Origin of the sequence: Chryseobacterium sp. Y16C (assembly GCF_022488405.1) — a bacterium.
Lineage (GTDB): Bacteria > Bacteroidota > Bacteroidia > Flavobacteriales > Weeksellaceae > Chryseobacterium > Chryseobacterium geocarposphaerae.
This window is the reverse complement of record NZ_CP092711.1, coordinates 171,936-402,621: the sequence shown is the minus strand read 5'-3', so window position 1 is coordinate 402,621 and position 230,686 is coordinate 171,936. Positions and strand designations below refer to the sequence as shown.

The 230,686-nt window shown below is 37.4% G+C and carries 165 protein-coding genes and 1 tRNA gene (2 of these 166 only partly in view); 38 read left to right on the top strand and 128 right to left on the bottom strand.

The features are described from left to right. Together MKS83_RS01625 and MKS83_RS01620 are read right to left on the bottom strand one after the other, a co-directional pair. Nucleotides 1–1,027, bottom strand: partial view of a CusA/CzcA family heavy metal efflux RND transporter gene (locus MKS83_RS01625; RefSeq protein ID WP_240581696.1) — the start only. It extends 3,335 nt beyond the left edge of the window; 1,027 of the gene's 4,362 nt are visible here — the first part of the coding sequence; it begins with the start codon at nt 1,025–1,027; its stop codon lies off the left edge, out of view. A gap of 146 nt (nt 1,028–1,173) precedes the next feature. Continuing rightward, nucleotides 1,174–1,560 carry a DUF6660 family protein gene (locus tag MKS83_RS01620; protein ID WP_240581695.1) on the bottom strand — a complete coding sequence of 129 codons (387 nt, stop codon included), beginning with the start codon at nt 1,558–1,560 and terminating at the stop codon, nt 1,174–1,176. A 130-nt stretch (nt 1,561–1,690) separates the two neighbouring features. On the opposite strand from MKS83_RS01620, the gene MKS83_RS01615 reads away from it, so the two are divergent. Next, complete coding sequence (locus tag MKS83_RS01615; protein WP_240581694.1) at nt 1,691–3,199, top strand: T9SS type A sorting domain-containing protein; 1,509 nt, start codon at nt 1,691–1,693, stop codon at nt 3,197–3,199. 55 nt (nt 3,200–3,254) lie between these two features. On the opposite strand, the gene MKS83_RS01610 is transcribed toward MKS83_RS01615, so the two are convergent. The 12 genes from MKS83_RS01610 to MKS83_RS01555 form a co-directional block, all read right to left on the bottom strand. Next, nucleotides 3,255–5,687, bottom strand: coding sequence for a bifunctional YncE family protein/alkaline phosphatase family protein (locus MKS83_RS01610; RefSeq protein WP_240581693.1), 2,433 nt, complete (start codon nt 5,685–5,687; stop codon nt 3,255–3,257). A gap of 236 nt (nt 5,688–5,923) precedes the next feature. Further along, a complete protein-coding gene (locus MKS83_RS01605; RefSeq protein WP_240581692.1) occupies nt 5,924–6,535 on the bottom strand; it encodes a DUF4142 domain-containing protein in 612 nt (203 codons plus the stop codon). 188 nt (nt 6,536–6,723) lie between these two features. Continuing rightward, nucleotides 6,724–6,894 carry a lmo0937 family membrane protein gene (locus tag MKS83_RS01600; protein WP_157798711.1) on the bottom strand — a complete coding sequence of 57 codons (171 nt, stop codon included), beginning with the start codon at nt 6,892–6,894 and terminating at the stop codon, nt 6,724–6,726. Nucleotides 6,895–7,404: 510 nt separating this feature from the next. Then, on the bottom strand, nt 7,405–8,685 hold the full coding sequence (locus MKS83_RS01595; protein ID WP_240581691.1) for a cryptochrome/photolyase family protein: 1,281 nt from the start codon (nt 8,683–8,685) through the stop codon (nt 7,405–7,407). After that, the gene (locus tag MKS83_RS01590) at nt 8,678–9,364 is read right to left on the bottom strand and encodes a lycopene cyclase domain-containing protein (RefSeq protein ID WP_240581690.1); all 687 of its coding nucleotides are present in this window, start codon (nt 9,362–9,364) and stop codon (nt 8,678–8,680) included. The genes MKS83_RS01595 and MKS83_RS01590 overlap by 8 nt, the downstream gene beginning before the upstream one ends. Before the next feature lie 2 nt (nt 9,365–9,366). Next, entirely contained in the window at nt 9,367–9,825 is a 459-nt protein-coding gene (locus MKS83_RS01585) for a sterol desaturase family protein (RefSeq protein ID WP_240581689.1), read from the bottom strand. Next, entirely contained in the window at nt 9,822–10,292 is a 471-nt protein-coding gene (locus tag MKS83_RS01580) for an SRPBCC family protein (protein WP_240581688.1), read from the bottom strand. Before MKS83_RS01580 ends, MKS83_RS01585 begins: the two co-directional genes overlap by 4 nt. A gap of 20 nt (nt 10,293–10,312) precedes the next feature. Beyond that, nucleotides 10,313–11,149, bottom strand: a complete 837-nt coding sequence (locus tag MKS83_RS01575) for a phytoene/squalene synthase family protein (RefSeq protein WP_240581687.1) — start codon at nt 11,147–11,149, stop codon at nt 10,313–10,315. 2 nt (nt 11,150–11,151) lie between these two features. Then, nucleotides 11,152–12,624: a phytoene desaturase family protein gene (locus tag MKS83_RS01570; protein ID WP_240581686.1), complete on the bottom strand. Its 1,473-nt coding sequence runs from the start codon at nt 12,622–12,624 to the stop codon at nt 11,152–11,154. Nucleotides 12,625–12,626: 2 nt separating this feature from the next. After that, entirely contained in the window at nt 12,627–13,298 is a 672-nt protein-coding gene (locus tag MKS83_RS01565; RefSeq protein ID WP_240581685.1) for a MarR family winged helix-turn-helix transcriptional regulator, read from the bottom strand. A gap of 213 nt (nt 13,299–13,511) precedes the next feature. Continuing rightward, complete coding sequence (locus MKS83_RS01560) at nt 13,512–14,321, bottom strand: anti-sigma factor domain-containing protein (RefSeq protein ID WP_240581684.1); 810 nt, start codon at nt 14,319–14,321, stop codon at nt 13,512–13,514. Between the two features lies 1 nt (nt 14,322). Beyond that, nucleotides 14,323–14,916, bottom strand: a complete 594-nt coding sequence (locus tag MKS83_RS01555) for an RNA polymerase sigma factor (protein ID WP_240581683.1) — start codon at nt 14,914–14,916, stop codon at nt 14,323–14,325. A gap of 246 nt (nt 14,917–15,162) precedes the next feature. On the opposite strand from MKS83_RS01555, the gene MKS83_RS01550 reads away from it, so the two are divergent. The 8 genes from MKS83_RS01550 to pdeM all read left to right on the top strand — a co-directional run bounded on the left by MKS83_RS01550 (nt 15,163) and on the right by pdeM (nt 23,775). After that, a complete protein-coding gene (locus tag MKS83_RS01550; RefSeq protein WP_100376969.1) occupies nt 15,163–15,732 on the top strand; it encodes a fasciclin domain-containing protein in 570 nt (189 codons plus the stop codon). Between the two features lie 101 nt (nt 15,733–15,833). Beyond that, nucleotides 15,834–16,544: a ferritin-like domain-containing protein gene (locus tag MKS83_RS01545; protein ID WP_240581682.1), complete on the top strand. Its 711-nt coding sequence runs from the start codon at nt 15,834–15,836 to the stop codon at nt 16,542–16,544. 24 nt (nt 16,545–16,568) lie between these two features. After that, a complete protein-coding gene (locus tag MKS83_RS01540; RefSeq protein WP_100375390.1) occupies nt 16,569–17,381 on the top strand; it encodes a ferritin-like domain-containing protein in 813 nt (270 codons plus the stop codon). Between the two features lie 165 nt (nt 17,382–17,546). Beyond that, nucleotides 17,547–18,062 carry a pyridoxamine 5'-phosphate oxidase family protein gene (locus tag MKS83_RS01535; RefSeq protein ID WP_240581681.1) on the top strand — a complete coding sequence of 172 codons (516 nt, stop codon included), beginning with the start codon at nt 17,547–17,549 and terminating at the stop codon, nt 18,060–18,062. Between the two features lie 28 nt (nt 18,063–18,090). Next, nucleotides 18,091–19,095 carry a ligase-associated DNA damage response exonuclease gene (locus MKS83_RS01530; protein ID WP_240581680.1) on the top strand — a complete coding sequence of 335 codons (1,005 nt, stop codon included), beginning with the start codon at nt 18,091–18,093 and terminating at the stop codon, nt 19,093–19,095. Continuing rightward, nucleotides 19,092–20,672 (top strand): ATP-dependent DNA ligase, encoded by a 1,581-nt coding sequence (locus tag MKS83_RS01525; RefSeq protein WP_240581679.1) that lies wholly within the window; start codon nt 19,092–19,094, stop codon nt 20,670–20,672. Before MKS83_RS01530 ends, MKS83_RS01525 begins: the two co-directional genes overlap by 4 nt. Further along, the gene (locus tag MKS83_RS01520; RefSeq protein ID WP_410679191.1) at nt 20,669–23,131 is read left to right on the top strand and encodes a ligase-associated DNA damage response DEXH box helicase; all 2,463 of its coding nucleotides are present in this window, start codon (nt 20,669–20,671) and stop codon (nt 23,129–23,131) included. The genes MKS83_RS01525 and MKS83_RS01520 overlap by 4 nt, the downstream gene beginning before the upstream one ends. After that, entirely contained in the window at nt 23,128–23,775 is a 648-nt protein-coding gene (gene pdeM, locus MKS83_RS01515; RefSeq protein WP_240581678.1) for a ligase-associated DNA damage response endonuclease PdeM, read from the top strand. Before MKS83_RS01520 ends, pdeM begins: the two co-directional genes overlap by 4 nt. 14 nt (nt 23,776–23,789) lie before the next feature. Here the strand turns inward: pdeM and ligD are convergent, their stop codons facing one another. The 8 genes from ligD to MKS83_RS01475 form a co-directional block, all read right to left on the bottom strand. Continuing rightward, entirely contained in the window at nt 23,790–25,661 is a 1,872-nt protein-coding gene (gene ligD, locus MKS83_RS01510; protein WP_240581677.1) for a DNA ligase D, read from the bottom strand. Nucleotides 25,662–25,726: 65 nt separating this feature from the next. After that, nucleotides 25,727–26,338, bottom strand: coding sequence for a DNA polymerase ligase N-terminal domain-containing protein (locus tag MKS83_RS01505; protein WP_240581676.1), 612 nt, complete (start codon nt 26,336–26,338; stop codon nt 25,727–25,729). Nucleotides 26,339–26,367: 29 nt separating this feature from the next. Then, complete coding sequence (locus MKS83_RS01500) at nt 26,368–27,147, bottom strand: Ku protein (protein WP_240581675.1); 780 nt, start codon at nt 27,145–27,147, stop codon at nt 26,368–26,370. Nucleotides 27,148–27,251: 104 nt separating this feature from the next. After that, nucleotides 27,252–27,800: a CinA family protein gene (locus tag MKS83_RS01495; protein ID WP_240581674.1), complete on the bottom strand. Its 549-nt coding sequence runs from the start codon at nt 27,798–27,800 to the stop codon at nt 27,252–27,254. Between the two features lie 199 nt (nt 27,801–27,999). Beyond that, on the bottom strand, nt 28,000–28,596 hold the full coding sequence (locus tag MKS83_RS01490) for a Crp/Fnr family transcriptional regulator (protein ID WP_240581673.1): 597 nt from the start codon (nt 28,594–28,596) through the stop codon (nt 28,000–28,002). A gap of 47 nt (nt 28,597–28,643) precedes the next feature. Beyond that, nucleotides 28,644–29,240: a Crp/Fnr family transcriptional regulator gene (locus MKS83_RS01485; RefSeq protein WP_240581672.1), complete on the bottom strand. Its 597-nt coding sequence runs from the start codon at nt 29,238–29,240 to the stop codon at nt 28,644–28,646. A 589-nt stretch (nt 29,241–29,829) separates the two neighbouring features. After that, on the bottom strand, nt 29,830–30,426 hold the full coding sequence (locus MKS83_RS01480) for a Crp/Fnr family transcriptional regulator (RefSeq protein ID WP_228424198.1): 597 nt from the start codon (nt 30,424–30,426) through the stop codon (nt 29,830–29,832). A gap of 188 nt (nt 30,427–30,614) precedes the next feature. Further along, a complete protein-coding gene (locus tag MKS83_RS01475; protein WP_240581671.1) occupies nt 30,615–31,409 on the bottom strand; it encodes an SDR family oxidoreductase in 795 nt (264 codons plus the stop codon). Nucleotides 31,410–32,367: 958 nt separating this feature from the next. Here MKS83_RS01475 and MKS83_RS01470 point away from each other — a divergent pair. Next, entirely contained in the window at nt 32,368–36,135 is a 3,768-nt protein-coding gene (locus tag MKS83_RS01470; RefSeq protein ID WP_240581670.1) for a GEVED domain-containing protein, read from the top strand. A gap of 97 nt (nt 36,136–36,232) precedes the next feature. Here MKS83_RS01470 and MKS83_RS01465 read toward each other — a convergent pair whose 3' ends face one another. The 8 genes from MKS83_RS01465 to MKS83_RS01430 form a co-directional block, all read right to left on the bottom strand. Further along, complete coding sequence (locus tag MKS83_RS01465; RefSeq protein WP_240581669.1) at nt 36,233–37,423, bottom strand: DUF3570 domain-containing protein; 1,191 nt, start codon at nt 37,421–37,423, stop codon at nt 36,233–36,235. A 24-nt stretch (nt 37,424–37,447) separates the two neighbouring features. After that, nucleotides 37,448–37,675: a DUF4266 domain-containing protein gene (locus MKS83_RS01460; protein WP_153394610.1), complete on the bottom strand. Its 228-nt coding sequence runs from the start codon at nt 37,673–37,675 to the stop codon at nt 37,448–37,450. 42 nt (nt 37,676–37,717) lie between these two features. Beyond that, entirely contained in the window at nt 37,718–38,644 is a 927-nt protein-coding gene (locus MKS83_RS01455) for an FAD:protein FMN transferase (protein ID WP_240581668.1), read from the bottom strand. A gap of 6 nt (nt 38,645–38,650) precedes the next feature. Next, nucleotides 38,651–39,097 (bottom strand): thioredoxin family protein, encoded by a 447-nt coding sequence (locus MKS83_RS01450; RefSeq protein ID WP_240581667.1) that lies wholly within the window; start codon nt 39,095–39,097, stop codon nt 38,651–38,653. A gap of 69 nt (nt 39,098–39,166) precedes the next feature. Then, nucleotides 39,167–39,556, bottom strand: a complete 390-nt coding sequence (locus MKS83_RS01445; RefSeq protein ID WP_240581666.1) for a hypothetical protein — start codon at nt 39,554–39,556, stop codon at nt 39,167–39,169. Between the two features lie 41 nt (nt 39,557–39,597). Then, on the bottom strand, nt 39,598–42,105 hold the full coding sequence (locus MKS83_RS01440; RefSeq protein ID WP_240581665.1) for a cation-translocating P-type ATPase: 2,508 nt from the start codon (nt 42,103–42,105) through the stop codon (nt 39,598–39,600). 71 nt (nt 42,106–42,176) lie between these two features. Next, nucleotides 42,177–42,641: a heme-binding domain-containing protein gene (locus MKS83_RS01435; protein WP_240581664.1), complete on the bottom strand. Its 465-nt coding sequence runs from the start codon at nt 42,639–42,641 to the stop codon at nt 42,177–42,179. A 145-nt stretch (nt 42,642–42,786) separates the two neighbouring features. Continuing rightward, entirely contained in the window at nt 42,787–43,164 is a 378-nt protein-coding gene (locus MKS83_RS01430) for a hypothetical protein (RefSeq protein ID WP_240581663.1), read from the bottom strand. Nucleotides 43,165–43,861: 697 nt separating this feature from the next. Here MKS83_RS01430 and MKS83_RS01425 point away from each other — a divergent pair. Further along, nucleotides 43,862–44,404: a hypothetical protein gene (locus MKS83_RS01425; RefSeq protein ID WP_240581662.1), complete on the top strand. Its 543-nt coding sequence runs from the start codon at nt 43,862–43,864 to the stop codon at nt 44,402–44,404. 414 nt (nt 44,405–44,818) lie between these two features. On the opposite strand, the gene MKS83_RS01420 is transcribed toward MKS83_RS01425, so the two are convergent. From MKS83_RS01420 to MKS83_RS01400, 5 genes are all read right to left on the bottom strand, one after another. Beyond that, nucleotides 44,819–45,361, bottom strand: a complete 543-nt coding sequence (locus MKS83_RS01420) for a hypothetical protein (RefSeq protein WP_240581661.1) — start codon at nt 45,359–45,361, stop codon at nt 44,819–44,821. Between the two features lie 189 nt (nt 45,362–45,550). Beyond that, the gene (locus tag MKS83_RS01415) at nt 45,551–52,201 is read right to left on the bottom strand and encodes a beta strand repeat-containing protein (protein ID WP_240581660.1); all 6,651 of its coding nucleotides are present in this window, start codon (nt 52,199–52,201) and stop codon (nt 45,551–45,553) included. Nucleotides 52,202–53,377: 1,176 nt separating this feature from the next. Then, nucleotides 53,378–53,686: a GIY-YIG nuclease family protein gene (locus MKS83_RS01410; protein ID WP_240581659.1), complete on the bottom strand. Its 309-nt coding sequence runs from the start codon at nt 53,684–53,686 to the stop codon at nt 53,378–53,380. Between the two features lie 686 nt (nt 53,687–54,372). Then, on the bottom strand, nt 54,373–55,107 hold the full coding sequence (locus MKS83_RS01405) for a DNA-binding domain-containing protein (protein ID WP_240581658.1): 735 nt from the start codon (nt 55,105–55,107) through the stop codon (nt 54,373–54,375). A gap of 233 nt (nt 55,108–55,340) precedes the next feature. Further along, nucleotides 55,341–55,940 (bottom strand): hypothetical protein, encoded by a 600-nt coding sequence (locus MKS83_RS01400; protein ID WP_240581657.1) that lies wholly within the window; start codon nt 55,938–55,940, stop codon nt 55,341–55,343. A 746-nt stretch (nt 55,941–56,686) separates the two neighbouring features. On the opposite strand from MKS83_RS01400, the gene MKS83_RS01395 reads away from it, so the two are divergent. Next, entirely contained in the window at nt 56,687–57,439 is a 753-nt protein-coding gene (locus tag MKS83_RS01395; protein WP_240581656.1) for a helix-turn-helix domain-containing protein, read from the top strand. Nucleotides 57,440–57,562: 123 nt separating this feature from the next. Here MKS83_RS01395 and MKS83_RS01390 read toward each other — a convergent pair whose 3' ends face one another. Both MKS83_RS01390 and MKS83_RS01385 read right to left on the bottom strand, forming a co-directional pair. Beyond that, the gene (locus MKS83_RS01390; RefSeq protein WP_240581655.1) at nt 57,563–59,266 is read right to left on the bottom strand and encodes a helix-turn-helix domain-containing protein; all 1,704 of its coding nucleotides are present in this window, start codon (nt 59,264–59,266) and stop codon (nt 57,563–57,565) included. Nucleotides 59,267–59,324: 58 nt separating this feature from the next. Then, the gene (locus tag MKS83_RS01385; protein WP_240581654.1) at nt 59,325–61,007 is read right to left on the bottom strand and encodes a helix-turn-helix domain-containing protein; all 1,683 of its coding nucleotides are present in this window, start codon (nt 61,005–61,007) and stop codon (nt 59,325–59,327) included. Between the two features lie 177 nt (nt 61,008–61,184). Between MKS83_RS01385 and MKS83_RS01380 the strand changes: the two genes are divergently transcribed. Both MKS83_RS01380 and MKS83_RS01375 read left to right on the top strand, forming a co-directional pair. Further along, the gene (locus tag MKS83_RS01380) at nt 61,185–61,694 is read left to right on the top strand and encodes a hypothetical protein (protein ID WP_240581653.1); all 510 of its coding nucleotides are present in this window, start codon (nt 61,185–61,187) and stop codon (nt 61,692–61,694) included. A gap of 325 nt (nt 61,695–62,019) precedes the next feature. Next, the gene (locus MKS83_RS01375; RefSeq protein ID WP_240581652.1) at nt 62,020–64,125 is read left to right on the top strand and encodes a S8 family peptidase; all 2,106 of its coding nucleotides are present in this window, start codon (nt 62,020–62,022) and stop codon (nt 64,123–64,125) included. Nucleotides 64,126–65,024: 899 nt separating this feature from the next. On the opposite strand, the gene MKS83_RS01370 is transcribed toward MKS83_RS01375, so the two are convergent. The 7 genes from MKS83_RS01370 to MKS83_RS01340 all read right to left on the bottom strand — a co-directional run bounded on the left by MKS83_RS01370 (nt 65,025) and on the right by MKS83_RS01340 (nt 74,207). Next, nucleotides 65,025–65,843: a helix-turn-helix domain-containing protein gene (locus tag MKS83_RS01370; RefSeq protein WP_240581651.1), complete on the bottom strand. Its 819-nt coding sequence runs from the start codon at nt 65,841–65,843 to the stop codon at nt 65,025–65,027. A 462-nt stretch (nt 65,844–66,305) separates the two neighbouring features. After that, a complete protein-coding gene (locus MKS83_RS01365) occupies nt 66,306–67,469 on the bottom strand; it encodes a serine hydrolase domain-containing protein (protein ID WP_240581650.1) in 1,164 nt (387 codons plus the stop codon). Between the two features lie 105 nt (nt 67,470–67,574). Beyond that, nucleotides 67,575–68,126, bottom strand: coding sequence for a helix-turn-helix domain-containing protein (locus MKS83_RS01360; protein WP_240581649.1), 552 nt, complete (start codon nt 68,124–68,126; stop codon nt 67,575–67,577). A 247-nt stretch (nt 68,127–68,373) separates the two neighbouring features. Beyond that, nucleotides 68,374–68,982, bottom strand: coding sequence for an alpha-ketoglutarate-dependent dioxygenase AlkB family protein (locus MKS83_RS01355; RefSeq protein WP_240581648.1), 609 nt, complete (start codon nt 68,980–68,982; stop codon nt 68,374–68,376). A gap of 668 nt (nt 68,983–69,650) precedes the next feature. Then, the gene (locus tag MKS83_RS01350) at nt 69,651–70,214 is read right to left on the bottom strand and encodes a hypothetical protein (protein ID WP_240581647.1); all 564 of its coding nucleotides are present in this window, start codon (nt 70,212–70,214) and stop codon (nt 69,651–69,653) included. Between the two features lie 83 nt (nt 70,215–70,297). Further along, the gene (locus MKS83_RS01345) at nt 70,298–72,232 is read right to left on the bottom strand and encodes a hypothetical protein (RefSeq protein WP_240581646.1); all 1,935 of its coding nucleotides are present in this window, start codon (nt 72,230–72,232) and stop codon (nt 70,298–70,300) included. A 361-nt stretch (nt 72,233–72,593) separates the two neighbouring features. Next, nucleotides 72,594–74,207 (bottom strand): helix-turn-helix domain-containing protein, encoded by a 1,614-nt coding sequence (locus tag MKS83_RS01340; protein WP_240581645.1) that lies wholly within the window; start codon nt 74,205–74,207, stop codon nt 72,594–72,596. A 330-nt stretch (nt 74,208–74,537) separates the two neighbouring features. On the opposite strand from MKS83_RS01340, the gene MKS83_RS01335 reads away from it, so the two are divergent. Continuing rightward, a complete protein-coding gene (locus MKS83_RS01335) occupies nt 74,538–76,328 on the top strand; it encodes a metallophosphoesterase family protein (RefSeq protein ID WP_240581644.1) in 1,791 nt (596 codons plus the stop codon). A 105-nt stretch (nt 76,329–76,433) separates the two neighbouring features. On the opposite strand, the gene MKS83_RS01330 is transcribed toward MKS83_RS01335, so the two are convergent. Next, nucleotides 76,434–77,495: a phosphatidylinositol-specific phospholipase C1-like protein gene (locus MKS83_RS01330; RefSeq protein WP_240581643.1), complete on the bottom strand. Its 1,062-nt coding sequence runs from the start codon at nt 77,493–77,495 to the stop codon at nt 76,434–76,436. A gap of 328 nt (nt 77,496–77,823) precedes the next feature. Here MKS83_RS01330 and MKS83_RS01325 point away from each other — a divergent pair, with 328 nt between their 5' ends. Then, entirely contained in the window at nt 77,824–80,868 is a 3,045-nt protein-coding gene (locus tag MKS83_RS01325; protein WP_240581642.1) for a SusC/RagA family TonB-linked outer membrane protein, read from the top strand. 13 nt (nt 80,869–80,881) lie between these two features. Next, nucleotides 80,882–82,642, top strand: coding sequence for a RagB/SusD family nutrient uptake outer membrane protein (locus MKS83_RS01320; RefSeq protein ID WP_240581641.1), 1,761 nt, complete (start codon nt 80,882–80,884; stop codon nt 82,640–82,642). 170 nt (nt 82,643–82,812) lie between these two features. Here MKS83_RS01320 and MKS83_RS01315 read toward each other — a convergent pair whose 3' ends face one another. From MKS83_RS01315 to MKS83_RS01305, 3 genes are read right to left on the bottom strand one after another with little or no spacing between them, the layout of a single operon-like run. Next, on the bottom strand, nt 82,813–83,595 hold the full coding sequence (locus MKS83_RS01315; protein WP_240581640.1) for a hypothetical protein: 783 nt from the start codon (nt 83,593–83,595) through the stop codon (nt 82,813–82,815). A 2-nt stretch (nt 83,596–83,597) separates the two neighbouring features. Beyond that, nucleotides 83,598–84,473: a hypothetical protein gene (locus MKS83_RS01310; RefSeq protein WP_240581639.1), complete on the bottom strand. Its 876-nt coding sequence runs from the start codon at nt 84,471–84,473 to the stop codon at nt 83,598–83,600. 4 nt (nt 84,474–84,477) lie between these two features. Further along, entirely contained in the window at nt 84,478–85,299 is an 822-nt protein-coding gene (locus MKS83_RS01305; RefSeq protein ID WP_240581638.1) for a hypothetical protein, read from the bottom strand. A 661-nt stretch (nt 85,300–85,960) separates the two neighbouring features. Between MKS83_RS01305 and MKS83_RS01300 the strand changes: the two genes are divergently transcribed. Continuing rightward, the gene (locus MKS83_RS01300) at nt 85,961–86,356 is read left to right on the top strand and encodes an SDR family oxidoreductase (RefSeq protein WP_240581637.1); all 396 of its coding nucleotides are present in this window, start codon (nt 85,961–85,963) and stop codon (nt 86,354–86,356) included. Here MKS83_RS01300 and MKS83_RS01295 read toward each other — a convergent pair. The 7 genes from MKS83_RS01295 to MKS83_RS01265 all read right to left on the bottom strand — a co-directional run bounded on the left by MKS83_RS01295 (nt 86,345) and on the right by MKS83_RS01265 (nt 94,772). Beyond that, complete coding sequence (locus MKS83_RS01295) at nt 86,345–87,502, bottom strand: ABC transporter permease (RefSeq protein ID WP_240581636.1); 1,158 nt, start codon at nt 87,500–87,502, stop codon at nt 86,345–86,347. The genes MKS83_RS01300 and MKS83_RS01295 overlap by 12 nt on opposite strands. After that, on the bottom strand, nt 87,499–88,644 hold the full coding sequence (locus MKS83_RS01290) for an ABC transporter permease (protein WP_240581635.1): 1,146 nt from the start codon (nt 88,642–88,644) through the stop codon (nt 87,499–87,501). Before MKS83_RS01290 ends, MKS83_RS01295 begins: the two co-directional genes overlap by 4 nt. 39 nt (nt 88,645–88,683) lie before the next feature. Next, nucleotides 88,684–89,679 carry an HlyD family secretion protein gene (locus MKS83_RS01285; RefSeq protein ID WP_240581634.1) on the bottom strand — a complete coding sequence of 332 codons (996 nt, stop codon included), beginning with the start codon at nt 89,677–89,679 and terminating at the stop codon, nt 88,684–88,686. A 12-nt stretch (nt 89,680–89,691) separates the two neighbouring features. Next, complete coding sequence (locus MKS83_RS01280) at nt 89,692–91,137, bottom strand: TolC family protein (protein WP_240581633.1); 1,446 nt, start codon at nt 91,135–91,137, stop codon at nt 89,692–89,694. A gap of 554 nt (nt 91,138–91,691) precedes the next feature. Beyond that, entirely contained in the window at nt 91,692–92,816 is a 1,125-nt protein-coding gene (gene chrA, locus MKS83_RS01275) for a chromate efflux transporter (protein WP_240581632.1), read from the bottom strand. Between the two features lie 259 nt (nt 92,817–93,075). Beyond that, nucleotides 93,076–94,263 carry an FAD-dependent oxidoreductase gene (locus MKS83_RS01270; protein WP_240581631.1) on the bottom strand — a complete coding sequence of 396 codons (1,188 nt, stop codon included), beginning with the start codon at nt 94,261–94,263 and terminating at the stop codon, nt 93,076–93,078. Next, a complete protein-coding gene (locus MKS83_RS01265; RefSeq protein ID WP_240581630.1) occupies nt 94,260–94,772 on the bottom strand; it encodes a transposase in 513 nt (170 codons plus the stop codon). Before MKS83_RS01265 ends, MKS83_RS01270 begins: the two co-directional genes overlap by 4 nt. A 107-nt stretch (nt 94,773–94,879) precedes the next feature. On the opposite strand from MKS83_RS01265, the gene MKS83_RS01260 reads away from it, so the two are divergent. Next, nucleotides 94,880–95,356 (top strand): MarR family winged helix-turn-helix transcriptional regulator, encoded by a 477-nt coding sequence (locus tag MKS83_RS01260; RefSeq protein WP_240581629.1) that lies wholly within the window; start codon nt 94,880–94,882, stop codon nt 95,354–95,356. A 250-nt stretch (nt 95,357–95,606) separates the two neighbouring features. After that, nucleotides 95,607–97,010: a dihydrolipoyl dehydrogenase gene (gene lpdA / locus MKS83_RS01255; protein ID WP_240581628.1), complete on the top strand. Its 1,404-nt coding sequence runs from the start codon at nt 95,607–95,609 to the stop codon at nt 97,008–97,010. 49 nt (nt 97,011–97,059) lie between these two features. Here the strand turns inward: lpdA and MKS83_RS01250 are convergent, their stop codons facing one another. From MKS83_RS01250 to MKS83_RS01190, 13 genes are all read right to left on the bottom strand, one after another. Next, nucleotides 97,060–98,241, bottom strand: coding sequence for a cation:proton antiporter (locus tag MKS83_RS01250; protein ID WP_240581627.1), 1,182 nt, complete (start codon nt 98,239–98,241; stop codon nt 97,060–97,062). 188 nt (nt 98,242–98,429) lie between these two features. After that, complete coding sequence (locus MKS83_RS01245; RefSeq protein WP_100375323.1) at nt 98,430–98,879, bottom strand: Hsp20/alpha crystallin family protein; 450 nt, start codon at nt 98,877–98,879, stop codon at nt 98,430–98,432. A 192-nt stretch (nt 98,880–99,071) separates the two neighbouring features. After that, nucleotides 99,072–100,136 carry a UDP-glucose--hexose-1-phosphate uridylyltransferase gene (locus MKS83_RS01240; RefSeq protein WP_240581626.1) on the bottom strand — a complete coding sequence of 355 codons (1,065 nt, stop codon included), beginning with the start codon at nt 100,134–100,136 and terminating at the stop codon, nt 99,072–99,074. Next, nucleotides 100,105–101,289 (bottom strand): galactokinase, encoded by a 1,185-nt coding sequence (galK, locus tag MKS83_RS01235; protein WP_240581625.1) that lies wholly within the window; start codon nt 101,287–101,289, stop codon nt 100,105–100,107. Before galK ends, MKS83_RS01240 begins: the two co-directional genes overlap by 32 nt. 414 nt (nt 101,290–101,703) lie before the next feature. Continuing rightward, entirely contained in the window at nt 101,704–102,669 is a 966-nt protein-coding gene (locus MKS83_RS01230; RefSeq protein ID WP_240581624.1) for a transketolase family protein, read from the bottom strand. 598 nt (nt 102,670–103,267) lie between these two features. Beyond that, nucleotides 103,268–104,113 (bottom strand): transketolase, encoded by an 846-nt coding sequence (locus MKS83_RS01225; RefSeq protein ID WP_240581623.1) that lies wholly within the window; start codon nt 104,111–104,113, stop codon nt 103,268–103,270. Nucleotides 104,114–104,118: 5 nt separating this feature from the next. Beyond that, the gene (fsa, locus tag MKS83_RS01220) at nt 104,119–104,772 is read right to left on the bottom strand and encodes a fructose-6-phosphate aldolase (protein WP_240581622.1); all 654 of its coding nucleotides are present in this window, start codon (nt 104,770–104,772) and stop codon (nt 104,119–104,121) included. A gap of 298 nt (nt 104,773–105,070) precedes the next feature. Then, nucleotides 105,071–107,101 carry an alpha-glucuronidase gene (locus tag MKS83_RS01215; RefSeq protein WP_240581621.1) on the bottom strand — a complete coding sequence of 677 codons (2,031 nt, stop codon included), beginning with the start codon at nt 107,099–107,101 and terminating at the stop codon, nt 105,071–105,073. A gap of 78 nt (nt 107,102–107,179) precedes the next feature. After that, nucleotides 107,180–108,154 (bottom strand): glycoside hydrolase family 43 protein, encoded by a 975-nt coding sequence (locus MKS83_RS01210; RefSeq protein ID WP_240581620.1) that lies wholly within the window; start codon nt 108,152–108,154, stop codon nt 107,180–107,182. 149 nt (nt 108,155–108,303) lie between these two features. After that, complete coding sequence (locus tag MKS83_RS01205; protein WP_240581619.1) at nt 108,304–109,425, bottom strand: endo-1,4-beta-xylanase; 1,122 nt, start codon at nt 109,423–109,425, stop codon at nt 108,304–108,306. 265 nt (nt 109,426–109,690) lie between these two features. Continuing rightward, on the bottom strand, nt 109,691–111,145 hold the full coding sequence (locus tag MKS83_RS01200) for an MFS transporter (RefSeq protein ID WP_120213139.1): 1,455 nt from the start codon (nt 111,143–111,145) through the stop codon (nt 109,691–109,693). 90 nt (nt 111,146–111,235) lie between these two features. Next, entirely contained in the window at nt 111,236–113,146 is a 1,911-nt protein-coding gene (locus tag MKS83_RS01195) for a sialate O-acetylesterase (protein ID WP_240581618.1), read from the bottom strand. Between the two features lie 8 nt (nt 113,147–113,154). Continuing rightward, on the bottom strand, nt 113,155–115,524 hold the full coding sequence (locus MKS83_RS01190; protein ID WP_240581617.1) for a glycoside hydrolase family 127 protein: 2,370 nt from the start codon (nt 115,522–115,524) through the stop codon (nt 113,155–113,157). Between the two features lie 543 nt (nt 115,525–116,067). On the opposite strand from MKS83_RS01190, the gene MKS83_RS01185 reads away from it, so the two are divergent. Further along, nucleotides 116,068–116,754 carry an NUDIX hydrolase gene (locus MKS83_RS01185; RefSeq protein WP_240581616.1) on the top strand — a complete coding sequence of 229 codons (687 nt, stop codon included), beginning with the start codon at nt 116,068–116,070 and terminating at the stop codon, nt 116,752–116,754. A gap of 2 nt (nt 116,755–116,756) precedes the next feature. Here the strand turns inward: MKS83_RS01185 and MKS83_RS01180 are convergent, their stop codons facing one another. The 43 genes from MKS83_RS01180 to MKS83_RS00970 all read right to left on the bottom strand — a co-directional run bounded on the left by MKS83_RS01180 (nt 116,757) and on the right by MKS83_RS00970 (nt 183,175). Next, nucleotides 116,757–118,664 (bottom strand): DUF294 nucleotidyltransferase-like domain-containing protein, encoded by a 1,908-nt coding sequence (locus MKS83_RS01180; RefSeq protein ID WP_240581615.1) that lies wholly within the window; start codon nt 118,662–118,664, stop codon nt 116,757–116,759. 5 nt (nt 118,665–118,669) lie between these two features. Further along, nucleotides 118,670–119,314, bottom strand: a complete 645-nt coding sequence (locus tag MKS83_RS01175; protein ID WP_240581614.1) for a 3'-5' exonuclease — start codon at nt 119,312–119,314, stop codon at nt 118,670–118,672. Between the two features lie 111 nt (nt 119,315–119,425). Then, the gene (locus tag MKS83_RS01170) at nt 119,426–119,782 is read right to left on the bottom strand and encodes a DUF4260 domain-containing protein (RefSeq protein WP_240581613.1); all 357 of its coding nucleotides are present in this window, start codon (nt 119,780–119,782) and stop codon (nt 119,426–119,428) included. Nucleotides 119,783–119,840: 58 nt separating this feature from the next. Beyond that, nucleotides 119,841–120,422 (bottom strand): Crp/Fnr family transcriptional regulator, encoded by a 582-nt coding sequence (locus MKS83_RS01165; protein ID WP_240581612.1) that lies wholly within the window; start codon nt 120,420–120,422, stop codon nt 119,841–119,843. 82 nt (nt 120,423–120,504) lie between these two features. Then, entirely contained in the window at nt 120,505–122,232 is a 1,728-nt protein-coding gene (locus MKS83_RS01160) for a sodium:solute symporter family transporter (protein WP_240581611.1), read from the bottom strand. Between the two features lie 3 nt (nt 122,233–122,235). Then, nucleotides 122,236–123,396: an aldose epimerase family protein gene (locus MKS83_RS01155; RefSeq protein WP_240581610.1), complete on the bottom strand. Its 1,161-nt coding sequence runs from the start codon at nt 123,394–123,396 to the stop codon at nt 122,236–122,238. A gap of 20 nt (nt 123,397–123,416) precedes the next feature. Beyond that, the gene (gene araA / locus MKS83_RS01150) at nt 123,417–124,913 is read right to left on the bottom strand and encodes an L-arabinose isomerase (RefSeq protein ID WP_240581609.1); all 1,497 of its coding nucleotides are present in this window, start codon (nt 124,911–124,913) and stop codon (nt 123,417–123,419) included. Nucleotides 124,914–125,044: 131 nt separating this feature from the next. Further along, the gene (locus MKS83_RS01145; protein ID WP_240583219.1) at nt 125,045–125,743 is read right to left on the bottom strand and encodes an L-ribulose-5-phosphate 4-epimerase; all 699 of its coding nucleotides are present in this window, start codon (nt 125,741–125,743) and stop codon (nt 125,045–125,047) included. Between the two features lie 343 nt (nt 125,744–126,086). Further along, nucleotides 126,087–127,784 carry a ribulokinase gene (locus MKS83_RS01140; RefSeq protein ID WP_240581608.1) on the bottom strand — a complete coding sequence of 566 codons (1,698 nt, stop codon included), beginning with the start codon at nt 127,782–127,784 and terminating at the stop codon, nt 126,087–126,089. 219 nt (nt 127,785–128,003) lie between these two features. Continuing rightward, nucleotides 128,004–129,986 carry an alpha-L-arabinofuranosidase C-terminal domain-containing protein gene (locus tag MKS83_RS01135; RefSeq protein WP_240581607.1) on the bottom strand — a complete coding sequence of 661 codons (1,983 nt, stop codon included), beginning with the start codon at nt 129,984–129,986 and terminating at the stop codon, nt 128,004–128,006. Between the two features lie 101 nt (nt 129,987–130,087). Further along, nucleotides 130,088–132,715, bottom strand: coding sequence for a glycoside hydrolase family 3 C-terminal domain-containing protein (locus MKS83_RS01130; RefSeq protein WP_240581606.1), 2,628 nt, complete (start codon nt 132,713–132,715; stop codon nt 130,088–130,090). A 186-nt stretch (nt 132,716–132,901) separates the two neighbouring features. Further along, entirely contained in the window at nt 132,902–135,646 is a 2,745-nt protein-coding gene (locus MKS83_RS01125; RefSeq protein WP_240581605.1) for a T9SS type A sorting domain-containing protein, read from the bottom strand. A 258-nt stretch (nt 135,647–135,904) separates the two neighbouring features. Continuing rightward, entirely contained in the window at nt 135,905–138,427 is a 2,523-nt protein-coding gene (locus MKS83_RS01120) for a glycosyl hydrolase 115 family protein (RefSeq protein WP_240581604.1), read from the bottom strand. A 17-nt stretch (nt 138,428–138,444) separates the two neighbouring features. Then, entirely contained in the window at nt 138,445–139,665 is a 1,221-nt protein-coding gene (locus MKS83_RS01115; protein ID WP_240581603.1) for an SGNH/GDSL hydrolase family protein, read from the bottom strand. 37 nt (nt 139,666–139,702) lie between these two features. Next, nucleotides 139,703–141,646, bottom strand: a complete 1,944-nt coding sequence (locus MKS83_RS01110) for a glycoside hydrolase family 97 protein (RefSeq protein ID WP_240581602.1) — start codon at nt 141,644–141,646, stop codon at nt 139,703–139,705. Nucleotides 141,647–141,648: 2 nt separating this feature from the next. Next, nucleotides 141,649–143,016: a glycoside hydrolase family 43 protein gene (locus MKS83_RS01105; protein WP_240581601.1), complete on the bottom strand. Its 1,368-nt coding sequence runs from the start codon at nt 143,014–143,016 to the stop codon at nt 141,649–141,651. 201 nt (nt 143,017–143,217) lie between these two features. Beyond that, nucleotides 143,218–144,624: a glycoside hydrolase family 43 protein gene (locus MKS83_RS01100; protein WP_240581600.1), complete on the bottom strand. Its 1,407-nt coding sequence runs from the start codon at nt 144,622–144,624 to the stop codon at nt 143,218–143,220. 7 nt (nt 144,625–144,631) lie between these two features. Beyond that, nucleotides 144,632–146,650, bottom strand: a complete 2,019-nt coding sequence (locus MKS83_RS01095) for an NPCBM/NEW2 domain-containing protein (protein ID WP_240581599.1) — start codon at nt 146,648–146,650, stop codon at nt 144,632–144,634. 123 nt (nt 146,651–146,773) lie between these two features. Continuing rightward, entirely contained in the window at nt 146,774–148,147 is a 1,374-nt protein-coding gene (locus MKS83_RS01090) for a glycoside hydrolase family 43 protein (RefSeq protein ID WP_240581598.1), read from the bottom strand. A gap of 15 nt (nt 148,148–148,162) precedes the next feature. After that, a complete protein-coding gene (locus MKS83_RS01085; protein ID WP_240581597.1) occupies nt 148,163–150,607 on the bottom strand; it encodes a TIM-barrel domain-containing protein in 2,445 nt (814 codons plus the stop codon). Between the two features lie 49 nt (nt 150,608–150,656). Then, a complete protein-coding gene (locus tag MKS83_RS01080; RefSeq protein ID WP_240581596.1) occupies nt 150,657–152,585 on the bottom strand; it encodes an alpha/beta hydrolase-fold protein in 1,929 nt (642 codons plus the stop codon). Nucleotides 152,586–152,894: 309 nt separating this feature from the next. After that, complete coding sequence (locus MKS83_RS01075; protein WP_240581595.1) at nt 152,895–154,508, bottom strand: glycoside hydrolase 43 family protein; 1,614 nt, start codon at nt 154,506–154,508, stop codon at nt 152,895–152,897. Between the two features lie 117 nt (nt 154,509–154,625). Beyond that, complete coding sequence (locus MKS83_RS01070) at nt 154,626–156,344, bottom strand: glycoside hydrolase family 43 protein (protein ID WP_240581594.1); 1,719 nt, start codon at nt 156,342–156,344, stop codon at nt 154,626–154,628. Between the two features lie 157 nt (nt 156,345–156,501). Then, complete coding sequence (locus MKS83_RS01065; protein ID WP_240581593.1) at nt 156,502–157,317, bottom strand: SDR family oxidoreductase; 816 nt, start codon at nt 157,315–157,317, stop codon at nt 156,502–156,504. A 123-nt stretch (nt 157,318–157,440) separates the two neighbouring features. Continuing rightward, the gene (uxuA, locus tag MKS83_RS01060) at nt 157,441–158,619 is read right to left on the bottom strand and encodes a mannonate dehydratase (RefSeq protein ID WP_240581592.1); all 1,179 of its coding nucleotides are present in this window, start codon (nt 158,617–158,619) and stop codon (nt 157,441–157,443) included. Nucleotides 158,620–158,704: 85 nt separating this feature from the next. Continuing rightward, nucleotides 158,705–160,660 (bottom strand): RagB/SusD family nutrient uptake outer membrane protein, encoded by a 1,956-nt coding sequence (locus MKS83_RS01055; protein ID WP_240581591.1) that lies wholly within the window; start codon nt 160,658–160,660, stop codon nt 158,705–158,707. Nucleotides 160,661–160,672: 12 nt separating this feature from the next. Further along, on the bottom strand, nt 160,673–163,582 hold the full coding sequence (locus tag MKS83_RS01050; protein ID WP_240581590.1) for a SusC/RagA family TonB-linked outer membrane protein: 2,910 nt from the start codon (nt 163,580–163,582) through the stop codon (nt 160,673–160,675). Nucleotides 163,583–163,676: 94 nt separating this feature from the next. Then, on the bottom strand, nt 163,677–165,005 hold the full coding sequence (xylA, locus tag MKS83_RS01045; protein WP_240581589.1) for a xylose isomerase: 1,329 nt from the start codon (nt 165,003–165,005) through the stop codon (nt 163,677–163,679). Nucleotides 165,006–165,111: 106 nt separating this feature from the next. Next, entirely contained in the window at nt 165,112–166,596 is a 1,485-nt protein-coding gene (locus tag MKS83_RS01040) for a xylulokinase (RefSeq protein ID WP_240581588.1), read from the bottom strand. A gap of 16 nt (nt 166,597–166,612) precedes the next feature. Beyond that, on the bottom strand, nt 166,613–167,329 hold the full coding sequence (locus MKS83_RS01035; RefSeq protein ID WP_100376955.1) for an NUDIX hydrolase: 717 nt from the start codon (nt 167,327–167,329) through the stop codon (nt 166,613–166,615). 544 nt (nt 167,330–167,873) lie between these two features. Next, the gene (locus MKS83_RS01030) at nt 167,874–168,401 is read right to left on the bottom strand and encodes an SRPBCC family protein (RefSeq protein WP_240581587.1); all 528 of its coding nucleotides are present in this window, start codon (nt 168,399–168,401) and stop codon (nt 167,874–167,876) included. A gap of 26 nt (nt 168,402–168,427) precedes the next feature. Beyond that, nucleotides 168,428–169,297, bottom strand: a complete 870-nt coding sequence (locus MKS83_RS01025) for an SDR family oxidoreductase (protein WP_240581586.1) — start codon at nt 169,295–169,297, stop codon at nt 168,428–168,430. Nucleotides 169,298–169,460: 163 nt separating this feature from the next. Then, on the bottom strand, nt 169,461–170,270 hold the full coding sequence (locus tag MKS83_RS01020) for an AraC family transcriptional regulator (RefSeq protein ID WP_240581585.1): 810 nt from the start codon (nt 170,268–170,270) through the stop codon (nt 169,461–169,463). Nucleotides 170,271–170,532: 262 nt separating this feature from the next. After that, on the bottom strand, nt 170,533–171,174 hold the full coding sequence (locus tag MKS83_RS01015; RefSeq protein WP_240581584.1) for a DUF2652 domain-containing protein: 642 nt from the start codon (nt 171,172–171,174) through the stop codon (nt 170,533–170,535). A gap of 184 nt (nt 171,175–171,358) precedes the next feature. After that, complete coding sequence (locus MKS83_RS01010) at nt 171,359–172,096, bottom strand: SDR family oxidoreductase (RefSeq protein ID WP_240581583.1); 738 nt, start codon at nt 172,094–172,096, stop codon at nt 171,359–171,361. An 85-nt stretch (nt 172,097–172,181) separates the two neighbouring features. Next, nucleotides 172,182–172,766: a TetR/AcrR family transcriptional regulator gene (locus tag MKS83_RS01005; RefSeq protein WP_240581582.1), complete on the bottom strand. Its 585-nt coding sequence runs from the start codon at nt 172,764–172,766 to the stop codon at nt 172,182–172,184. A 178-nt stretch (nt 172,767–172,944) separates the two neighbouring features. Continuing rightward, nucleotides 172,945–174,213 carry a threonine ammonia-lyase IlvA gene (ilvA, locus tag MKS83_RS01000; protein WP_240581581.1) on the bottom strand — a complete coding sequence of 423 codons (1,269 nt, stop codon included), beginning with the start codon at nt 174,211–174,213 and terminating at the stop codon, nt 172,945–172,947. A gap of 140 nt (nt 174,214–174,353) precedes the next feature. Next, complete coding sequence (locus MKS83_RS00995; RefSeq protein ID WP_240581580.1) at nt 174,354–175,820, bottom strand: ATP-binding cassette domain-containing protein; 1,467 nt, start codon at nt 175,818–175,820, stop codon at nt 174,354–174,356. A gap of 330 nt (nt 175,821–176,150) precedes the next feature. Beyond that, nucleotides 176,151–177,632: a ketol-acid reductoisomerase gene (gene ilvC, locus MKS83_RS00990; RefSeq protein ID WP_240581579.1), complete on the bottom strand. Its 1,482-nt coding sequence runs from the start codon at nt 177,630–177,632 to the stop codon at nt 176,151–176,153. Between the two features lie 245 nt (nt 177,633–177,877). Then, the gene (gene ilvN / locus MKS83_RS00985; RefSeq protein ID WP_240581578.1) at nt 177,878–178,468 is read right to left on the bottom strand and encodes an acetolactate synthase small subunit; all 591 of its coding nucleotides are present in this window, start codon (nt 178,466–178,468) and stop codon (nt 177,878–177,880) included. A 69-nt stretch (nt 178,469–178,537) separates the two neighbouring features. Beyond that, nucleotides 178,538–180,280, bottom strand: a complete 1,743-nt coding sequence (ilvB, locus tag MKS83_RS00980; protein WP_240583218.1) for a biosynthetic-type acetolactate synthase large subunit — start codon at nt 180,278–180,280, stop codon at nt 178,538–178,540. Nucleotides 180,281–180,594: 314 nt separating this feature from the next. Continuing rightward, nucleotides 180,595–182,280, bottom strand: coding sequence for a dihydroxy-acid dehydratase (ilvD, locus tag MKS83_RS00975; protein ID WP_240581577.1), 1,686 nt, complete (start codon nt 182,278–182,280; stop codon nt 180,595–180,597). After that, nucleotides 182,273–183,175 (bottom strand): branched-chain amino acid transaminase, encoded by a 903-nt coding sequence (locus MKS83_RS00970; protein WP_240581576.1) that lies wholly within the window; start codon nt 183,173–183,175, stop codon nt 182,273–182,275. Before MKS83_RS00970 ends, ilvD begins: the two co-directional genes overlap by 8 nt. A 555-nt stretch (nt 183,176–183,730) precedes the next feature. Here MKS83_RS00970 and MKS83_RS00965 point away from each other — a divergent pair. After that, a complete protein-coding gene (locus MKS83_RS00965; protein ID WP_240581575.1) occupies nt 183,731–185,290 on the top strand; it encodes a sigma-54 interaction domain-containing protein in 1,560 nt (519 codons plus the stop codon). Here MKS83_RS00965 and MKS83_RS00960 read toward each other — a convergent pair. From MKS83_RS00960 to gndA, 15 genes are all read right to left on the bottom strand, one after another. Further along, the gene (locus MKS83_RS00960) at nt 185,269–185,910 is read right to left on the bottom strand and encodes a TMEM175 family protein (protein WP_240581574.1); all 642 of its coding nucleotides are present in this window, start codon (nt 185,908–185,910) and stop codon (nt 185,269–185,271) included. The genes MKS83_RS00965 and MKS83_RS00960 overlap by 22 nt on opposite strands. Before the next feature lie 116 nt (nt 185,911–186,026). Then, nucleotides 186,027–187,379, bottom strand: a complete 1,353-nt coding sequence (locus MKS83_RS00955) for a sigma-54-dependent transcriptional regulator (RefSeq protein WP_240581573.1) — start codon at nt 187,377–187,379, stop codon at nt 186,027–186,029. 12 nt (nt 187,380–187,391) lie between these two features. Further along, the gene (locus MKS83_RS00950) at nt 187,392–189,659 is read right to left on the bottom strand and encodes a sensor histidine kinase (RefSeq protein WP_240581572.1); all 2,268 of its coding nucleotides are present in this window, start codon (nt 189,657–189,659) and stop codon (nt 187,392–187,394) included. A 45-nt stretch (nt 189,660–189,704) separates the two neighbouring features. Further along, entirely contained in the window at nt 189,705–190,370 is a 666-nt protein-coding gene (locus MKS83_RS00945; RefSeq protein ID WP_240581571.1) for a YoaK family protein, read from the bottom strand. A gap of 4 nt (nt 190,371–190,374) precedes the next feature. Further along, the gene (locus MKS83_RS00940; RefSeq protein WP_240581570.1) at nt 190,375–190,848 is read right to left on the bottom strand and encodes a Dps family protein; all 474 of its coding nucleotides are present in this window, start codon (nt 190,846–190,848) and stop codon (nt 190,375–190,377) included. Between the two features lies 1 nt (nt 190,849). Beyond that, nucleotides 190,850–191,275: a DoxX family protein gene (locus MKS83_RS00935; protein ID WP_240581569.1), complete on the bottom strand. Its 426-nt coding sequence runs from the start codon at nt 191,273–191,275 to the stop codon at nt 190,850–190,852. Between the two features lie 12 nt (nt 191,276–191,287). After that, entirely contained in the window at nt 191,288–193,177 is a 1,890-nt protein-coding gene (locus tag MKS83_RS00930) for an amidohydrolase (RefSeq protein ID WP_240581568.1), read from the bottom strand. 6 nt (nt 193,178–193,183) lie between these two features. After that, nucleotides 193,184–193,927 (bottom strand): M17 family peptidase N-terminal domain-containing protein, encoded by a 744-nt coding sequence (locus MKS83_RS00925; RefSeq protein ID WP_240581567.1) that lies wholly within the window; start codon nt 193,925–193,927, stop codon nt 193,184–193,186. Nucleotides 193,928–193,947: 20 nt separating this feature from the next. Continuing rightward, on the bottom strand, nt 193,948–195,333 hold the full coding sequence (locus MKS83_RS00920; RefSeq protein WP_240581566.1) for an alginate export family protein: 1,386 nt from the start codon (nt 195,331–195,333) through the stop codon (nt 193,948–193,950). Between the two features lie 19 nt (nt 195,334–195,352). After that, the gene (locus MKS83_RS00915; RefSeq protein WP_002978754.1) at nt 195,353–195,985 is read right to left on the bottom strand and encodes a hydrolase; all 633 of its coding nucleotides are present in this window, start codon (nt 195,983–195,985) and stop codon (nt 195,353–195,355) included. Between the two features lie 32 nt (nt 195,986–196,017). Then, complete coding sequence (locus MKS83_RS00910) at nt 196,018–196,329, bottom strand: hypothetical protein (protein ID WP_002978753.1); 312 nt, start codon at nt 196,327–196,329, stop codon at nt 196,018–196,020. A gap of 16 nt (nt 196,330–196,345) precedes the next feature. Further along, nucleotides 196,346–197,167, bottom strand: a complete 822-nt coding sequence (locus MKS83_RS00905; protein ID WP_142015756.1) for an alpha/beta fold hydrolase — start codon at nt 197,165–197,167, stop codon at nt 196,346–196,348. 462 nt (nt 197,168–197,629) lie between these two features. Continuing rightward, nucleotides 197,630–198,340 carry a 6-phosphogluconolactonase gene (gene pgl / locus MKS83_RS00900; protein WP_240581565.1) on the bottom strand — a complete coding sequence of 237 codons (711 nt, stop codon included), beginning with the start codon at nt 198,338–198,340 and terminating at the stop codon, nt 197,630–197,632. Nucleotides 198,341–198,357: 17 nt separating this feature from the next. Further along, complete coding sequence (gene zwf, locus MKS83_RS00895) at nt 198,358–199,839, bottom strand: glucose-6-phosphate dehydrogenase (protein WP_240581564.1); 1,482 nt, start codon at nt 199,837–199,839, stop codon at nt 198,358–198,360. Nucleotides 199,840–199,848: 9 nt separating this feature from the next. Beyond that, a complete protein-coding gene (gndA, locus tag MKS83_RS00890; protein ID WP_240581563.1) occupies nt 199,849–201,267 on the bottom strand; it encodes an NADP-dependent phosphogluconate dehydrogenase in 1,419 nt (472 codons plus the stop codon). A 263-nt stretch (nt 201,268–201,530) separates the two neighbouring features. Here gndA and MKS83_RS00885 point away from each other — a divergent pair, with 263 nt between their 5' ends. The 6 genes from MKS83_RS00885 to MKS83_RS00860 all read left to right on the top strand — a co-directional run bounded on the left by MKS83_RS00885 (nt 201,531) and on the right by MKS83_RS00860 (nt 206,432). Next, nucleotides 201,531–202,388 (top strand): AraC family transcriptional regulator, encoded by an 858-nt coding sequence (locus tag MKS83_RS00885; protein ID WP_240581562.1) that lies wholly within the window; start codon nt 201,531–201,533, stop codon nt 202,386–202,388. A 79-nt stretch (nt 202,389–202,467) separates the two neighbouring features. Next, nucleotides 202,468–203,184, top strand: a complete 717-nt coding sequence (locus MKS83_RS00880) for an FAD-binding oxidoreductase (protein WP_240581561.1) — start codon at nt 202,468–202,470, stop codon at nt 203,182–203,184. 195 nt (nt 203,185–203,379) lie between these two features. Beyond that, nucleotides 203,380–204,399: an SDR family NAD(P)-dependent oxidoreductase gene (locus MKS83_RS00875; RefSeq protein WP_240581560.1), complete on the top strand. Its 1,020-nt coding sequence runs from the start codon at nt 203,380–203,382 to the stop codon at nt 204,397–204,399. A gap of 19 nt (nt 204,400–204,418) precedes the next feature. Further along, nucleotides 204,419–205,147: an SDR family NAD(P)-dependent oxidoreductase gene (locus tag MKS83_RS00870; protein ID WP_240581559.1), complete on the top strand. Its 729-nt coding sequence runs from the start codon at nt 204,419–204,421 to the stop codon at nt 205,145–205,147. Nucleotides 205,148–205,273: 126 nt separating this feature from the next. Further along, nucleotides 205,274–206,086, top strand: coding sequence for a helix-turn-helix domain-containing protein (locus MKS83_RS00865; RefSeq protein ID WP_240581558.1), 813 nt, complete (start codon nt 205,274–205,276; stop codon nt 206,084–206,086). 286 nt (nt 206,087–206,372) lie between these two features. Further along, complete coding sequence (locus MKS83_RS00860) at nt 206,373–206,432, top strand: hypothetical protein (protein ID WP_240583217.1); 60 nt, start codon at nt 206,373–206,375, stop codon at nt 206,430–206,432. Between the two features lie 80 nt (nt 206,433–206,512). Here MKS83_RS00860 and MKS83_RS00855 read toward each other — a convergent pair. Continuing rightward, nucleotides 206,513–206,600 (bottom strand) — tRNA-Ser (locus MKS83_RS00855). Nucleotides 206,601–206,739: 139 nt separating this feature from the next. On the opposite strand from MKS83_RS00855, the gene MKS83_RS00850 reads away from it, so the two are divergent. Then, a complete protein-coding gene (locus MKS83_RS00850) occupies nt 206,740–207,039 on the top strand; it encodes a hypothetical protein (RefSeq protein ID WP_240581557.1) in 300 nt (99 codons plus the stop codon). A 225-nt stretch (nt 207,040–207,264) separates the two neighbouring features. On the opposite strand, the gene MKS83_RS00845 is transcribed toward MKS83_RS00850, so the two are convergent. Continuing rightward, a complete protein-coding gene (locus MKS83_RS00845) occupies nt 207,265–209,067 on the bottom strand; it encodes a hypothetical protein (protein WP_240581556.1) in 1,803 nt (600 codons plus the stop codon). A gap of 306 nt (nt 209,068–209,373) precedes the next feature. On the opposite strand from MKS83_RS00845, the gene MKS83_RS00840 reads away from it, so the two are divergent. The 9 genes from MKS83_RS00840 to MKS83_RS00800 form a co-directional block, all read left to right on the top strand. After that, nucleotides 209,374–212,184, top strand: coding sequence for a TonB-dependent receptor (locus tag MKS83_RS00840; protein WP_240581555.1), 2,811 nt, complete (start codon nt 209,374–209,376; stop codon nt 212,182–212,184). Between the two features lie 137 nt (nt 212,185–212,321). Then, on the top strand, nt 212,322–213,347 hold the full coding sequence (locus MKS83_RS00835) for a phytase (RefSeq protein ID WP_240581554.1): 1,026 nt from the start codon (nt 212,322–212,324) through the stop codon (nt 213,345–213,347). A 654-nt stretch (nt 213,348–214,001) separates the two neighbouring features. Continuing rightward, nucleotides 214,002–221,000 (top strand): type I polyketide synthase, encoded by a 6,999-nt coding sequence (locus MKS83_RS00830; RefSeq protein WP_240581553.1) that lies wholly within the window; start codon nt 214,002–214,004, stop codon nt 220,998–221,000. A 21-nt stretch (nt 221,001–221,021) separates the two neighbouring features. Then, the gene (locus MKS83_RS00825) at nt 221,022–225,257 is read left to right on the top strand and encodes a type I polyketide synthase (protein WP_240581552.1); all 4,236 of its coding nucleotides are present in this window, start codon (nt 221,022–221,024) and stop codon (nt 225,255–225,257) included. Continuing rightward, the gene (locus MKS83_RS00820; protein ID WP_240581551.1) at nt 225,245–225,544 is read left to right on the top strand and encodes an acyl carrier protein; all 300 of its coding nucleotides are present in this window, start codon (nt 225,245–225,247) and stop codon (nt 225,542–225,544) included. The genes MKS83_RS00825 and MKS83_RS00820 overlap by 13 nt, the downstream gene beginning before the upstream one ends. After that, a complete protein-coding gene (locus MKS83_RS00815) occupies nt 225,535–226,326 on the top strand; it encodes an alpha/beta fold hydrolase (RefSeq protein WP_240581550.1) in 792 nt (263 codons plus the stop codon). Before MKS83_RS00820 ends, MKS83_RS00815 begins: the two co-directional genes overlap by 10 nt. Next, the gene (locus tag MKS83_RS00810; RefSeq protein WP_240581549.1) at nt 226,319–228,715 is read left to right on the top strand and encodes a glycosyltransferase; all 2,397 of its coding nucleotides are present in this window, start codon (nt 226,319–226,321) and stop codon (nt 228,713–228,715) included. Before MKS83_RS00815 ends, MKS83_RS00810 begins: the two co-directional genes overlap by 8 nt. 92 nt (nt 228,716–228,807) lie before the next feature. Then, nucleotides 228,808–230,079 carry a condensation domain-containing protein gene (locus MKS83_RS00805; RefSeq protein WP_240581548.1) on the top strand — a complete coding sequence of 424 codons (1,272 nt, stop codon included), beginning with the start codon at nt 228,808–228,810 and terminating at the stop codon, nt 230,077–230,079. Nucleotides 230,080–230,089: 10 nt separating this feature from the next. Continuing rightward, a protein-coding gene (locus MKS83_RS00800; RefSeq protein WP_240581547.1) for a hypothetical protein crosses the window boundary here: on the top strand, nt 230,090–230,686 show its start. 630 nt of this gene lie beyond the right edge of the window; only the first 597 of its 1,227 coding nucleotides appear in the window; the start codon lies at nt 230,090–230,092; its stop codon lies off the right edge, out of view.

Here is a 230,686-nt window from a genome sequence, read left to right as displayed (position 1 = left end):
CTACTGTACTTATTGCTCTGTCTACCAAATCCGTTCTGTCTAAAAACGGCTCAATAATCACATCATCAGGAAGCGATTTCTGGATCGTCGGAATTTTATCCTTAATTCTTTGCACGACTTCGTTACTGTTCGCTCCTTTCAGCATCATTACAACACCTCCCACTGCGTCAACTTCGCCATTATAGGTTAAAGCTCCATAGCGAATGGCGTGTCCAAGACCAACATTCGCAACATCTTTTATGAAAATAGGAACACTCCCTGTTTCATTTTTCACGGCAATATTCTTGATGTCTTCTATTGATGTCACCATACCGATTCCTCTGATGAAATAAGCATTCGGTTTTTTATCGATATAAGCTCCTCCCGTATTCTGATTGTTCTTTTCTAAAGCTGTAAAAATATCGGTGATACTGATTCCCATTGCTTTCAAACGATCCGGATTGATGGCTACTTCATATTGCTTAAGCTCTCCACCAAAACTGTTGATTTCGGCCACTCCCGGAGTTCCGTTCAATTGTCTGCGAACGATCCAGTCCTGCATAGTTCTCAGCTCTTTACTCGTGTATTTTTTTTCACTTCCTTTTTTCGGATGGAGAATATATTGATAAACTTCTCCCAAACCTGTACTTACAGGCGCTAATTCGGGAGTTCCGATGCCTTTGGGAATCTCTTCAACGGCTTGCTTCAGCTGTTCGCCGATTAACTGACGGGCAAAATAAATATCTACGTTCTCTTTGAACACAACTGTGATTACGGATAATCCGAATCTTGAAATACTTCTCGTTTCTTCTATATCCGGAATATTAGCAATACTTTGTTCTATTGGAAATGTTACCAACTGCTCCACTTCCTGCCCTGCCAATGTGGGACATACAGTAATAATCTGTACCTGATTGTTGGTGATGTCGGGTACAGCATCAATCGGTAATTTTGAGGCACTCCAAACGCCCCAGATGACAAGCACCACAGTCATTATTCCAATGACAATCTTATTCCTGATGCTAAATCTTATGATTTTATCTAACATTGAATTTAATTTTTATTGAATGTCGGTCTGCTTAAAATTCTTAAACAGAAGGACAAAAATGAAAAGAAACTCTATGCAACGGAATTGCAAAGATTTCATAACAAATTGATGAAAGACAAAAGCCTTCCATTAAAAATCAATAAAAATTAAATCTTAGGAGGTTGCCAGATCTGATCATACACCAAATAGGCAAAATCATTTTTCTGAAAAAAGATTTTCTTTGAAAAATAGCTACGAACCAGCTCCGGAAAAATAATGACAGGTTCAATTTTAAAAGAAGTCACCGTCATCTGGCAACAATTGCAAAAGCATAACGGAGAACAGGCATCATTGCTTGAATGGGAATGTTCCTGTGGATTATTTACGTATGTAAAATTCGGAGCAGCATTCAATTGCTTAGCAGCAACATCATTGCATGGCATGATAGACAACGCCACGAAATAGAATGTTAAAAGCAATCTGAATAAATACATTACAGCAAATGTATAAAAATTATCCTTAACAGCCGTTTTTCTCCTAAGAATCTTCAACATTGTAAGTTTCTATTTTGGGAAAACGAAACGACTATGGAAATAGTCAATATTATGTATTAATGAGTTTGATAAGAATAATTCAAATTAATTTTAATTATATTTGAATAATCATCAAATTGACCACAATTATATGAAATATACATTTATTCTTTCTTTTTTCTGTATTTATCTCAGCAACAATCTATACTCACAGGCTCCCGCCATTGAGTGGCAGAAGACCTATGGAGGTCTCCAGTCTGATTTGCATAATAACCTTCATCAAACTTCAGACGGAGGATATATTCATATTGGCTCATCTTCGTCTAATAATGGAGATGTTACCGGAAATCATGGCTCCGGAGATATTTGGGTATTAAAAACAAATGCTATTGGAGATATTATGTGGCAAAAATGTTTTGGAGGTTCTTACCTGGATATTGGAACTTCCATACAACAAACTTCAGACGGTGGATATATTCTTGCAGGAATTACTGCTTCTCACGATGGAGATGTTTCCGTAAACTATGGTTACAAAGACTCTTGGGTGATAAAACTGGATGCTTCAGGAAATATACAATGGCAAAAAACATATGGAGGACCTAATGATGATTCTGCCTACAGTATAAGACAAACAACTGATGGCGGATATATTGTCGCAGGATACAAAAGTATGGCCCCTCCAACTTTGGTAGGAGGCAATAAGGACTTCTGGATTATAAAATTAGATGCTTTAGGAAATATAGAATGGGAACAAACCTATGGCGATCCGTCCGGCTGGGAAGAAGCGCACTCTATAGAACAAACAACAGATGGCGGATATATCGTCGCAGGATATTCATCTTCACCGTATGGCTATGTAATCGGAAATCATGGTGCCAATGACTATTGGGTTATCAAAATAACCGCAACAGGTATTCTTCAATGGCAACAATCGTTGGGAAGCAGTACGAATGATGTAGCACAATCGGTGAAACAAACGACAGATGGCGGATATATCGTTTCCGGGTATTCTATATTACAAGGCGATGGCGGAAGTCCGGATTATGATTTTTGGATCGTAAAACTTAATTCCACAGGAACTACAGTATGGCAGAACTTTTTCGGAGGAAGTATGGATGATAGACCTGTAGGACTTGACAGCACTCCTGATGGCGGATGTATTGTTGCTGGCTTCTTCTACTCTTACGATCCGATCACTGGTTTTCCTCAGTCTGATTTTGGAGTGATCAAACTTAATGCTTTAGGCAATGTAGAATGGCAGAATTCTTATGGTGGAACATATAATCAAGGAGCGTCCTCCATTCAAAGAACCTCTGACGGAGGATATATTATAGGAGGGTTTACACAAACAGCTAATGTCACCTCTGATTTCCTGGTGATAAAACTTGCAGGAAATCAGCTGGGTACCCATGAAAATACAATTAAAAGTAATATTTCAATTTACCCTAACCCGGCAAAAGATTTTGTTACTATAGACCATCTTCCGGCAGGAGCTACAATTAGCATTCACGATATGTCGGGAAGAAAGATATTTAATAAAAAATATTCTGAAACTAAGGTTTCAATCAATACTTCTGCGTTCTCAAGTGGGGCATATATCGTTCAGGTTGATGATCAGGAAAAAACCATTCTATCTGAAAAACTGATTATAAAAAAATAATGTTTAATTAGGGATTGGAATCAAATCTCCCTATTTCGTTAAGAAATACAACCTATTAATCATCATCTTCGTCCTCATTAGTTTTCAGAAACGCGGCACGTATCGGAGCAGGCGCGCTTTCTCCTTTGATTCCCTGCCAAAGGATTTCATTGAATACCAAATCAGGAACCGCATCTTCCTTAGACCAGTCAAACTTCGCGCTCAGCTCCGCTAATTTGCCTTTTTCAGGATTTCGTTCATTAAGATTTATGTTAGCCTGAACATGATCGAATGAAGCAAAATCCGGCTGATTAGTAAATGATCGCCACATAGGAACTGCTGCAGCATCATATTGAGTCATAGGTTTCATTCCGAGGATTAATTCAATCGTACGGAGCATTCCCGTTGTAGAATACATAGTATGATCAACAGATTTTCTTTTTACATAAGGACTTATCAGATAAGCAGGACTTCTGTGGGCATCCACATGGTCGGGACCATTCTGAGCATCATCTTCAAGAATGAAAATAGCAGTTTCTTTCCAGATAGGGCTTTTACTGATATAATCAACAAACTGACCTACTGCCAGATCGTTATCCGCAACGTGAGCATAAGGTGTTTTTTTACCTGCTCTCATTCCCTCCGTATGATCATTACTGATGCGAATGGTGGTTAACTGAGGCATTTTATCGCTTCGGATAAGCGCATCGAAGTCCTCTTTCCATTGTCTGACACGAGTGGTATCCGATACACTTAAATCATAGCTTGTATAGCCTGTTGCTATGTGTCCTTCCAATGATTTTACATTTGGTTTTCCTTTATCTGCAAATTCCCCGTATGTTCGGTAAGTTACATTATGCCTTTTCGCATTATCCCAAATAAATCCGCCTTTATTATTGGCAATTTCTCTTTCTCCTTCACCTCCGTAGCTTCCGCCTCTTCCTCCATAGCTCGAAGGCCATGTTTTTTCCAGATAATCTGTTGCATAAGCTCCCATACTCCAATTGTGCCCGTCCGCACTTACTTCTGCATCCACGTAGAAATTATCCAGTAATACAAATTCATTGGCAATTTTATGCTGATTCGGGGTTATTTTCTCCCCAAACAAACATAAATTGGGATCGCCGTTTCCCTGCGGAAGATCTCCTAAAATCTGGTCATAGGTCCGGTTTTCTTTAATGACATAAAAAACATATTTAATGGGGGATTTCTCACCTATCTTCATGGGAATGGGATTTCCGGCTTCGCCTTCCGCATTCAGTTCCTTATCTTTTGAGTAAGGTGTATTCTGATAGACAGCATGCGAATAAATAGCCAGTCTTTCAGGTTCCGGACTTTCGATAAAGCTTAAAGTTCCTTTAAACAATCCGGCAATATATTGTATTTCTTTAAGTTTATTAGCATCTCCGGAATGGCGATCAACCTTCTCTTTTTTATCCGTAGGATTCGGTCCTCGGGGATTCGCTTTGGAAGAAAGACCTTTTCCATTGGTTACCAAAATCTCATTGCCTACTACCTTGACATTCGTAGGATACCATCCGACAGGTATAAATCCTTTGGAAACTGATTTCCCGGGATTCGTTACATCAAAAACAGCAAGACAATTGTTGTCTGCATTGGCAATATACAAGGTTTTTTCATTTTCAGAAAGTGCAACGCCATTACTTGTGGAACCGCTTGGTGCATTAGGATATAGCGCTGCATTCAGAGTTTCTACTACTTTTCCTTCTTTAGTATTGATTACTGACACTGAATTATCATTAGCATTGGCAACATACAGCCATTTTCCATTTTTACTGAAAGTAATTTCGTTGGGATGATTTCCCACAGCAATTTCTTTTGTTATTTTTTTAGAAACAACATCCCAAACCAACAGTTTTTCAGCTCCCCAAACACTGATGTATAACTGTTTAAGATCAGGTGACAGTTTACAGGTATAACCTTCTGCTCCCAGATCAACCTTAGACTGTATCGATTTGTTCTTAAGATCAATTACATACAGTTTTTTATCTTCTCTGGTTACCACATACAGCTGTTTCTGAACTTTATCATCAACATCCAGCCCTGCGATGCCAATTTTTTCAGGCCAGGGTTTTCCCAGAACAATAGAATCTAGCAAGGCCAATTTTCCTTTTTTAACAGAATAGGTCTTAATCATATTATCATGCCCTCCCGAAGCATATAAAACAGTATCATCTGAAGAAAAAGCCAATCCGTACCAGGACTTTGCAATAACTGCGCTATCTGTCTTTTTTTGATGTTCAATATCTATCAGGTCAATGGTCTGCGTACTTTGTCCATTATTGGTTACGGCAGCCCATTTTTTGTTATGACTGATGACAAGATTGAGAGGAAGATCACCCAAAACCACCTGATTTCCTACAGGGGTTAATGTCCAGCCATTAGGTAACCCTATTTTAGGATTTTCTAATTCCGCAATTATTTTATTCTGTCCCAGTACTCCCTGAGATAAGATTATCGCAAAAATTATTAAGAATATATTCTTCATCTTTTTCATTGTACATAATTATGAAAATACGTTAGAATGAAGAATGGCTGATATAATTTTTAAAGAAAACTTAATATAACAAATATTTTTGCATTAAAAACAAATGTTCAATAGTGGTAAAAATTATTCAAGTAAAAATTTAATCATATAAAAAAGAAAAGTTATTCCAGAGAAGTTTCAGGATTTTACACCATCGGTTCTTTCGGAATAACTTTATTTATAGTTTAAGACAAATATTATTTTACTGCTTCTTTTGCCTTTTTGGCTTCCATTAAATGATGTTCTAAAGTAGGAAGTGTATTGCTTGCGAACGATTTCAAGGCAGATTCTGAACCGTCAGAAGCTTGTTTTTTAAAGTCTTTTATATCTTCCTCATGATCATCTACCATTAGATCGGTGTACATTTTATCGAACTCCATTCCTTTTTTTGTTTTCAGCTCATCATACTTCTTCTGTCTTTTATCATCCAAATCTGTAGGCAATGTATATCCTACTCCTGAAGCCCATTTTTTGAGCTCTTCATTGGCTTTGGTGTGATCATTAACCATCATTTCGCCTAATGCTTTTACTGCAGCACTGCCTGCATTGGTAGCTGCCAGTTTTCCCATCATTACTTCCATTGTTCCTCCTCTTGATGCGTTTTCTGCAAACTTTCTGTCCTGATCACTCAGCAGATTATTTACATCACGTTCATTAGACATCTTAACAGAATCCGAAACAGTCATTCCCGATTCTGCCGGAGCAGATACTGTAGAACTGTCTGCAGACTGATTAACAGTCGTGGTTTCTTTTTTCTTACAAGCCATCATAGCAACAGCTGATAAAAGGACTAACATTGATTTTTTCATATTATAATTTTAGTGGTTAAAGGTGTGTTGCAATTTAATAGAACGCATTATTTTCAATAGAAGTCCGGGTTCACCAGGCTCATACTTTTGAAACAGAAGCATTCCTAACTGCTTAATTTTGAATTAATTTTGACTTGAGTAACCCAATATTAAAGTATTATCTTCTTCTTTATGGATAATCTCAGTATCTAATCAAGTGGTTTTCTGCCTGTGATAATATTATATAAAATCACAATAATTGCAATTACTAATAATACATGTACTAAATATCCCGTACTGATCCCCGGAATGATTCCTAAAATCCCTAAAAGCCATACCGCAATACAAATGACTGCTACTAACCATAATACACTTCTCATAATCTAAAATTTTTAAAGTTATACAATGAATAAAGACATGGTCTTGTCTATAATTTTAAAATAGTTTATTAAGTCACTATTAACAGTAACTCTTTATTCAAAGATATTTCTTTAATAATCTTTTTGTTTATGACTTGAATCATAAACCTTGTGTTTACGATCTATTTACCTTTATAAAATATCATTCATATCTATTCCAGCATTATCTATCCTCCTCTTCTGAGGAGGTATTTTTATACTTTAAACATTATAGAATAAGATTCTTTTTTAATCTACTGACTGTAGTATACTAATAAAAAAAAGCACTCTAATGAGTGCCTGTCTAATCAGAGTTTCCTCCAACAAAAAATTTATCTTAAGCAAAGATATTTATTCATTTTACTGCATCTTATGATTTGAATCATAGGAGGAAGTTTATATCTTGTTTTAATTTTAATCTCAATATCATCACTTTATTTCCAGCATTATTATTTTTTTGCCCCTCACTAGAGGGGTTTTGTTATAATAAGCTTAAGTAAGGGCTTTTTTATAGGTTTCCAATGCACGTTCTCTTGCGAATTTATGTTCAACTAAAGGAGCTGGCTGATCATAATTGGTTAACCATTTTTTAATATAGACAAGATTTTTATCAAACTTTTTGGTTTGCTCTTCGGGATTAAAAATTCTGAAATAGGGAGCAGCATCGCAACCGCATCCTGCAGCCCATTGCCAGTTTCCATTATTAGCAGAAAGATCATAATCTAACAGCTTTTGTGCAAAATAAGCTTCTCCCCATCGCCAGTCAATAAGCAGATGTTTGGTCAGAAAGCTTGCCACAATCATTCTGACCCTGTTATGCATAAAACCCGTTTCATTAAGCTCACGCATTCCTGCATCCACAATAGGATAACCGGTTTTTCCTTCGCACCAGGCTTTAAATTCTTCTTCATTATTTCGCCAATTGATGCTCTCGTATTTTTTCTTGAAACAATGAGTCACCACGTAAGGGAAATGAAATAGAATCTGCATAAAAAACTCCCTCCATATCAATTCATTAAGCCAAGTATCACTATGCTCAAGAGCAAATTTCACGCATTTCCTTATAGAAATCGTCCCAAAACGAAGGGCAATCCCTAAATGTGTAGTATGGTCTAAAGCCGGGAAATCCCTGTATTGCTGATAAGAATCAATGATCTTTCTGTCAAGTGAGGGTTTTATAAAGCTTACTTCTGTTTTTTTAAAACCAATATCCTCCAGACTCAGAATTTCTGAAGAACCTTTCAACTGAACAAAATTGTTGGAGTCAGATCTGTATTCTTCAACAGATTGTAAGTTCTCCTTCCACTTTTTTGAGTAAGGAGTAAAAATAGTGTATGGTGATTGGTCGCTTTTGAGGATTTCATTTTTTTCAAATATTACCTGGTCTTTAAAATCTAAAAATCCAACTTCATTTTTCTGAAGAAAATCCGCTATTTGCTTATCCCTTTTTATAGCTTGTGGTTCATAATCTCTGTTACAAAATACGGTGTCAATTTCAAACTCTTCTGTAAGTTGTTTAAAAATATCAATAGGTTTTCCGTAATATGTTTTAAGACCACTGTTATAGATTTTCAGTTCTTTATCTAAACTATTCAAAGCCTGATGGATATAATCTACTCTTTTATCGGATTTATCCTGAAGAAGATCTAAAATCTCTGTATCAAATATAAATACCGGTAACACTTTGTTCCCGGATTTTAAAGCATGATCCAGCCCCGCATTATCTTCAAGCCTAAGATCTCTCCTGAACCAGAACACATTAATCTTACTCATTATTTTTAAATTTTTGAAATAAAAAGATGTTCCACAAAATCATTTCATATCCATATACTGTATCTTCGATGGGTATTGTAAGCATTCTGATACCAAGGAAATCCTGTGGATTGTAATTGACAACGGGAGATTCCAGACCTGTTCCCGTAAGTATTCCGTTTACTGCAAAAAAACCGGGCATCAGAAAAAGATATATAAGTGATGCTTTACCAATCCATCTCGATTTTAATACAAAATAGAGGGTAAAAATACTAACCGCCGTGGAAGCAAAAGTTACTAAAGTATAAATCTTATCATGAAAATAGAAAGCTATGACCAGTGAATAAATAATCGATACACAAACAAAAGCTTTTTCGGGTAAGGGATTCCAATCCAGTGTAAAAAATTTATCTATACAGAAGTAGGTAAAAATACATGAAAAGGGAATACAGAAAAAAAACAGAATCTCTTCAACCGGAAGATTATATATCCGGATTCCTAGAAGGTAAGTATCATTAAACCACCAAACTCCCTTTTGCGTAAACCAGATATCCCATATAATGAATACTGAAGCCACTATACACGAAGCTTTCAAAAAGGCGGTAAAGTGTCTGTAAAACTTTATTTTAGGATGAAATGAAAAAATAAAACAGATAATTACCGTACAAAAATCAATTAAAAGATAGGTATATTGCTGCATTATCAGGTTTTATTTTTATTAAAATACATTTTAAAATACTGTATAGGAACCCACAGGAAGCCGAAGCACTCCCCTTTTTCTTTTCCTGTATGTTTATGATGCTGCTTATGGGCTCTTCTTATGGCAAGCAGATAAGGATTTTTGGTATTTCGAAGAATCTTCAGCCTCTGATGGATAAAAATATCGTGAACAAAGAAATAAGCCATTCCATACAATGCTATACCTACTGCTATATAGAACCAAAAATTAAAGTTCTGTAAAGTTCCGTAATACATCAGCGCTATGGTAGGCAGTGCAAAGATCAGAAAAAAGTAATCATTTTTTTCCATAGGACCATGGTTGCTATGATCGTGATGATCTTTATGCAAGATCCATAAAAAACCATGCATAATGTATTTATGAATACACCACGTCATTCCTTCCATGATGAGAAATGTACTAAGAACGATCAGTAAATTCATAATTTTTTTTTGGTATTAAAAAGCTCTTCTAGGACCTTATGTCGGTAATCAAAAATATGCTCAATTTTTTTTCTGACAAATAATTTATGGGCAATTTCTCCTAAAAAACCGAAAGGAAGCTCATACTTTACAACATCCTTCATAAATACTCCGTAATCATTAACTATAAACTCATGATGGTGGTTCCAAAGTTTATACGGTCCTTTTTTCTGGAAATCGGTAAAGCTCTTTTGAAAATCAACATGGGTAATTTCCGTTTTCCATTTCATTTCTATTCCCATTATAGGCGAAACATAATAATCAATGATCATCCCTTCAAAAATTTCATCATCTTCCATTTTGGTGAGCACCGTAAAATTCATTTCAGGTGGTGTGATGATCGCAAGATTATTTGCTGAAGAAAAAAATTTCCAGGCCTCTTCGATATCACAATTCAGCTGCTGTTTTTTATAAATTGTATGTACCATGGCTTTACTAAGGTATTATATTATAAAAAAGAAGTTTTATACTGGAAATAGCTGCTCATCATTACAGACAGCTTCTTCCCGTTGGATATTCTTATTCTTCGGTTGATCATTTCATTGGCAGAAGTTCTTTTTATTTTTCTGAACAATGAAGTATAATATCTAAAGGCCAGATAAACACCGAATCTTGAAGAACTGGGAAGCTTTTTAATGCCCTGCAATGCTATTTGGAATTCTTCTTCTATTTCTTTTTCAATATGAGCTTTTACAGTATTATCAAAATAAGAAATATCCACATTCGGGAAATAGCATCGTCCTAAAATCTGATAATCATCTTTCATATCCCTAAGAAAATTGACTTTCTGAAATGCTGATCCCAAGACCATTGCATAGGATTTCAACCGCTCAAATTCTTTGGGGTTTCCTTCTGTAAAGATATGAAGACACATAAGTCCTACAACTTCAGCAGACCCTACAATATATTCCTTATACAAATCAGAATTATAATCAATCTTCTGGAGATCCATTTCCATGCTTTTCAAAAACTGGTGAATGAGGCTGTGATCAATTTTATATTTATGCACCGTTTCCTGAAATGACTGTAAGATGGGATTGAGCGAAATTCCGTCTTCCAGAGCCTGAAAAGTCTCCTGTTTATACCGTGACAAAAGCTTTTGCTTATCATAAGCATGAAAGCTGTCTACAATTTCATCGGCAAGGCGCACATATCCATAAATGGCATATATCGGATTTCTCAGTTTAGGCGAAAGTGCCATTATTCCCAGAGAAAAGCTTGTGCTGTACAGCCTGGTTGTTTCTCTGCTCACTTTGTAAGAAAGGTCGTCAAACAATTTTTTCATAGTTAATTTATTTTGCGGGCTTCATTTGCTGCTATTTTACCGGAAATTATAGATGGCGGAACTCCGGGGCCGGGAACAGTAAGTTGCCCGGTATACAACAGGTTTTTAATTTTTTTATTTCTGATTGAAGGTTTTAAAACCGCCGTTTGAGATAACGTATTGGCTAGACCATAGGCATTTCCTTTGTAGGCATTATAATCTTCTTTAAAATCATTAATGCAATAACTTCTTTTATACTCTATTCTTGACAGGATATCAGAACTTCCGGTATGGCTTTCCAGCCTTCGGATCATTTCATGGAAATATTTTTCTCTTATTTCTTCAGAATCTTCTATTCCGGGAGCTACAGGCATTAAGAGAAATACATTTTCACTGTTTTCTGGAGCAACCGTTTGATCGGTCTTGGACGGGCAACAAGAATAAAATAATGGTTTTGTAGGCCATTTTTTATCTTCATAAATTTCATGAGTATGTAATTCAAGTTCATTTTCAAAGAAAAGCGTATGATGCTTCAGATTAGGAATTTTCCCTTTAATTCCTAAATAATAAATGAGGCAAGAAGGAGCAAATGTTTTCTTTTCCCAATAGGAAGAAGCGTAATTTCTGCTATTCGGAGGAAGAAGCTTACTTTCCGTGTGATGATAATCTGATGAAGCAATAACAATATCAAAATATTGCTCTTCTCCGTTTACTTGTATTGAATGAGCTTTATCATTTTCAACATTAATTTTTTCAACCGTCGAATTAAAATGAAAATGTACTCCCTGATCTTTTCCTATCTTCATCATGGCTTCGGTTACTTTTGAAAAACCTCTCATTGGATACCAGGTCCCCAGTTTATATCCGCCATAGTTCATAAGGCTGTACAACGCAGGAATTTTTGATGGTGCTGCTCCCAAAAAAATGACAGGAAACTCCATCAACGCGATGAGCTTAGGATGTTTGAAATACTTCCTCACAAACTTGCTAAAACTACTCAGTAAATCAAGTTTCAATGCATTGGCCGCCATTTTTGGGGAAACAAATTCTAACCATGAATGACAAGGCTTATTGACGAAATCTTTCATTCCGACTTCATATTTCACCTGAGCGTCTTTCATAAAATTATCAAGGTTCTTTCCTGCTCCCTTTTCCATTTTTTCAAATAAAGCAGCCATTTCCTCATAACTGTCCGGAATACTCATGATTTCATCAGAAAAGACCATTTCAAACTGAGGATCCAACCTTACCAATTCATAAAAGTCAGATGATTTTTTTCCAAAATCCTCAAAAAAAGATTCAATAATATCCGGCATCCAATACCAGCTCGGCCCCATGTCAAAAGCATAACCTTCTTCAGTTCTGAATTGTCTTGCTCTTCCACCTACATTACTGTTTTTTTCAAACACATGAACTTCATTGCCTTCTTTTACCAGATATGCCGCTGAAGACAAACCGGAAAATCCTGAACCGATAATGGCTATTTTTTTGTTCATGATTAATTTTTTAGAAATGAATATTCTGAGCTAATGGTATCGATAAGGTTTCTGGATTCCAGATGACGGCTGAAGATCGGATGATGAAATTTTTCCAGCTTTTCAAGAATTCTTATCAGCTCCATCTTTTCCGAATGGTTAAGATTTCCGGCCACAATATTGGTAGCCGTTCTTATTCTGCTCATCTGATTTTCCAGTGAATCTCTTCCTGAATCTGTAATGTTTATCACTTTTGTTCTTTTATCCTTCTCAGACTCTTTTTGTTCTATCCACCCTAGCTTGATAAGCCTGTTGATAATCAGCATTCCTGCCGGTTTTTCGTGGATATTTTTTTTGATGAGCTCCATTTTGGTCATTTCTCCAAATGTTTTAAGCGTAATCAGGTAAATAAAATCTTCCTGTGTCGCAAAATTTGAATTCCAGATCGCAGATTTCGAATATGATTTTGCATATCTGTTAAGATGTACCAATGAAGTACTTATTACACTTTCCGGGCTTCTTCCATTTTCTTTGCCTTCCCAGTAAGGTTCATTCTCTTTTTTATCTACAGAAGACTCACTTGCACACAACCATGTTTTAAAACCTTCTATATCAGAAGAATAAACACAGCTTTCATTTTCGATCTCAAATTTTTCAAGTAAGTTGAGAACATCTTTTACAATTGAATAGTGCATAAACTTATAAATTAGTATACAAATATACTAATTTACAACATATAAAGAATAAAAATATTCTTTTATTAGTTATCTATAACTAAAATTGGCACTAAAACAAGCTTGTAACAAAAAAGCGTTCAGTTGTAATATACAACTGAACGCTTTATGTAAAACTAATTAGTTTTTAAGTATTTAATAATAAATTCTGTCTGAATTTATTGAAATTATGATCTATACCCCACCCATTACATACATATTTTCCATAGTAGGAGTCGGACTTCCACCCTGCTTTTCCAAAGTAATGGCAAAAGCCTGAGCATTGGGAATATTAGCGATCGCTATTTTACTGTCTTTATCTTCCGTGTACATTCCTGCATTCACAGGTTTCCCGTCTGTGATGGCCCATAATTGATACTGCATTCCTTCAGGAGCTTTGGGTAAACTATCAGCATTCAGATACACTTCTTTTGTTTTGGTGTTCCAAAAAACCATCGCTTTAGAGTCGGCATGTTTTTCTACCCCTTTCAGCATAACCATCTTCATATCAGGATTGGAGACCATTTCTATTTTTTCATGCATTTTCTGCATCGCAAGATCCTGATTTTTCTTTTCAATTTCCATTTTTGCAAGCCTTTCTTTAGCTTCAGACTGGCTATTCATCCAGAAAAGATTTCCGGCCACACTCACTAAAAACAATACTGATGCAGCAACTGCAAAAGCTTTCCAATTGCTATTTCCCTGAATTTTAATTTCTTCCTGAGGCTTTGCAGGAGGAATATCTGCTGAAACCACAGGATGTAGTTCCTCAACAGTCTGTTCCTGCTGAATCCTATTCCAGATTTTTGTTTTTAAATCTGCCGGAGGCGTTACAGACTGTGCAGTAGCAAGATCTTCCAATGTTTTTTGAGCTTCTTCAACAGCCGTCTTTACTTCTGCATTATTCTTCATCACACACTCCAAAATACCTGCTTCCTCAGGAGAAGCAAGACCTAGAATATAAGATTCTATTATTCCGGATGATATGTATTCTTTAGTGTTCAATTTATTGATAATCTTTTAACAAGTCTTTTAATTTTATCAGTGCATTCCGCATTTTGGTTTTCACCGTTCCCAGCGGTATTTTCAGTTTATCAGATATCTCATTTTGAGTATATCCCTGATAATAGGCGAGATCGATAAGTTCCTGCTTGTCTACTTCCAGACTTTCAAGCACATTATTAAATCCAATGTAATCCGATGAATCATTAGTGATTGAAAGTTCTTTGGAGTTATATACGAAATCCGGAAGCGGTTGGTTTTTTAACTCGTTTTGAAAACTTTTTGATTTTAAATAATCTATCGCTGTATTTCTTGCAATATTAATCATCCATGTATAGAACCTGCCTTTAGATGAATCATACTGATGGATAGAATTCCAGATTTTAACAAAAACATCCTGGATAACTTCTTCGGTATATTCTTTAGACTGAACAATCCGTAAAATCACTCCATACAACGCACCGGAATAGTTGTCATACAAATGATGAAAACCAGTTTCGTTTCTTTCTTTCAGTAAAACGATAAGTTGTTCTTCCGAGTAGGTTGTTTTAATAGTGGGATATTTTTTCCAAATGTAGTAAAATAAAATAAATACCAAATCTATTTCAAACCATATTTAAAAATTAATTAATCAAACAGTTTGATACACATTCTTCAATATTTATAAGATTTTCTCATCAATATATTAATTCAACCTCTAAAAAATCCGAATATAACAAAAATTAATCAATTGAATTACAGCTACTTACGAAAAAAAAGTAAAATTTTTAAATCTAAATAAAAACCAAAGTCGTAGATGATTTTAACAAGACAATCAAATTCAATAACAATTAAAATCAAAACAATGAACACACAATCAAAAATCGCAGTTTTAGGAATGATGGTATTATCATTTGCTTTCAGTGGAAATGCAGCTGCACAGATGTCAAAAGAAAAAACAGTAATAGTAGGTGGTGCACCAATGTATCCTTCTAAAAACATTATTGAAAACGCTGTAAATTCCAAAGACCATAAAACTTTGGTTGCAGCAGTAAAAGCAGCCGGTTTGGTAGAAACTTTGCAGGGAGCAGGACCTTTCACCGTATTAGCTCCAACAGATGAAGCGTTCGCAAAATTACCGAAAGGTACAGTAGAGAATCTTGTAAAACCAGAAAACAAAGCAACGCTTACCAAGATTTTAACTTATCACGTTCTTGCAGGAAAATACAATGCCAAGCAAATCTGGGCAGCAGTAAAAGCAGGAAACGGAAAAGCTATGATGAAAACTGTTGAAGGCGAGGATCTTACTTTCTGGACAAAAGGAAAAGACTTGTACATAAGAGATTCAAAAGGAAATAATGCAAAAGTAACAATCGCTGACGTTAACCAATCCAACGGAGTGATTCATGTCATTGATACGGTATTGATGCCGTAGTGTTTTGTGGTGTAGACAGCATATTTTATTATATGCTGTTTTTCCTTTTTGATAAAAGAGATTCAATTCATTAAATAATCTAACACAAAAAAATAATTATTATGAAAAACACTATTCATGTTTCTAATCAGGGAGCTACCCTTGATACAAGCAGACGGAATTTTTTAAAGCTCAGCGGCATCGGCTTGGCAATGGCAGGACTTACATTGATAGGCTGTGATGATAACGAGTTTGATTATATGGCCAATGATAAAGTATTTGACCTAGGTACTGGCGATGTCGGGGTTCTGAACTATGCATATGCATTGGAACAGCTTGAGGCTGATTTTTATACAAAGGTTGTTAATAACTTTTATGCCGGAATCTCAAGCATTGAAAAAGAACTGTTCACTGATCTTTACCATCACGAAGTGATCCACAGAGATTTCTTCAAAGCCGCAATAAGCGGAGCAACGATGAATGTCCTTCCCAAGCTGGAATTCCAATATCCAAATGTGAATTTTAACGACAGAAATTCTGTATTAGCAACGGCGAAAGCACTTGAAGATACAGGAGTGGCAGCTTATAACGGAGCCGGTAAATACATTAGCAATGCTGATTACCTGGTAATTGCCGGAAAAATTGTTTCTGTAGAGGCAAGACATGCTTCAGCGATAAGAAATTTGATCAATCCGGGAACGGCAGCATTCTCTGGAGACGATGTAATAGACGGTAACGGATTGGATCTTGCCAAAGAGCCAAAAGATATTGTAATGACGGCGGGAGGATTTATCAAAACGCCTTTCACTTGGAAAGAACAGGGAATCAATTAATTTTCATCTTCAAAATCTACTATTATGAATATTCTTAAATTACTCGATAAACTTTCAAATGATAAATTCTTCACTACGGAAGCTACAAGATTAGAAACATTAACCAACATTTCAGAATTCGGGAAGAAAGCAGCCGTTGCTTCTATTCCTCTAGGATTAGGAACTTTGGTATCGACTCCGGCAAAAGCTGAAACGACAACAACCGTCAATACTACATTTTTTAAATCTGTTTTAACAGATGCATTACAATTGGCCCTTGTTTTAGAATATCTGGAAAATGAATATTACGCCATGGGACTAGCTGCCGGAACATTAATTCCAAGTGCAGACAGGGTTGTTTTTATGCAGATTTCAAAACATGAATCCGCTCATGTTACCTTTTTGAAGAATACATTGACCTCGTTGGGAGTCACTCCGGGTGCAAAACCAACTTTTGATTTTACCGCAGGAGGAAATTTCACTCCTTTTACAGATTATAATCAATTTTTAATTCTTGCCCAGGCTTTTGAAGATACAGGAGTAAGAGCTTATAAAGGACAGGCAGGAAACGTGATGTCTAATAAAGCTGTTCTTCAGGCTGCCTTACAAATACATTCAGTAGAAGCAAGACATGCTTCTCAGGTTCGCAGAATGAGAGCCAACAAAGGCTGGATAGAATTGGCAGATGGAGGAAATATGCCTTCCGCAACCAATCCGGTGTATGCCGGAGAAGGCAATATCAATCAGGCAGGCTTCAATACCTCTACAGCTTTCGGAGCTGCAGCAGGTTCAGCAGCTTATGATGAAATCCTTACAGGAAGTGATGCACAAGCGATAGCATCTTTGTTTATTGTTTAGACTTTCTTAGTTTTAGTGAATGATCCTTTTCCGGTTTTCGGAAAAGGATTTTATATACTGTAGGGTTAGATATATTAATCAAAAACTTAAAATTGGGAAGGCTTTTAAAAATCAAAGGGCATAATAGTTGATTGACAACAAGAACTAATCACAAATTTTATTATTATGTCAAACGCCATTTCACCTCATGAAAATTTGAGCGGCTCTGCTGCTATTGAAAAAATTAAAAACATTACAGAGAGTACTAAAACTTGTTTTTTCTCTACAAGAGTAAATGCTGACACCAAAAGTCGTCCTATGGCTTTACAGGAAGTAGATCATGAAGGAAATCTCTGGTTTTTGAGTGATGTCAACAGCGACAAGAATCATGAAATCACATCAGATTCAGAGGTAGAACTTTACTTTATGAATAATTCAAAATATGAATATATGTTTATTAAAGGAAAAGCTACCATATCACAAGATAAAGCACTGATTGAAAAATACTGGACCAATTTTGCCAATGCATGGTTCGATGGGAAAGATGATCCGTCCATTAGTGTTATAAAAGTTGCTCCAAACGACGGGTATTATTATCAAACTAAGGAAAATAAGCTCATAGCAATGTCTAAAATGATTTTTGCTGCCATTACAGGAAAATCTATTGAAGATGGTGGTATAGAAGGAAAACTTGAAGTCTGATTCTATTTATAATCATAAAAAATATTCAATGCTCCTAAAATTCACGTCAAAAGGTATTTATTGCATTCCCGGGAAATTTTATATTGACCCGTGGCGGCCTGTAGACTTGGCAGTAATCACTCATGGACATGCAGACCATGCCCGAAACGGAATGAAAAAATATCTTTGTCATCATTTCACCAAACCGATTCTGCATTCCAGGATTGGAAAAGAAATTGAATGTCAGAGTGTGGAATATGGTGAGGTATTGAATATTAACGGAGTAAAAGTTTCCCTACACCCTGCAGGGCACATCATTGGTTCCGCGCAAATTCGTATGGAGTATAAAGGCTATGTTTCTGTAGTTTCAGGAGATTATAAAATTCAGGATGATGGGATTTCCACTCCTTTTGAATCCGTAAGATGCAATGAATTTGTCTCTGAAAGTACTTTTGGACTTCCCATTTATAACTGGCTTTCGGTAGAAGCTCAGGAACAGCAGATGAGAAATTGGGTTCAACAAAATAAAGCCAACGGCAAAACTTCCGTATTTATAGGTTACTCATTAGGAAAATCACAAAGAATTATGAAGGCGTTGGAAGGTTTGGATGAGTTGAATGTTCATTACTCGATTGCTAAACTTAACGAAGCCTACGAAAGTGTTGGTGTACAATTGCCCGATTATAATACCATTGACCTGCGTGAGGATAAAAAGCATCTAAATGGTAAAATCGTGATTCTTCCGCCTGCCCTTATTGATAATCCTGCTATGAAGAAAATTCCGAATTTGGCTTATGCTATTTGCTCAGGCTGGATGCAGATTCGCGGAGCAAGACGTTGGAGAAGCGCAGATGCAGGTTTTGCCATAAGCGATCATGCAGATTGGCAGGGTTTAATTTCGGCAATTAAAGCTACAGAAGCGGAAAAAGTGCATATTACACATGGACAAGCTGCTGTTTTCTCAAAATATTTAAATGAAATAGGAATTTCCGCTGATGAAGTGAAAACGGAATACGGAAACGACGAAGAAACTACAGAATTTGAGCCGGAATGAAAGATTTTGCCAACTTAATTAACGCCCTTGACAGCACCAACAAAACCTCTTTGAAACAGGAAGCAATTTTGACATTCCTGAAAGAGGCTACTTCACAGGATAAAATGTGGTTTCTGGCCTTATTTACAGGTAAAAAGCCCAAACGGAACGTTAATTCTTCCTTTATGAAACAATGGGTGATGGAAGCTGCCAATATTCCTGAATGGCTTTTTGTAGAAAGCTATTCTTCCGTGGGAGATCTCGGCGAAACCATTGCATTGTTACTTCCCGAACCTCAATATACTGAAGAACGATCACTTTCTGAATGGATGAGCAAAATCATAGCATTGAAAGACTGTTCTGAGGAGCAAAAAAAGCAATTTGTTTTGGATTCTTGGAGAAGTCTTGATACATTAGAACGTTTTATTTTCAATAAATTACTGGGTGGGAGTTTCCGGATTGGAGTATCGTCTAAAACCTTAATTAATACGATAGCGAAACATTATCATTTAGAATCTACTGCCGTTGCACACAGCATTATGGGGGATTGGAATCCTTTGGAAATGGATTTTGATGCGTTAATCAAAGGGGAATATACGAATACTAATTTGTCTAAACCCTACCCTTTCTGTCTTGCTTATTCTCTGGAAAAAAGTCTGGATGACTTAGGACCTGTCAAAGATTGGCAGATCGAATACAAATGGGATGGCATCCGTGGACAACTGATCAAAAGAAAAGATGAAATTTTTATCTGGTCTCGTGGTGAAGAACTGGTCACTCAGCAATTCCCCGAAATCGAGGAGGAACTTTCCACCTGGAAAGGAAATTTTGTGTTAGACGGTGAAATTCTGGCATTTAAAGGCAACACCGTTCTGAATTTTAATGAGCTCCAAAAAAGATTAAACAGAAAATCTTTAACAAAAAAAATATTAGAAGAAATTCCTATAGTTGTTTTTGCTTATGATCTTTTGGAATTTGACGGGGAAGATTATCGTCATAAGTCGTTGATTGAAAGAAGAAAAAAATTAGAAGAACTTTTACAAAACAATCCCTCCGAAAAAATTATTCTTTCCCCTATCATCTCTTATGAAGACTGGAATCAGCTTCCTGAAATCAGGGAAAAATCCCGTGAAATCAATAGCGAAGGCTTAATGCTGAAAAACCATAGTTCGCCCTATCATACCGGTAGAAAAAAAGGCGACTGGTGGAAATGGAAAATAGATCCTTTGACCATTGACGCGGTTCTTATCTATGCTCAGAAAGGCAGCGGAAGACGAAGCGCTTATTATACAGATTATACTTTTGCCGTGAAAAAAGAAGGAAAGCTGGTAACCATTGCCAAAGCTTACTCGGGCTTAACGGACAAAGAAATTCAGGAAGTCAGCAAATTTATTTCTAACAATGTGCTGGAAAAATTTGGCCCGGTAAGAACCGTAAAGCCGGAATTGGTTTTTGAGCTGGCTTTTGAAGGTATTGGGTACAGCAGTCGTCATAAATCCGGAGTTGCTTTACGATTCCCTAGGATTTTACGATGGCGAAAGGATAAAAAAGCAGATGAAATAGATGATATTGAAGACATAAAAAAACTTATTACGTGACATCAAAATTTGAGCAATCCGAAGGTTTTCAGCTCATTCAAAAGTGGCTGAATGATAAAGGAATGTCGCCTTTTTCTTTTCAGAAAGAGACGTGGCAACGCTTTTCCAACGGCTATTCAGGAATGGTGGTTGCTCCGACGGGTTTTGGAAAAACGTACTCAGTTTTTATTGCCATCCTTATCGACTTTTTTAATCATCCTGAACACTATAAGACAGGATTAAAGCTCCTTTGGATTACTCCCCTTCGTTCCTTGGCAAAAGATCTGGCAAGAGCGATGCAAGAGGCTATTAATGAAATTGGCTTAGACTGGATCGTGGAAGTAAGAAACGGTGATACTGATGCCAAACAAAAGCAAAGACAAAGCAAGGCAATGCCCGATATTTTGCTTGTAACTCCCGAAAGCCTGCATCTTCTGATGGCTCAAAAAGACAATCAGCGCTTTTTTAAAAATGCAAAATGCATCGCGGTTGACGAATGGCACGAATTGTTGAGCACCAAACGAGGCGTCATGGTAGAACTGGCATTGGCTGTTTTAAAACATAGAAATCCCAGGATCAGAATTTGGGGCATTACTGCAACCATCGGAAATCTTGAAGAAGCTCTGGAAGTTCTGATTCCCGATGCTAAAAAGAGGACAAAAGTAGTCGCTAAAGAACAGAAGAAAATTGATATTCTATCCGTATATCCTCCTGAAGTTGAGATTTTACCATGGGCAGGACATTTGGGCAGCAAACTGGTACAGGAAGTAGTTCCTGTTATTCTTAAATCAAAATCCACACTTGTTTTTACCAATACACGGAGTCAGGCAGAGATGTGGTATCAGTTATTGTTAGAAGCATACCCGGATTTTGCGGCGCAGATTGCACTTCATCATAGTTCTATTGAAGCTCCTTTACGACAGTGGGTAGAAGAAAACCTTAATTCCGGTGCACTGAAAGCAGTTGTTTCTACCTCATCTTTGGATCTGGGGGTGGATTTTAAACCTGTAGATACCGTAATTCAAATTGGTTCCAGCAAAGGAGTTGCCCGTTTTATGCAGCGTGCAGGACGAAGCGGACATTCACCATTTGAAACCTCCACTATTTATTTTGTTCCTACCCATTCTTTAGAACTTATCGAAGTCTCGGCGTTAAAAGAGGCCGTAAAAAATAAAGTGATCGAAAAACGGGAACCTTTCCTACTAGCTTATGATGTATTGGTACAGTTTCTTGTTACGTTGGCTTTGGGAGGCGGATTTTATGCTGATGAATTATTTCCCGTCATTAAAAGTACTTATGCTTTTTCTGAACTTACAGAGGAAGAATGGCAATGGTGTATCTATTTTATTACGCAAGGTGGAAAAACGGGAAAAAACTATGAGGAATTTCATAAAGTTATCGAGAAGGATGATGGCAAACTCGTTGTTGAAAAAAGAAAAATTGCTATGCTTCACCGCATGAATATTGGCGTTATCGTCAGTGATTCGATGCTGAGGGTAAAATTTTTGTCGGGAGGTTATATTGGAATGATTGAAGAATATTTTATTTCAAAACTTCATAAAGGCGATAAATTTGTTCTTGCAGGTCGTATTTTAGAGTATGTAATGCTGAAAGAAATGACGGTATATGTAAGACTATCCAGCGGTAAAGCCATTACACCAAGCTGGTTAGGCGGAAGATTACCGCTTTCTTCCAACCTTAGTTTCTTTTTAAGAAAAAAGTTAGCTGAATCTTTAACTCCCCATTCTAAAGAAAAGGAATTGAAATTTTTACACCCTTTGCTGGTGAATCAAAATGAAAATTCACATATTCCGAAAGAGGACGAGTTTTTGGTGGAACAAATCAAAACCCGGGAAGGCAACCATTTATTCTTTTACCCTTTTGAAGGTCGTTTAGTACATGAAGTAATGGCTGCTCTGATAGCATATAGAATTTCAAAATTATACCCTATCAGTTTCTCAATGGCGATGAATGATTATGGTTTTGAGCTATTTTCTGATAAAGAAATTAAATTGTCTAAAGATGAACTTCATCTTATTCTGTCCAAGGAAAATCTGATGCAGGATGTGATCAGCAGTGTTAATTCAACGGAAATGGCAAGAAGAAAATTCCGTGATATTGCCGTGATTTCCGGAATGGTCATTCAAACAATGCCGGGAAGACAAGTAAACAACAAATCATTGCAATCTTCTTCAGGGATAATATTTTCCGTTTTAGAAGATTATGATCCCGAAAATTTATTGCTTCGCCAAGCGTATACCGAAGTCTTTAATCAGCAATTGGAAGAAGTAAGACTGTCTGCCGCTTTTGAGAGAATTCATCAGAGTAAAATTATTTATATTCATTCCGACCGCTTTACGCCTCTGAGCTTTCCTATAAAAGTAGACAGCCTACGGCAATCTTTATCCAGTGAAGATTTAGCATCAAGAATTCATAAGATGCAGGAAGCCAATTTGAAAAAGAAAAACAGAAGAAAATGAAGATTATAGAAAAGCTTATTTCTATTAAAGAAGAAAATTTTATTTTAACGAATCAAAGGGCTTTGTTTTGGAAAGAAACTTCTGCATTGATTTTGTCTGATTTACATTTGGGGAAAACAGCTCATTTCAGAAAAAACGGCATTCCTTTACCTTCGGATATTATATTGGAAGATTTAAAAAGATTATCAAGTTTAATTGATCATTTCAATCCTGAAAAAGTAATTATAGTGGGTGATTTTCTTCACGCCGGAAAAAATTCGGAATTTGAAATCTACAAAAACTGGAAACTTCAGTTTCCGGCCTTAAAAATAATTTTAGTAAAAGGAAACCATGACCGGATTTCGGAAAAATACTTATTTGAATTAGGAATTTCAGACATCTATTCTGTTTATCAGGAAAATGAATTTACCTTTAGTCATGAAGATTTGAAAAATGAAAATCAGTTTGTCATTTCCGGGCATATTCATCCCGGAGTTGTTTTACAGTCATCAACCAGAAAATTAAAATTCCCCTGTTATGTTGTGACAGAAAATCAATTGATTTTACCGGCTTTCAGCACATTCACCGGACTAGATACGAATAATTATTTTCCTGAAGCACAAAAGTATATTTTCACCCAGGATTCTATTCATTTAATTCAATGATTTTGGTTTCATTTTTATTCTAGGTTTTCTAATTTCTTTATGGTTTTTAAAAGATCAATTCCTTTTCCCAGCACAGGTTTAAACAGATCCCCTTTTTCCTGCAATCGTTCCGGCATATTGTGTATGGTAAAGTCTTTAGGAAAAAGTCCCTTTTTCACTTCTTTCCAGTCTAATGGCGCAGAGACCGGTGCTCCCGGTTTAGGACGTAAGCTGTACACGCTTGCTAAAGTCTGCGCTCTTCTGTTCTGCAGATAATCCAGGTAAATCTTATTTTTATCCCTTTTTTGAAGACTTCTTTCCAGTGTTGTAAGTTCTGGGAGCTCCTGCTGAACAAGCTGCATCAGTACATGACCAAAATCCTTTACCTGGTCATAAGTATATTTTCCGCCCATAGGAATATAAATGTGTATGCCGGAACTTCCGGAAGTTTTCGGATAGCCAACAATATCTGCTTTATCCAAAACTTCTTTTACCGCTAATGCCGTTTCAATGACATCTTCAAATGTATTTTTTTCGGAAGGATCAAGATCCAGGACTAAATAGTCCGGATAATCCACTTTCGGTATATGGCTAGTCCAAATATTCAATTCGATACAGCCTAAATTATTCAGATAGGCTAAAGTTTCCTTGTCATTACAAATAATATAATTGATGTATTTGTCATTACTCTCGGAGAATATTTTCTGTAATGTTACCCAATCCGGAGTATGCTCATCCGCATCTTTCTGGTAAAAACTGAGCCCTTCAATTCCGTTCGGAAAACGGTTAAGCGACTGCGGACGGTTTTTCAGATGAGGCAGAATAAATTTGGCTATTTTCTGATAATAATCAATCACATCTCCTTTAGTAATATCATCTTCAGGAAAATAGAGCTTATTTTGATTGGTAAGTGTCACCTGCTGTTTTCCTATTTTTTTTACGCGGTCCGCTGCAGGTTGTTTTTTTGTGGAGGTTTTGGGTTTCATTTCCGGTTTTTTTTCAGGTAAGTCGTTATCAAATTTTACATCAATAGGATCTATATCTTCTCTTAATCTTAAAAAGACAGGATGTCGGTAAATATGATCTTTGGTAAGCTCCGTAAATTTTATTTCAGCAATCAATTCAGGCTTTAGCCATGTTGCTTTGGTATTGGTTTTTGGTGTGACTTCAAATGCAGATTCTTTCGTGATAAAGGGTTCCATTTTCTGGTAGATCTCTTTAAGGCTTTTATCTGTAAAACCTGTTCCGGTATGTCCGCAAAAAACAAGTTCATTATTCAGATATTTCCCCAGAATAAGTGATCCAAACTGCTTTCTTGATCCTTTCGGTTCTGTAAAACCGCAGATTACGGCTTCATCGCTCTTATGAATTTTTATTTTCAGCCATTCTGAGCTTCTGGTATTTTCTTTATACTCACTGTCTGCTTTTTTAGCAATAATTCCTTCCAGTCCCATATTTTCAGCGGCCTGAAAAAAGTCTTTTCCCTTTTCAAGAATATGGTCATGATACTTTATGACTTCATTTTCTACTAATGCTTCCTTCAGCAGCTCTTTTCGTTGCAGATAAGAAAGATTTTCTGTAGAATGGCCATTCAGCCATAACAAATCAAAAACCTGGTAAATAAGAACCAGATCCGTATTCTTCTCAGCGATTCTTTGCAACCATTGGAAATTAGGCTTCCCTTTGTCATCATAAGCAACAATTTCACCATCCACTACCATATCATACTTCTGAATTGTAAGAGCATCAGCAATTTTTTTAAACGACTTCGAAAAATCCAATCCATTTCTTGAATACAGCCGGATTTCATCATTTCTGATATCTCCAATAGCTCTGTAGCCATCCCATTTTATTTCGAAAGCCCAGTCTTTGTCGTCAAAAGGCTTTTCAATTGTTTTACAAAGCATAGGTCTTATAAAATCAGACAGTTTCCTATCTAAAGAAAGTGCTTTCGTGTAATTTTTATAGTGCTTCAGGGTTTCGGTGGTATCATTTTTTTTTTACTGCTCTTTTCCTGAAGATAAGCGGTAACTTTAGAATTCTTAGAAGTATGCTCTTCGGCGTCATAGTCTTCATCAACAGCATAACGGTCTTTATGCTTAATGAGCAGCCATGCGTTTTCTTCTGTACTGTTTTTGATTTTTACCAAGGCAAACTCACCTTTCAGTTTTTTACCATGTAAGATAAATTTCAGAGATTGCTTGTGCAGTTCTGCACGCATAACCAAATCATCAGTCTTGCCTTTTATTTTTTCTATAGGCTCATAAGTTCCTTCGTCCCAGATTTCAACTTCTCCGGCTCCGTAATTTCCTTTGGGAATGCTTCCTTCAAATGTGCGGTATTCATACGGATGATCTTCCACCATCATGGCCAATCTTTTATCAGCGGGATTAAGGGATGGCCCTTTCGGAACGGCCCAGCTTTTAAGAACTCCATCCATTTCCAATCTGAAATCGTAATGCAGGCGTGTTGCCGCATGACGCTGGATTACAAACTTTAATTTGGCCTTACTTTCCTTTTCTTTGCCTTCCGGTTCGGAAGTTGCCTTAAAATCTCTCTTTTTGTGATATTCTTCTAATGGCATCTTAAAAAATTTAAAGTTTAAACGAAAATTTATCCTGCTTTTCTTTTTCCTGACTCAAGACTGGCTTTCAGCATGGCCATAAGGTCCGTAGCTTTTCCTGCCGGTTCTTTTATTTCTTTAGTTTTTACCCGTTTGCCTTTTGCTTTCTGTCGTATAATTTTCAAAAGGTCTTCATTATAAGTATCTCTGTATCTTGTAGGATCAAAAGGCTCAGCTAGCGATTTGATCAGTGCTTCAGCCATTTTCAGTTCTTCTGTTTTCGGTGCTTTTCCCGATGGAATTTTCAAATCTTCATAATTTCTCATTTCTTCAGGATACCTCATCCTGTTCACCATAAGAATTTCATCCTGATAAGGGCGAATCATGCACAAAATTTCTCTTTCTCTTAAAATGAAGGAGCCTATTCCTGCCATTTTGGTTTTTGTTAAGGCTTTAAGTAAAAGCTTGTAAGCCGCTTCACCGTTTTTTTTGGGCTCCAGAAAATATGGTGTTTCAAAAAGAGCGGGATCTACCTCTTCTTCTTTTACAAATTGCAAAATGCTGAGAATTTTTGATTTTTCAGGACTTACCGCTTCAAAGTCCTCATCTTCCAACACGATGTACTTATCCTCTATTTTGTAGCCTTTTACAATATTTTCCCAGGCAACTTCTTTGTTGGTGTTTTCATTGACTCTTTTGTATTTGATATTACTGAGATCTTTTTTATCCAGCATATCCAGATCTAAAGTACTCGATTCACTGGCCGAGTACAGCTTGATCGGTATATTTACCAATCCAAAACCTATTGCTCCATTCCAGATCGCTCTCATATTTTATATTTTTTATATGGTAGAGTACAAAACCCTTTCCAAATTGATTAAATTATTATAAATATCTATTGGTATTGTAACTACAAAAGAATCAGACCGATTTATTAACTGACTTTAATTCTTTCATTTCCATTTGTTTTCAATTGTAATCTTGATTGTAGATCCATATGTTTACTGACTTCTGTTTTAAAGCACCCCAAAATGAATTCAGTGTAATATAATTGGGCATTCAGGGCTTGGGTTTTGGGGTGCAGTTCCAGTTTTCCGGTATGGATGATCTCACCTTTATAAGAAAATGAAAAGAAAGCGAATATTTTGTAGGATGAATTTCTGATAGGTGTGCAATAACCTGTTGTGGCAATAGACCAATCGGTTTCATAAAGTTTTGCCACATTCAAAGCCATTGTTTCCGCAATATTTTCCGAAACACAATCACATTTCTCCGCCTCTTCCTGATCCACGTTCAGTAATTTTACCTTCATGGGTAAAGTATAGGCTGTCATTCCTCCTTTATAAACCAATGATGCATTAGGCATCTGAGAAAAAGCCAGCTGTAAACATCCTGAGGTTACACTTTCGGCAACCGCAATCGTTTCATCTGCAGTCATTAATGACTGACCGATATATTCCAGAAGTTTTTTATGAAATTCCATTGCATTCTAATTTTAAGTAATTGATTTGGATTCTATTTACTATTCGTTTATCATCTATAGTCAAAAAAAGTCATATAGAATACAACCTATATGACTTTACTATATTTAAGTGGTGTGTATTGAATTAATGCTTTAAAATAGTAATCTAATGTACGGCTTAATAATTCACTGATTTATGACTTGAGTCATATCGGATTTATCAATATAAAATTTTCCTGTTGTGAATTTTAATGACTCCTTCTTGCTCCATTTTCTTTAATGCTCTTATGACCGTTTCTACACGAAGTCCCACTAAATTGGCGATTTGCTGTCTGGTAAGCTCCACAGAAAAGCAATGGTCACAATCATCATGGTGAAAACTTCTAAGATAATTCAATAATCCTTTCAACCTTACTGCAGGATTCGAGGATGCCATATTCTGGATCATTACCATTTTATAATATAACCTTTGCGATAAACAATGATTCATTTCAATTGAAATATCCGGATTTTTCTCCAGCATTTCCAAAAAACTATTTTTAGGAAGTCTTATAAGCTCGGTTGGAGATAAGCAGGTTGCATTCATCGGATATTGCTTGTCTAAAAAAATCAGAGAATCTCCAAAACTTTGATTCTTTCCTAAAATATTATGAATAAATTCTTTGCCTTCTTCGTTATAATTGTTCAGTTTTATTTTTCCTTCCACGATCTGGAAATAATACAGAACCTGGTCTCCTTCTCTAAAAATCACTTCACCTTTTTTAAAAAATTTTGTCTCTGCACCAAATGAATACAAAAGTGATTCTTCGATATTCATACAGCTTTTTATCTTCATTACTTCCAGTTATTAATTTTTAATTTAGATTAATACATGATTTTACGATCTTCTATTTTAAGGATTTGGCTTCTTTCCATCCCTTTTATGGTCCGTATTGTGGTTTCAACACAGAGTCCGGTAAGTCCTGCCATTTGTTGCCTGGTCAACGGAACCTTAAATGAATACTGCTTCTGATCCTTTGCAAAACTTTTCAGATAATCCATAAGCGCAATAAGCTTTAGTATGGGATTTTGAGATGAAAGATTTTGAGTCATGATCAGCTTAAAATACAATCTTTGAGAAAGACATTTATTCATTTCGTAAGAAATTTCCGCATCTTCTTTCAATAAACTGATAAATGCTTTTCGCGGCAGCCTGATCACTTCACATTCAGTGATCGCCACCGCATTCATAGGGTAAAACTTTTCCATAAACAGTAAAGATTCTCCTATACTCTGACCATCTTCTATCATGATCTGTATAGTCTCTTTCCCTTCTTCATTGTAATTATTAAGTTTTACTTCTCCTTTTATAATCTGGTAATAAAACGCAGGCCAGTCACCTTCTAGAAAGATCGTCTCTCCGGCCGCATATGTTTTAGTATTTGCTCCCATTGAATACAACAGATTTTCTTCAATAACCATAACAATTTTTTTAATGATTTTTAATGTTTTCAAATAATACCGGGAACCCTTGATTATGAGTCGCCAGATTACACCTCATACCTTTAATAAATAATAAAAGCATGAAAGCGTATTATCAACTACTCATGATCAATAACCCTTATCAAATCACCAAAATCACCAAATACTTATAACTCAATATAATTCAAACAATTAAATAAAGTTATTATAGGGTAAAAAAAATAAAGGCTTAGATTTACATAAAGTTTTAAAATACCTAATCGATTTTAACTTTTTGTGAATCATTGAATCTTTTGGATAAACTCCAAAATCAGAAGTAAGTGTAACCCGGGTTACCAATGTGTTTTTCTTAATCTGGCATCCGGGCTGATAATCCTAAACAGATATTGTTTCTATATCATGTTTCTTTTTATACAAATCAACACAATACTTGAAAGTATCTCTGAGAATAATACGATAGATTTTTCATATATTAAATTTTTTGTGTGTGTTCTTCAAATTTAACATATTATTTTCTAATTATCTTATGATCTCAATCATAAAAAAAGCATAAAATTTAAAAATAATACAGTTGAATACGTTTATAAAGCTAATAGAAAATCTTACCCAATTCTATTTTTACCATTTTCTGCTTTTCCATTTTTTTAACCACTCTTATAACCGTTTCAATTCTTAGTCCTGTAAGTGAAGCCAGTTGTTGCCGGGTAAACGGAATCTGAAAAGAAAAAGGCTCTTCATACTGATGATATGCTTTTAAACAATCCATTACCTGTCTTACTCTATATAAAGGATTACTTACCGAAAGATTATTCAGCATAATATGTCTGTAGTACATTCTCTCGGCCGTATGCATATATAAAGTCCATAAGGATTTTGGACACTTCTTTAAAAATTCAAGAAATTTAAGTTTGGGAACCCTTAATATTCCTGAATCTTCAATGGCAATGGCATTGATAGGATATGGAAGTTCCGAAAATAAAAATGTCTCTCCAAAGCAATGCCCTTTAAAAGGTACACTGTGAATAAATTCTCTTCCATCTTCATGGTAATTATTCAGTTTTACACTACCGTGTTTTATTTGAAAAAAATAATTAGGCTGTCCACCTTCCGTGAATATTACCTCATTTGCTTTATAAGTCTGCATTTCCGCTCCTAATGAAAGCAAAATTTCTTCATTAAATATCATTTTTGAAGGCTAAAAGTTTTATTATTAATTATAAAACAAAAACATTAGAATTACATCTATGCACGATGCAAACGCTGATTAGTTCAACAATAATGTTTCTTTATCGAGTTTCAAAAATAGATAAAGACATTTTCAAAATTTATGATTACGATCATAAGTTTTCTTCTATACTGTTATACCAAAACAATTTATCCATTTACAATTTCCCCGCCATTAGGATGCAAAACCTGGCCACTGATAAACCGTGAATCCTCACAAGCCAGGAATAGAAAACACGGTGCAATTTCATTGGGCATACCCGCGCGTTTCATAGGTGAATCGCTACCGAATTCGGAATTTTTTTTGGGATCAAATGAGGAAGCAATTAACGGAGTCCACACCGGACCCGGTGCTACAGCATTCACTCTGATTCCTTTATCCACAAGATTGGCGGATAAGCTTCGGGTAAAAGATATTATTGCTCCTTTCGTTGCAGAATAATCAATGAGTTTTGGGCTTCCTCTGTAAGCAGTCACTGAAGAAGTGTTGATAATACTCGCACCTTTTTTAAGATACGGCATTGCATATTTTGTAATCCAGAAATAGGAGAAAAAATTATTCTGAAAAGTCTTCAGCAGTTGCTCTGTCGTAATTTTCTCAATTGATTCTGCTTCCCAGTGAAGTCCTGCATTATTCACAATGATATCTATCTTCTTATGGATTTTTATACCCGTCTCAATTACTTTTTTACAGTGGTTTTCTTTTCCCAGATCACCTTTTATCAGAGTACATTTCCCGGAAAAAGCTTCAACTTCCTTTTGAGTCTGCTTTGCATCTTCTATTTCACTCAGATAAGCAATAATAACATCCGCCCCTTCTTTTGCAAATAACAAAGCCACAGCTTTCCCTATTCCACTATCTCCTCCTGTAATGAGTGCTACCTTGCCTTTTAATTTTCCTTCTTTCGGGTATTCTAACGGCATTGTCTCTGAAATGGGGATCATGTTTGTTTCTGACCCCGGCCGATTTTGTTTCTGCAGGGGCCTAATCTTTTTTTTTGTTTCCTTTTCCATGTTGTTTGTTTCTACAACGACTACAAATAACATGCTATTCTTAAAATAAAGAATTAAAAAAATATCAATAACCCACTACTTATTAATGGGTTACAATATTAAAACCATTCACTGCTATTCTTATTAATTAATCAAAAAAATGTGAAATTTTTCATTTTTTATGATATTCAAAGTAATTTTTATCTATATTTGAATAATTAACACCTAACCACGAACATATGATGTATAAATCTATTTTTTTTCTATTTTTTCTTTATTTAAGCTATTTTCCACTCTCCAAAACTTTTAATTCCTTAAACGTCCAAGGGCACAAATCTTTTGAAATACCTGTTGTTGAGACCGCACCGACACTAAATAGGGAATATATTTTTACTGGTTTTAATAATTCTTTTCATATTAATCATAATAAGAATAACGATTTTAGGGTTGAATTCATCAGAAATCTACAAGCTGATGATCAGGAAAAACATTCTGTCTGAAATTAATTATTAAACAATATAATATTCAAGTCTATTCAGGAATTTAATTGGTTAATATCTTAAGCAATTCCTAATTACAATATTAATGAACAAATTTTGTTCAGATTTGAAAGATATGCTTATAGTTACACCTTCCTTCTTTAAACCCTATCCTTAAATTTTGGAAGGTGTTTTTTAAACACAGTCGTTTTTCTCAAATTTTTCAAATCATTAATCTTTAAATCTATTAACATTAAATATTATTGCCTATGACAAATTTTTAACATGACCAACACATCGCAGTGTTACAGACTATTATTAATCTGGATAATGATATACATATTACTGTATATGTCTTATCCGATAGATTATACCTTAAAAAGTTTGATTAATAATCTAATCAAATTATTGTTTAATTAATAACGTATACTATGACGAAAATTTACTTATTTTTTTTGGCAGTTTTATTATCAATACAAAGCTTTGCCCAGCAATATCAGGTGGCAGGTACCTGTACAATGAGCTTAGGAACCAATACTTATGGGCCTATGTACAGTACAGCTACATCCACTGCTACAAGCAGAGTTGCTGTAATTTATCCCGCTACACAGCTTACAGGCGTAGCCGGTCAGGCTTTGACCGGAATATATTTTAAAAAGATAACTACCGGTAACATGACCGGAACTCCTAATTTCAAAGTTTATCTAAAAGAGACTTCAAGTCTGGATTTCGGAGCAGCAGCCATTGACTGGGCAACAACCATTACAGGAGCTACTTTGGTATATGACTCCAACCCTGTAGCTGCATCTACAGGAGCAGCAGGTTGGAAGCAGTTTATCTTTTCAAATAATTTCACGTATTCAGGGGCACAGAATCTTATGGTTTTGATGGAATATACAAATACGGGAAATACAGTTAATACAACCTGGGAATATGAATATACATCGCCTTGCGTGGTTACGACAAATAATAATACGACCAAGTATATCAATAATACAACAGGAACATTAGGTACTTCTTTAAGCAGCTCAAATTACAGAAGACCGTTCATCTCATTTTCCCACGTTCCTGCTGCTCCGTGTACAGGTGCAGTAACAGGAGGAACAGCAGTGTCTTCAGTCACTAATGCTTGTGCAAATGTACCTTTCAATTTGTCGCTTACCGGTGCTACAATGGGAACAGGAATTACTTACCAATGGCAAAGTTCGCCTGCAGGAGCAAATACTTTTACCAATATAGCGGGAGCAACTTCTATTTCCTATACAGTAGCTAATCAAACGGCAGCTACCGATTACCGATGTATTGTAACCTGTACCAATGGTGGTAGTACTCAAAACTCCAGTGTTGTTGCTGTAGGACAAAACTCAGGTATGGCTTGTCTTAATTATTGTGCAGCCGTAAGTGCAGGAGGAACAGGCACATTCATTAATAAAGTGCAGTTTGGTACTATTAATAATGATTCTTCGGCTTCTCAGCCTACGGCTTCTCCTTATTATACTTATTATCCTGCTGCTACAACCACTGTAGCAATGGGAACTACTCAGAATATAAGTGTAACAATAGGTCCTGCAGGAACTTATACCGGCGCGATAACTTCAGTATGGATTGACTGGAACCAGGATGGAACATTAAGCTCCACCGAACATTTTTATGTGGGACCGGGAAGTGGCTCTGCCGGTATACCATCCGGAACAACAGTAACAGTACCTGTCAGTATTCCGGTAACAGCTGTGGCGGGAATTACCCGTATGCGTATCAGAACCAGAGGAAATGCCAATCAAAATCTGCCTACGGATGCTTGTAGTACCAGTTTCGGATCTGGTGAAACTGAAGATTATAATATTACTGTTGCTCCTGGTATCCCTTGTTCCGGTTCGGTAATAGCGGGCACGGCATCTGCATCTGCTACAAGTATTTGCGTAGGTGTACCAGTTAGTTTAACTCTTACTGGTGCTACAATCGGATTAGGAGTTACTTATCAATGGCAGAGTTCGCCTGCAGGTGCTAATACCTTTACCAATATAGCGGGAGCAACAGGCATCTCCTATACTGTTGCCAGCCAAACCTCTGCTACTGATTACCGTTGTGTGGTTACTTGTACCAATTCCGGCCAAAGTTCTACATCCAATATTGTTTCAGTAGGGCAAAATGCAGTAACCCAGTGTTATTGTACGCCTACTTATACCTATGGTTGTAGCTCCGGAGATAATCTAAACAGCTTTGTAATTACGGGGGCAGGTACTTCTACGATCAGCGATCTGAATACTGGCTGTAACGGATCAGGGTATTATGATAGAACTGCCGCATTCACTCCTGTGAATCTTATAGCCGGACAATCTTATCCGGTACAAATCAATACCACCTATACTTCTCCATCTTACGAAAAAGCAAGTATCTGGATTGATTTCAACGATAATGGAGTGTTTGATGCTGCTGAAAAATTACTGACGGATCTCTCGTTGGTAACCAGCCCTTCATTTGCTACGGCTAATATTGCTATTCCGATTACTGCTCAGGCTGGTGTTCACAGAATGCGTGTGCGTGTAGTATATAGTACTACCAATGTTAATGCCTGTGCTAATGCTTCTTATGGTGAAACCCATGATTATTTGGTCAATGTACAACCTTGTACTACTCCTACCCCTGTGGTAACAGTGGTTTCAATTACTCATAATTCAGCAAGTGTTAACTGGTCTCAGGATGCAATAGGTGCAAATACTTATGAACTCAGATACAGACCTGTAGGTTCTGGTGGAGGTTGGCTACCTGCTGCAGGACCAATACCTATAGCGGCAATAGCACCGGGAGCATTACACTCTCAACCTCTTACAGGATTAGACCCGGCTACTTTATATGAAGTAGAAGTTGTGGCTCTTTGTGGCACAACAAATATGGGATCTTACTCACATAATGAATTTACCACCAAATGTGACCCGACTCCACCAAACGTGACCGTTACGAGTATTACCGCGAATTCAGCAATGATTAACTGGTCGCCATTGGCAGCAAGCGCTACCTATGAAATGAGATGGAGAAAAGTTGGTGATCCATGGCCGACTTCAATGACGCCTTTACCTAATCCGCCTGCTAATTCTTCTTTACTTTCTCCTTTGGATCCTTATACAGAGTATGAAGTTCAGGTAAGAAGTACATGTGTGAATTCAACAACACCTAACCCTTGGTCAAGTTTGGTAAGATTTACTACAGAGAGAACCTGCCAGATTCCGCCGCCGGGATTAACTATTCTTGAACTGAAGCCAACAAGTGCTAAAGTACAGTGGGATCCTTATGTAGGTCCGGATGCTACAGGTAAATATATTTTAAGATACAGAAAAGTAGGAACTCCTGGATGGACTACTGTTCAAGTATCGAATAATATCTATATTCTTACGGATCTATTAGAGATGACTAAGTATGAAATGGAAGTAGCTAACGTTTGTAGCGGTACACCGGGTAATTTTACTTTACCATACTATTTTACCACTCCAACAGTGATCTATTGCCACATGGGAGCTAATACTTCATCAGGAGAATATATCTCCAAAGTGACAGTGGTTCCTAATGGAAAACCACAGATGATAAAAGCTTCTGCAGGTTCAACGTATACCGATTATACTACTGATCCTCTTGCTCAGATCGAATTGATTCAGGGTTCAGTGAACAACCAGCTAACGATTGATAAAGTAGTAAGCGCAGATGCAGGAGTGGTAGCATGGATCGATTTCAACAGAAACGGAGAATTTGATATCAATGAAAGAATTTTGGTATCTAATCCAAGTACTGCAACAACAGCAACAACTACATTCAGTGTACCATCCGATGCTTTTGTAAGCAATGTAGATTACATGTATGTAGTGATGAGAGTAGCCTTAATGAAAGGAGGAATTCCGGTAAACTGTACCAACTTCGACAATGGAGAAGTGGAAGATTACTCGATAAGAATCTCTAAGAAACCGGCTGCTAACTTACTGAATCAGAATGACATCTTGATTTATCCTAACCCTGTAAGTACAGTATTGAATGTTAAGAATATCAGCAAACGTGCTAACTATAAGATTTATAGTGCAGCAGGTCAGTTGATTTCAAGTGGAATCATCTTAAATAACAAAGTAGATGTCCATGCGTTAATCAACGGAATGTATGTGATCGATATTCAGGATGGCTCAACTTCGGCACAGAAGAAATTCATCAAGGAATAAGAAATCATAACAACGATTACTTTTTAAAGTAGAATCAGCTCTCAGAAATGAGAGCTGATTTTTTTATACTTATAAAATCTTTTATTAATAATCAACCTTATTTGAATCTCAGGTTTAATGAAATAATATCTGATTTCATTCCAACAGATTTTGTATAATGCCCATATCTGATTTCCAGCATATTCAGCCTTTCCACTCCAAATAAACCATTTTTCGGACTGATTCTGATTCCTGCTCCATAAAAGTTACTGTTAAATTTCGAAAGGTCATAATTACTCGTATAAAAGTCATCAAAAGCAGTATGCTGCTGATAAGGTGCAAAATATTTAGCTGCTGTCTGAGAATAATATCTGTAAAACGGACTTACCGAAACAAAAGGCGAAATTTTCACCGGTGTTTCCAGACTGAATGTATTGGACTTCAACCCCCAATCGTCGGTATAATAACGATAATACGCTCTCAAAATAACTTTATCCCCCAGGAAATAATTCGCTTTTATCCCCAAAGGAATTTTAAATCGTTTATCAGGCAAAGCTTCCTGATGAACTGAATTGTCCGTAAAGTAAACACGATGGAAAGGCAAACTTAAATATCCTGTCTGCTGAACTCCATCCGCCAAAAATTCAACCTGAAAATTCTGGTTGATGATCTGTGAATAAGATAGGGACAGTGCAAAAGTATTTCTTCCGCTGGTTCCGTAGTTTTCGTGTTCCCCTCCTGTGCTTCCATTTGTTCTAAGCTCAATCGGGGCAATCAGTTTTACCTGATCGAGATAAGCCTGAAATTTCGCTGTAAACTCCCCCATTCTATTTTTTGTTTTTTGCGAAAAGCCGATATTGGCGCCATAAGACTGATAATCAAACTCTGTTGAAAACGAAACTCCAGCCATTAAAGTGGTTCCCTTCGTATCATTTTCCCGACTCCAGCTAAGAGCAGGATAAATTCTATTGTCTGCATGGGAAGCGGATGAATTGGCCTTTAAATCTATCATATCGGAAGAGGCGGAAGTATAATGATCTATCCCCACGCTGAAATTGAATTTATTTTTTCTGGCATTTTTATCATATTTTACCATTGTTACATCAATGGTATTAGAAATGTCAGTTAATTTTTCGGTTCCTATTCCGCCCGTAACCGCCGAGTTATTTCCATCCTGCTTATAATAACTGGACACCAAATTAGCTTCATCAAAACTAAGCTTTTTAGGCTGTTCATTATTTGAGTTTTCCTGTGCTTTTGCGTTGAAAATTCCGAAAAGAGCAAAAATGCTTATTATAATTTTTTTCATTTTAAATCACACTTAAATTTTACTTTAATTACAACCGCATCCGCCTCCCACTTTCCCTGCATTGGCTCCCGAAGAACCTTCTCTGTAGGATTGAAAGCTGAGTTCTGTTTTTTCAATGGTTCTGTTTCCCAACACCATTTCAGCATCATTAAGTTTATTTTTTTCATATTCTTTTACGGTTGTGCAAGAATGCATTGAACCAACCAGGAAAATAAAAAAGCCTGTTATTATTATTTTTATAAAATTTTTCATTTGAATTGAATTTGTTTTAGTTATAAAATGAAATCTAAAACTTCATTTTAAATTAATATTTTGAGAGGAATATATATTGTCCTGATCATCGATAATGATGCATTCCAGATGATTGATCTGGTTTACCATATTAAGTGACGCATCAATTCCCATAATGCTTACAGGAGTTGCCATTGCATCAGCAATTTCTGCATTAGGACAAAAGATGGTAACACTTTTCACCCCCGAAACAGGCATTCCTGTTTTTGGATTAATGGTATGAGAATATTTTTTCCCGTTGATGACCACGAATTTTTCGTAATTCCCAGATGTTGCTACCGCCATATCAGTAATATTCATGTAAGAAAATGGTTTTCCGGCGTTATCAGGATCAGCAATTCCAACCGTCCATGGTTTTCCGTCTGCCTGATTTCCCCAGGCTGTTAAATCCCCTGATGCATTTACAATTCCTGATTCTACACCTCTATTCTGAAGAAGTCTTTTTGCCATCTCCGCTGCATAACCTTTCCCAATTCCCCCAAAACCTATTCTCATTCCTTTTTCTTTCAGGAAAACTGTTTGATTGTGATGGTCAAGAATGATGTTATGATAATTAACCAATTTCAGATGTTTTTTGATCAGTTCAGGATCAGGAAGTTGTTGCATCTGCCGGTCAAAATTCCAGAAGCTTTTGTCGATTCCACCGTAAGAAATATCAAAATATCCGTCTGTAATTTTACTGATTCTCAAACTTCTTTCAATTAAACCAAAGATTTCCCCATCTACTTTCACAGGCTTTATGCCTGCATTTTTATTGATAAGATGGGTTTGGCTTTCGTCGTTGAAAGTAGTTAAAAGTCTTTCAATCCTCCGAATTTCGTCAATAGCTGCATCAATATGCTGATTAGCCAAATTTTCATTGTCACTTACAACGGTAATTTCAAAAGCGTTCCCCATTAATTTCTGAGGTCTTTTGAATTCTCTCAACATATGATCTTATTTATTTTGGTTTTCTTTAATATCCCGTACTTCTTTGGTGAAAGCTAAAGCATTTTCAGATGGAAGCCCTTCCCAGCTTTTCAAAACCTTTCCCTCCGAATTCAATAAAAGGGTGTAAGGAAAAAGTCCTTTCGGATTATATTGATCAGCAAGCGATGCATTTTCTTTTTTCAATTCCGGAGAAAGCTGATTCTTTTTGTTTCTTGGAAAATCTGCATTGATGTAAACAGCGATATTTTCTGTTTCCAGCTTTTTAAATTCATCGGTTTCAATGATATTCTTATGAAGTTTGATGCATGGAATACACCAATCTGAACCTGAAAAGTTCAGTAAAATAAGTTCTTTATTTTGGGACGCCAGTTTTTTGGCACTTTCCCAACGACTCTGCGCTTGAATGCCAACAGCGAATACAACCATTAATATGGCTGAAAATAGTGTTTTCATTATTTAATTTTTATAATGATTTTAGAGAATAAGATGTTGTTTGATTGTAGATCAATCAAATTAAATAGATTATATGGACAAAGATTTCGGTGGTTCCCAGACCGATCCTGTAAATCCTTTGTAACAAAAATCTTCATCTTTTGAAGGAATTTTATGAGATTGTAATGGTCTGAAACTTTCAGCCTTTGCTTCAAAACAAAAGCCTGGGTGAATCGTGAATATCAAAGTTAATGGTGCTGAATGAATTACAAACGGCAGTTTCTGATCTTTGCCATAGTCTCCGTCTTTAACGGGATTTTCATAATGGGTTTTCAGAAACGCTGTAAGAGACATTTCCGGATTCAACTTTTTGTGTTCCCAATAATGTTCTATCAAAGTCGGAATTTTCAACAGCTGATATACTTCAGTTGTTGAAATTAAATACAGTGACAATAACAGTATGGAAATCAATTTTTTCACAAATCAAAATTATAAAATATTTTATTAGGAATCATTATTTTTTATTTCCTTTCCAAAAGCCTTTTTAGAAGCTTATAAATCTCAAACCAAAGCACAGAAACTGCAGCAGTAAGGAATGTTAATCCTAATTCTTTTACTGTAAGAGGCGCTACACTAAAGAATCCTGATACCGGCTTCACATATAGAATAACAAACAATAATACAAGAACCAACGCGGAAATACCTACTAATAAATAATTGCGATTTTTAAAACTTTCAAAAATACTGTAATGGAAAGATCGATTTACCAAACTCAGTAAAATATTCGCAAATATTAAAGTACTGAACACCCAAGCTCTTGTTGTAGGCTCATCATTCCCCAGGTGGACAGAATGTTGATATATCCATAGTATTCCTGCTGTGATAACCAGTCCCTGAATAATACTTACCATAAGCTCTCCCCAGTTCAGAAATGTATCTGTAAGCACTCTTGGAGGCCTTTGCATTGCATCTTTTTCAATAGGCTCATTTTCATACACAATGGAACAGGTAGGTCCCATTACCAGTTCAAGAAAAATAACATGAACCGGAGTAAATATGTGAGGGAATACCCATCCCAGGAATAAAGGCAAAGAAACTGTAAGGATAATGGGAATATGAATAGAAATAATATACTGAACAGCTTTTTTGATATTGGCATAAATTCTCCGCCCCGCAGCAATTCCTACTACCAGCTTTTCAAGATCATCATTCGTAATGACGAGTGCTGCTGCTGATTTGGCAATTTCGGTTCCTTTATTTCCCATTGCGACTCCTATATGGGCAGCTTTTAATGCAGGTCCGTCGTTCACACCATCTCCCAACATGGCCACTACGTTACCTTGTGCTTTCAGCGCATTCACCACTTCAAGCTTTGCTTCAGGAAACATTCTTGTAAACAGAGTCGTTTTTTCAGAAAGCTTCATTAAATCATCTTCTGAACTTGCGGTGACCTCACTCCCATTAACAGCCGGAGCATTATTGATAATCCCGGCCTGCAATGCAATGGCCTTTGTGGTATCCGCATTATCCCCTGTAATTACCTTTACCTTAATCCCTGCGTTATAAATATGCTGAAGAACTTCTTTTATTTCTTTTTTTGGAGGATCATAAAATGCGGTCAGTCCTAAAAATTCAAAACTAAAATCCTGCTGGTTTTCAGGGAAATTATTTCCTTCGAAATGAGATTTGGCAACTCCAAGAACCCGATATCCCTTTTCACCAAATTCTTTTACAATATTTCTGATTTTATTCTTTTCCTCTTCTGAAAGTTCAGAAACAGTAAGAATTGCTTCAGGAGCACCTTTTGCCGCAATAATTCTCTCTTTTTGTTCATTTTCAAAAAGATGGGTCATCATAGGAGGTTTTCCTTCCAACGGATATTCATGAAATAACTGATAATTTTTTCTGTCGTCAGAATCCTGAGTCTGCTCATACACCTTATGTAAGGTTATTTCCATCGGATCAAACGGAACTGGCTCACTGCTCCACATCGCATAATCAATAAGTTCATCCAGCTCTTTTGTCTTGAAATTCTCCTGTTCATAAATCGTATCAGACTTATAATCATAAAGATGCTTTAGCTGCATTGAGTTTTCCGTAATTGTTCCCGTTTTATCTGTACATATCACTGTAACACTTCCCAACGTTTCGACAATACTGCTTCGTTTAATAATAATTCCTTCCCGCATCAGCTTCCAGGCACCCAAAGCCATAAAGGTGGTAAAAGCTACAGGAATTTCCTCAGGAAGTACAGACATCGCCAAAGTCAAACCACTTAATAAGCTGGTCACAAAGTCTTCCGTTTTAATATAGCTGAAAATACATACCGCCAAAAAAATTATCAGTCCAATAATGGCCATACCTTTTACAAAATTCCGGATCTGGAGCTGTAAAGGAGATATTTCTTCTTTTATTCCTAGTATAGACTGCCCTATTTTTCCTACTTTGGTTTCTTTTCCTATTTGTTCTACCTCAAAAACGGCAAGACCGGAAACAGTAATTGTTCCGCTGTATACTTTATTATCTTCTGATTTGCTGTCTTTAAAAACAGAAAAGCTCTCCCCTGTAAGTGAAGACTGATTAACGGAAAAATCATTGCTATGTACAATGGTACCATCTGCATTGATCAAATTTCCTTCTTCGGTAATACAGAGATCTCCCACAGCAATTTCAAAAGTGGGTACTTTAATAATCTTTGAATTTCTTATAACCGTACTTAAAGGCTCGTTCAATTTTTCAAGTTCTTCCAGGGCCTTTTTACTTCGGTTATCCTGATAGAAAGAGATAGCCGTTACTCCTATTATCGCAACCAACATAAATAAAGCCTCACCATAGTCACCTATGATTACATAGATAAGTGAAACACATATCAATAAAATAAGCATGGGTTCTTTCAGAATATCAATAAGCATATCTGCCCATGTTTCTTTTTTAACCGCTTCCAGCCGGTTATATCCGTATTTTTTTCGGGAAGCTTCCACTTCCGCTTCTGTAAGACCTTTGAGATTTTCAGGGATATTATAATTCATGTGAAATGGATGTAGTATTAAAATTACTGAATGTTTTTGTCATAACAGAATAATATTGATGATTTTAATTATTAATTGATCTCCTTTTTAACCTGAACCACCCATTTTTCTATTTCCGATTTATCCGTAGAAGATAATTTTGCATTATGATGGATTATTGTATACGAGCTAAGCGGCATTTCTCCCTCTTTAACGGTTTCGACAATTTCATCTAATTTCTTCAATTTTCTTTCTTTAGTATAGGTATTAAATTCATCAAAATTCAAATGCCTCTTCCCTGAATTGACGTGATCTGCCAACCACCATTTTACCGGCTGTATATTACTATACCAGGGATATGCCGTATTATTAGAATGACAATCGTAACAGCTTGTTTTTAATAAGCCCTGTACGTGGGATGACACCTGATAATGTTTTTCAATTGCATTTTCAGAAGGAGTGGCTGATATATTTTTATCAGTATCAAAAAGCTGAATGACAAGCAATAACAAAAAGATAATTGCTATTGATTTTATTATTAAAGACGACTTTTTCATTATTTATTATTTTATTGTTGATTAATTTTAACTGGGATAAAAATAAACCTCTGAATATAAGGTTGTGATACATCTGCAATTTACAGATCTATTCAAAGGCCGATACAACTTTCCAATCATTGATTGGAAATACAAATTAAATTGGCTAAATTTTCGGGGGTTCCCAGATAAAATCGAGTATTTCTTTATGATAGAAAATACTTTTATAAAGTGTTTTCATAACGTCAAAAAAACAGCTTATTTTCTCCGTACAATGAAAGTCTAAAATTGAATTGATAACAAAAACTACCGAAAGCAGATGGTTATGTGATACAAAAGGTAATCTTTTATCCTGATCAGAATCATTATCCTTCACCGGATCACCATAGTGAGCCTTCAGAAAAGCATTAAACGACATTTCAGGATTTAAGTTTTTATGCTTTAGGTAATGCTCTATAAGAAGCGGCATTTTCAAAAACTGGTACAGTTCAGTTGTAGAAACCAAATAGAATGATAACAATAATATGGAAATCAGCTTTCTCACACTACCAAAATTATAAAATCTTCCATTAAGAATGATTTTAAATTAACATTGTACACACTACCATAATAAACGAAAAAACCTCTTCAAAAGAAAGAGGTTCACACAAAAACATGAAAAATCCCGAGATCGGGTGTGTATTTTAAGAAGTTACTAATTACCAAAATACTCGCTTTGTGTATGTACTGTATTTTTTATATTTCTATATTCTTATTTGATGATTATATTACTAAATCGTCTGCAATTTTATAAAAAACGTTTTTCACTTTCAAGTCATCAATAGAATGATTACGGTAATTATTCCATGTTTTATACACAAAATAAGCAGAAGAAATAAAGATTTTTTCTCTAAAATTACATGCTCTAAATTCTGTTAATTTTATTCAAATTTTTTCCGAAATCCTTCAATGCTATAGTTGTCTAAATCATTTACTATAAGTAATCTTGCAGCGAAATGATATGTTTTTTAGTAGGGGATACTAAATACACGGTTTAGTCATGGGTAGCTTAATAAAAAAGCTACCCTTCTAAAACTAGAACACTATGATGAATCTATAATATAAATTTTCAGCTGCTATGAGCATGAAGAAATCTTCTTTTCTGATGAATAGCAAAAGAAATATTTGATCAAGTAAAGCAGATAAAATGCCTTGATGAAACATTGAATAAACACTGAGAATTCTAAAACAATTTCTTACCAATGGATCGACAAATACGAAAAAAAGAATTTTTGTTAAGAAGTTATATGTACACCTCTGAAGCCGAAAGAAAAACCTACTATGAAATTCCTCCGAGAAAAAATTTCACCAGTATAATAGGCATTCTTATTACGCTGCTTTTGATCAGCATTTCAGTTCTGACTGTCTTGAAAAACCTATTATATATTCAAGATTTTCATTTTTACATCTTGTTGTTTTTAAGCATTTCAATAGTGATTTGGAGAATAAGCCTGTTAAAAGTTATTCTCTTGGAAATATCGAAGAATACGTTATTGATAAAATACGCTCATCCTCTCAAAAAAAGCCATTATGAACTGCCTGCTTTAGAAATTCCTTTACATAAATTAAAATCATTTAAAATAACAAGGGAATTTTTTGTGTATTATTTGGAAATAAGCCGTAGAAGTGAAAGAGGAAATGGGGTAAAGAATTTTTATTTCCGTTTGGGACTTCTCTCGGAAAAGCAAATGGCAAACATCAGAGAAATCATCTATAGCATTGATGATGAAATTATAGGAATATAAACTATATATATTTTAAAAGATCTTATAATACCTAACGGATTCGTTTTTCATAACTATTTATATAAAAAGCCGTATATCAGTTCAGATATACGGCTTTTGTATGTATTAATCAAAAATGTCTGGAAAATAAACTTTCCATTTGCTGTCATGCTGACGAAGGAAGCATCTTTCATTATGAGATCCCTCGGTGCCTCGGGATGACAGCATGCTCTTGAAAAGAGTTTCTTTCCCCGGGATGACAGCCTTTGTCATATTGAGCTTGTCGAAATATCTTTTCCTTTCATCAACCGATCCTTCAGCTGTTTCGCTACGCCGCACGCTCAGGATGAAAGGGTTTTCGATTACCGCTTTGTCATGCTGACGAAGGAAGCATCTTTTCATAAGATCCCTCGGTGCCTCGGGATGACAGTGGTTTCATGGTTTCCAAAAGCTCCATGCCGTACCATTATATACCGCAAGTTGTTTTTTTACCGTATCATACACCATCATTCCCGGTGAAGGATTGATAATATTAAGATGAGGACTGGCTACTTTAGGCAGAATCATTGCTTTATTGGTGTCAGAAAGCACCAGAATCCCATTGGTGGTATCCGTTGATCCATTAACACCGATCACCGTTTTTGCGGTGGATTGCTCTGTTTTGTTTGCTCCCTGTATAGAAAGGTCAGCAGTGCCTATAGTCGCCGATGTAGCATCATCTTCACTAAGGTTCACCCATACTCCGACATCTTTCAGGTATTTTACTTTATGATCTGTGGTATCATAAATCATGCTTCCTTCTGCTGTTATACCGCTTTTATCGGTTATATACGGAAGCACTAAGCCTCTGTTTTCCGTATTGGCAAACTCTAAAGAAACTGATGTATTACTCACAGCCTGTTTCCCGACTGCCACCTGGGATTTCGCCGTTATTCCGGCCAATACCAGTACAGATGTTATAATATTTGTTGTTTTCATTTTTTAATGTTTTACTCATTAGTAATCCGAACAATAATTGTCATGCTGACGGAGGAAACATCCTTTCCATCATGAGATCCCTCGATTTCCTCGGAATGACAGACTACAGACAATTTGTTTTTTAAAACCTCATAGGTTTTTGAAACCTATGAGGTTTGGTTTACGGCTATTAACCGTTATCATTCTGCTTTAATCCGGGCAGGTTTGTGTAGATATGCAATACCAACCAAATGTTGCTCCGTTGTCTGTAGAGGTGTACATCTTCATACATTTGTTGGTGGTATCATATACCATCATTCCTTCTACAAAGTTGGCCGGTGCAATTCCTACAGGATTACCTGCTGAGAACGCCACCCTGTTCGGTACAAAAGCTTTGGTTTTGGATTCCAATGCCAACCAGCCTCCTTTTCTTACCATAGGCCAGTTGTCGGAGATGGCTCCAGCTCTGTTAAGAGCGGTAATACCCATTTTGGTGTCTAATGAAGTCCCTGCTAAGATACCCGGCTTATAGCATAGATTACAATTCTGATCTATGGCAACACCAAATAAAAAGTTAGCATAATTTTCTGCTGCGGTATAATTAAAAGAAATTGAGCTGTGTACACCTGGTACTCGTACAATAGCATACCCCTCTCTTCCTGTAATCTGAGTAGGTGAATCCCATGTTACAAAACCATTACTTCCATTAGAGCCTGACCATAATACTTCTATTGGTTGACCAAATGTTACCGGAACAGGCGCTACACCTGCATTACCAAGAGATGAGAATATTAATATTGGATCTTTTATTGGAGAAGCAAAAGTGAGTGTATTATTAGTTATCTGCGTATTTCTTATTACACTATGAGCTGTTCTCGGAAAGCTGAATATATCTCCGGCAGACTGAGAGGCAGGGAAAACATTATAACTATCAAATATCTGCGCGGATGTCAATACCGGACTATTACTTGCATAAGTATATCCAATACCGTTTATCGTTCCTGTTGCTGTATTACCAGCAGTTGTAACTGGAGAACTCCAAACAAACTTAGGCAGACATTGAACTTCCTTAACTCCATAAGTGATATATTGTAGGGAAGGAGATGTATTAAAATTATAATTATGTATCCACTTTCCTATTTGATTTATTCCCGATACTGTTCTTACATTCACGGTAAAGTTTTCATCATCTGCAATTATCATCACTACATCATTTAACAAACCGAAATCTACTCCATAGGCAGATAAATCTGCTTCAAAATATAGATTATCCGGTATATTTTTACGCTGAGACAGCCAAGTCCTTTGAATTCTCTTATAGATATTTCCAGAAACTGTAATGTTATTAAGAGCTGTTGCTGTAGCATTATTATCTCCAAGTAAGAAATACGTTTTATCCTGAGCAAAACCTGTACGTGCCGCATCCTGATTCGGATTGACGAAATCATTGGTTGTTGCCACGGTAAGAATGGTTCCTGTATTCACACTTTTTGAGACTTTCTGTTCCAGAATCTCAATATCATCTCTAGTTACCCCGAAAATATTATTGTTATAAGTAACATTAGAAGCGCCGTTCCATACTATATTTCCGTCTGTATCCAGGTAGTGTTCTGTATTTACCTGTCCCAGTGTAATACCATACTTGATTGCAAGATACGAATCTACCCTTCTACGTTCCGTAGCAGTAAGAGTTCCCGCACCATAGACAATAGTTTCCCCGATATGCCCTATGAAACCGGCATTGTCACTACCATTACCTGAAAAAACAGTATTTCCGAACATATGTCCTCCATATTGAGCATTTACCGCTGCATAATTAACGGCTGTATTCATTGCAGCACCGTTTAATCCTTTCGCACTCGTTGTATTGGTATTTTTGAAATACATGATACTTGGAATAGCAGTATCAAACGCAGGATTTACTCCAGGGAATTGTGTACCTGCACCATAAGGTCTTCTCTCCAAATTGGTTGTATTAGGGAAAATTCCGAAGGCATCCCAGTTGGCAGATCCGGTAGTCGTATTGTCCATACCAACACTGAATAATCTAGGATTTCCTCCTCCGGAAGCCAGACCTTCTTTAGTCAGGGTAAATACATCATAATCCAGACTTGTCAGGGTACGTACCGTATTATTTCCTAAGGTTTGTGTTCCTACCGTGAAATTAATTCCCGGGTTAAAGTTGAAATAATTGGATGCTCCCAATACATATTTCGGTAAGGTATTTGTTCCTAACTGCGCTACTGTAGTTCCGTTCCAAACATCTGTCCATCCGGTAACGTCTGTTGCAGCACCTGTGTTGGCCACATTTTTATCAGCTCTGTACCAATAAGATAGTCCATTCGCAACTCCTCCCGGAGCATTTCCGAAACCTGCGAAAGTAAAGAATTGTCCATTCCCCAGCGTAACGTTTGCGGTGTTATATACTACTCCATTTACAGTAACCTCTGTAATCATAGGAGTAAAAGTATCTGTTCCGTCGAAAACCGCATCCGGAGATTGTACCAGATACAGATTCTTCACGCCTTTAGGCCATGCCACCGTTACGGAGCCTACACTTCCCGTATTCTGTACTTTCCAGATCGATTCAAAACGGTAATTCGTTGCTCCATTAGAACCTGCAGTGTAAGCCAACGGCGTTTTTAGCCCTTGGAAAAGACCGTTATCCCCAGTCATCAGGAATTGCAAATCATTGGCTAATCCTGTGTTGTTGGCTGCGTTACTATCAGCAAATCCAGTTGTGGAGATTACAAGCTTTTGTGCGTCATTTACACTTCCCGCCTGCTTTTGATGTAATGCCGTGAAATCATCTTTCGCAAGACCGAAGATATTATTATTGTACCCTGTGTTAACCGTTCTATCCCATACTATATTACTATTAGTAGCAAGATAATTTTCATTCAAAGTAACCCCGTTCTTTACAGCCAGATAAGAATTTATTCTCGATTGCTCATTGGCAGTTAGTGTATGGTTATACCATGCAATTTCCATAATATCTCCAGGGAAAGCCCCGTTAACATCCCATGTAGCATACCCTAATCTTAGATTATTACCATAAATCTGGAATTTATTAGTAGAGGCAAACCCTGAAAAAGACTCGTAAGAACCGTTCAATCCTAATCTTTTTTCTCCTCCTGCTATTGTTGAAGTTCCTCCGTTTGCGGTATTATTATTAGCTATTGCCGAATATATATTCGAAATTCCATTATTGAATGGCGTAGAAAAATCTGATGATGTTGTATCCTGCCAGAATTCATACTGTCTTGGTTTTCCTGCTGAGGTAATTGAAACTCCAGGTTCAGCAGCATTCGCAGGATCATTATCAATTCCTATAATACGTCCCCCTGCGACAGAAGTTGGTCTTACTGCCGAGAAAATAGAAGTATTTGTATTGGGCAATTCCACATTCCCCAGCGGGTTCATTACTGAAGTATTATTATGAAAATACTTAGAAGCTGAATATCCTGTAGTATACGGATAGAAATTGTGGTTTCTGTCTGCTGCTGATAGGGTAACTCCTCCTACGTTCGGAATATTGTCAGCATTATTAGAATTGTCTTTCCATGCATTCGAAATGGTTCCTGCATCATCTGATTTTACCCAGAAATCCACACCCACTACCCCTCCGGGTGCCTGTGCAAACCCTGCAAAAGTAAAGTACTGCCCGTTCCCCAGCGTAACGTTGGCTGTGTTATAGACTACCCCGTTTACGGTTACTTCCGTCACCATTGGTGTAAAGGTATCTGTTCCGTCGAAAACAGCATCCGGAGATTGTACTAAATATAAGTTCTTTATTCCTTTAGGCCATGCCACTGTTACAGTTCCTACACTATTGGTATTCTGTACTTTCCAGATCGATTCAAAACGATAATTAGCGACCCCGTTAGACCCCGCTGAGAATGCCAATGGTGTCGTAAGACTTTGCTTCAGACCGTTATCTCCTGCTAAAAGGAATTGCCCATCTGTCAACGTATTGGCATTTCCTGCATTGGTATTCGCCAATGTACTTCCAGCTCCTATGATCAGCTTCTGATTAGGATTTTCACTTCGTGACTGTTTCTGGTACAACGTGGAAATATTATCTCTTGCAATCCCCAAAATATTGTTCTGATAGGCTGCAGAAGTACTCCACACTACTGTATTGCCGGAGCTTACATAATCTCCTAACAAGGTTGATCCCCATTTAACGGATAAATAAGAATCCACACGTGCTTTTTCTGATGCTGTAAGAGGAGTTGCAAATACAATCGCTTCATTCATCTGCCCATCGTGGCTTCCCCAGTTGGTATCACGACCTATTCTGAAAACACGCGTTGTGGCATTATCTGTTGTATTTACATTTAGAAGAGTATTGTTATAAACTGATTCATTACCGTCTAGCCATACTTTAGCTAATGGATTCGATGTAGTAGCTCCTGCAGCATTAAGCCATGAAGATCCAGCTACGAAAGGCTTTTTAGCAGCAAACAAGTTTGTTGATAAAGTAGTATATCCACTTCCTGCTGTATAGAAAAGTAATTTATCTGTAGTGGCGTTGTTCGAAATATGTAACCCAGGATAGTCCATGGTCTGATCAAATCCTGCCAGTCCTGCAGCACCTAAAGTATTCATTTTACCTGCAATATAGATGCTTCCCTGAGCACGGTTAATGATGGCATTTCCTGTTCCCGGATCTGCTGCCATAAAGCCTCCCTGCCCTGTTCCATGCCCTGCTGAGACAAAGCTCACCGTAGGGTTGAAGTTAGCCTGTGTACTCTGGTTAGAGAAAGTAGGCTGCTGTGCAGCGGTAGCCTGAACAAGGTTGTATCCTGTTCCCATCTGGTCATTCCACTGATTCAGCAGTGCATTATCAGCTGAGATGATGGCATCTGCTTTGTACCACACGGCGGCTGTTACCCCACCCGGAGCGGCAGCCATTATGTTTACTGTCAAATCACTTGTACTTATACAAGTACCTGTGGTCACGGTCCATCTGAAGGTATACGTCCCTTGAGTATTAAATCCTGTAACACTGGTATTGTAAGCCGATGGTGTCGCAATTACCGGGTCGGTAGCTCCTGCAGGCTTGGATAACAATGTCCATGCACCCGTGGCAACTCCCGGATTATTCCCGTTGAAAGTAGTCTGGGTAGTTCCTACTAAAGTTTGTGCAGAGCCTGCATTGGCACCCACCTGCCCAGATACGAAGATAGAAAACTGCCCCTCTAAAGAAGTCCCTGAGCAGGCATACTCCTTACCTATAAAATCTCCGGCAGCGCCATTATTTGCTCTTATTTTAAAAACATATTCTCCTGGCATTGTAAGATTACCAATAACAGTAGATGTTTCGGTAAATCCGGGGGTTCCATAAGTTGGCGTTCCTGATCCTGCCGGTTTTGAAACTACACTAAAAGTGTATCGAGCATTATATTCCTGGAAATAACTGTTGTTTACTACCTGCTTATATACATCAGGCAACTGAATAGTTGCGGATACAATACCCGAACCAGAATAGCATACCGTAGTATTAGGTACTGATACATTTGGGCGATTACCATCGGATATATGTAGAAAATAAAAGTTATTAGTAGCACAAGAGCCATTTGAGAGCCTCACTTGAAATTTGTATGTGCCTACACTCCATCCGCCTGCCGGAGGTGTTACGGTAACACTCCGAGTTGCCCCTGATCCTGCTGTTGTGATACTCGGTGCACCACTGGGAGGAATGATTCCTGCTGTTGATACGGTGGTGGTAACGGTTGCAGGATCATCTGCAGGATTTAGTGTATAACGAAAAGTAATTGGAACTGTGCTTCCCGCCATACCACACTGTACCTCTCCACCACTACCTGCATAAGAATAATATTCCATTTGTTCCGGATCAGAAGCTACTATAAAAGTTGCCAATCCAGGAGCAGCTCCATTGTTGGTAAAGGTAATTTCAGGTGTAGTATAAGTTCCTGATGAATTGCTAACTGTTATTGTGAATTTATATACTCCTGTAGCACTTGCTCCTGTGAAGCTAAGCATGCCATCTTCTATTCTTGCATATTGGATATTCCCTCCGGCAGGCTGACTGTTTACATTCATTGTAACAGTGGTTCCGTAGCTTGGATTACCTGCTGCTCCCGACTGTACCGTCGAAAAGATGGGTGAAGTATTACTAAGATAAATATAAGTAGAACCAGTGCCAAAACAGCCCGAAGAGTTCGGAACTACAATTTGTGGATTGGGTATAAATCTAATAATTGCTGTATCCTCATACCAGCAATTAGGGTTGTTAATAGATGTAATCCTAAGCGTTACCACATAGGAAGGATCAATATCATGGTTTGCTTTTTTGATCAGACTGAATGTTGTGGTAGCCGATGTTGTAGAGCTGAACTGTGAATTTTGAGTAATTTTCGAATTAAATCGTTGGTAATTCCAAAGATTATATGCTGACCATGATGCAGTATATCCATCAGGCACTACGCCGTTTAGCGTAACAGTACCCGTGGTAGCATTAACATTGGTAATATCCGGCCCTGCGGTAAAGGTAGATACCTCTCCCGGCGCCGTAATGGTCACCTGTGAGGTTACCGTCCCGGAAGGGCTGCAGTTCTGTGCCACCTGAAATACATAATTTCCCGGTGAGGTCATTCCCGTCACATTGGGAGTCAGGGAGTTTACATTACTAAACACCGGATCGGGTGCCCCCGAAGGCTTGGAGACGAGTGTCCAGACCGGTGTTCCGCTCGTACTGCCCGACGAGCTTCCCTGTAAGGTGTAGGAAGTACCACATATCGTGGCATTTCCCCCCGCATTTATGCTACATTGTGCGTAAATAATCATATTCCCCAGAAAGAGCAATACGATTAAAAAGAGGTTTTGTTTCTTCATACTTTTGATTATTAATTTTAATGTTGTTTTTTCGATAGACAGATCCCTCTCGATTCCTCGGGATAACGCGACTGTCATATTGAGCTTGCCGAAATATCTTTTCTTCATCAATAGATCCTTCGGCTGTTCCGCTGCGCTCCACGCTCAGGATGACAGTGGATATTAATTATCGTTTTGTCATGCTGACGAAGGAAGCATCTTTTCGTTATGAGATCCCTCGATTCCTCGGGATGACAGAGTGTCCTTTGAAAGAGTTCCTTACCTAGGGTGACACGACTGTCATATTGAGCCTGTCGAAATATCTTTCTCTTCATCAACAGATCCTTCGGCTGTTCCGCTGCGCTCCACGCTCAGGATGACAGTGGATATTAATTATCGTTTTGTCATGCTGACGAAGGAAGCATCTTTTTATTATGAGATCCCTCGGTTCCTCGGGATGACAGAGTGTCCTTTGAAAGAGTTCCTTACCTAAGGTGACACGACTGTCATATTGAGCCTGTCGAAATATCTTTCTCTTCATCAATAGATCCTTCGGCTGTGTCGCTGCGCTACACGCTCAGGATGGCAGGGGTTGACAATTATCACTTGTCATGCTGACGAAGGAAGCATCTTTTCGTTATGAGATCCCTCGGTTCCTCGGGATGGCAGAGTATCTCTTAAAGAGAATTCTTTTACCAGGATCACGCTTGTCATATTGAGCTTGCCGAAATATCTTTCTCATGAGATCCCTCGGTTCCTCGGGATGACAGAGTGCTCTTTAAAAGAGTTCCTTACCTAGGGTGACACGACTGTCATGTTGAGCCTGTCGAAATATCTTTTCTTCATCAACAGATCCTTCGGCTGTTCCGCTGCGCTTCACGCTCAGGATGACAGTGGATATTAATTATCGTTTTGTCATGCTGACGAAGGAAGCATCTTTTTATTATGGGATCCCTCGGTTCCTCGGGATGACAGAGTGTCCTTTGAAAGAGTTCCTTACCTAGGGTGACACGACTGTCATAATGAGCTTGCCGAAATATCTTTCTCATGAGATCCCTCGGTTCCTCGGGATGACAGAGTGCTCTTTGAAAGAGTTCTTTTCCTCAGATGAAAGTAGCTTATGGATGGCAACCCATTATGCCGGAGATTCTCTTATTTTATTGAACCATTGAAGACCTTTTTTTACCTTGTTAATTCTCATATTTCATTATTTAAAAATTTCCATTCAGGATTAAATTCATTGATTAGTATTTCTTTCTTTTCCCTTCTCCATCCTTTCAGCTGCTTTTCTCTCTTGATAGCTTCATCTATATCTTTAAAATCTTCATAGTAGATCAGATGACAGCAGCTATACTTGTGCGTGAAATGCCGGGTAACCGGATCTGGGTTTTGGTGCCAGTATAACCTTTCTTTCAAGCCGTTGGTAACACCTATGTATAAAACCGTTTTGTTTTTGTTGGTAAGGATGTAGACATAGTAATTATGTGTTCCTTTGGTTTTATACATGGTTTTCTTTTTTATAGATCCTTCGGCTGTTTCGCTACGCTACACACTCAGGATTACGGGGGGTTGCTAATTATTACTTGTCATGCTGACGAAGGAAGCATCTTTCAATCATGAGATCCCTCGGTGCCTCGGGATGACAGGGTCTCTCTTTAAGAAATTTTCTTTCTGAGATGGATACCTCTGTCATATTGAGCTTGTCGAAATATCTTTCAACAGATCCCTCGGTGCCTCGGGATGACAGGGTCTTTCTTTAAGAAATTTTCTTTCTGAGATGGATACCTCTGTCATATTGAGCTTGTCGAAATATCTTTCATCAGATCCCTCGATTCCTCGGGATGACAGGGTCTCTCTTTAAGAAATTTCCTTTCTGAGATGGATACCTCCTGTCATATTGAGCTTGTCGAAATATCTTTCAACAGATCCCTCGGTTCCTCGGGATGACAGGGTCTCTCTTTAAGAAATTTCCTTTCTGAGATGGATATCTCTGTCATATTGAGCTTGTCGAAATATCTTTCAACAGATCCCTCGGTGCCTCGGGATGACAGAGCTCAGGATGATATGGTTTATTATTCTATATATTAAAGCCGTCCTGCTTTAGCCCTTAGTATCGCCCGAGTGGCCCCTCTAGTACAACCCGGATGCAAGTTCTTGTATGGAGCGAATGCATCATGTTGGATAATGAAGATTTATTCTACAGCAAGCTCTTTTTTCAGCTCTGTGGTTCGAGGCTCTTTCAGTAAATTGCTTCCTCCTGCATACTGAGTAACGACTTCCAGCCTGTATGTTCCAGCCGTAAGAGCAGGAATGACAACAATAAGCTCGGAAGGATTATTGGTAACGATATCATTTATCTCTACCTGTGTACGAGTGCTGGTTGAGGTATTCACGAAGAATATTCCGTTCGCCGGGTTTTCTCCTGCTATTTTAATCTTGTTTCCACTGATTTTCAGGTTTCTTCCCGGTGTCAGAAGATCGTTCACCGTTCCACTTTTTACATCGGTTACCTGCAGAATAATGGAAGATGAGTCTGCGACTCCCAGAATATTGATTTCAATATTCTGAATTTCTGCTCTTAGTTTTTCGCCCTGATTAAACTGAAAAAGAATGGTATGTTTATCACTGTTGAAGGTCTCGGAAGGGCTGTCGAATACTCCCCGGATTAGCGTGCCTGCCGTGAAGTACCCAGTATTAATAGAATATCCATCACAAAGCTGGTACGCCATTTCTTTCAGGAACAGCTCGGTAGCATGCTCCATGGCTGCAGCGGTTACATCTGCCCCGCCACGGTTGACCGCCGCTTCGCAGATTTGTTTTACATTCAGTGAACGCTCGCTCACAGTGCGGGCTATAAAATCGTTGGGATTATCTTTAGTAAGAAAGTTATCATATAGATACGCTTTAATTTTATGTAAAATAGGCATTGGTGTTGTGTTTTATATATGGTTACTAACCTCTGACATAAGACAGATAATAGTTTCAGAACTTATAGTCAGAATTTTATGATAAATGGGAAATAGATAAGGTATACAAAAGCATCAACCAGTAAATTCTGATACAATATGGGTAGGATGAGTTTTAGACTAACCTATATTCTTAATTTACCAAATACGGTTATTTATGTGGCTATGTATTGATTATTTTGTAATTATTTACCTTAAATCAAATAAGGAGGAGGACGGGTAAGAATACGCTCTCCAAAAATATCTTTTATGAAAGATGGTACATAGGAATGGGGTGGATTTGTATTTAAAAACGGAACAATCAAAACCTCCGTAATATGAGTTTTTACAGCTAATTTTAAGGTCTGATGTACCGTAATTGTTGCTACTGCAGATGTATTTTTTCCCAGGCTGAAAAATTCTTCCGAAGGATGCGTAGAAAGTACTACAGAGATTTCAGGCTCTGGAAGTTTAGGTTCTGCTTTTTGCTTAGCTTCCTTTTTTTTAACAGTCGTTTTTTTCTTTTTAGGGAATGTTTTGGGAGTACTTTTTTCCGTAGCAGGAGAATTGGTAATGGTTTGTGTAATATTTTCCATCCCATAGACGAAGGCTCCTTTTTGAATATACAGAACAGCTTCCGCCTGAGCTTCTTTATCAGTATGTATTGAATCGGCTAATTCTGACGAATCTGTTTCCCCAAATGCAAACAATGGATTTGAAAAGAGAAGAAATCCCCATAAAAAAAAGAAACCCAATTTCCACGGGATACCTTCCGGCCTCACGTTGATGAAATTTGGGTTCTCATTTTTTCTCATTACAAGTGGTTTTACAGTTTTTTTCATAAGTGAAGAAGGGAACTTTCTTCTTATGAAGTGAAGCAATATTACACGGATATTTGCCGGAAAAAAAAGAAATGATGCCATTTTTTCTGAAATCATTCATTAAAAAACATCTATTTAAAAACCATATCCATCTGAATATTAAAACTTTAAACTCATTAATCCGAAAGAACGGCGGTCCGTAACCGTTATGTAGTGAATAATGCCGAAATCTATTGTCTGCATACGTAAGAAGTAAAAATCGCTTTGCAATTTTTTATTAGAAGTAAAATCTTTCTATAATCATGTTTAGTCTACCTATAAATTAGCCCGTCACTTTTTGAGTATATATCCTGATAAAAGGATTTTTCATGGCTATCTCCTATCTTTTTAAAACTGTTAAAGATAATTTCTATGGTATGGAAATCGAAAGTAAGTATGAAATAATCCCGGAAATCCATGGTGGAAAATCCTGTAGACAACAATTCATTGTCAATAGCTGTTTTACAAATAAATAATACTGTTTTTAAGCACTTTACGTAAAATAATCGTAGAATTATCTCAGAATAAATTCCATGTAGGTTTTCCGTGGTACCTGTTGAGGGTGTTATTTTTGGTTTGCAAAATTAGTTGATCTATTCTGTTCTGCTGTACACCAACACTATTTACTAAGAACTATGTACTGTTATTTTCTGTTTTATCTAAAGGATTTTTTTCTTATCAAAGGAAAAATTTATCACTGTTTGTTACTCCGCGTAGCCAGCCTGTTAGCTTTAACAGTTTTTTTAGGTTCTTTTCAGGTACATGCACAGAATCTTGACTCTTCCCCCTATCTTTTAGTGCATGAAAAGAATAGTGTGATGGTTCCCTTAACTTTTTTTATTGGCGGAGATTCTAATAATTCTCCTAAGATAACGGCTAAAGTGGTTAGCCTCTTCTCTATGGGGTTATTATTTGTTGTACTGCTTCTGGCCTATCGGGTGAAGGAAAAAGGTTCATCCATGATTATTAAACATATTTCTCATCTGTTTCACAAACAAAGCGATGATAAGAATGTTTCTTCAGAGGATTCCCAGACTACTGACCTTTCCAGCAATCCCATGAGAACGATTCATTCCATCTCTACTGAAACGTATAATGCTATTATTAAAAGAATTAATAAATTCGAGAAGTCTGAAAAGTTCTTAAGAAAAGACATCAATCTTACCTGGCTCTCCAATCACCTGAATACGAATACCAAATACCTTTCGGAGGTTATCAAAAATCATACGGGTAAAAACTTCAACGGGTATATCAACGGGCTCCGTATCCGGTATATTATTAATAAACTGACTGAAATGCCAGTTTACAGAGGCTATAAAATCAGTTATCTCGCAGAGGAATGCGGGTTTGCCTCTCCACAGGTCTTTGCGATCGCTTTTAAGAAAGAAATGGGCATGACTCCCTCTTATTTTATAGACCAGCTTAAAAATGAAGTGCGTGATGCTACTCCATAAACTTTTTGCCTGAGTCTTGTACTTACAAAAATCTCCTGTAAAAAGTAGTGCAGATGATTGATCTTTATCAAATAAAAAGCGAAGCCTAATGTGGCTTCGCTTTTTATTATTTATTTTATGCTTTTATAAAAGACCGTCTTCTGAGACCGTAATATTCACCTTATCCTCTTTTAAGTTCTGTATAAAGTAGGAAGGTGGCAGTCCGTTCTCCTTTTTGAAAGCTATAACAAAAACCTGCGAGGAAGCAAATCCACACTCCTCTGCCAAATAGCTGATCTTGTATTCCCTGTATTTCGGTTCATTATACAGCTTATGAACGATATAATTAATCCTTAAGCTATTGATGTAATGGTTAAAGTTCTGGGATGTGTTATTTTTAATAACTTCAGAAAGGTATTTAGTATTGGTGTTTAACTGGGCTGCCAATGAGCTGATGGTAAGATCTTTTTTAAGATATTTCTCTGATTTTTCAAAGGAAGCCAGTTTTTTCAGAATTCTTGTCTCTGTATCTGCTGAGATCGTGTTTTTATTCGTAGTAGCCTGTAAGTCTTCGCTGGATTTTTCTACGATATTGTCATGATCTGTTGCTTCGTCTATTTCTTCAACCTGATCTTTTTTCTCACTTTTCAGGTTAAGCATCATTTGTTCGTACTTTTTTCGAAGTGCTTTATTTTTTTTATTGATTAATAGCCAAGTTCCCAACATCATCAAAATAATAATCACTCCTCCTATCCACAAAAGGTTGGACATCTTCTGATTATTTTTAATATCCGCCTTTTTTATCTGATCTCTGGACAGGGTTATGATGGCTTTCTTCTCTGCATACGTAAGACTGTCATTCAGGGCAGTAGATAATCTAGTATATTTGATTTCTTCATCAGTATTCTTCAAAAACTTGTAATCATCCTTCATTTTATTATACACCCACCATCTTGCTACCGGGTCTTTTTGTGTTTTCTCAGCTTGAAGAAATTTAAAGGAATAATCCAGCGACTTTTGATACTCCCCTTTTTCAAAATATAAACCGCATAGTGATCTATAGATACTGGTTTCATTTCCTTTAAAATATTTCGGTGCCGTGTTCTGAAAATCCAAAACTCTCTTTAGATAAAGCTCGGCACGATCAAGGTCATGGGGTTTCCGAATGATATAATAACCGCCCATGCTCTGCAACCCACTAATATATAGATAATAGTATGTGTTTTTCTGATATTTGTCTAATTTATCTACGGGTACCGTTTCTATATATTGAAGGCTTTTTTTTAGGCTTTCCAATACTTTTTCAGGCTTTTCGAGCCCTTCATACATTCCTGCAAGATTCATATATATGCTGCAAAGAGCAATATGCCTCTCCACTTTATTTTCGATTTTTTCCGCGTAGCTTGCCGATGTATTGAGGTGAACCTCTGCTTCCGGATATTTATCCAGCATCATGTCAATATACCCTCTAAGCTTGCTAATGTTGCTTAGTGCTTTATAATTTTGCACTTGCTCGGCAATACCCTCTGCTTCATTTCCATATTTAGCAGAAAGGGTATATTTTTTTTGTGTTGCTGCTACACTCTGCTGTACTAATAATCCCCTAAGAATCCCTTCAGAAAAGTTCAGTTTTTTGGATTGCTCATATAATTTTTTTATTTCATCAATGTTTGCCTCCTCCGTATCATCCATCTCGATTTTATTATATCGATCTATAATATTTTTCTGACTTTCTTCAATATTTTGAGAAGAAAAAGTGGTAAAAGAAGAAAAAATAATAAGAAACAGGTAAAAATATTTTCTCATAGCATTGATATTGATTGCAGAAAACTGTGAAACAAGCAGCATCTTATATTTCAGATAGTTTTTTTTGATTTATAATAATAAATAAAATATAGTTTAGACTTTAGGCAGATGCCGAAATATTCACCTTATCCTCTTTTAGATTCTGTATAAAATAGGAAGGCGTTAATCCGTTGATCTTTTTGAATGCGATCACAAAGACCTGCGGAGAAGCGTAGCCGCATTCTTCGGCTAAATAGCTGATCTTGTACTCCCTATATTTAGGTTCATTGTACAGCTTATGAACGATATAATTGATTCTTAAACCATTGATGTAATGGTTAAAGTTCTGTGATCTGTTATTTTTAATCACCTCTGAAAGGTATTTGGTATTGGTGTTTAACTGGGCAGCTAACGAGCTGATAGTAAGATCCTTTTTAAGATATTTTTCTGACTTTTCAAAAGCAGTCAGTTTTTTCAGGATTCTTGCCTCCGTATCTGCAGAGATTGTATTTTTACTGGTAAGCTCCTGTTCGGATTCGGATTCTGTTTCGGTATCATTCTCATTACTTTCTTCCTGAACTTCCTCCGGCAAAGCCACGGCTTCGTTTTTCAGATGTACCATCATCTGCTCATATTTTTTTCGAAGTGCTTTGTTTTTCCTTCTCCATAGAATAGCAGTAACAAGACCCGCAATCAATGCCAAAACGCCGGTAATCATCCATTGCTTTTTTGAGCTTTCCTTGCTTTCATATTCCACTTCGTTTACCATTTTTTTCATGGTTGAATTACTTGTTTGTCCCGTTATATAATTCAAGCTGTCAAATAACCGTGTATATTGTTTTTGATATAATTTCGATTTTTCCGTATCATTATTTTCCAAATAAGCTTCCAGAAGGGCTTTATAAGATTTTAACCTGATATTCGGACCACTGTGCTGTTTTTCAGATTCAAGTGCAAGCTGTCCATATTCAATAGCTTTTTGAGGCTCTTTCTTTTGAAGATACAACCTGCTTAGCTCATTAAATGCACGTGCTTTGTTTATAGGATCCTGCTTAAATCTATTATAAATTGCCAACACATCTAAAAGGTGCTCTTCCGCTAATTTCAACCTGTCTTTAAAATTATTATTTTCTAAATAAAGAATTGCAAGCTGTATGTTTAAATCAGCAATAAGGTCATATTTTTCATTAATAGATACAACATCATCATTATCACTGATCATTTTTGCCATTTCAAGACTTTTCTTGAAATTGTTTCGCATAGAATCAACAGCACCCGGCTCTTTTTTTATATTAGTGTAATAAATATTGATATTGTTATAAGCAAAAGCTAATAATCTTCTTTTTTTATCATTATTTTTCACTTCTTCCGCATAGCTAATTGCTTTCTGGAAATCTTTTAAACTGGCATCTGATAAGCCTAAATATCCTAGCGTTAAACCACTTCGTCTATATATGCTGGATATATGACCATAATAATCTTTCCTGTTTTGAGCTACTTTCTTTAATTCCAGAGCGAGGTCAGAGGCTTTTTTATCATTTTCTATCCCCACATATAACCCCATCAAATAATCGCCGCTTCGCAAGACTCCTTCTTCGTAACCTAGTTTTTGGGATTGGGCTTTTAGTTGAAGTAAGGGCAGTTCGTATTTGGGATCAATAAATGTTTTAGTTTTTTTGTGAATTTCATTCAATTTAGCATCAATAGCTCTTGTTTCTGGTGTAGTACCTATAGATTCTGTGTTTTGGGCAAATGCAATTTGAAAGGAAAAAAGAACAAGAAACAAATAGTAATATTTTCTCATGGATAAATAAATTAAAAGAAAATGTGTTTTGAGAGTATTATTAATACCGCACAAAAATACGATAAAAACATATATAGTCTGTAAACCAACCATTAATTGCAGATATTCATTCTATTCGTCGATTATTTTTAAAACAACAAGCCCCACAATAAAATTGGTCTTAAAATTGTTTTGTAGATGAAATTAATATATCTAAAGATGAGAAATGTAAGTTTAGTAATGGCCATGTCAATCGGGTTATTTGTGACAACAACAGTCAGCTTCAACGCTCAGCGACATGAAGACGATAAAAGGTATTGGAAAGCCCGTAAGGAGGCCGATAAGGAAAGGGATAAATATTATAAGGAACGTAATAAAGAAAGAGATAAGTATTACAAAGAGGCTTATAAAGAGAGAAAGGAATATTATAAAGAAGGCCATAAACACGGTTTTCCAAGATGGGCAGAAGTCCACAGATATGATTCACGCCATCACGTGTACTTCAGGGATTACAATACTTTTTATGATCCTTACCGGAGAGGATATGTCTTCCAGGATCGCGGAAGATGGAGATTTTCACCGGAAGTTCCGTCATTCTTAGTCGGAATTGATCTTGGAAGAGTCCAAATCCGTATTATAAAAGATATCCCGATCAGTCGCCATCCGGAAGATTTTTATTATGACTACGAGGAAGATTACTGGGATTAGACATAAGTATATATTTTATCAAAGCCATCCAATTTGGGTGGCTTTTACTATATACACAAACAATAAAATACAATATTTAATTAATTATTAATTACAGAAATAAAATATTATTGATTAATTCGGAAAATAAATAAATCTGATCAGGAAATTTGAAATTATAGAAAGAAAATGACCTGTAATTTAGCCTTAACAAATAAAAGCTCCACTAAAAAAACATCCCCTCAAATTAAATGATTGTCACAATTAAAAATGGAGCCCTATTTATCAGAAAACTGATTAAACAATGAATTTAATAATTATACTAACCCTCTAAAAAACTAAGTTTATGAAGAAACATTTACTTTTAGTAAGTACATTAGCTGTTACTTTAATCAGTGCACAGAATAATGAAGCTTTAAAAAAAGAATTTGCAAGGCAAAACAAAGAAAATAACGAAAAGTTTGACGCTTATATTTCAAGAGTATATGGAACAAGCATTGATCCTGAAGAGCAAAAAGAGATCGGAAAGCTAAGAGCCTCTCTAGCCGGATTCAATTTCGGAATCCCTTATTTTCTGAAATCTCATGATACCCGGCAGCTCCTCAACGCCAATTCCGATCTGTTGAATACTGCAGGAAACATTACCGGATTAGCAGGAGCTTTCAATGGCGAAAATATCAAGTATACCGTATTTGACGGAGGACGGGTGTATTCCACGCACGTATCTTTTAATAATGCATCCGGAAGAATTACCAATAAAGAAGCATCTACAGAAAGTTTTTCCGACCATGCCACAGGAGTGAGCAGTTTCATTGGCGGAAGAGACGTGACTTTATCGAGCAATAATGTCCCGGTAGGAAATGCTAAAGGGGTTGCCGTCAATTCAACAATAGACAGCTATATGTTTGACACTACAACGCTACCGGGAAACAGCTCGACAAGTACGGTATTCCAGAAAATACTGATCGCCCAGCCCAATATCTCCAATCATTCTTATGGGATTGATACCGGATGGATCGAAGAATATGATGCGAGCGGAAATCTGGATTACTTTCTGTACAACGGCTTTAAGTCCGGCAACACATTCTATGACTACCAGGGAACGTACAACACCGATGATCGGAACTATGATATGATTGTTTATAATAATCCAGCTTATATCATTGTAAAGTCTGCAGGAAATTCTTTTGGATCAGGCCCCGGAGGAACCGGCTCTACAGCTCCCAAATATTACAGAACAGGAGCAGGAACAGCTTCTTTTAGTAGTACAGATACATTACCCCAAAACAATTGTGCTTTAGGGTACGATTGCATTGGCAGTGGTTCCCTGGCAAAGAACATCATCGTAGTTGGAGCCACCAATATAATAACAGGCAATAACAACCGTTATAGTACCGCCGCTGATGTTGTTCATTCCAGCTACAGCAGTGCGGGACCAAGAGATGACGGAGGAATAAAGCCGGATATTTCTACAGTAGGAACGAACGTTTTTTATGCCGCAACCGTTAACAGTGCCGGAAATTCGACCTGGGCAGCAGGCAGCGGCACCTCTTTTTCAGGACCTATTGTAACAGGTGTTATCGGACTCTGGACCCAAATCCATAAGCAATTGTTCAATAATGCATTACTTAATGCTGCTTCAGCAAAAGTACTTACTATTCACTCTGCATCAGAAGCCGGCAATGTCGGGCCGGATCCTCATTTTGGCTGGGGTTTTATCAATGCCAAAAAAGGAGCTGAACTCCTGGTCGGAAAATCCAATAACACGATCATCTTCAAAGATGAAACACTAACCAGCGGTGGAAAAAATTCTACAACGGTTAAAGCTTCAGGTTCAGAACCTCTGAAGGTAACAATCAGCTGGATTGATCCTCAATATAATATCAATTTCCAGTCTGTATCTGATGTTTTTAACAATAGAACATCCAGGCTTGTTAACGATCTTGATGTAAGAATAATCGATACGACTGACAATACTGTTTATTATCCATGGAGGCTTAATGCCAATAGTCCGATGACACCGGCTACCAAAGCGGACAACACCGTGGATAATGTTGAACAGGTTGTATTGGATGCTCCTGTAGCAGGAAGGAATTACAGAATAGAGGTTACCAATAAAGGAACATTGGTAAATAATTCCGGTACTTCTGCACCTCAAAATTACTCCATTATTGTCACCGGATTTAACGAAGTATTAGGGACTAAAGATATTGTAAGCTCAGATCATGAAATCACTATTGCTCCAACACTTGCTAAAGACATCATTAATATCTTAAAAGCTCCGAGAAAATCAGCTTTTACAGTGTATGATCTGTCTGGCAAGAAGCTACAAAGCGGAGTCATCAGTAATGATAAGGAAACGGTTGATGTTTCATCTTATACAAAAGGAATTTATATGGTAGAAGTAAAAACAGATAAGGGCACAGTTTCCAAAAAGATTATCAAGGAGTAAACACTCATAGTAATATCATAACAAAAGACAGAATACTAGGAAATCTTAGTATTCTGTTGCTATAATAAAGATAAATCAATTCTTAAGGTTGGTTCAGGTGACTCAAGTGTTTCCCTGAAATATCCGGTTCAGCAAGTGTATGTACTTCACTGCAAGACTTTTTTTTATTTTCCCATAGTAGTATAAGAAGTTTAGAATCTTCAATACAGTTCACTACTTTACTTTCTTAATAAATTATATTTAAATGAATAGCATACAACAAAAGACGGGACAAGCCCGTCTCGACTAATAAAAAGATAAAAACTTCATCTTTGCAACTTTAATGTATATTCCCGGTACCTAAATAAAAATATTGCCTTTTATCAGATCCGTTAAAAGCAGAATATAACATACCCGTACCATTATAAAGCGAAATCTTTATTTTCTTGATACCCGTAAAGTATTTTAGAACTGGCAGAATGAATATCACTTACGATACAACAATCCGATTCTATATATACTTTCCGTTAAATTCATTTTTATATTATTATTTTATTTACTAAGCAAAATTACCGGTCATTTTTTTATTATAATTTCAAATTTCCTGATCAGATTTATGGATTTCCCGAATAAACAGCTTTTTATATACAACTTAAATCAATAAAAAAGACGGATAATTCCGTCTCGTGTTTAACTAATCTATAAAAATCTCTTGCTATAATCAAGATTTTTATTGGGTTACAGAAATGAAAAGACTGCTACAGTAAATGGCTCGTCTCCATTTCAGTCCTTTTAATAAGGATAAATTTATCAATGGTCAATCATATATTTCTTTAGTTTGATATACCAAAACTACGCTGAATTTTTGTATAAAAGTTTCAAATTTCCCGAACGGATTTATCAATTCCCTGAAATATTATTCAGATGATGCTTTTAATATCTATATTAAGCTGCTTAGGTGTTTTTCCTGTATTCTTCTTAATAAAAGAACTGAAATTAGACGGACTGTTAAAATTTAATTCATAGCCTATTTCTACAATGGAATGCGTACCCAACAACATCAATCTTTTTGTTTCTTTAACGACTTCTTCATTAATCAGGTTCAACGGAGTCTTCCCAAAATTCAGTTTACAATGATAGTTTAATGTATCAACGCTTACATACAGCATATTGGCATAATCCACAACATTTCTTTTATCTTTTATGTGCACACTCAGCAGCTCCAGAAAACGGGCAGCAAGCTTCGTGTTCTTTGTTTGGGTTACATTATGCTTTTCGATCAAGTGTATAAGAATAATTTGGAGATAGCTGTAAGATTTGAAAATAGCCATGCTGGATGCTCCTTCCTCCTTAACTATTTTATCCATATGCTCTATCAAAGAATACAAATGAAAAAAATCCGTCTCCGAAATCTCAACTTTAGGCTGCTTAAATAAAAGATGATGAAATTCTAAAGGAAACATATGGGCAAATATATCTTTCCCAAACTGAACAATCTTCCCTTCAGCAAGATCTCTGTTAAGCAAGTGAACCTGCCCGGGCTGTATCATAAATATAGAAAGATCTTCGAGTTTAAACCTCTGGTCATCTATTAATTGAGAACCACCTCCTTTTTGAATAAAAAGGATCTCAAAATAATCATGCTTGTGTATTTTCGTAAAATCATACGGATTATTATAATCCAGTGATTCAACAAATAAAAGTTTGCTTGGATGTTCTAAAGATACAATCTTCATCATGTTTAATCATTAGTTAATTAGCAATATTAATCTCCTGAGTCTTATAAAAATTGTAAGAAAACGAAGCCTACTTACGAAATTACCCAAGCATCTGATGAAATATGAACCTGATCATTGATCATCAATTCTTCATGCATAGTTTTTTAACAGGATGAAATAAAGGAAAAATGATTACAAAAAATCCACTCAATCCCACTACATCATTTTTACCATTCTACAGAAACACCCTTTTATTTTTAATGGCATTTATTTAATTTATCATATAAATAAACCAATAAACCCCAATTTCAATACAGCAATTAAACAAAAAAAGTAAAATTATTTCAAAAAAACAAATATTTGGATCACAAAATATGTGTGATCTGAATCACATAAAATTATATTCTAGTCTGAACTATAAAAAACCGCTGATGAATCATTCTCATCAACGGCAGGTGGTTACACTATAAAAAATTATCATTTCTATTCCGGAGCTTTATCCAGATGACCAAGCCATTTCAATGGTGAATAAGTATCTCCTAAACAAAGCTTTAAGATCTGTGCATTATTCTTTTCAAAGTTCTCGCTGTTGCTTAGGATAATAACGGCTGTTCCCATTTCAGGAAATGCCACAGCATAATTCTGATTGGCTTCACCGTGACCTGTATGGAAGAAAGCCTTACCAAAAGGCGAGTCGAACAGTCCCACTCCTAATCCCCAGGCAAGATTAATAGCATCATTCTCACTCGTGACACTATCTTTCAAAGGACCGAATCCTCTCTCACTCTTCACCATGATCTGCGGCTTTAACACCTCAATATAAGCTTTACCAGATAGACCTTTCTTTTTCATCAGGTTGATTATAAAATTTGCGTAGTCATTTGCTGTGGTGGACATTGAACCTGCTGCTCTGCTGCTTTCTCTTCTTTCCGAACCGTATTTCTTTCCATCTTTGAAATAAGCATTGGAGAAATTATTTTCAAATTTATTTTGCCAGATCATATCTGTATGGTTCATCTTCAAAGGTCCAAATACTTCTTCCCGTGCAATATCCTCAAGCTTTTTTCCCGTATATTCCTCTATCATGAATCCCAAAAGATTAATCCCTTCATTAGAGTAATAAAACTTTTCACCCGGCTTGGCGATGAGATTGACTTTGTTGCCATACAATTGCCGAAGAACCGGCAGCCCGGAGCTATGGCTTAAGAGCATTCGGGGTGTGATCAGATTGAAAGATTCAGGATCATCCGCCAGATCTTTCCATTTCGCATACTCTCCTATCGGTTTTTTCAGGTATTTGTAAACAGGCTGGTCAAGACTGAATATTCCTTTCTCAACCAGACGCATAAAAACGTATGCACTCACAGGCTTGGTTAGTGAGGCTGCGTACATTACTGTACTGTCATTCAGCTTCTGTTTGCTTTCAATATCCTTATACCCGAAACTAGATGAATAGATCACTTTATTGTGGTTGACAATGGCTATCTGCAAACCGGCAATTTTAGCACTATCGACTAAACGTGACAACCGCTGCTGAAGAATTTGAGAATCGATTGTTTTTCCATTAAGGTGTCTAATCTTGATATTTTTTTGAGCAACTAAAGGTAATATCCAGATTAAGAATAAGAGGGCGAAGAGTTTTTTCATGAGAGAAATATTTGTGACAAATTTAGCGGCAAATTGCTATAATGTATCAGGACTCTTTTACGACAAGTTTACGCCATTTGGCTCTGGAAAAGACTTTTAAAGGGTTTATCTCAAAAATCGATAGGTTAAAGGATAGAAGCTGTCTTTTTTATTGATGCTCCTGAAAATATTGATAACACACATGACAAGAGCATAAAAATAGATGATCATCACCAACGGAAATCCAACGGAAAATACAAAGACCATTAATACAACAGACGGTACAAGGAGAAGCGACATTGTGATCTGAAAATTAATTGCCAACTTCCCTTCAAGGTCATAAGCCTGGTCTTCATCTTTTTTAAAAAACCAAAGAAGTCCTGGGAGAATGATATTAAAAACAGGAAGAAAAAGCCCGATCAGAGCTAATATATGAAAAAACGGTTTTATTTTATCTTCATTTTTGATCTCCGGAGATTTTGGTAACTGATCATTTACCATGAGTTCTTCAGTTTCTATTTCGAGTGAGTCTGCAAGCATCTTTAACGTTGCGGGATGTGCTTCAACCTTTCCGCTTTCGATTCGCTGTATCGTTCTTGCACTCACGCCGGAAACATCTGCGAGTTGCTGCTGGCTTAGTCCTTTATTACGCCTGTAATGTGCTAATTTTGAAGTCATAGTAGACAAAAATAGGAAATTAATAATTTTAAATAATAAAACAACTAACTCCAAATGCACAAAAAATTTTGAAAACTCCAGTTTCTTTTAATTTCCAACCACTCTAAAATTAACAGTCCGATAAAGTCTCTATCCAATGACAAAACTCGCCTTTTCACAGATCACTTTAAGAAATTATAAATCTAAAGTCTTAAAGTCCCAAACAGTTACCAACGGTTTTGAAATGAATGAACTATACCTCTCTATATTATAATTCATTAATTAACCTGAATGTCAAATTGATCCTCTCCTTCATCGAAATAGTCGATTTAGCAATTCTATGTTCCCAATGTTCCTGCAAATCTCCTTTCATAATAAGCAATGAACCATGTGGAAGTGGTAAACTGTATTTACTCTGATGATGATCTTTTTTCCTGAAATCAAAGTTTCTGGTCTGGCCAAGGCTGATCGATGCGATAACAGGCCGTTTTCCGTAACGGCTTTCTTTATCTCTATGCCACGCTACTGAATCATTCTGGTCTCTATAAAGGTTTAATAAAACACCATTAAACTGATAACCAAATTCTTTTTCAATCCTTTCTTTTAAAGAAAGCAATTCAGGCGTCCATGGGTTTGCCGGCTGTTTATTTTCTGCAGATTCATTATATTGTGAGTCACCATACCAAGCTGTTAACCGTGGAGTCAGCACCGTTTTATCATACATCTTTTGAGTACGTTGTTCCCAGTGAGCAGTATCTAATAATTTGTTTTTAAGCAGATCGGCTTCTTCCCGGGTGAGAAAATTCTCTCTGTAATCCAAAAGATCCTTTGGAAACTCATAAAATTCTTCAGCATCAAATAAACTCAATTGGGCCATTACAAATTAAATTAAATTATTTATCTTAGCAATATCTCATTAGTATGGGATTTTTTTTCATCATTTGTGTTTTTTAACTTCCCTTCGGGGAAGTTTTGTATTTATTGATCTAAATATAAGAAAACAAAAACCTCTCCAAAAGAGAGGCTACACAAACCAAACATGAAATGCTTAATCAAGCATTCTGCCCCAAAAGACTACTTTTGAACGTACTAATTACCCAAAAACACTTTTGAATTGTGAAATAAATTTATCTGTCAAAAACACTATGCCATATTAATGTATAGTTGTTTTTCATTGTAGACACTGATTTGACTCTATCGTACTGGTCAAATTTTATTGATAATGTCATTCCTTTCGTAAACCAGGTCCTATTGATTGTATAATAGAGTATATTATCCGATTCAACATAATTCTTTCCAAAATTTGAAATGATATCCTCTTTTGTCTTTCCTATCAAATAGCAAAACTTTCGCTTAATCTTTATCATTTTAATCTTTTTCCATTAGCATAATAGTACAATATATCAACTTTGTCAAGATTCTATTTCAACCGATTCATGAAACTATCATTAAAACACTCATACAATAAGAATGGCCATGGGAAAAGATAACCTTATCCATCTTCCCATAACCATAACCCATTTTCATTTGTTTTTTAGAATCATATTAGGGTTTCCAATAGGTCCACCCTTCTCCATTATACACAGCCAGCCTTTTAGCTCCTGTTTTATTTATATACACCATCATACCCGGTGCAGGATTTAAAATATCGTTGGTATCCTGTACCATAGGAAGAATCATTGCTTTTGCATCTGACTCCAACACCAAAACGCCATCGGCTGTGGAACTATTGCTACCGATGATTACCTTTGCACCGGCATCTTCTGCCAACACCGGCTGTGCAGTCATTATTGCATTTATATCTGCACCATGTCCGTTACTCAAGTCAGCCCATCCTTCAGGAGAATCTGCACTTATCACTCCGTTATAAAATTTAACTTTAGCTTTTGTCTGATCAGATGCATCCAATATAATAGTACCTTCTGCTAAACCTGCTCCTGAAGGAACAGTTCTCACATATGGTATAATAATTCCTTTATTTTGTCCGGCAGCAAAATCTACAAGAACAGACTGTTTATTTGATGCAGTACCTATTGCATCTCCAAAAATAACCTGTGAAAATGCGCATGCAGATAAAGCAATAGCCACAATGGAAAATATCTTCTTCATTTTTTTATATTTTTAAGTCAATATCATGTCCATCATCATATTTTTAAATAAGATGACAGTGGTTGATTTATTAATTATAATTATTATGGACAAGCCGGGTTAGAAAAACACGACCATACACCGTCTGAATATATTTTTAGGCATTTGGCAGTTTTATCATAAACCATCATTCCTTCCTGAGGAGCAGGTATTGATGAAATTTCTGTGGAAGACATTCTTGTGATTACAAACCCCTTGGTATTGGACTCTAATGCAATATGTCCAGATTTCCTCACCATAGGCCAATTATCCGGAGAGTTGGTACCTGCACGTTTTAGCAGGGTGATTCCTAATTTGGTATCAGGTGCTGTCCCTGAAATAGTTCCAGGATTATAACACGCACATGGATTCCCAGGATCGGTTGGAAGATAGTATGAAACTGTTACTATAGTACCTACTAATCTACATTTACCTGAAGCTACAGTAAAGAAAGCATAATACGTGCCTGGTCCCATTGCAGTAACATTAGTTATCACCGGGCTATTAGCATCATTTGTTGCATGCCATTCCACTTCAGAAGAATTTAGCTCTAAATTTGCGTTATTTAAATTCGCTGTAGTTCCCGAGCAAATTTTTAAGTCTTTTGATTTAGGTCCCAAGTCTGTTCCACAAACAATTAATATCGATGTTGAATACGTAAAAGATGTCGGATTAGTATTAAGAGCACTTCCATCTCCCATACTTCCATTGGTTCTGTGCCCTACGTATCCGAAGTTTTGGGAACATTTTTTAACGTTAATTGTAGTATGCCCTCCTGTTTCTACGGCAATTACTTCATCCGTAAGGCTGAGACCATCAGACGCAGTGCTATTTCCCGGCATGTAGATAGGATCATAAAAAGCACTTGCTGTAGGTTGTCCGATCATATTTCCACTGTTAGCTCCCCAAGCCCATTGCTTGTTATTGTTGGTTAACACGTTAATAGTAGCAGAATTAGCATAGTTGGAGTGTTCATTAGGAGAAATCCAAACGATATTTCCACTTAACGTATTGCTTCCTGAAACCGCTGTCACTTCATTCCAGACTGTACTTGTATTTGTACTTCCATCCCCCAGCTGTTTATTGCTGTTATCCCCCATAGCGTAGAGTTTACCATCAGTAGCCAAAAGATAATATGTCTGCAAGAGTGATGCACCACCTTGTGTCATCCCTATCATTTTTGGGGTAGCTCCTACAGGTGCAGAAACTTCTGTTGCATAATTTCTGGTTGCTGCGGCTCCGCTGTTAATATAGGTCCCGGTGCCCCAGGTATAGAGTTTTCCGTCCGAAGTTAAAGCAAAAAGCGCATTCGGTGTCCCTCTCATGGCAACAACATTGTTAAGGTCAGGATTTCCTGCCAACGAGGTCTTTACACGATGCCAAATCACGTTATTTGTTGCACCTTCTGCTGTTCCATCACCATTTTTTGATCCGTTAAATGATAATACCCAGGCATCTCCGCTACAGGTAACAATAGCCAAAGTACGATAAGACCCAAACATCATCTTTACATCTGAAGGATTTACCCCTGCTGGTAAACCGTCTGTTTTGCCGTTTATAGTGATTTTTCCGAAAGCTGTTGTAGTCTTAATTGTTGAGCTTATCAAAGTATTTGTTGTCCCCCAAACATAAAGCCCGTCTGTGGTTAATAAAGCAAACTGGTGTCCTGTGTTACTAACACTTCCAGCTGCCACTCTTAGCGGGGTTCCTGTATAATTAAATCCATTGCCTGGCGCTATTAATGTCGGGCTTAATAAATCTGAGGTTCCATTACTATTACTGACTTGCCCCCAAACCTTAAAAGATCCGTCCTTTTCTTTCGCCAAAGAAGCATGAAAAACAGAAATCAAGTTGTCATATTCTATCGTATTTGGATCTGCGCTGTTTACAAAAGTATTGGGGTTACAACCCGACACACAGTATTGAGCCTGTACTGTAGAAGATATGAGTATTAGAAAAAATAGCTTTAATAATCTAGATAAAAAACCGTAATTATTCATTCAATATCGTATTTATATTCGTTGTCATTAATCCAATATAATATCTCCGATCCTTCATAGCAATTTCTAATAGCTACTTCAACTTTTAAAAAGCTTATCAAAAAAAATGAAAAAAGACTCATTAAATGTTTAAGAATTAAACCGGAAAATAAAAGCAAGTACTTTCAGAATTTTCCAGTGCAAAAATAAAACGGATTATCTCTTCGAAACGAATAATACTAATTACGAATTCCCGAAAAAGGGGGAATAAAAAACAAAAACAAAACACTACAACACAATAAATTACAAAGATTTTAAGGATTATTTTTATTTATAAATATTTGAACGAAATATCTCTCTTTTCATTCATTAATTCAGTATTTCATTCACTCATTATTTCAGAATCTTTAGTAATAGATTGTAAAAAATGCCGGAAAAACTCGGAAGGAGAAACATCTGTTACTTTCTTAAAAGCTGTTGAAAATTTACTTTGAGAAGAAAAACCTGCTTCTTCAGCTAAGGTTGCAATTTTGAATTTACGATACACCGGGTCGTTTTTTACTTTTTCAATAATGAAAAGCACTCTCAATTCATTAATGTAATTATTAAAGTCTTTTTTCTTTTCCCTATTAATAATATAAGATAAGTATTTTGTATTTGTATTGCAGTATGACGCCAGGAAAGGTAAAGAAATTCCATTGCGGATAAATTGTTTTGATTTTTCAAATTTCTCAAGCTTTTTTAAAATCATCATCTCAGTCGCTTCTGTCATTAATGAACTCTCATCCTTTATTTCAGTTACAGCTACAGGATCATTTTCATCTATATGATCTTCATTTTCGTTCTTACTGGTTACATAATCCGGATCAAAAGACTTTGTATTTATCTCTAAATTCTTTATTACTTGGTTAATTTTATCAATTTTTCTTTTTTGGTATTTTCTATACATTATAAAATAGACAACCATTACAATCAGTAAGCCTCCAATAATAAAAATCAGCGAATTTTTGGATTCGGCTGTTTTTTCTACTTCCCTGTTTTTCTTTTCAAGATTGTTGTATGAATCATTAATAAAAGATTTAGAATTATTCTCAATCCTTTCTGATACAGAATCATTTTTCATGGTCACTTCCGACAATTTTTTGAAGTCCTCTTTCAAAAGATAGTATTTTTTTGAGGTTTTATAAATTTCATTTTTAAGGTCAAGATACTGTGACGTTTCTGAAATTTTTTCGGCAAGATCCAGATTTTCTTTTGCTTTTACTAAATCTTTCTTACCCATATAAACTTGAGCAAACCCATTATAAACCAATGCTTTGAGGAAATTATCCGGCATTCCATTAAGTTTCTGCAGTGCTTTATTATAATAAAAAAGTGCCTTGTCATAGTCTTTTAACCCCGTATAATTGAGCCCCAATAACTGTTCGTTATTTGCTGTTAGGAAATCATAATTCTGTTGGGTATTTTTATCGAAATAACTTTGAGACTTTCTAATTGCAGCAATAGATTTCTGATAATTGGCAACCCCGTATTCATAGTAAGCCTTTTCCTGTAATACAAAGCCCATCAGCTGTTTTTCAATAACAGGATTATTAATTCTTTTAATGACGTCAATTGTTTTATTGGCATACGTTAAAGACTTATTAAGGAGTCCTAAGGAACGATATTGAGAAGCAAGAAAGCCATCGATTTTGGCTAACCAAACATCATCATTTCCATTTATAATACTTTCGGCTTTTAATGCATAATCCACTGCATTTTTTATCTCGCCAGATTGTTTGTATAAAGAAGCTGATAACATTAAGCTTCTTGCTTTCAAAGTTGGTGTTTCAGAAATTGAAAATAATGAATCCGCTATGCTTAATGCTTTATTAAAATCTTTTTGGGAAGTTTCAAGGAAGGTTTTTGAATAAATAAGATTATAATTTTCCAGATTTTGTGCAGATATGCATATTACTGTCAAAAAAAACAAATTTACAGTAATTAAAAATTTCATAGTTATTGTATTTTATTTAAAAATTAAAAAAAACACAAAATTAGCTAATTTATTAGTTTAAGTAAAAATTTTAAACATTCATTTTCATGAAAAAGGATATTTTTTTAAAAAAAATATAAATACTTAAAAACTCATACATTAAAATCATATCCTGTTCCTTAATTTATAAAAGCAGAAAAAGATCTTCATGCTTTATTTATTTTCTCTTTAATATTAAGTCAGAACTTTATAATCCCGTTTTATTTTTATTTGACAGAAACCTTTACAATTATTTAAAATTTAATTAAAAAAGAACACGTAATCTTCTTTTAATTTTGTTTTCTTTTTAAGATGAACAAAGGAATTCTCCCGTTTTTGTTTTTTATATTTTCGTTATTACCGGCACAACAAAAGCCAGTTCAGATTGCTTTTCTTTCGGATGTCCATTTTCAGGATCTGTATGGAAGCTTTTCAGATCAGGATTTCAAAGGCATTCTCAATCCGAAAACGAAAAAGCCTACAATTTTGAGAACCATGGACTCTCAGCTACATTCAACGAGGATCTTTAATGAAAATTATTTTGCTTTTTTAAAAGCACTGGATGACATTGCCTTAAAAGGAATCAAAATTGTAGCCATGCCAGGTGATTTTTCAGATGATGGACAGGCCTATAACCTTCGGGGATTACATAAGATTTTAGAACAATATCATAAAAAATACGGAATCGATTTCTACCTCACTACAGGAAATCATGATCCTGTAGGCCCTTTTCGACAGGATGCCGGAAAGGATGATTTTCTTGGAGAAGACGGAAATCCTTTAGGAATTTACAGTAAGGAAAATATGGGGAAGATAAAGAATACAATCATTACTAAAGACATCGCAGAATCCGGTTATCTAGAAATTTTGCATGAATTAAGAGATTTTGGTTTTTATCCCAAAAAAGAAAATCTCTTCTGGAGTACGCCTTTCGGGTTTCAATCGGTTAAAAATTATTCTTACGAAAAAGCTTTACAGAGTGCGGATTATTCACAAAGGATGTACGAAGTTTCAAAAGGATTTTCCGTTCCCGATATGAGTTATGTTGTTGAACCTGTAAAAGGAATCTGGATGGTGGCAATTGACGGAAATACCTATATCCCTAAAAACATAAATGAAAATCCCGATATTCCTTCTAATTATAAAGGAGCAAGTATCGGTTACAACAATGTTTTGGCTCATAAAAAACATCTGATCGAGTGGATAAAAAAGGTTATGCAGGAAGCAAAAGCTAATGGAAAAACAGTGATTGCTTTCACTCATTACCCAATGATCGATTTTAATGACGGGGCAACGAACGAAATCAAAAAGTTATTAGGCGAAAAAAAATGGCAGCTGGAAAGGGTTCCTGAAGAAGAAGTCGCGGAAGTTTTTGCTGAAAACGGTTTGCAGATTCATTTTGCAGGACATATGCATATCAACGATACTGGGATCAGAAAAAAAGACAACAAAATGTTGGTGAATATCCAGGTTCCTTCACTGGCAGCTTATCTTCCTGCTTATAAAGTGCTCACTATACAATCTCCTGATATGATGGAAGTGCGAACAGAAGTTTTAAATGAGGTTCCAAATTTTGACACATTATTTCCTTTGTATGAAAAGGAATACAAAACCTTAGAAAAAGACAAAAATAAAATCGTCTGGAACAGGGATATCCTGAAGTCAGAATCTTATCATGATTTTATGCTGTTCCATCTGAAAGAACTGGTCCGACTCAGGATGATTCCCGATGACTGGCCGAAAGATTTTATTGAAAAAGCCCAACACCTGACTGGAGAAGACCTGTTATTGTTAATTCTCAATCAAAATCAATTAAAAGAAAAGAACATCCGCTCAACAACCTTCAGATCGTGGACTTTTGAAGATCTTTTACTGGACCTCTATAAATTTCAGTCGGCTGATGAACTGGCAAAAAAAGATATTCCTAAAGAAAGACTGCAGCAATATGAGATCTTGGAAAAGCTGTATCAGGAAAATCAGTCACAGGATCCTTTTCTATTGCAGCTACAATCTTTTTTTAAAATCATAAAGTTACTTTCCAGCGGAGATCCGGCAGATCATTTTGAAATAGACTTAAAAAAACAGAAGATCCGCAAACTCTAATTTTTCACCCTTTACTTTTTCAACGATTAATTATAAAACGAAAAGACTGTCAACAAATTAACAGCCTTTTCTATTGTAAATCTAAAAGTAAAAAATATTCTTTTATCAGTTTAAAGGATTTTTCCTTTCATAGGTATTATTATCAAAACTAATTTTATAGTTAGACTTGAATAATTTGCTCGGCTGGTAATAATCGGTTGTGATGATCTGTGCTCCGCTCTTTTTTGCTTTTTCGAATCTTGAATAATCTTCTTTCCTTGCTTCCATCGTATCCGCATCAGCCCTGGTTCGGATAATATATCCTTGTTTTACTAAAGCCGCAATCTCCGGACCTGGATCATTCATGAACACAACAGCGGATTCAGGAGTTCCCGGAGTGGAATTGGTAAAGACCATTCTTCCTTTCAAAGACGGATGACCTTTCATATACAAATCTCTATTCTCACTGTTGTTATCCAGTACAAAAAGGAATTTTCCCTTGGCATCTTTTACTTTCGGCCAGTTTTTGTGTAAAACCGCTTCATTCAGTGTTGTATAATTTCCCCTGATATCATCCGGTGTGATGATTTTATTTTTACCCAGGTAGTTTTTTAATTCATTGTCAAGATCATCGAATAATTTTGAAGTATAATGTTCCGGTTCTGTTCCGAACTGGTTGGCTTTTCCGTCTTTAGGTTCTAACGTAATAAAAACCGGATCGTGATCAGGATGCGCATCAGACCATTTTTTCAAATCTTTCAGGCAGTCTTCCAGCGTATAATAATGGGTCTGATAATCAATGTCGGTAATATGGATCATTTTATATCCCGGCTTTTTCATTTTTCCTTCCGGATCAAAAGGCTGACTGGTCTTTACCAGATCTAAAATCTTCGGATGAGCATATTTACCTCCTTTACTGTCTGCATACACATCTATTTCAAGATTTCTTAATCCCAGATCCAGCTGTTGAGGAACCGGAATATGTTCGTATTGAATTCTCGGAAGAAAATTCAGTGAATCTTTTTTAGACAGGTATTCGTAAACCTCCGGAAGAATGGCCTTCTTATAAGAATTGTGCGAACCAATCACCTGGATCTCATTAATCTTTAAGTTGTTCAGATTTTGATACTGCGCCCAAAAAAGGTTTAATGAAGAAACATACAAACCTAAGAATATTACCTTTTTCATGACTTCAATTTATTTGTCATCGCGAAATTAGGAAGTCTTTATTCAGCTTTGTTATACAGTATATTAAGTGTTTTTTAAGATTATATGAATCGTAAAAATGAGGTATTCATAAGTGCCTGATAATGAATTATGTTTTATTTTCTCAAAAAGGGAGATTTATATTTTATTGATTTTATGATAATGTTATGTTAAAATAGATTTGGGTTAAACGTTTTTACTTTGCATCTGAAAAATAAACACGAAAGATGAAAAGAAAATACCGCTGTTGCGGGAACAACAGCGGCTTTTTATTAAGCTAGCAATAGTAACAATTACTTTACTTAATGATATGTACCACAAAATTAATTTTTTTAAATTTAAAAAGCTAATTCCGATTGCTTTGATTTTCCTGGTTGCCAATCAGGCTCATGCAGAAGGATTTTCTAAACACTCCTCCATTTCTTTTCAGGTTAAGGAACCTATCACCGGAATCGTAAAAGATCAGGAAGGTTCTGCCATAGAAGGCGCGAAAATTACTGTCGTAGAAACCGGAGAAACTGCGACTACCGATGCATCAGGAAACTTTACGATTTCTGCCAATATCGGGCAGACTTTATCTATTTCTTATGAGGGATATGCGACACAGACCCTGAAAATTTCAGGAAGCTCAGTTTCTGTGAATCTGAAATCTAAAAAAGGAGCAACTTCTATTGAAGAGGTTACTTTAGTAGGATATGGTTCTCAGAAAAAGTCTGATGTTACAGGAGCTATCAGCCAGCTGAAAGCTGCTAATTTTAAAGAGGGAATGAATATTTCCGTGGATAATTTGATGCAGGGAAAAGTAGCGGGTGTACGTATTGTACAGACGAGCGGTGAACCGGGAGCAGGTGTAAATGTTTCCATCAGAGGTATTGGCTCCATCCGAAGCGGGAGTACTCCTCTGTTCGTTGTGGACGGCGTTCCGTTGAATAATGATCCGGTAAGCGCATCAAGCCCTGATTTTGGGTTGGGAAATACCGCCGCAAAAAATCCACTGAATTTTTTAAATACCAGTGATATTGAATCAATCACTGTTTTGAAAGACGCTTCTGCCGCCGCAATCTATGGAGCAAGAGGTTCGAATGGGGTTGTTTTGGTGACGACTAAAAGAGGAAAAAAAGGAGAACCTTTATTTACATATGATACCTATTTAGGTTTTTCTTCCGTGATCAAAAAATTAGATCTGTTAACAGCAGATGAATACAGAGCAGCAGGAATAGACAAGTCTTACGATCATGGCGGAAATACAGACTGGCAGGATGAAATCTACAGAAATGCTGTTTCTTCTAATCATTCGGTCTCATTTTCAAAAGCCACAGATACGGGAAGCTATTTTGCATCGCTTTCTCATATGGATCAAGATGGTATTGTACTGAACAGCAGTTTCAAAAGAACTACAGCCCGCATCAATGCAGAAGAATCTTTCCTAGATGATAAGCGATTAAAAGTTAAAGTAAATCTTACCGCGAGTGATATCAAAGAAACAGGAATTCCGAATGGAGGAACTGCAGGATCTGATGGACAGTTGATTATCCACGCTTTAATGGCCAATCCTACCCGTTCAGTATACGATGAAAACGGAAATTATACCAATTTCAACATGAACGCTCATTACAACCCGTTGTATTTACTGAGTGTATATCAGGATAAAACCAACACCTTCCGAGTATTAGGAAATACAGAAGCTACGCTGAGAATTATACCGGGCTTGAATTATAAATTCAATTTAGGGATCGACAGAAGTTTATCGGAAAGAAATACAACCATGTTCCCGAATATTACCGACAGAAGCCCAAAAGGGATCTATTCCCAGGCCAATCTGGATGCCTATAATATTCTTTTAGAGCATTACCTGACTTACGATTTCAGCTTCGGCAGACATAATTTCAATTGGCTAGCAGGTTTTTCCTATCAGAAATTCAAAGCAACAGCTACGTATTGGGGCGTAAGAAACTTCTTGGCTCAGGGAGCCGGAATTCCACCTGAAATTAATCCCGGATATTCCGGAGATGTTTTTGTTCCACAGCCAGGGACAGATCAGGAGAATGAACTACAGTCCTATTTCGGAAGGGTAAACTACAACTTTGACAAAAAATATTTCTTAACGGCTTCTTTGAGAGCAGATGGTTCTACCCGTTTCGGAGACAACAATAAATACGGATATTTCCCGTCAGTTGCTGTAGGCTGGACGATTTCCAATGAGAACTTTTTGAAAGGAAATCCGGTCATTAATGAATTAAAATTAAGAGCAAGTTGGGGCCAAACCGGGAACCAGGAGGTTCAGAATAAGATTACAAAACCAAGTTATTCATTGGCAGCTTCTGCAGGATATTATTTATATGATAATTTGAATCTTATCAACGGGGTTTTGATTAACAGAACAGCCTATCCGGATCTGAAATGGGAAACGGTAGAACAATCAAACATAGGATTGGATTTCAGCTTGCTGAAAAATAAATTATACGGGTCCCTGGAATATTATAATAAATCAACAAAAGACGCGATTCTGCGTATTCCATCTCCAGTATTAAGCCCAACTCCTATGATCTGGAGAAATTCTGACGGAACAATTAAAAATAAAGGTATTGAATTCTCTATCGGGTCTGAAATTATCAAAAATGAAAACTTCACCTGGAACCTTGATGTAAACGGAGCTACAGTAAATAATAAAATTACAGGGCTTCCTGTTTCAGAAATTTATTCAGGATCAGTATCGGGACCGGGACTTTCCGGGGTTACCGCCAATGTATATAAAAACGGTTACCAGGCGGGGTCTTTTTATATGTATCATTATTTAGGAATTGATGCCAACGGTAAATATATTTATGAAGATGTAGACGGCGACGGAACGATTGGCCAAAAAGACAAAAAGATCTTTGAGGGGCCCATTCCAAAATTTACTTTCGGAATCAATTCTTATATGAAGTACAAGAAATTTGATTTTTCTTTCTCTTTTATCGGACAGACAGGAGGTTACCTGGTCAATAATACAGCGTTGGACTTAAATATCAACAATCTGGCTTCAGACCGAAACGTTTTGAAAAACTTCTACGATTCTGGAGCAAGCTTTACCAATCAGCCGCAATTGTCCTCTTTGTATCTTGAGAAATCAGACTTTATCCGTCTGAACAACGTAAGACTAGGCTATACTTTTGATATCAACCAACTGAAGTTTTTAAAGAGTATTAATCTTTATGTAAGTGCACAGAACTTACTAACAATTACAAGCTATACAGGTTATGATCCGCTTGTCGACACCAGTAAACAGGTAGAAGGAAACCAGTCATTAGGAATTGACTACACTACCTATCCTTCTGCAAAAACTTTCATTTTAGGAGCCACTGTTAAATTTTAAGTTAAAAGAAATCATGAAATCAACATTTTTAAATATTAATAAAATCGTTCTATCGGTAGCGGTAATATCACTAATGGGATGTACCAATTTGGATGAAAAGTTGCTTGACGAAGTTCCGAGTTCCGTAGCTGCAGATCCTGAAGCTTCTTTAGCTGCCGCTTACGGACAGCTTGGTGACGGAACATTCGTAGATCACGGAAGTGTATTCGCCTTACAGGAATACTCTACGGATGAAGCCATCTTACCAACCAGAGGAAGCGACTGGGGAGACGGAGGAAAATGGAGAGCAATGCACGAATTTACCTGGGATCCTAATAATGATGTGATAAAAACAACATTCAATCAACTGACATTAGGGATTACCAAATCTTTAACCGCTATCGGAAGCATCAACCAAAGCAATATCAGTAATAAAGCATTATTCTTAGCCGAGGCAAAAGGTTTGTTAGCTTACTATACCTACACAACGATCGATTTGTTCGGACAGGCTCCTTACAGGGATCCTGATAATCTGAATGCACCTATCGAAATTAAGAAAGCAGAAACTACGATTGATGCTTTAATTACTGAAGTTGAAGGGCTTATTCCCAATTTAGCGGATATTAAAACCCAAAATACCCATGCCGGAAGATTTACCAAACAGGCAGCATATGCTTTATTGGCAGATATGTACCTGAACAGAGCTGTTCTAAAAAATAAGACAGCTGCTACGTTCAATTTTACAGAACAAGCAATTAATGTAGGCGGAACAGATATGGATAAAGTTATTCAATATTCCAATCTACTAATTAATGGAGGGCTTTTCAGCTTAGAATCTAATTATTTCCACAATTTTGACATTAATAATGACAATAGCAAAGAATTGATTTTCACGATTGTTCAGAAGAAAAATTCACTTAGAAACGCAGACAATGATCTTGCCTATATGTCGATGGAAAGAATCCAGAAACCGTCACCGGACAACAGAGGAACAAACGCTTCCTGCATTACTCCCGAATTCTATTATTCATGGAACGGAAATCATGATGATCCGCGTTTCCAAAGAACTTATCAGTATGAAGACGGAACATGGTTCAGAAATGACGGAACCGATGTAAGCGTACCATCAACAAGCAAAGTGGAAGGAACAGGAAAACCGTGGTTTCATTTCAACAGAGGATTACAGGTTGGCCAACAATATGGCCCGAAAATTCTTGCCAATGGTAATTTTGATATGACTGCTGACGGAAGAATTAAAGTTTATAAATTATTCACAGAAAAAAATACGACCCTTGCTGCCGATTTCACACCTGAACTTAATTTTGATAATCCTGCGGAAGCAGTATTTACACAGGCTCAGATCAACAGAGGGGTAAGAAACTTCAAGTTTGAATTTGATCCTGGTTACGGAAACAACGGAACCAGCGGAATGGATGTACCCTTGTACAGATTAGGAACCATCTATATGATGAGAGCAGAAGCCTATTTCAGAAACGGGAATGTAACTGCAGCTTTGGCAGATGTGAACAAATTAAGAACAAGCAGAACCAATGATGCTTTAAAGAATAATACACCAGGTGTTGCGCTTACCTCTTTGGATGCCAATACATTATTTAAGGAATCAGGATATGAGCTGTATTGGGAAATGTACAGAAGAAAAGCAATGATCAGATTCGGAAAATTTGATCTTGCAGGAACAGCAAAACCTGCGACTCAACCCTACAGAAGAATATTCCCTATTCCGCAGGCAACTCTTGATGTTTCCAAGGAATTCACTCAAAATCCAGGCTATTAATTTCTTTTCATCAAATTAATTTTTTTCGTAGAAAGTGACTGTCTTCTTAGACAGTCACTTTTTTTGTTGAGATATCATTTGGAGCTATTTTACACTAATAAAAAACCTGAAAATGATTAATTTTCAGGCTTAAATTTTATATGTTTCTTTTCAATAATTATAAACGAAAACTAGTAAGTCTGAAGCATAGACGTTGTTAATGTAGATTGTGACATTTCACTATTCAAATTGGATGTATCAACAGCCCTTCCTATTCCTAAATTAGCTTCATTACTTCCTGAGCCTAAATTTCTATTCGTACAGGCAGCTTTTACAACATATGAACCGGCAGCCAAAGCATCCAAAGTGACATTTAAATTATAAATCCGATAACTCCCCGGAACACCACGGACAACATCATTTCGTACAGCCTTTAAAACCCCGGGAGCACCATCCTTTTCTACGAAAATACCACATGCATAACTTGCCGAACCTGTTGTCCAGGACAAACCTGTACGTCTGGCGATCTGAACAGTAGTCTGAAAAGATAATATTGCCTTAGATTTATTATCTGTACGGGTAACTACAAAACTATCTGTTATACCAGGTATGTAAGACCAATCAGTAGCAGAATATGGAGCGTCCATAGTATAAATTCCTAAATTCCCAGATTTGGTAAATTCTATTCCGACATTATCCTTTACCGTATTCAAATAATATAATGATAAACTTCCCGTACCATTGGCTATTTGAAAAGTTTTCCAGGTATCCGATGTTGGACCCGCTACAGAAAATATCTGCCCTGTAGTTCCTTCAGCACCCGTCGTAGTGGGAGTTCCTCCTGTTCGAATTTCTTTTCTAACATTTAATGTACCATTTACATCAAGGGTTTTTGCAGGAGTATTGGTATTAATACCTACTTGACCATTACAGATGGCAGCAAAGAAAACTCCTATTATATAAATATTTTTCATTTTTATGGATTTACTATTGGTGAAAAATTCTGTGGAATTTCATAAACATCAACTTTCAGAGAAGATTGTGTCATAAAATTATTTAAATTGCCTATTAATACGGCTGCCGGCACTCCAATACCCAAAGTTAATCCTGACACAGGATTCGTTAGCCTGGAGCAAGCAACACTCACTGAATGGGTACCTGGTACAAGATTTTCAACACCCCCAATTTGAGTATGAGTTATAAATGTACTACTATTAGGGCTCGCAGTAACTTTATTGATTCTTATACTTTTCAGCAATCCATCTACAAAAATACCGCATGCAAATTTAATATTAGACCCGTCCCCTCCTGCATTATTTTGCTGTACTACAGTTTCGAAGAGCAGATAAGTACTATTTTGTGTACTATTAACCGTAAAATTTTGAGACAAACCTGATATTGTTTTAAAATTTTTCCCAGCCACCGTTAAGGATGTAAGCGGTGTATCCTGAGCGAAGTCTGTTGCAGGTACTATAGTCGTTGCCGTTTCTGCATTCGTGAACGTGATACCCTGACCGGTTGTACCAGAAGGCCCTTGATTTGTTGCATTTGAAGTATTTAAATCCCTAAAAGAATCGTTAAATATAAGATAATATTTATTTGTTAAATATTCCGGAATTCTGAATGTCTTCCATGTTGGTGAAGTATTTGGTCCTCTAGAAACCAGAACCTGTCCTACACTTCCGGGAACAAGTGTACCCGTACCATTATCTAAAAATAATTTGTTCCCTATATTGATGTCTCCATTTACATCGAGATTGTTTCTAGGGTTTGTTGTAGCCACCCCGACATTGCCCTGTGCACATAATAAAGTTGAGATCAGAGTAATTGAAAATATTAATGTTTTTTTCATGATTCTAATTGGTATAGGTAACAAGTTCTGCAATATCGATTTTAAGTAAAGATCTCAAGCTAAAAGCATTTGAGGAATTATTAGTCAAAATTGGCGTGGGACCATAAGTAGGAATATTAACACCAATTCTAAAATAGTTGTTTGCTACATCCGAGGAAGAAATCTTTCTACAAGCAACATCCACTGTATAATTACCTATGGGAACATTTTCCTCTGTATAATTTAATGTAAAAATACTCTGCGTTGGTGCAGTATCAATTGCTGTAATACCATCAGGTCTTAATGCAACAAGCTTATCATTCTTAAAAATACCGCAAATAAAATTTACAGAAGAACCTGCACCAGCTACTTTATTTACTAATTCAGCCCCTGACTGCACCTGATACGTTATCTTATTCTGAGATGCCTTAATTTCCACCGGAATACTCAAGCCAGTTATTTTAACCCATTTTGCCGGATCAAAATCTTCATTCAGATTACTCGTTACGGGAGAAGAAGCAGCTACGCTATTTGACAAAGTTGTAATGCCTGTTTGATCTGTTTTCAGATAAGTATTTATTAACTTATACTGAGAATTTTCCATAAAAGGAATATTTGCATATCTCCAAACCGGAGGCTGTCCGGCTCCCTTCGAAACTAAAACCTGATCCACACTGCCTTTATCACCATTTACAACATCCGTTCCTCCCACACTTAGTGCTTTTCTTAATGCTAAATCTCCGTTCACATCTAACGTAGATTTAGGTGTCGCTGTATTAATTCCCACTTGAGAAAACATTTTCATGAACATTAGAAAAGTAAGAATTAATGTACCTGTGTACTTCATAAAATTGTGTTTAAATTAATAGAAACTTGAAAGAGTATAAATATTTACACCTCTATTTATATAGTATTTTTAATATTTTTCATGTTTTAATTAATTTATTTAATCACATACTCCAATAATTATAATATTTTTTCATAATTATCTTATTCGTTTGCATATTGACAATATGTTGATTATTTCACAAACAGATTATGATATTAAAATATATAAAAATCATAAAATAGAAAATAATTTTAAATAAACAACATTTGTCAAAAACAATACCAATAAGCGATTTTGATTAAAAAATTTCACAAATATAATTCATTTTAAAGTATATTCTGTATTTTAACTAAAACAAACGTAAAAAAATAAATATAAATCCTTTTAAAGTGAAAAAAATACATTTGCCATATATTTAAAAAAAACAAAATATTAATAAGAATAATACATCAATAAATATTTATATAAATAAAATATTATCGGTTTGAATAAAAAACAAATACAGCTATTCTAAAAAAAAAAATTCATAATGCATTGAAAATTTATTATTTAGACTATCTATTGAGATAACATCTGTTTTTTAAATACATCTGTGTTAATTTGGGTACAACGAAGACAGATTTGGATACAATTGCCGCTTCGATCCTTAAGAATTTTGTAACTGTAAAAAATAAAAAGAATGAAAATAGTAATTACAGGTTCTTTGGGGAACATCGGGCGATCATTATTAAGCCAGGAATTAATCAAACAAGGACATACAGTAACATTAATCAGCAGCAATCCTGAAAGAAAGATGGAGATTGAACGTCTAAAAACAACTGCTGCTATTGGATTTTTAGCAGTATCCTTTTCGGAAGCAGATGCTGTATATTGTATGATTCTTCCTAATTATGAACAGCAGGATCAGATCGAGTATTATAAGATCATTGGAGAAAGTTACAAAAGAGTTATTCTTGAGACTAAGGTGAAGAGAATTGTTCATTTAAGTGGCTATGGAGCACTCGGCAAGTGGAACAGGTTTTATAGCCGCATATCACAGGAGAAACAGCTCTCACTCGCTACATTAGTTACCTGATTTATAATTGATAATAAATTTAAATCTAAGCATACATAAAACCATAAAAATTAATAATAAAACTGTCAGGTGAAGTATTGACGGTAAATTGTCTGCCAAACTACCTCCTGCTTGAACTATCGAAAGATACGCTTTCAGGAAAGGTGTTGTTGGAAGCATATCTGAAAAAATTTGTACTAATTTAGGTAAAGCCTGATAGGGCATGGAATATCCCGTAATCAAAAATATCGGATAAGACGAAAAAACCATAACCTGAAATGTGAAAAGCTTAGATTTGAAAAAACTCCCGATTAACATCCCAAAAACCAGTATTGTAGCTATAAAAAGAGCCATTAATAAAGATAAATCCAAATAATTCCCTCTTATTTCCACCCCGAAGACTGAAAAATTTATGGTCGCAAAAAACAAACCGAAAATCATGAAAATAATGAAATATAAAAAGCTCTTTCCCACAAGTAATTTAGAAATATTGCGTCCTGAAAGCTGATAAAGATCACTAAGCTTTTTATCTTCTCTTTCGGAGGCAAAACTAGCTGCAACACCTATCAACAAAGTCTGCTGTAAAATTATGGCTAATAATCCCGGTAATAAAAAAGCCCCATATGTCATCCCTGAATTGTACAATGGACGGTAATCCATATTAATTGGATTGGTCATTTTCATCGACTGATCATCATTCATTCCTTGTTTGTTAAAATACGTTTTTCTTACACCTGCCCCCACCGTAAGACAAACTTTGGTAACTGCGCTTAATAGATCACTAGAAGGTAAAAATCGTGAAGCATTCAAAACAAGATTTACATTGACCTGTTTTTGAGAAAGAATATACTTTTCCATATCTTTCTGAATATAAAAATACCCTTCAACCTCTCCATTATAGAGTTTTTCGTTAGCCTCAGAAATATCGGAAACAGGAATTATATCAATCATCGGAGTAGAATTAAGCTGATCTGTCAACAATCTTGATATAGTTGTTCCGTCTGCATCAATCAAGGCTAACTTCACTTTCTCCTCTCCTTTGTTCAGGTAAATGCTTCCATACATAAAGGCATAAATAATCGGCGCCAAAAGTAAAATCATAAACAGACTTGAATCTTTTGAAACGTTTTGGGCTTCTCGTTTTATGATTTGGAATATCTCTTTCACACCTTTTGATTTTTAAGATAAGTATCCACTTTATTTTGGAAAAAAAGAATTGCAACTGAAAAAGTAACTCCAATAAATAGCAAAAGCTTATAAATTTCCGGCATTGCATAAGATATCGGAAGTTTCATAAAATAAACTTTAATAAATCCATCCAGAAAGTGTGTGTAAGGCATTATTTCTGCATAAAACTGATCATACCATGGCATTGCCGTTCTTGGAAATGTAAACCCACTAAAAACAAAAGCCGGAGAAGTAAAAAACAGTGCAATATCCGTTACCAAAAGCATATTATTTGAAATTGCAGAAACCATCATCCCTATGCCGATGCATGCAAGAGACATCAAAGTATACATGATGAAGAAATTAAAATAGGTCCCGGGTTTTTCTAAATGATAAACAGGAAACACAAAAAAAGCAACCAGTAAAAAAAGAATCCACGCAATGCAAAGATGTGCAAACATTTTTCCTATAAAAATCTCTGAAGAAGAGGTTGAAATTTTCAAAAGTTCATCAATTGTACTTCTTTTAAACTCCAAATTCAGGATGAGAACAGACGCCACGATTAAAGCCATTTGCAAACCTACGGTTATCAAACCCGGTGTAAGATACATTTGATAGTTAAAATCAGGATTATATAAAGTTGTTGTATTTAATTTAATGGGCTGAACCAAAGTATTTGCTGTTTCAGCAGGCATTCCCTGTTTTTCCGCTTTTTGAAGAACTACAGCAAGTCCTCCTTTGATGATGACTTCCGCAGCTCCTTTATAGATCATCTTCGCAGGAACAAGATAGGCACCATTCGTATACAGCGTAATATTGGATTGATGATCTTTCTTTACATCCGCTTCCATATTTTTCGGGAAATGGACCGCCCCAAAAATTTCACCTTTTTTCATCAGACTTTCGATTTCTGAATTACTGAAAGCTGTATGGGTAAAATGTATATACTCATTTTGCTCCATCATATCGGTAAGCATTCTGGAAACTGAAGAGCGATCTTCATCCCAAACTGCCATTGGAAGTTCCTTTGCAAACTGTTTCTGATAAATAAAACCGTAAAAAAGAAAAATAATAGGCGGAATCACCAGTAAAACCACATAAAAATTAGGAATCGAAAAAATTCGCTTCCATTCTCGCAGCATGATTTGACTAATGGCTTTCAACTTAAATTAAAAATAATATTATGGTAAAATCAGTTGTGCAGTCATACCGGGACGAAGTCCTTTAATTGAATGCAGATTTTCAGGTTTTACTTTTATCTGGAATGTTCTCAGTTCAAATTCTCCGTTCTGTTTTTCGGGCACCCAATCTGCATATCCCAATGCAGGAGCCAGTTCTGATACAACACCCTTCACTTCTTCCGGCGTACAACCAGGGATTTTCATTGTGACAGATGTTCCTTTATCTATTTTATTCATCTGACTTTGGCGGAGATTGAATTTTACAAAATAGGAATTATCCTTCTGAATGGTCATCATAGGATATCCTGCATTTACCATTTCGCCTTTGTTCGAAATAACGGTGGAAATCTTTCCTGAAGCAGGAGCTTTTATAGAAGCATTATCCTTAATTTGTTCGGTAAGTTTCTCCGCATCTTTTGCCTGATTCAGAATTGATTTTGCAGAATTTTTAAGCTCATCATTACTTCCTCGCTCAAGCAATTGTACATTCAGTTTTGCTGTTTCAAGCTCTTTTTGGGCCGCTTTAAATTTAAAATAAACAATATCTCTTTCCTGTCCCGAAACCACGCCCTCAGAATAAAGATTCTGGAAACGCGAATAGGTTTTATTCATTAAATCCATTTGCTGCTGTGCAATTTGCTGAAGATTCTTTGCCGAAGCCAAAACCTCAGGCTCCACACCTCGATCAACTTTGTTCAGCTGATTTTGAGCAATAGTTACCGCTTCAGAAACCTGCGACTGAATGGTTTCTATCTCTGAAGTTTTCATTTGGGCAACAATCTGTCCTTCTTTTACCTCATCATCCTGTTTTACCAGCAATTCGACCACTCTTCCGGGTAATGAAGCAGAAACATCTACAAATTCCGCATCAACCATCCCTATAACGGCATCCTTATCAACCTGTGAAGATGTATTTCTAAGAAGGTATATAACCGCAACAGTCAAAACAATCAAAGGAATAAAAATCGCCCAATAATTTTTTATAAAGTTCTTCATCTTGTTCTGATTTTATGGAATATAATTGATTATGTTTTCGGGGTTTCCGGTAATAAAAAAATAAGTTGCCAACGCTGTCTGATAAGCAACCAGTGAAGTGTAATACAATTTTTCGGTTTCATACTGCAATTGAAGTACATCATTAACGTCCTTCACAGAAGCAAGACTGTTTTCCAATCGTTTTCTTACCATTTCAGTAGTTGTATAAGACTGTTTCCTCGATTCATCAAAAGTTTCACTCTGTTCTTTCAGACTGATAAGCTTATTCTGTGCTACTCTGGTTGCAAGATTTACAGCTTTCTGTTTCTGTTCTATTAATATATCAGCTTCTTTTATAATCGATTCTGATGCCTGATTTCGGGATCTCCTTTCGGGATCAAAGAGTGTCCACTGCATTTCTATCCCGACCAGCCAGGGAGGCGTAATCAATGGAAGGTCCTTTCTGAAAAACTGATAGTTGCCAATGGCAAAAATATTCGGCTTTGAAAGAGATTTGGTGATCATAAGACCTGTTTCTGCTTCCGTTTTTTTGCTTTGAAGAAGTTTGATATCTGCATTATTTTCTGAATTGGAAAATGTCGGAAGTTCGGTATTTTCGGTTAGCTTTTCAGTAATTTCCAAGGGTTCATCTAATGAAACTCCCATTAAATCTTTAAGAGTAAGCAATGCATTTTCCTTTTCAAGATTCAGATTTTTAAGATTGGTTTCTCCTTGTTTCTTAGCAATATCTGCCCAATTTTTCAAATAAGGAGGAATGATTTCTGATTTTAAGAGATTTTCAGCATATTTTTCATTTTGATGAAGGGATGCAACACTTTTTTGCTGCTTTTCAATCATCGAATTGAGATACATGATCTGAATATATTGTAATATGATATTATAAGTTATGAGATCTTTTGAAGATTTAAGATTAGCTTTTCCGCTTTCCACCTGCTGTTCTGAAAGCTTTTGTGCAGCATTCAGTTTTCCGCCCAGATAAATAGGCTGTTTGACCAAAATACCGGCTAAAAAATAACTTTGTTTTGCAATTGCCGGATTATAATTGGGATACACCGCATTGATAATATCTTTGGAGGTCTGGTAAATTACATCCTGTACAGTTTGTGGAAGCGGATTTCCTGTTATCTGCTGATAAAAAGTATTGGCAGAAGATACACTTTGTTTTGCCGATCCCTCTACAATTCCTCCTTTTACCTGTTGAAGATTAATTTTAATAGGTTCCCCGATATAATTGTAGCCTCCAAGTAAATCTACCTTTGGTAAATTATTATTTTTATTGGATTTCACAAGCTTTTCCCGGGTTTCCAAAGATTGCTCTGCCAATTTAATCGCAGTATTATTTTTTATTGCATTATTGATACATTGTTGCAGGCTAACACTCTGACAAAAGATATTTGCAGAAACCAACACAAAACATATCAGTATTATTTTTTTAAATCGTATAATTTGTATGTACATAACATCTTATCCAAATTTAATCAAGAAATAAATTATAAAATCAACAAGGACGAAGAAATACACTACATTGCCATTTTCTATACCACTATTTAAAGTACTAAGATAATGTTTGCTATACTCTGAAAATTGAACAAAAGAATTTTAATCTGAAATTTTTAATTGCATAACACTCTACAGAGGGATAATCACAGTACTAATATTCTATGTTCAAACTTGAGCTAACTTTTCTTTGGCGGGAATCTTCCAATTGCTGTTGATTGCTTATATACTGTTCTTAGCCAGTATGAGAATGAAAAATGGGATTTAAAACAAAGTAAATTTTCATATAAATGCTTATTAATATTTGGTTTGTCTTATAAAAATACAAATTATTTTAATTAATTCACCATAGCAAGTTTTAAAAAATATTAATATATTTTAGTTTTACTGAAATTTCAAAAATTTACCCTCATGATATTTTAATGAATTTATGATTTATCAGATTCATGTATTATTTAAAACTAGTCTTATTTTCGATAAAAGACAGAAGAATATTTTTCCATTTTTTCCGGGTTTCAAATCCTGAAAAGTATAAAACCTAATAGAGCACCTCCTAACACCACAAAAGCACTGTTAACTTTAGTAAACCGGAATACAAAAATCAGACTGACAATTGCAATGGCTACAGTACGCCAATCTGCAATGCTGTCTTTTGCCATTTCATAACACACAGCTACAATAATAGCTACTGAAGCAACATTTATTGCATCTAAAAATGTGGATAAAATTTTTGAATTGCGGACTCGTTTCATCAACGGATGAAGTATTGCCACGAATACAAATGAAGGCAGGAAAATAGCAATGGTGGAAAATACAGCGCCTGAAAAACCGTTAATTTGAAAGCCTATAAAAGTAACTGAAGAAAAGACCGGACCTGGTGTAAATTGTCCCACTGCAATAGCATCTATCAGTTGTTGGCGTGTTAGCAAACCTGTTGATACCAATTCAGCATCTAAAAAAGCAAACAAAACGTAGCCGCTTCCGTACAGAATAGCACCAATTTTAAGGAAAACCAGAAAAAGATGAAAATTTTTAGATGATAGAAAACCTGAATCCGGAATTTGTAATAATACCGCCGGAATAAAGGAATGAACTTCACTCCGCTTATTGATAAAATACAATAATATAGCTAACAGACCTGCTCCAAATAAGAGAAAAATCTCATTAATCCCCAATAAAGATAAAATCAGAACACTTACACCAATAAACCAGAGCTGCAACGTTTTCAGTGATTTCTTGCCCAAAGGATAAATGGCTGCTAAAATAACCGATATAATCGCAGGTTTTATCCCATAAACAAAAGGCTGAACTTCCGGAAGCTGTCCATATTCTTTATACAGCCATGCAAAAAATAAAGTGATGAGAACTGCGGGACCTATAAAGCATAATCCCGCTACAATAAGTCCTTTCCAACCCGCTCTGTCTTGCCCGATATGGATTGCCATCTCTGTACTGTTAGGTCCGGGTATTAAATTGGTTGCTCCTATCATATCCAGAAAATGTTCCTCGGTCATCCATTGACGCTTTATTACGACTTCCTGCCTCATCATGGCAATATGAGCAGCAGGTCCTCCAAAAGCTGTAATCCCTAACTTTAGGAAAATACGCGCAAGTTCTTTCAGTTTATTTTCCTTTTCCATGAATTACTATATATTCGTCAAGTAAATGGATGTTATTTTTCATTATGCAATTTAAAATCCTGATTGTTAAAGGGAGGCATACTTTTCATAACATAGAAATTTCAGATATAATGAAATTTTTTTCATAAAATTACACAGATTTATGAGATGATAAAGTTTTTCATACATTCTTATATTTTCAAACATTCACAATCTTTTAGCGGCTAAGAAATTTGATTTAAATGATGAAATCCTTCTATTCTATTTCTACAAAACAAAATCATACATCCAATTTGTTTACATCATAACCATATACCCAGTGCATCTTCTTCTTTTCCATATTAATAAAATATTTTAACATCCTGTCTCTGAATAAATTGATTATCCAATTAGGCTTTGATTTTGCCTTACCGATTTTTCTTGCCTGCGCAATAATTTTTGCTACTCTGCCAGATCTTAATTGCTGAAATCGGGAAAAAGCAAGTTCAGGGTCATCATATTTGATTAAGCACTTTGCCAACACCGCACCATCTTCTAAAGCCAGTGAAGCTCCCTGACCGGTATGTGGTGAAATAGCATGGGCAGCATCCCCTATTAAGCAAACTCTTCCAGCGTACCATCTTTCCAGCACAGGCATATCAAAGATAGGATAAGCAAATAAATCATTACTTGCCGTAATAATCTCACTGATTTTTCTGTGATCTTGAGCATGCAGCTCCAAAAGATCTCTTTTTATTTCGAGTTGTTGAGGCTCGTCATCCGAAACCGGGCGATGTGGCTCCTGTTCAGCATCATAATTGTTAAACCACCAGGTTTCTCCCGTATTGGTCGTTGAAAATCCGAAAAACGCCTGTTTGCCAAACATCATTTCTATAGCTTCTGAAGGTGTTGCCTGATTGGGAATTTTTACAATTGCTCCTGTAGATAACATATTTGTGTAGGTGGGTTGCGGTGAACCCGGAAAGAGCAGTTTTCTGCATTTTGAATGAATACCATCTGCACCTATCAGACAATCATAACCCTGATAGTTTTCTTTACTGGTTTTTATATTTATCTTTTCTCCAAAGTACTCAATAGACTCTAATTTACAGTCATATTCTACAAAACATCCTAATTCAATTAGCTTTTCATGTAATAAATTACTTATTGCCGATCTCTTCACCTGGATACTGGCTATTCCATAAGCATCCTTTTGATAGGAGACATCTAATTCGGCAATCTGTTTTGCTTTCGAATTGTAAAAATGAAGTGTTCCGGGAACATATTCATCATAGATCCTGGAGATGTCAATAAGATCAGTAAGGACATTCAATCCATTCGGTGATATTCCTAAGAACAGCCCCTCTGTCATTTCTTCCCTGGAACGGACTTCAATAATTGTTACCCAAGCTCCTCTTTTAAGCAGTTCAATTGCTAATGCCGGACCGGCAATTCCGGCTCCAACAATCATTACTTTCTTATTATTCATGATACATTTTTTTTAGATCCATCATCCGTTTTAAGTTTTGAAATATATACATACCCTATATTTACCAATATATATAACCCAACACGTACATAATTGAGGTTTTTCCAAGCTATTGCTTCTTTCAATAAGCCGGGCTCTACAACCGGTCTGACTTTCATGGCCATAAATGACATCAAAGTAGGTACGAAATACTGTAAAGTCCAGACTCTTAATCCTATATGGATAAGCAATAAAAATAACATAGCGTTTCGTCTCTGTTTGAAACGCCAATTAAAAAGAAGAGCTAATAGCAGAAAGATCTCATGAATGGAATGAACTATTATCCAAAAAAACTTGAAATCTAAGCCATAAGCGGTCTTAAAGAAAAATAAGGATGCAGGTGGTCCCGCCGTCCATGCAGGAACCATAATTGCAGTTTCCCACAATTGCGCTCCGTTCATCACAAAATAAAGTGCAGTAGCGATATACAGCCAATTATTAGCTCGTGAAGTTGTATTGGTCATTTCCATTTATTAATATTTTTGGTTTTATATAATAGAGTATTTATAAGTATCTTTACCGTAAAGCAAATTATTAACATCATTAAGTATCTTAATGACAAAGATAAATTATTTTTATGAACAGCAAAAAAAAAAAAGAACAAATTGAAAACCTGACAACTATTAACAACCTGACCAGAGAATTCTCTACGGTTACAGTACTCATGCATCAGGCAATTGCACAAAAGGCCGGCCTTGTTGGTACAGATCATAAATATATAGACTTACTTCTTCAGCACGGTTCTATGACTGCCGGACAGCTTGCTGAATTAAGTGGCATTACCACCGGAGCGGTAACCGCAATGATTGACAGACTTGAAAAAAGCAAATTGGTGAAACGTGAGCGTCAGACTGATGACAGAAGAAAAGTCTTAGTAGTCCTAGACCAAGAAGAAGCATTCAAACGTATCGGACCAGCTTTTATGACGATGCAGGAGGATCTTAAACAACTGTATAATGACTTTACTGAAACGGAACTTGCAACGGTAGAGAAATACTTAAAAGCTGCTATTGAATTCTCCAATAAACAGATCCGGAATCTGAATGAAAATTAATACTACTGTTACTATAACTCTAGCTTTCTCTTCTTTGCAAGGCTTAACTTTGTATTTAGGAAAGAATGCCTGATACACTTTATAACATTTTGCTATATAACCAGTTCAGTATTATTAGATATTCTCTTCTATTTGTAATTCAAAATTGAATAAAAAAAAGACCGATTGTTTTATTTTTTTATTTAATTTTGCTATAAATTAGACCGATCGGTTTATTTTATTAATGATATTAAAAAAAGAAAAGAGTAAAATGGAAGAATTTGATATTACCATTATTGGATCAGGTCCGGGAGGATATGTGGCAGCAATAAAAAGTGCCCAACTGGGATATAAAACCGCTTTAGTAGAAAAATACAGTACCTTGGGTGGTACTTGTACCAACGTTGGGTGCATACCTACCAAAGCACTATTGGACAGTACTCATCATTATTCAGATGCTGTTAAAAGTTTTCAAAATCATGGTATAGAATTTTCAGATATCCGGCTCAATTTTGAACAGGTCTTCAAGCGCAAATCTGATGTGGTAACTAAAAATACACAAGGCCTGGATTTTTTGATGAGAAAGAACAAGATTAAAGTTTTACAAGGCTCCGGCTCCTTTCTTAACAATGAATCTTTAAAAATCTCACACGCTGATCAAACAGAGACTGTTATAAAATCAAAGAAGTTTATTATTGCTACAGGATCAAAACCGGCAACCATTCCGGGAGTTACCATCGATAAAAAAAGAATCATTACTTCTACAGAAGCGCTGGCTATGAAAGAAAAACCTGAGAGTATTGTAATCATTGGCGGAGGTGTGATTAGTGTGGAAATGGCTTCAATTTTCAACAGGATCGGTACCAAGGTAACTATTTTGGAATATGCCGATAATCTGATTGCCAATATGGATCAGGAATTAGGGAGTACTCTGGCTAAAATTTTAACTAAAGAAGGGGTAGAAATAAAACTTCAGGAAGCCGTTTACAAAGCAGAGAATCATGGTGACAAAGCTAAAGTCTATTTTAAAAATAAACAAGGCATCGAACAGGAGCTTACCGCCGATTATATTTTAGTTGCTGTGGGCAGAAAGCCGTATGTGATCGGCCTGGGCTTAGAAAACACCAATGTAGAATTAAATGCTAATGGAACGATCAAGGTGGATGACCAACTCCAGACAACAGCCTCAAATATTTTTGCAATTGGTGATGTTATTGGCGGAGCTATGCTTGCTCACAAAGCAGAAGAAGAAGCTGTATTTGTTGTCGAGAAAATTGATGGTCAAAAATCACATATTGACTATGACCGTATTCCGTCAGTAGTTTACACCTGGCCGGAAGTCGCTTCAATAGGGGCAACAGAAGAAGAATTAAAAAAGCGTGGATTAGAATATAATGTCGGTAAATTTCCGTTCGCAGTGAATGCCAGAGCCAGAGCGGGAATGGAAACGGATGGCTTTGTAAAAGTACTTTCTGACCCCAAATATGGCGAACTTTTAGGAGTGCATATAATAGGTGCAAGAGCTGCCGATTTAATAGCCCAAGCAGTTATCGGTTTGGAATTTGAAATTACGGCAAAAGATATGGCCTCAATCTGCTATGCCCATCCTACTTATTCGGAGATACTGAAAGAAGCCTATACAATTGCTTCGGGTGAAGCTTCGGTAAATATTTAAAACTTTTATACGATCAGTATTTATGACAGGAACAATTTTTATAAGTAAACTAATGATGCTTAAAATGTGCGCCCACATTATCTTTATTAATAATGTTCTTATGCCCTTTAAAAATTGTTCCGATACTGATCCATATAGTGGAAAAAAGCAGAGATAAACAGGTAATTCCCAGTCCGGCTTTATAAAGCTCATATTCAACAATATTTGTTTTATAGGCAATAGATAAGGCAAGAATTCCAAACTCTCCCGTTTGCGAAAGTAATGCACCCCCGTAAAGACTATCCTTCCATTTAAAGTTTAAAAGCCTGAAAAAAACAGCAGACATAATACTGTTACTGATCAGCACCACTATCGTACCTAAAACAATAAGTTTATAATTGGATATAAGATAAGGAATATCCATACGAAGACCAATGGATACAAAGAATAATGAAACAAAGAAAACCTTAAAAGGCAGTAAAGAATGCTCAAGCCAGTGAAAAGCTTTCATCTTTCCCACCAAAACACCGGCAATAAAGCTTCCCAATGCAGCACTCATACCGATAGCCTCCGCTAAAACGCCGAATCCGAGACAAATAAAAAGCCCCAAAAAAACCTGTAAATCATGATCATTCTCTAAAAAAGAATATGAAAAATTAATTTCCCTGATATGTCTGATCTTTCTGAAAATAAAGAAAATAGCCAAGCATACAGCCAAGGGTAATATAAAGCTAAAAAAATTATATTTTTCACCATTCCAAAACTTCAGAACTGTCAAAGCCGGTGCCAGAAGGAGATCCTGCAACAGCAAAATATTCAAAATAACAATTCCGAATGCCGTATGTATTGTACCGTGCTTCTTTAAAAATTCAACGACAACGGCAGTACTATTAAATGTAAAAAGCATCGCAATGAGCACAATACTTTTATAATCAAGACTAAGAAACTTTCCAATAAAATAGGCAAAAAGTAAGCTTAAAACTATTTTTATACTTTGTGCTAGTAATGGTTTAATAATTAAGCTTTTTTTATTAGGAATATTGATTTCCATCCCTATAAAAAACATAAGCAGCAATATGCCGATTTCTCCAACCACTTCTATTTCTTCAGGCTGGGTAAAAAGCTTCAATACATGAGGACCAAGTAATATCCCCGCAATAATATAGGCAATAAGGTAGGGCTGATTCAGCTTTTTCAGCAAAAACATCAATCCCAACGTTGTCATACATAAAACACATACTGTCCAAAGCATATTTTCATATTATCGCGTTAGCATTTAATATTTATTCAGTCTTACTAGGTAAGCAGCAAGTTGCTGCTTTAATGAAGTTTGATCAGTTAGTAAAATCATGCAGAATGAAAAGTACAATAAATATACTTTATGATTTTATGAAAACAAGCCCCACATTGAGGCTTGTTTTTCGATAGGATCTAAGACAATTAATTTATTTCAATTAGCCTTGGAGGTTTTTGTTTGGCCTCTTCCTTTTTAGGAATGGTCAACATCAATAAACCATTTTCATATTTGGCTTGAATATTTTCCTGATCGACAACATCTTTTGGCAATTCAAAACTTCTCTGGAATGACTGATAACTGAATTCCCGTCGGGTATAATTTCCATCCTGGCTTTCGTTACTATCCTGTTTAGAGGAAGAAATAGTCAGAAGCTGTCCATCAAGTTTAATTTCAAAATCATTCTTCTCCATACCCGGAGCCGCTACCTGTACCTGGTAAGTATCGGCATTTTCTACAATATTGACTGAAGGAACAGTAGTGCTTGTAGACGAATAATTATTGTTCCCCCAATTAAAAAGTTCACGATTAAAAAAATCATCAAAAAGATTTGGAACTCCTGGCATGTTGCTCCAATTTTTCTTAATAAGATTCATAATAATGCTTTTTTAAAGTTAAACAATTTATTACTTAAATCTCAGCTGGCCAGCTGTTTGAAAAATCAGATTCAAAAAAAATACCAATTCAAAAAACATGATTTTTTTTCATACATACTGTCAAAATTTCAGTTTTGTGTCAAAGTGACCATCATGTATAACGATCTAATATAATAATATAAATGATAAGAATTATCTGTTTTTATAATGAAATATAGGTAGACGCTTCAAAATCTCTGCACTCTGCTCCGGCGTAATATCCCGTTGAGCTTCAGCAAGCATTTCATAGCCAACCATGAATTTTTTCACTTCTGCACTTCTCAGCAATGGCGGATAAAAATGCATATGAAAATGCCATTCAGGATGAGGTTTTCCATCGGTTGGCGACTGATGGATTCCGGCTGAATACGGGAAGGAAATCTCAAAAAGATTATCGTATTTCGTGGTTATATCTTTTATTATTGATGCCAAAGAATGCTTTTCTTCTTCAGAAAACTCAATTAGGTTTTCAATCTTTCTTTTGCTCACGATCATCGTTTCGTAAGGCCAGACTGCCCAGAAAGGAACTAATGTAACAAAATCCTCATTTTCAAGAGCAATTCGTTCGTTGATTTCCAGCTCTTTTTTTACATAATCTTCCAAAAGAGAAGTTCCGTTTTTATCAAAATAATTTTTAAGATTTTCCTGTGCTTTCGACACAATAGATGGAATTGAAGATTGTGCCCAGATCTGACCGTGCGGATGCGGATTGCTGCAACCCATCACCTGACCTTTATTCTCAAAGATCTGAACGTGGTTGATATAATCTAATCCTCCCAATTCTTCATATTGCTGTTGCCAAACATCAACGACTTTTTTGATGTCATCAACTTCCATTTCAGGTAGTGTTAGACTGTGATTTTCCGAAAAGCAAATGACACGATTGATCCCTCTTTCAGGTTTTAATGAAAAAAAATCAGAACTTTCCTCAGAAAATTCAACATTCTCTTTCATCAGAGAACCGAAATCGTTATCAAAAACGTAAACACCTTTATAATCAGGGTTTTTCTCGCCGTTTACACGAAAATTTCCTGAACACAAATAACAATTCGGATCATGAGCCGGAAGCTGTTCTTCTGATGTTTTTTCTGTTTGTCCCTGCCAAGGTCGATTCGCCCGTTGCGGAGAAACCAGAATCCACTCGTCCAAAAGCGGATTATATCTTCTGTGAGGATGATTTTTTTGATTAAATGACGATTTCATTTCTAAGGTATTCATTAATTCCGTCCGATATTTTTACTCTGTAGACTTTCATTTCGATGTTGTAAGCCTGTTTATATTGAGCACTGATATGGTCAATAACTTCATCAACATTTTCATCTTTAATAAGGTTAATACTGCAGCCGCCAAAACCGCCACCCATAATTCTTGCTCCTAAAACGCCTTCCTCCTTTAAAGTTTTTTCAACCATAAAGTCGAGCTCATCACAGCTTACTTCAAATTCTGTCGAAAGTCCGGAATGGGTTTCGTTCAAAAGTTGACCAAGATATTCTACATCACCTTCTGACAAAGCTTTTGCGGCTTTTTCCACTCTTTTGATTTCCTTAAGAAGGTAAAAGCATCTTTTATAAGACGTCTCTCCCATTTCTGCTCTTACTTCATCCAGCATCTCAAAACTGAAATCCCTGAATTTCTGTACCTCAGGAAATTTTTCCCACAATATTTTTTTGCCGTTGTCAACATCTCTTCTTCTATCGTTGTAACCGGAAGTTAGATGAGTATGTTTTACGCAACTGTCGAAAAGAACCAAGCTGTAACCGTCAATATTAGCTTCAAAATACTGATGCTCCAAAGAATTGCAATCAAGCATAATCACTTTATGCTCTTTTCCGAAAACTGACGAAAATTGGTCCATAATTCCGCATTTTACGCCTACAAAGGTATGTTCGGATTTCTGACCAATGACCGCTATTTCTTTTTTATTTAAATGTAAATCGAAAATTTCGTTGAGAATATAAGCAAATCCACATTCCAAAGCTGCCGATGATGATAAACCTGAACCCATCGGAATTGTACTGCTGAAAGCAATCTGCAAACCTCCGACTGCTTTCCCTGACTCTTGAATGACATTAAAAACGCCCAACAAATAATTGACCCAGGTCTGCGAAACCGGAAACTGTTTTTCATTAACATCAAAACTAAAAGAATCGTTAAAATCTTTGGCAAAAAAAGAGATTGTAGAATCATCCGTTTTTTTTACGGCAAAGCAAATATTCTTATCAATGGCAGCCGGAAGCACAAATCCGTCGCTGTAATCGACGTGTTCTCCAATGATATTGATTCTTCCCGGAGCGAGAAAAATTCGTTCCGGCTCCGATTCAAAAGCCGACCGAAAGGCCTCTTTTGTGTAATTGATTAAATTCTCCTGCATAAAATCTGCAAATTATATTGAATGGAAAGTTTAAATTTAAATTAATGACTAAAGTTACGGTTTTCTGTTTAGGTGACTGTCCTGCTCAATCGGAGAAGACAGTTGGTGACGTGACAGGATTCATATTGATAACCGAGACCTTTCTATTTTTCTGTTTCGATGACCTTCTTTTTAACCACTAAGAGCACAAAGAGATTCACAAGGAGCACAAAGCTTGTGACCTTTGTGCGAACTTCGTGTTCCTTGTGGTAATAAACATAACAATGCAATATTACAGGCTTTCCGACTTTCTGCTCATCACTTTTTTAACCACTAAGAGCGCAAAGAGATTCACAAGGAGCACAAAACTTGCGAACTTTGTGAAAAACCTAGTGTACTTTGTGATTAAATAACCGCATTTCTAACAATGCAATTTTACAAACTTTCTGATTTTCTGCTCATCACTTTTTTAACCGCCGCCACGATATCATTCGCAGTTAATCCGTATTTTTCCATCAGTTGATCAGGCGTTCCGCTTTCTCCGAAACTGTCGTTGACGGCAACATATTCCTGAGGCGCAAGATATTCTGTAATCAGAAGCTGTGCAACACTGTCGCCTAGTCCGCCTAGTCTGTTGTGTTCTTCCGCAGTTACTACACAACCCGTTTTTTTAACGGAATTAAGAATTGCTTCAGCATCTAAAGGTTTAATGGTGTGAATATTAATAATTTCCGCATCGATTCCCTGTTCTTCCAGAATTTCTCCGGCTTTGATGGCTTCCCAAACCAAATGCCCTGTTGCAATGATCGTTATATCTTTTCCTTCATTCACCATCCACGCTTTTCCGATTTCAAATTTCTGATTTTCATCAGTAAAAACAGGAATTACGGGACGTCCAAAACGGAGGTAAACAGGACCTTCGTAATCTGCAATCGCAATGGTTGCCGCTTTGGTCTGGTTGTAATCGCAAGTGTTGATCACCGTCATTCCCGGAAGCATTTTCATTAATCCGATATCTTCAAGAATTTGATGAGTAGCGCCGTCTTCACCTAAAGTTAAACCAGCGTGGGAAGCACAAATCTTAACATTTTTTCCGGAATAAGCAACTGACTGGCGAATCTGGTCGTACACTCTTCCTGTAGAAAAGTTGGCGAAAGTTCCCGTGAACGGAATTTTGCCTTCCGTTGCCAGACCTGCTGCCATTCCAATCATATTGGCTTCCGCAATTCCGATTTGGAAGAATCTTTCCGGTGCTTTTTCGATGAATTTTTCAAATTTTAAAGAACCGATAAGGTCTGCGCAAAGTCCGACAACATCGGGATTTTTATCGGCCAATTCTGCCATTCCGGCTCCGAAGCCGCTTCGGGTGTCTTTTTTTTCTGTGTAAGTATATTTTTTCATTTGATTAATTGTTGGTTATTTTTTAACGCAAAGAGCGCAAAGATTTTTTTATCTTTTTGAGGATATTTTCGTTCGCAAAGGCGCTTCGCTCAGCTAAGAAAGTGGATTCCTCAAGTAAATTTTATCGGATGTTTTTACAAAATATTTTTTTTGTGAATACTAAAAGCTTTACAGGTCACCTCTACGAGGTTTTGTGATGCCGAATTATTTTTGATCTATTATCAGTCGCTCCTACGGAGCATTTATTATTCTAAAACGTATTTAGATTGAGCCACAGCGTGGCGAACTGTTAATAGCAAAATTAAGTTTAGAGCATCAAGCTCCGTAGGAGCGACCTGTAATTTAACATCACAATAAATTCCATTGTTCTTCCCGAAAACTTTTTCTCTTGAATGTTTTATTCATTGATTGATTTGAAACGGCGAATCTATCTCCACTTTATTATTTTTATTTTGAATCGATGAATCTCGTTCCTCGATTTCTCGCAGCCCGGCTTGAGTGGAGCTCTTTTTGCAAATTTTGATGTGGAAAAAGCGTTGGCAAATTTGCAAAAAAGCGGGAACGGAAGACGGATTGAGCTGCCCAAATAATTCTCAAATTAATAATCACCTAAAGTTTCTTCGAGTTGATCTAATGCTTTTGCCAATTGCTCGTCATTCGGTGCTTTCCCGTGCCACGCATGAGTTCCCATCATATAATCGACACCGTAACCCATTTCTGTTTTCAGAAGAATACAAATCGGCTGACCTTTCCCTGTCAAAGATTTGGCTTCGTCCAGAACTTTCAGAATTTCTTCCATATCGTTTCCGTTTTCTACCTCAAGAACTTTCCAGTCAAAAGCTTCGAATTTGGTTTTAAGATTTCCAAGAGAAAGGACTTTTGAAGTTGGGCCATCAATCTGCTGACCGTTGTAATCGACCGTTGCGATAAGATTGTCAACTCTGTTGTGAGAAGCATACATAATCGCTTCCCAGTTCTGCCCTTCCTGTAATTCGCCGTCACCGTGAAGGCTGAAAACAAAATTCGGGTCTTTATCTAATTTCTTTCCGACCGCATGACCAACTGCCACAGACATTCCTTGTCCAAGCGAACCGGAAGCAATGCGAACTCCGGGAAGATGCTCGTGCGTCGTCGGATGTCCCTGCAATCTGGAATTCAGCTTTCTGAAAGTTGCCAACTCAGATTTGTCAAAATAGCCTGCGTGCGCCAAAACACTGTAAAAAACAGGTGAAATATGACCGTTGGAAAGATAAAAGACATCTTCACCTTTTCCCGTCATATCAAATCCTTCTTTTCTCTTCATCGCATCAAAATAAAGAGCTACGAGAAAATCTGTACATCCTAATGAACCTCCCGGATGCCCCGACTGGCATGCGTGAACCATTCTTACAATATCTCTGCGAACCTGCGAAGCAATACTTTTTAATTTTTGAATATCGTGCATATATTTTATTGCATTTTTTGTGAATCTTTGATGAACTGCTCCAAGCCGGAATCCGTTAAAGGATGCTTCAGCAATGACAAAATCGGTGGCAGTGGACAGGTCACGACATCGGCGCCGATTTTCGCACAGTTGATGATATGCATAGAATGGCGAACAGATGCTGCCAAAATCTCAGTTTCATATCCATAATTATCGAAAATGGTCCTGATTTCCTGGATTAAATGAAGACCGTCTGTGGAAACATCGTCCAGTCTTCCTAAGAATGGAGAAACGTAAGTTGCTCCTGCTTTTGCTGCTAAAAGTGCTTGTCCGGCCGAGAAAATCAGGGTACAGTTGGTACGGATTCCTTTTTGGGAAAAATATTTGATGGCTTTGATTCCATCTTTGATGATGGGAACTTTTACCACGATATTCGGATGAATAGCTGCCAATTCCTCGCCTTCTTTGATCATTTCTTCATAGGTCGTGGAAAGAACCTCTGCCGAAATATCTCCGTCTACAATTTCACAAATGTCTTTGTAATGCTTCAAAATAGCTTCTTTTCCGCTGATTCCTTCTTTTGCCATCAGGGACGGATTGGTTGTAACGCCATCAAGAATTCCCAGATCCTGAGCTTCTCTTATCTGCTCCAAGTTGGCTGTGTCGATAAAAAATTTCATATATAGATTTTTATTTGTTATTAATTATTTTACTCGTTATTAGTTTTAGTTATTAGTTTTAGTTATTAGATTTGATTATTTCATTACTTTCAACACTCTGTTTGTCATTCCTTAGGAATCTAAACCTTTATTTTGGCTCTGTTGAGATTAAACGAGCTGTTAATAAATCTGATTATAATTCATTAAAGTTAAATGATTTTATTTAAGTGTTAAAACTACACTTAATTGATTAAAAAAACAACTTCCTGTCTCAAAAAGATTTAGAAAGTTATTTGTTTAAGTTTATTAAATGGATTGATTAATTGTGATGTCCCATATTGAGCTTGATTTTCTTTAAATCCTCAAGCTGGTGAACAGGTTTTTCAATATCAGACGGAATTGGTCTTTTAGAGAATGTCTGAAAATATAACAGGCACGCATCTTTCCACCAAACGGCATCTTTTGCCTGAATTTTCAGTTTATCCTGAACCTCAGAAAATCTTTGCTGATCAATATAAGGCTGCATTTTATCCCAGGTTTTCTGATAATCTCTCACTTCGTGAACACCCAAATCATATTTATAGCACAGCTCATCCCAAAGCGTTTTTCCGTCTTTCATCTTGTAATCCCAAGGAACGTGATGGAACCAGAGAATCAGCTTTTCAGGAGTCGTTTTAATGTTATTATAGATTTCGTTAAGCGGCGGAAAATATTGCGAAACGGCATCGCTTCCCGTTTTTGTTCTGTCAAATCCGATTCCTTCTGCATTGGCCTGATGATAATACACCGGTGACCAATCGGGTCTTCCGCCTTTGTAATCGCCCCACGGTTCCGGACCGTAATGGTGTCCACCGGCAAAAATGTGGTGAAGACCAAGCGGCATCATATAATCTACGGCAGTTTCACGTGAAGTAAGCATTATTTCTTTGACCGGATTTACAAAGTTTTTGTTATCCGTGAAAGTCATTTTAATCCATTCATCTGCAATCTGTTCTGAGGTTAAATCGTGATTCCAGGCTAGTCTCCCGAAGGCGTACCAATTGGCCTGTGCAAAGTGATGACCCGTCCAGTTTGTATCTTCTCCGATATTGGCAACTGCTGAAATAGCCGTCAGTTTTGCAGGTCGTAACGTTCCGTCCGTGATTTTTGCAATCGTAGAACCTTTTCCGTCCGAAAAAGTATCACTGTCCAAAGTTTCTTTAAATAACGGGGCAAGATAAACCAGATGATTAGCCTGTCCCAAATATTCCTGGGTAATTTGGAATTCGACCATTTCAGAAGTCTTTCTCAATGCTCCGAATAGTGGATTGAATGCTTCTCTCGGTTGAAAATCTATAGGTCCGTTTTTAATCTGAATAATGACATTATCTCTAAATTTTCCGTCTAACGGAACAAATTCCAGATGCGCCTGTTTCGCACGGTCTTCTTTGCTCGGACTGTAAACAAATGCTCTCCACATCACGATTCCGCCATAAGATTTCAGCACATCTGCCATCATATTGGCTCCGTCTGCGTGGGTTCTTCCGTAATCCTGCGGTCCGGGCTGTCCTTCGGAATTGGCTTTTACCAAAAAACCTCCGAAATCAGGAATCAGTTTGTAAATTTCTGCAGCCTTGTCTTTCCACCATTTCTGAACATCCTGATTCAATGGGTCTGAATTCTGTAATCCACCTAAAACTTTTGGTGAAGAAAAATTTACAGACAGATAAACTTTGATTCCGTAAGGTCTGAAAATATCGGCTAAAACTTTGACTTTTTTAAGATAGTCTTCACGAAGCATATTTGGTGATGCATTCACATTATTCAATACTGTTGCATTGATTCCAATGGATGCGTTGGCTCTTGCATATTCTTCGTATCTCGGCGAAATTTTATTAGGTAAGTCTTCCCACTTCCAAAGCGAATGGCCGGCATAACCACGTTCAATGCTTCCGTCAAGATTGTCCCAATGGTTAAGAATTCTTACATCATAGGAAGGTTTTTCTTCAAGTTTCAGATTAGAAAAATCGGCTTTTTGCTGTTGCAAATTCAACAAGTGGTAGCTTCCGTACAGTAATCCTAAGTCTGTTTTTGCCAAAACGCTGATTTTTTTCGGAGTAGAAATGATTTTATATCCGTCTTTAAAATTTTCCGGAAATCTATCAATTTTTAAATCAACGGCTTGTCCTGTCCAATGTTGGTTCAGTTCCTTTTTGGCGATTTCAATGGTCGGACTTTTACTGTTTGAATTAACAATATTTCTTGGCTTCGGATTGACCGGATATTTCAACCATAACCGACTTCCGTCTTCAGCAAAAGCCATTAACGGAAGAATTAGAAACAGTAATATGTAATGTCGGAAATGTTGCATTCTTAAATTTTTAAAATTATTTAAGTTTGGCTAAAGCCAAATGGTATGTCACTTTTTTAAACGGGCTAAAGCCCGTTCCTATTGATGGTCTTCTAGTCCTTCAATGGTTTTGATTTTACCGTCGTTATCATATTCAATTTCGACAACCTTCATACTTCTCAACCATGTTCTTCCACCGCTTGGAACGGAATCGTGGAAAAACAGATACCACTTTCCTTTGAATTCTACAATACTGTGATGTGTGGTCCAACCTACAACAGGCGTCAAAATTTCACCCTGGAAAGTGAACGGACCGTAAGGATTATCACCAACTGCATAACAAATCAAATGGGTATCTCCTGTGGAATACGAAAAGTAATATTTATCGTTGTATTTGTGCATCCAGGATGCTTCGAAAAAACGATGCTTATTGCCGTGAGGCAAAGGATTTCCGTTTTCGTCCAAAATCACGACATCTTTCGGCTCTTCTCCAAATTCCAGCATATCATCACTTAAAGCTACAACTTTTGATGAAATGGCAGGCTCATTATCGTTAGGAAGAATGGCAGATTCTAATGCTTTGTTATTTCTGTAACGCTGCAATTGTCCGCCCCAGATTCCGCCAAAATACATATAATGCTTTCCGTTATCCTCAAAAAGACAAGGGTCGATGCTGTAGCTTCCCATAATCGGATGTTTTTCCGGAATGAATGGTCCATAAGGTTTATCGCTTACTGCAACACCAATCCTGAAAATATCATTTTTGTCCTTCAGCGGAAAATACATATAGTATTTGCCATTTTTGAAAGCCACATCACAATCCCATAACTGTCTCCCCGACCAAGGAATATCCTTCACTGAAAGAACAACACCGTGGTCCGTCACTTCGCCATTTTCCACATCATCAAGGGAGAAAACGTGGTAATCGTTCATATCGAAATGGTCGCCGTTGTCGTTTTCTTCGATGCCACTTTCGCGGTCGTGTGACGGATAAATATAAAGTTTTCCTTCAAAAACGTGTACGGAAGGGTCTGCCATATAATCTTTGGGGAAAAGGTATTTTGCTTTGTTCATTTTATAGTTTAGATTTTTAGATAATAGATTTTGAGTTAAATTTCTCGCAGATTTTTCAGATTTCGCAGATTATTTAAATAACATCTGCTTATTCGCTAAATCTGCGAGAAAAATATTTATTTTTATTTTTGAAATTTTAAAAGCTGATTTTATTTTTCTTTAGTTAATTCAATGATTTTCTCAACGACAGGTTTTGCCTGGTAATTTCTGTCGAATGGCAACGGATAATCGGTTCTGCCTTTTACAGGGAAATCATTTTTCCAGGATTGATTGTCGGTAACGCCCCACAAAGTCACTCGTCTGATTTTATCCTGATGTTTTAGGAATAGTCTGAAAAAATCCAGATAGCGGTTTTCCCATTCTTTTGTCACATTTTCAGGTAATCCTTTGGTGTAAGGATTCATTTTTGCTTCATACTCTACTTTGTCGGAAACGTTGGCAGAAGTTCCCCAAGGTGAAGGAAGCGCACTGATTTCCATTTCGGTAACATTGATTTTTACTCCGGCTGCTGCGTAATCGGTGATTGCTTTTTCGTATTCTTCCAGTTTTGGATTGTCTAATCCTACGTGGGTCTGCATTCCGACTCCATCGATGCGGATTCCTCTGGATTTCAAATCTTTGACGATTTTGGTAACGGTTTTTACTTTTTCCGGAAACCATTCGTTGTAATCGTTGTAATAGAGTTCGGCATTCGGGTCAGCTTCCTGCGCATATTGGAAAGCGAGTGGAATGAATTCTTCGCCGAGAATTTCGTAAAATTTGCTTTTGCGATACGTTCCGTCTTCCATAATGGCTTCATTTACCACATCCCAACCTTTTACACGGCCTTTGTATCTTCCGACCAACGTTGAAATATGGCTTTTCATTCTCTGTTTCAGAACTTCAGGCGAAACATCTTTTCCGTCTTTGTCTACGAAAAACCATCTTGGTAATTGTGAATGCCAAATCAAGGTATGACCGATGATGAACATCTTATTTTTCTCTCCGAATTCTACGAATTTATCCGCATCGCCAAAGAAAAATTTTCCTTCCTGAGGCTGGATAAACATTGATTTCATACAGTTTTCCGCAACAATGGAGCTGAATTGTTTTTTGATGATTTCATCCGATTTTACATCAGTACCGTCAATTTGCGGAAGGCTCATTGCGGTTCCGATGTAGAATTTATTTTTGTAGGCATCTTTCAGGGAATCTTTTGGTGATGCCGAACTTGCTGTTTTGCAGGAAACGGTCAAGGCTAAAATTCCTAATAATGCGGCTATTTTTTTCATTGTTAATTTTTTAAATTTTAAACGCAAAGAGCGCAAAGATTTTTTTGACTACTATACGTTTTTAAGGTTCGAAAAGGCGTTACACTCAGCTAAGGAATACAAAAAGTTCAGATAAACATTGTTTTTCTAACCTTGACAAAGTTTTTAACAGCGAATCTCTCGCAGCCCGGCTTGAGCGGAAATCCTTTTTTGCATTGGAAAAAGTGTTGGCAAAAAAGATTGGGAGCGGAAGACGGATTAAGCTGCCCAAACAATTAAACTAATATTAATCCTCTTTTTTTCTTCTTTCTTTGAGTTCCTGTTCGATTTGCGTTTCCATTTTTTTGTTGATTTCGTAGAACATTAATAATCCACACGCCGCAAAGAACGGAATAGCCGGAAAAATACTGACCAGCATCTGAGCGCCGTTTGCAACGGATTCCGGCTGGATAACATTTTCGGTTCCTTCAGACGAAATATAGCCGTAATGCCCGATAATGGAAGAAACCAATGAACTTCCGATGCTTAAGCCAACCTTTAATCCCACCATCATTGCGGAAAAAATAATTGCTGTGGCGCGTCTGTTGTTTTTCCACTCGGAATAGTCGGCGACATCGGCAATCATTGCCCAAAGCAACGGTGTGCTGATTCCGTAGAAAAAGCCGTGCAGAATCTGGGAAAGGAACATCAATCCTACCGATTTTGGCGGATAAAAGATGAATGCAACGATAAATAAAGTTGAAATGAACAGGGAAGCGATGAACGCATCTCTTTTCCCGTATTTATCGGCAAATCTTTTTGAGAAGGTAATCCCAATAATCATCATAATGATTCCGCCGGCATTAAAGAGCCCGAAACCTGCTGAGCGAGGGTCTTCACCGAAGAAATTCATCCCGATGGAGCTGAAAAATGCGGTAATCGGTGAAATGAAATTTTTCAAAGAAGTTTCATCGACATAATTGTTGAAATAATAAACGTAAGAACCGCCTTTCATTGCGAGAGTAATGAAAATCAAGGCTGTAACTACCAACATTATTATCCAAGGCTTGTTTTTCTTCAAATCTTTTAAATCGGCTCCCAAAGAGGATTCCTGTTCCGGTTTTGGAATGACTCTTTCTTTGGTGGTGAAAAATGTGATGAGCAACATAATGGTTCCGATAATGGCTAACCAGGTCATCACAATTTCGATTCCGGCTGCTTTGTCGCCTTTTCCTGCCGATAAAATTATTGGCAACATAAATACCTGAACGAAAAACTGTGCAAACATCACCGCTACAAAACGGTAAGATGAAATGCTGTTTCGCTCTCCCATATCGCCTGTAATCACGCCGCTCAGTGCTGCGTAAGGTAAATTATTAGCCGCATATAATAAAAGTAAAATTGTATAAGTTGCTGCTGCATAAACCATTTTTCCCTGATACGAAAAATTGGGGGTGCTGAATGCAAACAGTGCTGCTGCACCCAACGGAACGGCAGAAAATAAAATCCACGGACGGAATTTCCCCCATTTGGTTCGTGTTCTGTCTGCCAAAGCGCCGACCAGCGGATTGAACCCAAAACCGGCAATGAGTCCGACAATCAAAGTGATAATGGAGGCGTCTTCCGGCTTTAATCCGTAGATATCGGTGTAAAAATAAGCTAAGTAAGTTACCAAAGTCTGGAAAACCAGATTGGCCGCTAAATCTCCCAAACTGTAGCCGATTTTTTCAACGACAGATATTTTCTGAGATGGATTGTTCATATAGTTTATGGTTGTTTTTTATTTAGATAACAGTTGGTTAGTTTTTAAACCTTCAAGGTTTTTGAAACCTTGAAGGTTTGAATTTTAAAATTATTCCTTTATGAAAGGCGATGCGGGAAGTCCCGTTTTGTTTTTCAGGTTTCCATCGGGATTGTCTGCCCAATCGTAACGGACTGCAACTGGATTCGTTACCGAATCATTCCACACTACAATTGTTTTGCCCTCGATTTTGGCTTTTGCCCAAGACCAGTTTCCATCGGCATTTTTGATGGCAAAACCTTTCAGTTCGGCAACGGGAGTGAAATCATCCGTTCCGGATTTGAAAGTAAGAACGATTTTATTTCCGTTTGATTTCATTGACTGATAAACCGGTCCGTCTGCAACGATGTTTTTCCCGTAAGCCAATTTCATCGCCTGCAAAGCCAACCTGTCTCCTACTGTTTTTTTATCGAGTGGATGAATGTCATTCCATTCTCCGACATCGATTATTACGGCAAGCCCGGCATTCGGAACATTTAGCGAAACTTTACGCTGTTGATCTCTGAGTTCTGCCCAGTTGCTTTCTATCGGCTGTGCTTTTGACTCCATAAAATTAGCCAATTGAACGGTGACGAATGGCATTTCCTTGTTATTGAATTTGTTTCTCCAGTCTGTAATCATTGTCGTCAGCAAATCGCCGTATTCTTTTGGTTTTCCGGTGTTGCTTTCACCCTGATACCAGATTGCCCCCGTGATATTATAATTAATTAAAGGATTAATCATCGCATTGTACAATCCCGTCGGTTTCCAACGGATAAAGGTCGTTCCGGGCGCCATTTTTTCCATTTTTGCCCCGATTTTATATTTCCACTCGGATTTTAAATCTATTTTTTGTCCGTCGATTTCCAAGTAATACGGTTTGTCAGCTATGAACTGTCCTTTTCCGCTTCCGTTGGAAACTCTTATGGCAATTACGTTTTTGCCTTCTTTCAAAACTCCGGCTGGAACGTCGTACCAACGCGGAGGATATTCGTAAGTTACGTTTCCGACTTTTGTACCGTTGATATAGGTTACATCGGCATCTTTGATTCTTCCAAGATTTAAAAATGCTACTTTTCCTGCCTGATTTTTTGTTAAAGTAATTTCTTTTCTGAACCAAACCGAGCCCTCAAAAGAACCTTCCTTGTCTTCCCAAGAACCGGGAATTTTCATTGTTTTCCAGTCCGAATCATTTAAATCAAAATTTTCCCAATGCTGGTTTAGACCTAAATCGCTTTGGTCTAATTCCGCATACCAAGCCTTGCTAAGCGCCTGCTCAGAAGATTCCGTAGATTTTATCAAATCATCATTCTGCCATTTTTTGGCTTCATCGAGATATTCAGGATATTTTTTCAGAGAATTTTCATCCATCCAAGCCTGAATTGGAGAACCTCCTAAACTGGCGTGAATAATTCCTACCGGAACTTTATTTTTTTCACTTAAATCTTTTGCAAAAAAATACGCAACACCAGAGAAATTCAGAATAGTTTGAGGATTGGTAGCTTCCCATTTTCCACCGTCTAATTCGGTTTGAGGCGATTTGAAATTATATTTCTGAGGAACTGTGAAAAAACGGATATTCTGATTGTTTGCACTTTTGATTTCGTTTGAATACAGCGGCGTCAGTCTGCGCATCGGCAATTCCATATTCGATTGTCCGGACGCGAGCCAAACTTCGCCAATAAGAATATCTTTAAGAGTAATTTCGTTGATGGTCATTGTGTACGGACCGCCTGCTTTCTGCTCAGGAAGAATAATTTTCCAGTTTCCGTTTTGGTCTGCAGTGGTTTTGTAGCTTTTATTGAGGAATTTCACCTCTACTTTTTCATTGGCATCGGCTTTTCCCCAAATATTTAATTTCTGGTTGCGCTGTAACACCATTCCGTCTGAAACCAATGCGGGAAGCTTGATTTTGGCTTCAACACAAAGACTGCAAATCAATAGGAATAAGCCCAGAATTTTAGTGAAAATATTATTTGACATATTAGTTTTTATTTTGGTAATTCGTTCAGTAATCTCACTTCAATAATTTTTGGAGTCAGAGATTTTTCGCCTGAAATAAATTTTACGGTGAGTGTCTCTTTATTCTTTTCCGATTCGGGAACCGGGATTAACAATGTTTGTGGTGAGCTTCCCATTTTTCCTTCAAAATCTTTGGAAAATGTTTTAATTCCGTTGATTTCAGCATTCAATGTACGATTGTTATTGGCATCGAAATACAAAAGGTAAAGATATTTTGCATTTTTAGCCTTATTTCTCATTTGATAACTGAACCAGCCTTTAGCATCGCGGAAATGCCTGTCTTCCATATAACCATCGTAAGCATCTTTGCTGTCAAAAAAGTGGTCGGATTCCGGCTGTTGCTCGCCTAACTGAATTTTATCTGTTGTGATATTATCTAGTTTTCGGACAGCTTCTTCTTCCTGAGCTTTTTTCTGCTGAATGATTTCGATTTTATCCTGAGTTGCCTGAGGAAAATAGATGATGTAACGTTCTTCCTGAACCTGATAAAAAGGAACAAGTTCCAATCCGGTACTGAATTTATTCTGAGGATAAAGACCATTAATTTTAAATGTTAAATCTTTTTCACTAACAGGCTTTAAATGATCCAAAACAGTTGTCGAAGATCCTAAAATCGTCGGAATATCATTCAACGGAATTTGAGGTCCGTGTGCAATATGCCCGCCGCGGCTGTCATCGGCAAATAATCCCTGCTGATTTTCTTTGCCATATTTTGCTGCCAAAACGATGGGTCCGTATCTGAACGCATAGTAATCGGAATTATCCGGAAGTTGTTCCGCAGAAAGATGCATCGGCATTTTCATCTCGATGACATCGCCTTTTTTCCATTTTCTGCTGATATTGATATAACCTTCGGAATCGACAGGAATATTGATATTTTTTGAATTAATGAAAACACTTATCTGTGAAGGATTCGTCCATTCCGGAGCTCTCAATTTCAGGTTGATTTCGGATGTTGGAGCAAGGTCAAAAATTAATTTTGTGGAAGGTGTCTGTGGGAAATTATTTTCCTGTCTTAAAACTAATTTTTTCTCCGACCATTTTAAGACAGACGGAATAAACAAATTGACATACAAATTGTTATCCGAATGTGCATAAATCATTTCGCCATATTTCGCGTGGTTTTCCATTCCCGAACCGACGCAGCACCAGAAACTGGTTTCCGGCTGGGAATACACCCTGTAATGACCGGGACGCATCGGCGTGAAGTACACAAAACCACCTTTGTCGGGGTTTTGCGTAGAAAGAATATGGTTGTACAAAGCTCTTTCGTAATAATCCAGATAAGACGACTTTGGATTGGTCGCAAAAAGTTCTTTAGTCAGTTTCAGCATATTGTAAGTATTGCAGGTTTCGGGGCCTTCAATACTTTTAATCATTCCGCTGAAATCGGTTGTTGGATTGAAATGTTCGCTGACGCTGTTTCCACCGATAATTGCAGAACGTTTTTGAGTAACATTCGTCCAGAAAAAATCTGCCGCACTGCTCCACTCTTTATTATGTTCCAAATCTGCAATTCTTTTGAAGCCAATTACTTTCGGAATTTGTGTATTGGCGTGAATTCCCGTCAGCTTATCTTCGTGAATCAGTAATGGATTTAAAATGGCCAGATGCGAAAAACGATGTGCCAACTTGAGATACTTTTTATTTTTGGTAATGTCGTAAACATCAGCAAAAACTTCGTTCAGCCCGCCGTGTTCGCTTCTCAGCATCTCCTGAATCTGCTCATCGGTAAGTCCGGAAACTTCATCAGCCATCCAATCAGTAAGCTTGATGAGCATTTTCTTTGCCTTTTCGCTGTCTGCATACCAATAGGCATCTCGTAAACCCGAATATATTTTGTGAATATTATATAATGGCACCCAACGGTCATTCAATCCGAAAGCGGATGCGCGAATATTGCCATCAGAGATTTCTTTCCAGATTTTTTTGCCATTCGGAACGCCGGAAATATAGCCGTTTCCTGAAAGATCCTGGCAATGCTCCAGCTCATCGATCATATAATCGAGGCGCTGTTTTACTTTGGCATCGCCTGTTGAAGCGTACATCAACGCTAATGCTGAAATATAATGGCCGCCAATGTGACCATCCAACCCCGTATTTTCCCAGTTGGGATAATTTGTTTTTTTAGGATTAAGTCCTGCTTCTTTCAGATAGGGCGCCAGTAAACGGTCGGCATCCATCGACATAATGTAGTTCTTATCCGTCTGCATCGCCCTGCTGAAAACACTTTCAGACAAAGCAACCTTATTCAGCGGAAAATAACTGACCGTTTTGCTCGCCTGTCCAAAAGCAAGCGTGCCTAAACCTAAAAATATTATCAGCGATTTTTTATTCATTAATAAATGTCTATTCAACATTTCTAAAAATAAAAGAAAGAATCAATATGACAAAGAATTTTGCAGAATAAGCCGATGGAATCAAAAAAAAGTATATTTTAAAGTCTTTAAAAAAAAGCTGAAAACAGCAAGGACTTATCATAAAAATTAAGATTATTAAAAATCGCGATAATCAGAACCATACGGCTAAATCGCTTGTATAAAAATGAATACGGAATACCGAGTGAAGGCGTCAGTAATTTATATAAATAACTTATCGTATTTTTAAGACTAAGCCTTGACTATAGTTTTCGGGTAAATTTAAAATGAAAGGAAATTTAATTTTAACATATTTTTAACGTTGAGTTCATCTGTTTTTAATGTTTTTAATGAATAAAATGTAAGCTTCAGAGCCATTAATTGCTCCCAAAATATTAAGGTAAATGATGAAATTTGGATTTTTTAAAAATAAAAAGCAAAATAAAGTGTATAAAATACATTTATATAGTTTCAACTGTAAAATCAAAGCCTAAAAGCATTAACTTTGCATAAAAATTATAATCGATGACACAAGACTATTCTCATTTACCACGACATCTGGTAGCTGTTGACTGCATTATTTTCGGGTTCGATGGCGAAAATCTCAAGATCCTGCTGGTACAAAGGAATTTTGAACCGAAAATGGGAGAATGGTCATTAATGGGTGGTTTTATCGGCGACGAAGAAACCTCTGATGAAGCGGCACAGCGTGTCCTGAACACACTTACCGGGCTGGAAAATATTTATCTAGAACAACTCAATTCCTACACTCAAATCGACCGCGAACCGACGGCAAGAATTATGTCTATTTCGTATTACGCACTGATTAATATTGAAAAAAATATTCAGATCAATGAAAAATACAGTGCGAAATGGTTTGATCTGCAGGATTTTCCAACCTTAATTTTCGACCATAATGAAATGGTGAAAGATGCGGTTCTGAGACTGAGAAGAAGGGCTTCCACACGACCTATCGGCTTCGAACTTCTGCCGGAAAAATTCACGATGAAAGATCTTCAGACTTTATACGAAGCCATCTTCAACGAACAGTATGACAAGCGGAATTTCATCAGCAAAATCAATGCGCTGGATATTCTTGTGAAAACGGAAGGAAAAGATATGAGCTCGTCTAAAAAAGGGTCTTTTCTTTACACTTTCGATGAAGAAAAATACAATAAGAAAATTGCAGAAGGGTTTATGTTTAAGATTTAAACTTAAAAACTTCCTGTAAATTTCACTTTGATTCCCAGCTGGAAATTGGCAATGGTTTTAAAGATTTCGATTAAAGTGACACGCTCTATTTTGGTAAGTTTACTGATTTCGATATAATTATCAGGATGCTTTTTATCAATATTGATCTGGTTTGCCTGATTTTTTAGCCGAAGTGCCATCAGATAATAGTAAGACTGATGCATTTCGTTGTATTGCTGCTGTGTGAAAACTCCTATTTCCGTCAGTTTTTTCATTCGTTCGCCGGTATTTTCTATTTCCAACTGGTTTTTCAATGCATACACACGAAGCAAATCAACAATTGGCGACATCGCAGTCTTGATATCGAAAACCTCTGATTTCCCGATGGTCTGGGTTTTAATTCTTTTCAGAAAAGTCAAAGGCGGTTCGTACTGTAGAGCATTTTTGGCAATATGAGCAAAAAACAGCTGATTAGGTGAAGCTAATTTTTCCTTGATATAGTTTTTCAGGTCTTTCACAATACTTTCTTCGCCATAAATAAAACGGAAATCGAAAAAAGTGGAAAGCTTCATTGCGGTTTCCGGCACCGATTCTTCGATCCATTGGTTGTAATTTCTTTTCCAGTGAGAAAGAGAATGGGTCCATTTGGGATTGCTTGCCATAAAATTTCCTTTGCAGTATTCAAATCCAATGGTATTGAGATCATCCGAAACTTTTTTGGCAAAATCCAGAAAATATTCCCTTACCATTTCGCGGTGTTCGTTGGCTTTATCTTCATAGATAATTCCGTTGTCCTGGTCTGTGCTTAGAGTCTGTTCTTTCCTGCCTTCGCTCCCGGTCACAATAAACGCAAATTTTGCGGGAGGTTTTCCTATCTGCCTGATAACTTTTTCTATTACTTTTACTGTTATTGTATCGGCAATTGTTGTGATGACCTGACTGGCAATCTCCCCGTGCACTCCCCTTCCCAACAATTGAGTAATAATATCTGGGACCTGTTTCCATTTTTTCTTAAGTTCTTCTACACTTTCAGCCTGTTTTACCGATTGAATAAAAACAAGCGGACTCTGCCCTTGCTCGCTCAACAGGCGGTTTCTGCTCAGAAAACCTACATACTCACCATTATCTTTTACAAGAAGATATCTTGATTTGGTTTTAAACATCATCAGAACCGCTTCATAAAGATAGGCGTCGCTCGAAATACTTACAATGGGATTATCCATCACCTCAGAAATTGCAATTCTGGAATCCAGGCAGCGGGCGATAACATTATCTCGCAAGGTAATATCTGTCGCATAGCCGATAATTTCGTCACTTGCTGATTTTTTCACAAAGATGCAGCTTACCTTATGGGCAGCCATTATTTGGGCTGCCTCAAAAACAGGAGTATTTTCTTCGCAGGAAACAATACTTTTATAGGTGATTCCTTTTATTTTTCTGGAATAAAGCTGGTCGGCCGCAAAATAACTTTCTTCAAACGTTGCAGGCGTTTTCACAAAATGAGAAAATTCCTCATCCAGCATTTTTTTACCGAAATCTGATGTAAAATAATGGAAAAAGTCTTCATACGCGTTACACAACTCGTAAAATTCCTTTTTCGGTAATGTATATACAACGGTTCCCTTTTTGGCAATCGCCGATTTCAATGCACGTACTCTGTTCAGCACCACAGATATTCCCCCAAAACAATAAGGCGAATGGTGTATCGAAATACATCTCTTGTTTTCCGCTGCATCGAAAAAAAATGTTTCGTATTCTCCGGATTCAATAATGTCTACCCCTCTCATTTCCGTTACTTCCTGGCGATAGACCAAGGTATCTTTGGAAAACTCGGTTTGGGTAAAAGATTCAGAAATTTCTTCAAGAACAGTTTCTGGCAAGAGGTTGAAAGGTTTTGTCGATTTTAAAAGTGAGACCATTTTTTTGTTCATAAATGCTACTTTAATTTTTCGGATAAAAACATAAGTTTGGATTCAATTTCCTGATGAATTTTTTGGATTTCGGTTTCGGATAATTCTCCACGTTTTTCAATTTCGAAAAAACATTTCGCTGTCATTTCTGCGTCTATCATTGCATCGTGGCAACGTTCCATCGATTCATCAAAAAGATATTCGGAAAGTTGTGGCAATCGTAAGCAATCAATTTCAGGTCGATTAACATAATCCCTGCTTTTGAGCATTGTACAAAAAAAATGACTTTGCTGAAAAGGATTTTCCAAACCTGCCCGATAAAAATCGGAACTCAGCGTATGAATATCAAATTCTGTAAAATGTCCTATAATTAAGGGATTATAAGTTTTGATATCCTCGGACAGTTGTAGTAAAACCGATTTTCTGGATTGCCCATTCTTCTTTAAAAAATCCTTAGAAATACCGTGAATTTTAAATGATTCTGAACTGATTTTCAAATCATTTTCATCCACATAATCATTCTCTTTTTTAATACAATTTTTATTCTCATCAAAAATCAGCCAGGAAATCTGAACTGCAGAAGGCCAATTTGTAATTTCAGAATAAGGGAGATTCCACCGTTTTGGGATTCCGGTAGTTTCTGTATCGATAAAAAGGAAATATTTTTTCAATTTTGGCTGCTTAGAATTTTCCTTATCAAATATAAACAATCGGGAAACATATCCTTTTGTAAATCAATTAAAAATTTATTTTTTATTCAAAAATAAATGGTGCTTAGCACTTTATTCTTTTCCGCTCATCCACCCAAGATGTGTATGTTTAAAATCGTCATGAAACTTCAGTCCATATCCAAACATCCTATCCATTGCAGAATGCGCAAATAAAATAATTCCTATAAATTCCATAACCGGGATTTTCAGCCAAAATCCGAGAATCAAAACAACGATTGCAAGCAATTTGTGATGAAAAAAATTGTAGAGCCGGGCTCCTGTTTTTGGATTGATTAAGTAGCCAATCATCGACACATCGGGAAGCAAAAGGCAAAGCGGGAAAAGCCACCACTGAAATTCTAACTGAGTAAAGAGGAAAATAGCAAAACCAAATTGTCCGAGTTCTTCGAGCTGTAACAGATTTTTCATTGTCTAAGATTTATTTGACAAATGTCTGACAATCGAAAATATATTCTCTTGACAAAAATCAAGAACTTTCTGCCTGTCGCTTCCTGATTCTGCTGAATGTTTCGGGCGTCATTCCCAAAACCGAAGCAATATATTGCAACGGAACCTGATGAAATAACTCTTTGTTCTGCTCAAAATACTGATTGTACCTTTCTTCCGCCGTCATCGAAAGATGGGAGAAAATGCGGTCTTCCATCATTGCAAAACATTTGATGATAAATTGTTTTTCTATTTGAATCCACTTCGGGAATTCCTGGCAAAGTTTTAAATAATCTGTTTTGGAAATGGTCAGTAACTCGACTTCGGTAAAAGCCTGTATCGTCCATCGATTGGGTTGATTAAAGAAAAACCCCATCACATCGGTCACGAAAAAATCTTTTATAGAAAGCCACTGCGTAATTTCCCTGCCGTCTTCCGACAAAGCAAAAACACGCAGAATACCGGATTTCACGATGCTCAATTTTTTGCAAATCTCACCGGAATTTGTAAATATATCATTTTTACCTAATTGTTCTTCCTTAAAATAAGACTGAATGACAGACAGTTCCTGAGAATCCAACGGGCCGAAATGTTGTTGTATCAATTCATTGAAATCATTCATTTATTCTTTCTAAATTTTGGATTAAAATTAAACAAAAACAGGACACCTCAAGGCATCCTGTCTTATTTCATTATTTTTAAATTTACCAGAATCTCACGTAAAGTGCTGTTAATAAAAGTAATGTTACAACAATTAAAACCAATGTTCTGTTGTCCACTTTGAACATTGATGCATCTATTGCAAATGCTTTCGGGTTCACTTTCGGACCGGCAAGACTTATCCCAACCATCGTCAGAACCGTGAAGAAGAATGACCAACCCATATTAATCAAAAACGGAATTTCGGTAATCGTGTGAACTACGCCGTTTTCCAGTTTTTCATAAGTGAAAGCTGTGTACAACCAAGTTTCTTTCCCGAAAATATCCACAGCAAAACTGTTGAAGAAAATCGCCAGAACGAATCCTAAAATTACGCCTACCAAAGCTGCAGTTCCGGTTGTTCGTTTCCAGAACATTCCTAAAAGGAACATCGCAAAAACACCCGGACTGATAAATCCTGTATATTTCTGAATAAAGGTAAATCCACCTTCACCACCAATTCCCAAAGCATCTGTCCAAGTAAATGCCAAAGCCACAAACATTGCAATGATAATTGCCCATCTTCCGGTTCTTACCATCTGGATTTCCGTTGCATCAGCCTTCAAATATTTTTTATAAATGTCTAATGTGAAAATCGTTGAGATACTGTTCACTTTCCCTGCCAAAGAAGCAACAATTGCCGCCGTCAAAGCCGCTACAGCAAGACCTTTCAGACCAACCGGCAAAAATCCTAATATTGCAGAATATGCTCCGTCTTTCACTCCGTTAAAGCCAGGTAAGTGACCTTTTGTATACAAAACGTAAGCTGCAATTCCTGGAAGCATAACGATAATCGGCATAAATAATTTAAGGAATCCTGCGAATAAAATCCCGGTTCTTGCCGTCTTCAAATCAGCTCCCAGAGCTCTTTGCGTGATGTACTGGTTACAACCCCAATAATTTAAATTAACAATCCACTGTCCTGCAAAGTACATTGCCAATCCCGGAAGGACAACATATTTCTGAACATCTAGATTTTCAGGCATTGCTAAAGTTGTCGTTGTTTTAACCGGTTTTTCAAGCATTAATTTGAAATGTTGCGGAGCTTCGTTCATCAAGGTCTGAAAACCTGCGAAAGCATTTCCTACAGCCACTCCGTTGATTCTCTGGTCAACAATCTGAAGCGCCATATAAACCGTAGCAAAACCTCCGATAATCAAAACCGCCACCTGAATTACGTCGGTGTAACCGATTACTTTCATACCGCCAAGACCGATTAATAAAGCCATTAGAAGCAATCCAATCATAATGATATGAAGATGACCGCCACCCAATAAAGTATCGATTGCCAAAGCACCCAAATAAAGAATGGAAGTCAGGTTGACAATCACATATAAAAACAGCCAGAACACCGCCATAATCAGGGAAACCGATTTGTTGTAACGGGTTTCCAAAAACTGTGGCATTGTGTAAATTTTGTTTTTAAGATAAATCGGTATGAACCAAATGGCAATAATGATGAGCGCCAATGCAGCAATCCATTCGTAAGCTGCCACCGCTACCCCCACGAAAAATCCTTCGCCGGACATCCCGATGAACTGTTCCGCTGAGATGTTGGATGCAATTAAACTCGCTCCAATCGCCCACCAAGTGAGTGAACCTTCCGCCAGGAAATAATCTTTACTGCCTGTTGCCGCAGATTTTTTTTTGTTATAAATCCAGATTCCGTAACCGGCTACCACCACAAAATAAATTAGAAATATGATGATATCAATAGTTGCTAAATTTCCCATACTTTATTGTTTAACTGAGAATTTGTAAATTGTTTTCGACTGGTATTTCTGTCCCGGCTTCAACTCCGTAGAAGGGAAAGAAGCCTGGTTTGGAGAATCCGGAAAATGCTGGGTTTCCAGACAAAAACCTGTTCTGAATTCATTTTTACCGCCGGTTTTGGTATCGAATTTTCCATCCAAAAAGTTTCCTGAATAGAACTGAACGCCCGGTTCATCGGTCAAAACTTCCATTACTCTCCCCGATTCCGGGTGGTAAACTTTGGCAATGCTTCTCAATCCGCTTCCGTTCAGAATCCAGTTGTGGTCGTAGCCTTTTCCTTTTTTCAGTTGGTCGTCATCTGCATTGATATCTTTTCCAATTGCTTTTGAAGCTGTGAAATCGAATGCACTTCCCTTCACCGCTTTTTGCTCACCTGTAGGAATTAGAGTTTCATTAACTGGTGTAAATTTATCCGCATTAATCTGCAATTCATGGTCAAGAATTGTTTTTGAGAAATTCCCAGAAAGATTGAAATACGAATGTTGAGTTAAATTCACAACCGTCGGTTTATCGGTTTCCGCTTCGTAAGAAATTTCAAGCGCGTTGTCGTCCGTCAAAGTATACAAAACGGTTGTGGTTAATTTTCCAGGATAGCCTTCTTCACCGTCTGCGCTGGTGTAAGTTAGTTTCAAAGTCGGGAATTTTGCATCTTTTACAGGCTCAATATTCCAGAATTTGGTGTGGAATCCTTCTTTTCCTCCGTGAAGACTGTTTGGCCCGTCGTTTTTGTCGATGTCATACGATTTGCCTTCCAAAGTGAATTTGGCGTTGGCAATCCTGTTTCCGTAACGGCCAATCAATGCTCCGAAATAATATGGATTTCCGTTGAAATAATCTTCAGGCTTTGTAAATCCTAAAACGACATCTTCGTATTTTCCGTTTTTATCGGGAGCGGTAAGTGAAGTGATAATTCCACCGAAGTTAATGACTTCCAGCTTCATCCCGTTTTTATTGGTCAAAGTATATTTTTTGATGGAATCGCCTTTTGACGTGACTCCGTAATCTGAAACCTGTATGTTTTCCATTGTTTCCGGTTGAGTTTTTGATTGATTTTCTTTTTTATTGCACCCGAAAATACATAAAACGGCAAAAAGAATTATCAGGTTGATACTTGTTTTTCTCATTTTTTAGAAGTTTTGCAAGTTTAACGATAATATATTTCATTCCAGCGAAGTGTGTTCTTAAAATCACGGATTTTCGTATCTTCATCAATAACAAGCGATTCAATCCCTGCAATCTCCGCAAAATCTTCCAATTGTTCTACGCTGATATTCTCACTATAACACGTGTGATGCGCACCACCTGCCAAAATCCAGGCTTCAGCTGCAGTATACAGGTCAGGAAGCGGTTTCCAAAGAACTCTAGCAACAGGAAGTTTTGGCAATTCTTCGGTAATTTCCAACGCTCTTGTTTTGTTGATTAACAGTCTGAAATGATTTCCGAAATCCATCAAAGCGGCATTTAAAGAATCGATATTTCCTCTCGAATTGAAAACCAGACGAACCGGGTCAGCTTTTCCGCCAATCCCCAATGGATGAATTTCACAAGAAGGTTTGTCAATCGCCAAAACAGGGTCAACTTCCAACATATGTGAACCTAAAATTGAAGGATTGGAAGGATTCAAATGATAAGTATAGTCTTCCATAAAGGCATTTCCGCCTTCAAGGCCTTGTCCCATTGTTTTCATTGCACGAACCAAAGCGGCAGTTTTCCAATCGCCTTCTCCAGCAAATCCATACCCTTTTTCCATCAATCTCTGAACAGCAATTCCAGGCAATTGTTCCAAACCGTGAAGGTCTTCGAAAGTATCGGAAAAACCTTTGAAATTTCCGTCTTTCAGGAATTTTTCCAAACCTAATTCAATTCTTGCGGCAACTTCCAGAGATTTTCTGTTTGAACCTCCGGAAAGAAGGGATTCTGCCATTTTGTATGAAGCCTCATATTCTTCAATTAAGGTTTTGATTTCGCCATCGCCAATCGAATTGACAACGCTTACCAAATCCCCGATTCCCCAAGTGTTTACCGAAAATCCAAATTTGGTTTCCGCTTCTACTTTATCTCCGTCGGTAACGGCTACAAATCTCATATTATCACCAAAACGGACGAACTTCGCACCTTGCCAATCATCCCAACCTGCAGCAACTCTACTCCATTCTCCAATCTGTTTCTGAACTCTTTCTTCCGCCCAATGTCCTACGACCACTTTTCTGTTTTTGCGCAGACGGCTTACCATAAATCCGAATTCACGGTCGCCGTGCGCTGCCTGATTAAGGTTCATAAAGTCCATATCCATCGTCGCCCAAGGAATATCCTGATTGAACTGCGTGTGAAGATGCAACATTGGCTTTTGTAAAGCGGTCAGTCCACGAATCCACATTTTTGCGGGTGAAAACGTGTGCATCCAGGTTACGATTCCGATGCAGTCTTTTGCAAAGTTGGCGGCTGTAAGTGTTTCAAAGATTTCTTCCGTGGTTTTCACGGTTGGCTTCAAAACGACTTTTACAGGAATTTGTGATGAAGCATTGAACGCTTCTACGATTTTTGCTGAATGTTCCGCAACCTGCGCTAATGTTTCAGGGCCGTATAAATGCTGGCTTCCGGTGATGAACCAGATTTCTTTCGTATTGAGAGGTGTTAACATATTTTTAGTTGATTGTTGATAGTCTTTATTATTTTGTTTTGTCATTCCGAGGAACGAGGAATCTCTGTTGATAATTGAGATTCTTCATTACACTACGTTTCGTTCAGAATGACAGACTTTATTTAATTCTATTATTGTCCGTAATAGGCGTTTTTGCCGTGTTTCCGTTCGTAATGTTTTTTGATTAATGAATCTTTCAAACGTGGCGCATTCGGATTAATTTGCCTTGTGAGATAAGCCATCTCGGCGATAGTTTCTAGAACTTTGCTATTGTAAACGGCTTTTTCAGCATTTTTTCCCCAGGTGAACGGCCCGTGATTTCCGATGAGTACCATTTCTACTTCTTCGTAAGACAAGTTCTTTTCTTTAAAGCAATCCAGAATCTGGATTCCGGTGTTGTATTCGTAATTGCCCTCGATTAAATCATCGTGCATCGGCGGTGCGCAAGGAATATCTGTTGTCAGATGGTCTGCGTGGGTCGTTCCGAAAATCGGAATATCCAGTTGTGCCTGTGCCCAAGCTACGGAATAAATAGCGTGTGTATGTGAGATTCCGCCGATGTTTTCCCAGTTTTTATAAAGATAAGCGTGGGTTTTGGTATCGGAAGATGGTCTTAAATTTCCTTCCACCACATTGGCATCGTAATCTAAAATCACGATGTCTTCCGGTTTTAATAATTCGTAAGGAACACCACTCGGTTTGATGGCAAATATTCCTTTGTCACGGTCAACCGCGCTTACGTTTCCGAATGTGTAAACGACCAGCTTCAATGCATCGAGCTGCATATTGGCTTCGTAACATTCTCGTTTTAATTCTTTATAGATGCTCATTTTATTTGCATATTTTTTGAAAATCTGTTTTTTCATCCATAGGTTTCACCTACGGCTATTCATATTGAACCCTTCGGGTTCTCTCCTACGAATCAATCGCAGCCCGGCTTGAGCGGAGCTCTTTTTGTGTAGCATAGCGGAACAAAAAAGCGGGAGCGGAAGACAGATTAAGCTGCCATAATAATTTTAGTTATTGGTTGATAGTTGTTGGTTGATGGTTTTTAAATGATTGTAATTATTTAACAGGGCGCCTCTACGAAGCTCTCTTTGTGATGATAATATGTACATATTTACTATTAACAGGGCGCTCCTAACGGAGCTTTTCTGCTTTAACTTCTATCAACTATAAACTCTCAGCCGTCAACTTTTTCTTAGACTTGATATTATTTTCTGTAAAATCTGCGAGAATCTGATATTGTTTCATAAATTCTGCATATTTTTCTACCTTTTCAGCTTGTGGGAAATATTCTGCTTCGAAATCGGAACCCATTTTTTGGCTTGCTTCCTGAACAGTCGGATAAATTCCAGCCGCAACAGCCGCATAAATGGCTGCACCCAAAGCCGGAGCCTGGTCTGAAGCTGCAACAACAATCGGCATATTAAGAACGTTGGCCAACGTCTGCATAATGAAAGGGGATTTTCTGGCAACGCCACCAATTCCTATTAGTTTTTCGATTTTTACGCCTTCTTCTTCGAAACGGTCGACGATTTTTTTGGCTCCAAAGCAAATCGCATTCACCAAAGCTTTGAAAATATGTGGTGCTTTTGTTCCCAATGAAAGGTTGCTGATCGCCATTTTCAGTTCCTGATTGGCATCAGGTGTTCTTCGTCCGTTAATCCAATCCAAGGCAACCGGAACTACCTCTGAAAGTGGAATTTTTTCCGCTTCCAAAGTGAGATTGCGAATAAGATTGTTCTCTATTTCTTCTTTTAGCAACTGTTTTTGATTTTCGTCAATGACATTGGAATTCATCACAATATGGTGTGTCGGCCAAGTCAGAATATCTTTGTACCACGCCAAAACATCACCAAATGCAGATTGCCCCGCTTCTAATCCCATCAATCCCGGAATCACGGAACCATCGACCTGTCCGCAGATTCCTTTAACTGTTTTGTCGCCAATGATTTCGTTGGGAGCCACCATAATATCGCAAGTTGACGTTCCCATAATTCTGATCAGCGTATTTTCCTCCACTTTTGCACCAACCGCTCCGGAATGAGCATCGAAAGTTCCGACAGCAATTACCGTATTGGCCGTCAAGCCTAATTTTGTTGCCCATTCTTCATTCAGATTTCCGGCAATTTCATCAGATGTGTAGGTTTTATCGTACAGTCTGTCACGAAGTTCTGCCAGTGAAGGATCCAGCTGACCGAGAAACTCTTTGGAAGGAAGTCCATCCCACGACTCGTGCCACATTGCTTTGTGACCGGCTGCACAACGGCTCCTTTTAAATGTTGCCAAACTCTGGTTGTCGGAAAGTAAAAATGTGAGGTAATCGCAATGTTCCATCCAGCTGTACGCCGCATTTTTCACCGCTTCATCTTCTCTGTTGATGTGAAGAATTTTTGCCCAAAACCATTCGGAAGAATAGATTCCGCCTTCAAATTTTGTATAATCTTCGCCGCCCCAGTTTCTTGCCAGATGATTGATTTCTTCGGCTTCATCAATGGAAGTATGGTCTTTCCACAACACCATCATTGCATTGGGATTTTCTGAAAATTCAGGCAAAAGTGACAAGGCAATTCCATCCTTATTCACGGGAAGCGGTGACGAACCTGTCGTATCTATACAAATGCTGACGATATTTTCCGGCGCAACACCACTTTCCTTGACAACGGTTGAAATGGTTTTTTCCAAACCTTCGATGTGGTCGAGTGGATGCTGACGAAATTGGTTTTCTTCCGGCTTGCAGAACTTTCCTTCTTTCCATCTTTGGTAATAGCTTACGGAAGTTGCCAGTTCTGCCCCGTTTTCCGTATCAATCAAAACGGCCCGAACAGAGTCTGTTCCGTAGTCTAAGCCGATAACGTACTTTTTCATTAACGAAAGTGATTTATTTTGATTATTGTTTTTAGCTCTTTTTAAAATAACCGATGCAATGGATTACATTCTACAAAAATTTTTCATTAAGTTTTCATTTACCTTAAAGAATTCTCCGGTTTTTAGTTTAAGAGTTAAAACAAATATAAGATTCTATTTTAAATAAATGTAATATTTACACTTAATTTTAAATTATCCTTTATTTATGGTATTTTGAAGCTATTTTATTTTCAAAATAACTAAAGAATTTGCCGGAATTTCAACAGAAATCTTTCCTTTTTTAATGGCCTGCGTTTCTTCTTTTGGTGTAATGGCTTCTGATTGGAAATTATTTTCATCGGAAAGTCCCGCAGAAGTCAGTACAATTTTGGTGAATTGACTGCCCATTTTACTATTTTCCGGATTGATTTCAACTGAGGTTTCCTGAGGATCAGCATTAACAATTTTAATGATGGTTTCTCCTTTTTTAAGATCACGAACCGCCGATGCATAGAGATTGTTCTCGCCTTTCAACGGTTTTCCGTTTTCGGAGATTTTAATTAAATCTGTTCCTTTGTTGTTGGAGAATAATTTCTGAACGTAATAATTGGGAGTAGCGTAAGATTTTAAATTATTGAACCAAATCAAATCCGGTGTCCATTGCCAACCTTCTGCGTGGGCGAAAAGCGGTGCGTAGGAAGTCATTGTCACAACATCTGCATTGCGTTCCAGTCCGGTCATAAAAGCGGCTTCCGAAAGTGCGGTAAGCCAGTTATTTTTATTATCAGGTTTTACAACGCCAACCGATTGTGCGGCATATTCTCCGGCAAAAACTTTTGGTCCTCTTCTATCGTATTTATCATATCTATCCGCATTTTTTAAGAACCATTCAGGAGAATTGTAGTAATGTTCGTCCACAATCTGAGCATTCAGTTTTTTAAGTTCTTTCCAGCCGTAATCGAAAAATTCGCCATCGGGAGACGGCCCGCTTCCGGAAATGATTTTGATATCGGGATATTTGGCGTGAATCGCTTTTTCAAAAACTTTGTAGCGTTCAATATAATCCGCTCCCCACTGTTCATTTCCAACGCCGATGAATTTCATATTAAAAGGTTTCGAATGTCCCATTTCTGTACGGATCTTTCCCCATTTCGTGGTGGAATCACCGTTTGCAAATTCAATCAAATCCAAAGCATCCTGAATGTAAGGGTCTAAATCCTCTATTTTTACAAGTTCGGCAGTATTGAACTGACAGGCCATTCCGCAGCTTAAAATAGGAAGCGGTTCTGCACCTAAATCTTCCGCCAACTGAAAATATTCAAAAAAACCAAGCCCGAAAGATTGCCAGTAATCCGGCGTGAGACGATGGGCGAATCCGTTGTTCCATTTATTGATAAGATTTTCGCGGTCTTCTACTTTACCAATTGTTTTTTTCCACTGATAACGTTCCGCCAAGGTTCTTCCTTCGACAATACAACCGCCCGGAAAACGTAAAAATCCCGGCTGCAAATCGTATAATTTTTGAACCAGATCTTTTCTTAAGCCACCCTTCCGGTTTTTCCAGGTGTCTTGCGGAAACAGTGAAATCATATCCATATTCACAACACCTTTTCCGGTGAAAGTGATTTGAAGCTTTGCTTTTTCAACAGTTTTGGAAGGTGAGAAAACAGCATTGTATTTTTGCCAGCCTCCGCCTTTGATGATTGTAGAAACTGAAGAAATCACCGTTCCATTTTCATCAATCAAACTTGTATTGATGGCAGAAATATTGCCTGAAATGTTTTCTAAATTGAAACTTAAGTCATATTTCTCCCCTTGATGCAAACCAATTCCTCTGAAACCTTTATTTTCCAACGAATAGTTTTTATCATTCCAAACCGTGATTCTTGCGTAGTTTTTATTGGTTTTAGATTTGTCAGTTATAATTGTTAAAAAACCGGAATCCAAGTTTGGAGACAATGTTTTTGTGTTGGGTTGTTTCCAGCCTGTTAAAGGCTCATCAAACTCAAAACTGCGGTTTTTAATTAATTCAGCATATAATCCGCCATCTGCCGCAAAGTTGATGTCCTCGAAGAATATTCCATACATCGTCGGCTGAATTTTGATGTTGGTAGAAGTTCCATCCAAATCAAGGAAATGGGTTTTGATAGTTTTATTTTGGGCTGAAAAAAATGCAACACTTAGCGAAATAGCGGCTGTGAATATTTTGGTTTTTGTTTTCATTGATTGGTTTTTATCGCAGAGACACTTCGACTGCGCTCAGTGTGACATCTCTAATACTATATTTTTAAACTGACTTTAATATAAATTTTAATTGTAAGAGTTTAATTTACTTTCAATTGAAGACTTTTCAATCCTGATTCATCAGAAGTTCCGCCGTAGAAAATCGTGTAATCCCCTGCTTTCGGAGCCAAATCATCTATTTTTTCATCATAAAATTTAAATGAATCTTTAGAAATCGTTAATTGAATATTTTTTGTTTCCTTAGATTTAATTAAAGCCCTTTCAAAAGCTCTCAAAGTCTTTACTGGTGCCGAAGCATCATTATTTCTTTTCACATAAACCTGAATCACTTCCTCTCCATCTCTTTCCGAATTATTGGTAACTGGAACTGTAATCGTCAGATTTTCATTAGCATTGATAGTGTTTTTGTTCAGTTTAGCATTTCCGTAAACAAATTTTGAATAACTCAACCCGTGACCGAAAGCGTACAACGGTTTTTCAGTCATATAACGGTAGGTTCTTCCGATCATATCGTAATTTTCAAAACCCTGATGTTTGCTGGTTTTAGATAAATTATTGTCAAGCTGTTCCAGATTTTTATAGAATGTAATCGGTAATCTTCCGGATGGATTGTAATCTCCCGCCAAAACGTCTGCAACGGCAGTTCCGCCGGATTGTCCGCCATACCAAGCGCTAATTAACGCATCATAATTTTTTTCATCCTGCGCTAAACCTAATGAACTTCCTGTACAAAGTACAAAAACGACAGGTTTTCCTGTTTTTCTTAGTTCAGCCAGCAATTCGCGTTGAACTTTAGGAAGGTCGATAGACGTTTTATCGCCGCCTTTGAAACCTTCTGCATTCACCATCATTTCTTCGCCTTCCAGACTTGGAGAAAGTCCGCCCGCGAAGACAATGACGTCCGCATCTTTCACTTTTTCCTTTACTGCAGCAAAATTGACAGGGTCTTTTCTGTACACATCGAATGTGATGCTTACATATTTCCCTTTTTGGGTGTGACGTAATTCAATGTTATACTCTTTCCCTTTTTCCATTTTTACAGGAAATTCTGAAGGATGTCTTGCGTCGGGACCTTTTCTGGTGGCAATTTCTTTTCCGTCAACAAAAAGTGTGTAAATATCGGATGTTGATGGCGAAAGAATCACATCACCCGTGTAAGGACTTTTGAAAACGCCTGAAATAATCGCCGAGGTATTTTCTCTTCCGACATTCGGGGCAAGCTGAGTCCCGCCAAAACTGTTGTAGTTGATTCCAGCTTTATTGACTGAAATATTGGCAGGAGTTCCCTTGAATTCATTATTGTTGAAAAACGTTACTTTCATTCCTTTTTCGCCGTTTTTCTGGCTTAAAAAGTTTTGGTAAAGCGAAGTTCTGGAAGATGGATCGGCAACTTCAGTTCCTTTTTCATAAATGATTTTTGCGTTTGGAAATTTGGTTTTGATACCGTCCAAAATCGTTACAATGGAAGAAGGTGTTCCGTTATAATTTCCCAACTGCATCAATCCGTCATCAGCGTTTGGACCGACAACGGCGATTTTTTTGATGTTTTTATTTAAAGGCAAAATATTATTCTCATTTTTCATCAGCACAATTGATTTTTGTGCCATTTTTAAAGCCTGTTTTTTATGCTCTTCAGAATCCACAACTGAATATGGAATTGAATTCCAGTGAACGGAAGATTTCGGATCCAGCATTCCCAATTCAAACCAGCCTTTCAGAATTCTTCGCATCGAAATATCGAGGTCTTTTTCTGTGATTAAACCGCTTGCGAGAGATTTGTTTAAATTATTATATGTATCGCCACACTCTAAATCTGTCGAATGTTTCAGAGCATCTGCGGCGGTACTTTTTTCATCAGGATGTGTTCCGTGGTACTGTTTCTGGTAGAAGTCTGCCAAAGCCCAGCAATCAGAAACAACCATTCCATCGTAGTTCCATTTTCCGCGAAGAATTTCAGTTAATAAAGTATTGTTAGCACAGCAAGGCTGCCCGTCGAATGCATTATACGCACACATCACTTCCCTTACATTTCCTTCCAAAACCAGTGCTTTGAAAGCCGGAAGATAAGTTTCGTACAAATCTCTTTTGGAAACTTCGGCGTTGTAAGAATGACGGTTCCATTCCGGACCGCTGTGAACGGCGAAGTGTTTGGCGCAGGCGTGGGTTTTGAAATATTTCGGATCATTTCCCTGTAAACCTTTTACGGCAGCAACACCCAAAACGGAAGTCAGATACGGGTCTTCGCCATAAGTTTCCTGGCCTCTTCCCCATCTGGGGTCACGGAAGATATTGATGTTCGGTGTCCAAAATGTAAGTCCTTCGTAACGACCTGTTTTCTGGGATTCGTCAAACGATTTGTTGTATTTTGCTCTGGCTTCGTCGGAAATCATTTCAAAAGTTTTGAGATGTTCCGGAACATCCCAGCTTGCCGCCATTCCGATGGCTTGAGGAAAAACCGTTGCTGTTCCCGCTCTCGCGACGCCGTGAAGTGCCTCGTTCCACCAGCCGTAACCGGGAATATCCAACCTGGGAACGGCTTTAGAATTATCCATCATCATTCCGATTTTTTCATCCACCGTTAATAATCCGAGTAGATTTTCGATTCTTTGTTCGACTGGAAGTTTGGGATTTTGGAAGAGATATTTGAAAGTTTGTGCGGAAGAGACTACACAAATTAGTATTGACAGAGAGAAAAAGAGTTTTTTCATGCGATAAAATTTTTAAATCATTTTATTGTCGAACCACTATAAAATGATATTTCAATTCGGTAAAAGCAAATATATCATAATATAACTAATAAATGTATAATTAACACTTAATTTATTTAATTTTTTCTAGCTAAAAAGCCACCAGAAAAATCTGATGGCTTAATCTGTTGATGAAAAATCAAATCTTTATTTTTTGATTAATTTATGCACAGATGTATTTCCTGCAACCGTTACTTCTACGAAATACAGACCTGAAGGCAGATTTGATGCTTCAATTCTGTTTTTTCCTGAAGAAATCTCCCTCTTCGAAATAACCACACTTCCTTTCGCATCGTAAATTGTGTAGAAGGCATTACCTTTTTTAAGATCAATGAAAAACTCAGTCTTAACAGGATTTGGATATACCTGTACCTCATCAGCAGTAAGTGCAGATTCTGAGGTGGCCAAAGTAGCAAAACTCAGCGGTAAAAATGCTGCAGTATAAGGATTTCCTTCTGTAATATATCCCTGAAAAGGATCAATCATCGGTTCGCTCCCTGCAACCACTTTGTAAAATCCGGTCACGTTGTTTTCTGTTTTTAAAACATACGCCCCTGCATAAACTTTAATTTGGTGATAAACGCCATTCACCTGGTTTACTGTAATCGCTTTTGGTGTTGATACAGATCCGGTTCCTGTGAAAGTGACCGTTCCTGTCGCTGCGATTAACACCGGAGTATTGGCCGGAATCATTCCTGTTATCGGTGTACATGCCACATTGCCTGAGCCGGGAATCATCGTGTAAGCCGTTACATTCGCCGGAACTGCTGCCTGAAATGGCAACAAAACAACTCCGTAGCCGTTGAAGTTTCTGGTGTAGGTTGCCGAAGACGCCGTAAAATCAAATGGAACCTGGAAATCTTTGCCCTGATCTGAAAGCGTCAGTGTCGTGCAGTTTGTTCCTGAAATAACATTGGTATTGGTATTTGCCACACTGTTGTTAACATAAAAAATACTGTTCTTGTTCTCAGAACCAGCGATCCAGCTTGAAGTTGGAGTGATGCCGGTTGCCGTACGGAAATCCAATGAAGTATACTGGTTGTTTTCCATCGCATCTAAAAGACTGCTGTCTGTCTCAGTATATGCTCCGGTAAATTTTGCCGCTCTTTCGTTTCCGACATTAAAATACACATCACCCAGGTTTAAGGTTAAGATCGAACTGTAATTTCCACTTCTTAAACCTAAAATCCCTTTACAACCGAATGGAAGTGTTCCCCTCGAAAGATCAAAAACCAGATTAAAGCTTCCGGATCCGGGTGCTGGCAAATTCACACTTCCATAATTGTAATTTCTTACCACATTATCATTATCAACATAATACAATGTGGTATTTGATGATGACTGACCAAGCGTTGTCGTATAACTTAAAACATTTAAAACTAACTTATTATAACGGTCATTCAAAGCAATATATCCGTTTGATGCCGTCATATTCTGACTGAAAAGCGGTGTTGAATTGTAAAATGTCACTGTCTGCCCTGAAATCTGATATGCTGTACCAAATGCTGGATTTGTTGTCGCTAAAGTTTCAATTTTGTTGTAATGAATTTCAGTTCCGGTCATGTTAGAAACAGGTCGGTCGCCACTTTTTGTAAACACAAAAGTCATTACACTAGACGGTGCCACAGACACCTGCGGTCTAAATGTATCTGTAGTAAAGGTTAGCGGTGTCGACGTCATATTCTGTGTTTGAGAAGTAGTAATGCTGTTTGCAGAATTAGTATAAAAGGGAAGATCAACCTTAAGGTTATAAGTATCTGAAGAAGAATTTATTACCATTAACGTCACCTGATTTCCATCAAGAGAAATATAGGAAGAACCTTCCAGACTGCCTGTTGCCACTTCCCATTTGGTATCAATCCTGTTTTTGTTGGTGGTGGTTTTAGCATATTGAGATAAAATGTAACCGCGTTTGGTCATTTCACCTGCAACAGTTCCGTTTGTTCCATCCCCCATCATTCCATAATATCTTTTGGATGCATAATGTACCCATGCGTTCACATTTCCGAGCATCGCATTATTGACGGCTCTTGCAAAAGAAAAGCCATCAATCGACCAACTGAAATCACGTGCAGGAACACTTGTATTAGAGTTCCAGTTGATGAGATATTCTGTCTGCCAGATCTGTTTATTATTCGCCTGAAACTGCTTGTACACCGACTGCATACTTCCATATTGGTGTCCGCCATAGACTTCAAAATTGGCCATAGTTGCCGTATTTAAAAAGGCGTTGGCAAAATTATCCGTAAAACCAACACTTTCGGGAGCGATGACGTTACAGTTGATTAGCTGGCCGTAATCTCTTACAAAATTTGCGATCTGTGTCGGCGTCCAGATGCAGCCTGCGTATTGCGCCATTTCGTCCGGCTCGTTTTGAATTGAAATATAATCCAGCGCAACGCCATTATTTGCAAGATAGGTTACGAAACTGTTCAAATGCAAAGCGTAATCCTGATAATGTTCCGGTTTCAGATAGCCGATCTGCTGCACACCATTGGCATCCGTAAAAACTGCATTTGAATGATTATTTGTTTTCCAGGCTGCAGGCATTGTCCAGGGACTTGCGAAAACGATCAGCCCCATTGCCTTTGCCTGTTGAGCAGTTGCCAAAACTTGCGGCCAGTCCGCTTGATTTTCAGGAATATATAACCTCAAAATATTGTATCCTGCGTCGGTTGCACCGGTCCCCCAAAGTTTTTGAATCTCTGTCGGAGTCATGTGATTGTATGCAAACTGCGGACTACACACGAAACCACCATAGCCGGTCACTTTTTGATACACAATATTTTTGTCGATTTTTACTTTTGCAGGCAACACTGTCTGTGCAACTGCAAATTGAGTACAGGTGATGCCTACCGCCAGAGCAAGCATCCGGTTTAAAATTTTTCTCATAATGTTCTAGTTTTAATTTTGATAATTTTCAGTAAAGTTTGGATAATACAATCCCATTCAAGACAGTTTATGATTAAAAACCATCAAGAAAATACCCCGAAAAGTTTCAGGCAGCTATCGTAAATAAAGTTATACTACAAGATCCTTAGCTCTTTCCTGTACATTATTTTGTTGAAAAACAATACTTAGAATTCAGAGGTGAAATAGATTAATGTTTCATAGGCAAAACGTAGATTATTATTAATATTCTGCTGATTTTTAGTGAAGAATTTCACTTTCCGGTGCACCCAGATAAGAAGGCTGTAAACCTCCCGTATTGATCAATATTTTTTCCAGTACGATTCCGGGCTCAAGCACTCTGAATCGTAACGTATGTTTTCCAGGTTGAGAAATCTGGTGTTTCGTTATAGACTTAATAATATGTTCGGACTGCCATCTTCCGAGTTCGCCTCTGTAATGACCGTTGAAATTGACAACCTGCGGAGTTTCACCATCAAAGGAAATCTCATAACGCAAACCTTTATTATGATTGAAATTCAAAGTCGGGGCTAATAACAACTGGACTTCAAATTCACCTTTGGATTCAAAATTTATATCATATTCCAGATAGAGATTTTCATCAGATTTTGGATAGGCATTTTGTGGAAAGGTCGTCACGCCGGATTTAGTTTTTCCGAAATCAGGAATCACTTCCCAATGGATTCGGTCTGAATTGTTCATTCTGGCAAAATTTTCCGCTTCAATGGAAACATAACCGCTTTTCTCCTGAAATACTTTCTCTTTCGAAGCATTATCATCATATACATAGGTAACTTCGGGCATTATATTTTCTTTTCCGTCTGCCCAGGTTTTATATCCTATTTTCATCTGATCCATCATATGCTGCCACTTTCCGCCGGCAATTTCATTGTTATATTTATGATCCAAATAAGCATTTCTTTCAAAACATTCTTTTACTCTATCGGCATAATAATTTGCTTTTAGATCATATTTGGCAGCCAATTCCCTGTTTTTGGCAACAGCATAATACATTTCATACAAATTGCTGCACGCATCAATAGGATAAAGAACCAACTGATAATAAGCATCCTGATATTCAGCAGGAATTTGTTCTTTCAAATGCAATGCATCAATAGCCAAAGATCTGTAATCATTTAAAACGGTTTCGAATTCATGATAATTTTCCAGACTGAATGTTTTGCTATTCAGTGTTTCAGGCGTTACACGACGGTTGTATTTCGAATAAAGGTTGATCATTCTTGCAATTTCCTTAGCATATTTTTCACCAAATTGCTGTGCCGCCCATTTTTCAGTGTATTTCAAAAGATTTTTCGAATTGAATTGCTTTGGATTCCAGGCCATTTCCAGGAAAAAGCTGATTGGGAATTCCATCGGTTTCAAATCCCCGACATTGACAACCCAAACCTTGTCCACTTTATGTTCGTAGGAAAGATTCATCTGTTCCCAAACTCTCTGAATCGGACTGATATTAATCCATTTTGAATTTCTCGGTCCGCCTACATAATCGAAGTGGTAATACATACCGTAACCGCCTTTGTGTAAAGGTTTTGAAAGGTCCGGAAGTTTTCTCACATTTCCCCAGTTGTCATCACAGAACAATAAAATTACATCGTCCGGAACGCACATTCCTTTGTCGTAATAATCCTGAACTTCTTTATATAAAGCCCACACCTGAGGTGTTTTCTCTGCTTTTTTGCCTGTTACATCAGTAATAATTTTTCGCTGGTCTTTCACAATTTTTTCAAGTAAAGAAATATTAGTTCCCTCTCCCATGGCTTCGTCGCCGTCGCCGCGCATTCCGACTGTGACTAATTTTTCCCAGTTTTTGCTTCTTTCCAGCCCCAATTTCCAGAATTCCTGCAAAACTTTTTCATTTTTCGAATAATCCCAGACATTCGGAAGATTATTCTTTTTGATGTATCGATGCCAATCGGTTTGAGCCTGAGCCATCGGTTCGTGGTGCGAAGTTCCCATAATGATTCCCATTTCGTTGGCCAAAGGTCCGTTCAAAGGATCATCGTCGTAGAAAGCTTTTCCCCACATTGCAGGCCAGATGTAGTTGCCTTTCATACGAAGAATCAACTCAAAAACTTTTTCATAAAATTTAGAATTGATTCCTCCAAACTTTGCTCTTGCCCAGCCTCCGAGCGAAGGTTCTTCATCATTCAGGAAAATTCCGCGATATTCTACTGCAGGTTCTCCGTCGGTATAAATTCCTTTTTTAAAGTATAGATTTTCTTTTTTCTCAACCGGAACATCCGCCCAATAATACCAAGGTGAAACCCCGATTTGCTGGGACATTTCGTAAATTCCGTAAATTGTTCCGCGTTTGTCGCTTCCTGCAATCACAATCGCTTCGGAAATGCCGGGAAATGGATTGCTGATATTTTGAATGATATATTTTTCATTCTTTCCTTTGATTGAATTTCCATCAATTTTTTTAGCTTTGATTAAAGCATCAATGGTCTTGCTTTTCCCAACTTCACCAATAATGATGAGCATTCCGTTCGCTCCGGAACTTTGGGAAATAAGAGTAGGCTGAACCCCTGTTACTTTTTGAAAATCAGATTGAAGATTCGTAACCGCACGCAGAATTCCTTTATCCGAATCGCTATCCGAAAACAGCATCAAACCTGAATTGTGCTCTTTCAATACCACCGAATTTTCCGTTTTAGCAAAAGAAATAAAAGGATCGGAAGCTTTTACAAAAAGTATAAACAACAACGTAAGAAGTAACGAAATGTTTTTTGTAAAATTCATACTATATCTTTTTTGATTTAATTTTTAAATAAGTTCAGATCGACAAATTCTCCCATTCTCCTGTAGCCTACTTCATTGGGATGAAGGAAATCATGATCGTGCATATTGTTTAAGATGACCTCCGGATTTTCACCTTGCATATGTTTTGCAAAATCGATGACAGCATCATATTTTCCACTGTTCCTGATCCAGTCGTTTACTTTTTTCCAGGCCTCGATACGGAAAGGTTTATCATAAAACGACTTTGCGAAAGGTAGAATTGTTGCTCCGTACACTTTGATTCCGTTAGCATGTGCTTTGTCGATCATTATTTGATAAGCCGCAATCAGTTCATCTGCTCTTTTGGAAGCATCTTCAGCATCTCTTGTTCCTCCCAGGTCATTCACGCCCTCCAGAACGATAAGCCATTTTATCCCCTGCTGATTGAGGATGTTATAATCGAAACGGTCGAGTGCTGTTGGCCCTAAACCACCGCGTACTACACAGTTCCCGCCGATCCCGAAATTAAGGACACTTACATTGCGAGTGTCGGGATTAACCAATAACCGCTGAGAAAGAATATCCGGCCAACGGTTTTGTCTATTGGTTCCCGATCCTCTGCCGTCTGTAATGGAATTTCCCATAATGGCAACCGCATACGAGGGTTTCGCAGTCTTAACATCAATATTAAAAAGCGAATACCAATGATCCGTTTTTACAGGATTTTTAAATGTGGCAACATTGCTTTGCTCACCTTTAACAATAAAAGATGTTGTTCTTGAGCCAGGATGCCCGGTGATGGATTGAGTTACTTTTGTGTAAGAAATCGTAATAGCCAAAAGAGAATTAGATTTCAGATCAAAGTTCAGTTCATCGGAATAAATATCAGCTCCGGGAGCAATTTTAAAATCGTTTTTCTTATCAAACGTTAATGATTTTATGGTGTTTGCGTTCACATTGCAGCTATCGGAAGGCACTGCAATAGAAACGGATTTTACTGCAAGACTATCTGTAGAGTAACGATTGGAAAAGCGCAATCGTACTTTTTCTCCGCCCACAGATACACGGACAATCTGACGAAGAGTATTCCCTGAAAGTCCCGGTTCCGGAGGAAGATTATTAGGTTCCACCAATTGAGGAGCAGTTGCCCATGTGGTGAGCCAACGGTCTTTGGATAATTGCTTTTCCAGACTGCGTGAGGGAGAACAGGAAACCAAAAATCCCGAAATGAAGAAGATATACAAGCTTTTGAAACGCATTTTTTTATATTTTTTTATCTCAAAGGTTTAAAGACCGTTAATTTCTTAAAACAAATCCTCCGTTCGGCTGAATTTCAATATTAAAATCACCCTTCGCATTGAGTTTCACTTCTTTTTCTGACGAATTTCCCTGTGCATCGTCGCTGATTAATTTCACCGTTTTTCCAGCGAACATCGGAAGATTAATTTTCAGTTTTTTAACCGTTTTTTCTGCATTAATTCCTCCAACATACCATTGATTCTGATGTCTTCTGGCAATCACAGAATATTTCCCCGGATATCCGTCGATGAACACCGTTTCGTCCCAAAGCGTCGGAACTTCTTTCATAAAATCGAGCTGGAATTTCGGTGCGTCGCTCAGGTTATTCGGCATTACACCAAACATCTGAACCGGATTTTGAAACAGAACCGCCGTTGCCAACTGGAAACCATCTGTTGTGTATCTTTTATTTTTATCCTTGTTGGATTTTGTTAAATATTTATTGAGGAAAGTCCCGCCAAATTCCATACTTCCGACCGTATTTCTGATGAACGGATGTAAAGTCGCAAAAAAAGCTTCCTGTTTGCGGACATCTTCTGAAAAATACAGCATTTCCGAAGCTAAAACCGCTTCGCTTCCTGCATAATTCGGGTACATTACTTCCCACCCTCTCGGTAAGGTAGCTCCGTGGAAAATGATTTTTAGTCCAAAATCATTGGCATCGGAAAGAATATCTTCATAAAGACGCATCGTTTCCTGCTTGTCTCCTCCGAAAAAGTCGACTTTCAGACCTTTTACACCGATATCTTTCAGCCATTTCATTTCTTTTTTTCGTTCGATGGAAGAGCTCATTTTATTTCTCGGTCCCATCGGAGCGTCATTCGCAGCACCATTGGAATTGTACCAAAGCAATACCCCAACATTTTTGGATTTGGCATACTGAATGAGGTCTTTCATTTTTTCTTTTCCAATATTTTTATCCCAAAGCGCATCAATCAAAATATATTCATAACCCAGTTTTGATGCTAAATCGATAAAGAGACTCTGGTCTTCATAATTCATACTGTTGTCCTGCCACAAAATCCAGCTCCAGGTCGATTTTCCAAAGGTATATTTCTGCGAAGGCTCATACATTGGTTCTACTACATCAAAAGGAATTGTCGTTTCAACAATCGGTCTCAAAGAATCGCCAATCGTAATAGTTCTCCAAGGTGTTTTTCCCGGAAGTGAAATGGCAGCTCCTGTACTTCCGAAACCATTGTTTTCAGCCATATTCGGATAAGCAACCTGATAAAGATTTTTTTCTGAAGTCGTATCCAAATGAGAAGCGCAGTACAAACTGTTTACTCCTGTTTCAGACAATAAAATCCAGCCGTCATTTCCAATATGAAATAGTCCTGGAAAAACGTAACCATAATCGGCTTTTGTTCCTAATTCTGCATCAGCTTTGTAACCGCTTTCGTAGCTTGGAGCGGTTCTGGCAAAACCTGTCATAGGTTTCATCATCGGAGAAAGGAAAGTCGTGGTTTGAGAAGGGAATCTATAACCCGTAATTTCCGATTGTACAACTGCACTCAAACGGTCTTTCATCGGCTGAATCTCATATCTGAATGCGACATTATTATCGCTCACCTGAAATTCAATTCCGATATTGAAGTTATCTGCATTGGTAAAATTGACTGTCAGAGTATTAGCCGCATAACTAACTTGTGATTTTTTGATTTTTTCGTTGGTGTAATTTTTGGAAATTTTATCTTTTTTGCTGTCAATGAATTTTAAATTTTTAGAGAAATCAGATTCATTGGTGATTAAGCCCAGTGGAGATTTATCAAGCATTGTTTTCCCTTGAAAAGTAACATTATAGAGCGCTTTTCCATTTTCCGAAAAGACATTCAGTTTCAATTTTCCGTCAGGACTTGAGATTTCTGCAACCTGTGCAAAAACAGTATTCATAATGAGAATACTAAAGGCGAGTGATAGTTTTAAAAAAAATTTAATCATAATTAATGAGTTTCAAGAAAAGTCCAATAATCGAAAAACATAATATCTTTTGCTGCTTTTCCATTACATACAAAATACACATCGTGAACACCGGTAATTTTTTCCTTAACTTCAGTTTTCACGGTTTCCCAACGGTCGTCTCCGCCGGTCAACGGAACTTTTACCGTGGCAATAACCGGTCCGCTTACACTGTCCAAATGAACGTCCATCGTCACATCGCTGTTGTGTGTCGTTCCAACTCTGGCCGAAAATGCTGATGCTCCTTTTTTGCCAAAATCCACATTTTTCACGCTGGTATAAGCACCGCTTTTTTTAGCTTTAACAAAGACGCCTGCTTCTTTGTTCTGATAAGATTTCACATTTTCAGACCACGCAATCATTTCTGCCTGATTAAAAGCATAAGGATTGACGGTTGCAATAGCTTTGGTAATTCCATTGGTCATCTTGATGGGTGAAATAGAACCGTCTTTATTAAAATTAAGTTCTTCCACACTCACCGACCTTGTGAAACCGCTTCCTCCCGGCAAAGCACCGTTGTGATAAAAGAAATAGGATTTTCCTCTGAAATCGACAATTCCGGGATGATTGGTGAAAGATTTTCCTTCGGTTGGCATTACGATTCCGCCGTATTTCCACGGTCCCTGTGCACTTTTACTGGTGGAATATCCAATGAATTCAGGAAGCGGACCGCCCGGCCAGAACAGATAATAGAGATTTTTTCTTTTGTACAGCCAAGGTCCTTCCTCGTATTTTGTAGGTCTTTCCGGGTTTTCTTTTCCGTCCCTTTTTCCGAAAGATTCTGCTGTCATTGGCACTTCCACAATATCGCCGGAATAGGAAATCATATCCTGATTGAGCTTAACCATTTTAAGTTTAGGATTTCCCCAATACATATAGACCTGACCGTCGTCATCAATAAAAACCGTCGGATCAATATCGCCCCATTCGCTCTGTACCAATGGTTTTCCAAGCGGATCGTGGAATGGTCCAAACGGACTGTCACCCACCGCAACACCAATTGCTCCTTTGTTGTTGGTTTTGGACCACATCGGAACATACATAAAAAATTTGCCGTTTCTTTCCACGCATTGCGCTGCCCAGGCATCGCGTTTTGCCCAGTCAAAATCTTTATAGCTCAGAATGCTTCCGTGGTCGGTCCAGTTCACCATATCGTTGGTGGAATAGACCTTCCAGTCGTTCATCACAAACCAGGTGGAATCATCCTCATCGTGAGTGGTGTAGACATAAAGCCTGTCGTTATACACCATCGGTGCAGGGTCTGCCGTATAATTGGTCTGAATAATGGGATTCTGAGAAAATAATATTCCCGAATATGCTATTAAACAGAGATTGAGTATTGTTTTTTTCATATTTAATTTTTTGATTTTGAACACTAAGTGCGCAAAGTTTTTTTATAAATATTTTTTTTAGTCTCAAAAAGCCGCTAACGCTTGTGTAAGCTGTATAATTGGGTGAATCCAGTTTTTATATTGTTATACAGAACATTTTAACCACCCCGTCAAAAATTCTTTGAATTTTTGCCACCCCTCCAGAGGAGGGGAATTTTTATCTTATTTCTTTTTAAAACTCCAGTGGTCAAAATTGAAAAGCACTCTTCCGGCTGTAATGTTTTTACCTTTAAAAACGAAATAAACATCGTGAACGCCGGAAACCGGTTCTAAAATTTTTGATGTTAAGGTTTTAAATTCTTCCCAACCTCCGGTTCTAGGAACTTCAATCTCAGCAATTTTATTTCCGTCCAATTTATCTAATCTGACTTCTAAAATTCCTCCGTCAACACCTGCGGCAATTGAGGCTGAAAATTCAGAGGCGCCTTTTTCAAAATCTACCGAACGAACTTTGATATAACCTCCCACTCTGGCATCGGAAACATAAACTCCTGTCTTTTTGTTTTCGGAAGTGCTGCATTTCTCTGACCAGGCTATTGTTTCCGCTTCGTTTCTTTTGTAGGGATTGAGTGTTGCAACGGGATTTACGCCCTCTTTGGTCATTGCAATTTTTGGAATGCTGCCATCCTGATTGTATTTGAATTCTTCAATAGAAGTTGACCTTCCGTAACTTCCTGCGCCGGGCAATAATCCTGTGTGATAGAACAGGTAGGATTTCCCTTTAAAATCGATAATTCCGCCATGGTTGGTAAAACTGTTGGTCGGTTGACCGGTCATTATTTTTCCCTGATATTTCCACGGTCCGGTCGGTGAATCGCTTATGGAATAAGACAGACATTCGGTTCGATCGGTCATTCCGGCGTACATCATATAATATTGCTTGTTGCGTTTGTAGAACCAAGGTCCTTCCACAAAAACATCTTTAAACTGTTCCTGTTTCTGCAAAACCTCATCACTTCTTCCGGGACGTCTTAATCCTCCAAAAGCTTCCGCCGACTGTGGAATTTCGGTGATTTTTCCATCATAGGAAACCATATCTTTGTTGAGCTTCACGTAAAATAATTTGCTGTTCCCCCAATACAAATAGGCTTGTCCGTCATCATCAATAAAAACCGTCGGGTCGATATTATCCCAGGTTCCTGTTGTCACCAATGGTTTTCCGAGTGCATCTTTAAAAGGACCTGTCGGACTGTCGGATACAGCAACACCAATTGCCATATTATTATCAACGGTCTGAACGCAGATATACCAATAGAATTTGCCATTACGTTCAATACATTGTGCTGCCCAGGCTCTGTCACGGGCCCAACTGAAAGATTCCAGTGACAATGGAGAACCGTGGTCGGTCCAGTTGACCATATCATCAGAAGAATATACTCTCCATTTCGTCATATAATAAAAATCATAGCCGGGAATATCGTCTCCGGTATAGACATACATCTTATTTTTGTACACCATCGGTGCAGGATCTGGTGTAAAATGAGTCTGGATTACGGGATTTTGGGCAGAAATACAAATTCCTGCCAGTAAAAATGATAATACGATATATTTTGATTTTAATTGAATCATATTTAAATTATTTTGATGAAATAAATTTGTAATAAGCCACACCGTGCGCCGGAATATCCAGTGATAATGTCTGATTTGATGTATTGATTTTTGCAATGTCCTTCTGTCTCCAGATATCTCTTACGGTTTGACGACCAGAAATCCCGAGCTGCCTGAAATCTTTGTAAGATATATCCACTTTTTCCCTTCCGAAATTGGCAAAAGCCACTGCTTTTCCGCCATCTTCAAGGTCTTTTTCATAAATTTTCAATTCGCCAATTGTTTGAAGACAAACGCCCTGTTTTCCCAGAGCATCCTGATTTACGGCAATGACCTCATCATTCGTTAAAAGATTTAAAGTAAAATCATCCAGTTTCTCTAGGTCGCAGCCAATCAGTAATGGTGCAGAAAAAATGCTCCAAAGACTGATATGTAAATATTGTTCGTCCGGTTTCAATCGGCTCTGATGTGGATTTCCCCAACCTACGACGCCTACTACCAACATATCCGGGTCATTCCAGTTGCCGGGTTTTGCGTAGGGAGCTGCTTTGTCCTGCGCCAAAGCAATACTTTTGACACTAGCCCAAGTATCAGTAATGTCATTGGTGGTCCGCCAGGATTGTGCATCGGCGTCATTTCCCCATTGCCAGACCTCTCCCATCCCATATTGACAAAGATTATACACAATATCACGAGGCTGATTTTTTAATAAATCTCCCATTAATTTGAATGGTTTCACACCTTTATCCAAATCTCCTCCACCCTGAAAATTGAGGGAAGAAACTTTGTTTGGATCATTATTTGGCAAACCGTCAATCACGCCGCCGTAACTGCACCAATCGTATTTCAGATAATCAATTCCCCATTTGGCGTAGCTTTCGGCATCCTGTTTTTCGTAACCGTAGCTTCCTGCGCAGCCGCCACACGTCCAAGGTCCGGGAGAAGAATATATCCCCGCTTTTAAACCTTTTGAATGAAAGTAATCAGTTAATTCCTTCATATCCGGAAATTTTGAATTGGTCAGAATATAACCGTTTTCATCACGCATTTTCTCTTTGAAAGACGGGTCTTTTCCGTCTCTGTTAAATTGCCACGAATCATCGATATTGATGTGATTCCAGCCGTGGTTTATAAGCCCTGTTTTAACCAAAGCATCGGCAGCCCGTTTTACTTTATCGGCGGAAACTTCGTGTCCGAAACAGTTCCAGCTATTCCATCCCATCGTTGGTGTCAAAGCTATTTTATCTCCGCTTTCTATTCTTAATTTTTTTGAGGCTGAACCTTTAGCATTTTTAGCGGATAAAAGAACTTCATAAATTCCTTTCGTATCTATTTTTCCGGTGATAATTCCGGTCTGTGAATCTATGGTTAAACCTTTCGGAAGATTTTTCGCCGTAAAAGCCATCGGTCTGTCACCTGTTGCTGCAACCCTGAACAAAAAAGGTGAGCCGGGACGAACGCCATAAACACCTGCTGAATTAATTTTTGGAGTTGCCGCAGGTTTTGGTGTCAAAATATAAGGAACTGATGAAATAGGATTAAATGTTATCAGTCTTGCACCTTCTGCTGTTTCAAATTTGGCATCTGCCCAATCGGCGTGGTCATAATACGGTCCGTTTCCGCCGTCTGTTACGACTAATTCTACTTGTTGTACACCTTTCATCGAAACGGAAACAGGCTTTGCTTTATCGCCTAATTTCATTATTCCGCTGGACCATAGTTTTTTGTTATCGCCATAAATTTCAAATTCAACTGCGGGATTTTGATTTTTCATTTCGTCATCCAATCCTACTAAAGCTGAAAAGCTTTTTGCTTTACCATTTAATTTAATCAACAAAGAACTTTCGGCGTGTGTTCCGAAGCCTCTTTTGAAAACATCGCCGGCAATGGTTATAGGTTTTCCGTCCACCGAAGTATTGATGCCCGGTTTTCCGTGCCCCTGTGTTGCTACGTTTAAATCCAACTGGTCCAGCCAAACGGTTGACTGAGCATTTAAATAGCATCCGGCAATGAGAAAGCTGAGAACAAAAAGTTTAAATCTGAACATTTTTAAAATCTTAATTAATATAACTCATAAAAAAATTAAGTTTTGGCTAAAGCCAACCGTATTCTACTTTATTAAATGGGCTAAAGCCCATTCCTATTGATGGAAATTCAGCTTCAATCCAACTTAATCTGCACTGAATTTCCACCAATCGAAATAGAAAAGGTCTTTTTCCCCTTTGAAAACAAAGTACAAATCGTGGATACCTTTAATATTTTTTAACGGAGTGGTGATGGTTTTAAAAATATCGCCTTCCGCTTTTCCGGTGACTTTTACAGTTTCCAAAAGTTGTCCATCCGAAGAATCTGTATGGATTTCTATCGTTCCGCCATTCATTGAAGCTACTGAAACCTCAACCGACTTTATTCCTTTGGAAAAATCCACACCCTGAACTTTCAGATAATCTCCATTATTGATGGATGAAACGACCATTCTGTCGGTAATTTTCTTGCCTGTATCGTAGGGATTATTTCTTTCCCATTCGGTCATTTTTTCGGTTTTCAAACCTTCACTGAAAGCGATGGTTTCCGCTTCTATTTTATTGTACGGATTGAGCGTTGCAATTCTTTTTACGCCTTCAGGATTCCAAAAAGGTAGCTTCTGAATCGTTCCGTCGGCATTGTATTTCATTTCGCTTAGGCAAACAGATCGACGTTCGTAATGTTTGCTCATTGTCTGTTTCCCGATATTGTAATTAAATCCGAAAACATAAGATTTTCCTTTATAATCAATGATTCCGGGATGATTTCCGTTGGAACGCTTGTCGCTGTCCATGATCATTCCTTTATGTTCCCAAGGTCCTGTCGGCGAATTGCTCATTGCATAGCCCATTCCTTCAGGGCAGCAAGTAGAAGCATAAGCCAGATAATAATGTCCGTTTTTTTTCCAGACCCAAGGTCCTTCCTGATAATGAAACGGGTCCGGCGAACCTTTGACTTTCGCAATGGACGGGTCTTTTACGACATCGCCATTTACAGAAATCATATCTTCATTGAGTTTCACATACCAAAGATTCGGGTTTCCCCAATAAAGATAGGCTTGCCCGTCATCATCAATCAAAACGGTCGGGTCTATATCATCGGAAGAATTTTTCACTAAAGGTTTTCCAATCGGATCTTTGAAAGGACCATACGGACTGTCAGCTACCAAGACGCCGATTCCTCTCTGTCCCGGCATCGGACAGTACATATAAAATTTACCATTTCTTTCGATAACCTGAGGTGCCCAAGCTCCATTTTCCGGATCAGTCCATTTGAAATCTTTCAGGGAAGCAACCACGCCATGATCTGTCCAATTAACCATATCTGTGGAAGTGTATAGTAACCAGTCTTTCATTTTGAATCCGAAAGCATCGTCTTCATCGTGGCTTGTGTAAAGAAAAACCGTGTCTTTGTAAACCATCGGTGCAGGATCCGCTGTAAATTTCGTCTGGATAATTGGATTTTGAGCGAAGGAAAGCTGAAAAAATCCTAAAACTGTTATTAAACTTAAAAATTTCATATTAATATTTTAAGATTATTTAAAATTTACATTCACTTTCTTTCCTAAATAATTCACCGATTTCTTTTGACCATCAGGAAGAATTACCGTAAAGTTTCGTTTATCAATCATACCTTTAAAATTTCCTTTTCGGGGATCTATCGTTAAGGTTTTTGAATTTTCGTTCCAATGGAAAGGGATTTCAGAATAATCGCCTTTTTCGTAATTGTAATTATCAAATTCATCTTCATACAACACAAAATCTGCATCTTTCCCCGGATAAATTTTTATCGTGAGATTATCCCATTTTTTCTCGGTTGCGTATTGTACATCAGGACCAAACGGAATGATGCTTCCCGCTTTTACATATAATGGAATGCTTTGAAGATTAACGGATTTTTCAATTTCCCGACCGCCTTTGTATTTTTCATTCGTCCAGAAATCAAACCAGTCTGAACCTGCCGGAAGATAAACTTTTGTGTTTTTATTTTGTGTAAAATCTATATTGGAAAGCGAATTTTCTTTTTTGCTGGCATCGGTTTTATTCCAGCCTTCATTTTCGTCTGTTTTTACGATTTTTTCTGGTGTGTATTGAGGATTGAGAATTGGTGCTACTAAGAATGATTTTCCGAACAGATATTCATTATTTATATCCCAAGCTTTTTTGTCTGATGAAAAATCCATCGAAAGCGCTCTCAAAAAACTGGAATTATTTTTAGAAACATCCCACGAGGTCGAATAAATGTACGGCAACATATTGTAACGCAACCTGATGAATTTCTCGATAATATCATAAACCACATCACCTTTTTTCCCGAATTGATATATTTCCCTGGGAACATCGGTTCCGTGGGAACGCATCATTGGCGTGAAAGTTCCGTATTGCAGCCAACGAACGTACAATTCCTGAAACATCGGATTGTTGGCGCCTCCGTTTCTTTTATAAACACCGGCAAAGAAACCGCCGATATCAGAGTTGAAATTCGGATTTCCAGTCAGGCTGAAATTTAAACCTGCCGGAACCTGATTGCGCAAAGATTCCCACGAAGAGTTCACATCTCCCGACCACGTATTAGCTGCGTATCTTTGCTGTCCTGCAAAAGCCGAACGCGTCAAAATAAAAACCCTTTTATCACTCGTAGTTTCACGCTGATGGTCGTAAACGCCACCAACCGTCATCAGCGGATACGCATTTCTCACTTTCCGGAATGAGCCGAGGTACGTTTTGGTGTCCAAATCTTCCGGTTTTTGGCTGAGATGATCCGGTTCCGTAGAATCCATCCACCAGGTATCGACACCAAGACTGAAAACACCTTTGTTTAAATATTTCCAGTAAATATTTCTAGCTTCGGGATTGTAAGCATCGTAAACACGGACTCCGGAAGGATAATTCATATCGGGTGGCCAGACTTCTCTACCAGATTCCGGCCAGGTTTTGAAATTGAACAACATTCCTTTTTTATCCATTTCACGATACGGATTCGTCATCGGGCCAAAAGACGACCAGATGGAAACCGATAGATGAGCGTTCATATCGTGAATATCCTGTATCATTTTTTTGGCATCGGGAAAATCAGGGCTGATGAAATCCATCGCATTCCACTGATAATTGTTACCCCAATATTGCCAATCTTGGATAATTCCGTCTAAAGGAACTTTTAAATCACGGTATTTTTTAACAACCTCCAAAAGTTCATCCTGACTTTTATAGCGTTCTTTGCTCTGCCAGTAACCATAAGTCCAGAGCGGAATCATCGGAACTTTTCCAGTCAGATTTCGCATTCCGGCAACTACGCCATCCGCATTTTTTCCGTAGATAAAATAATAATCCACCCCTTCCCCAACTTCCGATGAGAATGATGTTTTGTCCGGTTTATCAGTAAATTGTGTCGGAGAATAATTATCCCAAAAAACGCCATAACCTTTTACAGACTGAAAAAACGGTACAAAATCCCAAGTGTTATTCTGAATCATTTTCACATCCGTATTTCGCTGTGACATTTTACCATTCTGCAAAATTCCTAAGCCATAAATAGGTTCGTCTTTTTCCAGTTGAAATGATTGATACACAGAATAAGTTTGATTTCCTGCATCATTAAAAGGTTTGAAATCGCTTCCGGTTTCTTTCAACAATTCTTTTCCTGAAGTTGATTTGTAAGTAATCGTGCCATTTTTAGCATCAATGAAAATATTTAAATCATTTGTTTTTAATGAAATAACATGATTGTTTTCTGAAACTGAAAATTTGGTTTTCTGTTCCTGTTTAATGACCGATAAGCTATTTTTAACAAATGATTTTTCGGCGGGATATTTAATAATTCTAATCGTATTTTCTCCATAAAATTTTACTTCAACATTCATATTATCATTAGAAAACTTCAATCCCGAATCTGTCTTCTGATAAGATTGCGCCGTGATATTTCCCGACACGATAACAACCGTGATAATGAGTGCTTTTATTTTTATTTTGTTGAAATTCATTGTATAGGAATTTTGGAGTAGAACATTAACAGTCTGTTTGGATTACATTTTAATTTTTAAAAAGCTCCTGTGCAAACTGATGCAAACTGTCTCTCCAAACCGGCCAGCTGTGACCTCCCGGATAATCTGTGTAAGAATATTTAATTCCGATTTTATCCAGTTCTTTCAGCATTTTCTGACCGTTTTCGTAAGCGATATCGTCTTTTCCGCCCATTGAAATCCAGAAATTTTTGACATTGGATGAAAAGGCAGATTTATTTTCATTTAAAAATTTGTACTGTTTATCGGCAACGTCCTGAAGCATCGGCAACATATATCCAGAACTGAAAACACCCAAGCTTGAGAACGTATCAGAATTCTGAATTCCGGCATACAAAGTATAAATCCCACCCATTGAAAGTCCGGCCAAAGCACGGTTTTCTTTACCTTTTTTAATTCTGTAATTGGATTCAGCAAATGGGATGATGGATTCTTTCAGTTCTCTTTCAAACATCTGAAGATTGCGCTCACCAAAGTTTCGGATTCCGCCTTGTCCGATATTGGCATCCGGCATAATGATAACCATCTTTTTAGCTTTCCCTTTCGCAATCAGATTATCCAAAATCAAATTGGTTTTACCCTGATTCGCCCAACCGCTTTCATCTTCACCACCACCGTGTAAAATATACAGTGCCGGATAAGATTCAGAAGAATTTTGGTCGTAACCCGGTGGCGTATAAATGAAAACTCTTCTCCAAGAATTGGTCACTTTGGAATAGAAATTTTTGATGCGAATATCACCGTGCGGAACGTCTTTTAAAGCATAAAAATCATCGCCATCAAAAGGAATATTGATTCCGCTGGCGTATCTTCCCATTCCATAGAATGTTTCGCTGGACGGGTCTGCAACTGCAACGCCATCAATCAGCAAAGAATAATAGTGGAAACTTCCGCTCTGTGCATCCGTCGTTCCTGTCCAGAAGCCATCTGCGTCTTTTTTGAGGTCATATTTTTTTCCTAAATCGATTTGAACTTTTTGCGCTTCCGGAGCTTTTACCTTGAACATTACTCTTCCATCGGGAAGGATTTGAGGATACTGCGCATTCCTGATATTGGTTGCTGCAGGCGTTCCCAAAACGGTAAATCCATCAAATTTAGTTTTATCAACAGGTTTAAATAATAATTGTGAAAAGATATATAAATCATTTTTCCAAACCTTGAAATCGTGACCGCCCGGTTCGATGTAAAAAATATGCGGGATTTTATTTTTTTTCAGATAATCACTGGTTCTTTTGCTGAAAGGCATCAATCCGTCTGCATCGCCGCAGGAAATAAAAATGAGCTTCAGCTTCAACGCATCTTGCGGATTGGGTAAAAGCTGAGTCGGTTCTTTCGTGTTGGGTGCTGAAGAAAATGCACCCAGCCAGGCAAATTTATCGATGTTGCCGAAAGCAAAATTCTGTGTTTGTCCGCCTCCCATCGACAAACCCGCTAAAGCCCGGTTTTCACGGTCTTTTTTGACAGGATATTTTTTTTCTACAAATGGAATCAGGTCATTCAGCAAATCTTTTTCAAAAGTTGCGAAAGCTTCTACTTTATCAGGAGCCATAATATTTCCTGTTGCTCTGTCATCTTTCATTGCACGGCCATTCGGCAAAACAACAATCATCGGTTGCAGCTTTCCCTGTGCGTAGAGATTGTCCAGGATAACATTCGGTTTTCCTTGGTTAAACCATTCTTTTTCATCGCCGCCAATGCCGTGAAGAAGATAGAGAACAGGATATTTTTCCCCTTTTTTGAATCCCGGCGGTGTGTAAACCAAAGCTTTCCGTGTAGTTTCGACGGTTTTTGAAGCATATTGAATCGAATCAATTTTTCCGTGCGGAATATCTTTTCTTTCCACATCAAAACCTTGCGGCGCCTGTCTGTCAGTATTTTGCGCAGAAACACACAGACCATACAATAGAAAAGTGACAGTGAAGATCAGGGAATTTTTCATAAATTTTTATTTGTAATTTTTACACTTATTAATTTAGACAAAAAAATAAGACCGACAAGGGTTTTATCTTTTTTACATTTTTAATGTTAATTATCATTGCCGTAATTAACAGGTCGCCTCTACGAGGCTTTTGGGGTTTTAACAATTATTTGCTATTAACAGGATGCTCCTATGGAGCAATAATCCTAATTCATTTTAACAGCGAACCTTTCGCAGCCCGACCTGAGTGGAGCTCTTTTTGTGCAGCGTAGCGGAACAAAAAAGCGGGAACGGAGGGCGGATAAAGCTGCCCAAATTATTCAACTCTAATTATTCCGAACTTTTATTCACTCTGAAAAAATCAACATCTACAAAACCTCCCAGATTTTTGGTAGCATAATTGAAAATCGCAAACTTTGAACCCATAAAAAATCTCCGGTAATCGAAAATCATTTTATAATCTTTTGCCATTTCGGTCCAGTTTTTCTGGTCTGTGCTGTAATAAAAATCGGCCAAATCTTTTCCGAGATTAAAATCGGCATCAATTTTAAAATAAACTTTGTCCGAGTTTAATGGGATTCTCTTTTTTTCATCTTTTTTAACACCTGTAACCGCCTTCGTTTTATTATCTAAACTGACTTCATTCGTTGAAAAAACAATAAACTTCTTACCATTTTCCATTACCACAGACAAAATCCCGGAATCGCCGTTGAACGCACTGAGACCTGCAACATCGCCGTCTTTCATCCCCTTCACATCCAGAGCAACAATGCCACTGGATTTCGGGCCTTCCATTCTTTGTGTCAGTGTATTTGGAGCGAGGTACAGATTATCAACGACTCTATTGGTTTTTAACCTTAAAAATCCTTTTCTTTCGGATAAAGACCAAGCTGAATTGACAGGATTATGATTCCACTGCCACTGGATTTTCATTTTTTTGTCAGAAAATTCGTCACTTTCTACCAGATGATTTTTCGGTTTAAATGGTGAAAGCGGAATTTCACCCGTCAAAGGTACTTTTCCGTTGTCACCTAAAATTGGCCAGTCATTTTCCCATTTCACAGGGAGCAAAATAGGAACCCTCCCTACTCCATTTCTGTCCTGGAAAATCAGTGAATACCAATTTCCATTTTTATCATCAATCAAAGCACCTTGTCCGGCGTAGGAAAATCCAAGAAAATTATCTTCAAGAATGACCTTTTTCTCGTAAGGTCCGGTAACTTTATCAGCTCTGTACACTTCCTGACAACGTTTTCCGCCTCTTGGCCAGGAAATCATCATCATATAATATTTTCCGTCTTTTTTAATGATTTGGTTACCTTCCAAAAGTCCGGTTTCCGATTCATCTTTCTGAAAAACTTCCGTTCCATCCTGATTTCCGATAATGGTTTTAAAATCCGGGCTAAGCTCAAAAACTTTGTTGGAAGTGAAGACGTAAACCCGGTCATCATCGTCGAAAAGCAAAGATGCATCGTGAAAATGTCTGGTTCTCGTGATAAGCTTCCAATTGCCTTTTTCAGGATTGTCGGTGACATAAAAATAGGATTTGAAAGGCTCATCATTCGGGGAAAACAGAACGTAATATTTCCCTTTGTGATAACGGATTGAAGAAGCCCATTGTCCACGTCCGTAAACGCTTCCGTCAATCAAATCATATTTAGAATTGTCATTCAACGTATTAAAAACGTAACTTGACATTTCCCAATGGACCAAATCTCTGGAATGCATCACCGGAGCGCCCGGCATCAGGTGCATAGTGGTACTTATCAGGTAAAAATCGTCGCCATTTCTGGTGATTGATAAATCCGGTGCATCTGCCCAGATAATCGGGTTCCTGAATGCCGTTGTCCCCTGTTTTTTCACAGGATTTACCTGGGCTGAAAGAAGATTCAGCCCGATACATCCCAAAAAAGAAACTATATAAAATGGTTGATTAATTTTCACGGTTTTGATATTTTGGTTTGGTTCTTTAAAATTGTCATTCCGACGACAGGAGGAATCTTTATTTAAGTGGAGATTCTTCACTACACTTCGTTTCGGTCAGAATGACAAAGATTATCATTAATTCGGCACAATATCGTTTGACAAAGTGCTGTACAAGCCAATCAAACTTCCTGTGAAACCGCCTGCAACATCGGTTGAAAGGATATCTCCGGAAACCGAACCGCCCAAATTTTTAAAGTTTTTACCGTCTACAGAATAATTAAAACTAATGTTATCTTTCTCGCCAACAGCCTGGAATCTGATAGTCTTACCCAATGAAATTTTCTCGCTGGCAATCAGTTTTGAACTTCCTTTTTCAGTTCTTTCTAAAACAATATAGAAATCTTTATCTTTCTTCGTAATACCAAAAACGTAATTGAATGTTTCGCTTTGATACAGAGTAATTCCAGCCAATTCTTTTTCAGATTTAGGTTTAAAATCAAGTGTCACGGATGTTTCAAAATCTTCGTGCTGTAATCTGTGGAACAAAGATGAAATTGGAGCCAACGCTTTGATATTTGTCTCCATCGGGTTCACTTTAACACCCGTTTTTGTAATCGTAATGAAGTTTTCACGCGGTCCACGCATCGCAATCCAACGGAAATCGAGGTTTTTATCGGTCAGTTTATCATTATACGTGAAATTCCCATTCGGGAAGAATCCGGTTTGTCCGGTTTGATTCTGAACACCTTGTGGCATTTTCAACTTCGGCTTCATCGGAACCAAACCATTTTGAAACACAGGATAAGTTCCGCTCCAATCCACCGGAAGAATGAAGGTTTCTCTACCGTGATTTACACGTCCTTTTTCGTTGGGACGAATGGCTAAAAATACGCCGTACCATTGTCCGTTCGGGCCTTCCACCAAATCGGCGTGACCTGCCCAATCTACTTTTTCTTTTCTGTCTCTCGGAAAATATCTTTGCGTAAGAATTGGATTATTCTTAGCGGGAACAAATGGTCCTTTCGGAGAATCTGCCATAAAAATAACTTCGCTGTGGTTACCTCCGGTTCCGCCTTCCGCACACATCAGGTAATATTTTCCTTTGTACTTGTACAAATGCGGGCCTTCAATCCAAATTGGTTTTTGAGAAAGATCCACTCCACCGTTTACGATAATTCTGTCTGAACCTGCGACAACCTGGTCTTTTTCCAAATCGTAGTCCCACATTTTGATGACGCGGTGACCCTGATACTGCTCGGTTCCTTTTGGTGGAGCGTCGTTGTGAACTATGTAAGCTTTTCCGTCATCATCGAAGAAGATGGCAGGATCAATACCGTCAAAATTCAGCTTTTGAACTTCACTCCAGCCTTTTGCCGGGTCTTTGGTTTTCACGACCATATTTCCGACTCCGCCCGCGATTTGTGTGGTAATCATATAAAAAGTGTCGTTGTACTTGTTGTATTTGATATCCGGTGCGTAAATTCCCTGAGAAACGCCACCTTTTTCTACTTTAAGTTGTGAAGGTCTGTCGAGAACGTGCCCAACCTGCTTCCAATTCACCAAATCTTTGGAAGTGAAAATCGGAACACCAGGAAACATTGAGAAAGAAGAGTTTACCAGATAATAATCATCTCCTTTTTTGGTGATGCTCGGGTCGGGATAACAGCCCTGGAGAATCGGAGAATAGAATTCGTCCGGCTTCAGAGGATTGTCGTTGTATATTTTGTCGTTTCCTTTATATTGAAAATCGGTGAATGTCTGGGCTGAAATATTGCTTACAGAAAGTAGAGCTGCTGCTGCAATAATGCCGTTTTTATGTGCTGAAAAAATCGATTGCATTAGTCTCTGTTTCATTATTATATTTTTTAGATTTATTATTAGTTTTAATTAGTACTGTTTCGCTAAAATATGCTTATATGTGTCTTCTTAGCTATTTATTAGAAAATTTAGAAAAAGACCTTAACCTAATAATAAATTAAGGCCTAAAGTATATGAAGAAAATAATTACAAATTATACTCCGCTGAAAGCACTAAAACCACCATCAACAGGTATTAGAGCTCCCGTAATGAAACTTGCGGCATCTGAACAGAGAAACTGTACAGTTCCATTGAGTTCCTCCACCTCTCCGAATCTTTGCATTGGTGTTTTAGCCATTACTTTTTTGCTTCTATCTGTTAAAGAACCGTCTGGATTCAGTAAAATAGCACGGTTCTGCTCTCCGATGAAAAACCCGGGAGCCACTGCGTTTACACGAATTTTATCCCCGAATTTTAAAGCCAAATCGGAAGCCAGCCATTGTGTAAAATTGGTAATTGCTGATTTCGCCGCCGAATATCCTGCCACTCTCGTAATCGCCGAATAAGCTGCCATTGAAGAAATATTGATGATACTTCCACTTTTTTGTTCTGCCATTACTCTTCCGAAAACATAGCTTGGATAAACGGTTCCATTTATATTAAGATCGGTTACCTCATCCCATCCGCTGATGTTCATATCGAAAAATGATTGTTCAGGAGATAATGTTGCTGAAGGGATGTTTCCTCCGGCAATGTTCAGCAAAATATCTATTTTACCATATTTTTCAATGATTTTCTTTGATGCGTTTTCGAGGCTTTCGATGTTCATTACATTAGCTTCAACGGCAAATGCATCACCACCCGAATCTGTAAGTTCCTTTACACGGGAATCAAGCGTTTCCTGATTTCTTCCCAAAGCCACTACTTTTGCTCCCGCTTCGATAAAACTTTTGGCAAGGCTTCCTCCCAAAACGCCGGAAGCTCCTGTGATGACCGCTACTTTATCTTTTATGCTGAATATTTCGTTCATTATGATATTGATGATAATTGATGGTTGATAAATGATATTGAACCCTTCGGGTTCGTTGGAAATTGTCTTCCATTTTTTCCATAAGTTTTACCTACGGCTATTATAATAAACCCTTCGGTTTTTTTAAAGTTTTTTGGACATTTCGTTTTGTACGGTTGCCATTACCCCTTCAATCTGTCCTAAAGCCAACATTCTTCCTAAGAAAGAATAGCCGGGATTATAACCTTTATCAATATCTTCCGATAATAATCTTCCGTGGTCGATCCTCATTGGCAAATCCGGATTTTCTTTTTCAAAAACCCTGATTACGTCGATTAATTTTCCTCTTCCCCCTAAATGATGCGCTTCGATGAAGTCTCCGTTTTCAAAAACATTGGTGCTTCTCAAATGAACAAACTTTGTTCTGTGGGCAAATTTCTGAGCCAGTTTCGGAACGTCATTCTGAAGATTGGCACTCAAAGAACCTGCGCAGAAAGTCAATCCATTGTGAGGATTGTCGACCGCATTAAGGAACCAATCGATATCTTCTTCGTTGGTTACAATTCTTGGCAGACCTAATAAGGCGAAAGGAGGATCATCCGGATGAACACACATTTGGATATTCCATTCTTCGCAGACAGGCATTATTTTTTCAAGGAAATATTTTAGGTTTTCCCGAAGCTGGTTTTTATCAATTCCATCATATAAAGCCAATAAATTATTGAACTTTTCTACCGGATTTAGATCGCCCTCTTTGATATTTCCATTAACGAACCCTTGTGTTTTTACAATAACCGAATCTATAAGATCATCGTTATCTTTTTCTGTAAGTGTTCTTTTTAATTCTTCAACTTTTTGCAGAATCTCAGGACTATAATCATTTTCTGCTCCTTCTCTTTTTAAAATATGAATCTCAAAATAGGCAAATCTTGCTTTATCAAAATACAATGACGACGAACCATCTTCCCATTCGTGGAAAAGATCTGTTCTTGCCCAGTCTAAAACCGGCATAAAGTTGTAACAAACGGTATTTACGCCTGCTTTTCCTAAGTTTTCGAGACTTTTGATATAATTTTCTATCAAAAAATCACGGTCTTCACCTCCATATTTGATGGCTTCGCTTACCGGAAGACTCTCCACAACAGACCAGCGAAGACCGTGACTTTCTATATAATTTTTGTAATCGTTAATAGCCTCTAAGCTCCAGATTTCTCCGTTAGGAGCATCGTGCAACGCTGAAACAATCCCTTCCACACCGATTTGTCGAAGTGTCTGTAATTTAATTTTATCGTTCTTCCCAAACCAACGCCATGTTTTTTCCATACCATTTAAATTTTAAATTAAAAACAAGGCAGATATTTTAGGATCTGCCCTGTAAACTATATATGAATGTGAAACTAACTAATTTTTAGTAACCAGGATTCTGGTATTTTGCTTTTATATCTGCCGAAACTTCCATATTATCTAATTGATTTTGAGGAATTGGTCTCAGATAGTGAAAAGGTTTTATCGTTCTCGTTACTGTTTGAGGGGTATGATCTCCGTAAGATGCACCTCCGATCTGATACGTTCCGGCATATTGTTCCCATTTCTGAGTACGAACCAAATCATACCATCTGTAGAATTCTCCGTAATATTCACGGGATCTTTCTGCAAGAATATAGTCAATTGTAATTGTGGATGGAGTTGCAGCAACCATTGCAGCACTGTTATCTGCTACATAAGCGGTATTCTGAGCATTATTAAATTTCCATTTTCCTGCACGGGCACGGATCACATTCAGAAGATCTCTTGCCGTCATCGCTCCTGAAGCCCCTTTTACCGCCGCTTCTGCTGCAATAAAGTAGAATTCTGAGAATTTCGCTACACTGAACGGACGTGTAAGACCTGCATTAGGATATCCTAAGCCATTAGGATCATCGGTACGGTATGTTCCTATTTTCCAAAGACCAGGATAGACAATTCTGTTGATTCCGTTAGGAGCAATTACCCAATCTGCTCTCCCGGACAATGTTCCTGCTCCTACTCCACTTTGCCCTGATCCTGAAGGATAAGTCGGTGTTTGAGAATCATCATTCAAGAAACTTAAGATAGCTCCTCCAGGCTGCACAGGTAAATTATTCGCATTATATAAAACAGGAACAGTCATAAGTCCGGTTCCGTTCTTATTCCAATTTCCTCTGTAAGTGGTAACAAAAGTTCCGTCATAACGGGAGTCATTAGTTTTATCTGCAAATGTATTTTTAATAACTCCAAGTGTAGGGCACATACGTACCCAAGGTCTACCCAAGGATTGTGCAGCCTCACGCTGAATAGAACTTACAATGTCCGTAGGCGCCCATGCTGTTGTTTTACTGCTTTTAATCGCTGTATAATTCCAAGTCTGCATCCATGCTGCAAAATTATCCGGAGCCCAACCAGAACCAAACCCTACAGGATCACTTTCATTATAATAGCTGCTGGATGAAGTATGATCCGCATAAAGCATACATTCATTGTTTCTGTCATTAGCACCTACGTTTACATCATAAAAAGTCGGCTGCAGGCCATAAGTTCCAGGATTGTTGATACCTTCCATAGCTATATCATATGCCTGCTGAAAATACCACTGTGCATTGTGACCATCAGGATCATTTCTTGAAGCTTCAGGATAAGTAGGTATACCATTAGGATTTTGTAACCACCACCCATAGGTAAGGTATGCTTTAGCCAAGAATAATCTTGCTACATTTTTTGTTACACCACCTGTTACACGAGGAGTAGTAGGTAAATTATCTACAGCTTTTTTAAGGTCAGGAAAAATAGCTTTCGTATATACTTCCGGAACAGTATTTCTTGTAGAAGTTGCTACCGGGTCAGTATTAAATTTTAATTCTCCGGATCCTAAATCTAAGGGAACTCCCCCATATGTCTGAACTAACATAAAATAATCAAAGCCTCTGAAAAATCTGGCTTCTGAGATCATAGATTCCGCAAATCCAAAGCCAGGGCCTTTTTCTATGATTCCATTCGATGTATTAATATATGGAAAAACAGATCCCCAAATCATACTTGTAGGAAAAGTATTGGAATTAATATTTCCCTGTCCTGACATATCAAGTTCTTTGAAATTACCATCTGCACTTTGTGCCCAGGTAGATTCGTCGGTACCATTCTGGCAGTTACTCATAAAATAGCCATTACCGTATAATAGTCGCATTTGTCTGTATAAAGAGGTAAAACTCTGATTGATACCGTCAGGAGTACTAAAGTAATCGACAGTATAGATAGATCTTGGCTGTTCGTCAAGAATCTCATTACATCCTGTAAATGTTAATGATAGGAAGATTGCTCCCAATACCATTTTTTTGTTAAAATTTATCATGACTGTACAGTTTTAAAAAGTTAAATTAAGACCCATTAAATAATTTCTTGTGGATGGATTATTGGTTCCTATAATCAGCTGACGGGATTGATATCCACTAACTGCCTGATTTTCGTTACCAAAAGAGTTAGGTTCCGGATCCATTCCTGAGAATTTATGATAAGGCGAAAATAATACAACAGGATTAGTAACCGTAAAATAAATTCTAAAACTTGTAATTTTTAAGTCTTTTAAGAAATCTTTATTAATATTATATCCTAAAGTAATGGTACGAAGTTTAAGATAAGAAGCATCAAACATAGCCAATGTAGAAGAATACTTTGGATTATCACCACTTAAGTGACGTCCCGGACGCGGAAAGCGTGCATCTGTATTGTCTTCTGTCCAGTAATCTACATCTACGTTGTTTCCTCTCCCTGTCAATCTGTTAAGATAACTTGCTGATCCATAAAGTGAGCTGATTAAAATACCTCCATGCTGGAATGCTCCTACAGTACTTAAATCGAAATTTTTGTATGCCAAGCGAATATTAAATCCTCCCTGATATTTCGGTGCTGTATCAAAAATCTGTCTGTCATCAGCGTTGATTGCTCTTACAGGCGTTCCATCTGCATTATATCCTCCCGTGTAAAGAACTTTAATAGAACCTATCACGTCACGTGGATCGCCGGGCTCCAAAATGTTTTGGTAAGGATCTCCTGCCTGCCAAAGACCTATATACTGGTAATCATACAGAGAATTAATATTATGTCCTACGAACCAAAGGTTACTTACATCTCTGTCAATTCCTGACGCAAGTGCTAAAATCTTGTTTCTATTGGTATAAAAATTAAATCCTGCATCCAAAGAAAAACCTTCAGGATTATCAAGAATTGTTCCGTTCAAAGAGAGTTCCCATCCTTTATTTTCTGTTTCAGCAACATTTTTAGTTACGTATGCCAGAGCAGATGAAGGTGGTAGAGATTTATTGGATAAAAGATCATAAGTATGTGTCTTATAATATTCTAGACTACCTGTAAGTCGATTTTTGAACAACCCAAAGTCCACTCCATAGTTTTGTGTTTTGGAATATTCCCATCCAAGTCCAGGATTGGGAGCCTGATTTACATAAACACCTGTGCTGTTTGTACTTCCATAATTATACGGAGTAACCGTAAGTGATCCCAGTGTAGAGTAAGGTGCTACCGCTTGGTTTGAAGTCTGTCCCCATCCTGCTCTCAGCTTAAAAAGATTAAGAACTTTAATATTTTGCATGAAAGATTCATTAGTAACATTCCATCCTAATGATAATGCCGGATATGTATGCCATTTATTGCCGGGAGCAAGTCTTGAAGATCCGTCCGCACGGAGAGTTGCTGTTAACATATATTTATTATCATACGTATACATTACTCTTCCCATTGCAGAAAGCAAGCCTGTCTGTTCATATCTCTGGTCGTTAGGATTCACAGTAATATCCGCCTGAGGAGACTGTCCTAGATTATAATATTGGAAGAAATCTGCAGGAACATTCTTTGCACTCATATAGGAACTTGTGAATCTGTTACCTTCCGCAGAATACAATCCTACCGCATTCACTTTATGTTTCCCGAAAGTACGGTCATAAGTCAATAGGTTTTCTAACACCCAGTGATAAGTCTGGTTGTTTCCTCTACCGGCATTAGAAGGACCTTGTGCGTTGGTATTAAATACTCCGACTCCTGTGTAATTCCCGCTGTTTGCAGTACGGTAATCCAACCCTACATTCAGTCTGTACTTTAAGCCTGTAATAGGAAGAGCAACTTCACCGTAAAGATTGTTGTATGATGCAAAAGATTTTGTCTCATCAATATATTTATCTCCTAAACCTTCTAACGTTTTACGTGTATAAATCCATGTCTGATCAATTCCTCCTGCAGTAGTCATTACTCTTTTAAAACTTCCATCAGCATTATATGGATTAGCAATAGGAGAATAGCCTAAAACAGCTCCGGGATTTACACCATTTCCTTCAGATTTGGAATAGTTCGTATTAGTCGTAAACCCAAACTTAAAGGCTTTACCTACCTGTTGATCTATGGCCATTCTTAAAGAAAATCTTTCATAATTCTGAAGCGGGATAAGCGCATCCTGTTTAAAGTATGATAATCCCACATTATAATTTCCTCCTTCTGTTCCTCCTGAAACTCCCACATCATGGCTGGTAATCATTGCCGGCTTATAATATAAACTTTGCCAGTCGGTATTATTATTAGGAGATTCGTCTGCATTGGTCGCATATAAAGGTGAAGTGGTCGTTTGTGAACCTGTAGGCGCAGGTGTAGCATAAGCACGAAGCTTAGCAAAATTAGGACCATCCATCATAGGATATTTCGAGAATAAAGTCTGAACTCCCGTGAAAGTATTGTAGGTGAACCTCGGCTTCTGACCTTTTGCACCTCTGTTCGTCGTTACTAAAATAACTCCGTTTGCCCCTCTGGAACCATAGATCGCTGTTGCAGACGCATCTTTCAGGATATCGATGCTTTTAATATCACTTGAGCTTATATCTCCTAATGAACCCACAAAAGGAATACCATCAAGTACGATCAGCGGGTTATTATCCCCTGTCAAAGATCTCGTTCCTCTGATACGGATCTGCATGGTAGCTCCAGGCTTTGTCGAGGTTTGTGAAATATCCACACCCGCAGTTCTACCCTGTAATGCCTGAGTAATATTTGCCGAAGGTACCTCACGAAGTACGTCTCCTTTTACGGTAGCAACAGATCCTGTAACGGCTTCTTTTCTCTGCGTACCATATCCGATTACAACTACTTCTTCTATTTTTTTCTCTTTAGCAACAGTATCTTTTTTAGTCTGAGAATATGCCAAGCCGGAAGGCAATAAAGCCATCGCAAAAAAGAGGGCAGCTTTATTGGTTTTAGCTAAATAAAATCGGTTCATAATTATTATGTTTTAAATATTAGGGTTGAATAAAAAGGCTGGTAATAATTATAACTCTGAGAAATCCTTAGTGTTTAACAGCCTTTTTACATTTTTAGATATACATGTTCACAATAGCTTCAAACAATTCCTGCTTTCCGCTTTTTGGCTGTGGTTCCCCAATTTCATGAGCTATTCTCTGAAGATCTTCCAAAGTAAGCGTTCCGTCTTCAAAAGCCTTACCGTTTCCGTTGTCGAACGAAGCATAACGGTCTGTTCTTAATTTTTTATAATCTGAATTTTCAAGAATATCTGCTGCTGCTAAAAGCCCTTTTGCAAAAACATCCATTCCGGAAATATGAGAGATAAACAAATCTTCTGGATCGATAGAGTTTCTTCTGATCTTAGCATCGAAGTTTACTCCTCCATTTCCCAGACCACCAGCTGGCAAAAGTACCAACCAAGCCTGAACCATGTCATAATAATCTACCGGGAACTGGTCTGTATCCCATCCATTCTGGTAATCCCCTCTGTTCGCATCGATACTTCCTAAAAGTCCTGCGTCTACCGCTACCTGAAGTTCATGTTCGAACGTATGACCAGCAAGAGTCGCGTGGTTAACTTCAATATTTAATTTAAAATCTTTATCTAATCCGTAATGTCTTAAGAAACCGATTACCGTTTCAGAATCGTAGTCATATTGATGTTTTGTAGGCTCCATCGGTTTTGGCTCAATAAGGAAAGTTCCTTTAAAGCCTTGCTGACGGGCATAGTCTCTCGACATGGAAAGGAAACGCGCCAAATGATCTTTTTCACGCTTCATATCTGTGTTTAAAAGACTCATATATCCTTCTCTACCACCCCAGAATACATAGTTTTCACCACCAAGTGCGATAGTTGCATCGATAGAATTTTTAACCTGAGTTCCTGCGCAAGCCACCACATCAAAATTCGGGTTGGTAGAAGCTCCGTTCATGTATCTTTCGTGGGTGAAAACGTTGGCTGTTCCCCATAAAAGCTTAATTCCAGTTTCCTGCTGCTTCTGTTTTGCGTATTCTACTACAGCCTGAAGATTTTTTTCGTAATCTTTCCAGTTATCAGCAGGATCTACCAAGTCAATATCGTGGAAACAGTAGTAATTGAAGCCCATTTTAGACATAAATTCAAAACCTGCATCCATTTTATGCATGGCTCTTGTCACGGCATCATTTCCGATATCCCAAGGATGGTGAATGGTAGGTCCACCAAACGGATCGCTTCCGTTGGCACATAACGTATGCCACCAAGCCATTGCAAAACGCGTCCAGTCTTTCATAGGTTTGCCCATGACAATTCTTTCCGCATCATAATATCTGAAAGCCATTGGATTTCTGCTTTCTTTTCCTTCAAACTTGATTTTGTCGATACCTGTAAAAAACTCTTTTGTACCTGTTAAAGTGTTCATATATGTTGTTTTAATTTTAGTTTAGTGTTAAAATTGACGTAAGAATACCCAGCTCACTGATCTCAAAAGGTCAATAAGTACAATGGAAAATTCCTTTGTTGTGGGATTATACTATTTCGTTAAGATGTTGTTTCCATCTTGAATAGGCTTCCAGATATTGTTCTCGCTTTTCTAATTGGGGTTCTATGACAGCAATTCTTTCGAGAGAAGCAAAAGCTTCTTTAGAGTCTGCATAAAAACCGATTCCCATTCCGGCGGCTCTTGCAGCGCCTACCGCTCCGTCTGTATCATAAAGCTCAATAACAGCATTACTCACTCCGGCCAGTGATTTTCTGAAAATCGAACTTAAAAACATATTGGCATTTCCTGCACGAATTACTTGAATATCCATTCCGATATTTCTCATGATATTCATTCCGTATTCATAGGAGAAAACAATGCCTTCCTGCGCAGCACGTAAAATATCTCCTTTTGTATGTATATTGAAATTAATTCCGTGGATGGAACAATTCGTTTCCTTATTTTCAAGCACTCTTTCTGCTCCGTTTCCGAAAGGAATAATGCTTAAACCTTTGGCTCCGACTGGTGAAAGTGATGCTAAATCATTCATATCTCCATAAGAAGATAAAGATGTTGCGAGATTATGCTTTAACCAGGAATTTAAAATTCCCGTTCCGTTGATGCAAAGTAAAACGCCCAATCTTGTTAATTCTTCGGAATGATTTACGTGCGCAAAAGTGTTTACTCTTGATAATTTATCATATTCCAATTGGTCTAAAACACCGTAGACAACCCCTGAAGTTCCTGCAGTAGAGGCAATTTCACCCGGGTTGAAAACATTTAATGACAATGCATTATTTGGCTGGTCTCCTGCTCTGTACGAAATTGGAGTTCCTTCTTTTAAGCCTAATTCCTGGGCCGCCGCCGCAGAAACTGTCGCCTGAATTCCGAAAGTCGGGATAAGTTCAGGGAAAAAGCTCTTTGGAATTCCGTAGTAATTGATGATATCTTCTGAAATACAATTGTTTTTAAAATCCCAGAAAATCCCTTCTGATAATCCTTCAATCGTCATTCCGATTTCTCCGGAAAGTCTCATGGCGATATAATCTCCCGGAAGCATTATTTTATCAATCTTTTCAAAAATTTCCGGCTCGTTGTCTTTTACCCATGCTAATTTCGAAGCGGTAAAATTTCCCGGCGAATTCAATAAATGAGACAGACATTTTTCTTCTCCGATTTCTTTGAAGGCTTTTTCTCCATAAGGAACGGCACGGCTGTCACACCAGATGATGGAAGGTCTTAATAAATTCTGATCTTTATCCACTAAAATCAAACCGTGCATTTGCCAGGTAATCCCGATTCCTTTAATATCTTCGGGATGTATTCCCGATTCATGCATTACGGCTTCATGAGCAAGCTTCAGGTTTGTCCACCAGTCGACAGGATTCTGTTCTGCCCAACCGGGATGAACAGCAGTGATTTTCATTTCTTTTTTAGGAGAAAATTCCGATGCAATCACTTTTCCGCTGGATGCTTCAATGAGACAAACTTTCACAGACGAGCTGCCGATATCATAGCCTAGTAAATACATAATGTAGAGAGGAGAATTATTTTATTAGTTTAGTATTGTTTTTTTTGTAAATCTTAGCATCAAACTTATAGTATCTTGCTGCACGGTGCGATACATTGGTTTCAATCTCATCCAACGGAACAATGTAACTGAAGGAAGATATTTTTTTATGGAAATTCTTAATATCGATATACTTTTCACTCAGAGCACTGTATAACTGATAGAGCTGCCTGATGGTAAACTTCTTTGGAAGAAGTTCAAAAATAATAGAGAAATCCAGTTCTATCCATTTTCTTACTTCCACTAAAGATTCATTGATAATTTTATTGTGATCAAATGGCAGAGAAGGAACTTCATCAACCGGAAACCAATCTACCGTACTATATTTTGTGCTGTTAATTTTATGATCTATTTTACATAGAGATAAGTATGCTACTGTAATAATTCTGTCAATATGATGCTTATACTCCATTCCCATCCATTTAATATCATTCTCATTATTTGCTCTCATAGGATCTGCAAAACATTTGAATTGCTTAAGGATCATTTTCTTTATTCCTGTCAGTTCATGCAAAACTCTTTGGGCTGCATCATCTACATCTTCATCACTAAAAATAAGACTTCCGGGAAGCTTAATTTGTCTTTTCTCGTCAAGGTGGCGTTCAACCAGTAAAATATTCAGTCGATTTTCGTGATCAAATCCGAAAACAACACAGTCCACCGATACATATGTATGAATAAAGTTTGAGTTCATCTGACGTGTTAACATTTATGTAACATGACAAATATAAAAATTCAATTGAATAAAAAAAATATTTTCCACAGTAACACCTAAATATCAACTATTTACATATCGATTTTTTATGAAAACATTCACATATAAAATATGATAAGGTTATCATTAAATTTATACTTATAAATATTGTAATAGTTCAATTAACAAGTATTTATATCAAAAATTACAATAAGAAAATTTTTTATTATTATATCTAAATATTATGATAAGAATTAAGAAAAAAAAAGTTAAAAAAAAATAAAAACAAGTGTAAAAAAAACACTTTTAAACAAAAAAAACATCAAAAATTAATATTTTTTTTTACCATTTTTGCATGTAAGCGGTTATAAAATTACCGATAATAGAATTTCGATGGATAATAGGTCTCTTCACCAAAATAGAAAATTGATGTATTAATGATTTAAAACTTCATACATTTCTACTATTATCCATAATGTAATAGATTGAGAATCCTGATAGGATTCTCAATCTATTAAATCATTTTAAAATAAGTATTTTAAATTTACTTTTTTTCCGCTTTTACTTTAAGATTCTTTAACCAGATTTGTAATGAGCTTTCCAGGCCTTTTTGAAATGTATTGCTTAATAGTGATACTAACCACCCTTCCATACTTTCTTCAACTTTCACTGTTGTTTTTCCTTCGTGTTCTATGAATGACCAGTTATGAATTGCAAATGCTCCGAAAGCTTTACCTGACCAGCCAATTCTATGTTCTGGCAATACGGTATGCAAAGTCGAATGAATGGTTAATCCACCACTTTTCCAATCAAAAGAGCTTCCTTTTCTAAATGGTCCGCTTAGTTTAGGATCTTTAACATCACTATGCCAATCTTCCCAATGGTCTATATCACTCATAATATGGTAAACTTTTTGAGCAGGGGCATTTATTGTAATTTCCTGATAGGTTTTTACAGGGGCTTTTTCATTGATAGATTCTGACACAGTGTATGAAGTGAATACTTCCAGACCAATAATCGTTATTACAAGTAATCCTATTAATAAAAGAAAACTATACACTAACATTTTCATTGTTTATTATTTTTAAGATTAATGAATTATTTAAAAAACTTTAAATGATCATGAACAAACTGTTCGAAACCGATTGCAGGTTTTCCCGTTATATGATGAACAGTATTAGAAATTTCAGAGGCTTCTCCTCTTGCATAATGAGCATAATCTTCGATAAGACCTCCTATTTGCCATTCAGGAAACCCGGCAACAGTTAATGCTCCGTGCATTTGTTCTGAATTTAAATCTATATAGCTGATTTCTGTTTTCAAGATGCGGGAAAGTATTTCTGCCATTTGAAAATGGGTAAGAGATTCTTCTCCCGTTATATTGTAGATTTTGTTTTCATGTCCGTTCTCTGTTAATACTTTTGCCGCAACTCCTGCAATATCACGGATGTCAACAGCACTAACTGCAGCATTTCCCAACGAACCATAAAACTTCCCTTCATATTTAATGGAATGTCCAAACGCTATAAGACCCTGCATAAACAAATTGGGACGTAAAAATGTATAATTCATTCCCAATTCTTTGATCCTGTTTTCAACAACAGCATGATATCTGAGAAAACGTACGGGGGAATTCTCATTGGCAGCCAGCTGAGATAATTTCACAATATGTTTTACACCTGCTTTATATGCCGCATTCACGAAATTAAGCTGAAGTTCTTCCGCTTGCTCTGATGAGTTTGTAAGCAAAAATGCTTTCTCGATTCCCTGCAATGCCTGAACAAGGCTATCGCTATCCGAGAGATCACCAACTGCTATTTCTGTTTGTGGCAAATGAGCCATCAGATCTCCCTGATCATTGTTTCTGACAAGGGCTCTGAAAGAGACATTCATATTAACCAATTTATTAACGAGTTGTGTTCCTACACTTCCCGTTGCTCCTGTAATTAAAAGATTTGTACGTTTCATAAAACTGTTTTTTAATACCTCAAAATTCGGTGTATTACAGGAGCTAAAATTGTAAGAAAACGAAATCTCCTATTTTACATATTTGTATGGTTAAAAAACAGATAAGACCAAACCAATTATAATATTGATTGGTTTGATCTTATAAAAAACTATGAATATTCAATTAATTCTTAGGATCACATATAGACTCCTGGAATTTCAGGTATTTGGAAGGGCTTAGATGAATATAATGCCTAAAATCCTTGATAAGCTGGCTTTGGTCATAATAACCACATTGATTGATGACATCAAACCAGTCTATTTTAATGTTTTTGCAAGAATTGTTCTGGATAATCTGAATTGCTTTTAAAAAGCGCTGATACCGATAAATCTCCTTTGAGGTATATCCAAAATGTTTTTTGTGATTCGTCTGTAATGATCTTTCGGATATTTTGTTCCTTTTAGAGATTTCTTTTATTGGGCTGAAGCTAGTACGGTCAAAGGCAGCAATTTGTTCCGCAATACTGTCTCTATCCCGTAAATAGGGCTGGCAAAAATCCAGCATAGCCTGAACCCTGTTTTCATTGGAATCAATCTTTTTTAATTCGGACCAAAGTGTTGTAAAACAATTCTGATTTAGCAATTCATCCGGATGCATTGCTAAATCATCAGTCAACGCTGCATTTCCAAAAAACCTGAAAAAAGCATCGTCTTTAAAATTGCAAACCAAAATTTCGGCGTCTTCAGGCAAAATATAGTTAAAGGCACGTTTTATAGGCCCCAATACAATACATTTTTCAACTTTAATCTCCTCTTTATTTTTAGAAATAAACGATGCGGGAGTACCAAAACTGAAAATCATTATCGTCTGATATGAAGGTAAAAGTGTTTTTTCTACAGTTTCTCCGGATCTGTTTTCTCCATAGTAAAAATGTGAAAAAATATCTTTAAATTCTGTAGGAGCAGATATTCGGTAACTATTATAACCTTTCATATTTCTAACTTTTTGAATGAAAATCGTTAGCATCTTAATTTAAACCAATTTGTTTTCTTCTATAGGTTCTTAGCCTAAACAAATGTATTTAAAATTTTACAATACTGATGAACAATAAAAAACCGCTGATGAGCTATTCTCATCAACGGCGGATAGTTATACTATGAGAAATTAATCCCAGGCCATAAAACCTTCATAGGCAAAATAGATTAAAGCAATGTAAAAGCTATACTTAATTAGTTTTTTAGTGACCTTGTAACTTTTAAACAATACCGGATTGTAAGCTGATCTGTCGAATGTTGTTTTTGTTGTTTGTTCCATTTCTTTTGTTTTTTATGGTTGTTATAAAATTGTTCTGCAACTGGTAATTGATAAAAAAATATTCTTTTTCTTTTTTGGCTGTTTCCTTAGAAACGACAGCATTGGTCATCAATATATAAGTCTTACTTTTTATAGTATTTTTCAAAAGTGAATGTGCTTTAACGACCGGTTCTCCGTAAAGTTTTTTAAAAGTTCCGATAGTATATTCTGAGAAAGTTCCGTAATGTGCTATTAATTTTAATGACAAACCTAAGTCATGTCCAATGATAGCTTCAATTTCCCTAAGTTTTATAGTAAAGCTTCTTAACATTGTTTCATATAGTTTTAAAATTCTCTTCATAGAAGGCTTCTTACCAAATTTGTAGAATAATATTGCATCTCCTTCAATTTCGGACACGTTCATCCCCAATTTATTGGCTTGCAAAATTGTAGAAAGCAGTTCTCCGGTAATGTAACGACCTGCTTCGATACAAATGCTACTTACAAACTCTGTATAGCCACTGATATCAGGAATGATTATAAGTCCTTCTTCAACCCGAATATTCCTGCTTTCTGATAAATATTGTTTGTATAAATACTCCATGACAGATTTTTTAGTTCTTTCTGACACAAATGTAGATACATCCCTACAGCATAAATTGTAAGAAAACGAAATCATTGTTGTATTGGGTAATTATTTTAACTATTAGCTTTAAAAAAAATCTCCCACAAAAGACTGTGAGAGATAAAAATATATGGAATCAATCCTAAAACAGGACTAATGAATTTTAACTATTAAAGGTTGCAAAAGCATCTTCTGTGGCAGCAAAATAATTATTGTAAACCAATCCTGTATTCCCTACACGAATTTCATAAATATCTTCCTGAAGAGCCTTCAAAAGATCATTAGCAACTTCAGAAGCAGGAATTCCGTTTTCTTTGCCTCCTATTTCTGCTGAAAAATCTGTGTTTACCAATGGTGGCATCAATTCAAAAACTTTCACACCGGTGTTCTTTGCCAATTCGTATCTTAACAATCTGGTATGAGAATGAAGAGCTGCTTTAGAATCGGAATACGTGGGAACATGAGAACCCGGAACCAATCCGACAATAGATGAAACATTTACGATAGCAGCTTCTTTTTGTTCCTTTAAGATGGGAAGAAACTTATCCGTCAGACGGATCGGGGCAAAATAATTCGTAGTAAACTCTGCCAATGCTTTGCTGTAAATATCTCCGGCATCCGCAAGGTTGTAAACATAAGCATTTCCGGCATTATTAATCAGAATGCTGATACCTCCGAAAGTGGTCTTTACTTCTTCATATAATCTGTCTACATCAGCTTCATTTGTAATATCCGCCTGTACAGTGAAGACATTTTCTAAATCTTTTGCTGCCTCATCTAATTTTTCTTTTGTTCGTCCGACAATGATGATTTTATTCGCAGGGCTTAAAACTTTTGCAATTTCTAAACCAATTCCTGAACCTCCACCAGTAATCAGGATAGTGTTGTTTGTAATGTTCATAATAATTTGTTTTGTTTAAGTTATATTTAAATTGTACCAATCAGTACAAAAATGAGCAGATTTTTATTTTTAGAACCTTGATTAATTATTCCAAGATTCTCAGGTTCATCTCAATAAGTGAACGTAAGATTTCCGGTGATTTTTCCATTCGTCGTGTAACGTGAATTCCGTTCCAAAGATTAGTAAGATGCCAACTTAAAATTTCAGGATCTTCTTTGGTTTTCAATTGTTTATTTTTAAGAGCATTTTTAATAGCTTTAGCAAAAATTTTCTGCAAGCTCTTCAATAGTGTTGCAGTTATTTTTTTAATTTCATCATTCTTTTCAGAAAGCTGAACCAGAGCATTTCCAAGATAACAGCCTCTTTCAATATCACAATCTGCAGCGTCAGCAAGTTTTAAAAAAAACTGTTTGATAAATTCAATCTGATCTTCTGAATTGTCAACAGCCAAACCCATTTTTTGATTAAAATCTTCAGCAAACTGTTTGATTGAACGGATATACAATTCCTCTTTTCCTCCTTTAAAAGCCAGATAAAAGCTTCCTTTTCCTATTCCCATAGCAGTCAACAATTCTTCTGCAGAAGCCGTGTCATAACTTTTTGATCTAAAAACTTCAGTTGCTTTTTTTACGGCTTCCTGTTCGTCGAATATTTTTGGTCTTCCTGCCATTATTTCTATTTTGATGAAACAAAGGTACTAAACTGTACCATTTAGTACAAAATAAATTTTCATATCTCTTTTATAGTTTTTGTCAATCGCTTTTCACCAATTTTGAAAATTTAAACAACTAATGAATTATTCTTTTTCGGGTTTGTCTTTCTCAAAAACGTCTTAACAATAAAGTTGATTAAACAAGCATATTCAGCACATCAGGATTATCATTAAGATAAGATTCAAAATACCCTAGTTTTTGCATTCTCTGTTTCAAGCCATTAAAATCGGAAATATTGGAAAGCTCGATTCCGACAATTGCCAAAGCAGTTTCCCTTGAATTTTTTTTGGTATACTCGAAGTGGGTGATATCGTCATTTGAACCGAGAACATTCAGAACAAAATCTTTCAGAGAACCGGGACGCTGCGGAAATTTAACCATAAAATAATGTTTCAAACCATTGTAAAGTAAAGCACGTTCCTTGATTTCCTCCATTCTTGTAATATCATTGTTGCTTCCGCTGACAATACAGACCACATTTTTACCTTTAATCTGATTTCGATAGTGCTCTAAAGCCGAAATAGATAATGCTCCTGCAGGTTCCAAAACAATCGCATCTTTGTTATATAACTGAAGAATCGTATCGCATATTTTCCCTTCATCCACAGGAATACAGTCTGAAAGAGAGTTTCTGCAAATTTCAAAAGTCAAATCCCCTACCCTTTTTACCGCTGCTCCATCTACGAAACTATCCACTTCCGGCAATTCTGTATTGAGATTATTATCAATGGAAATTTTCATTGAAGCTGCACCTTTTGGTTCTACTCCAATTAATTGAGTATCTTTTGACAGCTCTTTAAAAACCGTTGAAATTCCGGAAGCCAAACCACCACCGCCAATCGGAATGAAAACAAAATCAATATTTTCTTTCTGTTGCTCCAAAATTTCCAATGCTAAAGTTGCCTGTCCTTCAATAATCTGAATATCATCAAAAGGATGAATAAATGCTGCGCCGGAACTTTCTGCAAAATCTAAGGCTGCATTTTTGGACGTATCAAAAGTATCTCCTACCAGTTTGATTTCGACAAGCTTTCCACCAAACATTTCAACCTGTTCCAGTTTTTGCTTGGGTGTTGTCACAGGCATAAAAATCGTTCCTTTGATTTGTAGCTGTTTACAAGAAAAAGCCACTCCCTGAGCGTGATTTCCGGCGCTTGCACAAACTATACCGTCCGAAGTTTTGCCTTCATTAAAAAGACTTTTAATTTTATTGTAAGCCCCACGCAGCTTGTAAGACCTCACGGGCTGCAAATCTTCTCTTTTAAGGAAAATATTGGCTCCAAATTTTTCTGACAATCGGGCATTGTATTGCAATGGCGTGTAATTCACCACATTTTCTATACTTTTCTGGGTTTCCTTTATTGCTTCCAGAGTTGGAAATGACATCGTTTCATTCATCTTCATTTATATTACAGATTCTTTGATGTTGGTTTTAAACTTAATTATTTTAATAATTTTTATAATTCTCGCAGATTTTGCTGATTGGGCAGATTTAAAATTGTGAATCAGCTAAATTTGCTAAATCTGCGAGAGTAAATTATCCTTCAATACTTTATTAATTCTACTCGACTATTAATTTTTACTTTTCCGTTTTCCAGAACGAGTTTGTGACTGAGTTTTTTTGGTAATTGAGATTCAAAATGCCCAACGTAAATCAACGATTGTCCCTGACCTGCCAAATCATCAATTACCTGATTGAAATATTGCGTCTGTTCCTTGTCCATTCCCTGACAAGGCTCATCCAGAATCAAAAGCTTTGGTTTTTTAATCAATGTTCTTGCGAGTAAAGCCAAACGTTGTTTCCCAAGCGGTAAAGTATTTAACTTCTTATTTTTATCATCTTTCAAATCGAAGAAATGCAGCATCTGCTCCAATTGTTGTTGCTGGTCAAAACTCGGTTTTTGATACAAACTCATCGAATCAAAAAAACCGGAAGCAACGGTTTGTCCGACATTTGCATTCATATCGAAATACCAATGCAACTCAGGCGAAATCATTCCGATTTTTTCTTTGATGTCCCAGATACTTTCCCCGCTTCCCCGCTTTTGCCCGAAAAGATAAATCTCATTGGCATAAGCCTGCGGATGGTCACCATTCAACAAACTGAGCAATGTTGATTTTCCCGAGCCATTATGACCCTGCAACAGCCATTGCTCACCGGAATTGACTTCCCAATCGATATTTCTCAATACTTGTTTTTCACCATAAGAGATATTGATATTTTCCAGTTTGATGAGACTTCCCTGTTCGTTTTCCCGATTGTCTTGAAGGAAAAAAGGAAGCGATTTTGGCATTCTTTCTTCTCCTTTGGAAAAGTCTTTTGGAGAATTCTTATGAACTAATTTTCCGTTCTCTATTTCTACAAAATACTGAACGTTTTCAGGATATTCGTCATCATTATTAATTAAAACCAATGTGACATTTTCTTTAATTAAATCATCAAAAGCTTGGTTCAAAAACTGTCTAGATTTGACATCCAAACCTGTGTAAGGCTGGTCGATAATCAAAACCTGAGGTTTTAGCCAAAATGCTTTCAGCAATTGTAATTTCTTGTGTTCGCCACTTGACAATTCTATCAATTGCTGATTTTTGAAATTCTCAAATCCAAAAGGTTTTAAATACAATTCTAATATTCCGAAATCCAGATTTTCTTCTTTCCCGAAATGATTCAGTTCTGCAAAAACAGTTAGTGTATCATTTTTAGCAAATTGATTATATCGCTGTTGATAATAAAAATTGCGGTCGCCTTCCAGATTAGTGAACTGAAACCAATTGGAAACATACAGAACTTTTTTTCGCAATGTTGAATTTTCATCAAAATTGACCTCAACTTTTCCTTCAAAGTTTTTGATTTCTCCGGAAATGATTTTAGCTAAAGTTGTTTTTCCACTTCCACTCAATCCGCCTAACATCCAGCATTCTCCGGAAGATATCTCCCAGTCGAAATTGTTCAATATTGGTTTATCATACTGAAAATTCAGGTTTGAAATTTTAATGATTGGGATTGACATTATTTTATTTTTAAACGCAAGGGCGCAAAGGTTTTTTATAATCTTATTGAAAATATTTTAAGGTTCGCAAAGGCGCTTCGCTAAACAAAGAACACAAACCAAATAACAGTTAGTTTGTCATTCCGCAGTAATCTAAACGATTTACGTTAAATTCATTGCTGAGATTCCTACGGAATGACAAATATGATGTTAATGCTGGATTTTTAATTTTATGACAAATCCCATAGCCCCGATTGCAGCGGCATCCTTTTGTGATGAGGAACGAAAAGCAAAAGATATAGCACTTCGACTTCGCTCAGCATAAACTCCAAGCGGGATTAGCTTCTTATTTTAAACTGTTTTGATAGACTTCATCGCCGTCATTGCCTGACGTAGTTTTCTTCCGACAATTTCTACAGGATGATTTCTTAAAACATCGTTCACATAAACCAATTGTGCGTTGTCTACCGACGCATTTTTACCTTCGTTAAAGTCTTTTCCAACCACGTCCGTATCCACCGATTTCATAAAATCTGCCAGCAAAGGTTTGCAAGCCTGGTCGAAAAGATAACAGCCGTATTCTGCAGTGTCGGAAATCACACGATTCATCTCGAACAGTTTTTTTCGTGCGATGGTATTGGCAATCAAAGGGGTTTCGTGAAGCGATTCATAATAAGCAGATTCCGGCTTGATACCGGCTTCGACCATTGTTTCGAAAGCCAACTCAACACCCGCTCTGACAAAGGCCGACATCAAAAGATAATTGTCAAAATATTCCTGCTCCTCGATTTTCACATCGCCTGCCGGTGTTTTTTCAAAAGCTGTTTCTCCTGTTTCTGCACGCCATTTCAAAAGGTTGGCATCACCATTTGCCCAGTCTTCCATCATTGTTTTGGAGAATTCGCCGGAGATAATATCGTCCTGGTGCTTTTGGAAAAGCGGGCGCATAATATCTTTCAGTTCTTCTGACAATTCAAAGGCTTTCAGTTTTGCAGGGTTAGAAAGTCTGTCCAGCATTCCGCTTACACCACCGTGTTTCAAGGCTTCTGTAATGACCTCAACACCGTATTGAACCAATTTGGAAGCGTAACCTGCATCAATTCCTTTTTCGACCATTTTGTCAAACGAAAGAATAGAACCTGTCTGCAAAAGTCCGCACAAAATCGTCTGTTCTCCCATCAAATCGGACTTCACTTCTGCCACGAAAGAGGATTTCAAAACACCGGCTTTGTGACCGCCTGTTCCTACACAATATGCTTTTGCTTCTGCCCATCCTTTTCCCTGAGGGTCATTTTCAGGATGAACGGCAATCAGCGTCGGAACACCGAAACCTCGCAGATATTCGGCACGAACTTCGGAACCCGGACATTTTGGAGCGACCATAATTACCGTCAAATCTTTACGAATCTGCATCCCTTCTTCCACGATATTGAAACCGTGTGAATAGGACAAAGTCGCATCTTGTTTCATCAAAGGCTGAACCGCATTGATTACCGAAGTGTGTTGCTTGTCAGGCGTTAAATTGATGACCAAATCCGCAGTGGGAATCAGTTCTTCGTAAGTTCCGACTTTGAAATTATTTTCGGTTGCGTTTTTCCACGAATCTCTCTTTTGGTCGATAGCTTCCTGACGCAATGCGTAAGAAACGTCCAGTCCGCTGTCTCTGAGATTCAGACCTTGATTCAGCCCCTGAGCGCCGCAGCCAACCACTACGATTTTCTTTCCTTTCAATGCAGAAACGCCATCAGAAAACTCTGAACTGTCCATAAATTCCGCCTGTCCTAACTGATACAACTGGTCTCTGAGTGATAAGGTATTGAAATAATTTGCCATATTTTTAAGTAAAAAGTAAAAAGTATGAAGTAAAAAGATTACCGTAACTACTTTTTAGGATTAATATTTTTTTGATTTTTAAATTCTGTTTTGAATATTTATTGAAAATTAAACACAAAGCGCACAAAGGTTTTTCAACAATTCAATGTTTTTAAGTTCACAAATCGAAGATTCATCGATTTCTTTGAATTCAATAAAAACTTTGAGATAAAGGCACTTAAGCTCAACAAAGTTTGATTGTTTATTTACATTGTGAAAACATCGTCTCTTTTATCGAGATATTCGTTTTCAATAAGTTCGGGAGATGGTTCTCTTTTTTCAAACTCGAGGACTTTTTCGTGGATTCCTGCGCTTTTTTTGATGATGGCGATTCTTGCGCCGCGCACGAATTCGATGAGTCCGTATTTGTTGAGCTCTTCAGTTAACCGGTCGATTTCTTCCCGATGTCCTGCCGTTTCAAAAACGATGTAATCCTGACGAATCACAACCGTAGATGCGCCATACTGACGAAGCAATCGTTCTACATAGACCTTTTCTGTCACAACATTTGCAGGAACTTTATACAGTGCCTGCTCTTGCCAGACAATCTCGTCATCGGTATTGAAATAAGCTTTCAGAATGTCGATTTGCTTTTCCAGCTGACGGCAAAGTTTTCTGACAACTTCTTCAGCTTCGTGAATCACAACCGTGAATCTGTGAATGCCTTCCACCTCGGAAGGCGATGTATTAAGACTCTCGATATTGATTTTTCTTCTTGAGAAAATCCCGGATATTCTGCCGATTAATCCAACCGAGTTTTCGGTGTATAATGTGATGGTAAATTCTTGTTTTTCCATTTTAAAAGTGAAAAGTTAATAGTGAGAAGCGAAAAGTGATTACATTTTACTTCTAACTTCTGACTCTAATTATTTTAATCTGATTTCTGATACCGAAGTTCCCTGGGCTACCATTGGGAAAACGTTATTTTCTTTTCCAACCATTACTTCCAAAAGATAAGCTCCATCGTGATTGAGCATTGTTTCCAAAGCTGTTTTGAGGTTTTTTCTTTCAGAAATTTTTTGCCCGTCGATGTAATACCCTTTTGCAACGGCTATGAAATCCGGGCTCGTGATATTTACAAAAGAGTAACGCCTGTCGTGGAAAAGCTGTTGCCATTGTCTTACCATTCCGAGGAATTCATTGTTTAGAATCAGGATTTTGACCTTCGCTCCGAACTGCATAATGGTTCCTAATTCCTGCAAAGTCATTTGGAATCCGCCATCTCCAATGATTGCAACTACCGTTTTTTCCGGTGCACCATACCAAGCTCCGATCGCCGCCGGTAAACCAAATCCCATTGTTCCCAATCCGCCAGAGGTTACGCTGGATTTGGAATTATTGAATTGAGCATATCGACACGCCACCATCTGATGCTGACCAACATCTGTCGTAATAATGGCGTCGCCATTTGTCAGTTCATTAAGAACTTTAATCACTTCTCCCATTGTCATTATATCGGTTGTAGGATTCAGCTCGTTATGAATGACTTCTTTGATCTCTTCTTTTTCCAGTTCACGGAATTTCCCCAACCATCCTGAATGGTCATTGTTTTTCAATAAAGCAGTTAAAAGTGGAAGTGTTTTTTTACAATTTCCCCACACCGGAACGGTCGTTTTCACGTTTTTATCGATTTCGGCCGGGTCAATATCGAGATGAACTACTTTCGCCTGTTTGGCATATTTATCCAAACGACCTGTTACCCTGTCATCGAAACGCATCCCGACTGCAATAAGAACATCGCATTCGTTGGTCATTACGTTTGGCGCATAGTTTCCGTGCATTCCTAACATTCCGACGTGTAGCTTGTGATTGGTTGGAAGAGCACTCAATCCCATTACAGTCGCTGCTGCAGGAAGATTAGCTTTCTCTATAAAAGCTTTGAATTCTTCTTCGGCTTTTCCTAAGATAACACCCTGCCCAAAAAGAACGAGTGGCTTTTTAGCCTGATTAATTAATTCTGCAGCCTTCTCAATATATTCGTTCCTGATTTCCGGTTCCGGTCGGTAACTTCTGATATGATTACATTTTTTATAGCCAAAATATTCGAATAATTGCAATTGGGCATTTTTGGTAATATCAATCAAAACCGGACCGGGGCGACCTGTACCTGCAATATGAAAAGCTTTGGCAATCGCTTCCGGAATTTCTGTTGCATCAGTCACCTGATAATTCCATTTTGTAACCGGAGTTGTAATATTGATGACATCCGTTTCCTGGAAAGCATCTGTTCCCAAAAGCGAGGCAAAAACCTGACCTGTAATACAAACAATCGGATTGCTGTCTATCATCGCATCCGCTAAACCTGTCACCAGATTGGTTGCTCCCGGACCACTGGTTGCAAATACAACCCCCGTTTTTCCGGAAGTTCTTGCAAATCCCTGTGCAGCGTGAATGGCACCTTGCTCGTGACGAACCAAAATATGTTTCAGTTTTTCGGAATAGTCGTACAAAGCATCATAAATCGGCATAATTGCGCCACCGGGATAACCGAAAATCGTATCAACGTTTTCTTGTAATAGCGCTTCCAAAACAGCTTTTGAACCGGATATTTCTACCGATTTTGGCTGTTCTAATTCTATATTCTCTATTTGTGAAATGGTATTGTTCATTTTTAATATTTTTCCGTTTAAGATTGAACCCTTCGGGTTCTGATTTGTTTGGTTTATATCCATTCCATAGGTTTCACCTACGGCTACTGATATTGAATCCTTCGGATTCGTTTTGAGTTTTTTCCTGTTTTCAAATTTCACCTCCAGATTTTTTTTAAACATTATTTTGAAACGCAATACGATTGCAGCCCGGCTTGAACGGAGCTCTTTTTGCGATTGCTAATAGTTCAACTTATTGCTTCATTTCGTTCGCAAAAAAGCGGGAGTGGAAGACGGAAATAGCTGCCCCAAATAATATCTTATTCATCATTATCTTATAAATCGGTGACACAGCCTTGTGAGGCATCTGCTACAGATTTGGCATATTTGTACAACACCCCGCTTTTTACTTTGTATTCAGGTTGTTGGAATTCGGCTTTTCTTTTGGCAATTTCTTCATCCGACAACAATGCGTTGATGGTATTTTTTTCAGCATCCAATTCAATCACATCTCCATCTTTAATTAAGCCAATCAATCCTCCGGCAAAAGCTTCCGGTGTGATATGACCGACCACGAAACCGTGCGTTCCTCCTGAAAATCTTCCGTCGGTAATCAATGCGACATTTTTACCTAAACCTGAACCCATCAAAGCGGAAGTTGGTTTCAGCATTTCCGGCATTCCGGGTGCGCCTTTTGGGCCTTCATTTTTGATTACCACGACGTTTCCTTCCTGAATTTTTTTATCTTCGATACCTTTGATGAATTCTTTTTCGCCATCAAAAACTATTGCTGTACCTTTGAAATAAGCGCCTTCTTTTCCTGTGATTTTTGCAACAGAACCTTTCTCAGCAAGATTTCCGTACATAATTCTGATGTGTCCGGTTTCTTTGATTGGATTTTTGATATCGTGAATGATGTTTTGCTGTCTGTCGATAATTGAAGTGACGTGTTCCAGATTTTCCGCAATGGTTTTTCCCGTAACCGTCAAACAATCACCGTGAAGCAAGCCTAAATCCAACAGATATTTCATAACAGCAGGAACGCCGCCCACTTTGTGAAGGTCTTCCATCAGATATTTACCACTTGGCTTAAGGTCGGCTAAAAACGGTGTTTCGTCGCTGATTCTCTGAAAATCATCTAAAGTCAAATCGTAACCGATGGATTTTGCAATGGCTATAAAATGGAGAACCGCATTGGTACTTCCACCCAGAATCATAATTAATCTCAAAGCATTTTCAAATGCTTTTGGCGTCATAATATCAGATGGTTTGATGTCTTTTTCTAAAAGAATTTTAATGTAATGCCCGGCAAACTGACATTCTTCTTTTTTTTCACGACTGAGAGCTGGATAAGATGAAGAATAGGGCAAGCTCATTCCCAAAGCTTCGATTGCGGAAGCCATTGTATTGGCGGTGTACATTCCGCCACAAGCTCCTGCACTTGGGCAGGAATTCTGAATCACACCCTGGAAATCTTCTTCGGAAATTTTACCTGCGATTTTATTTCCCAACGCTTCGAAAGCTGAAACGATATTCAAATCTTCGCCTTTGTAATGTCCCGGCGCAATACTTCCGCCATAAACCATTATCGAAGGTCGGTCAAGACGCGCCATCGCCATCAGAGAACCCGGCATATTTTTGTCGCATCCGGGTACGGTAATCAATCCGTCGTAATATTGTCCTGCGCAAACCGCTTCGATGGAATCTGCAATGATGTCGCGACTTACAAGGGAATAACGCATTCCGTCGGTTCCGTTGGTCATTCCGTCGCTGATTCCGATGGTGTGGAACATTAATCCAACCAGATTTTGTTCTTTCACCCCTTTTTTTACAATCTCCGCAAGACTATTGAGATGCATATTACAAGTATTGCCATCATAGCCCATACTTGCAATTCCAATCTGTGCTTTGTCAAAATCCTCTTTTTGAAAGCCAATGCCATAAAACATTGCCTGAGTTGCAGGCTGCGTCGGGTCTTTCGTCAATGTTTTGGAATATTTGTTCAATTCTACGTTACACATATTGTAAGTTTGATTTCAGGTATGAATAATCTTCTTCTAACACCAAATGACGATAAGCCGTTTGAATTTTGGCTGATAAACTGTCTTTCCAATTCAGTTTGAAAGGAACGTTATCCAAAGAATCCAATGCTACAATTTCGGCTGCTGTTCCACAGAAAAATCCTACGTCTGCACCTTGCATTTCTTCCGGTTTGAAGAATTTTTCTTCGTAAGGGATTCCCAGATTATCACAGATTTCAAAAACTGTCGCTCTTGTAATTCCCGGAAGAATACTTCCTTTTGCAGGTGTAAAAAGTTTTCCGTCTTTCTCGAAGAAGATATTGGCTCCTGAACTTTCAGCTACATTTCCGTCAGCATCCAGAACCAACGCTTCATCAAACCCTTTGTCTTTTGCTTCCTGACAAGCTAAAATAGAATTGACATAATGACCGCTGACTTTTGCTTCTACTTTGAAAGCTTTTGGATTTGGACGTTCAAACGATGATGTCATAATTCTCATTTTGTTGGCGAGATAACCGTTATCCCAGTTCCAAACTTCGATGACAAGATAACTTTTTTGCCCTTTTGATAATGCCATATTTGGAGAGCAAATGACAATCGGACGGATATATGCATTACTCAGATTATTAATTTCCAATAATTTGTAAGTTGCTTCTACCATTTCTTCGGTAGAATAATCAAAAGGCATCATCATCGTTTCGGCAGACTTTCTAAGTCTGTCGTAATGTTCCTCTGCTTTGAAAATTTTGGTTCCATTGGCTGTCTTATAAGATTTAATCCCTTCAAAAACAGCATATCCGTAGTGTAAGGATTGGCCGTACAAGTCGGTCTTGGCTTCTTTTGCTTTCACATATTCCCCATCAAAGAAGAGAACACTGTCGTCATTGTAATACATTTTGTGTTGATTTTTTATGTTTGTTATTTGTCTGTTTTAAATAAAAAAACCACTCTCGTGATGAGAGTGGTCTGTAGTATTTCAATTTCAAAAATTATCACAAGCCATCACTCACCACCGGAATCCGATAATGCTAATAATGACAATAATAATTACTGAATAACTCATCTTTTTGTTTTGAACGGTACAAATGTATAAACTTTATTGAATTTTCAATACAAAAATCAAATTATAAATATCAAAAACCTATAAAACATTTATTTTAATACGATATTCATTAAAATGAAATTACAATATAAAACCCTGATTTTCAATTAGTTAAACCTTTACAAATTACGATGTCAAAAATTTCATGTAGAGTCCTAGCGAGATTTAAAAGCCGTTGATATCAACAAAGATATTTTAAAATTTATTTTAAGGGTAAAGCGAGCCCTGCCTCAATACTTTTACTTAATGTTTCAAAAGTAAAAGGCTCTTTATTTCATATTTTCTAGTAATTCACCTGTAGATATTTTTCAATTTTCCTATCTTTAAACTTTCAAGTAAGAATTTTCTATGAGTAAGCCTTCTGATCCCAATGCAGAAATGATGAAACGCCTGCAGGAAATGCAGAAAGAACAGCTTATGATTTCCCGTTTAACCAAAGAGTTGTCTACCATTTTAGATAAGAAACAGCTTCAGCTTGTTATCAACACATCTTTCAAAACTGAACTGGGATCCAATGATTGTATGATGATCAGGGATGTAAAAGGAAATATTGAAATATTCGGTAACGGGACTGAAAATCAGATTCATACCACAGACCAACAGCTTGACAGGTATGTAAAAAATTGTCTTGATTCTGCGGAGCCTCTTCTTTTTGATCTGAAAGAATTGTCACCTCTTCCTTCCTGTTTTACCGAAGCTAAAAATTCGGGGATGCGGATGGCTGTCGGATTGGGTCTTCCTGCTGTCAGTGAAAGTAAAAATGCACTCTTTCTTTTCTACAAAAGCTTTATTTCAAGAGATACAATTCCGGAAAGGATTTTAAACGGCATTTCTACCCAGCTTTCCATTACCCTTCATAACATTGATGTTCAGGAGCAACTGAAAACATTTCAGGGAAATATCCGGGACTTTCCGAAAGAAGTTGAAGAAGAAAAGAAAAGCGAACACGGCTTTCAGGGAATTGTGGGGCAAAGCGAAGCCATACAGCTCATTTTTGAACAGATCTCACAGGTAGCTCCATCGCAATCCAATGTGATTATCTTTGGAGAGACGGGTACGGGAAAAGAGCTTATAGCACAGGCGGTTCATGAACTTTCAAAATTTTCGGGAAAGAAAATGATCAGGATAAACTGTGCTGCTATTCCTGCCAATTTAATAGAATCTGAGCTGTTCGGACACGAAAAAGGAAGTTTTACCGGAGCAACAGAACAGCGGAAAGGAAAGTTTGAACAGGCACACAACAGTACTATTTTCCTGGATGAAATTGGTGAACTTCCTCTGGAATTACAAGCCAGGCTTCTGAGAGTTCTTCAGGAAAAAGAAATCGAAAGAATCGGCGGAAACAAAAGAATAAAAGTAAATGTACGGATCATTACGGCCACCAACAGAAATCTTGAAAAAGAAGTGGCGGAAGGCCGGTTCAGAAGTGATCTTTTTTACAGGCTGAATGTATTTCCTATCCATCTTCCTGCCTTACGGGAAAGAAAAGAGGATATTCCTTTGCTGGCAGACTATTTCCTTGAGAAATTATACCCGAAAACAGGCAAAAAGATTAATGGCTTTTCTCAGAATGTAATAAAAATGATGATTGCCAATCCATGGCCTGGTAATATCCGTGAAATGGAAAATATGGTTGAAAGAAGTATGCTGACGGCAAAAGGAGATTTGATCAGGGAAATGGATTTTCCGAAAGTTATGAACGCTCAAAACTCAGAACAGGATTTTCAGATTAAAACGCTGCAGGAATTTGAAAAGGAATATATTTTAAAAATAATCAAAAAATGTAACGGCCGTATTTTCGGGGAAACAGGTGCTGCAAAGCTGCTGGGATTACCACCTACAACGCTTATTTCCAAAATGCAAAAGCTCGGAATAGAGAAAAAGCACTATTTCAGGGGATCTGAATAATGTTTGTCAAGCCCCATCTCTATTTTCCCTGAAGACAACGCCCAAAAAATCCAGAGTCCTAAAATGATCATGAGGGAAACTGCCGGTATCCAGAATGAAAAGATTAATGCAATAACATAGATGGGAAGCCCGTACAGGTAATTATTATGGATTTTCTTTATAGCCGCATCGGTAATGCCGGGGCGTAAAAGTTTTTTATTCCGGGTGGCCAGAAACCATAATAAATTATAAGCAAGATTGATCATGACAAAAATACCGGTATAGAGGGCTACAACAACAGAGGAAGCTTCACCGTCAAAATACCTTGCCAGCAAAGCGGTAGGATAAGAAACTGCCGAAACCAGGAAAAGAATCAGTCCATTGGCAAACATAATTGCCGAATTCCGGCTGTAGATCTGTTTGAAAATCTTATGATGGTTCACCCACATGATAAAAATGCTAAAAAATGAAAGGATAAATGCCAGAAATGCTGGCCACTGATTCTTCAGAAAGACCAGCAGATCATTCCCGTTTTGTATTGAATGTTCTTCAGGAAAATGAAGATCTAACACTAAAAGAGTAATGGCTATTGCAAAAACTGCATCACTGAATCCTTCTATTCTGAGTGTTTCTTTTTCCATAATTGTCTGATTGATTTATGATTGTAAAGACATAATGATTTTGTCCTCAAATTATTTGAAGAATTATGATTAAAAAATTGAAAGAAAATATGGTCTCCGGCTAGCTTTCCCCTGAATTATTTATAGCCTTTTTCAATTCCCAGTTTTTTCATTTTGGAATATAAAGTCTGTGGCTGTATTTTCAGCAGCTCTGCAGCACCGCCGGGTCCGGAAACTTTTCCGCCGGAAGACTGAAGTGCATTCATAATATGATCTCTTTCCATATCTTCCAATGATTTTAGCGGCCCTTGTGTTTCTGTAGGTTTTTCAACGATTTTTGGCAGATCAAAGCTTTCTATTTCTGTGGTTTTGGCCAGAAGAACACTTCTTTCAATAAGATGCTCTAGCTCACGGATATTTCCCGGCCAGTGATAATTCAACAGCTGTTCCAGTGCTTTTTCACTGATGGATGTGATATTTCTTCTTGAGGCAGCTGCATATTTGTTCAGGAAAAAATGGGCCAGCAATACGATATCTTCCTTTCGTTCTCTCAACGGAGGCAGTTCAATTGGGAAAACATTCAAACGGTAATACAAATCCAGTCTGAATCTTCCTTCTGCCACTTCTTTTTCTAGAGAACGGTTGGTCGCTGCCACAATTCTTACATTTACTTTAATCGTGTTGTTTCCTCCCAGCCGTTCGATTTCTTTCTCCTGTAAAACTCTCAGCAGTTTAACCTGCGAATCCAATGGCAGCTCTCCTATTTCATCCAGGAAGACAGTCCCTCCATTAGCCTGTTCAAATTTTCCGATCCTCAATGTATTGGCTCCGGTAAAGCTTCCTTTTTCATGCCCGAAAAGCTCGGATTCGATAAGCGCATGCGGCAGTGCGGCACAGTTGACTACAACAATAGGATGAGCCCTGCGGTCTGAAAGCTCATGAACGGAGTGAGCCACTTTTTCCTTACCCGTTCCGCTTTCCCCGACCACCAGAACAGAGGTATCTGTAGGGGCAACTATTCTTATTTTTTCAACGACATCCTGAAGCACCTTGCTTTTCCCGATAATTCCTTCAATCACTTCGTTATTTCCGGTATCAGTACACAATTCACAGCCTCTTTCCATATCATAGCGGTATCTGGCAATGTCAAGCATAACAATCATATCACGCTCCCGGAAAGGCTTTACCATAAACCCGTAGGGCTGTGTCTCCTTCACTGCTTCCAGGGTAGACTGGTTGGTATTGGCTGAAATATAAAGAAAAGGCAGGTTCATTTCACGCAGTTCCCAGGCAAGATCGATTCCTGTAAGGTCACCTTTTAAGATGATATCAAGAAGTACCCAATCCGGCTTATTATCTGCAATCAGTTTTCTGGCCTGAACCACTGAAGATGCAATTCCCGTGACTTGATAACCGCCCTTCATTAGCATCAGTTTCAGATCATTGGCTACAATAAATTCATCTTCTACAATTAATATTTTTTCTTTCATAATAATCAGCCTTTAATTTGAAGGAGTTATTTCTGTATTTTTTCTGAAGGTAATCGTCACTTTTAAGCCCCCTTTGTTTTCGAGGTGGAAGGTTCCGTCCAGCTGATCGGTAAGCCCGCGCATCAGATTCATTCCCAAAGATTCTGTTTCCTCAATATTAAAATCTTCGGGAAGTCCTACTCCATTATCTGAAATCATCAGTTCACAAAGATCTTCGCCGGTATTTTTGAATGAAACAAAAACTTCCCCTTTCCGGTCATCCGGAAATGCATATTTTACGGTATTATTGACCGCTTCATTGACGATCAAACCCATAGGAACCGCCTGTGCGACATCAAGAAACACTTTATCGGTATCTACTGTAAAGTTGATTTTCCTGTCAGATGAATAACATTCTTTGATATAGGTAATCAGCTCATAAATATACCACGACATGTCAATCATTGAAAGATTGTCAGACTGATAAAGCTTCTGGTGGATCAGAGACATGGCATGCATTCTGTGCTGGCTGTTCTGGATGGCCATCAGGGCATCTTCATTATCCAGATAAGCCGACTGCGTATTGAGCAGGCTGATCACAATCTGCAGATTATTTTTAACCCTGTGATGGATTTCCTTTAAGAGCCATTCTTTCTCGGAAAGTAATTTTTTCAGCTGTTCGTTCTGTTCATCAATCTGCTTACGCTTCAGTTCAAGGTTTTTATTGGCGTTACTTTTTAATCTTGAACGGTTATACAGCAAGGCTGCAAAAAGGATCAGCGCAAGAATGCTTCCGATAAAAACATATTTGATAAAAGTATCATTCGCAATTTTAATATCCTGCAGTTTTGCTTTCTGGGTTAGCAGCTGAATGTTTTTATCCTTCTGCTCTGTTTCAAACTGAATTTTAAGGCTGTTGATCTGCTTGCTTTTTTCACCGTTAAAAACAGAATCGGAAAGCTTTTTGTACAGCTGATAATGCTGTATGGCATCAAGGTATTTTCCCTGTATGGAATCTGCTTTGAACCACATCAAATGATTTTCTGAACGGAGCATATCATTCCCGTTATTTTTGGCTATCGAATCAAAAAGTCTGGCTTCACGATACATTTTATTAAAATTCCGGGTCTGGTAGTGATAGAAAACAAAGCTTCGCAGCAATGAGGCCTGCTGGTTATTTTTCTCTGCATTTTCACCATAATAGGCTACCAGTTTTTTGTAGTACGCCTCAGCTTCGTTAAACTGCTTTAGAATAGTGTACGTACTGAACAGGATATAATTCTCTGACATTTCAAAATTCTGATCTACAATAGGATACTTTTCTCTGTATTCCTGAATCATGGTAATGGCCTGCTTAAATTTTTTCTGCCTGATCAGCATCGTAGAAATATTATTGGCCACCGTTCTGATATAGCTGTTATCTTTGTTTTTCTTTGCCGTGGCCAGTGATTTTTCCCAATACTTCATGGCATCGTCATTCTTACGGAGATAATAATACACCATTCCGATATTGCTATAAATAGAGCACATCTGCAAAGAATAATCATTCACACTTTCGGCTGTTTTTTCTGCCAGAAGGCCATAACGGAGCGCTTCCTCATAATCCGCCTTCTGAATTTCAACCTGGGAGATAAGATTGTACACACTCTGTAATTCTCTGAATTTCACAGACTGATAAACAGACAGGGATTCTTTAAGCAAGCCAAGAGCCTTATCAGAATTTTCTTTGATATAGTAAAGCTCACCAAGATCTTTTAAAACGCCTGCCTGATTCAGTTTTGATCCTGAATTCTTAAATAGTTCCAACGCTTTTTCTTTCAGTTTGATTTTAGTATCAAAATACTCAGGTTTATTGTCATACATATATGATAATTCATTGTATGCTTCTCCGGCCTGCTCCTTAAATTGATGGGTTTCAAAATAAGAAAGAGCCTCTTTCATTCTGGAAAAAGCAATCGTTTTACGGCCTCTTTCTTTATCTATTTTGGCATCCAGAAAGATGAGTTTTCCGGCAGACATCGGATTCCCGGATTTCATATTCAGTACTTTTGCCTGTCTGTTCAGAATAGCGGCACTGTCGAGGTCAGCTTTCAACTCTCCTTTTTTGGTAATGTAATAGTTACTCAGGCGCAGCAATAAAGCGATTTTCTGAGTCGTATTGCCGGAAGAAGAAATCTGTTTTCTCAACAGTGCAGGATTTTCTTGGGTCTGTGCTTTTATACTGCATGAAAAGATCAAAACCAACGAAAAAAATACTATTCTTAGTAGATTTTTAGATAAAAAATAAAGGCCGAAATTCATTTTTTAAAGGTAATCTATTATCCTGTAATCTGCCATAGTCCTGTGCTAGTTTTTGCGGTGGTAAAAATAGCAGATGATCATTGCCAATCCCGGTAAAATCAATGTTACCAGTCCGAACTGTTTTCCTGCATAAGCTCCTAAAAAACAACCTACCAGAAATCCAAGAATGGTAATCAGCTGCTTCTTCAGACTTGCCAATGCTTCAGGGTGGTGAAAGCCACTTGACAGAAGCGTTCCGAAATCCAGGGAAGCCTGGGTTACATTTCCTGTCATCATGGTAGTCGGGCCATGGGTTTCTTTTGCATAAAGTTTTCCGAAAGCATTCTGAAGTCCCATTGCAAAAACGGTAATCATAGCCACAGTATACATCACAACTTCTGAAAATGTTCCGTAATAACTGAAAACGGCAACAATAATTCCGGCCGACAAAAGCAGTGCTCCTTCCCAGAATAACAGCGTATAATGATTGATGACTTTCCCGGCAATCCTCCCTCCTGCCATAACCGCAAGAATAAAGACCGGAAACGTAAGCAGCTTTACCCAGGCATGAATATCCGATCCCTTCACAAACTGATAGGCAAATACAATAAAGTTCCCTGTAACATGCGCCGAAAAAAGGGCATCTGCTGATACAAAAGTCACGGTATCACAGTATCCGGCAATCATGGTTAACAATAAGGTAACAAAGCCGATATTATGTTTTACTTCCATTTTTCTATTTTAAATGTGAGCGGAGCATCCAGGCCATTTTCTCATGGGCTTCCAGCAATCCTGTGATATAGTCGCTTGTCCCTGAATCGCGGAATTCAACAGCGAAGTTTTCAATATTTTCACGAAGATGAATGATGATACTTTCGTGGTCAGAAAGAAGCTCTCTGATGTAAGTCAGGCTGTCGTTCGATTCAAGATGGTGCTCAGACAGATGCGTTAATGCCAGATACTCCCTTAAAGTGGCCGGAGCATAATGTCCTAACATTCTGATTCTCTCCGCTAAACGGTCAATGATTTCGTCCAGCTCTTCATACTGTGACTCGAAAAACAGATGTTTATTATAAAAGTCGTGACCTTCGACATTCCAATGTGCTTTTCTTGTTTTGGTATACAATACAAATTCGTCTGCTAAAGTGGTAACAAGCACTTCAGCAACTTTTGCTAAATTTTCGTTTTTAATTCCTATTGAAGTTTTCATTTTATAAAATATTTAATAAGTAATAATCAAGTGAATATCTTCCTGCTCCCAAGGCAAGAATCAGTAACAGGGAAAGGGTGTACATAAAAGGAACATCCCGTACTTCCTGTGAATCTTTTCTGTGAACTACAAAATATCCGATAGCCGTCACACCAATGGTCGGTAAAACTGCAAGCCTGGTTCCCAGTCCTGAAATAATCAGAAACGGAACCACCAGATCAGCAAATGAAGCGACTATGGCATTGAGTTTATCAGGTAATCCCAGAGGATTTGGAATCACTTCCCTCTGTCCGTTTTCCAACCTGAATTTCTTTAAACCGTGCACTCTGAACAATTGAATAGCAAGCAGTACCCGGAAAACCAGGAATGAAGCATCATTGAATGGTGAACCTAAATCTGATGAAAGGATCTGTTTTAAAATTTCCATATGTATTGATAGTTAAAAAGCAAAGCACGAACAGCCTAAAGCTCCCCAGAATGTGTGATAATTATTAACAGGCACATTGCTCATCCTTGCCTGGTTATGGTTATGATGATGGATATCGCAGCTTCCTGCACAGCTGTGAATTTGCGAAGCTAACGGAGCTTTTAAATCTTGTTTCGCATTTTTTTTGATTTCTTTCTGAAAATGTCCTCCTGCAGGGTAATATCCGTTATAAAGATTCGTTGGAGACCAATCCGGAAGCACAGGAATAGATGGTGGTGCATAGGATGAGAATGTTCCTTTTGCATAGACTATTTTCCCGTCTACAATGGTCATTTCCGCTTCAATATTTTTGATCTCTTCATCATCAACCATGAAATAATCCTGATCAAGAACTGCCAGATCAGCAAACATTCCTACTTTGATATCGCCTTTTTTCTGCTGTTCCTGAGAAAACCATGCGCTGCCTTTTGTATAGAGCTCCAATGCGGTTGATCTGTCCAGCTTTGTTTCATGATACAATTGAAGTCCGCCAACAGTTTTTCCTGCAGTCAGCCAATACATGGAAACCCACGGATTGTAGCTGCTTACTCTTGTAGCATCCGAACCTCCGCCTACAGGAACTCCCATTTCCAGCATTTTTTTTACGGGTGGTGTACTTTCTGCGGCACCAGAACCATAACGGTCTGCAAAATATTCTCCCTGGTAAGCCATTCTGCTCTGGATAGCGATTCCGCCGCCAAGCATTTTCACCCTTTCAATATTCTTTTCATCAATGGTTTCTGCATGATCAAAAATCCATGGAAGACCATTAAAGGGAATATCGCGGTTTACTTTTTCAAAAACATTTAAAAACCGGGTGATGCTTTCATTGTAGGTTGCATGAAGCCTGAATGGCCAGCGGTTTTCTACCAGTAAACGGACTACTTTTTCAAGATCTGCTTCCATGTTTTCAGGCAGATCCGGCCTTGGCTGAAGAAAATCTTCAAAATCGGCTGCCGAAAATACCAGCATCTCTCCTGCCCCGTTGTGACGGTACATGTCATCGCCCTGATATAATTTTACGGTGTCTATCCAATCGCTGAAATCTTCAAATTCATGCTTTGGTTTCTGGGTAAAAAGATTATAGGCAATTCTTACGGTAAGCTGTTTTTTCTCATTCAGTTCGTTCACTACCTGATAATCATCCGGGAAGTTCTGGAATCCTCCGCCGGCATCAATGACGCTGGTAATTCCGAAACGGTTCAGTTCTGTCATAAAATGTCTGGTAGAATTCAGCTGGTGGTCGTAGGAAAGCTTCGGGCCTTTTGCCAGTGTTGAATATAAGATCATGGCATTGGGTGTCGCAATAATCAGCCCTGTGGGTTCACCGTTAGCATCTCTTTCAATATGTCCGCCTGCCGGAGCCGGGGTGTCTTTGGTAAATCCTACCGCTTTCAATGCTGCCCTGTTCATTAAAGCCCTGTCGTATAAATGCAGGATAAAAACAGGTGTTTCCGGGGCAATGGCATTAATTTCCTCCAAAGTAGGCATCCTTCTTTCTGCAAACTGGAATTCGGACCATCCTCCCACAACACGTACCCATTGCGGAGAAGGCGTACGGTCTACCTGGTCTTTTAACATTCTGAGCGCATCGGCCAGTGACGGAACTCCGTCCCATCTTAATTCCAGGTTGTAATTCAATCCGCCACGGATCAGGTGAATATGAGAATCATTGATTCCCGGCACCACTCTTTTCTTTTTAAGATCAATCAGTTCTGTGGATTCATCTGCGAACTGATCTGCCAGTCCGTCATTTCCAACTGCAATAATTTTCCCGTCTTTAATGGCCACTGCAGAAACTTCCGGAGTTTCTTTATTGAAAGTGTGGATTTTTCCGTTGTATACGATAAGGTCTGCTTTCATCTTTAATTATTTGGTGTTCAACTTTGAAATCGCCTCCTGAATTCCTCCTCCGGCAACAGTGAAAAAAGATGGCCCGGCCAATAGAATCAGTTTTTTTAATTTCATTTTATCGGATAAATGCTGAGTATTTAAATAAGACTGTGTACGATAAGCATCAAAAGCACCCAGAACTACATTTTCTGCCACTAAAGCGGTTGGAGAATCAATTCCGGCATCTTTGATATCGCTGGCAAATGATGCGGTATGTACCTGCAGTTTCAAAGCTTCTCTCATGGCAACACTTCCTACTTCTTTCATGAGTCCGGCATCGAAAGAGTTTCTGTTACCCAAGCCGATCAACAGCAGTTTTCCGGAGGCAAGGCTTCCTTTCGGAGGATTAATTAATAAGGTTTCCAGGGCATGTCCTTTGAACTGTCCTTTTTTACGGACTTCTGTAATAATTCCTTTTAATGCTTCATCCAGATGAACCATTCCGTTCAGTTCTTTGGGAAGCGCCGGCGGATTGAAAATATCTCCTTCCGTATACTCGAAAACACAGGCAATCTGCAAATCTGCTTTGGCCGCAGAAGGTCCCTGTACCAGCCCTACAATAGAAACTCCGTCAACAGTTCCCCATGTTTTTGAGGTTCCAATAGCTGTTTTTTCTGCAACAGCCTGAGCTGAAACGAAGTTGGTTCCCGCAGTTGCCAACACCAATGCTGTAAAGATTGTTTTTGACCAATTGATGTATTTTGAAATTGAATTTTGCATAATAAATGATTTAGTAATGATTAAAGTTTGAATCCCAGCCTGATATTCCAGAAAACACCGCTTTTTGCATCCTGAATGATATCTTCAATAAAAGGCCCTTTGTGGAAATACTGAAGTCCGCTCACCAAAGAGAAATGTTTGTTGAAATTATAAGTGAAACTCATTAAATAAGCGGTTCCGATATACCTTTCATCTGAGCTGCTTCCGGGACGGCTCAGTGCCCCGCTCGGCCGGTAGACTCCGTCGTTCAGGGAATATCGCCAGTTGAAGACAACATCCATCTGCATTTTGAGTTTGGAAGTCAGATCAAGGGTCATATACGGATGAATATCAATTAAATTGACAGGACCCACCTGCGGGCTGAAGCCGAAATAGCCTCCTTTCGGATATAAAGGATTAAATGTATTGAGCTTTCCGTCGTTTTTTGAATGATCTCCTGATATATAATCGTTTCTCAGATTGATACTTGGCCTGAATATAAAGTTTTCAAAAAGATAACCTATATCTATAGATCCTGTCCACGCACTGATCTTTTCATTTCCGAAACGTCCGAACTGATAGGCTGCTTCCAGGTTATAAATAAATCCGCCGCCATATTTCCAGAGTCTTCCGCCAACCGTATGCCTTTTTTCTCTGGCAGTTCCTGCTTCAAAAACAGATTCGTCTCTACGGATTCCTAGATAATACAGATCCAGATTTCCGGCTTCAGGAATAATAATTTTGGAATAAAGTCCCCAAAGATTAAGCTGCTTTGAAACGGTATTATCAAAAACGCCGGTTCTGACAGAGTCTGCCATCATCGCAAAAGCATCTACGGAAATATTTTTAGAGGAATACATGATTTTAGCTCCTGTAAAAGACAGCCTTGCATTTGGTCCTTCCCTTACAGAAATTAATCTGCCGGAACCGTAGTCCAGCTCCTGTCTTCCCAGTCTCAATATCAGCTTCTGATCTTCCTTATTCACCAGGCCTGCATCCAGAAAGAGATTCTGAATATTCAGCTGATCTTCATCAATGCCTCTTGAACCGTTTTTTCTTCCGTTTTGTAAAGCACTTCTGATCTGTGAAAATATTCTGAAGTTTTCCCCGAAATGCCAGTCTGCATGAAGGTCATAGCGCTGGAGAAAAAAGTCGTTGTGTCCTATGTTAAGCCTTCCCCAATCTTCGTTGTTGAAATCCACATATTCAAACCTTGCTTCGCCACCCAATGAGAGATAGATATCTTTCTTTTCATTGAGAGGAAGATATTTAATTTTATCATAGCTCTTTGTGGAATCTTTCAGGTATTCATAATTTTCGTCATACCGCAGAAGTTTAAAGCTCTGGGACGAGAACGTTTCAGAACATAAAAGAACTGTTATGAAAATAGCTTTTAAAAACAGTATTGAAGGTGCAGATTTCAACATTGAAAATGGTATATGAATTTTAGTGATTCAGCATATGGTGAGCATAATGGATTCCCAATCCGTAAGAAGCTCCATATTTTTTCATCAGGTCAGTTACAGGACCATAGGTTTCCTGGCGTGCCCAGTCTCTCTGAAGTTCCAGGATATACTGAATGGAAGTCATGGGCTTTACTCCGGAATGGATCATTCTCTGTACGGCTCTTTCGTGCGCTTCATCACTTACGTCTCCGCAGGCATCGGTAATGACATACACGTCATAGCCTTCCTCAAGTGCAGATAATGCAGGACCCACAATACAAACGCCTGTCCATAATCCTGCGAAAACCAGCTTCTGTTTCTGTGTTCCCACAATTGCTTTATAAGCGGCTTCATCTTCCCATGTATTCATAGTAGTTCTGTCGATATATCCTGATGTTGCCATAGGAAATGCTTCCTCAATTTCAGGGAAAACAGGACCCGAAAAACTTTGTTCAGCAACTGTGGTGACGATAGTCGGAACATTGAATATTTTAGAAGCACCACACAGTACCGCAACATTATTGCGTAGCTCATTCATGGAGATACTTTTGGTGGCAAATGCCATTTGTCCTTCAAAATCAATCAGTACCAGTGCATGATTTTCAGGGGAAAGTAGTTTTGATGATGGTTTCATAAAGTTTATTTTATTAAATAATTGGGGTTAAGTTAATTGGATGATAGTTTTCTGATGAGTTCTGTACTTACAGTATCGGCGTAAATTCCGTAAGCGCTCGTCAGGATGCCTTTTACAGAATACTTGTCGGAAGCGATGCCGTAGACTACTTCTTCATCTCCCTGATCGGTATCTCCTTCAAAGCGGAATGTGTATCGTATTTTAAAGTCTTCCGGAGAGACATCAAGAAAATTATTGAGCCTGATGCAATCATTTTTAAGATTAAAATCTTCTGTATATCCGTTTTGATTAAGCCACTGAACGGCCTCAGTCAACGTATCAAAAGCTGGCTGTATTGTATTCATTTATAAGGAATGCTGATTATTCTGTGATAAAAGCTAAAATATCTTTATTGATGGTTGGATGCTCTGTAGTCGGCATACCGTGAGGGAAACCAGGATAGGTGATCAGTTTTCCGTTCTTCAGTAATTTGGCTGATTTTATCGCTGAATTTTCAATCGGTACAATCTGGTCATCTTCACCGTGAAGAACCAATACCGGAATATCAACAGCTTTTAAATCTTCGGTTAAATCTGTTTCTGAAAAGGCTTTGATCCCATCATAATGAGCAACAATGCCACCCATCAGTCCCTGTCTCCACCAATTTCTCTGTACGCCGTCTTTTACATCAGCACCTTCTCTGTTGTAACCGTAGAAAGGAATAGTAAGGTCATAGTAAAACTGGTTCCTGTTGTTCATCGTCTGTTCCCTGATATTGTCAAAAACTTCCATAGGAACACCGTCAGGATTGTTTTCACTTTTCACCATTACCGGTGGAATGGCGCTGATCAGAACCGCTTTCTTAGCTCTTCCATTGGAATATTTGTTAACATAACGGATCACTTCACCACCACCAGTCGAGTGCCCGATGTGGACAACATCTTTCAGATCTAAGAATTCAACCAGTTCTGCGGCATCAGAAGCATACTGTTCAATAGTGTGATTGTAGATATTCTGGCTGGAGCGTCCGTGGCCTCTTCTGTCGTGGGTAACCACTCTGTAGCCTTTCTGTAAAAAGAAAATCACCTGTGCATCCCAATCGTCTGATGATAAAGGCCATCCGTGGTGAAACATTAATACAGGCCCCTGCCCCTGATCTTTGTAAAAAATTTCTGTTCCGTCTTTTAATGTTAATGTGCTCATTGTTGTACTATTTTTTTGAATTAAACTTATGAGCATAATGCCAAAAAATAACCAAAACAACAAAACAATTGATTTTCAATACATTATTAAAAACAACCAGCAAATTAAACTACGAAATATCGTATTTTTATGATTCAACTATTACTATTTATATAAGAACATATAAAACTTAGTCATAAGCGATAAAATCTTGAGAAAAAATATTAATGAAGATTAAGCCATCGTTATCCTAGCGCTGACAATATAACGAATCTATATTGTGGTAAGTATTAGGTAAAATATTACGGACACAGTAGAAAGAGGCTATTACTGATCTTGTAATAGCCTCTTTTTCGAAAAACCAAGTTAAAATGGTCATTGTCTTTTCATCTAAGGATTAGTCGATTACTCTGTTCGACATATCTTTTCAGATAGCAACCTGATCAACTAATTTTTTCTGCATATTTTGTATATAGTAAAGCTTTAAATCCCAGCTTCTTTATCAGTAAAAATCTGAACTCCTGCTTTCTTCTCAATTAACTGTAGCGGATATAGTTCAGGATTGTATGTACCATTGAGAACTTCATTCAAAGCATGTTTTTTGGATTTACCAAATGTGATAATCAGAATATTTTCGGCTTTATTGATGATAGGTTCAGTCAAAGTAATTCTGAACATTTCCTGTGGCTTCAGATAATAGGCATCAACCCATTTTTCTTTTTCTTGTAAAATCTTTTCACCCGGAAACAGAGAAGCTGTGTGGCCATCATCACCCATTCCTAATAGGATAAAATCGAAAATACCGTCAGCTCCCAAAACATTTCTGATTTGATCTTCGTATTCTTTAGCATAATCTTCAGGCTCAATTCCGTCTTTATACATCGGGAAAATCTGATTTTCATTAACTGGAACTTTATCCAAAAGCGCTTCCAAAGTCATTTTGAAATTACTTTTCTCATCTTCAAGAGAAACCCATCTTTCATCTACCCAAAAAAAATAGATTTTATTCCAAATTATTTTATCTGCATATTCGGGACTAGCTAATAAGCTAAAAATTGCTTTCGGTGAAGAACCGCCACTCAATGCGACCACAAACTTATCATGCTTCTGAATTGCTTTTTTCGAAAGCTCAACAAATGTATCTGCTGCTTTTTTATATAAAACATCCAGATTATTAAATATTGTAATATTCATTTACTTTTAATTAAATTTTAAACCCACTGATGTCCCTGTCTCTCTACCAATGCATCACTGTCATCAGGTCCCCAGCTTCCTGAAGCATAATTCGGGAACGATGGATCTTTGGTCTGTTCCCAGGTTTCCTGAATCGTTTTGATAACATCCCAAGCCTCTTCTACCTGATCCGAGCGCATAAACAGTGTAAGGTCTCCCACAAGTGCTTCCAGCAAAAGTGTTTCATAAGCTTCGGGAGTATCGGTCTGACAGGCAAAATTGTCAAAAATCATTTCCACAGGTTTAAGCTCTAAAGACAAGCCTGGCTTTTTAGACATAAACTGCAATCTGATGTCCATTTGTGGCTGGATATTAATAACCAATCGGTTAGCCGACAGAAGTGAAGAACTTTCTGAAAACGTAGAATTTGGAAGTGGCTTAAACTGAATCGTTATATAAGAATGCTTTTCTTTCATCTTCTTTCCGGTACGAACATAAAAAGGAACATCCTGCCATCTTTCATTATCCAGATAAAACTTGATAGCGACAAATGTTTCCGTATTGGAATCAGGGGCAATCCCCTCTTCCTGGCGATAGCCGTTTACTTTTAGTCCATTTATTTTGCCTCGTCCGTACTGTCCTCTTACCGCATAATGATCTACTTTCTCGGGAGAAATTCTACGGATTGATTTTAAAACATCAACTTTACGATCCCTGATCTCACCAGATTCGAGTGAAGCAGGAGGCTCCATAGCAACCATGCAAAGAATTTGCAAAAGATGGTTCTGGATCATATCGCGCAAAGCTCCTGTCTGCTCATAAAAACTGGCTCTTGTTTCCACTCCTACTTCTTCGGCAACCGTAATCTGCACCGATTCTATATGTCTGTGATTCCATAGCGGTTCAAAAATTGAATTTCCAAACCTGAATGCCAAAATATTCTGAACCGTTTCTTTACCTAAATAATGATCGATACGATAAATCTGTTCTTCCTGAAAAGTTTGTGAAAGAAGATTATTCAGCTCAATGGCAGATTCTTTATTGTGACCAAAAGGTTTTTCGATAATAATTCGATCTTTTTCAGGGTCAGATGCTATTGACGTATTTTTAAGATGATTTGAAATTACCGATACAAAGTTTGGTGCAATGGACAAATAGAAAAGTCTGTTCCCTCTCATTCCATACACTTTATCAAAATTTTCCAGTTTCTGATATAAATTCTGATAAGAGCTTTCTTCATCAAGCTGATGCTTAAAATAGCTGATGTGAGCCTGAAAACCAGCCCAATCTTCCTTGGTTACAGTCTTCCTGGAAAAACTCTCCAGATTTTCTTTAATATAAGCTCTGAATTTTTCATCCGTATTTTCGGCTCTTCCTAAAGCTAAAATATTAAAACCTTTTGGCATTCTGCCATCGATATATAAATTGTAAAAGGCAGGAAAAAGCTTTCTTTTTGCCAAATCTCCTGTTGCACCAAAAATAACAATAGTCGTTGGATGCAGGATTGTATTATCACTCATTTTCAGGATTTAGTTATTTAGGTTTTGCCATAAAGTATGAAAAACTCCTTCTCTGTCAGTTCTTTGGTAAGTATGTGCACCAAAATAATCTCGCTGAGCCTGCAGCAGGTTTACAGGTAAAGATTCTGTGGTGTAAGCTTCGAAATACCCCAGAGCCGACTGAATTCCTAAGCTTGGAATTCCGTTTGATACAGCAAAAGCAGCTGTTTTTCTTAATGAAGAAATTTTATCTTTTACAATTTCTGAAATTTCCTGATCCAATAAAATATTAGATAAGTTCTCGTTTTTGGAATAAGCTGAATAGAATTTCTCTAACAGAACAGAACGAATAATGCATCCTCCCCTCCAGATTTTAACAACATCTTTTAACGGAATTTCAAACTGATATTCTTCAGAAGCTTTAACCAATAATGCCAAACCCTGAGCATAGCTGATTAAAGTAGATAAATACAAAGCATCACCCACCTCTTTAATAAACAATTCTGTATTTTCAGGAGCTTTTACTTCTTCTTTAGCATATAGCTGAGAGGCTTTCACTCGCTCATCTTTATAAGCGGATAAAATTCTTGAAGTGACTGCAATATCAATCGTTGGAATAGAAACACCAATTTCCATAGCCTCCTCGGAAGTCCACTTTCCGGTTCCCTTTGCTCCTGCTTTATCTAAAATCTTGTCGACAAGAAAACCGTCTGTTACATCGTCTTTTTGCTGGAAAATATCTCTTGTAATTTCAATAAGGAAAGAATTCATCTCGCCTTCATTCCATTTTTTGAAAACTTCATACAATTGGTCATTGTTAAGATTAGCCCCTTTTCTTAGTAAATCGTATGCTTCACTGATTAATTGCATGATGGCATATTCAATACCGTTGTGCACCATTTTAACATAGTTTCCTGCAGCACCTTTCCCCATATAAGCAGTGCAAGGTTCACCGTTTACTTTTGCCGAAATAACTTCCAGCATAGGCTTAACCAAATTGAAAGCTTCCAAATCTCCACCCGGCATAATACTCGGTCCTCTTCTTGCGCCCTGCTCTCCTCCGGAAACTCCCATTCCCATAAAATGAAGGTTTTTAGAAGCTAAATCAGCTATACGTCTCTCGGTATCTTTGAAATAAGAGTTTCCTGCATCAATTACGACATCTTTTGGGCTCAAAAGCGGTGTTATGCTTTCAAGAACAGCATCAACCGGTTTTCCTGCAGGAACCATCAAAATAATTTTTCGAGGACTGTCTAAACTTAACACAAATTCCTCCAGGGAAACAGATCCAATAACCTTTGTACCTGAAGCCACTCCTTTACGAAGTTCTATTACCTTTTCTTCATCTAAATCGAATCCTGCCGCAGAAAAACCGTTATCAGCAATATTATAAAGCAGATTTCTTCCCATTACACCCAGACCAACGACCCCGTAATTATACTTTTCCATTCTTACTTAAATTTATTTTATAAATCAAATTTACTGAAATGCGTGCCAGTAAAAAAATTATCTAAAATTTTCTTTCAATCGTTACATTAGTTATCATCAACTGGAAAATGTCATTAATTAACTAATATATTGATAATAAAATCATTCAAAACGTAAACTACAATATTAATTTTAAATAATGATATACTTCTGATGTACCGCCAGCGTGTATTGAGACAGTTTTAGTATCTTTAAAGTATTGAAAAACATCAACAAAAAATAAAATGACCGGAAGATCAAAGTATATTCCCTTAAAAACTTTAGACAAGGAATTTGACAAAGGTATTGCTGTTGGTAAATATCCGATCGCTGATTTACAACTTTCAGAAGAAGCCGGCAATTCACATCGGCACGATTATCATTTTTTTATTTTGCAGGAAAAAGGAACATCTCATTTTGAAATTGATTTTGAGAGATATCAAATAAAAAAGCCTTCACTTATTTATATTGCTCCCAACCAGGTTCACAGAGTTTTAAAAGCCGAAAACATTGAGCTTTGCCTGTTAGCCATCAACGATGAAAACCTACAACCTGAATATCTGAAATTATTACAGGAAATCTCCCCCGCAAAACCATTACCGATAAATTCAAAACACTTTTCTCTCATCAGCAAGGCATTTTTGTTATGCATCAACCTGTTTGAAGAAAAAGAAAATAAATTATACTTATCATCACTAAAAGATGGCTGCAATACTTTGACTTCCTTATTTCTATCCCAATATTTAGAAAAATCAAAACAAGTGGATACCATTTCCCGATTCGACCTTGTCTCCAAAGCATTCAAATTAGCATTGGAAAAGAATTTCATTAAAAATAAACGGCCTGCAGACTATGCCCAAAATTTAAATATCTCTGTTCCCTATCTTAATGAATGTGTGAAAAATACAACAGGATTTCCTGTTACTTATCACATTCAGCAACGTGTTATTCTGGAAGCCAAGCGATTGCTTTACCATTCAAATAAATCGGTCAAAGAGATTGCCGATGAATTAGGTTATGAAGATTATGCCTACTTTTCACGTCTTTTTAATAAAATAACCGGAATGACCGCATTAACTTTCAGGAACAAAAACCACGATTAGTCCTATACCTACACGTTTCATTCCATTGCTTATCGACACCTTTCATTGTTATTTTGCCATATATTTTTAATGCAATAACATGATTTCAAAATTACCAAAATGGGCAGCTGACCTGACGGAAAAAGCCGGCTCAATAATGACAGATATGAAAGTAATGGAAACGGTTTACGTAAGCCCCAACATTAAGAAAATACGGTTCCTAGGTGATCTGTCACGGATGAACTTTCAAATAGGTTATGCCTGTGTTATCCGTGTAAGCGATACGGAATTTAGAAATTATTCCGTATCCTATCATAATGTGCATGAGGGCATTTTGGATATTATTTTTCACATACACGGCAATGGTGTCGGAAGCCGGTACATCAACGCATTGAAGCCGGAAGATGAACTGCGCATTAGCATTCCCAGAGGTAAAAAAATGTATAACGACACCATACAACGGCAGTTTATTTTTGGCGACGAAACATCTTTGGGACTTGCCTGCTCAATTTTGCCTATCCTTCAAAAAAGTAAACATCAATATCAGTTTTATTTTGAATTGGACGATGAGAACCATAATGTTCCGGAACTATTAGGTCTGGAAAATTATACTATTTTTTCTAAAAAGAATACATTCAGAAACCAACAATGGATAAGTGAACTTCCGGTTTTCAGCACTGATGAATGGGACAATGCTAATTTTATACTGACAGGAAATGTAAAATCAGTTCAGACTTTCAGAAAAACTTTAAAAGAAAGATCAAGAGGGAGCATTTATTCGCAAGGTTATTGGCTCGAGGGAAAAAAGGGTCTATAAAAATATAATCTCAAATAAAAATCAAACTCCCAGTAACAGGGAGTTTGATTTTTATTTGAGACAGTCTGAAATTCCACTAATCTAAACTAACGCTTTCACTGGTCTTTTAAACAAAGTAAGTTCGGACGTTTAAACAAAATTCTTCGTCAAAATGACATCTACCTTTGTCTTAACAAAATCAAAATTTTTCAAAAAATGAAAGCAAACAATTATCAAGGAGCATTACAGAAACCGCTGGGTTCTGGCTTCACAGCAGCATCTACTTCAACAGAGGTAATCAAGGGAATCGATCTTACCGGTAAAATCGCAGTTGTAACAGGTGGCAATACAGGGATAGGGTTAGAAACAACAAAAACACTGGCATTAGCCGGGGCAACAGTCATCGTTCTTGCAAGAAACGTGGAAAAAGCAAAAGCGAACCTGGAAGATATAACAAATGTTGAAATTGAGGAAGTCGATATGATGTCTCCCTCTTCTATTGACACATTTGCTGAAAAATTCATTTCATCAGGGAGACCGCTTCATTTATTAATCAACAATGCCGGTATTATGTGGGTTCCTTTGCAACGTGACGGGCGTGGAATTGAATCTCAATTGGCCACAAATTATTTAGGTCAGTTTCATCTTACAGCAAGATTATGGACCGCATTAAAACAGGCAAACGGAGCAAGGGTTGTAAATGTTTCTTCTCTGGGACATCATAATTCCGAATTTAATTTTGAAGATCCGAATTTTGAAAACAGGACTTATGAAACCCTTCAGGCTTACGGTCAATCAAAAACAGCAAGTAATCTTTTTGCTATGGAGCTAGACAATCGAGCTAAAGACTTCAATGTAAGAGCATACTCTTTACATCCCGGTTCTATCGGAGGGACAGAATTAGGAAGAAATGCCGATCCTGAACAATTCAAGAAATTAGGCTTTTTGGATGAAGATGGAAATATTCGTCCGGAAGTCCTTGCTGCATTGAAAACTATTCCCCAAGGTGCTGCCACTACTGTTTTTGCCGCGACCAGTCCATTATTGAATACAATAGGTGGTGTATATCTCGAAGATAATGATATTGCAGAGCTCTTACCAACAGATCCTTCCCTTCAAACCAATGCAAAACTGCATCAGAGTGGTGTACAACAATATTCGTTGGATGAAAGTTCAGCAAGACACTTATGGAATCTTAGCGAAGAAATGACAGGAGTAAAATTCAACATCAATTAATCATTCAAAATTTATTAAAATGAAAAATTTAGATCATAAAGTTGCCGTCATTACAGGCGGCAACAGTGGAATCGGATATGCTGCCGCAAAAGCGCTGAAAGAGAAATCCGCCAACGTAATCATTACGGGCAGAAGAAAAGAAGCCCTTGAAAAAGCTGCTGTCGAGTTGGGAGTAACGGGTTTGATTGCCGATCAATCCAAATTATCTGATATTGATCAGCTGGTCGCTGAAGTTGCCTTAAAATTTGGAAAAGTGGACATTTTGCTTATTAACGCGGGGATAACAAAATTTGGCCCCATAGAACAAATGAAAGAAGATATATTTGACGAAATCATGAATGTCAATTTCAAAGGTGCTTATTTTACACTGAGTAAGTTTATTCCTATTCTCAATGAGGGTGCATCTGTGATATTACTTTCGTCAACCTCGGCAACGATTTCTCCGGCAAATGCATCGGTTTATGCAGCCAGTAAAGCTGCTGTAAATGCAGTGGTCAAAATAGCTGTTCTTGAATTGGCTCCCCGGAATATCCGTGTGAATGCGGTAAGTCCCGGCCCAATTGCTACGGAAATTATGGACAAAATAGGATTGAATGATCAGTTGGAACATCAATTAATTGACAGTATTCCCCTCTCCAGATTAGGCAAACCTGATGAAGTAGCGGATATGATAACTTTTTTATCAGGAAGCAATTCTTCTTTTATTACCGGTTCTAATTTTTTGGTTGATGGCGGCCAATCTGTTTAAAATATCATCAACGTAAGAACTAAGCTCTTCAAATACAAATAATGGGCTTTTAAGCAAAGTAATCAATATGAAATTTTTATATTTATATATTATTCTAGCTTAGAAGCCCAACAAATAGCAATCATTATGGAATATAAAGCAAAATATATTACAGACAATATTAAACTGTCATGTTATGAGGATAAATTTTTTAAATCGGATATCAGCTTTGAGTGTCATATGCTGATCTGGTTTATTTCCGGTGAAACAAAAATTGTACAGGCTGATGCTACGTATCTTTTTAAAAAAGGTGATATTTTCTTAATTCCGAGGAATCAGCTGGCTACCATTATCAATTATCCTAAAGACGGGCAACCCCATAAGACAGTTGTCATGCACTTAACGGCGGACAAGTTAAAAAACTTCTATGCAGATCTGGATGTAAAACCAGATGTACGGCATTCACAAAGAATACAATACTACAATAATCATCCATTACTGGAGAGCTGCCTTTCCTCATTGATTCCTTATTTTGAAATGCAGGAAATTCCTCAAAATATAGCTTCATTAAAAATCACAGAAGCAATAAGCATCCTCCGTGCAATCGATAAAGGAATAGATAATGTCCTTGCCAATTTTGAAGAACCCGGAAAAATTGATTTGGCAGCGTATATGGAAAAGAACTTTATGTTCAACTTGCCACTGGAAAAGTTCGGATATCTGACAGGAAGAAGCCTTACCACTTTTAAAAGGGATTTTAGTAAAATATTCAATATCACACCGCAGCGATGGCTGACAAAAAAACGGTTAGAATTAGCCCATTACCAATTTGTTGAAAAGAAAATGAAGCCAATTGAAGTTTGTTATGAAGTAGGATTCGAAAATCTTTCACACTTTTCATATGCTTTTAAAAAACAATTCGGTTATTCGCCCACGGAATTATTGGCAGCCAAGAATTAACGATTCTGTTTACACAATTATAAGCGGTTTCCAACAGCCAGGAAACACCTTTTCCAACCCCGAATCTTAACAAAATTGTGGGATCATTTTTAAGGTCATTCCCAATCTCAATCTCTACTATATCAGAAAGGGTAAGCTCAAACTTTTGCCCTGACAATGAATCAGCAATATCAGCTAACTGACCATAGGTAATTGTACCTCCACCGATGTAAATAATAGCATCTTCAATCTGTGGTTCAGCAAAAAATATCTCAGCAGTTAATTTACCAATGGAATCAGTCAGAAAATGCTGACGAAATATCTCCGCGAATTGGAAAGTGACGGTCTTATTTCAAGAACTGTCTGACTTTTTTTGATACTGTGCTAAAACAAAAACGCTGAAAACATAAATGTTTACAGCGTTTTAGCTTATTTTGGTTTCTAACCTGGCGGAGAGTGAGGGATTCGAACCCCCGGACCTGTTACAGTCAACAGTTTTCAAGACTGCCGCAATCGACCACTCTGCCAACTCTCCATAAACTCCGATTATATCGTCGTTTTCAGTGGTGCAAATATAGAACTATTTTTACTATTGACAAAATTATTTTCAGAAAAAATATTACTTTTGAATCCATTTCAGAAAAGCCGTAATTTAATCTACAGAATATCAAGTAATGCCGCTCAGATTTATATCCAGAATTATTATAAAAGGAAAGATCACTGTTCCTGAAAACAGAATACACTTTCATGTAAAGGATAAGGATGGAAATGATTATACTGATATTCCCTTTCATTATCCAAGTATAGAAGATATAAGAGATGATTTATCAAATTATCTGAGCATCAACGAAATCAATATTCAATTAGACTATCTTTCGAATTCAACAAAAGAACTTCTTCAGATCGTAAGGGAATTGAATTTACAAAGTTTTCTGATTGAAAGTTTTATAAGTTATGGAGACAGCTACCTATAGATAATCTCATCACTATAATTATAGACCAGCAAAAGATTCTTCCTGAATCACTGTTAGGTCCTGTAGATAAAAACAACGGAGATCTTTTTAAAGATGCTTATGGTTATGAATATTGGGATATTCTTTATCACGGCTATGAATATGCACAATTAAAATATCAAAAAGAACAGAGAAAATAAACATTAATAAAACAAAGCCCCTCAATTATGAAGGGCTTCTTAATTTTTAACTTTCAGGAATTTCGATTTTCACTAATAACAATCTATAATCATTTAATTGTTGTTTAATTGTATTCACCTCTGTTTTAAAGAAATCCGAAACTGAGAGCAGCTCCTCATAGTAAGCAATCCCACTAAAAAGGTTCTCTTTAAATACTTTCCATTTTTTGATTTGGGAATTGCTGATTTTTCCTGTTAGATTACTGATATCTTTTTTCAGATAATCAATATATAACTTTAATTCATTAATCAGCATATTCGGTCGATTCTCGTAAGAAATAATATTGTTATTGCCATAAATATGCTGTACCATTTCACCGAGAGAAACTTCTTTATCAAAAAAAGCTAAATTCGGTCCCGGACAGATAACCACTCCCTGCTTCTCCCCTTTTAGTTCTAAATTATTTTCTATATAAGCCGAATTTACCAATCCTACACAAAGACATGCCTTTTCCGTAATTATTTCTTTCTTTTTCTGAAACTGTGTTTCTGTCAGATGCTCCTTTTCCTGAGCCAACTCTCCAAGCTTTGTATCCTGATATTTTTTAGAAGCCGTACAAATTCCTTTTGGAGAATATTCCTTATTTAACGCCAGCAGTTTCTTCGGACATGAACTTCCGTAATGATCTTTAGATTCTTTGTTTCGTCTAAAAATTTCGTTTGAAGTTCCTTTCACTGTATTAAAAGGAACTCCTAATGGAGAAAGATTACTCAAATAGAAATCATTTTCTTTTGATTTTGCAAGTAGTTCTCTGGTTTCATTATCCATAGCTGTAGCTTCCGGAACCAAAAGAAACGGCGATCCCCAACCAACACTGTTCACTTCATAAGTTTTCAAAAGAAACTCATGTTCTTCAGCGGTTCCTACTCCACCCTGAACGGTAATTTTCATTTCTAAAGGTTGAGTGACTGTATATTTTCCTTTTTGCTCGAGTGCTTTTACCATCAAACAATGGGCAGAATCTATCAGCTCATTTTTTCTTTCCTTGAATTCTTGCATAATCGGGCCCAACAATAGTCCTTCTGTTGCAAAAGCATGACCGCCACAATTCAATCCGGACTCTATTCTGTATTCAGAAACCCAAAGTCCTTTTTTAGCCAAGAAGTTCCCCTGAATCATCGCTGAACGGAAATCGCTGACTTTCAGAATGATTTTCTTTTTCAGAAAACCGTTTTCATCAGGAAAAAAATCATCAAACTCTTCGATATAGCTGTATAAGCGGGGATTCATTCCTGCAGAAAGCACCATAGAGGAGGACAATTTACTTTTCGCAAACCCCCGTAACGAAGCATGTGCATCATTATACATCACCGGTAATTGCTCATTTTTATGAAAATTATCTTTATCAACCTTGGTCATGATATTGACATCAATATTTCCAGGAGAAAGATGGGTTTCAACAAAATGTTTGATTGAAGAAGCAATATTTTCTTTTTGATTAAGGAAAACCTGAAAATGATTTTTCAGTTCTGAAGTATTAGGAAGCATTTCCATAAAATTCTTCAAAGTCATTTTACTTTTTGAAATTTCTTCTTTAAAGGCTTCAAATTTTTCGTTGACGATATCATCCATCATATCAAGATACGCAGTAATTCTCTTGGCACGGTAGTCGTCAATCTTTGTTGAAATACTTGGATACTTCAGATTGAACTTTTTGCTGTAAAAGTTTTTCATTTTTTCTATAATCTCATCATCAATTATAGAAACTACGGAAGAAATGCCGTATTGCGCTACACGAATAGGACTGTCTATGGTGTACGCCAAACCCATTACGGGAATATGGAAATTGTGCAAAGGTTTTTGGATCATTTTTTTATATTGATTAAAATAAATGTCTTACCCTTAAATTCCCATCAACTTATTTCACTTCTGCAAAAATATCAGTTTTAAATTAATTATGCCTACAATAATAAATCATTTTTCAGAATCTGTCTAAAATCATCCTTACTAATAAAAAAACCATAGAAAAAGTCATTTATAAAAAATTAACAATAGTTTAATTTCAACCTCAAAACAGCCTACCTATCGTAACAAATCATTAAAACAATCTTAAAATTCTCTTCAAAGCATTCTCTAAACGAGCATTTAATTTTGCCTGAATTAAATCTAAAGAAAGTGAAGAAAATTTTCACCTCAGTTCTCTTATGTGCCTCTATTTATTTTTATGCACAATCAGGTACTGTTTCGGGAAATATTAATGATGATTCAAGAATTGCACTACCCGGAGCAAAAATTTCTTTGATTCCAGGAAATATCTATACGACTTCGGACGACCACGGAAATTTCGTTTTCTTAAACGTTCCTGCAGGAAGCTACACCATGAAAGTCGACTATCTTGGATATGGAATCAGAGAATACAACGTGATTGTAGAATCTGATAAAAATACCCAGCAAAATATCATTTTTGCAAGAAAGGAAACCACCATTGAAGAAGTTGTTGTCGCCGGAACCACGTTAAAAAATCAAGCTAGAGCTTTAAATAAGCAAAAAAATAACGCCAATATCACCAATGTTATTTCATCCGATCAGATCGGGCGTTTTCCCGATGCCAATATAGGGGATGCATTAAAACGTGTTCCCGGAATAACAATTCAAAATGATCAGGGTGAAGCGAGAAACCTGATTATAAGAGGTCTTGCTCCAAATTTGAACTCGGTGACTTTAAATGGTGACAGAATTCCTTCTGCCGAGGGAGACAACAGGAATGTTCAGATGGACTTGATTCCTTCCGATATGATCTCCACAATTGAAGTTAATAAAACCTTGACTCCCGATATGGATGCGGATGCTATCGGAGGTTCTGTAAATCTAATTACAAGAGCTTCTCCGAACGGACGAAGAATTTCGGCGACCGTTGCAGGAGGTTACAGTCCGATTCGTGAAAAAGGAAATTATACGGCAGGATTGGTATATGGAGATCGCTTTCTGAATAAAAAATTGGGAGCCGTATTCAGTTTTTCATACAATAACAACAATTTTGGTTCAGATAATATAGAACCAACATGGAGTCTTGCAAAAGACGCAGCACAAACTGCTTATGTAAGCAAAATTGGAATTCGCTACTACAACGAACACCGCATCAGACATAGTTTTGACCTGAATTTGGATTATGAATTCAACTCAAAAAATAAAATTTATGCTTCTGCGATGTATAATTTCAGAAATGACAAGGAAAACCGCTATGCTTTAGGCTACAAAATAAAACCTGTCTACAGTGCTGATAAATCGGCAATCGAAGATTGGGAAGGAAGTATTACCAGACAGGTTAAAGCGGGAGATTACAACAATGACAATACCCGTTTGGAGCGACAAAAAGTACAAAACTATGCTCTACGAGGAGAGCATCTTTTAGGTTCAAAAATTGATCTGGACTGGGCAATGAATTATGCCATAGCAAGTGAAAAGAAGCCTCATGAAAGATATATCGAGTTTGAAAATGAAGATCTAAGTTTTTCATCTAATTTACTTGATCCTAGAAAACCAATAATTCTTCCAACTTCGGCTGATAATCTTGGAGATTACCAATTGAGTGATCTTTCAGATTCCAACAGCTTTACACAGGAAAAAGAATTTGGAGCAAAAGTTAACTTACGCTTTCCTTTCTCTGTGATTGAAGACCAGAAAGGTAGAATTCGTGTTGGTGCGCGTTTAAGATTAAAAACTAAAGAAAGGGAAAACGATTATTTCGCTTTTGAACCGATCAATGATATGGGAAGTTTGTTGAATGTTCCTACCACTTATTTTGACGGGCACAACTTTCAGCCGGGAAATTATGTTCCGGGAACATTTGCGAGTGCCTCTTATTTAGGACATTTAGATTTATTTAATTCGAATTTATTTAACTCAGAATCAAAACCTGAGGAATTCCTTTCCGGAAATTATAATGCCAAAGAAAATATTTATGCAGGATATATCCGTTGGGATCAGGATTTCAACGATAAACTTTCAATGATTGTCGGAGCCCGTATTGAAACTACAAAAATTGATTATACAGGAAATTATGTGATGGATGAAGAGGATTTGGTAGGAAAAATCACCAACACCAATACATATACCAATATCCTTCCGAATGTATCATTTAAATATGTTCCGGTTCAGAATCTAGTTCTTCGTGCAGCGTTCACTACCGCTTTGGCGCGCCCGAATTATTACGCTTTGGTTCCTTACCTGAATGTTATTTCAGGAGACGAAGCAATTTCTGCAGGAAACCCGAACCTAAAAGCTACTTATGCTTATAATTTCGATTTTATGGCAGAAAAATATTTCAAATCGGTAGGTATTCTTTCCGGAGGTGTTTTCTATAAGAGTTTAAAAGATTTTATTTATACTTATTCAAGAAGAAATTACGCTGCGAATGACTTTGTCAACGATTTTGGAGGGCAAAACAACCCTATTCCGGCAGGAGAAAATAACTGGAGCTTCACACAGCAAAGAAACGGTGATAATGTAAAACTATACGGTTTTGAGGTTGCTTTACAAAGACAACTGGATTTCATTCCGGGCGCTTTCTGGAAAGGATTGGGAGTTTATGTAAACTATACCTATACACATTCTAAAGCAAAAGGAATCACCAACGAAGACGGCTTGGAAAGAACAGATGTAGGACTTCCGGGAACGGCTCCGCATATGTTCAACGGATCGCTTTCTTGGGAAAACAAACGTTTTTCGGCTAGAGTTTCTATGAACTATGCCTCTCATTATATTGATGAATTGGGTGGAAATTCTTTTGAAGACCGTTATTATGACAATCAATTATTCCTTGATGCCAATGCTTCTTATAAAATCACAAGTCAGTTAAGAGTGTTTGCTGAAGCGAATAATTTAACCAATCAACCGTTGAGATATTATCAGGGAATTAAAGACAGAACAGGTCAGGTTGAATATTACAGACCGAAGTTTAATCTTGGAGTGAAGTTTGATTTTTAATTGAATACATCCAAATCAACCGTTCAGTTTGTCATTCTGAACAGAGCGAAGCGGAGTGAAGAATCTATATATTGCTGAGATTCTTCGTCAGAACGACAAACAACTGTTAGAAAAAGTAAACACGTTTTACAATTTAAATGAAAAAAGTAAATTATAGTATAGCCTTATCCGTTTTACCATTTGTGGTAAGTTGTGTACGGCAAAGCCAATTAGGAAAAAAGCTAGAACCTACCGTCGTTACAGAAACTGTGATGTATGACACTGATGATCCTGCGATTTGGATTAATCCCCTAGATGCTTCACAAAGTATTATTATCGGAACCGATAAAGATACGAACGGAGGTTTGTACGCTTTTAATCTGGATGGAAAAATCATCAATAAAGTATTAGGTTTAAAACGTCCGAATAATGTTGATATCGAATATGGGTTTGAACTAAATGGACAAAAAACAGACATCGCCGCAACAACGGAAAGAGAAACCAACAAGGTAAAATTATACTCGCTTCCTGATTTAAAAGAGGTTGGAGAATTCTCTGTTTTCGATGGTGAAACCGAACGTGGTCCTATGGGAATTTCGATGTATAAAAATCCTAAAACTGGAGAAATTTTCGCAATTGTAGGAAGAAAATCAGGACCTAATGACGGTTATCTTTGGCAATATAAACTGATTGAAAAAGACGGAAAAATAACAGGAGAAGTTGTAAGAAAATTCGGAAAATACAGCGGTTTAAAAGAAATTGAAAGCATAGCTGTAGATGATGAAATGGGATACATTTATTATTCTGACGAAATGTTTGGTGTTCATCAATATTACGCTGATCCGGAAAAAGGAAATGAGGAACTGGCTGTTTTCGGAAAAGGTGATTTTACATCTGATGTCGAAGGGATCTCAATCTACTCTACTTCTGCCAATACAGGTTATATTTTAGTTTCCAATCAGCAGAAAGATACTTTTAATGTGTATTTAAGAGAAAATCCTACGAAAGGAAGAATTGCAGAAATCCCTGTTTCTACCAAAGAAAGTGATGGTTCAGAAGTTACGAATGTAAATCTTGGGGCAAAATTCCCCAAAGGAGTTTTTGTTGCCATGAGCAACGGCAAGGTATTTCATTTGTATGACTGGAGAATGTTGGAGGAAAGAATAAAAGCCAATATGAAGTAATCAAAAATTCACTTATTATATTCTATCAGAGCCATTGCAACATGTATTGCAGTGGTTTTTTATTTTTCACAGTTATTCTCTTGCGCCATAACTTATATAATTTTCAGGTAAAAAACAACTCTCAAAACATTGAAATATTTTTATTTTATTTATATATTTGTTTACCATACTTACTAAACGACACATTCTTAATTCTGACAATCGATTATAAACTATACACATTCAGTATATAGATAGTTATTCTTGTGTTAATAAATTATTATCAAATAAGCTTTATCATTATAAATATATCAGAAATAAGTTATTGCTTCTCAGCTAATTTTATTCACTGTTTAATGAAAAAATAAATTTAATTTTAATAAATAAGCCTATTTAACTCATATAAAAGCAATCATATCATAAATTTAATTTATTTGTATAATAAATGCATATAATAAATAAAAGGCACAAATAAATACAAGCAATTTATTATCAGTTATTTAAATATCATATTTCATTAATGTTAAAAAATTATTATTAAATATTGTTTATTATTGAAAATATAATAAAAATTAACTATTTTTATGCTTTCATAATAAACTATCAATTTATCCATAGGTAAGTTTTGATGTTTATTGTGAAATCCCCTTCCATCATTTCAATACCAACAACACAATGAAAAACTTAACCATTATTGGATTAACTCCTTTTGAAAAACCGGATGTTAATCTTATTATTAAACTCTATGAAGCAGATGCGTTCCCTGTCTTAAGCCTAGGACATGAGTTAGTGATTGCCCAGGAATCACTTAATCTACTTGATAAAAAAGATATACCATACTATGGTATTCATATTTCAAATGAAAAACTAACATCCCTCAACATTTCGGAAAAGGTACAGTTTGCGATTCAGCCTATCCAGATTCCCGTAAATCCTTTATGGAATCTGCCAATCATCTATCAGGTGAGCAGCTTGGAAGAAGCCAGACAAGCCGAGCAATTAGGTGCTAAAGGCATTATTATTAAAGGCAATGAAGGCGGAGGATTGGTAGGATACGAATCTACGTTTGTTCTTTTCCAACGCGTGATTAAAGAAATAAAATCCATTCCTGTTTGGGTACAGGGCGGAATCGGGCTTCACACCGCTGCTGCTGCAAAAGCTCTTGGAGCTTCGGGTGTTGTTTTAGACAGCCAACTTGCTTTATTCCCTGAAACTTCTGTTCCGAAAGAGATTAAAGATTTATGTACAAAATTAAACGGTACAGAAACAAAAATCATCGCCAATCATCGGGTATTGGTAAGACCCAACTCTCCTTCTCTATCTGAAAACACAACTGCCGAAGAACTGACAGCATATTTCACAGATCTTGATGTAAGCAAAAGCTATATCCCTATGGGACAGGATATTTCCTTGGCAATCGATCTATATGAAGACTTTAAAAATCTGAAAAAATTAATTTTTGGATTTAAAGAAGCCATGTACGGTCATTTGAAACAGGCAAAAGTGCTTCAAATTATCGACAAAGAAAATAGTTTAGCGAAAGATTTAAACTTAAAATATCCTATCGCACAAGGTCCGATGACTCGTGTGAGCGACGTTCCTGCATTTGCGAACGCGGTTGCGGAATCAGGAGCGTTACCTTTCGTTGCTTTATCTTTACTAAAAGGTAACGCGGCAAAATCTTTGGTATTTGACACTAAAAATTTAGCCGGAGAAAAAACCTGGGGTGTCGGAATTTTAGGTTTTGCACCACAGGAACTGAGAGATGAGCAAACTTCTTATATTTTAGAAGCAAAACCACCTGTCGTTTTGATCGCAGGAGGAAGACCCGCCCAGGCAAAAGTGTTCGAAAAAGCAGGAATTAAAACATTTTTACACGTTCCCTCTCCTGCCCTTTTGGATATTTTCCTTAAAGAAGGTGCTACGAATTTCATTTTCGAAGGTCGTGAATGTGGCGGTCACGTTGGTCCGCTTTCCAGTACTGTTCTTTGGGAAAAACAGATTGAAAGAATTTTAAAAGAAGACCATCCTGAAAACATCAGCGTATTTTTTGCAGGCGGAATTCATAATGATTTTTCAACAGCGTTTGTTTCCATTATGGCAGCTCCGCTGGCAGCAAGAGGCGTAAAAGTCGGTGTATTAATCGGTACTGCTTACCTTTACACTCAGGAAGCCGTTTCTTGCGGAGCTATTCAGGAGGAATTCCAGTTACAGGCATTACAGGCTAAAGAAACCGTTTTGTTAGAAACCGCTCCCGGACACGAAACACGTTGTTTGGACACGAATTTTGCTAAATATTTTAATGAGGAAAAATCTAAATTAATCGCAGCCGGAACCGACAAAAAAGAAGTTTGGGAAAAGCTTGAAAAATTAAACGTCGGCCGTTTAAGAATTGCAGCAAAAGGCGTTGAACGTCAAGGAGATCAATTGGTAAACATTCCTAAAGAAGATCAATTAGATTTGGGAATGTATATGATTGGTCAGGTGGCGACGATGCATGACAAAGTAATTTCTTTAGATGAATTACACGAAAATGTAAGTATCAATAATCAAAAATATATTCACGAAGCCGGGCTTTCAGAAGAACCTGCTTCTGTAGAAAAACCTTTAGATATTGCCATTATCGGAATGGAATGTATTTTCCCTGATGCAAAAAATTTAGAGGAGTACTGGAAAAATATCGTTCTTGGAAAAGACAGCGTAACGGAAGTTCCGGACGAAAGATGGAATAAAGAATTATACTATCATCCTGATTCTAACGAAGCCGACGTTTCCCATTCAAAATGGGGCGGATTTATTCCCAAAATCGATTTTGATCCATTGGCATTCGGAATTCCGCCACAATCTCTTGCTGCGATCGAACCAACTCAATTGTTGACGTTATTGGTAGCAAAACGTGCGATGGACGATGCGGGGTATGGCGAAAAACATACGAACAGAGAAAATATTTCCGTAATCATCGGTGCTGAAGGTGGCAATGATTTGGCGAATAGCTACAGTTTCAGAGGATTTTACAAGCAGGTTTTCGGTGAGCTTCATGAAGAAGTTAAGGAAGCTTTTCCACATACTACAGAAGATTCTTTCCCTGGAATTTTAGCGAATGTTATTGCGGGAAGAATTACCAACCGTTTAGATTTAGGCGGAAGAAATTATACCGTAGATGCAGCCTGTGCTTCTTCTTTGGCGGCGATTGATCTGGCTTGTCAGGAATTGGTATTAGGCAAATCAGATATGGTTTTGGCCGGTGGAGCAGATTTACACAACGGAATCAATGATTATCTGATGTTTTCCAGCACACACGCGCTTTCCAGAAAAGGAAGATGTGCTACTTTCGATAGTGAAGCAGACGGAATCGCTTTGGGAGAAGGCGTTGCAATCTTAGTATTAAAAAGATATGAAGACGCCGTAAAAGACGGCGACAGAATTTATTCTGTGATCAAAGGTGTCGGTGGTTCGAGTGACGGAAAAGCGCTTGGCTTGACTGCTCCGAGAAAAATCGGACAGGTTCGTGCGCTGGAAAGAGCTTACACACAAGCCGGAATCAGCCCTGCATCCGTTGGACTGGTTGAGGCACACGGAACAGGAACTGTCGTTGGAGATAAAACAGAATTAAGCGCTTTGACGAATTTATTCAGCCGTTCAGGAGCTTTGCCGGGACAAACCCATTTAGGATCCGTAAAAACTCAAATCGGACATACAAAATGTGCAGCTGGTTTGGCAGGCTTAATTAAAGCTTCACTGGCAGTTTATCACGGTGTAAAACCTCCGACAATTCACCTTCAACAACCGAATGCCTATTATAACTCGATAACAAGTCCATTCGCATTCAATGCGGAAACCGGAATTTGGCCTGATAAAAAACGTTATGCAGGAATCAGCGCCTTCGGTTTTGGCGGAACAAATTTCCATACAGTAATCGCCAATCATCCTAAAGAAGATGATTCTGCGGTATTACAATCCTGGCCTTCGGAATTATTTGTGTTCCGTGGAGATACGTATGATGAGGCTAAAATTCAATTAAATCAGATTAAATCTTTACTTGAAGTTAATGACAGTATCGCCTTAAAAGATATCGCTTACAGTTTGGCAACAAGTTCAGAAAAACAGGTTCAGTTGAGCATCGTTGCCGACACAGCCGAACATTTGATGATGAACATCGAATTAGCATTATCAGGAATTGAAAGCAAAGACACATTTACCGTTAATAAAAAAGAAGGAAAAGTAGCGTTCTTATTTCCAGGACAAGGTAGTCAGCGCATCAACATGGCTCGTGATTTATTCGTAGCCTTCCCAGAAATGCGAAAGTTAATCGATTCTTATCCTGAATTGGAAAAAGTGATTTTCCCTTCAAAAACTTTTAATGAATTTGATTTAAAACAACAAAAAGAAACAATAAAAGATACCCGTTTAGCACAACCGCTTTTAGGAATAGTTGATTTGGCTTTGGCTAAATTCTTACAATCCATCGGAATTGTTCCCGATATGTTAGCGGGACACAGCTACGGAGAATTACCGGCATTATGTTTCGCAGGGGTTTTCGAAGAAGAAAAACTGGTTGACTTAAGTATTCAAAGAGCAAAATCGATCTTAAACTCTGTTGAAGGCGGAGATCCGGGTTCTATGATTGCGGTAAGTGCCACCAAAGAAAACTTACAGCCGATTTTAGCACAGGTTGAAGGTTGTTATCCTGTAAATTACAACGCTCCGACTCAATGTGTGGTGGCAGGAACTACGGAAGCCATCAACAAATTAATGGAAGTTTTGAAACAGGAAAGAATTTCAGCAAAAAAACTGGAAGTTGCCTGTGCGTTCCACAGTCCTTTACTGGTGAAATCTAAAGGTTTATATCAAACTGTTTTAGAAAACGTTCCTTTCAAAGAAATGCAGATTCCGGTTTGGTCAAATACGACAGCAGAAATCTATCCGACAAACACTTCCGAAATCAAAGAAAGATTAACAGATCATTTGGTACAGTCCGTAAGATTCGTGGAAGAACTTCAGGCTATGTACAATGACGGTGCAAGAATTTTTATCGAAGTTGGTCCCGGAAAAGTATTGACAGGATTAACAAAATCTTGCCTTGAAAAAGACCAGTTGACGTTGTTTGTTGAAGATAATAACACTAATAAATTAACACATCTTCTTTCAACACTTGCTCAATATTTGGGAACAGGTCGAAACTTTAATATTGCTAAACTATTCGATGGTCGAAATGCAAAATCTATTCAAATCGATCAGCCAGAATTGTACAAGAAAAGTCCTGCCATTTGGCGCGTGAACGGACAAGCAGCTCATCCAACGACAGGTTCACTCCCTGTTAATGGTGCATTACCCATCATAAATCCACTTCAAATGAACAATTTTACACAAAATACTCAAACTCCTATAGCTGAAAATCAGACGAATGCAGAACGTATGTTGCAGGAATATTTAAACAGCATGAAAATGATGATTCAGGCACAACGTGACGTGATGCTTTCCTTCTTAGGACAGAATCCGCAGGTTCATCAAGCTCCTGTTTATCAAGCTCCGATTCAAAATATTCCAACTCAGAATATTCCTGTGCAAGTGGTTTCTACACCAACGAATAATGGTACTCAAGCAACAACTGTTGTTCCCGAAAAACAGGCTCCGACAAAGGATATCAAAACATTATTGCTGCAAGTTGTAAGCGATAAAACGGGTTATCCTCACGAAATGTTGGGTATGGAAATGGATTTGGAAGCAGATTTAAGCATTGATTCCATTAAAAGAGTTGAAATTATTGGTACGCTGAAAGCTGAATTGGGTTCTTTCTCTTCAAACACAGCTAATGAAGATACCATTATGGAACAGTTAGCCGGAATTAAAACATTAAATGGGTTAGTTTCCTGGTTAACAGAATATTCAGGAGCTTCAAACACAACAGAAAAAGTTGGAATTATAGAAACTCAAGCCTCAACTTATCAAGCTCAGGCCGGATTTTCTCTTGAAGAACTTCAGACAGCGATTTTAAATATTGTAAGCGATAAAACAGGTTATCCGAAAGAAATGTTAGGTTTAGACCTTGATTTAGAGGCAGATTTAAGCATCGATTCCATCAAACGTATGGAAATTATCGGTGATTTAAAAACAAAAATCGATTTCGGTGGAGATATGGAACAAGCGGATGATTTAATGGAAAAATTAGCTGCGATTAAAACATTGAATGGACTAGCTTCTTGGATTCATGAAATGAGCGGAAATGCGTCTTCTGAACCGGAACAAAATGCATTATCCCGTCTTCGTTTTGATTTGACTCCGACTGATATTTCCTTAACGGAAAACACAGAAATTCTTCACGGAAAACGTTTTGCCATCACTCAAAATGACAGCAATCAGACGTTAGCGATTAAAAATGAGCTTGAAAAATATGGTGCGATTGCGGAATTAATTGATTCTGATAAAGATTTAACAGATTTTGACGGATTAATTATCCTTGATTTATTCTCATCTTCTGCGAATCACAACATCATTGATCACGTTGATTTAATCAAAAAAATGGATCTTGATAAAGCAAAATGGATCTATCTGATTTCCGATATTCCGGCTCACGTTCAGGAATTGACGGACACTACCCTTTTGCGCCATTATAAGGGACATCCGGGGCTTTTCAAAAGTTTAGCACGTGAGTTTGAACAAACGAATTGCAGATTAATCAGCTTAACATCCCCTCAACAAATCGAGCAGATTGCTGAAATTACTTTAAAAGAAATTTTAACAAAAGACAAACCTGCAGAAGTAATCTATAAAAATGACAAAAGACATAAAGTGGATATTATTCCGTCACCCTTGTCAACAGGTTTAAGCGAAGCTCAAATTCAATTGGATACAAATTCCGTTGTATTGGTTCTTGGAGGCGCTCAGGGAATTACTTCAGAATTGGTAAAGCATATGTCACAGGCTTATCCTTGCACTTATGTTTTGGTCGGAAGATCTGCTGATCCGAGAAATCATGCGACCAATAGTGAACTGGAAGCATTTAAAACTAAGGAGGAAATAAGAGCCTATCTTATCAAATCAGGAACATTCACTTCACCTTCTGAGATTGAAAAAGAAACGATAAAAGTTTATAAAAACAATCAGATTCTACGTACAATACGCGATATGGAGCAATTGGGAAATACGATTGTTTACCAATCATTAGACCTTTGTGATGAAAACGGTTTATCTGAATTAATCAACAATATTTACGAAAAATACAACCGTTTAGACGGAGTTATTCACGGGGCAGGATTGCTGGAAGATAAATTATTCAAGCAAAAAACAACAAGCTCTTTCGGACGTGTTTTCGATACTAAAGTGAAACCGCTTCGTGTATTGGCAGAACAACTTCGTACGGATTGTCAGTTTGTCGTATTGTTTTCAAGCATCGCTTCGGTGTACGGAAATAAGGGTCAAACCGATTACGCTGCCGCAAACTCCGTTTTGGATGATTATGCGAATGCTTTAAATAAAAAATTAAAAGGAAAAGTAATCTCCATCAACTGGGGACCTTGGAAAGGAGCCGGAATGGTTTCTCCAACCCTGGAAACGGAATATGAAAGAAGAGGAATCTCTCTAATTCCATTGGATCAAGGGAAGGAAATTTTCCTGAATGAAATAAAATACGGCACAGAAAGTCAGGTATTAATCATGTCTGGAAATAACTGGTAATCTCTGTTTTAAATTTAATGTATGAAAAAAACAGATGTTGCAATAATTGGTTTGTCTTGTGTCTTTCCGGGAGCACAAGATGCCAACACTTTTTGGCAGAATATTGTCAATAAAGTAGATTCTACCCAGTTGGCTCCGGCTGACCGAATCGATCCTGTTCATTTCAGTGACAGTACAAATCCAGTTGACCGTTTTTATTGTCAGCGCGGTGGATTTATCCCTGATTATGAGTTCGATCCTACCGCTTTCGGAATTTTACCATTGGCGGTTGAAGGAACTGAACCCGATCATTTATTAACGCTTGATTTGGTTCAAAAAGCCTTAGACGATGCCGGTATTTTTCAGAAAAATATTTCACTGGAAAAAACAGGAATCATCATCGGGAAAGGAAATTACACTGGCCCCGGTGCAACTCGTGCCATCGAAATTGTAAGAACAGGAGAGCAAATTTCTTCTTTATTAAAAGAATTGTTACCCGAAGTTTCTTCTGCAGATATTGAAAAAGTAAAACACGCTTTTCAGGAAAAAAAAGGACGTTTTGCAGCCGATACTGCGATGGGATTAATTCCCAATTTGGTTGCTTCATTAGTAGCGAATCGTTTTAATCTTGGAGGTGCTGCTTTTACTGTTGATGCAGCTTGTGCAAGTGCTTTACTAGCCGTAGATCACGCCGTTCAGGAGCTACAAAGAGGTCGTTCTGACATTATGATTGCTGGTGGTGTTCACACCGGACAAAACGCCGCGTTCTGGAGCATTTTTGCTCAGTTGGGTGCGATGTCTCGTCAACAGCAAATCAAACCTTTCAGCAGCGATGCAGATGGATTGCTGATTGGTGAAGGTTGCGGATTTGTAGTCTTGAAAAGATTAGAAGATGCCGTTCGTGATCAGGATAAAATTTATGCAGTCATTAAAGGTATCGGAATCAGCAGTGACGGTAATGGAACGAGTGTGATGAGCCCTTCTGTAAAAGGACAGTTGAAAGCTTTACAACAAGCTTGGGCAAATGCAGATTTAGATGAAAATCAAATTGGTTATATCGAAGCTCACGGAACGGGAACTCCGCTTGGTGATAAGACAGAATTGCAGACTTTAGCTCAGTTTTTCGGAAAAGAAGAAGGCGCTAAAATTGCCGGAATCGGTTCTGTAAAATCAAATATCGGTCATGCAATGCCTGCTGCGGGAATTGCAGGTTTAATTAAAACTTGTCTGGCTTTACATCACGATACATTACCTCCGACCTTATATTGCGAAAATCCAACTTCGGAAATGCAGAACACCAGATTCGAACCAGTTCAGGAAGCAAAAAACTGGTCTGAAACAGGTTTACCAAAAGTGGCGGCAGTGAATGCTTTCGGATTTGGAGGAATCAATGCACATGTGGTGTTGGAAGGTTATGATATGCCTAAAAAAGATAAGGTTTTAATCTTGGCAAGACCCACACATGAAGAATTATTAACCGCTTTACAAAATAGCGAAACGGCGGTTGGCGAAGGAAATTTCCGTGTGGCGATTTTCGAACCGACCTCTGCGAGAATTGAAAAAGCGATTAAAATTGTTGCTAAAAATAATCCTTGGAGAAATAAACAGGATATCTGGTACACCAACACTCCCCTGTTACAAAACGGAGAAAAAGTAGCTTTTGTTTTCCCTGGATTAGACGGATTAGCGAAAGGTGAAGTAGAAAGTGTAAGCCGTTATTTTAACATCAATGCACCGATTGAAACGGAAGGTGAAGGATTGTTAAATGATGCTTTACACATTTTCAACAACTGTAGTATTCTTGACAATTCATTAAAAAAATTAGGAATTATTCCCGATATGAATGCAGGACACAGTTTAGGAGAATGGCTTGCTGGTTATTCTTCTGAATTGGCGGAAGTAAATTCCGTAAAGGCCTTAATTGATGTTTTAAACCCTGAAACTTTTGAATTAAAAGATTCAAAATTCATCGCCATCGGAGCAGGAATTGAAACTATAAAACCTATCATTGAAGAAATTCCTAACATTTATATTTCTAATGACAATTGCCCAAATCAGGTGATTCTTTGCGGAAGTAATTCGGCTTTGGATGAATTGGTTCCCACTTTAAAATCAAAACAGATCTTTCATCAGATATTACCATTCCAGTCAGGATTTCACTCGCCTTTTATTGCTGATAAATTAGATGTGATTTTGGCAGGAATGGAAAAAGCAGAGTTTCAGCAGACGAAAATTCCTTTATGGTCGGCAACGACTTTGGAACCGTATCCGGCTGATCAGGAATCTATCCGAAAACTGAGTGCGGAACACCTTGTAGAGCCCGTTCGTTTCCGTGAATTGACGGATAAATTATACGAAGAAGGCGCAAGATTTTTCATTCAGGTCGGAACCGGGGGGTTAATTGGGTTTATTGACGATACATTGAAAGGAAAAGCATTCAGTACAATTGCTTCCAGTGTTGCAACTCGCTCTGCATTGGCTCAGCTTCAAAGGGTTGTAGTTGCGCTGTTTGTAGAAGGAAAAACGGTTGCCCTTGACTTTTTAGACATTCAGACTCAATTCAAAAAATCATCCGGAAAAGGAATAAAACTTGAATTAGGTTCACCAATTATCCGTGATTTTAAGGAGATTCAACAATTAGCAAAATCAATTGATACACCGAATCAAAAGATTACTGCAACGGTTGCAAAATCAGGGCATCCACTGGTTCAGGCATTTCAGGATAATATTTCAGATATGATCCGTATGCAGGAAGAAGTTTTAACTTTATTCCAGAATCGTCCGAAAGTTTCAATTCCGAATGTTATGTTGCCAAAAGTTCAGGCTCCAATAAGCAAGAACTTTGAGAAAACATTGTATGTAACGTTGGAAACTCATCCCTACCTTATCGACCACAGCTTATTAAGACAGCCAAAAGGCTGGACAGAAGTTGCCGATATGGAACCCGTGATTCCAATGACTATGATTTTTGAACAGTTGGCAGAAATTGCTCAAGCAGAAATTGAAGGAAGTCAGGTTCATAAAATCATGAACGTAAGTGTTTTTCAATGGATGAATGTGGCAAAACCTTTCGAAAAAACCGTCAAAGGTGAATGGAAATCGGAAAACCATGCTTATTTAGATATTGAAAATTTTGCCAATGCTGAAGTTTTATTAACCTCAACAGCAAGACCGAATCCTACCTTCAATCTTTCCATCGGAGAAATATTACCCATCGAAAGAACTCCCGAAGAAATCTACGAGATGCATATGTTTCACGGTGAAAAATATCAGGGAATTACGGAAGTTTCGAAAGTCGGAACAAAAGGAATTATCGGAAAGATCAAAGGAAATGGTGGAAAAGGCTCGTTATTGGATAACGCAGGACAATTATTCGGACTTTGGTTGCAGTTAACCTTAACAAAAGACAGAATCGCGTTCCCTGTAAAAATAAAAGACATTGAATTTTTCGGAGATTTACAGGATCAGAATGGTATTTTCGAGTGTTCCTGCAGTCTGACTGAAATGAATGACGAATTTGCCATAGGAGATATTCTTTTAACCAGAAATGGAAAAGTATGGTGCAAAATTTCAGGGTGGCAAAACCGCCGTCTCGAAATCGATGCCGCGCTTTGGAATGTTTCGATGTCGCCTTTGCACAACCGTCTTTCGGAGGAAATTGCTCCTGAAGTATTTTTCTTCCATCAGGCGTACTCAAGGGTTGCATCTTGGGATTTTATTCTAAAAAGATATTTCAATCAAACCGAAAAGCATCATCATCAGGCATTGCTTCCCAACAAAAGAAAAAGCTATATGGTAAGCCGTGTTGCGGTGAAAGATGCCGTGAGAAATCTTCTTAAAAAGGAAAGAAATCATCCTTGCTTCCCGATTACTTTTGAAGTTGGTAAAGATGAGGTTGGAAAACCGTTCTTAATTGGAGATTCCACGAAAGACATTCACATTTCTTTAGCACATAAAGGAAAAGATGCAGTGGGAATTGCAAAAAGCGGAAAACCTGTAGGAATCGATATGGAAATCATGGAAGAAAGAAGCTCAGGATTCTACGATTTGGTCTTTACCAATAACGAATTAGCCTTATTAAAAGGAAAAGATCAGGCAGAATGGACGACCAAATTATGGGTAGCTAAAGAAGCCTACGGAAAATTCGTTGGAACAGGACTGAAAGGAAACCCGAAGCGGTTCGAAGTCGAAAAAATTACAGAAGATTCTTTATGGATCAATCAAACAGAAATAAAAACTATTAAACATAAAAATTATATCATAGGATGGACACTATAAACACTACTACAAAATTAAATCACGAAGAATTATTTACTCTTTTAAAAGGTTTCATCACAGAAGTTATCGGTGAAGAATTTGTTGAAGAAATGGACATTACGCCGGAAAGTTCATTCACGAAAGATCTGGAAATGGACAGCATTGAAATCGTTTCATTTTCGGAAAAAATCAAAGCACATTTTGGTGAGCAGATCGATTTCACTGGATGGCTGTCTTCAATGGATTTGGACGAGCTAATTAACCTAGATTTAAGTATGATTATCAATTACATCTACGAATGCCAATAATCTCTGTTAACGATAAAAAGGTTCATATTCAGGAACTCAACAAAGGGGCTGAACAAACTGTGGTGCTGATCCACGGTATGTTCAGCAACCTTTCTATTTATTATTTCAATATTGCTCCGATTCTGGCAAAACAATTCCATGTGGTGATGTTTGATTTGAAAAGTCACGGCATGAGCGAGCGTTTTACAGACGGTTATGATCTGGAAAATATGTCTTCCGATGTCTTAGCGTTGATGGATGCTTTACATATTGAAAAAGCACATCTTGTCGGTTACAGTTTTGGAGGATTAATATCTTTAAAAACCGCTTTAAAATCTCCCAATCGCATCGAGCAACTGGTTGTTATCGAAGCTCCCGATCCACAGGACGAAAAAGCCAGAAATATTATTGATGAATACAGCAAAGAGTTTCTGGAGCATTATGTAGCTAATTTTACCGACACCACCAAAGTACAGATGGGCAAAAGACAGATGGAAAAAAACCACAGGATGTATGAGTTTTTATTTAATCAGACTTCCATTAAAGCAGATATGATTAAAGAAAAACATTTCTTGAACGAGACTGATTTTTCTGGATTAACACCTTCTACATTATTGATGTATGGCGAAGATTCCAACTGCAGACCGACAGGAGAATGGCTGAATTCCCAAATCGGAAATTCTGAATTACAATTAATTCAGGGAGATCACAACATCCCAATTCAGGAACCTGTTTTGATTGCGGAAACCATTACCCATTTTTTATCAAAATCATTAAAAACCTTATCACAAAACCATGGCTAAATTTGTATTTATAGTTCCACCTTTAACTGGTCATGTCAATCCCACATTAAGCATCGGTGCTACTCTTTTGGAAAGAGGACATCAAGTTGCATGGATAAGTCTCGACCAAAATTTACAACATAAACTTCCGGAAGGCGGAGAATTATTATTGATTCAATACGACCAGACGGACGAAGAAAAAAGAGAAAGTGAAAACTATCTCGATATTATTTCTAAAAAAGTGGTCTACGGAATCGACAGCATCAAATTTCTTTACGAAGATGTTTTGATCCCTTTAAACAGACATTGCTATAACGGAATTATCCCTTTATTAAAGGAATATCAACCGGATTTGGTGATTGGCGATCATCAATTATTTGCCGCTTCTATTGCTGCTAAAAAATTAGGTTTGCCATATGCTACGACAGTGACCGCTCCGGCTGCGATTAAAATCATGAGCGAACTTCCGAAAGTTCATGAGTGGGAGGAAAAACAAATCATTGCTTTACAACAGGAATTAGGTGTTGAAGAAAATCGTGCATTGGATTGTTCGGATTTACTGACACTGGTTTTGACCTCCCAATATTTCTTTGGCGAAATGGATTTGGAATCAAATTATCAATTTACAGGTCCCGTTCTTACGGAGCGCCGTATTTCTTCGGAATTTGACTGGGAAAAATTCAACAGCAATTTAAGAAAGAAGATTTTAGTAAGCATCGGAACAACTTTCGATCACGAACATAAAAAAGCATTTTTCCAAAAAGTGATTGATGCTTTTAAAGATGAAGACCTAACAGTTGTTGTTGTTTCAGATCCTCAGCTTTTCGAGGAATGGCCGGAGAATTTTATGGTGTATCAGCAGGTTCCTCAATTGGATTTATTACCACATTTAGATGGCGTTGTTTCACACGGCGGTCACAATACCGTTTCAGAAGCGCTTTCGAATGGATTACCTTTGGTTGTGATTCCGATTGCGTATGACCAGTCGCATGTTGCGGGACGTGTTGTACGTACCGGAGCAGGAGAACGTCTGAATTTTAATCGATTTAAAGCGTATCACTTAAACGAAGCCGTACAAAATATCCTAACAAATCCTGAATATAAAAAAGCTGCCGAAATTGTCCGTCAATCTTTCATTGAAGCCGGAGGAAGCGCAACAGCAGCCAATTTATTGGAAAATACCACTTCCAATTCTACAATGGAAAGACCAAAGTCTAAATTTTTATTTGTTGTTCCTCCGTTTTTTGGACATATCAGTCCAACTTTGAGCGTTGGAGCAAGTTTAATTGCCCGCGGTCACGAAGTAAAATGGTTTGGAATTACCCCTTTAGACAATAAACATATTCCGGAAGGTGGAAGCTATTTTTATCCTGAACAGGATTTAATTCCGTATCAGGATGAAATTGCCAGAATTTTAAAAAGACAGGATGATGGCCCTGCCTGTTCAGGTCCTGAAGTCATGAAACTGGCATTGGAAGAAACGTATGTTCCTTTTGCTAAAATGATGATGTCCGGTTTGGAAACATTGACCCAAGCATGGCAACCCGATGTTATTGTGAACGATTGTATCTCATTCGGAGGAGCACTTTTTGCCCATAAAAACAATATCCCCTGTGTGACAACAACTCCTGTTCCACCCGATGTGATGGGCGATACAGAAAACAGCGCACCAAAAATCTTCGAATGGCAGCAGAATTTGATTAAAACCCTTCAAAAAGAAGTCGGAATTGAAGATGATGGAATTTTCATTCATTCTCATCATTTGAATTTAATTTTTACATCTCAAAAATTTGCAGATTTTGATGAGGTTCCAACGCACATGAAATTCGTAGGTCCCGTAAAAGGAAGACCAAATCCAGCTCCTTTTGATTGGGATAAATTAAATGCTTCTACAACGCCAAAAATATTTGTTTCATTAGGAACACTTTTAGTAGATATTCGAAAAGCATTTTTCGAAAAAGTAATTGCTGCATTTGCAGATCAGCCTGTAACAGTAATTGCCGCTACTCCACCAGAAATTTTTGAGGAATGGCCTTCGAACTTTATTGTGAGTAGTTTTGTGCCCCAATCTGCTTTGATACCGCACATGGATGCCGTGATTTGTCATGGCGGTTTCAATACCGTAAATGATACTTTTACCAACGGATTACCAATGTTAATTACACCCATCGCTTATGACCATTTTCATATTGCAAAACTGATTGAAAAAGCAGGTTGCGGAATCAGTATTAGATATAAAAGACTGCGTGTTGATGCACTTCGTCAAACGGTTTTTGAATTATTGGAAAATCCGACATACAGAAATGCAGCAAAAGAAGTTCAGTCGAGTTTAATTAACGCCGGCGGAAACGATCGCGCCGTAGAATTGCTGGAAAATTTTATAAAGCAATCCACTTTAGTTCCTGTTTAAGTCTATGAAATAGCTCTTAACCAATTTAGATACAATGACTAATAAAGATAAGCGATTCCATATGGCCATTAAAAAACAATAAACAATTACATATGAAACGAAAATTGTTATTTGGTGAACGAATGTTGTTGGGCGACGGCACAGAACCTTTCAACACGGTGATTCCTTTCAGATTAAAGGGAAGATTTGTACTGAAAGACATTCAACATGCTTTAGAAAAAATTCAGGAAAAGCATCCTTGGTTAAAGGCCGTTATTCAACATGATGAAAAAAATGTTCCATGGTTTGAGGTTTCGGAAAAAGTGAAAATTCCCATCCGGATTTTAGCCGGAAAAGACGAAAATGACTGGCTGGAAGAATCAAAAAAAGAATGGTATAAACTATTCAATTACAAAGAGCAGCCATTGATGCGATTTGTCTGGATCAAGGGTGAAGAAATTTCAGATATGATGTTTGTATTCCATCACTGTTTATGTGATGGAGGCTCTGCCATGGCCGTTTTAGACGAATTTTTAAAAGTACTGGACGATCCGAATTATGACATTGGCATTGAAGATCCGATTTTGGGAATTCATGATGTTGTTCCAAGTGAAATTTTGAACAACCGCGGGCAGAAATTCAAAGCAAAAATGATCGGAAGATTAGCGGCAACAGCGATTAAAGTCATTCCTGTCAATAAAAAAACGACCGACCGACAAAGCGATTATTTACTCAACTGGAAGTTTGATAAAGAGACAAGTAAAGAATTGATTGATTATTGCAAATTTCAAAAAGTGACTGTGAATACTTTTCTCTGTGCAACAATCTTAAAAGCATTTCAAAAAACCAGAAAAGAGGAGGCTTTTAATAAGGTTTCATGCCCGGTTGATATCAGACGTTTTGCTAATCAGATCAAAGCCGATCACATTTTCGCTTTTGGATTGATGATTGTCGTCTCTTTAAACAAAAAATTAGGTTTTGAAGAAAACCTAAAACTGATGCAGGAAGCTGTTGAGAAAAAAACATCAAAATTAAATCCATACATCACCATGATGGTTATGGAATCTGCTCATGATGCATTGACGAATTTTACTAAATTATTGAAAAACGGAAAATCTACCAACGATTGTATGTTTTCTAATTTAGGTCGCATTCCAATTGCGCATGAATACAAGGAATTTACACTGGAAAAGATATTTAGTCCGTCCGTCATCGGACCTTTGGGAAATACAACGACAATGGTAACCTCCACATTCCGTGGAGAAATGGATTTTGCTTTCATGGGAAGCGAAGGGTATTTACCCCAAACTGAAGCTTTGGCAATTCGTGATGAAGTCATTACCATTATAAAACAAAAACTGGAATCTTTAGCTGTATATGATTAAACGAAAACTAATGATGGTAGAAAGAATCATGTACGTTGATTCTAAAACTCCTGTAAATTGTGTGTTTACAGCTAAAATTAATGGTGAAATCTCTGAAGCCCAATTCAGAATTGCTTTAGATAAAATTCAGCAGAAACATCCATTATTAAGGGCTTCTATTGATCATAAAAGTGCAAAATATCCATTCTTTGTAGAAGAGAAAGAAATTTCACCGATTCCTCTTCGAATCCTTGAAAGAAAAACCGAGGAAGATTGGCTGTTGGAATCTGAAAATGAATGGTACAGAATCTTTGAAGATCCGAAAAAACCAATGGTCCAGATTGTTTGGGTAAAAGGATCAGCTGTTTCTGAAATTCTTTGGGTAATGCCTCACTCTATCTGCGATGGAACAACCGGTATCAACTTACTACGAGAACTTTGTTCTTTGCTGGATGATCCTTCTGCAGAATTGGGCTCTTATCAGACATTCAGCTCCGTTGATGATTTTCTGCCTGCTGATTTCAATCTGAAAAAAAACCAGCGAAAAGCCAGATTATATTTAATTATGGCCAAATTATTCTTTTTCATTCAGTCTAAAAGTAAAAAAAGAAATTCCGGAAAAAACTAC

What these genes read in the sequence shown, in the direction of transcription:
- MKS83_RS01620 (WP_240581695.1), bottom strand. Translation starts at nt 1,560, where the DNA reads ATGTTGAAGATTCTTAGGAGAAAAACGGCTGTTAAGGATAATTTTTAT.
- MKS83_RS01615 (WP_240581694.1), top strand. Translation starts at nt 1,691, where the DNA reads ATGAAATATACATTTATTCTTTCTTTTTTCTGTATTTATCTCAGCAAC.
- MKS83_RS01610 (WP_240581693.1), bottom strand. Translation starts at nt 5,687, where the DNA reads ATGAAGAATATATTCTTAATAATTTTTGCGATAATCTTATCTCAGGGA.
- MKS83_RS01605 (WP_240581692.1), bottom strand. Translation starts at nt 6,535, where the DNA reads ATGAAAAAATCAATGTTAGTCCTTTTATCAGCTGTTGCTATGATGGCT.
- MKS83_RS01600 (WP_157798711.1), bottom strand. Translation starts at nt 6,894, where the DNA reads ATGAGAAGTGTATTATGGTTAGTAGCAGTCATTTGTATTGCGGTATGG.
- MKS83_RS01595 (WP_240581691.1), bottom strand. Translation starts at nt 8,685, where the DNA reads ATGAGTAAGATTAATGTGTTCTGGTTCAGGAGAGATCTTAGGCTTGAA.
- MKS83_RS01590 (WP_240581690.1), bottom strand. Translation starts at nt 9,364, where the DNA reads ATGCAGCAATATACCTATCTTTTAATTGATTTTTGTACGGTAATTATC.
- MKS83_RS01585 (WP_240581689.1), bottom strand. Translation starts at nt 9,825, where the DNA reads ATGAATTTACTGATCGTTCTTAGTACATTTCTCATCATGGAAGGAATG.
- MKS83_RS01580 (WP_240581688.1), bottom strand. Translation starts at nt 10,292, where the DNA reads ATGGTACATACAATTTATAAAAAACAGCAGCTGAATTGTGATATCGAA.
- MKS83_RS01575 (WP_240581687.1), bottom strand. Translation starts at nt 11,149, where the DNA reads ATGAAAAAATTGTTTGACGACCTTTCTTACAAAGTGAGCAGAGAAACA.
- MKS83_RS01570 (WP_240581686.1), bottom strand. Translation starts at nt 12,624, where the DNA reads ATGAACAAAAAAATAGCCATTATCGGTTCAGGATTTTCCGGTTTGTCT.
- MKS83_RS01565 (WP_240581685.1), bottom strand. Translation starts at nt 13,298, where the DNA reads ATGCACTATTCAATTGTAAAAGATGTTCTCAACTTACTTGAAAAATTT.
- MKS83_RS01550 (WP_100376969.1), top strand. Translation starts at nt 15,163, where the DNA reads ATGAACACACAATCAAAAATCGCAGTTTTAGGAATGATGGTATTATCA.
- MKS83_RS01545 (WP_240581682.1), top strand. Translation starts at nt 15,834, where the DNA reads ATGAAAAACACTATTCATGTTTCTAATCAGGGAGCTACCCTTGATACA.
- MKS83_RS01540 (WP_100375390.1), top strand. Translation starts at nt 16,569, where the DNA reads ATGAATATTCTTAAATTACTCGATAAACTTTCAAATGATAAATTCTTC.
- MKS83_RS01535 (WP_240581681.1), top strand. Translation starts at nt 17,547, where the DNA reads ATGTCAAACGCCATTTCACCTCATGAAAATTTGAGCGGCTCTGCTGCT.
- MKS83_RS01530 (WP_240581680.1), top strand. Translation starts at nt 18,091, where the DNA reads ATGCTCCTAAAATTCACGTCAAAAGGTATTTATTGCATTCCCGGGAAA.
- MKS83_RS01525 (WP_240581679.1), top strand. Translation starts at nt 19,092, where the DNA reads ATGAAAGATTTTGCCAACTTAATTAACGCCCTTGACAGCACCAACAAA.
- pdeM (WP_240581678.1), top strand. Translation starts at nt 23,128, where the DNA reads ATGAAGATTATAGAAAAGCTTATTTCTATTAAAGAAGAAAATTTTATT.
- ligD (WP_240581677.1), bottom strand. Translation starts at nt 25,661, where the DNA reads ATGCTTTGTAAAACAATTGAAAAGCCTTTTGACGACAAAGACTGGGCT.
- MKS83_RS01505 (WP_240581676.1), bottom strand. Translation starts at nt 26,338, where the DNA reads ATGCCATTAGAAGAATATCACAAAAAGAGAGATTTTAAGGCAACTTCC.
- MKS83_RS01500 (WP_240581675.1), bottom strand. Translation starts at nt 27,147, where the DNA reads ATGAGAGCGATCTGGAATGGAGCAATAGGTTTTGGATTGGTAAATATA.
- MKS83_RS01495 (WP_240581674.1), bottom strand. Translation starts at nt 27,800, where the DNA reads ATGGAATTTCATAAAAAACTTCTGGAATATATCGGTCAGTCATTAATG.
- MKS83_RS01490 (WP_240581673.1), bottom strand. Translation starts at nt 28,596, where the DNA reads ATGAATATCGAAGAATCACTTTTGTATTCATTTGGTGCAGAGACAAAA.
- MKS83_RS01485 (WP_240581672.1), bottom strand. Translation starts at nt 29,240, where the DNA reads ATGGTTATTGAAGAAAATCTGTTGTATTCAATGGGAGCAAATACTAAA.
- MKS83_RS01480 (WP_228424198.1), bottom strand. Translation starts at nt 30,426, where the DNA reads ATGATATTTAATGAAGAAATTTTGCTTTCATTAGGAGCGGAAATGCAG.
- MKS83_RS01475 (WP_240581671.1), bottom strand. Translation starts at nt 31,409, where the DNA reads ATGATCCCCATTTCAGAGACAATGCCGTTAGAATACCCGAAAGAAGGA.
- MKS83_RS01470 (WP_240581670.1), top strand. Translation starts at nt 32,368, where the DNA reads ATGACGAAAATTTACTTATTTTTTTTGGCAGTTTTATTATCAATACAA.
- MKS83_RS01465 (WP_240581669.1), bottom strand. Translation starts at nt 37,423, where the DNA reads ATGAAAAAAATTATAATAAGCATTTTTGCTCTTTTCGGAATTTTCAAC.
- MKS83_RS01460 (WP_153394610.1), bottom strand. Translation starts at nt 37,675, where the DNA reads ATGAAAAATTTTATAAAAATAATAATAACAGGCTTTTTTATTTTCCTG.
- MKS83_RS01455 (WP_240581668.1), bottom strand. Translation starts at nt 38,644, where the DNA reads ATGTTGAGAGAATTCAAAAGACCTCAGAAATTAATGGGGAACGCTTTT.
- MKS83_RS01450 (WP_240581667.1), bottom strand. Translation starts at nt 39,097, where the DNA reads ATGAAAACACTATTTTCAGCCATATTAATGGTTGTATTCGCTGTTGGC.
- MKS83_RS01440 (WP_240581665.1), bottom strand. Translation starts at nt 42,105, where the DNA reads ATGAATTATAATATCCCTGAAAATCTCAAAGGTCTTACAGAAGCGGAA.
- MKS83_RS01435 (WP_240581664.1), bottom strand. Translation starts at nt 42,641, where the DNA reads ATGAAAAAGTCGTCTTTAATAATAAAATCAATAGCAATTATCTTTTTG.
- MKS83_RS01425 (WP_240581662.1), top strand. Translation starts at nt 43,862, where the DNA reads ATGGATCGACAAATACGAAAAAAAGAATTTTTGTTAAGAAGTTATATG.
- MKS83_RS01420 (WP_240581661.1), bottom strand. Translation starts at nt 45,361, where the DNA reads ATGAAAACAACAAATATTATAACATCTGTACTGGTATTGGCCGGAATA.
- MKS83_RS01415 (WP_240581660.1), bottom strand. Translation starts at nt 52,201, where the DNA reads ATGAAGAAACAAAACCTCTTTTTAATCGTATTGCTCTTTCTGGGGAAT.
- MKS83_RS01410 (WP_240581659.1), bottom strand. Translation starts at nt 53,686, where the DNA reads ATGTATAAAACCAAAGGAACACATAATTACTATGTCTACATCCTTACC.
- MKS83_RS01405 (WP_240581658.1), bottom strand. Translation starts at nt 55,107, where the DNA reads ATGCCTATTTTACATAAAATTAAAGCGTATCTATATGATAACTTTCTT.
- MKS83_RS01400 (WP_240581657.1), bottom strand. Translation starts at nt 55,940, where the DNA reads ATGAGAAAAAATGAGAACCCAAATTTCATCAACGTGAGGCCGGAAGGT.
- MKS83_RS01390 (WP_240581655.1), bottom strand. Translation starts at nt 59,266, where the DNA reads ATGCTGCTTGTTTCACAGTTTTCTGCAATCAATATCAATGCTATGAGA.
- MKS83_RS01385 (WP_240581654.1), bottom strand. Translation starts at nt 61,007, where the DNA reads ATGAGAAAATATTACTATTTGTTTCTTGTTCTTTTTTCCTTTCAAATT.
- MKS83_RS01380 (WP_240581653.1), top strand. Translation starts at nt 61,185, where the DNA reads ATGAAATTAATATATCTAAAGATGAGAAATGTAAGTTTAGTAATGGCC.
- MKS83_RS01375 (WP_240581652.1), top strand. Translation starts at nt 62,020, where the DNA reads ATGAAGAAACATTTACTTTTAGTAAGTACATTAGCTGTTACTTTAATC.
- MKS83_RS01370 (WP_240581651.1), bottom strand. Translation starts at nt 65,843, where the DNA reads ATGATGAAGATTGTATCTTTAGAACATCCAAGCAAACTTTTATTTGTT.
- MKS83_RS01365 (WP_240581650.1), bottom strand. Translation starts at nt 67,469, where the DNA reads ATGAAAAAACTCTTCGCCCTCTTATTCTTAATCTGGATATTACCTTTA.
- MKS83_RS01360 (WP_240581649.1), bottom strand. Translation starts at nt 68,126, where the DNA reads ATGACTTCAAAATTAGCACATTACAGGCGTAATAAAGGACTAAGCCAG.
- MKS83_RS01355 (WP_240581648.1), bottom strand. Translation starts at nt 68,982, where the DNA reads ATGGCCCAATTGAGTTTATTTGATGCTGAAGAATTTTATGAGTTTCCA.
- MKS83_RS01350 (WP_240581647.1), bottom strand. Translation starts at nt 70,214, where the DNA reads ATGAAGAAGATATTTTCCATTGTGGCTATTGCTTTATCTGCATGCGCA.
- MKS83_RS01345 (WP_240581646.1), bottom strand. Translation starts at nt 72,232, where the DNA reads ATGAATAATTACGGTTTTTTATCTAGATTATTAAAGCTATTTTTTCTA.
- MKS83_RS01340 (WP_240581645.1), bottom strand. Translation starts at nt 74,207, where the DNA reads ATGAAATTTTTAATTACTGTAAATTTGTTTTTTTTGACAGTAATATGC.
- MKS83_RS01335 (WP_240581644.1), top strand. Translation starts at nt 74,538, where the DNA reads ATGAACAAAGGAATTCTCCCGTTTTTGTTTTTTATATTTTCGTTATTA.
- MKS83_RS01330 (WP_240581643.1), bottom strand. Translation starts at nt 77,495, where the DNA reads ATGAAAAAGGTAATATTCTTAGGTTTGTATGTTTCTTCATTAAACCTT.
- MKS83_RS01325 (WP_240581642.1), top strand. Translation starts at nt 77,824, where the DNA reads ATGTACCACAAAATTAATTTTTTTAAATTTAAAAAGCTAATTCCGATT.
- MKS83_RS01320 (WP_240581641.1), top strand. Translation starts at nt 80,882, where the DNA reads ATGAAATCAACATTTTTAAATATTAATAAAATCGTTCTATCGGTAGCG.
- MKS83_RS01315 (WP_240581640.1), bottom strand. Translation starts at nt 83,595, where the DNA reads ATGAAAAATATTTATATAATAGGAGTTTTCTTTGCTGCCATCTGTAAT.
- MKS83_RS01310 (WP_240581639.1), bottom strand. Translation starts at nt 84,473, where the DNA reads ATGAAAAAAACATTAATATTTTCAATTACTCTGATCTCAACTTTATTA.
- MKS83_RS01305 (WP_240581638.1), bottom strand. Translation starts at nt 85,299, where the DNA reads ATGAAGTACACAGGTACATTAATTCTTACTTTTCTAATGTTCATGAAA.
- MKS83_RS01300 (WP_240581637.1), top strand. Translation starts at nt 85,961, where the DNA reads ATGAAAATAGTAATTACAGGTTCTTTGGGGAACATCGGGCGATCATTA.
- MKS83_RS01290 (WP_240581635.1), bottom strand. Translation starts at nt 88,644, where the DNA reads ATGCTGCGAGAATGGAAGCGAATTTTTTCGATTCCTAATTTTTATGTG.
- MKS83_RS01285 (WP_240581634.1), bottom strand. Translation starts at nt 89,679, where the DNA reads ATGAAGAACTTTATAAAAAATTATTGGGCGATTTTTATTCCTTTGATT.
- MKS83_RS01280 (WP_240581633.1), bottom strand. Translation starts at nt 91,137, where the DNA reads ATGTACATACAAATTATACGATTTAAAAAAATAATACTGATATGTTTT.
- chrA (WP_240581632.1), bottom strand. Translation starts at nt 92,816, where the DNA reads ATGGAAAAGGAAAATAAACTGAAAGAACTTGCGCGTATTTTCCTAAAG.
- MKS83_RS01270 (WP_240581631.1), bottom strand. Translation starts at nt 94,263, where the DNA reads ATGAATAATAAGAAAGTAATGATTGTTGGAGCCGGAATTGCCGGTCCG.
- MKS83_RS01265 (WP_240581630.1), bottom strand. Translation starts at nt 94,772, where the DNA reads ATGGAAATGACCAATACAACTTCACGAGCTAATAATTGGCTGTATATC.
- MKS83_RS01260 (WP_240581629.1), top strand. Translation starts at nt 94,880, where the DNA reads ATGAACAGCAAAAAAAAAAAAGAACAAATTGAAAACCTGACAACTATT.
- lpdA (WP_240581628.1), top strand. Translation starts at nt 95,607, where the DNA reads ATGGAAGAATTTGATATTACCATTATTGGATCAGGTCCGGGAGGATAT.
- MKS83_RS01250 (WP_240581627.1), bottom strand. Translation starts at nt 98,241, where the DNA reads ATGCTTTGGACAGTATGTGTTTTATGTATGACAACGTTGGGATTGATG.
- MKS83_RS01245 (WP_100375323.1), bottom strand. Translation starts at nt 98,879, where the DNA reads ATGAATCTTATTAAGAAAAATTGGAGCAACATGCCAGGAGTTCCAAAT.
- MKS83_RS01240 (WP_240581626.1), bottom strand. Translation starts at nt 100,136, where the DNA reads ATGAATACCTTAGAAATGAAATCGTCATTTAATCAAAAAAATCATCCT.
- galK (WP_240581625.1), bottom strand. Translation starts at nt 101,289, where the DNA reads ATGCAGGAGAATTTAATCAATTACACAAAAGAGGCCTTTCGGTCGGCT.
- MKS83_RS01230 (WP_240581624.1), bottom strand. Translation starts at nt 102,669, where the DNA reads ATGAAAAAATATACTTACACAGAAAAAAAAGACACCCGAAGCGGCTTC.
- MKS83_RS01225 (WP_240581623.1), bottom strand. Translation starts at nt 104,113, where the DNA reads ATGCACGATATTCAAAAATTAAAAAGTATTGCTTCGCAGGTTCGCAGA.
- fsa (WP_240581622.1), bottom strand. Translation starts at nt 104,772, where the DNA reads ATGAAATTTTTTATCGACACAGCCAACTTGGAGCAGATAAGAGAAGCT.
- MKS83_RS01215 (WP_240581621.1), bottom strand. Translation starts at nt 107,101, where the DNA reads ATGCAACATTTCCGACATTACATATTACTGTTTCTAATTCTTCCGTTA.
- MKS83_RS01210 (WP_240581620.1), bottom strand. Translation starts at nt 108,154, where the DNA reads ATGAACAAAGCAAAATACCTTTTCCCCAAAGATTATATGGCAGACCCT.
- MKS83_RS01205 (WP_240581619.1), bottom strand. Translation starts at nt 109,425, where the DNA reads ATGAAAAAAATAGCCGCATTATTAGGAATTTTAGCCTTGACCGTTTCC.
- MKS83_RS01200 (WP_120213139.1), bottom strand. Translation starts at nt 111,145, where the DNA reads ATGAACAATCCATCTCAGAAAATATCTGTCGTTGAAAAAATCGGCTAC.
- MKS83_RS01195 (WP_240581618.1), bottom strand. Translation starts at nt 113,146, where the DNA reads ATGTCAAATAATATTTTCACTAAAATTCTGGGCTTATTCCTATTGATT.
- MKS83_RS01190 (WP_240581617.1), bottom strand. Translation starts at nt 115,524, where the DNA reads ATGAATAAAAAATCGCTGATAATATTTTTAGGTTTAGGCACGCTTGCT.
- MKS83_RS01185 (WP_240581616.1), top strand. Translation starts at nt 116,068, where the DNA reads ATGACACAAGACTATTCTCATTTACCACGACATCTGGTAGCTGTTGAC.
- MKS83_RS01180 (WP_240581615.1), bottom strand. Translation starts at nt 118,664, where the DNA reads ATGAACAAAAAAATGGTCTCACTTTTAAAATCGACAAAACCTTTCAAC.
- MKS83_RS01170 (WP_240581613.1), bottom strand. Translation starts at nt 119,782, where the DNA reads ATGAAAAATCTGTTACAGCTCGAAGAACTCGGACAATTTGGTTTTGCT.
- MKS83_RS01165 (WP_240581612.1), bottom strand. Translation starts at nt 120,422, where the DNA reads ATGAATGATTTCAATGAATTGATACAACAACATTTCGGCCCGTTGGAT.
- MKS83_RS01160 (WP_240581611.1), bottom strand. Translation starts at nt 122,232, where the DNA reads ATGGGAAATTTAGCAACTATTGATATCATCATATTTCTAATTTATTTT.
- MKS83_RS01155 (WP_240581610.1), bottom strand. Translation starts at nt 123,396, where the DNA reads ATGAGAAAAACAAGTATCAACCTGATAATTCTTTTTGCCGTTTTATGT.
- araA (WP_240581609.1), bottom strand. Translation starts at nt 124,913, where the DNA reads ATGTTAACACCTCTCAATACGAAAGAAATCTGGTTCATCACCGGAAGC.
- MKS83_RS01145 (WP_240583219.1), bottom strand. Translation starts at nt 125,743, where the DNA reads ATGAGCATCTATAAAGAATTAAAACGAGAATGTTACGAAGCCAATATG.
- MKS83_RS01140 (WP_240581608.1), bottom strand. Translation starts at nt 127,784, where the DNA reads ATGAAAAAGTACGTTATCGGCTTAGACTACGGAACAGACTCTGTTCGG.
- MKS83_RS01135 (WP_240581607.1), bottom strand. Translation starts at nt 129,986, where the DNA reads ATGAAAACAAAAACCAAAATATTCACAGCCGCTATTTCGCTAAGTGTT.
- MKS83_RS01130 (WP_240581606.1), bottom strand. Translation starts at nt 132,715, where the DNA reads ATGAAAAAACTCTTTTTCTCTCTGTCAATACTAATTTGTGTAGTCTCT.
- MKS83_RS01125 (WP_240581605.1), bottom strand. Translation starts at nt 135,646, where the DNA reads ATGAGAAAAATTTTAAACCGGATGCTTGCTCTGGCGGTAGGCATCACC.
- MKS83_RS01120 (WP_240581604.1), bottom strand. Translation starts at nt 138,427, where the DNA reads ATGAATTTTACAAAAAACATTTCGTTACTTCTTACGTTGTTGTTTATA.
- MKS83_RS01115 (WP_240581603.1), bottom strand. Translation starts at nt 139,665, where the DNA reads ATGCGTTTCAAAAGCTTGTATATCTTCTTCATTTCGGGATTTTTGGTT.
- MKS83_RS01110 (WP_240581602.1), bottom strand. Translation starts at nt 141,646, where the DNA reads ATGATTAAATTTTTTTTAAAACTATCACTCGCCTTTAGTATTCTCATT.
- MKS83_RS01105 (WP_240581601.1), bottom strand. Translation starts at nt 143,016, where the DNA reads ATGAAAAAAACAATACTCAATCTCTGTTTAATAGCATATTCGGGAATA.
- MKS83_RS01100 (WP_240581600.1), bottom strand. Translation starts at nt 144,624, where the DNA reads ATGATTCAATTAAAATCAAAATATATCGTATTATCATTTTTACTGGCA.
- MKS83_RS01095 (WP_240581599.1), bottom strand. Translation starts at nt 146,650, where the DNA reads ATGTTCAGATTTAAACTTTTTGTTCTCAGCTTTCTCATTGCCGGATGC.
- MKS83_RS01090 (WP_240581598.1), bottom strand. Translation starts at nt 148,147, where the DNA reads ATGAAATTTTTAAGTTTAATAACAGTTTTAGGATTTTTTCAGCTTTCC.
- MKS83_RS01085 (WP_240581597.1), bottom strand. Translation starts at nt 150,607, where the DNA reads ATGAATTTCAACAAAATAAAAATAAAAGCACTCATTATCACGGTTGTT.
- MKS83_RS01080 (WP_240581596.1), bottom strand. Translation starts at nt 152,585, where the DNA reads ATGAAAAATTCCCTGATCTTCACTGTCACTTTTCTATTGTATGGTCTG.
- MKS83_RS01070 (WP_240581594.1), bottom strand. Translation starts at nt 156,344, where the DNA reads ATGAAACAGAGACTAATGCAATCGATTTTTTCAGCACATAAAAACGGC.
- MKS83_RS01065 (WP_240581593.1), bottom strand. Translation starts at nt 157,317, where the DNA reads ATGAACGAAATATTCAGCATAAAAGATAAAGTAGCGGTCATCACAGGA.
- uxuA (WP_240581592.1), bottom strand. Translation starts at nt 158,619, where the DNA reads ATGGAAAAAACATGGCGTTGGTTTGGGAAGAACGATAAAATTAAATTA.
- MKS83_RS01055 (WP_240581591.1), bottom strand. Translation starts at nt 160,660, where the DNA reads ATGATAAATTTTAACAAAAAAATGGTATTGGGAGCAATCTTCCTATCA.
- MKS83_RS01050 (WP_240581590.1), bottom strand. Translation starts at nt 163,582, where the DNA reads ATGAACCGATTTTATTTAGCTAAAACCAATAAAGCTGCCCTCTTTTTT.
- xylA (WP_240581589.1), bottom strand. Translation starts at nt 165,005, where the DNA reads ATGAACACTTTAACAGGTACAAAAGAGTTTTTTACAGGTATCGACAAA.
- MKS83_RS01040 (WP_240581588.1), bottom strand. Translation starts at nt 166,596, where the DNA reads ATGTATTTACTAGGCTATGATATCGGCAGCTCGTCTGTGAAAGTTTGT.
- MKS83_RS01035 (WP_100376955.1), bottom strand. Translation starts at nt 167,329, where the DNA reads ATGAACTCAAACTTTATTCATACATATGTATCGGTGGACTGTGTTGTT.
- MKS83_RS01030 (WP_240581587.1), bottom strand. Translation starts at nt 168,401, where the DNA reads ATGAAAATGTTAGTGTATAGTTTTCTTTTATTAATAGGATTACTTGTA.
- MKS83_RS01025 (WP_240581586.1), bottom strand. Translation starts at nt 169,297, where the DNA reads ATGAAACGTACAAATCTTTTAATTACAGGAGCAACGGGAAGTGTAGGA.
- MKS83_RS01020 (WP_240581585.1), bottom strand. Translation starts at nt 170,270, where the DNA reads ATGAAAGGTTATAATAGTTACCGAATATCTGCTCCTACAGAATTTAAA.
- MKS83_RS01015 (WP_240581584.1), bottom strand. Translation starts at nt 171,174, where the DNA reads ATGGAGTATTTATACAAACAATATTTATCAGAAAGCAGGAATATTCGG.
- MKS83_RS01010 (WP_240581583.1), bottom strand. Translation starts at nt 172,096, where the DNA reads ATGAACATTACAAACAACACTATCCTGATTACTGGTGGAGGTTCAGGA.
- MKS83_RS01005 (WP_240581582.1), bottom strand. Translation starts at nt 172,766, where the DNA reads ATGGCAGGAAGACCAAAAATATTCGACGAACAGGAAGCCGTAAAAAAA.
- ilvA (WP_240581581.1), bottom strand. Translation starts at nt 174,213, where the DNA reads ATGAAGATGAATGAAACGATGTCATTTCCAACTCTGGAAGCAATAAAG.
- MKS83_RS00995 (WP_240581580.1), bottom strand. Translation starts at nt 175,820, where the DNA reads ATGTCAATCCCAATCATTAAAATTTCAAACCTGAATTTTCAGTATGAT.
- ilvC (WP_240581579.1), bottom strand. Translation starts at nt 177,632, where the DNA reads ATGGCAAATTATTTCAATACCTTATCACTCAGAGACCAGTTGTATCAG.
- ilvN (WP_240581578.1), bottom strand. Translation starts at nt 178,468, where the DNA reads ATGGAAAAACAAGAATTTACCATCACATTATACACCGAAAACTCGGTT.
- ilvB (WP_240583218.1), bottom strand. Translation starts at nt 180,280, where the DNA reads ATGAACAATACCATTTCACAAATAGAGAATATAGAATTAGAACAGCCA.
- ilvD (WP_240581577.1), bottom strand. Translation starts at nt 182,280, where the DNA reads ATGTGTAACGTAGAATTGAACAAATATTCCAAAACATTGACGAAAGAC.
- MKS83_RS00970 (WP_240581576.1), bottom strand. Translation starts at nt 183,175, where the DNA reads ATGTATTACAATGACGACAGTGTTCTCTTCTTTGATGGGGAATATGTG.
- MKS83_RS00965 (WP_240581575.1), top strand. Translation starts at nt 183,731, where the DNA reads ATGAGTAAGCCTTCTGATCCCAATGCAGAAATGATGAAACGCCTGCAG.
- MKS83_RS00960 (WP_240581574.1), bottom strand. Translation starts at nt 185,910, where the DNA reads ATGGAAAAAGAAACACTCAGAATAGAAGGATTCAGTGATGCAGTTTTT.
- MKS83_RS00955 (WP_240581573.1), bottom strand. Translation starts at nt 187,379, where the DNA reads ATGAAAGAAAAAATATTAATTGTAGAAGATGAATTTATTGTAGCCAAT.
- MKS83_RS00950 (WP_240581572.1), bottom strand. Translation starts at nt 189,659, where the DNA reads ATGAATTTCGGCCTTTATTTTTTATCTAAAAATCTACTAAGAATAGTA.
- MKS83_RS00945 (WP_240581571.1), bottom strand. Translation starts at nt 190,370, where the DNA reads ATGGAAGTAAAACATAATATCGGCTTTGTTACCTTATTGTTAACCATG.
- MKS83_RS00940 (WP_240581570.1), bottom strand. Translation starts at nt 190,848, where the DNA reads ATGAAAACTTCAATAGGAATTAAAAACGAAAATTTAGCAAAAGTTGCT.
- MKS83_RS00935 (WP_240581569.1), bottom strand. Translation starts at nt 191,275, where the DNA reads ATGGAAATTTTAAAACAGATCCTTTCATCAGATTTAGGTTCACCATTC.
- MKS83_RS00930 (WP_240581568.1), bottom strand. Translation starts at nt 193,177, where the DNA reads ATGAAAGCAGACCTTATCGTATACAACGGAAAAATCCACACTTTCAAT.
- MKS83_RS00925 (WP_240581567.1), bottom strand. Translation starts at nt 193,927, where the DNA reads ATGCAAAATTCAATTTCAAAATACATCAATTGGTCAAAAACAATCTTT.
- MKS83_RS00920 (WP_240581566.1), bottom strand. Translation starts at nt 195,333, where the DNA reads ATGTTGAAATCTGCACCTTCAATACTGTTTTTAAAAGCTATTTTCATA.
- MKS83_RS00915 (WP_002978754.1), bottom strand. Translation starts at nt 195,985, where the DNA reads ATGAAACCATCATCAAAACTACTTTCCCCTGAAAATCATGCACTGGTA.
- MKS83_RS00910 (WP_002978753.1), bottom strand. Translation starts at nt 196,329, where the DNA reads ATGAATACAATACAGCCAGCTTTTGATACGTTGACTGAGGCCGTTCAG.
- MKS83_RS00905 (WP_142015756.1), bottom strand. Translation starts at nt 197,167, where the DNA reads ATGAGCACATTAACATTAAAAGACGGAACAGAAATTTTTTACAAAGAT.
- pgl (WP_240581565.1), bottom strand. Translation starts at nt 198,340, where the DNA reads ATGAATATTACAATATTTAATAATCTGGATGTTTTATATAAAAAAGCA.
- zwf (WP_240581564.1), bottom strand. Translation starts at nt 199,839, where the DNA reads ATGAGTGATAATACAATCCTGCATCCAACGACTATTGTTATTTTTGGT.
- gndA (WP_240581563.1), bottom strand. Translation starts at nt 201,267, where the DNA reads ATGGAAAAGTATAATTACGGGGTCGTTGGTCTGGGTGTAATGGGAAGA.
- MKS83_RS00885 (WP_240581562.1), top strand. Translation starts at nt 201,531, where the DNA reads ATGACCGGAAGATCAAAGTATATTCCCTTAAAAACTTTAGACAAGGAA.
- MKS83_RS00880 (WP_240581561.1), top strand. Translation starts at nt 202,468, where the DNA reads ATGATTTCAAAATTACCAAAATGGGCAGCTGACCTGACGGAAAAAGCC.
- MKS83_RS00875 (WP_240581560.1), top strand. Translation starts at nt 203,380, where the DNA reads ATGAAAGCAAACAATTATCAAGGAGCATTACAGAAACCGCTGGGTTCT.
- MKS83_RS00870 (WP_240581559.1), top strand. Translation starts at nt 204,419, where the DNA reads ATGAAAAATTTAGATCATAAAGTTGCCGTCATTACAGGCGGCAACAGT.
- MKS83_RS00865 (WP_240581558.1), top strand. Translation starts at nt 205,274, where the DNA reads ATGGAATATAAAGCAAAATATATTACAGACAATATTAAACTGTCATGT.
- MKS83_RS00850 (WP_240581557.1), top strand. Translation starts at nt 206,740, where the DNA reads ATGCCGCTCAGATTTATATCCAGAATTATTATAAAAGGAAAGATCACT.
- MKS83_RS00845 (WP_240581556.1), bottom strand. Translation starts at nt 209,067, where the DNA reads ATGATCCAAAAACCTTTGCACAATTTCCATATTCCCGTAATGGGTTTG.
- MKS83_RS00835 (WP_240581554.1), top strand. Translation starts at nt 212,322, where the DNA reads ATGAAAAAAGTAAATTATAGTATAGCCTTATCCGTTTTACCATTTGTG.
- MKS83_RS00830 (WP_240581553.1), top strand. Translation starts at nt 214,002, where the DNA reads ATGAAAAACTTAACCATTATTGGATTAACTCCTTTTGAAAAACCGGAT.
- MKS83_RS00825 (WP_240581552.1), top strand. Translation starts at nt 221,022, where the DNA reads ATGAAAAAAACAGATGTTGCAATAATTGGTTTGTCTTGTGTCTTTCCG.
- MKS83_RS00820 (WP_240581551.1), top strand. Translation starts at nt 225,245, where the DNA reads ATGGACACTATAAACACTACTACAAAATTAAATCACGAAGAATTATTT.
- MKS83_RS00815 (WP_240581550.1), top strand. Translation starts at nt 225,535, where the DNA reads ATGCCAATAATCTCTGTTAACGATAAAAAGGTTCATATTCAGGAACTC.
- MKS83_RS00810 (WP_240581549.1), top strand. Translation starts at nt 226,319, where the DNA reads ATGGCTAAATTTGTATTTATAGTTCCACCTTTAACTGGTCATGTCAAT.
- MKS83_RS00805 (WP_240581548.1), top strand. Translation starts at nt 228,808, where the DNA reads ATGAAACGAAAATTGTTATTTGGTGAACGAATGTTGTTGGGCGACGGC.